General features: G+C 42.4%; 239 protein-coding genes, 1 tRNA gene, 1 riboswitch and 1 other annotated feature (2 of these 242 running past the window's edge). Of the genes, 199 read left to right on the top strand and 41 right to left on the bottom strand.

Features of this window, described 5'->3' with window-relative positions; translation table 11 throughout:
* Positions 1-539, top strand: the 3' end of a protein-coding gene (locus EDD68_RS01595; protein ID WP_132370440.1) for a rhomboid family protein. Its footprint begins 1,021 nt before the window's first position; 539 of the gene's 1,560 nt are visible here — the last part of the coding sequence; its start codon lies beyond the left edge, outside the window; it ends in the stop codon at positions 537-539.
* Here the strand turns inward: EDD68_RS01595 and EDD68_RS01590 are convergent.
* Positions 513-1,385 (bottom strand): hypothetical protein, encoded by an 873-nt coding sequence (locus EDD68_RS01590; protein ID WP_132370438.1) that lies wholly within the window; start codon positions 1,383-1,385, stop codon positions 513-515. The genes EDD68_RS01595 and EDD68_RS01590 overlap by 27 nt on opposite strands.
* Before the next feature lie 125 nt (positions 1,386-1,510).
* On the opposite strand from EDD68_RS01590, the gene EDD68_RS01585 reads away from it, so the two are divergent.
* The 5 genes from EDD68_RS01585 (at position 1,511) to EDD68_RS01565 (ending at position 7,817) form a co-directional block, all read left to right on the top strand.
* Entirely contained in the window at positions 1,511-2,965 is a 1,455-nt protein-coding gene (locus tag EDD68_RS01585; protein ID WP_132370436.1) for a spore germination protein, read from the top strand.
* Positions 2,966-3,170: 205 nt separating this feature from the next.
* On the top strand, positions 3,171-3,386 hold the full coding sequence (locus EDD68_RS01580) for a YqgQ family protein (protein ID WP_132370663.1): 216 nt from the start codon (positions 3,171-3,173) through the stop codon (positions 3,384-3,386).
* 8 nt (positions 3,387-3,394) lie between these two features.
* Positions 3,395-4,369 carry an ROK family glucokinase gene (locus tag EDD68_RS01575; protein WP_132370434.1) on the top strand — a complete coding sequence of 325 codons (975 nt, stop codon included), beginning with the start codon at positions 3,395-3,397 and terminating at the stop codon, positions 4,367-4,369.
* 303 nt (positions 4,370-4,672) lie between these two features.
* Positions 4,673-6,526 carry an LTA synthase family protein gene (locus EDD68_RS01570; protein ID WP_132370432.1) on the top strand — a complete coding sequence of 618 codons (1,854 nt, stop codon included), beginning with the start codon at positions 4,673-4,675 and terminating at the stop codon, positions 6,524-6,526.
* 175 nt (positions 6,527-6,701) lie between these two features.
* On the top strand, positions 6,702-7,817 hold the full coding sequence (locus tag EDD68_RS01565; protein WP_132370430.1) for a YqgU-like beta propeller domain-containing protein: 1,116 nt from the start codon (positions 6,702-6,704) through the stop codon (positions 7,815-7,817).
* A 59-nt stretch (positions 7,818-7,876) separates the two neighbouring features.
* Here the strand turns inward: EDD68_RS01565 and EDD68_RS01560 are convergent, their stop codons facing one another.
* The gene (locus EDD68_RS01560) at positions 7,877-8,041 is read right to left on the bottom strand and encodes a DUF2759 domain-containing protein (RefSeq protein WP_132370429.1); all 165 of its coding nucleotides are present in this window, start codon (positions 8,039-8,041) and stop codon (positions 7,877-7,879) included.
* A 148-nt stretch (positions 8,042-8,189) separates the two neighbouring features.
* Here EDD68_RS01560 and EDD68_RS01555 point away from each other — a divergent pair, with 148 nt between their 5' ends.
* Positions 8,190-8,810, top strand: a complete 621-nt coding sequence (locus EDD68_RS01555; RefSeq protein WP_132370427.1) for an MBL fold metallo-hydrolase — start codon at positions 8,190-8,192, stop codon at positions 8,808-8,810.
* A 167-nt stretch (positions 8,811-8,977) separates the two neighbouring features.
* A complete protein-coding gene (locus EDD68_RS01550) occupies positions 8,978-10,102 on the top strand; it encodes a class I SAM-dependent methyltransferase (protein ID WP_132370425.1) in 1,125 nt (374 codons plus the stop codon).
* Between the two features lie 25 nt (positions 10,103-10,127).
* Here the strand turns inward: EDD68_RS01550 and EDD68_RS01545 are convergent, their stop codons facing one another.
* The 10 genes from EDD68_RS01545 to comGA form a co-directional block, all read right to left on the bottom strand.
* Positions 10,128-10,370: a DUF2626 domain-containing protein gene (locus EDD68_RS01545; protein ID WP_132370423.1), complete on the bottom strand. Its 243-nt coding sequence runs from the start codon at positions 10,368-10,370 to the stop codon at positions 10,128-10,130.
* A 78-nt stretch (positions 10,371-10,448) separates the two neighbouring features.
* The gene (locus EDD68_RS01540) at positions 10,449-11,138 is read right to left on the bottom strand and encodes a helix-turn-helix transcriptional regulator (protein WP_132370421.1); all 690 of its coding nucleotides are present in this window, start codon (positions 11,136-11,138) and stop codon (positions 10,449-10,451) included.
* A 156-nt stretch (positions 11,139-11,294) separates the two neighbouring features.
* Positions 11,295-11,366, bottom strand: a tRNA-Gln gene (locus EDD68_RS01535).
* Between the two features lie 12 nt (positions 11,367-11,378).
* Positions 11,379-11,798 carry a hypothetical protein gene (locus tag EDD68_RS01530; protein WP_165902019.1) on the bottom strand — a complete coding sequence of 140 codons (420 nt, stop codon included), beginning with the start codon at positions 11,796-11,798 and terminating at the stop codon, positions 11,379-11,381.
* Positions 11,755-12,141: a ComGF family competence protein gene (locus tag EDD68_RS01525; RefSeq protein WP_165902018.1), complete on the bottom strand. Its 387-nt coding sequence runs from the start codon at positions 12,139-12,141 to the stop codon at positions 11,755-11,757. Before EDD68_RS01525 ends, EDD68_RS01530 begins: the two co-directional genes overlap by 44 nt.
* 37 nt (positions 12,142-12,178) lie before the next feature.
* The gene (locus EDD68_RS15130; RefSeq protein WP_165902017.1) at positions 12,179-12,520 is read right to left on the bottom strand and encodes a hypothetical protein; all 342 of its coding nucleotides are present in this window, start codon (positions 12,518-12,520) and stop codon (positions 12,179-12,181) included.
* Positions 12,501-12,980 carry a competence type IV pilus minor pilin ComGD gene (gene comGD, locus EDD68_RS01520; protein WP_132370415.1) on the bottom strand — a complete coding sequence of 160 codons (480 nt, stop codon included), beginning with the start codon at positions 12,978-12,980 and terminating at the stop codon, positions 12,501-12,503. Before comGD ends, EDD68_RS15130 begins: the two co-directional genes overlap by 20 nt.
* Positions 12,955-13,260, bottom strand: a complete 306-nt coding sequence (comGC, locus tag EDD68_RS01515) for a competence type IV pilus major pilin ComGC (protein ID WP_132370413.1) — start codon at positions 13,258-13,260, stop codon at positions 12,955-12,957. The genes comGD and comGC overlap by 26 nt, the downstream gene beginning before the upstream one ends.
* Before the next feature lie 14 nt (positions 13,261-13,274).
* Entirely contained in the window at positions 13,275-14,348 is a 1,074-nt protein-coding gene (gene comGB / locus EDD68_RS01510) for a competence type IV pilus assembly protein ComGB (protein WP_132370412.1), read from the bottom strand.
* Positions 14,290-15,327: a competence type IV pilus ATPase ComGA gene (gene comGA, locus EDD68_RS01505; protein WP_243646720.1), complete on the bottom strand. Its 1,038-nt coding sequence runs from the start codon at positions 15,325-15,327 to the stop codon at positions 14,290-14,292. Before comGA ends, comGB begins: the two co-directional genes overlap by 59 nt.
* A 103-nt stretch (positions 15,328-15,430) precedes the next feature.
* On the opposite strand from comGA, the gene EDD68_RS01500 reads away from it, so the two are divergent.
* The gene (locus EDD68_RS01500; protein WP_165902016.1) at positions 15,431-15,925 is read left to right on the top strand and encodes a shikimate kinase; all 495 of its coding nucleotides are present in this window, start codon (positions 15,431-15,433) and stop codon (positions 15,923-15,925) included.
* A gap of 40 nt (positions 15,926-15,965) precedes the next feature.
* The gene (locus tag EDD68_RS01495) at positions 15,966-16,175 is read left to right on the top strand and encodes a YqzE family protein (protein ID WP_132370407.1); all 210 of its coding nucleotides are present in this window, start codon (positions 15,966-15,968) and stop codon (positions 16,173-16,175) included.
* On the opposite strand, the gene EDD68_RS01490 is transcribed toward EDD68_RS01495, so the two are convergent.
* Positions 16,157-16,978, bottom strand: coding sequence for a YqhG family protein (locus EDD68_RS01490; protein ID WP_132370405.1), 822 nt, complete (start codon positions 16,976-16,978; stop codon positions 16,157-16,159). The two genes, EDD68_RS01495 and EDD68_RS01490, sit on opposite strands and share 19 nt — an antisense overlap.
* Positions 16,975-18,624: a DEAD/DEAH box helicase gene (locus EDD68_RS01485; RefSeq protein ID WP_132370403.1), complete on the bottom strand. Its 1,650-nt coding sequence runs from the start codon at positions 18,622-18,624 to the stop codon at positions 16,975-16,977. The genes EDD68_RS01490 and EDD68_RS01485 overlap by 4 nt, the downstream gene beginning before the upstream one ends.
* Before the next feature lie 136 nt (positions 18,625-18,760).
* Positions 18,761-18,854, top strand: a riboswitch (glycine riboswitch).
* 150 nt (positions 18,855-19,004) lie between these two features.
* On the opposite strand from EDD68_RS01485, the gene gcvT reads away from it, so the two are divergent.
* Genes gcvT through gcvPB form a run of 3 tightly spaced genes read left to right on the top strand, consistent with a single transcriptional unit; the run spans position 19,005 to position 22,946 of the window.
* The gene (gcvT, locus tag EDD68_RS01480; protein ID WP_132370401.1) at positions 19,005-20,108 is read left to right on the top strand and encodes a glycine cleavage system aminomethyltransferase GcvT; all 1,104 of its coding nucleotides are present in this window, start codon (positions 19,005-19,007) and stop codon (positions 20,106-20,108) included.
* 17 nt (positions 20,109-20,125) lie between these two features.
* Positions 20,126-21,478: an aminomethyl-transferring glycine dehydrogenase subunit GcvPA gene (gene gcvPA / locus EDD68_RS01475; protein WP_132370399.1), complete on the top strand. Its 1,353-nt coding sequence runs from the start codon at positions 20,126-20,128 to the stop codon at positions 21,476-21,478.
* 1 nt (position 21,479) lies between these two features.
* Positions 21,480-22,946: an aminomethyl-transferring glycine dehydrogenase subunit GcvPB gene (gcvPB, locus tag EDD68_RS01470; RefSeq protein WP_132370662.1), complete on the top strand. Its 1,467-nt coding sequence runs from the start codon at positions 21,480-21,482 to the stop codon at positions 22,944-22,946.
* A 53-nt stretch (positions 22,947-22,999) separates the two neighbouring features.
* Here the strand turns inward: gcvPB and EDD68_RS01465 are convergent, their stop codons facing one another.
* Positions 23,000-23,380, bottom strand: coding sequence for a rhodanese-like domain-containing protein (locus EDD68_RS01465; RefSeq protein WP_132370397.1), 381 nt, complete (start codon positions 23,378-23,380; stop codon positions 23,000-23,002).
* 458 nt (positions 23,381-23,838) lie between these two features.
* Here EDD68_RS01465 and EDD68_RS01460 point away from each other — a divergent pair, with 458 nt between their 5' ends.
* From EDD68_RS01460 to EDD68_RS01450, 3 genes are all read left to right on the top strand, one after another.
* The gene (locus EDD68_RS01460; protein ID WP_132370395.1) at positions 23,839-26,403 is read left to right on the top strand and encodes a vitamin B12-dependent ribonucleotide reductase; all 2,565 of its coding nucleotides are present in this window, start codon (positions 23,839-23,841) and stop codon (positions 26,401-26,403) included.
* Positions 26,404-26,544: 141 nt separating this feature from the next.
* Positions 26,545-26,967, top strand: coding sequence for a transcriptional regulator MntR (gene mntR / locus EDD68_RS01455; protein WP_132370393.1), 423 nt, complete (start codon positions 26,545-26,547; stop codon positions 26,965-26,967).
* Between the two features lie 415 nt (positions 26,968-27,382).
* The gene (locus tag EDD68_RS01450) at positions 27,383-28,270 is read left to right on the top strand and encodes a patatin-like phospholipase family protein (RefSeq protein WP_132370391.1); all 888 of its coding nucleotides are present in this window, start codon (positions 27,383-27,385) and stop codon (positions 28,268-28,270) included.
* A 21-nt stretch (positions 28,271-28,291) separates the two neighbouring features.
* On the opposite strand, the gene EDD68_RS01445 is transcribed toward EDD68_RS01450, so the two are convergent.
* Positions 28,292-28,660, bottom strand: coding sequence for an SA1362 family protein (locus EDD68_RS01445; protein WP_132370389.1), 369 nt, complete (start codon positions 28,658-28,660; stop codon positions 28,292-28,294).
* Positions 28,661-28,940: 280 nt separating this feature from the next.
* Here EDD68_RS01445 and EDD68_RS01440 point away from each other — a divergent pair, with 280 nt between their 5' ends.
* The 4 genes from EDD68_RS01440 to efp are packed head-to-tail and all read left to right on the top strand — an operon-like array spanning position 28,941 to position 31,611.
* On the top strand, positions 28,941-29,477 hold the full coding sequence (locus tag EDD68_RS01440; protein WP_165902015.1) for a YqhR family membrane protein: 537 nt from the start codon (positions 28,941-28,943) through the stop codon (positions 29,475-29,477).
* A 43-nt stretch (positions 29,478-29,520) separates the two neighbouring features.
* Positions 29,521-29,967 carry a type II 3-dehydroquinate dehydratase gene (gene aroQ, locus EDD68_RS01435; protein WP_132370385.1) on the top strand — a complete coding sequence of 149 codons (447 nt, stop codon included), beginning with the start codon at positions 29,521-29,523 and terminating at the stop codon, positions 29,965-29,967.
* A gap of 1 nt (position 29,968) precedes the next feature.
* On the top strand, positions 29,969-31,033 hold the full coding sequence (locus tag EDD68_RS01430) for a M24 family metallopeptidase (RefSeq protein ID WP_132370383.1): 1,065 nt from the start codon (positions 29,969-29,971) through the stop codon (positions 31,031-31,033).
* Between the two features lie 20 nt (positions 31,034-31,053).
* Positions 31,054-31,611, top strand: coding sequence for an elongation factor P (gene efp, locus EDD68_RS01425; protein WP_132370381.1), 558 nt, complete (start codon positions 31,054-31,056; stop codon positions 31,609-31,611).
* 230 nt (positions 31,612-31,841) lie between these two features.
* Here efp and EDD68_RS01420 read toward each other — a convergent pair whose 3' ends face one another.
* The 4 genes from EDD68_RS01420 to EDD68_RS01405 form a co-directional block, all read right to left on the bottom strand.
* Complete coding sequence (locus EDD68_RS01420; protein ID WP_132370379.1) at positions 31,842-32,051, bottom strand: hypothetical protein; 210 nt, start codon at positions 32,049-32,051, stop codon at positions 31,842-31,844.
* Positions 32,052-32,356: 305 nt separating this feature from the next.
* Complete coding sequence (locus EDD68_RS01415; RefSeq protein WP_132370377.1) at positions 32,357-33,658, bottom strand: Glu/Leu/Phe/Val family dehydrogenase; 1,302 nt, start codon at positions 33,656-33,658, stop codon at positions 32,357-32,359.
* A 126-nt stretch (positions 33,659-33,784) separates the two neighbouring features.
* Complete coding sequence (locus EDD68_RS01410) at positions 33,785-34,099, bottom strand: MerR family transcriptional regulator (protein WP_132370375.1); 315 nt, start codon at positions 34,097-34,099, stop codon at positions 33,785-33,787.
* 62 nt (positions 34,100-34,161) lie between these two features.
* Complete coding sequence (locus tag EDD68_RS01405) at positions 34,162-34,545, bottom strand: HPr family phosphocarrier protein (protein WP_132370373.1); 384 nt, start codon at positions 34,543-34,545, stop codon at positions 34,162-34,164.
* 265 nt (positions 34,546-34,810) lie between these two features.
* Between EDD68_RS01405 and EDD68_RS01400 the strand changes: the two genes are divergently transcribed.
* Both EDD68_RS01400 and EDD68_RS01395 read left to right on the top strand, forming a co-directional pair.
* On the top strand, positions 34,811-36,889 hold the full coding sequence (locus EDD68_RS01400) for a thioredoxin domain-containing protein (RefSeq protein ID WP_132370371.1): 2,079 nt from the start codon (positions 34,811-34,813) through the stop codon (positions 36,887-36,889).
* A 184-nt stretch (positions 36,890-37,073) separates the two neighbouring features.
* Positions 37,074-37,196: a GapA-binding peptide SR1P gene (locus tag EDD68_RS01395; protein WP_132370661.1), complete on the top strand. Its 123-nt coding sequence runs from the start codon at positions 37,074-37,076 to the stop codon at positions 37,194-37,196.
* A 148-nt stretch (positions 37,197-37,344) separates the two neighbouring features.
* On the opposite strand, the gene EDD68_RS01390 is transcribed toward EDD68_RS01395, so the two are convergent.
* Complete coding sequence (locus EDD68_RS01390) at positions 37,345-38,817, bottom strand: aminotransferase class I/II-fold pyridoxal phosphate-dependent enzyme (RefSeq protein ID WP_132370369.1); 1,473 nt, start codon at positions 38,815-38,817, stop codon at positions 37,345-37,347.
* Between the two features lie 130 nt (positions 38,818-38,947).
* Here EDD68_RS01390 and EDD68_RS01385 point away from each other — a divergent pair, with 130 nt between their 5' ends.
* Positions 38,948-39,916 carry an NAD(P)H-dependent flavin oxidoreductase gene (locus tag EDD68_RS01385; RefSeq protein ID WP_132370367.1) on the top strand — a complete coding sequence of 323 codons (969 nt, stop codon included), beginning with the start codon at positions 38,948-38,950 and terminating at the stop codon, positions 39,914-39,916.
* Positions 39,917-39,932: 16 nt separating this feature from the next.
* Positions 39,933-40,205, top strand: coding sequence for a UPF0223 family protein (locus EDD68_RS01380; protein WP_132370365.1), 273 nt, complete (start codon positions 39,933-39,935; stop codon positions 40,203-40,205).
* 193 nt (positions 40,206-40,398) lie between these two features.
* Here EDD68_RS01380 and EDD68_RS01375 read toward each other — a convergent pair whose 3' ends face one another.
* Positions 40,399-41,013, bottom strand: a complete 615-nt coding sequence (locus tag EDD68_RS01375) for a YktB family protein (RefSeq protein ID WP_132370660.1) — start codon at positions 41,011-41,013, stop codon at positions 40,399-40,401.
* 191 nt (positions 41,014-41,204) lie between these two features.
* Between EDD68_RS01375 and EDD68_RS01370 the strand changes: the two genes are divergently transcribed.
* Positions 41,205-42,014, top strand: a complete 810-nt coding sequence (locus tag EDD68_RS01370; RefSeq protein WP_132370363.1) for an inositol monophosphatase family protein — start codon at positions 41,205-41,207, stop codon at positions 42,012-42,014.
* Between the two features lie 50 nt (positions 42,015-42,064).
* On the opposite strand, the gene EDD68_RS01365 is transcribed toward EDD68_RS01370, so the two are convergent.
* Positions 42,065-42,256, bottom strand: coding sequence for a DUF5325 family protein (locus EDD68_RS01365; RefSeq protein ID WP_132370361.1), 192 nt, complete (start codon positions 42,254-42,256; stop codon positions 42,065-42,067).
* A gap of 174 nt (positions 42,257-42,430) precedes the next feature.
* On the opposite strand from EDD68_RS01365, the gene EDD68_RS01360 reads away from it, so the two are divergent.
* From EDD68_RS01360 to helD, 3 genes are all read left to right on the top strand, one after another.
* Entirely contained in the window at positions 42,431-42,814 is a 384-nt protein-coding gene (locus EDD68_RS01360; RefSeq protein WP_132370359.1) for a YlaH-like family protein, read from the top strand.
* The gene (locus EDD68_RS01355) at positions 42,811-43,125 is read left to right on the top strand and encodes a hypothetical protein (protein ID WP_132370357.1); all 315 of its coding nucleotides are present in this window, start codon (positions 42,811-42,813) and stop codon (positions 43,123-43,125) included. The genes EDD68_RS01360 and EDD68_RS01355 overlap by 4 nt, the downstream gene beginning before the upstream one ends.
* A gap of 233 nt (positions 43,126-43,358) precedes the next feature.
* Complete coding sequence (helD, locus tag EDD68_RS01350) at positions 43,359-45,719, top strand: RNA polymerase recycling motor HelD (protein ID WP_165902014.1); 2,361 nt, start codon at positions 43,359-43,361, stop codon at positions 45,717-45,719.
* 247 nt (positions 45,720-45,966) lie between these two features.
* Here the strand turns inward: helD and EDD68_RS01345 are convergent, their stop codons facing one another.
* Positions 45,967-46,167: a YlaI family protein gene (locus EDD68_RS01345; protein ID WP_132370658.1), complete on the bottom strand. Its 201-nt coding sequence runs from the start codon at positions 46,165-46,167 to the stop codon at positions 45,967-45,969.
* A 145-nt stretch (positions 46,168-46,312) separates the two neighbouring features.
* Between EDD68_RS01345 and EDD68_RS01340 the strand changes: the two genes are divergently transcribed.
* Complete coding sequence (locus EDD68_RS01340; protein ID WP_132370355.1) at positions 46,313-46,567, top strand: hypothetical protein; 255 nt, start codon at positions 46,313-46,315, stop codon at positions 46,565-46,567.
* A 40-nt stretch (positions 46,568-46,607) separates the two neighbouring features.
* Here EDD68_RS01340 and EDD68_RS01335 read toward each other — a convergent pair whose 3' ends face one another.
* Entirely contained in the window at positions 46,608-47,189 is a 582-nt protein-coding gene (locus EDD68_RS01335; RefSeq protein WP_132370353.1) for a YhcN/YlaJ family sporulation lipoprotein, read from the bottom strand.
* A 128-nt stretch (positions 47,190-47,317) separates the two neighbouring features.
* Between EDD68_RS01335 and EDD68_RS01330 the strand changes: the two genes are divergently transcribed.
* Positions 47,318-48,646 carry a PhoH family protein gene (locus tag EDD68_RS01330; RefSeq protein ID WP_132370352.1) on the top strand — a complete coding sequence of 443 codons (1,329 nt, stop codon included), beginning with the start codon at positions 47,318-47,320 and terminating at the stop codon, positions 48,644-48,646.
* A 129-nt stretch (positions 48,647-48,775) separates the two neighbouring features.
* Here EDD68_RS01330 and EDD68_RS01325 read toward each other — a convergent pair whose 3' ends face one another.
* Positions 48,776-49,270 (bottom strand): hypothetical protein, encoded by a 495-nt coding sequence (locus EDD68_RS01325; protein ID WP_132370657.1) that lies wholly within the window; start codon positions 49,268-49,270, stop codon positions 48,776-48,778.
* Between the two features lie 76 nt (positions 49,271-49,346).
* Here EDD68_RS01325 and glsA point away from each other — a divergent pair, with 76 nt between their 5' ends.
* The 4 genes from glsA to pyc all read left to right on the top strand — a co-directional run bounded on the left by glsA (position 49,347) and on the right by pyc (position 55,930).
* Positions 49,347-50,276, top strand: coding sequence for a glutaminase A (gene glsA / locus EDD68_RS01320; RefSeq protein WP_132370350.1), 930 nt, complete (start codon positions 49,347-49,349; stop codon positions 50,274-50,276).
* 436 nt (positions 50,277-50,712) lie between these two features.
* Positions 50,713-50,991, top strand: coding sequence for an Fpa/YlaN family protein (locus EDD68_RS01315; RefSeq protein WP_424399143.1), 279 nt, complete (start codon positions 50,713-50,715; stop codon positions 50,989-50,991).
* 299 nt (positions 50,992-51,290) lie between these two features.
* Positions 51,291-52,499 (top strand): putative lipid II flippase FtsW, encoded by a 1,209-nt coding sequence (ftsW, locus tag EDD68_RS01310; protein ID WP_132370346.1) that lies wholly within the window; start codon positions 51,291-51,293, stop codon positions 52,497-52,499.
* Positions 52,487-55,930 (top strand): pyruvate carboxylase, encoded by a 3,444-nt coding sequence (gene pyc, locus EDD68_RS01305; RefSeq protein ID WP_132370344.1) that lies wholly within the window; start codon positions 52,487-52,489, stop codon positions 55,928-55,930. Before ftsW ends, pyc begins: the two co-directional genes overlap by 13 nt.
* Positions 55,931-55,999: 69 nt before the next feature.
* Here pyc and EDD68_RS01300 read toward each other — a convergent pair whose 3' ends face one another.
* Positions 56,000-56,980, bottom strand: a complete 981-nt coding sequence (locus EDD68_RS01300) for a COX15/CtaA family protein (protein ID WP_132370342.1) — start codon at positions 56,978-56,980, stop codon at positions 56,000-56,002.
* A gap of 489 nt (positions 56,981-57,469) precedes the next feature.
* Between EDD68_RS01300 and cyoE the strand changes: the two genes are divergently transcribed.
* The 8 genes from cyoE to EDD68_RS01260 all read left to right on the top strand — a co-directional run bounded on the left by cyoE (position 57,470) and on the right by EDD68_RS01260 (position 64,691).
* Positions 57,470-58,417: a heme o synthase gene (gene cyoE / locus EDD68_RS01295; RefSeq protein ID WP_132370340.1), complete on the top strand. Its 948-nt coding sequence runs from the start codon at positions 57,470-57,472 to the stop codon at positions 58,415-58,417.
* Positions 58,418-58,507: 90 nt separating this feature from the next.
* On the top strand, positions 58,508-59,665 hold the full coding sequence (gene coxB / locus EDD68_RS01290) for a cytochrome c oxidase subunit II (RefSeq protein ID WP_132370338.1): 1,158 nt from the start codon (positions 58,508-58,510) through the stop codon (positions 59,663-59,665).
* A gap of 63 nt (positions 59,666-59,728) precedes the next feature.
* Positions 59,729-61,591: a cytochrome c oxidase subunit I gene (gene ctaD, locus EDD68_RS01285; RefSeq protein ID WP_132370336.1), complete on the top strand. Its 1,863-nt coding sequence runs from the start codon at positions 59,729-59,731 to the stop codon at positions 61,589-61,591.
* The gene (locus tag EDD68_RS01280; RefSeq protein ID WP_132370334.1) at positions 61,588-62,217 is read left to right on the top strand and encodes a cytochrome (ubi)quinol oxidase subunit III; all 630 of its coding nucleotides are present in this window, start codon (positions 61,588-61,590) and stop codon (positions 62,215-62,217) included. The genes ctaD and EDD68_RS01280 overlap by 4 nt, the downstream gene beginning before the upstream one ends.
* A 3-nt stretch (positions 62,218-62,220) precedes the next feature.
* Complete coding sequence (ctaF, locus tag EDD68_RS01275) at positions 62,221-62,541, top strand: cytochrome c oxidase subunit IVB (protein WP_132370332.1); 321 nt, start codon at positions 62,221-62,223, stop codon at positions 62,539-62,541.
* A gap of 159 nt (positions 62,542-62,700) precedes the next feature.
* Positions 62,701-63,594, top strand: coding sequence for a cytochrome c oxidase assembly factor CtaG (ctaG, locus tag EDD68_RS01270; protein WP_132370330.1), 894 nt, complete (start codon positions 62,701-62,703; stop codon positions 63,592-63,594).
* A 101-nt stretch (positions 63,595-63,695) separates the two neighbouring features.
* Positions 63,696-64,151, top strand: coding sequence for a DUF420 domain-containing protein (locus EDD68_RS01265; RefSeq protein WP_132370329.1), 456 nt, complete (start codon positions 63,696-63,698; stop codon positions 64,149-64,151).
* A 30-nt stretch (positions 64,152-64,181) separates the two neighbouring features.
* A complete protein-coding gene (locus EDD68_RS01260; RefSeq protein ID WP_132370327.1) occupies positions 64,182-64,691 on the top strand; it encodes a GNAT family N-acetyltransferase in 510 nt (169 codons plus the stop codon).
* A gap of 182 nt (positions 64,692-64,873) precedes the next feature.
* Here EDD68_RS01260 and ytvI read toward each other — a convergent pair whose 3' ends face one another.
* Positions 64,874-65,932 carry a sporulation integral membrane protein YtvI gene (gene ytvI / locus EDD68_RS01255; protein WP_132370325.1) on the bottom strand — a complete coding sequence of 353 codons (1,059 nt, stop codon included), beginning with the start codon at positions 65,930-65,932 and terminating at the stop codon, positions 64,874-64,876.
* A 219-nt stretch (positions 65,933-66,151) separates the two neighbouring features.
* Positions 66,152-66,520, bottom strand: coding sequence for a YugN family protein (locus EDD68_RS01250; protein ID WP_132370323.1), 369 nt, complete (start codon positions 66,518-66,520; stop codon positions 66,152-66,154).
* Between the two features lie 177 nt (positions 66,521-66,697).
* On the opposite strand from EDD68_RS01250, the gene EDD68_RS01245 reads away from it, so the two are divergent.
* The 6 genes from EDD68_RS01245 (at position 66,698) to EDD68_RS01215 (ending at position 70,370) form a co-directional block, all read left to right on the top strand.
* Positions 66,698-67,147, top strand: a complete 450-nt coding sequence (locus EDD68_RS01245) for a CBS domain-containing protein (protein WP_132370321.1) — start codon at positions 66,698-66,700, stop codon at positions 67,145-67,147.
* Positions 67,148-67,322: 175 nt separating this feature from the next.
* Positions 67,323-68,372 (top strand): CAP domain-containing protein, encoded by a 1,050-nt coding sequence (locus EDD68_RS01240; protein ID WP_132370319.1) that lies wholly within the window; start codon positions 67,323-67,325, stop codon positions 68,370-68,372.
* A 76-nt stretch (positions 68,373-68,448) separates the two neighbouring features.
* Positions 68,449-68,886, top strand: a complete 438-nt coding sequence (ylbD, locus tag EDD68_RS01235; RefSeq protein WP_132370317.1) for a spore coat protein YlbD — start codon at positions 68,449-68,451, stop codon at positions 68,884-68,886.
* Between the two features lie 11 nt (positions 68,887-68,897).
* Complete coding sequence (locus EDD68_RS01230) at positions 68,898-69,131, top strand: YlbE-like family protein (protein WP_132370315.1); 234 nt, start codon at positions 68,898-68,900, stop codon at positions 69,129-69,131.
* A 60-nt stretch (positions 69,132-69,191) separates the two neighbouring features.
* Positions 69,192-69,629 (top strand): YlbF/YmcA family competence regulator, encoded by a 438-nt coding sequence (locus EDD68_RS01225; RefSeq protein ID WP_132370313.1) that lies wholly within the window; start codon positions 69,192-69,194, stop codon positions 69,627-69,629.
* A gap of 456 nt (positions 69,630-70,085) precedes the next feature.
* Positions 70,086-70,370: a YlbG family protein gene (locus EDD68_RS01215; protein WP_132370311.1), complete on the top strand. Its 285-nt coding sequence runs from the start codon at positions 70,086-70,088 to the stop codon at positions 70,368-70,370.
* Between the two features lie 69 nt (positions 70,371-70,439).
* On the opposite strand, the gene EDD68_RS01210 is transcribed toward EDD68_RS01215, so the two are convergent.
* Positions 70,440-70,829 carry a DUF7147 family protein gene (locus tag EDD68_RS01210; protein ID WP_132370309.1) on the bottom strand — a complete coding sequence of 130 codons (390 nt, stop codon included), beginning with the start codon at positions 70,827-70,829 and terminating at the stop codon, positions 70,440-70,442.
* A gap of 112 nt (positions 70,830-70,941) precedes the next feature.
* Here EDD68_RS01210 and EDD68_RS01205 point away from each other — a divergent pair, with 112 nt between their 5' ends.
* The 3 genes from EDD68_RS01205 (at position 70,942) to coaD (ending at position 73,806) form a co-directional block, all read left to right on the top strand.
* The gene (locus EDD68_RS01205) at positions 70,942-72,369 is read left to right on the top strand and encodes a hypothetical protein (protein WP_132370307.1); all 1,428 of its coding nucleotides are present in this window, start codon (positions 70,942-70,944) and stop codon (positions 72,367-72,369) included.
* 331 nt (positions 72,370-72,700) lie between these two features.
* Positions 72,701-73,267: a 16S rRNA (guanine(966)-N(2))-methyltransferase RsmD gene (rsmD, locus tag EDD68_RS01200; RefSeq protein ID WP_132370305.1), complete on the top strand. Its 567-nt coding sequence runs from the start codon at positions 72,701-72,703 to the stop codon at positions 73,265-73,267.
* A gap of 59 nt (positions 73,268-73,326) precedes the next feature.
* A complete protein-coding gene (gene coaD / locus EDD68_RS01195; protein ID WP_132370303.1) occupies positions 73,327-73,806 on the top strand; it encodes a pantetheine-phosphate adenylyltransferase in 480 nt (159 codons plus the stop codon).
* A gap of 105 nt (positions 73,807-73,911) precedes the next feature.
* Here the strand turns inward: coaD and ylbJ are convergent, their stop codons facing one another.
* Positions 73,912-75,129: a sporulation integral membrane protein YlbJ gene (gene ylbJ / locus EDD68_RS01190; protein WP_207902524.1), complete on the bottom strand. Its 1,218-nt coding sequence runs from the start codon at positions 75,127-75,129 to the stop codon at positions 73,912-73,914.
* 171 nt (positions 75,130-75,300) lie between these two features.
* Between ylbJ and EDD68_RS01185 the strand changes: the two genes are divergently transcribed.
* Both EDD68_RS01185 and EDD68_RS01180 read left to right on the top strand, forming a co-directional pair.
* Positions 75,301-76,098: a patatin-like phospholipase family protein gene (locus EDD68_RS01185; RefSeq protein WP_132370301.1), complete on the top strand. Its 798-nt coding sequence runs from the start codon at positions 75,301-75,303 to the stop codon at positions 76,096-76,098.
* Positions 76,085-77,113 carry a SepM family pheromone-processing serine protease gene (locus EDD68_RS01180; RefSeq protein ID WP_132370299.1) on the top strand — a complete coding sequence of 343 codons (1,029 nt, stop codon included), beginning with the start codon at positions 76,085-76,087 and terminating at the stop codon, positions 77,111-77,113. Before EDD68_RS01185 ends, EDD68_RS01180 begins: the two co-directional genes overlap by 14 nt.
* Positions 77,114-77,199: 86 nt before the next feature.
* Here the strand turns inward: EDD68_RS01180 and EDD68_RS01175 are convergent, their stop codons facing one another.
* Positions 77,200-78,426 (bottom strand): nucleotidyltransferase, encoded by a 1,227-nt coding sequence (locus EDD68_RS01175; protein WP_132370297.1) that lies wholly within the window; start codon positions 78,424-78,426, stop codon positions 77,200-77,202.
* A 234-nt stretch (positions 78,427-78,660) separates the two neighbouring features.
* Between EDD68_RS01175 and EDD68_RS01170 the strand changes: the two genes are divergently transcribed.
* From EDD68_RS01170 to EDD68_RS01155, 4 genes are all read left to right on the top strand, one after another.
* Positions 78,661-79,182, top strand: coding sequence for a YceD family protein (locus EDD68_RS01170; protein ID WP_132370295.1), 522 nt, complete (start codon positions 78,661-78,663; stop codon positions 79,180-79,182).
* A gap of 36 nt (positions 79,183-79,218) precedes the next feature.
* Entirely contained in the window at positions 79,219-79,392 is a 174-nt protein-coding gene (gene rpmF / locus EDD68_RS01165) for a 50S ribosomal protein L32 (RefSeq protein WP_132370293.1), read from the top strand.
* A gap of 209 nt (positions 79,393-79,601) precedes the next feature.
* On the top strand, positions 79,602-80,363 hold the full coding sequence (locus EDD68_RS01160; RefSeq protein WP_132370291.1) for an enoyl-CoA hydratase/isomerase family protein: 762 nt from the start codon (positions 79,602-79,604) through the stop codon (positions 80,361-80,363).
* A gap of 64 nt (positions 80,364-80,427) precedes the next feature.
* A complete protein-coding gene (locus tag EDD68_RS01155; RefSeq protein WP_132370290.1) occupies positions 80,428-80,901 on the top strand; it encodes an RsfA family transcriptional regulator in 474 nt (157 codons plus the stop codon).
* A 4-nt stretch (positions 80,902-80,905) separates the two neighbouring features.
* Here EDD68_RS01155 and EDD68_RS01150 read toward each other — a convergent pair whose 3' ends face one another.
* Positions 80,906-81,397 carry an N-acetyltransferase gene (locus EDD68_RS01150; RefSeq protein WP_132370289.1) on the bottom strand — a complete coding sequence of 164 codons (492 nt, stop codon included), beginning with the start codon at positions 81,395-81,397 and terminating at the stop codon, positions 80,906-80,908.
* Positions 81,398-81,537: 140 nt separating this feature from the next.
* Between EDD68_RS01150 and EDD68_RS15400 the strand changes: the two genes are divergently transcribed.
* From EDD68_RS15400 to ftsZ, 18 genes are all read left to right on the top strand, one after another.
* Positions 81,538-81,687 carry a hypothetical protein gene (locus EDD68_RS15400; protein ID WP_207902523.1) on the top strand — a complete coding sequence of 50 codons (150 nt, stop codon included), beginning with the start codon at positions 81,538-81,540 and terminating at the stop codon, positions 81,685-81,687.
* A gap of 44 nt (positions 81,688-81,731) precedes the next feature.
* On the top strand, positions 81,732-82,625 hold the full coding sequence (locus EDD68_RS01145) for a ketopantoate reductase family protein (RefSeq protein ID WP_132370287.1): 894 nt from the start codon (positions 81,732-81,734) through the stop codon (positions 82,623-82,625).
* The gene (locus tag EDD68_RS15690; protein WP_132370285.1) at positions 82,622-83,005 is read left to right on the top strand and encodes a DUF3397 domain-containing protein; all 384 of its coding nucleotides are present in this window, start codon (positions 82,622-82,624) and stop codon (positions 83,003-83,005) included. The genes EDD68_RS01145 and EDD68_RS15690 overlap by 4 nt, the downstream gene beginning before the upstream one ends.
* A gap of 83 nt (positions 83,006-83,088) precedes the next feature.
* A complete protein-coding gene (bshC, locus tag EDD68_RS01135; protein WP_132370283.1) occupies positions 83,089-84,711 on the top strand; it encodes a bacillithiol biosynthesis cysteine-adding enzyme BshC in 1,623 nt (540 codons plus the stop codon).
* A 260-nt stretch (positions 84,712-84,971) separates the two neighbouring features.
* Complete coding sequence (gene mraZ, locus EDD68_RS01130) at positions 84,972-85,403, top strand: division/cell wall cluster transcriptional repressor MraZ (protein WP_132370654.1); 432 nt, start codon at positions 84,972-84,974, stop codon at positions 85,401-85,403.
* Positions 85,404-85,421: 18 nt separating this feature from the next.
* Entirely contained in the window at positions 85,422-86,396 is a 975-nt protein-coding gene (gene rsmH / locus EDD68_RS01125) for a 16S rRNA (cytosine(1402)-N(4))-methyltransferase RsmH (RefSeq protein WP_132370281.1), read from the top strand.
* A gap of 2 nt (positions 86,397-86,398) precedes the next feature.
* Complete coding sequence (gene ftsL / locus EDD68_RS01120; RefSeq protein WP_132370279.1) at positions 86,399-86,764, top strand: cell division protein FtsL; 366 nt, start codon at positions 86,399-86,401, stop codon at positions 86,762-86,764.
* 37 nt (positions 86,765-86,801) lie between these two features.
* A complete protein-coding gene (locus tag EDD68_RS01115; protein ID WP_243646718.1) occupies positions 86,802-89,003 on the top strand; it encodes a penicillin-binding protein in 2,202 nt (733 codons plus the stop codon).
* A gap of 73 nt (positions 89,004-89,076) precedes the next feature.
* Positions 89,077-91,005 (top strand): stage V sporulation protein D, encoded by a 1,929-nt coding sequence (locus EDD68_RS01110; protein ID WP_132370275.1) that lies wholly within the window; start codon positions 89,077-89,079, stop codon positions 91,003-91,005.
* A gap of 95 nt (positions 91,006-91,100) precedes the next feature.
* Complete coding sequence (locus tag EDD68_RS01105; protein WP_132370273.1) at positions 91,101-92,573, top strand: UDP-N-acetylmuramoyl-L-alanyl-D-glutamate--2,6-diaminopimelate ligase; 1,473 nt, start codon at positions 91,101-91,103, stop codon at positions 92,571-92,573.
* Between the two features lie 2 nt (positions 92,574-92,575).
* The gene (locus EDD68_RS01100; RefSeq protein ID WP_132370271.1) at positions 92,576-93,931 is read left to right on the top strand and encodes a UDP-N-acetylmuramoyl-tripeptide--D-alanyl-D-alanine ligase; all 1,356 of its coding nucleotides are present in this window, start codon (positions 92,576-92,578) and stop codon (positions 93,929-93,931) included.
* A 68-nt stretch (positions 93,932-93,999) separates the two neighbouring features.
* Complete coding sequence (gene mraY, locus EDD68_RS01095; RefSeq protein ID WP_243646729.1) at positions 94,000-94,959, top strand: phospho-N-acetylmuramoyl-pentapeptide-transferase; 960 nt, start codon at positions 94,000-94,002, stop codon at positions 94,957-94,959.
* Positions 94,956-96,302 (top strand): UDP-N-acetylmuramoyl-L-alanine--D-glutamate ligase, encoded by a 1,347-nt coding sequence (murD, locus tag EDD68_RS01090; RefSeq protein ID WP_165902013.1) that lies wholly within the window; start codon positions 94,956-94,958, stop codon positions 96,300-96,302. The genes mraY and murD overlap by 4 nt, the downstream gene beginning before the upstream one ends.
* A gap of 52 nt (positions 96,303-96,354) precedes the next feature.
* The gene (spoVE, locus tag EDD68_RS01085; protein ID WP_243646717.1) at positions 96,355-97,464 is read left to right on the top strand and encodes a stage V sporulation protein E; all 1,110 of its coding nucleotides are present in this window, start codon (positions 96,355-96,357) and stop codon (positions 97,462-97,464) included.
* Positions 97,465-97,961: 497 nt separating this feature from the next.
* Positions 97,962-98,864 carry a UDP-N-acetylmuramate dehydrogenase gene (murB, locus tag EDD68_RS01080; RefSeq protein WP_132370266.1) on the top strand — a complete coding sequence of 301 codons (903 nt, stop codon included), beginning with the start codon at positions 97,962-97,964 and terminating at the stop codon, positions 98,862-98,864.
* 152 nt (positions 98,865-99,016) lie between these two features.
* A complete protein-coding gene (locus EDD68_RS01075; protein WP_165902012.1) occupies positions 99,017-99,823 on the top strand; it encodes a cell division protein FtsQ/DivIB in 807 nt (268 codons plus the stop codon).
* A 404-nt stretch (positions 99,824-100,227) separates the two neighbouring features.
* Positions 100,228-101,499 (top strand): cell division protein FtsA, encoded by a 1,272-nt coding sequence (gene ftsA, locus EDD68_RS01070; RefSeq protein ID WP_132370262.1) that lies wholly within the window; start codon positions 100,228-100,230, stop codon positions 101,497-101,499.
* A gap of 62 nt (positions 101,500-101,561) precedes the next feature.
* On the top strand, positions 101,562-102,686 hold the full coding sequence (gene ftsZ, locus EDD68_RS01065; RefSeq protein WP_132370260.1) for a cell division protein FtsZ: 1,125 nt from the start codon (positions 101,562-101,564) through the stop codon (positions 102,684-102,686).
* 292 nt (positions 102,687-102,978) lie between these two features.
* On the opposite strand, the gene EDD68_RS01060 is transcribed toward ftsZ, so the two are convergent.
* Complete coding sequence (locus EDD68_RS01060; RefSeq protein WP_132370258.1) at positions 102,979-103,713, bottom strand: SDR family NAD(P)-dependent oxidoreductase; 735 nt, start codon at positions 103,711-103,713, stop codon at positions 102,979-102,981.
* Positions 103,714-103,863: 150 nt separating this feature from the next.
* Between EDD68_RS01060 and spoIIGA the strand changes: the two genes are divergently transcribed.
* From spoIIGA to EDD68_RS01040, 4 genes are all read left to right on the top strand, one after another.
* Positions 103,864-104,856, top strand: coding sequence for a sigma-E processing peptidase SpoIIGA (spoIIGA, locus tag EDD68_RS01055; protein ID WP_132370256.1), 993 nt, complete (start codon positions 103,864-103,866; stop codon positions 104,854-104,856).
* A 26-nt stretch (positions 104,857-104,882) separates the two neighbouring features.
* The gene (gene sigE, locus EDD68_RS01050; protein ID WP_132370255.1) at positions 104,883-105,602 is read left to right on the top strand and encodes an RNA polymerase sporulation sigma factor SigE; all 720 of its coding nucleotides are present in this window, start codon (positions 104,883-104,885) and stop codon (positions 105,600-105,602) included.
* A 451-nt stretch (positions 105,603-106,053) separates the two neighbouring features.
* Entirely contained in the window at positions 106,054-106,833 is a 780-nt protein-coding gene (gene sigG, locus EDD68_RS01045) for an RNA polymerase sporulation sigma factor SigG (RefSeq protein WP_132370253.1), read from the top strand.
* A gap of 140 nt (positions 106,834-106,973) precedes the next feature.
* On the top strand, positions 106,974-107,657 hold the full coding sequence (locus tag EDD68_RS01040) for a hypothetical protein (protein WP_132370251.1): 684 nt from the start codon (positions 106,974-106,976) through the stop codon (positions 107,655-107,657).
* 42 nt (positions 107,658-107,699) lie between these two features.
* On the opposite strand, the gene EDD68_RS01035 is transcribed toward EDD68_RS01040, so the two are convergent.
* Positions 107,700-108,593: a DUF4349 domain-containing protein gene (locus tag EDD68_RS01035; protein WP_132370250.1), complete on the bottom strand. Its 894-nt coding sequence runs from the start codon at positions 108,591-108,593 to the stop codon at positions 107,700-107,702.
* A 103-nt stretch (positions 108,594-108,696) separates the two neighbouring features.
* On the opposite strand from EDD68_RS01035, the gene EDD68_RS01030 reads away from it, so the two are divergent.
* From EDD68_RS01030 to ileS, 9 genes are all read left to right on the top strand, one after another.
* Positions 108,697-108,942, top strand: a complete 246-nt coding sequence (locus tag EDD68_RS01030) for a DUF2164 domain-containing protein (protein ID WP_132370249.1) — start codon at positions 108,697-108,699, stop codon at positions 108,940-108,942.
* Between the two features lie 103 nt (positions 108,943-109,045).
* Positions 109,046-109,327, top strand: a complete 282-nt coding sequence (locus EDD68_RS01025) for a YlmC/YmxH family sporulation protein (protein ID WP_132370247.1) — start codon at positions 109,046-109,048, stop codon at positions 109,325-109,327.
* A 77-nt stretch (positions 109,328-109,404) separates the two neighbouring features.
* Positions 109,405-110,190 carry a peptidoglycan editing factor PgeF gene (gene pgeF, locus EDD68_RS01020; protein ID WP_132370245.1) on the top strand — a complete coding sequence of 262 codons (786 nt, stop codon included), beginning with the start codon at positions 109,405-109,407 and terminating at the stop codon, positions 110,188-110,190.
* A gap of 13 nt (positions 110,191-110,203) precedes the next feature.
* The gene (locus EDD68_RS01015) at positions 110,204-110,884 is read left to right on the top strand and encodes a YggS family pyridoxal phosphate-dependent enzyme (RefSeq protein ID WP_132370243.1); all 681 of its coding nucleotides are present in this window, start codon (positions 110,204-110,206) and stop codon (positions 110,882-110,884) included.
* 15 nt (positions 110,885-110,899) lie between these two features.
* A complete protein-coding gene (locus tag EDD68_RS01010) occupies positions 110,900-111,331 on the top strand; it encodes a cell division protein SepF (RefSeq protein ID WP_132370241.1) in 432 nt (143 codons plus the stop codon).
* Between the two features lie 6 nt (positions 111,332-111,337).
* Positions 111,338-111,607 (top strand): YggT family protein, encoded by a 270-nt coding sequence (locus EDD68_RS01005; protein WP_132370239.1) that lies wholly within the window; start codon positions 111,338-111,340, stop codon positions 111,605-111,607.
* A gap of 75 nt (positions 111,608-111,682) precedes the next feature.
* A complete protein-coding gene (locus EDD68_RS01000; protein WP_341540259.1) occupies positions 111,683-112,462 on the top strand; it encodes a YlmH family RNA-binding protein in 780 nt (259 codons plus the stop codon).
* A gap of 81 nt (positions 112,463-112,543) precedes the next feature.
* Complete coding sequence (locus EDD68_RS00995) at positions 112,544-113,068, top strand: DivIVA domain-containing protein (protein WP_132370235.1); 525 nt, start codon at positions 112,544-112,546, stop codon at positions 113,066-113,068.
* 79 nt (positions 113,069-113,147) lie between these two features.
* Positions 113,148-113,384, top strand: a binding site (T-box leader).
* Positions 113,385-113,561: 177 nt separating this feature from the next.
* Positions 113,562-116,324, top strand: a complete 2,763-nt coding sequence (ileS, locus tag EDD68_RS00990; protein WP_132370233.1) for an isoleucine--tRNA ligase — start codon at positions 113,562-113,564, stop codon at positions 116,322-116,324.
* Positions 116,325-116,376: 52 nt separating this feature from the next.
* On the opposite strand, the gene EDD68_RS00985 is transcribed toward ileS, so the two are convergent.
* On the bottom strand, positions 116,377-116,970 hold the full coding sequence (locus EDD68_RS00985) for a lytic transglycosylase domain-containing protein (RefSeq protein WP_132370231.1): 594 nt from the start codon (positions 116,968-116,970) through the stop codon (positions 116,377-116,379).
* Between the two features lie 231 nt (positions 116,971-117,201).
* Here EDD68_RS00985 and lspA point away from each other — a divergent pair, with 231 nt between their 5' ends.
* From lspA to EDD68_RS00920, 13 genes are all read left to right on the top strand, one after another.
* Entirely contained in the window at positions 117,202-117,708 is a 507-nt protein-coding gene (gene lspA, locus EDD68_RS00980) for a signal peptidase II (RefSeq protein ID WP_243646728.1), read from the top strand.
* A 2-nt stretch (positions 117,709-117,710) separates the two neighbouring features.
* Positions 117,711-118,628 (top strand): RluA family pseudouridine synthase, encoded by a 918-nt coding sequence (locus EDD68_RS00975; protein ID WP_132370227.1) that lies wholly within the window; start codon positions 117,711-117,713, stop codon positions 118,626-118,628.
* A 177-nt stretch (positions 118,629-118,805) separates the two neighbouring features.
* Positions 118,806-119,348 (top strand): bifunctional pyr operon transcriptional regulator/uracil phosphoribosyltransferase PyrR, encoded by a 543-nt coding sequence (gene pyrR / locus EDD68_RS00970; protein ID WP_132370225.1) that lies wholly within the window; start codon positions 118,806-118,808, stop codon positions 119,346-119,348.
* Positions 119,349-119,559: 211 nt separating this feature from the next.
* Entirely contained in the window at positions 119,560-120,945 is a 1,386-nt protein-coding gene (locus EDD68_RS00965) for a uracil-xanthine permease family protein (protein WP_132370223.1), read from the top strand.
* Positions 120,946-120,976: 31 nt separating this feature from the next.
* On the top strand, positions 120,977-121,864 hold the full coding sequence (locus EDD68_RS00960) for an aspartate carbamoyltransferase catalytic subunit (RefSeq protein WP_132370652.1): 888 nt from the start codon (positions 120,977-120,979) through the stop codon (positions 121,862-121,864).
* Positions 121,865-123,139: a dihydroorotase gene (locus tag EDD68_RS00955; RefSeq protein WP_132370221.1), complete on the top strand. Its 1,275-nt coding sequence runs from the start codon at positions 121,865-121,867 to the stop codon at positions 123,137-123,139. It begins immediately after the preceding gene.
* A gap of 5 nt (positions 123,140-123,144) precedes the next feature.
* Positions 123,145-124,266, top strand: a complete 1,122-nt coding sequence (locus EDD68_RS00950; RefSeq protein ID WP_132370219.1) for a carbamoyl phosphate synthase small subunit — start codon at positions 123,145-123,147, stop codon at positions 124,264-124,266.
* Positions 124,233-127,436: a carbamoyl-phosphate synthase large subunit gene (carB, locus tag EDD68_RS00945; RefSeq protein WP_132370217.1), complete on the top strand. Its 3,204-nt coding sequence runs from the start codon at positions 124,233-124,235 to the stop codon at positions 127,434-127,436. The genes EDD68_RS00950 and carB overlap by 34 nt, the downstream gene beginning before the upstream one ends.
* A complete protein-coding gene (locus EDD68_RS00940; RefSeq protein WP_132370215.1) occupies positions 127,433-128,206 on the top strand; it encodes a dihydroorotate dehydrogenase electron transfer subunit in 774 nt (257 codons plus the stop codon). Before carB ends, EDD68_RS00940 begins: the two co-directional genes overlap by 4 nt.
* A complete protein-coding gene (locus EDD68_RS00935; RefSeq protein ID WP_132370213.1) occupies positions 128,194-129,114 on the top strand; it encodes a dihydroorotate dehydrogenase in 921 nt (306 codons plus the stop codon). Before EDD68_RS00940 ends, EDD68_RS00935 begins: the two co-directional genes overlap by 13 nt.
* The gene (pyrF, locus tag EDD68_RS00930) at positions 129,107-129,817 is read left to right on the top strand and encodes an orotidine-5'-phosphate decarboxylase (RefSeq protein WP_132370211.1); all 711 of its coding nucleotides are present in this window, start codon (positions 129,107-129,109) and stop codon (positions 129,815-129,817) included. Before EDD68_RS00935 ends, pyrF begins: the two co-directional genes overlap by 8 nt.
* Complete coding sequence (gene pyrE / locus EDD68_RS00925; protein ID WP_132370209.1) at positions 129,810-130,421, top strand: orotate phosphoribosyltransferase; 612 nt, start codon at positions 129,810-129,812, stop codon at positions 130,419-130,421. Before pyrF ends, pyrE begins: the two co-directional genes overlap by 8 nt.
* Before the next feature lie 81 nt (positions 130,422-130,502).
* Positions 130,503-130,781 carry a hypothetical protein gene (locus tag EDD68_RS00920; RefSeq protein ID WP_132370207.1) on the top strand — a complete coding sequence of 93 codons (279 nt, stop codon included), beginning with the start codon at positions 130,503-130,505 and terminating at the stop codon, positions 130,779-130,781.
* Between the two features lie 345 nt (positions 130,782-131,126).
* Here the strand turns inward: EDD68_RS00920 and EDD68_RS00915 are convergent, their stop codons facing one another.
* Positions 131,127-131,369 (bottom strand): hypothetical protein, encoded by a 243-nt coding sequence (locus EDD68_RS00915; protein WP_132370205.1) that lies wholly within the window; start codon positions 131,367-131,369, stop codon positions 131,127-131,129.
* 181 nt (positions 131,370-131,550) lie between these two features.
* Here EDD68_RS00915 and EDD68_RS15125 point away from each other — a divergent pair, with 181 nt between their 5' ends.
* On the top strand, positions 131,551-131,724 hold the full coding sequence (locus EDD68_RS15125) for a hypothetical protein (protein ID WP_165902011.1): 174 nt from the start codon (positions 131,551-131,553) through the stop codon (positions 131,722-131,724).
* A gap of 223 nt (positions 131,725-131,947) precedes the next feature.
* Here the strand turns inward: EDD68_RS15125 and EDD68_RS00910 are convergent, their stop codons facing one another.
* The gene (locus tag EDD68_RS00910; RefSeq protein WP_132370203.1) at positions 131,948-133,663 is read right to left on the bottom strand and encodes an Rqc2 family fibronectin-binding protein; all 1,716 of its coding nucleotides are present in this window, start codon (positions 133,661-133,663) and stop codon (positions 131,948-131,950) included.
* An 88-nt stretch (positions 133,664-133,751) separates the two neighbouring features.
* Here EDD68_RS00910 and EDD68_RS00905 point away from each other — a divergent pair, with 88 nt between their 5' ends.
* The 16 genes from EDD68_RS00905 (at position 133,752) to spoVM (ending at position 151,041) form a co-directional block, all read left to right on the top strand.
* Positions 133,752-136,418, top strand: coding sequence for a calcium-translocating P-type ATPase, SERCA-type (locus EDD68_RS00905; RefSeq protein WP_132370201.1), 2,667 nt, complete (start codon positions 133,752-133,754; stop codon positions 136,416-136,418).
* A gap of 252 nt (positions 136,419-136,670) precedes the next feature.
* Positions 136,671-137,552, top strand: a complete 882-nt coding sequence (locus EDD68_RS00900; RefSeq protein ID WP_132370199.1) for a YicC/YloC family endoribonuclease — start codon at positions 136,671-136,673, stop codon at positions 137,550-137,552.
* An 82-nt stretch (positions 137,553-137,634) separates the two neighbouring features.
* Positions 137,635-137,898, top strand: coding sequence for an extracellular matrix/biofilm regulator RemA (remA, locus tag EDD68_RS00895; protein WP_132370198.1), 264 nt, complete (start codon positions 137,635-137,637; stop codon positions 137,896-137,898).
* 11 nt (positions 137,899-137,909) lie between these two features.
* Positions 137,910-138,530: a guanylate kinase gene (gene gmk, locus EDD68_RS00890; RefSeq protein WP_132370196.1), complete on the top strand. Its 621-nt coding sequence runs from the start codon at positions 137,910-137,912 to the stop codon at positions 138,528-138,530.
* Positions 138,527-138,724, top strand: a complete 198-nt coding sequence (gene rpoZ / locus EDD68_RS00885) for a DNA-directed RNA polymerase subunit omega (RefSeq protein ID WP_279388226.1) — start codon at positions 138,527-138,529, stop codon at positions 138,722-138,724. Before gmk ends, rpoZ begins: the two co-directional genes overlap by 4 nt.
* Before the next feature lie 156 nt (positions 138,725-138,880).
* Positions 138,881-140,083, top strand: coding sequence for a bifunctional phosphopantothenoylcysteine decarboxylase/phosphopantothenate--cysteine ligase CoaBC (gene coaBC / locus EDD68_RS00880; RefSeq protein WP_132370194.1), 1,203 nt, complete (start codon positions 138,881-138,883; stop codon positions 140,081-140,083).
* The gene (gene priA, locus EDD68_RS00875) at positions 140,080-142,491 is read left to right on the top strand and encodes a primosomal protein N' (RefSeq protein WP_132370192.1); all 2,412 of its coding nucleotides are present in this window, start codon (positions 140,080-140,082) and stop codon (positions 142,489-142,491) included. Before coaBC ends, priA begins: the two co-directional genes overlap by 4 nt.
* Before the next feature lie 15 nt (positions 142,492-142,506).
* Complete coding sequence (gene fmt, locus EDD68_RS00870) at positions 142,507-143,457, top strand: methionyl-tRNA formyltransferase (RefSeq protein WP_132370190.1); 951 nt, start codon at positions 142,507-142,509, stop codon at positions 143,455-143,457.
* Positions 143,450-144,793: a 16S rRNA (cytosine(967)-C(5))-methyltransferase RsmB gene (gene rsmB / locus EDD68_RS00865; protein WP_132370188.1), complete on the top strand. Its 1,344-nt coding sequence runs from the start codon at positions 143,450-143,452 to the stop codon at positions 144,791-144,793. Before fmt ends, rsmB begins: the two co-directional genes overlap by 8 nt.
* Before the next feature lie 3 nt (positions 144,794-144,796).
* Positions 144,797-145,885: a dual-specificity RNA methyltransferase RlmN gene (gene rlmN / locus EDD68_RS00860; RefSeq protein WP_132370186.1), complete on the top strand. Its 1,089-nt coding sequence runs from the start codon at positions 144,797-144,799 to the stop codon at positions 145,883-145,885.
* Positions 145,886-145,890: 5 nt separating this feature from the next.
* Positions 145,891-146,646: a Stp1/IreP family PP2C-type Ser/Thr phosphatase gene (locus EDD68_RS00855; protein WP_132370650.1), complete on the top strand. Its 756-nt coding sequence runs from the start codon at positions 145,891-145,893 to the stop codon at positions 146,644-146,646.
* Between the two features lie 17 nt (positions 146,647-146,663).
* Entirely contained in the window at positions 146,664-148,601 is a 1,938-nt protein-coding gene (pknB, locus tag EDD68_RS00850) for a Stk1 family PASTA domain-containing Ser/Thr kinase (RefSeq protein ID WP_341540258.1), read from the top strand.
* Between the two features lie 6 nt (positions 148,602-148,607).
* Positions 148,608-149,495 (top strand): ribosome small subunit-dependent GTPase A, encoded by an 888-nt coding sequence (gene rsgA, locus EDD68_RS00845; RefSeq protein WP_132370182.1) that lies wholly within the window; start codon positions 148,608-148,610, stop codon positions 149,493-149,495.
* The gene (gene rpe, locus EDD68_RS00840; RefSeq protein WP_132370180.1) at positions 149,492-150,136 is read left to right on the top strand and encodes a ribulose-phosphate 3-epimerase; all 645 of its coding nucleotides are present in this window, start codon (positions 149,492-149,494) and stop codon (positions 150,134-150,136) included. The genes rsgA and rpe overlap by 4 nt, the downstream gene beginning before the upstream one ends.
* A gap of 47 nt (positions 150,137-150,183) precedes the next feature.
* Positions 150,184-150,882 carry a thiamine diphosphokinase gene (locus EDD68_RS00835; RefSeq protein WP_243646716.1) on the top strand — a complete coding sequence of 233 codons (699 nt, stop codon included), beginning with the start codon at positions 150,184-150,186 and terminating at the stop codon, positions 150,880-150,882.
* A 45-nt stretch (positions 150,883-150,927) separates the two neighbouring features.
* On the top strand, positions 150,928-151,041 hold the full coding sequence (gene spoVM / locus EDD68_RS00830; protein WP_243646715.1) for a stage V sporulation protein SpoVM: 114 nt from the start codon (positions 150,928-150,930) through the stop codon (positions 151,039-151,041).
* A 206-nt stretch (positions 151,042-151,247) separates the two neighbouring features.
* Here spoVM and EDD68_RS15395 read toward each other — a convergent pair whose 3' ends face one another.
* Positions 151,248-151,385 (bottom strand): hypothetical protein, encoded by a 138-nt coding sequence (locus EDD68_RS15395; RefSeq protein ID WP_207902522.1) that lies wholly within the window; start codon positions 151,383-151,385, stop codon positions 151,248-151,250.
* Between the two features lie 47 nt (positions 151,386-151,432).
* Positions 151,433-151,621 (bottom strand): 50S ribosomal protein L28, encoded by a 189-nt coding sequence (rpmB, locus tag EDD68_RS00825; RefSeq protein WP_132370178.1) that lies wholly within the window; start codon positions 151,619-151,621, stop codon positions 151,433-151,435.
* Positions 151,622-151,839: 218 nt separating this feature from the next.
* On the opposite strand from rpmB, the gene EDD68_RS00820 reads away from it, so the two are divergent.
* The 11 genes from EDD68_RS00820 (at position 151,840) to rnc (ending at position 162,207) form a co-directional block, all read left to right on the top strand.
* Complete coding sequence (locus EDD68_RS00820; RefSeq protein ID WP_132370176.1) at positions 151,840-152,205, top strand: Asp23/Gls24 family envelope stress response protein; 366 nt, start codon at positions 151,840-151,842, stop codon at positions 152,203-152,205.
* 39 nt (positions 152,206-152,244) lie between these two features.
* Positions 152,245-153,918, top strand: a complete 1,674-nt coding sequence (locus EDD68_RS00815) for a DAK2 domain-containing protein (protein ID WP_132370174.1) — start codon at positions 152,245-152,247, stop codon at positions 153,916-153,918.
* A 262-nt stretch (positions 153,919-154,180) separates the two neighbouring features.
* Positions 154,181-154,843, top strand: coding sequence for an L-serine ammonia-lyase, iron-sulfur-dependent subunit beta (gene sdaAB / locus EDD68_RS00810; RefSeq protein WP_132370172.1), 663 nt, complete (start codon positions 154,181-154,183; stop codon positions 154,841-154,843).
* A 24-nt stretch (positions 154,844-154,867) separates the two neighbouring features.
* The gene (gene sdaAA / locus EDD68_RS00805) at positions 154,868-155,752 is read left to right on the top strand and encodes an L-serine ammonia-lyase, iron-sulfur-dependent, subunit alpha (RefSeq protein ID WP_132370170.1); all 885 of its coding nucleotides are present in this window, start codon (positions 154,868-154,870) and stop codon (positions 155,750-155,752) included.
* Between the two features lie 6 nt (positions 155,753-155,758).
* Positions 155,759-157,792 (top strand): ATP-dependent DNA helicase RecG, encoded by a 2,034-nt coding sequence (recG, locus tag EDD68_RS00800; RefSeq protein ID WP_132370168.1) that lies wholly within the window; start codon positions 155,759-155,761, stop codon positions 157,790-157,792.
* Positions 157,793-157,864: 72 nt separating this feature from the next.
* The gene (gene fapR / locus EDD68_RS00795) at positions 157,865-158,443 is read left to right on the top strand and encodes a transcription factor FapR (protein ID WP_132370166.1); all 579 of its coding nucleotides are present in this window, start codon (positions 157,865-157,867) and stop codon (positions 158,441-158,443) included.
* The gene (plsX, locus tag EDD68_RS00790) at positions 158,443-159,441 is read left to right on the top strand and encodes a phosphate acyltransferase PlsX (protein WP_132370647.1); all 999 of its coding nucleotides are present in this window, start codon (positions 158,443-158,445) and stop codon (positions 159,439-159,441) included. Before fapR ends, plsX begins: the two co-directional genes overlap by 1 nt.
* Position 159,442: 1 nt before the next feature.
* Positions 159,443-160,378, top strand: a complete 936-nt coding sequence (fabD, locus tag EDD68_RS00785; RefSeq protein WP_132370164.1) for an ACP S-malonyltransferase — start codon at positions 159,443-159,445, stop codon at positions 160,376-160,378.
* 8 nt (positions 160,379-160,386) lie between these two features.
* Entirely contained in the window at positions 160,387-161,127 is a 741-nt protein-coding gene (gene fabG, locus EDD68_RS00780) for a 3-oxoacyl-[acyl-carrier-protein] reductase (protein ID WP_132370162.1), read from the top strand.
* Positions 161,128-161,202: 75 nt separating this feature from the next.
* Positions 161,203-161,436: an acyl carrier protein gene (acpP, locus tag EDD68_RS00775; RefSeq protein ID WP_132370160.1), complete on the top strand. Its 234-nt coding sequence runs from the start codon at positions 161,203-161,205 to the stop codon at positions 161,434-161,436.
* A 63-nt stretch (positions 161,437-161,499) separates the two neighbouring features.
* Positions 161,500-162,207, top strand: a complete 708-nt coding sequence (gene rnc / locus EDD68_RS00770; protein WP_424399138.1) for a ribonuclease III — start codon at positions 161,500-161,502, stop codon at positions 162,205-162,207.
* A gap of 119 nt (positions 162,208-162,326) precedes the next feature.
* Here rnc and EDD68_RS00765 read toward each other — a convergent pair whose 3' ends face one another.
* Positions 162,327-162,548, bottom strand: a complete 222-nt coding sequence (locus tag EDD68_RS00765; protein ID WP_132370156.1) for a DUF1128 domain-containing protein — start codon at positions 162,546-162,548, stop codon at positions 162,327-162,329.
* Positions 162,549-162,666: 118 nt separating this feature from the next.
* On the opposite strand from EDD68_RS00765, the gene smc reads away from it, so the two are divergent.
* The 70 genes from smc to EDD68_RS00415 form a co-directional block, all read left to right on the top strand.
* Positions 162,667-166,242, top strand: coding sequence for a chromosome segregation protein SMC (gene smc, locus EDD68_RS00760; protein ID WP_132370154.1), 3,576 nt, complete (start codon positions 162,667-162,669; stop codon positions 166,240-166,242).
* A gap of 6 nt (positions 166,243-166,248) precedes the next feature.
* A complete protein-coding gene (gene ftsY, locus EDD68_RS00755; protein WP_132370152.1) occupies positions 166,249-167,244 on the top strand; it encodes a signal recognition particle-docking protein FtsY in 996 nt (331 codons plus the stop codon).
* 144 nt (positions 167,245-167,388) lie between these two features.
* Positions 167,389-167,721 (top strand): putative DNA-binding protein, encoded by a 333-nt coding sequence (locus tag EDD68_RS00750; protein WP_132370150.1) that lies wholly within the window; start codon positions 167,389-167,391, stop codon positions 167,719-167,721.
* A gap of 14 nt (positions 167,722-167,735) precedes the next feature.
* Entirely contained in the window at positions 167,736-169,076 is a 1,341-nt protein-coding gene (ffh, locus tag EDD68_RS00745; protein WP_132370149.1) for a signal recognition particle protein, read from the top strand.
* A 77-nt stretch (positions 169,077-169,153) separates the two neighbouring features.
* A complete protein-coding gene (rpsP, locus tag EDD68_RS00740) occupies positions 169,154-169,426 on the top strand; it encodes a 30S ribosomal protein S16 (protein ID WP_132370147.1) in 273 nt (90 codons plus the stop codon).
* A gap of 14 nt (positions 169,427-169,440) precedes the next feature.
* On the top strand, positions 169,441-169,668 hold the full coding sequence (locus EDD68_RS00735; RefSeq protein WP_132370145.1) for a KH domain-containing protein: 228 nt from the start codon (positions 169,441-169,443) through the stop codon (positions 169,666-169,668).
* Between the two features lie 130 nt (positions 169,669-169,798).
* Positions 169,799-170,185, top strand: a complete 387-nt coding sequence (locus EDD68_RS00730; protein ID WP_132370143.1) for a YlqD family protein — start codon at positions 169,799-169,801, stop codon at positions 170,183-170,185.
* Positions 170,186-170,197: 12 nt separating this feature from the next.
* The gene (gene rimM / locus EDD68_RS00725; protein ID WP_132370141.1) at positions 170,198-170,716 is read left to right on the top strand and encodes a ribosome maturation factor RimM; all 519 of its coding nucleotides are present in this window, start codon (positions 170,198-170,200) and stop codon (positions 170,714-170,716) included.
* A 1-nt stretch (position 170,717) separates the two neighbouring features.
* A complete protein-coding gene (trmD, locus tag EDD68_RS00720; protein ID WP_132370139.1) occupies positions 170,718-171,452 on the top strand; it encodes a tRNA (guanosine(37)-N1)-methyltransferase TrmD in 735 nt (244 codons plus the stop codon).
* 128 nt (positions 171,453-171,580) lie between these two features.
* Positions 171,581-171,925: a 50S ribosomal protein L19 gene (gene rplS / locus EDD68_RS00715; protein WP_132370137.1), complete on the top strand. Its 345-nt coding sequence runs from the start codon at positions 171,581-171,583 to the stop codon at positions 171,923-171,925.
* 105 nt (positions 171,926-172,030) lie between these two features.
* Positions 172,031-172,561 (top strand): signal peptidase I, encoded by a 531-nt coding sequence (gene lepB, locus EDD68_RS00710; RefSeq protein WP_132370135.1) that lies wholly within the window; start codon positions 172,031-172,033, stop codon positions 172,559-172,561.
* A gap of 13 nt (positions 172,562-172,574) precedes the next feature.
* Positions 172,575-173,423, top strand: coding sequence for a ribosome biogenesis GTPase YlqF (gene ylqF / locus EDD68_RS00705; RefSeq protein WP_132370133.1), 849 nt, complete (start codon positions 172,575-172,577; stop codon positions 173,421-173,423).
* A 78-nt stretch (positions 173,424-173,501) separates the two neighbouring features.
* On the top strand, positions 173,502-174,275 hold the full coding sequence (locus EDD68_RS00700; protein ID WP_132370132.1) for a ribonuclease HII: 774 nt from the start codon (positions 173,502-173,504) through the stop codon (positions 174,273-174,275).
* A gap of 25 nt (positions 174,276-174,300) precedes the next feature.
* On the top strand, positions 174,301-176,157 hold the full coding sequence (locus EDD68_RS00695) for a hypothetical protein (RefSeq protein ID WP_132370131.1): 1,857 nt from the start codon (positions 174,301-174,303) through the stop codon (positions 176,155-176,157).
* Positions 176,154-176,441, top strand: a complete 288-nt coding sequence (locus EDD68_RS00690; protein ID WP_132370130.1) for an EscU/YscU/HrcU family type III secretion system export apparatus switch protein — start codon at positions 176,154-176,156, stop codon at positions 176,439-176,441. The genes EDD68_RS00695 and EDD68_RS00690 overlap by 4 nt, the downstream gene beginning before the upstream one ends.
* Positions 176,442-176,901: 460 nt before the next feature.
* Positions 176,902-178,062, top strand: coding sequence for an ADP-forming succinate--CoA ligase subunit beta (gene sucC, locus EDD68_RS00685; protein WP_132370128.1), 1,161 nt, complete (start codon positions 176,902-176,904; stop codon positions 178,060-178,062).
* 17 nt (positions 178,063-178,079) lie between these two features.
* Positions 178,080-178,982, top strand: coding sequence for a succinate--CoA ligase subunit alpha (sucD, locus tag EDD68_RS00680; RefSeq protein WP_132370126.1), 903 nt, complete (start codon positions 178,080-178,082; stop codon positions 178,980-178,982).
* Between the two features lie 99 nt (positions 178,983-179,081).
* Positions 179,082-179,975 (top strand): DNA-processing protein DprA, encoded by an 894-nt coding sequence (dprA, locus tag EDD68_RS00675; protein ID WP_132370124.1) that lies wholly within the window; start codon positions 179,082-179,084, stop codon positions 179,973-179,975.
* A 145-nt stretch (positions 179,976-180,120) separates the two neighbouring features.
* Positions 180,121-182,193, top strand: a complete 2,073-nt coding sequence (gene topA, locus EDD68_RS00670; protein WP_132370122.1) for a type I DNA topoisomerase — start codon at positions 180,121-180,123, stop codon at positions 182,191-182,193.
* Between the two features lie 264 nt (positions 182,194-182,457).
* Positions 182,458-183,765 (top strand): FADH(2)-oxidizing methylenetetrahydrofolate--tRNA-(uracil(54)-C(5))-methyltransferase TrmFO, encoded by a 1,308-nt coding sequence (gene trmFO / locus EDD68_RS00665; protein ID WP_132370120.1) that lies wholly within the window; start codon positions 182,458-182,460, stop codon positions 183,763-183,765.
* Between the two features lie 68 nt (positions 183,766-183,833).
* Positions 183,834-184,733 (top strand): tyrosine recombinase XerC, encoded by a 900-nt coding sequence (xerC, locus tag EDD68_RS00660; RefSeq protein WP_132370118.1) that lies wholly within the window; start codon positions 183,834-183,836, stop codon positions 184,731-184,733.
* Between the two features lie 31 nt (positions 184,734-184,764).
* Positions 184,765-185,307, top strand: coding sequence for an ATP-dependent protease subunit HslV (gene hslV, locus EDD68_RS00655; RefSeq protein WP_132370116.1), 543 nt, complete (start codon positions 184,765-184,767; stop codon positions 185,305-185,307).
* A 22-nt stretch (positions 185,308-185,329) separates the two neighbouring features.
* Positions 185,330-186,721: an HslU--HslV peptidase ATPase subunit gene (hslU, locus tag EDD68_RS00650; protein WP_132370114.1), complete on the top strand. Its 1,392-nt coding sequence runs from the start codon at positions 185,330-185,332 to the stop codon at positions 186,719-186,721.
* A gap of 26 nt (positions 186,722-186,747) precedes the next feature.
* Positions 186,748-187,524: a GTP-sensing pleiotropic transcriptional regulator CodY gene (gene codY / locus EDD68_RS00645; protein WP_132370112.1), complete on the top strand. Its 777-nt coding sequence runs from the start codon at positions 186,748-186,750 to the stop codon at positions 187,522-187,524.
* A 338-nt stretch (positions 187,525-187,862) separates the two neighbouring features.
* On the top strand, positions 187,863-188,264 hold the full coding sequence (gene flgB / locus EDD68_RS00640) for a flagellar basal body rod protein FlgB (RefSeq protein WP_132370110.1): 402 nt from the start codon (positions 187,863-187,865) through the stop codon (positions 188,262-188,264).
* Between the two features lie 2 nt (positions 188,265-188,266).
* Positions 188,267-188,722 (top strand): flagellar basal body rod protein FlgC, encoded by a 456-nt coding sequence (flgC, locus tag EDD68_RS00635; RefSeq protein ID WP_132370108.1) that lies wholly within the window; start codon positions 188,267-188,269, stop codon positions 188,720-188,722.
* Between the two features lie 12 nt (positions 188,723-188,734).
* Positions 188,735-189,034: a flagellar hook-basal body complex protein FliE gene (fliE, locus tag EDD68_RS00630; RefSeq protein ID WP_132370106.1), complete on the top strand. Its 300-nt coding sequence runs from the start codon at positions 188,735-188,737 to the stop codon at positions 189,032-189,034.
* A gap of 12 nt (positions 189,035-189,046) precedes the next feature.
* Positions 189,047-190,699: a flagellar basal-body MS-ring/collar protein FliF gene (gene fliF / locus EDD68_RS00625; protein ID WP_341540257.1), complete on the top strand. Its 1,653-nt coding sequence runs from the start codon at positions 189,047-189,049 to the stop codon at positions 190,697-190,699.
* Between the two features lie 11 nt (positions 190,700-190,710).
* On the top strand, positions 190,711-191,727 hold the full coding sequence (gene fliG / locus EDD68_RS00620) for a flagellar motor switch protein FliG (RefSeq protein WP_132370104.1): 1,017 nt from the start codon (positions 190,711-190,713) through the stop codon (positions 191,725-191,727).
* On the top strand, positions 191,720-192,514 hold the full coding sequence (gene fliH, locus EDD68_RS00615) for a flagellar assembly protein FliH (protein ID WP_165902010.1): 795 nt from the start codon (positions 191,720-191,722) through the stop codon (positions 192,512-192,514). Before fliG ends, fliH begins: the two co-directional genes overlap by 8 nt.
* Positions 192,501-193,820, top strand: a complete 1,320-nt coding sequence (gene fliI / locus EDD68_RS00610) for a flagellar protein export ATPase FliI (RefSeq protein ID WP_132370100.1) — start codon at positions 192,501-192,503, stop codon at positions 193,818-193,820. Before fliH ends, fliI begins: the two co-directional genes overlap by 14 nt.
* Complete coding sequence (gene fliJ / locus EDD68_RS00605; protein ID WP_132370098.1) at positions 193,820-194,266, top strand: flagellar export protein FliJ; 447 nt, start codon at positions 193,820-193,822, stop codon at positions 194,264-194,266. The genes fliI and fliJ overlap by 1 nt, the downstream gene beginning before the upstream one ends.
* A gap of 5 nt (positions 194,267-194,271) precedes the next feature.
* The gene (locus EDD68_RS00600; protein WP_132370096.1) at positions 194,272-194,853 is read left to right on the top strand and encodes a MotE family protein; all 582 of its coding nucleotides are present in this window, start codon (positions 194,272-194,274) and stop codon (positions 194,851-194,853) included.
* 37 nt (positions 194,854-194,890) lie between these two features.
* Positions 194,891-196,282: a flagellar hook-length control protein FliK gene (locus EDD68_RS00595; protein ID WP_132370094.1), complete on the top strand. Its 1,392-nt coding sequence runs from the start codon at positions 194,891-194,893 to the stop codon at positions 196,280-196,282.
* Positions 196,279-196,722, top strand: a complete 444-nt coding sequence (flgD, locus tag EDD68_RS00590) for a flagellar hook assembly protein FlgD (protein ID WP_132370092.1) — start codon at positions 196,279-196,281, stop codon at positions 196,720-196,722. Before EDD68_RS00595 ends, flgD begins: the two co-directional genes overlap by 4 nt.
* 18 nt (positions 196,723-196,740) lie before the next feature.
* Positions 196,741-197,118 (top strand): TIGR02530 family flagellar biosynthesis protein, encoded by a 378-nt coding sequence (locus tag EDD68_RS00585; RefSeq protein ID WP_132370645.1) that lies wholly within the window; start codon positions 196,741-196,743, stop codon positions 197,116-197,118.
* A 79-nt stretch (positions 197,119-197,197) separates the two neighbouring features.
* Positions 197,198-198,154 (top strand): flagellar hook-basal body complex protein, encoded by a 957-nt coding sequence (locus tag EDD68_RS00580; protein ID WP_132370090.1) that lies wholly within the window; start codon positions 197,198-197,200, stop codon positions 198,152-198,154.
* A 47-nt stretch (positions 198,155-198,201) separates the two neighbouring features.
* Positions 198,202-198,435 (top strand): flagellar FlbD family protein, encoded by a 234-nt coding sequence (locus EDD68_RS00575; protein ID WP_132370088.1) that lies wholly within the window; start codon positions 198,202-198,204, stop codon positions 198,433-198,435.
* A complete protein-coding gene (gene fliL / locus EDD68_RS00570) occupies positions 198,416-198,838 on the top strand; it encodes a flagellar basal body-associated protein FliL (RefSeq protein WP_132370086.1) in 423 nt (140 codons plus the stop codon). Before EDD68_RS00575 ends, fliL begins: the two co-directional genes overlap by 20 nt.
* Positions 198,839-198,877: 39 nt before the next feature.
* On the top strand, positions 198,878-199,879 hold the full coding sequence (gene fliM, locus EDD68_RS00565) for a flagellar motor switch protein FliM (RefSeq protein ID WP_132370084.1): 1,002 nt from the start codon (positions 198,878-198,880) through the stop codon (positions 199,877-199,879).
* A complete protein-coding gene (gene fliY, locus EDD68_RS00560; RefSeq protein ID WP_243646713.1) occupies positions 199,869-201,044 on the top strand; it encodes a flagellar motor switch phosphatase FliY in 1,176 nt (391 codons plus the stop codon). The genes fliM and fliY overlap by 11 nt, the downstream gene beginning before the upstream one ends.
* Positions 201,045-201,077: 33 nt before the next feature.
* The gene (locus tag EDD68_RS00555; RefSeq protein WP_132370082.1) at positions 201,078-201,440 is read left to right on the top strand and encodes a response regulator; all 363 of its coding nucleotides are present in this window, start codon (positions 201,078-201,080) and stop codon (positions 201,438-201,440) included.
* A 39-nt stretch (positions 201,441-201,479) separates the two neighbouring features.
* Positions 201,480-202,121 (top strand): flagellar biosynthetic protein FliO, encoded by a 642-nt coding sequence (locus EDD68_RS00550; RefSeq protein WP_132370080.1) that lies wholly within the window; start codon positions 201,480-201,482, stop codon positions 202,119-202,121.
* Between the two features lies 1 nt (position 202,122).
* Positions 202,123-202,788 (top strand): flagellar type III secretion system pore protein FliP, encoded by a 666-nt coding sequence (gene fliP, locus EDD68_RS00545; protein WP_132370078.1) that lies wholly within the window; start codon positions 202,123-202,125, stop codon positions 202,786-202,788.
* Between the two features lie 21 nt (positions 202,789-202,809).
* A complete protein-coding gene (gene fliQ / locus EDD68_RS00540; RefSeq protein ID WP_132370076.1) occupies positions 202,810-203,079 on the top strand; it encodes a flagellar biosynthesis protein FliQ in 270 nt (89 codons plus the stop codon).
* A 5-nt stretch (positions 203,080-203,084) separates the two neighbouring features.
* Entirely contained in the window at positions 203,085-203,864 is a 780-nt protein-coding gene (fliR, locus tag EDD68_RS00535) for a flagellar biosynthetic protein FliR (protein ID WP_132370074.1), read from the top strand.
* Between the two features lie 3 nt (positions 203,865-203,867).
* Positions 203,868-204,959, top strand: coding sequence for a flagellar biosynthesis protein FlhB (gene flhB / locus EDD68_RS00530; protein ID WP_132370072.1), 1,092 nt, complete (start codon positions 203,868-203,870; stop codon positions 204,957-204,959).
* Between the two features lie 16 nt (positions 204,960-204,975).
* A complete protein-coding gene (gene flhA / locus EDD68_RS00525; protein ID WP_132370070.1) occupies positions 204,976-207,009 on the top strand; it encodes a flagellar biosynthesis protein FlhA in 2,034 nt (677 codons plus the stop codon).
* The gene (gene flhF, locus EDD68_RS00520) at positions 207,006-208,154 is read left to right on the top strand and encodes a flagellar biosynthesis GTPase FlhF (protein WP_132370068.1); all 1,149 of its coding nucleotides are present in this window, start codon (positions 207,006-207,008) and stop codon (positions 208,152-208,154) included. The genes flhA and flhF overlap by 4 nt, the downstream gene beginning before the upstream one ends.
* Positions 208,147-209,013 carry a MinD/ParA family protein gene (locus EDD68_RS00515; protein WP_132370066.1) on the top strand — a complete coding sequence of 289 codons (867 nt, stop codon included), beginning with the start codon at positions 208,147-208,149 and terminating at the stop codon, positions 209,011-209,013. Before flhF ends, EDD68_RS00515 begins: the two co-directional genes overlap by 8 nt.
* 2 nt (positions 209,014-209,015) lie before the next feature.
* Positions 209,016-210,083 (top strand): protein-glutamate methylesterase/protein-glutamine glutaminase, encoded by a 1,068-nt coding sequence (locus tag EDD68_RS00510; protein WP_132370064.1) that lies wholly within the window; start codon positions 209,016-209,018, stop codon positions 210,081-210,083.
* Between the two features lie 11 nt (positions 210,084-210,094).
* A complete protein-coding gene (locus tag EDD68_RS00505) occupies positions 210,095-212,158 on the top strand; it encodes a chemotaxis protein CheA (protein WP_132370062.1) in 2,064 nt (687 codons plus the stop codon).
* 23 nt (positions 212,159-212,181) lie between these two features.
* On the top strand, positions 212,182-212,649 hold the full coding sequence (locus tag EDD68_RS00500; protein WP_132370060.1) for a chemotaxis protein CheW: 468 nt from the start codon (positions 212,182-212,184) through the stop codon (positions 212,647-212,649).
* Positions 212,650-213,288, top strand: coding sequence for a chemotaxis protein CheC (locus tag EDD68_RS00495; RefSeq protein ID WP_132370058.1), 639 nt, complete (start codon positions 212,650-212,652; stop codon positions 213,286-213,288). It abuts the gene before it with no gap.
* Entirely contained in the window at positions 213,281-213,778 is a 498-nt protein-coding gene (locus EDD68_RS00490) for a chemotaxis protein CheD (protein ID WP_132370056.1), read from the top strand. The genes EDD68_RS00495 and EDD68_RS00490 overlap by 8 nt, the downstream gene beginning before the upstream one ends.
* A gap of 137 nt (positions 213,779-213,915) precedes the next feature.
* Entirely contained in the window at positions 213,916-214,155 is a 240-nt protein-coding gene (locus EDD68_RS00485) for a hypothetical protein (RefSeq protein WP_207902521.1), read from the top strand.
* Between the two features lie 31 nt (positions 214,156-214,186).
* Positions 214,187-214,951, top strand: coding sequence for a FliA/WhiG family RNA polymerase sigma factor (locus EDD68_RS00480; protein WP_132370052.1), 765 nt, complete (start codon positions 214,187-214,189; stop codon positions 214,949-214,951).
* 32 nt (positions 214,952-214,983) lie between these two features.
* A complete protein-coding gene (locus tag EDD68_RS00475) occupies positions 214,984-216,375 on the top strand; it encodes a DUF342 domain-containing protein (protein ID WP_132370050.1) in 1,392 nt (463 codons plus the stop codon).
* Positions 216,376-216,399: 24 nt separating this feature from the next.
* The gene (locus EDD68_RS00470) at positions 216,400-216,708 is read left to right on the top strand and encodes a hypothetical protein (protein ID WP_132370048.1); all 309 of its coding nucleotides are present in this window, start codon (positions 216,400-216,402) and stop codon (positions 216,706-216,708) included.
* Between the two features lie 17 nt (positions 216,709-216,725).
* On the top strand, positions 216,726-217,220 hold the full coding sequence (locus tag EDD68_RS00465) for a DUF6115 domain-containing protein (RefSeq protein ID WP_132370046.1): 495 nt from the start codon (positions 216,726-216,728) through the stop codon (positions 217,218-217,220).
* Between the two features lie 161 nt (positions 217,221-217,381).
* Entirely contained in the window at positions 217,382-218,131 is a 750-nt protein-coding gene (rpsB, locus tag EDD68_RS00460) for a 30S ribosomal protein S2 (RefSeq protein ID WP_132370044.1), read from the top strand.
* Between the two features lie 95 nt (positions 218,132-218,226).
* On the top strand, positions 218,227-219,111 hold the full coding sequence (tsf, locus tag EDD68_RS00455) for a translation elongation factor Ts (protein ID WP_132370042.1): 885 nt from the start codon (positions 218,227-218,229) through the stop codon (positions 219,109-219,111).
* Positions 219,112-219,192: 81 nt separating this feature from the next.
* Positions 219,193-219,921, top strand: coding sequence for a UMP kinase (gene pyrH / locus EDD68_RS00450; protein WP_132370040.1), 729 nt, complete (start codon positions 219,193-219,195; stop codon positions 219,919-219,921).
* The gene (frr, locus tag EDD68_RS00445; RefSeq protein ID WP_132370038.1) at positions 219,918-220,475 is read left to right on the top strand and encodes a ribosome recycling factor; all 558 of its coding nucleotides are present in this window, start codon (positions 219,918-219,920) and stop codon (positions 220,473-220,475) included. Before pyrH ends, frr begins: the two co-directional genes overlap by 4 nt.
* 164 nt (positions 220,476-220,639) lie before the next feature.
* Positions 220,640-221,401, top strand: coding sequence for an isoprenyl transferase (locus EDD68_RS00440; RefSeq protein WP_132370036.1), 762 nt, complete (start codon positions 220,640-220,642; stop codon positions 221,399-221,401).
* A gap of 15 nt (positions 221,402-221,416) precedes the next feature.
* Positions 221,417-222,205 (top strand): phosphatidate cytidylyltransferase, encoded by a 789-nt coding sequence (locus EDD68_RS00435; RefSeq protein WP_132370034.1) that lies wholly within the window; start codon positions 221,417-221,419, stop codon positions 222,203-222,205.
* 27 nt (positions 222,206-222,232) lie between these two features.
* Positions 222,233-223,381, top strand: a complete 1,149-nt coding sequence (gene dxr, locus EDD68_RS00430) for a 1-deoxy-D-xylulose-5-phosphate reductoisomerase (protein ID WP_132370032.1) — start codon at positions 222,233-222,235, stop codon at positions 223,379-223,381.
* A gap of 19 nt (positions 223,382-223,400) precedes the next feature.
* Positions 223,401-224,657, top strand: a complete 1,257-nt coding sequence (rseP, locus tag EDD68_RS00425) for an RIP metalloprotease RseP (protein ID WP_132370030.1) — start codon at positions 223,401-223,403, stop codon at positions 224,655-224,657.
* A 49-nt stretch (positions 224,658-224,706) separates the two neighbouring features.
* Positions 224,707-226,410 carry a proline--tRNA ligase gene (locus tag EDD68_RS00420; RefSeq protein WP_132370028.1) on the top strand — a complete coding sequence of 568 codons (1,704 nt, stop codon included), beginning with the start codon at positions 224,707-224,709 and terminating at the stop codon, positions 226,408-226,410.
* Positions 226,411-226,566: 156 nt separating this feature from the next.
* Positions 226,567-230,686 carry the 5' portion of a PolC-type DNA polymerase III gene (locus EDD68_RS00415; protein WP_132370026.1) on the top strand. The gene runs 176 nt beyond the window's last position, so 4,120 of the gene's 4,296 nt are visible here — the first part of the coding sequence; its start codon is at positions 226,567-226,569; its stop codon lies off the right edge, out of view.

The raw sequence follows: 230,686 nt of genomic DNA, 5'->3' as shown, positions 1-230,686 counted from the left end.
TTGACAACGGGGCTCACCTGGGAGGGCTTGTAGGAGGATTTATTGCATCTGCGATGGTTCAGCTGCCAAAACAGAAAGCCCCTCTGGTTCAGGGATCATCCCTGGTCATCTACCTCGGGCTGCTGGGCCTGCTCATTTATTTCGGTTTCAGCCAGACTTTTGTCCATCATGACTCACGAATCCACTTGATGATTGCCAGTGACTATATTGAAGCTGAACAATATGATGACGCGATTCTCATCACAACTTATGCATTAAAACGGGAATCTTTTGAGAACGCGTATTTCTATTATGTTCGTTCATTGGCCTACATGAATGAAAATAAACGGAACCTTGCCATCGAGGATCTGAATGAGGCGGTGCAAATCCGTCCTTCTTTCCACGAAGCCCACTATGAACTGGCCGGATTGCATCAGAAAGAGGGCGATATCAATCTGGCCTTAAGACACGCTGAAGAAGCTGTTACTCTTGATCCCGATAATAGCATGTACCAAAAACTGAAAAATGAGCTGCTAAAACTCAGGGATTCGCTGCAATAACCGCTGTTTATTGCCCAGACCATCCTCAAACAAAACCATTAACTGTTTCCCGTCTTTATGAATCAGGATCAGGGGAACATAAGTGTCTAATGGTTTTAACAGTGACTGGTTTTCATCCCTGATTCCCGTTATGTAATTTTTGTATAGTCCTTCCCATAGCTGTCCCATAACCTGATTGGTCTGGGGCTGGGTGAGCCCTGGAAAAGGCCTGTTCTCGTATTTCCAGAGATTGGTTAAAGGGATCGGTGTATAATCCTTTAACGAAATATCATAATGTTCAATGAGCTGCTTCCAGAAATACATCAATTGCTGAGAAATGGTGTGGTCCATTGTTTGTTTCCATTCTCGATGTCTCTCGTTCTCTGGTTCTGAGAACGATTCCAGCGGGGAATGGGGCGAATCAATGACGTACATGTCTGTGTGGGAAAGATTTTGGACACTTTTGATAATATCGTCCGGATAATGAATTTCTCCGTGATGAAATGAAATCGCCTCCAGGTAACTGCTGTCCTCTTCCCGAATAACTGCTTTTTGCTGGAGAAGGCTTTCTTCTTCTTTCCACTGATTCATAATCCCTTTCAGTTTTCCATCTACAAATAATAAGGACACATCCTGCCTTAAATAGATAGGCTGGTCCACACGGGAATTCACTTTCCACAACACTTTATATGTATCTTCATCCATTTCTGTAAATAGTGATAAATGGGTCTCGGCGGTTTTAAATTGGATCTGATCATCCAGGGGAAAAAATTTGATCGTCTGTTGATCATTGTTTTTAAGAAGAGGAAGCATTGCCAGCCAAACTATGATAATAACGACCAGTAACCGTTTAAACTTAAACCTCATAACTTTCCCTCATTTCAGACGCCTGTCTTAATAAAACAGTATGAAAGTTTGTCATTTGTTATGAAATGTATGAATGAAAAAAATCCAACCACACTAATAGTAAAAGAAGATAAAAAGGTGATTTGATGAAGCCCGAACAGCCAGTGATGGAAAACTTTTCAGCAAATGTTGATTATATGAGAAAACGGTTAGGAGTAGATAAAAGTTTCGATGTGGTGCAGCTAGATCTGGAATATGCCGGCAGACAAATGGCATTGTTTTTAATTGATGGTTTTGTGAAAGACGATATTCTCCATTATTTAATGAAACTGCTGTCCAGACTGGAACCGGAAGAACTGGAACCTGATCCATTTGAGAAATTGTTTAAAACCCATCTTCCCTATATTGAAATTGATTATCTGGATGATTTAAATGAGTCCGCCGACCAGGTATTAAGTGGCCCCACTGCCCTTCTGGTTGAAGGAATAGATAAAGTCATCATGATTGATGCCCGTACATATCCGGTCAGGGGCCCACAGGAACCGGACCTTGAAAGGGTTGTACGCGGCTCAAGGGATGGGTATGTAGAAACCATCGTTTTTAATACGGCACTAACACGAAGGCGAATCCGTGACCGTTCCTTGCGTATGGAATATTTACAGGTTGGAAGGCGTTCCAAAACAGATGTCTGTATCTGTTATATAGAAGATATTGCAGATATGAAAAACGTGGAACATTTAAAACAGACCTTAAAAGCCATTGATACAGACGGACTACCTATGGGGGAAAAAACCGTAGAAGAATTTTTGGGAGGCCGGCACTGGAACCCGTATCCGGTGATCCGTTACACGGAACGCCCGGATACAGCTGCAGCCCATTTATATGAAGGGCACGTCTTAATTATGATTGATGGTTCACCAAGTGTGATGATCACCCCGGCTACGTTCTGGCATCATTTGCAGCATTCGGAGGAGTACAGGCAGAAGCCATTAATCGGTGCCTATTTAAGGTTTGTCCGGCATATTGCTGTTCTGCTTTCTTTATTCATTCTCCCGCTGTATTACCTTTTATCTGTCCATCCTTCACTCCTTTCGGAACCGATTCATTACATTGGTCCGGAAGAAGCAGGTGTGATCCCCTTGATCATTCAATTTTTAATTGCCGAAATCGGGATTGATATGCTCCGGATGGCGGCTATTCACACGCCTTCTGCCCTTGCTACAGCCCTTGGCCTTGTTGCTGCGATTTTAATTGGCCAGGTGGCTGTTGAAGTCGGACTATTTTCCAGTGAAGTGGTGCTTTATTTATCTGTGGCAGCGATCGGGACTTTTGCTACCCCGAGTTATGAATTAAGTCTGGCTAATCGGTTTATTCGAATAGTGCTTTTGCTGATATCCGCTCTTTTTGGACCAGCGGGATATGTGGCAGGAGTTACAACCTGGATATTGTATCTAGCCAATATGAAAACCTTTCATATTCCATATCTCTGGCCATTTATTCCCTTTTCTTATCGTGCGTTCAGAGATGTGCTGTGGCGTATTCCAATTCCCTTAAAAAATCGGAGACCGGAATTTTTAAATCCACAGGATCCAGACCGCTGATGTCAACGTGAACGGACGTCAGCATTTTTTTATGTTTTAAAAAGCAGGTCCCTGTATAATAAAACGTTTATGATGGGATAGACTTCCGTCATTCCCATGTTGCTTTCTATCACGTGAGTTGTGGCGGGACAGGTGCCTCGTGTATTTTTCAGATAACAGTTTTCATGTGACACACTCGCTGATATAATAGGGTAAGGTGATGGAAATGCAAAGCATTTATGACGTTCAACAATTACTAAAAACTTTTGGTTCAATCATATATGTGGGTGACAGGCTGGCGGATTTAGAACTTATGGAAGCAGAAATCAAAGAACTGTATCAGGCCCAGTGCATTTCAACACAGGATTACCAGATGGCAATCCTTTTATTGAGACAGGAAGCCGCGAAACTGCGGGATCAAATAACTGAGAAGAAGGAATGAACCTTATAATGAACAAACGCGTTTTTTTAGGTGCTGATATAGGCGGTACATTTATTAAATTAGCTATAATGGATGGACAGGGGAATATCATAAAAAAATGGAGTATTGAGACGAATACATCCGATCAGGGCCGCCACATCCCCCTGGAAATATATGAATCGTTTTCAAAACACTTAGAGATGGAAAATCTGACATTTGAACATATTTATGGTCTGGGAATAGGTGCGCCCGGTTTTGTTGATTTATCCAGCGGAATAGTGTATGAAGCCGTTAATATCGGCTGGAAAGATTTTAACTTAAAACAGGCGATGGAATCCTATATTCATCAACCTGTTTTTGTATCAAATGACGCAAATCTTGCAGCCCTTGGCGAAAACTGGAAGGGGGCTGGAAAAAACGTTGAGGATTTAATCATGGTCACCCTTGGAACCGGTGTAGGCGGAGGAGTGATTACCAGTGGCCAGGTGATCAACGGTATAAACGGAACAGGTGGAGAAATTGGCCATATTACTGTTTCTCCGCAGGATGGTCCATTATGTAATTGTGGGAGAAGAGGCTGCATAGAAACCTACGCCTCTGCAACCGGGATTGCCCGTATGGGGTACGAAGCGGTTCAAAATGGAAAGGAAACAAGCCTTAAAGAAATTATGAATCTAAATGGAAGAATTACAGCTAAAGACGTGTTTGAAGAAGCAAAGAAGGATGATCAGGTCTGCAGGAAAATTATAGAGAAAGTGACGGATCTGCTGGGACTTGTCCTGTCAAATCTGGCCATTGCTATTAATCCGAAAAAAATAGTAATTGGCGGAGGGGTTGCGAATGCCGGCGAAGAGTTGCTTTCTCCCCTGAAAAAATCATTCAGGCGTTATTGTCTTCCCCGGACTGCTGACGCCTGTACATTTCAGCTGGCAGAACTGGGAAATGATGCAGGCGTTATTGGAGGAGCATACCTGGTGAAAAAGCAGCTTTATTTATACAAGTAAATACATGATGGTATGAAAAAAGCGAAACTCCCTGCAATCCAGCAAAACATCTCTGTTGAAGCAGGGGGTTGTCCGTTTTTATGGAAAATATTATGAAAAATATGATCAGGGATATGGTGAGTTATCGTTTTTTTTGTTATATTAGTAGGGTACAATTTTTTATCCTCGTCTCATACAATGAAAAGAGAATTTGTTGAAACGAAATGAATGTTTGTACGTCTAATATTTAGGAGTGCATGGATTTATGAAAAAAAATGTTTGTTTATTAGATTTATATTTTGGATGGGGAGGCAGTATGTCATTATGAAAAATGTTATAAAATTACCAGTATTTTTGATCGCCTCTTTATTGTTTGGGCTGAAAACGTATATCGTCTATCGATTTCTGTTTGACCTAAAGCTTGAAAATACCCTTCAGGAATTTATTTTATTCCTGAATCCGTTTGCCACATCGATTCTTTTATTTTCGATTGCGGTATTAATGAAGCCGCAAAGACAAAAGAAATATATTAAAATCATGATGATTTCTGCGACCCTGCTCTTATATTTTAACCTGGTATATTACCGCAACTTTACAGACTTTATTACGTTTTCCGTATTTTTGCAGGTGAATAATGCCAGTGATCTGGGCAGTAGCATTTTAACACTTATCAAATTCTGGGATGTCTTGCTGTTTTTGGATGTATTTCTCGTATTCTATCTCCTTAAAAAGAGAGAAGATAGTATCGTATTTTACCCGCTTCGGAAAAAATTGCAGGTTGTTGGTTTCTCCCTGACCCTTCTGTTTGCGAATTTGTTTTTGGCAGAAATGGAGCGTCCGATGCTGTTCCTGAGGGGATTTGACAGGGAATATCTCGTCAAGTATGTGGGGTTATTTAATTATCATATATACGATGCATTTATGCATTCTAAAACCCGAGTCCAAAAGGTCATGGCGGATGAATCAGAATTGGTTGAGATCGAAGACTATGTACAGGATCACATTGATTATGATGAACATTCGGATTTAGAAGGAGTTGCCCGCGGGAAAAACATTATTTATATTTCTGCAGAATCGGTGCAAAGTTTCGTATTAAACCGAACCATAAATGGACAGGAAATCACTCCATTCCTGAATGATCTGATTGAAGAAAGCTATTATTTTGAGAATTTTTATCACCAGACGAATTTAGGGAAAACTTCGGATTCCGAATTTTTAATTGAAGCAGGTTTATATCCGCTGCCGAATGGTCCTGTCTTTATGACTCATCCGCATAATGAGTATCATGCAGTACCTGAAATCATTAAAGATTACGGATACTATTCTGCTGTTTTTCATGCCAATAATAAAAGCTTCTGGAATCGGGATGTGATGTACGAATCCCTTGGCTATGATCATTTCTACTCAAAACGGTATTACAATGTTCATGAAGACAATATCATTGGCTGGGGATTAAATGATAAGGTGTTTTTTGAGCAATCGATCAAATATTTGCAGTCCATTCCAGAACCTTATTATGTGAAATTTATAACATTAACCAACCACTTCCCATTTGAACTGGATGAAAAAGATGCAAACATTGATCAATATGATTCGAACTCAAATACACTAAACCATTACTTTCCGACCGTCCGTTATACGGATGAGGCAATCCAGCAGTTTTTTGAGCTGCTAAAGCAGTCTGGAATTTATGAAGATTCCATTATTATCATATATGGAGACCATTATGGAATCAGTGAATATCATAATAAAGCGATGGGGCAATTTTTAGGAAAAGAAATCACCCCATATGATAACGTTCAGTTGCAGCGGGTACCATTAATTATTCATATTCCAGGACATGAAGGGAAAAAGTTTGATAAAATTGCGGGACAGATTGACCTGAAACCAACCATGTTGCATTTATTGGGAATGGAGTATGATCAGGATATTCGTTTCGGTACCAATCTGTTCTCAGAAGACCGAAAGCCATTTGTTGCATTAAGAAACGGTGATTTTATCACAGATGAATATGTGTTTACAGAAAATATTTGTTATGACCGGCTAACCGGAGCAGAGGTTGAGATGTCGAACTGTGAACCATTTGAAGAACAGGTGTTACAGGAATTGCAACATTCAGATAATCTGATCTATGGCGATCTATTACGTTTTTACAATTTCGACGACCAGGAGAAATAAGTTTTGTCAGTTAAAGAAGCCCTTGCCGTTTTTCAGCAAGGGTTTCTTCTTTAACTCAAAATCAAATACAGAATGAGGGTCTCGGTTTCACAAAAATCAAATCATACTGGGGGCGCAGGGCATTGTCGGTACATATCCGATGATGAGATAACACATATGTTCAGGGGGAATCCGGATGAAACAGTGTTTTGTGATCAGTGTGTTTTGCTTTGTTTTTTTATCGGCATGTAGTGATCCATCGGGAATAGCGAGGCATCATGTCGGGCATGATACTGTTTTAAAAGAGAAGGGACACCCTGTGTCTGAATCTTCCCGCTTAGACATTGCCCCCATAACAGATACATTAGCGAAGAGGATTTATGGCTGGTTTAACCGTAATTGGGTATTATACGAACGTAAAATAAAAGAGAAAGTTCAGGTATTCAAATATCATATACATAGTGGGGAGAGTAAGTTATTTTTTGAAAGCAGCTATCCCATTTCTAAAATTGTGCCAAATGAAGAATATTCATATTTTGCCGTTGAATCAAAGGTGAAGGACCAGCATTCGATTGTGACCATCCTCGACGAACAGGGAAACATCCTGTTAAAAAAGCTAAAAAATGCTACACAGCTAGATTTTACATGGAGCCCTTATATCGATGACCAGTTATTAATGATTGAGTATAATCCATCCATGACTGCGGAAGTGATATTGGTGGATGTCAATGATCCCACAAAAGAGGACATACTGGATGTTCAGCCGTATATTCAATGGTTTAAGGAAAATAGCCTTGCCTACCTTGAATGGGGAAATGAGCCATCTTTTCATGCCCCTGTTTATTTGTATCTTTTGGATACAAAATTAAAGAAATCTTTGCTTACGAATATATCTGTATTTGCTTCTTCCAAAAACTATTTTATGTATATCACGGGAAACAGCAGCCAGGGAGAACAGTTGCCCTTTCATTTTTTTCACAAGGATCATCCTGATGACATGATGGAATTTCGCATAAATAAGCTTTATTCCAATTCGGAGTTCATCTGGGTTCCTCCATTTGACTGGCTGCCATCGGAAAACATGTTTATCACATTTTCTCCCAAACATAGGGGAATGGTTCATGATTATAATCAGGGATTCCACCTCGTTGCATTTGAATTGGAATCAGGAAAGCAAAAGGTTATAACAGAAATGGCACAGTCGCCGGATATAAATTGTTCCACCAATAGCAGCATGTGTCTCATCGGAAACCGTTACGAGCAACTGATCAATATCGATAATAAAAAGATGTATGATTTATTCATCAATTAAACAAAAAAGCCAGGAAAAGTCTCCTGGCTTTTTTTACGGTCTGATGATACCGTAATGACTTATAGAAATAGCTCACCATAAATCGTCGCGATGGAAAACCACCCGAAAACGAGTGCAGAGATTCCAGCGAATGCCACTGCGAAAAAGTTGCGGTTTTTTGCTTCACGGAATACAGCTAATAGGCTGAGTATAGTTACAAGAAGCATCAGAATACCCATTACCATTATGTTTACCCCCCCTGGCAATCAATCAATATGGGCAATGAATTCATGTTATATTATATGTAGAATGCTTTTATTCCTCATTCATTTTATAAAACTTTTTCTGATTTGTCGAGGCTTTTCCATAATTTTTGTTTAAAGGAGGATTTTTATGCACGTTCATCAAATCCCTGTAGGAAATTTAGGAACCAATTGTTATATTATTGAAAACGGATCAGAGGCATTAATCATTGATCCTGGAGCGCAGGAAAATGTCATCATGCATCACATTTCCGAAAAACAGCTGAAACCGCTTGCCATTTTATTGACCCATGCTCATTTTGATCATATCGGCGCACTCGAGCCCATCAGAAAAAAATATCAAATTCCCGTATATCTGCATGAAAAAGAACACGAATGGCTCACCGATCCCATGCTAAACGGCTCTCAGTTGTTCGGGATGGCGGAACCCATTCAAGGTGAAAAGGCCGATGGTCCATTAGATGAAGGGAACAAGACTTTCGGTTCTTTTACGTTTGAAGTCACCCATACACCTGGTCATTCCCCAGGAAGTATGTCCTTTATTTTTGAAAATGAAGGATTTGTGATTGCCGGGGATACCCTCTTTCAGGGAAGTATTGGCCGAACAGATTTGCCGGGGGGAGATCATGCAGGATTACTGGAAAGCATACAAAAGAAGATTTTATATCTTCCAGACGAAACGGTGGTTTATCCAGGACATGGACCAAAGACAACGGTGGGTCAGGAAAGGATGAGTAACCCGTTTTTGTAGGGGATGTTGTATGAAAAAATGAAAAATCCCCTTCGCGGGGAAACGAAGGGGATAGGGGGGATGTGCTCTGCTCTTATGTTGGTTAGGGATAAGTTACTTGCTGATACTAATATAAATCTTATTTAACACTATGTCAATAGTGAAAAACTAAAAAAAGGAGATTTTTTATGAAAAAATTTCTGGTATCCCTGATCCAGTCATCTGAACAGGGGTATATTGGATATGATCAGTTTATTCAGGAAGCGCTGTATCACCCAAAGCTTGGATACTATCATCGCAATCATGACATTTTCGGCAAAAGGGGAGATTTTTATACGTCAACCTATGTCCATCCTGTATTTAGCCGTACGATTTTGAATGTCTTCATCCAATTAGCCAGATCCGTGAAGCTGCCGATAAATGTTTGTGAATTGGGAGCGGGAGAAGGAATGTTTGCTGAACAGGTTATCAAGGAGTTAGAAATGAAAAACGCCAGCTATCAATATTTTTATATCGAAACAAGCGAGAGCCTGAAGGAGAAATTCAAACACAGACTTTCACCGGACAAAAGAAAGCATGTGCATTTTTTCTCATCATTAGATGAATGTTTATCGGTCATTGGCCCATTCAACGGATTTATTTTTTCAAATGAATTTCTTGATGCTCAACCGGTTAAGGTGATTGAAAAACGGAATGGACAAATTCAGGAAGTCGTCATTTCCATTGATAAACAGTCTGAATTGAAGGAAAGGCTGGTTGCATGTCCCGATCCTGTTTTGAAGTGGATGGATGACTACTCGGTATACTTAAAAGAGGGGCAGCGGATTGAAGTTCCGGTATACATATTTCCCATAATGAAAAAATTGCACCGGATTTTGGATAAAGGGGTTGTGCTAACCATCGATTACGGGTATACGGGTGAAGAATGGAAACATCCCGCGAGGAAAAAAGGGAGCCTCAGAGGATACGATCAACATCGGATGGTCGAAGATTTGCTGAGGAAGCCGGGTGAGGTTGATATTACTCATCATGTTCACTGGGATACCTGGATAAAAGCGGGCGAGGAGCAGGGGATGGAATTTGTCGGCTTGTTTAAACAGAATGAGTTTCTTCTTAAGGGAGGAATCTTAAATGAACTCGAGGAGGATACAAGTCCCGATTACTTTTCGGAAAAACATCGGAAGAACCGAGCGATCCGTTCATTGATTCAGGGTGAAGGATTTGCCGGGATGTTTGATGTATGTGTACAGGCAACAGGTGTAGATTCTGATCCCATCAGAGGGGTATTAACGAAAAAACCCGGATTCATGTAGTTTACATGAATGCCGGGTTTTTTCATTAATGTCCGAGCTGGGGTACAAGCAGGAATGTAGAATAATACGTAAATCCAATAAAAAAAATGGTCAGGTATGCGCCAAATATGTACATGTATAAGCGCTCTGAAAGTTTTAAATAACTTAAAGAGATAAAGAAAACGGTTTGAATTAAAAATAACATAGCAGCATTATTCATACCGCCCACATAAAACATGACGGTAAATATTCCTGTCCAAAATGCTAGTACGCGATACATGCGGTCCATTGTCTTATCCCTCCTTATCCTCGGATGACTCAAAAAATATTATAAACCAGGACATGTTGAATGTAAATGAACATTTTATTACAATGAAGCCTGATAGGTGCAAGCGTCACATCCGCTGAACATGTTTTCGCTTTCTTTTAGCTCAAAATGTTCAAATAATACGTCAAACATTCCTCTAATAAAATTCGCATGCATGTTGCAAAGGATGAGGGAATGCTCATTTGCAAGCTCTTTGAATGGGCAGTTGAAAATTTTCATGACAACACTTTTTTCTTCTTCATCATAATAAAACTCCGGATTCAAACCTAACATGACAGAAGCTTCTTTAAGCAGATTCATTTTCTGGTTCGTAGTGAGTGTCTTTTCTTCCTGTTCATCGTACAAACGCTGAATCATTTCCTGACCAAACCTTTTTCCTGTTCTGGCCAGGGCCTCATCACCAGCCGTACCTAAAGATGCCAGAGTTTCAAGAGCGATTTTCGCAAGCAACTGGTAATCCCGGAATGGGAAGTACAGTTCAATGACATGATCCGAGAGGCGATAAACCCGATAAGGCCGGCCACCTTTTCCAGTTTTTCTCGTTTGGGAAATAATCATATTGACTTCTTCCAGCTTGGACAAATGAAGACGGGCCACGTTAGGGTGTATATGAAATTCTCTGGCAATTTCCTGCACGGTAACTTCATCATGTTTTTTCATGATGTATTCATAAATGTTTAACCTTGTTTGGTCATTTAACACATTGGTTAAACGCAATGTTTGTTTCAACGTTTTCCCCCCCCAGACATTTCCTCTATAAGTCATTATAATATATTATTTACATACATGTTTAGAAAATATTAAATATTTTATGTCAGAATCAGAATAGAGGAGGGAGGTCAAAAGAGGACTGGCCGGGAGGACCCGTAACCAGTCTGCTGTAAGCTGGGCTAGCTGGATTCGAACCAGCGAATCACGGGACCAAAACCCGTTGCCTTACCGCTTGGCTATAGCCCAGTGTGTTATTTCTTATTGTGTCAAAAATTTCGCTTCATATACATCATGGGCTGCTGGAATTGTGAAGAAATAATTTTTTGCCTGGCCATTTTGGGTTTGTATGTGAATTTGAAAAGCCAATGTTTTCGTGTTTACCAGGTAATAATGGATGTCAGCCTTTCCATACAAATACTGGTACGTTAAGGTTTCGGGTTCGAAAGCAGGGTTTAAGTGGGGGAAATCGTTCCTGAAACTGGATAAGGCCAGTTCCAGCAATGTTTCCATCCTGAATTGTTCCTCCTCCACAGCTATTAATTGCTGTTGATTGTTTAAAACAGAAATGGAATAAGAAATAATGGACAGGGTGAATAGCACGAGCAAAAACATAAAAGGGAATAAGTATCCCCGTTCATTGTTTATCTGTCTGCAAAGGGACTGAAAGACACCTTTCAACCTTATCACCACTCTTTAGATCAATCGTTATCTGTAGACAGGATGGAGTTTTAACAAAATTCACCGATTGAACATCCATCATCATCACTTCATGCCCGCTGTTATTTACTTTTCTTCGGATAATATGGAAATACTGTTCGTACAAAATGGGCAGTTCAGAAAACGGATAGATCAATAATTTGCTATCATGTGCTTCAATGCGTTCAGCATGATAAAGCTCCTCCTGTAAAAAGTGGAAAAACTGAGAAGCAGCGAACGGATCTTCTCTGACCCGTTCGCTGTGTTCGGATAAATGCTTCAACAATGGTGTTACCATATAAAAGGTGCAAGAAAGCAACAACAAAGCCAAAACTCCTGATATTAGGGTAAATCCTCTTTGCTCATTCGTTTTTTGGAGCAAGCAAACACGCATCTTCTGATTCTCCTCTAACATTATTCCATCTGATACATCCATACCAGACATCATTCCGGTCTTCGATTTGGATCCATGCATGATGATGATTGATCGTCATTTCCCGCTCAACCGGTATAAATGTTTCCATTTTCAAATGCTGCATCTCACTGTAAAGAGCAGATATCATCATAAGACGAGTGTTGATGATAGTCGACTCCAGCTTGATATGATGGATTACAGGCAGAAAACATACGATCACGGTTAGAAATAAAGAAAAGGAAAATACAGCATCCAACAAAAAATAACCTTTATTCGATTTTCGTAACATAAAATCTCCCTTTTCCAAATGGAAAGATGACTTTGAAAACGTCATGTTTGACCTGTACATAAAAAGACCCTGGCGAAAGCGGAGTTCCGGTATGGTGAAAGGAGAAGGGTAGCCGAAAGGTGGTAAGGTCAATTTTGATGTTTTCGTTATAACGTCGATGGATGATGATTTCTTCACCATATCCCCCTTTGCGAATTTCATAGGAATGAGAATCAGGATCTATCATCAGTTTATAGGGGATCTGGCTTGTCGTTGAAAGTTTCTGCATGAGCAATATATCTGAAGCAAACGTTCGGAAAAACTCATCTGCTATCCATTTTTGATAGAGGCTTTGATGAAAAGGAAGGGAAAGTGTGACCACGATGGACAACAGGCTGATCACAAGCAGGGTTTCCAACATGGCAAACCCGCCTGTTCTCAGGGATGGGGATGGATTAAGGTGCCGGAACAATTTCAACACTTCCGTCTTCCTGCAGATGCAAATTTCTCCCATCCGGGCATGTCTGCTGTTTAATATATCCTTCATCGATTAAGGTTTGCAGACTGTCAGGAAGCGTGTTATGGTGAATTTTGTATGATTGCACCTGGGTTTCCACCATTTGAACAAAGGCTTCACATCCTTTTTCATCAATTTGTTTACTGCTTTTTGACATATTTGGAATCGTGATTAACAGCAAAATGGAGATCACAGCTAAAACAACCAGCATTTCGATGAGGGTAAATCCTTTTTGGGAAAGCATACCTTTTCCTCCTTTTATATGGATTGAATGAGATGAAAAAGAGGGTAAAAAATGGAAAAATAGATGGCTACAATCAGACTTCCGAAAAAAATAAAAAGGGAAGGCTGAATCAGCGAAATATATTTCATCATGCTGTTTTCCATGGTGCCCATTAATAGATGTGCATAATGATATAAGTCTTTTTCTAAATTCCCACGGTCAAGGCTGCGTTTGAAAATATATGACAGTTCCCTCTCAAACAGCTGAAAATTGACAATTTCTGCATGTATGTTCTTCCCCTCATACAGAATCTGCTGTAATTCCTCAGCGTACCTGGACAAAATCGGCATATGATTTTGCTCTTTCATGATGGAAAGGGCAGATTTGATTGTAGAACCATTCTGGAGAAGAAGGCTTAAATGAAAACTGAAGAGGTAAGTGATTTCTACTCGTTTCAATTTGTTTACAAAAGGGATTTTTGAAAAAATGAGAATTTGGTTCTCAACTGATAGTCGGTTTCTACCCCATATCCAGAAGAGAAAGAGGAGAACCATCAAGAAAAAGAGAATATATAAACATTTAATGGTCCAATCCGTAAACAAATAAATCGTTTTCATGGTTCCATCGATTTCTGTTTCCTTTAGACTGTGATAAAAATGTTGAAGGGAAGGAAGCAGATGCCTGTGAAGGAACATGATGATCAAAAATAACAGAAACATGAGCAGCAGCGGATATCGCATGACTTTTCTAAACTGGTCCTGGTAATGTTTTTTCTGTTTTAAAATGTGGCTGCACCGTTCTAACAGAAAATCAAGGTTTCCAGTTGAACGGGATAAGTATAAGAACGAAATAACCATGCTGGAAAAACCGAGGGATTTGAAAATAGCTTCAAGGGATCGCCCGTGAATCAGCTCAAAATGGATATGATGGGCTATTTGCCCATGTTTGGGATCCAGTTTCATTAATTCAAGTCCATCTACAAGAGTGTAACCTTTTTCCAGAAGTGTGCCCAATCGGCTTAAAAATACTATTTGCACGTCTAACGGAAGTTTAGATGACTTCTTGATTATATGATAGAAGGGTATTTTGGTTAATATATCCGAGGGCATAGGCTTTCCTCCTTAATTGTTGAAAAGTTGGAAAGGGAGCATGTTTGTTAAACGGAAGGTCATGTAACAGTCGTTCAAGCAAATTTCCATCCAGAATCTCCAGGATGGCGGCCCGCTGATTCATGTTTCCTGAAAGAAAAGGGGGAATAATCGGCAAAAGCTCCTGAGAGGCAATGCCAATTAAAATCTGCTTCAAATCGGTTTCGGAAATGCCCATTTCAATCAGCCGGAAAATGGTACTGCATGCATCTCTGGCATGAATAGTGGAAAAAACAAGGTGTCCTGTATAGGATGCGTGAACGGCAAATCTCGCCGTTTCCCGGTCACGTATCTCACCGACCATCAGAATGTCTGGATCGTGTCGGAGGGCGGCTTTCAAACCTGTATGATAGGTGACACCCGCTTTTTCATTGACCTGAACCTGCAGCACATCGGTTATCTGTTTTTCAACAGGATCTTCCAGAGTAATCGTTTGAAATTTTTTTTCTTTCATCAGATGCTGTATGAGGGCATACAGTGTGGTGGTTTTTCCGCAGCCGGTAGGTCCGGTCAGCAGAGCTAAACCTGCTTTCCTGTTCATCCATTTTTTGAGTTTTTGGGCCTGGTAAGGAAAAAGAAAGAGATGATCAAAATTCGGAACCATGTGTCTAGGTAAGATTCGAATGGCTAGACTTTCGGAATGCTGTGTAGGTAAGGTGGATAAACGGAGGTCATACAGATGGCTGTCTTTCTGGACGGACAGTTTTCCATCCTGGGGCTTTCTCGATTCACCTATGTCCATTCCGGACGTGAATTTTAACCGGGAAATGAGGGACTGATATTCATCCATTGAAATAGAGGTTTGAAACGTGCGGACACCATTGATACGGAAATAAATATGAACGGCGTCTTCAAAGGGGCAGAAGTGAATGTCTGAAGCAGATCGTTCAATGGCCTGATGAATCATGCGGTATGCGGAGGTTTTTATCGGTTTTTTCAAATACAACATCACTCCTTAAAATCATGGTCAAAAAAATGATTCGACCTTTATTTCAAAAATCCTTCTGAAATTTTTTAAAAAAATGGATCGGGGGGGACAAAACATGAAAGGAATAAGTTTAATCGGATTTATGGGAAGCGGAAAAACGTCTGTGGGAGAGGAGCTCGCAAATGCTCTTCAGCTTGCTTTTCTGGATACGGATCATCAAATTGAAATACAATGCGGAAAATCTATACCCGAACTTTTTTCATCAAAAGGTGAAAAGATCTTTCGAGATTACGAAACGATGGTTCTGAAACAGATGCCTACTTTTGATGTCGTGGTCTCTACTGGCGGAGGGATTGTGGAACGGAGAGAAAACCGAAAATGGCTGAAAGAACATTATCAAGTCATTTTCCTGAATACGGACCTTGAGGTGATCAGGAAGAGGCTGGCTGATGACCGGTCCAGACCGCTGTGGCAAAAAGGAAAAGACGAAGTGGAACAGCTTTTCCAGAGAAGGTTCCAGCTTTATAGGACTACCGCCCACCGAGTGATAGATACGAATAATAGAGATGTACGAATGGTTGTAGAAGAAATTTTAAGTGGGATAAACTAGCCGTTTCCGGAAAAAATAAAAGAAAAAGGAGATGAGCAAAATGTCCGGAAACGATCTTGTAAAAATGATGACACAGGAATTATTAAAATATATGCATACTCCAAAAGTAGAAAGAAAACGGAAAAAAGAGTTAAAAAAAGCGCAGAAGGAAGCAAGAGCAATCAGGTACTTCGGGCTGATCCCCTTTGCCTTGAAAATGTTTTTCGATACAAAAAAAAGACGGATGTCTGTTTATAGGGATAAGAGATGATCGGTTGTGTGCTGACTCAGGTAAAACATTCCGCCATTGACGACTTCAATCTGAATACATGGCATAAGTCTTTTTTTGAGTTGTACCAATTCTTCCTCAAACCTCGTCTCTTTTCCCTCTTTTTCTCCCTTTTCCTGGTAGACGCTGTAAAAATGATCCAATAATTGTTTTTCAGCCTGATATTCATCAAAGGCTTCTTTCGCCCATTCTGTATCTTTTTCTTTCAGGTAGGTCTCAAGGAACCGTACCATTCTTGTATATGCACTCTGAACCCGGATTAATGGTGAGATGGTATAGCAGTAATCCGCAATTGCTGTGTCCATCTGGATAGGATTGATGATTTCCATAAATGGTTTTAAAATAGCGCCATTTATAAGATGAAGTCCTATGGATAGAACTTCATCTTTTTTTTGCCTTCCTTTATAACTGATTTTGATGTTTGTAACCAGCCATGGAATTAAAGGGGTGTTCTGTCCTTTTGTGCCTGTCTGTTCGTAAACGACCGTATATTTTCCCTGACTCAGCAGGGAGTCAAATATCTGGTGCAGTCTTGGGGAACCAAAGTGAATCCATTCCCCCTCTTCCTCCTTTAATTCTGGATTGGAAATAAATGTGATGACAGCAGGTTCCCCCTGACGACCGATTTTTTTCATGTATTCCCAGTAAAAGGGGCGGTTCATGAGCAGGCGGTCCAGCTCTTCCGTTAATCGGACAGTTATTTTACCATTCTGTTCATCGATGACAGGGCACTGATTGAGATCAAAATATTTTCGTAAAAAGTGATGAATGTCATGCTGCTTCATATTCTGCCTCCTCTTGCTGGATATTCAGTAACATCGTGAAACGCTGCTGTTAAATTATCAATTTTGATTCTGGCTTCACCGGCTGATTTTGACCGGGCGAAAATCTCTTTGATTTCCTCATCGAGATTTTGGATATTTAGCCGCTCCAATATATCATCAAGTTCACCGATCACTCGCTCAAATAAATCGAGTTTTTCATAGAGCAGAGAAAGGAGCTGCTCATCAAGGGTATTTTTTAGAGCCAGATAATAGATATGGACATCTTTGGACTGTCCATACCGGTGGATTCTTCCGATTCTTTGTTCCAGGCGCATGGGGTTCCAGGGCAGATCATAATGAATCATGTTGCGGCAAAATTGAAGGTTGATCCCTTCCCCGCCTGCTTCAGTGGAAATTAGAACCTGTGCATGGTTTTGGAATAACTGCTTCATCCACTCTTTTTTGCTCCTTTTATATCCCCCTCTGTAGGGCACAGAAGAGATGCCATGCTGTTGCAAAATCCATTGTAAATAGAGCTGACTGGCCCGATATTCGGTAAAGACGATGAATTTTTCATCTGAGTTCCGGATAAGCTCGGCGACTTTTTTAGCTTTGGAGTGATGAGGAAGCCCCTCAATCTTTTCAATGATATTTTCAATACTCCCTTTGAGATGATGATCATTTTTTTGAAGTATTTTTTTTAATGATAAATAGCAAGCTTCACGGCTGGAACAAAATTCCCTTTTCAACGTCAGGGCTGTGAATGGATCGGTGTGTGATACATTTTTTTCCAGATCGAGGTACACTTCATATTCCTCGTCACTGAACTCTACCCAGATCGTTTCAATATTTCTTTTGGTCCAATTGACCCCTGTATCTTCTCTTCGGTTTCTGACCATTACGTTTTGAATGAGCTGCTGTAATTTTTCTTCCTGCTTTAGGACATTTTTCTTTCGCCCGAAATGTTCTGTGAATTCTTCATAGCTCCCCAGATATCCTGGTTTTAGTATAGTTACCAGATTAAAGATGTCGGTCAATTTGTTCTGGACAGGGGTAGCAGTGAGCAGCAGGCAATAGGTTTTTTTTAGTTTTCGAACAAACTGGTAATTTTTTGTTTTATGATTTCTCAATTTATGAGCTTCATCTATAATCACCATGTCATAATGCTGATTTAGTACGATGTCGCTGTATGGCTTTCTTTTAGCTGTATCAATGGAAGAAACAACAATATCGAATTGTTCAAAGACATATGATTTCTTTTGTGGTACAGCGGGTATATAAAACTTTTCATTTAATTCACTCACCCACTGATTTACCAGAGAGGCAGGCACTAAAATTAATACTTTTTTTGCCAGGCCACGAATCATATACTCTTTAAGAATTAAACCGGCTTCAATCGTTTTTCCTAGCCCGACCTCATCTGCGAGAATGGCACGCCCGTTCATATTTTCGACGACCTGTCTGGCACATTCCAGTTGATGAGGGAGAAACTCCATATGGGGCAAATAATCCGGTGTTACTAACCCTTTAAAGCCGGGAATAGCCAGATGTTTTGCCGTATCATAGGCCATTTTAAATAACTCATATGCACAAAATGGCCCGTTCTGGTCCAGTCGTTTCTGCAACTGTTCGGGAAACGTTCGGTCAATTTGTAACTGAATATCCATGGCCATCCTCCAATTCATTTTCTGAAAAATGATTTACACATCAATATCTGCTTATGCTATAATAATATCCGGACGTGTAAAAGCTTACATAATCTTTTTTTAGTATGAACCAAAAATTACAAATTCATAAGCGCGAATGATTGCAGGAGGAGAGTCTGCATAAAGCGGCGCCGAAGGGGCAAACATGATACTGATGTGAATCTCTCAGGCAAAAAGACTCCTGTATGACGCAACTCTGGAGAGTGTTCGATTGAACCGCCCAAGAAGCAAAGCAGTATATTACTGTTAAACTTTCTGGTATCAGGACAGAGAATTCTAGTAGAACAAAGGAATTCTCTTTTTTTATTGAGGAAAAATATGGAAAAATAGGAGGTTTCATGATGGCTGATTTAAAAAGAACCCCGCTACACCCTGTTTATGAAAAATACGGGGCGAAAACGATTGATTTCGGGGGGTGGGAGCTTCCCGTTCAGTTTTCCGGCATTAAAGAAGAACATCACGCAACCCGAACCAGAGCAGGCCTTTTTGATGTGTCACATATGGGGGAAATCCTTGTTGAGGGACCTGATAGCGAGAAATTTTTACAAAAAATGCTGACCAATGACCTTGGAAAGCTTGTGCCAAACCGTGCCCAGTATACACTGATGTGTTATGAAGACGGGGGAACGGTAGATGATTTGCTTGTTTACAAAAAAGATGACGAACGATTTTTGCTGGTCGTCAATGCCGCGAACACGGAAAAGGATTATGAGTGGCTGAACAAACATCAGCAAGGGGACGTAACGGTCACCAATATTTCGGACCGAATTGTTCAGCTGGCTCTGCAGGGCCCTAAATCTGAAGAAATTTTACAAAAATTGACCGATGAAAACTTATCCGATATTAAATTTTTCCGGTTTGCCGATGGTGTTGCGTTTCACGGCGTCAATCATCCCGGCTTAGTGTCCCGTACCGGATATACTGGCGAGGATGGCTTTGAAATTTATATACACAGGGAATCGGGGCTTGATTTATGGAACAAAATTCTTGAGGCCGGTAAGGAAGAAGGGGTTGTTCCTGTAGGATTGGGTGCAAGGGATACCCTTCGATTTGAGGCAACGTTGCCCCTTTACGGACAGGAACTGTCAAAGGACATTACTCCAATTGAAGCCGGCCTTTCATTTGCGGTGAAAACCAATAAGGAAAGCGATTTTATCGGTAAAGAAGCCTTGAAAGAGCAAAAAGAAAATGGTCCAGACCGAACATTAGTTGGAATTGAAATGATGGATAAAGGAATTCCCCGTCACGGGTATGAAGTATTGAAAGATGATCAATCGATTGGTTTTGTTACATCCGGAACCCAGTCACCAACCCTGCAAAAAAATATCGGTCTTGCTCTTGTCCAAAAAGAGTATAGTGCTGAAGGTACTGAACTAGAGGTACAGGTTCGGAAGCGCCGTTTAAAAGCTAAAGTGATCGCAACACCTTTTTATAAAAGAAAATAAAGAAGGGACTGAATCTGATGGCCAAATACCGTTATCTTCCCATGACTGAAGATGATAAACAGGCAATGTTAAAAACCATTGGAATTGATTCCACCGAAGAATTATTTGAAGATATTCCTGAAAAGGTGCGATTCAGAGGAAAATTAAACATTAAAGATGCCAAAAGCGAACCTGAGTTAAGAAAAGAACTTCAGGAAATGGCTGACAAAAACATCCACACAAAGTCACATGTCTCCTTTTTAGGAGCAGGAGTTTATGATCACTATATCCCGGCTGTGGTGGATCATGTGATTTCCAGGTCTGAATTTTATACGGCCTATACTCCTTATCAGCCGGAAATTTCTCAAGGGGAACTGCAGGCCATCTTTGAATTCCAGACGATGATCTGTGAACTGACCGGCATGGAAGTCGCGAATTCCTCCATGTATGATGGTGGAACGGCCCTTGCGGAAGCGGTTAATTTAAGCGCAGGGCAGACACGCAAAAAGAAAGTGATTGTCTCCAAAACGACTCATCCTGAATCCCTTGAAGTGATTCAAACATATGCAAAGGGTCCTGGCATTGAGATTGTGGAGATTGCCCATCAAAACGGGGTGACCGACCTCGAAGCTTTGAAAGAGGCTCTGGATGAGGATACAGCCGCCGTTGTGATTCAATATCCAAACTTCTTCGGACAAATTGAGCCGTTAAAAGAAGTGAAAAGTATCGTTTCAGACTATAAAAAGACCATGATGATCGTATCAAGCAATCCGCTGGCGCTCGGGTATTTAACGCCTCCGGGAGAATTCGGTGCCGACATCGTGGTCGGCGATACCCAGGTGTTTGGCATTCCTGCACAGTACGGCGGTCCTCACTGCGGCTATTTTGCCACCACCAAAAAATTAATGCGAAAAGTGCCTGGACGTCTGGTAGGCCAGACAACTGACGAAGAGGGCAGACGGGGATTTGTATTAACCCTGCAGGCGAGGGAACAGCATATCCGCAGGGATAAGGCAACGTCTAATATTTGTTCCAATCAGGCGTTAAATGCTCTGGCCTCTTCTGTGGCCATGACTGCATTAGGCAAAAAAGGTTTGAAAGAAATGGCTGTTATGAATATGCATAAGGCACGCTATGCGAAAGCAAAATTGGAAGAGGCAGGCTTTACCATCGCCTATAACGGGCCGTTCTTTAATGAGTTTGTCATTCAATTGAATCAGCCAGTCAAAGAGGTTAATCAAAAGCTTCTGAACAAAGGGATGATTGGCGGATATGATCTGGGAAGAGCTGACTCAAGATTAGAAAACCATATGCTGGTTGCAGTGACGGAATTAAGAACGAAGGCGGAAATTGATCAATTTGTAAAAGAATTGGGTGATATTCATGGCTAATATTCATCAAAAAGATTTCCCTGTCATTTTTGAGTTGAGCAAAGAAGGACGTACTGGATACAGTCTGCCTGAACTGGATGTGCCTGAGGCGGACCTTTCGGAAGGACTTGAGGAAAGTTATATCCGTACCAGTGAACCGGACCTTCCAGAGGTGAGTGAACTGCAAATGATGCGTCACTATACCGCTTTATCCAAACGGAATCATGGAGTGGATTCCGGATTCTATCCTCTTGGGTCCTGTACGATGAAATACAATCCAAAGATTAATGAAGATGTCGCCCGCTTTGAAGGGTTCAGCCATATCCATCCGTATCAGGATGAGGATACCGTTCAGGGTGCCCTTGAATTAATGTATGATCTCCAGACTTCACTTGCGGAAATTACTGGAATGGCCGAAGTAACGCTTCAGCCTGCAGCGGGGGCACACGGTGAATGGACCGGTTTGATGATGATCCGCGCATTCCATGAAGCGAATGGAGATACGAAACGTACGAAAGTCATTGTTCCTGACTCGGCTCACGGTACGAACCCTGCATCAGCAACTGTTGCTGGATTCGAAGCTGTAACCGTTAAATCCGATGAGCGTGGACTGGTTGATTTAGAGGATTTAAAAAAGGTCGTTGGGGAAGACACGGCTGCCTTAATGCTGACGAATCCAAATACCCTGGGATTATTTGAAGAGCATATTCTGGAAATGGCAGAAATTGTACACGAAGCCGGCGGAAAATTGTATTATGACGGTGCCAATCTGAACGCGATTTTAGGGTATGCCCGTCCAGGTGACATGGGCTTTGATGTGGTTCACCTCAATCTTCATAAGACCTTCACAGGCCCACATGGCGGAGGCGGTCCCGGTTCTGGTCCGGTTGGGGTAACAGAGGAACTGAAGCCATTTTTGCCAAAACCGATTTTGGCAAAAAAAGACGGCAAGTATTCCTTTGATCATGATCGCCCGCAATCTATCGGACGGGTAAAACCTTACTACGGAAACTTTGGCATCAATGTCCGTGCTTATACGTATATCCGTACGATGGGGCCGGATGGATTAAAACAGGTCAGTGAGTATGCGGTTCTGAATGCGAACTATATGATGAGACGACTGCAGGAAGAATATGACTTGCCTTTCAAACAGCATTGTAAACATGAATTTGTTTTATCAGGCAAAAAACAGAAAAAGCTCGGTGTCCGTACGCTGGATATCGCGAAGAGGCTGCTTGACTTCGGCTATCATCCGCCAACCATTTACTTCCCGTTAATCGTTGAGGAAGCACTGATGATTGAGCCGACCGAAACCGAAACGAAAGAAACCCTGGATGAATTCGTGGATGCCATGATTCAGATTTCACAGGAAGCTAAGGAAGATCCGGAAGTCGTTCAGGAAGCGCCCCATACGACAGTGGTGAAGAGACTGGATGAAACTATGGCGGCAAGGAAACCTGTATTGCGCTATATAAAAGAAAAAGGGTAAAAGGAAAAAGCGTGTTGACGATTGGTCAACACGCTTACTTTTTAAAAATAAGTTTATTTCGTCTTCACTTTTCCTGTCCATTTTTTAAAACCACCTTTGAGGTGATTTAACTTTTCATATCCCTTCCGATGAAGGATGGAAGCTGCTCGGCTTGATCTCGTTCCGCTCTGGCAGTACAGGTAAACGGGTTTATCTTTGCGGATTTCGGCCAGGCGGATTTTCAGTTGAGATAAAGGAATGTTACGAGCTCCCAGAATATGACCAGCTTCATACTCGTGAGGTTCCCGAACATCGATAAGCTGGGCTTTCCTATAACCCTGTTTAAACTCTTCTTCCGTCAGCGTAGTTAAATATCGCTTCTGGTAAAAGTATCTGAAAACTCCATATAATACATAAGCAGCAATCACTACTGCCACTCCGATTACAAATTCCATCTTTCTCCCCCTTCTCACAAATCGGTCCATATCTATTATATGGCTGTATGCCTGTTCTTTCAAAACTTTTTTCATAGAAAATATACGAAGAGATTGGAATCCGGTTGTTCATCCCTGACAAAACAGAATTGATCCTTATTGAAACAATAAAAAGAAATGCAGATTCGTTCACTGCTTGTTCATGCAAATGACAAAAAAGGTGATTTTTCGATAAAAATTACATATTTCCTCTGTTTTTCTGCCAATATCTTCATCATATAAAGAATTTAAAAATTGACAAAATGTCTTTGGTATGTTCCAAAACACAATATATAGTATTTTTTTATCATTATTAACACAATATATTGAAACAATGATGCTATTTATGTTACCTTAATTGTAATAGAAATACGACGCTACGATGGATCACAGCGAGAAAAGGAGTATTTCGACCAATTTTGTATAGAGGAGAGATGTTCATGCAAATCACGAGAGAGTCAGCGTCGAAGATTAACATTGAGCGATTAAACAAAGATATCGAGTTATTTCCACAGGTTCATCCGATCACCGAGGATATGCACATCGCCCACAAGGGAGTTTCAAGGCTCGTCATGCTAGATCGTTATTCATTTAAAGACACAGAAAAAATGACCCTGGCAGAAGGGGATTTTGTCGTACTAACGATTAAAGAAGATCCAAAATTCCCGGCAAGGGGACTTGGATTCATTCAGTCGATTGACTGGGAGAATAAAACGGCAACGGTTAAAGTGGAAAATGAATATCTTTCGGTACTGGATAACCCTGAGGAGGCAGAAACCGGCATCATCGTCCGGTCACTGGATGTGATAGACAAGCCGCTAGAAATTTTTTATGAACAAATAGCCATGAGAAATGCAACCGGCCTTTCAAAAGTGGAGGAAACAGAAGAAAAACAGAAAGAATGGTTTGAAAAATTTTATCAGGAACTGTCCGGTTTGCACTTTGTCCCCGCCGGCCGTGTATTGTATGGAGCGGGAGCAGAAACGGATGTCACGTATTTTAACTGCTATGTGATGCCTTTTGTGCGGGATTCCCGGGAAGGTATTTCGGAGCACCGTAAACAGGTGATGGAAATTATGAGCCGAGGGGGCGGAGTTGGTACAAACGGTTCAACCCTGCGTCCGAGAAACACGCTGGCACGTGGTGTGAATGGGAAGTCCTCCGGATCAGTCAGCTGGCTTGATGATATCGCTAAACTGACCCATCTTGTGGAACAGGGAGGATCCCGCAGGGGCGCCCAGATGATCATGCTGAATGACTGGCATCCGGATATTATTGAATTTATCATTTCCAAAATGCAAAATCCCCGTATTTTGCGCTATCTCATTGAAAATACAAATGATGAGCAAATCAAGAAATTGGCCCGGGAAAAACTGAAATTTGAGCCCCTTTCTGAAACGGAAGAAGCGATGTATCAGGGAATTGTCAATTACAAAAATATTCCTGGAAATGGCGGATTTCCGGAAAAAGTGATCAAAGAAGCAGAAGCGAAATTACGAGACGGTGGAACATACACGGTACATAATCCAGAATTTTTGACTGGTGCCAATATTTCTGTGTGTATTACGAAAGAATTTATGGAAGCTGTAGAACATGATTCAAATTACGAGTTAAGATTTCCGGATGTCGAAAATTATACTGAGAAAGAAATGCAGGCGTATAATGAAAAGTGGCATCAAGTAGGCGATGTAAGAGAATGGGAAAAAATGGGTTACGGAGTGCGTGTGTACCGAAAAATTCGTGCCCGGGAACTGTGGAATTTAATTAATATTTGTGCAACCTATTCTGCTGAACCAGGAATTTTCTTTATTGACAATGCTAATGATATGACGAATGCAACGGCTTACGGACAAAAGGTGGTAGCTACGAACCCATGTGGTGAACAACCTCTTGCACCTTTTAGTGTCTGCAATCTGGCAGCAGTAAACCTTGCCGCTATGGCCGATAAAGAAAACAAAACGGTTGATTTTGAAAAACTGAAGCGTACCGTAGAAATCGGCGTCAGAATGCAGGATAACGTCATCGATGCAACACCGTATTTCCTGGAGGAAAACCGCAGGCAGGCACTGGGCGAACGCCGGATTGGTCTTGGAGTAATGGGGCTTCATGATTTGCTCATCTACTGCGAAACCGAATATGGTTCAAAAGCAGGCATGGAATTAACGGATGAAATTTTTGAAACCATTGCGACTTCAGCTTACAGAGCTTCCATCGAACTGGCAAAAGAAAAGGGGAGCTTCCCGTTTCTTGTTGGAAATACCGAAGAAGAAACGATGGAGTTGCGCAGACGATTCATTAATACAGGCTATATGAAACGCATGCCAGAGGATATTCGTCAGGGTGTGCTGAAATACGGTATTCGCAACTCCCATCTATTAACGGTAGCACCTACCGGTTCCACCGGGACAATGGTCGGTGTGTCAACCGGACTCGAGCCTTATTTCTCCTTTACGTATTATCGAAGCGGCCGTCTCGGCAAATTTATCGAAGTGAAGGCGGATATCGTGCAGGAGTATCTGGAAAGTCATCCGGAAGCAGATTCAGACAACCTTCCATCCTGGTTTGTAACAGCAATGGATTTATCACCAGAAGCCCATGCGGATACCCAGTGTGTCATCCAGAGATGGGTGGACAGTTCCATCTCCAAGACGGTGAATGCTCCAAAGGGCTATACGGTTGATCAGGTGAAAAAAGTGTACGAGCGTCTCTACCGCGGTGGAGCAAAAGGCGGTACGGTTTACGTCGATGGAAGCCGTGACAGCCAGGTTTTAACCTTAAAAGCCGAGGAGAACAGATTTGACGATGATGACTTAGAGCATACCTATAAAAATGAAAAGCCCAAAGTCGTCTTAATGGATACGGTACATGAACTTGGCAAAACCGATGTGACCATTGGTTCGGAAGTAGGGGACACTTGTCCGGTCTGCCGAAAAGGAAAAGTAGAAGATGTGGGCGGATGTAATACCTGTACCAATTGCGGTGCACAATTAAAATGCGGATTGTAATGCAAACAGGGCGACTGATTTACCGGTCGCCCTTTCTTTATTCTTTTGAAAAGCCTAAGGCAGCCTTGCCTCAACCTGGATACTAGTGTATGATTTTTATAAGTTGTAGTAACATGTAGAATTTAGTTTGGAGGATTTCTCATGACAACACCAAGCATGGAAGACTATATCGAACAAATTTATAATCTGATCGAAGAAAAAGGATATGCACGGGTATCTGATATAGCCGAAGCCTTAAACGTACATCCTTCATCGGTAACAAAAATGGTACAAAAGCTGGACCGGGACGAATACTTAAATTATGAAAGATATCGCGGACTCGTCTTAACAGCAAAAGGGAAGAAAATCGGAAAACGGCTGGTATATCGGCATGAATTGCTGGAACAGTTTTTAGAAATCATTGGAGTCGATCAGGATAACATTTACGAGGATGTGGAAGGAATTGAGCACCACTTGAGCTGGAATGCCATTGATCGTATTGGTGATCTAGTTCAGTATTTTGAAGAAGAACCTTCCCGAATAGAAGAGCTCAGAAACGTTCAGCAGCAAAATGAAAGTGAATAAAACACCACAAACCACAATTCAGTCTGCAGAATCCCTTCCAGTCAAGATGGATTTTTTCTTTAACCAAATGAAATAAATATAGAGGCCCGGTGTCTCATGCCGGGCAATCCTTTCCAGAAGATGTCCATAAAAGGGCACCTCGTTTGCGAAAGTAAGCCGGGACCCCCTGTACATATCTCTGGTAACAGCGAAAAATCCTCTTTTCATATACCTTACCCTTAACCTGCACTACTTTTTTCCGTTCGTTATACAAGTTGTTTGCTATTTTTATCATACCTTGAAAGAAATGGTAGAAAAGACTCTTTTATCAATGTGGCAGTCGTCTTACAATGACCAAAAAGGGTCAATTGTCACCGTTTTATATCCAGACTGAAACAAGTATACATCCTATTGACCCAAATTAAGGAGGTATCCATTGAAAGTAGATGGCGTTTTTTCCGGTGGCGGCGTGAAAGCGTATGCGTTTATTGGTGCATTAGAAGTGATAGAAAAAAAGGGGATTACGTTTGAAAGGGTCGCCGGTTCCTCAGCGGGAGCATTGACGGCCTCCCTGATTGCTGCAGGATATCAATCGGATGAGTTAGAGCGGTTGTTTTTGAATATGCCTTTAGCATCCTTTTTGCAGGAATCCAGCCTTTCAAGAATGGTTCCTTTTTTTAAATGGATTTCCCTTTATTTTACCCTGGGCCTCTACAAAGGGGATAAAATGGAGGAGTGGATTTCGGAGGTTCTGGCCAGAAAAGGAGTTAGAACTTTCGAAGACTTAAAAACCGGATACTTAAAAATTGTCGTTTCCGACCTTACCCTTGGAAGAATGGTTGTCATCCCCGATGATCTGCCACGCTTTTATCAAATGGATGGAGAAAGCTTTCCGGTTGCCAGAGCCGTACGAATCAGTGCAACCATTCCATATTTTTTTAAACCCTATATTTTAAAAAGGGGATCTAAAAAAAGAAATATCCTTGTTGACGGCGGCTTGTTAAGTAATTTTCCCATCTGGCTGTTTTTGGATCAAGGAAAGAAAAAAAGACCGATTCTTGGCATGAAGTTAAGCGGTTCAGTGGAAAGAATGCCTGAAAGGAAAATTGACCACGCCATTGATATGTTTCAGGCTCTTTTTGCCACGATGAAAAATGCCCACGATGCCCGGCATCTTTCGAATACCTCAACTGATGAAGTTTTATTTATTCCGGTTGAACATGTCGATCCAACGGATTTTCACATCAATGATCAGGAGAAAAAACAGTTAATCGGAATCGGGAGACAGAGAGCGGAAAAGTTTCTAAAAAGGTGGAACTACTGAACAGCAAAAAATCGAGCGTGTTTAAAACGACGCTCGATTTTTCTTTTTGTTACGTTTGCCATCAATCACTTTTAGGTGGGGGGGATTGGACCTGTGACGATTGAACGGCCTGGACCTATGTTTGTTTTTCATCGATTTAGATTTCCTTATGTTTGATCCATATTTTTTTCTGGATTGTCTGACGGCTTTTTTATATTTCGATGATAACGGCCTGGTACGGGGTTTAATCACGAGCGCATACAGCAGGGCAAATATGACTGCTGCAACCCCGACAGCCATGATCAGATATGTCAACAGTTCAGCCGTATGAAAAATCAGCTGGTATACAAACCCAAAAAGAGCCAGACTTATGAGCAGTACGATTAGCAGGGGTAACTTTCGCAAAAACATAAGGAACCTCCTTTCGAACCCAGTTCTCCATACACCTTTTTTCTCTTGATTCCAGTCCAGATTTCATGTTGCCTCGATGACTGCTATATCATATTTATTCCCTCGCTGGTAGATTTATATTCCAGTTCGTGATCATTTTTCCGGAAACGAAACTGACAGCATGTTTGATGAGGTTTTTCTTTCATTTTACTAGAGTTTCTTACGAACGTACACAAAAATCACTGGTAGATGGATTCTTTTTTAAAATATTGGAAAGGTTAAACGAGAGGAGGTGTTTTCGTTGAGTAACAGGCAAAATCCGAAATACGAACAAAATCAAGAAGAACATCCGTTGTCAGTACTGCAAAAAGCCTTGATTACGGGTTTTGTAGGCGGAATATTCTGGGGGGGACTGGGTTCCCTTGCCTATTTTTTTAACTTCACTTCAGTCTCTCACTCCAGTTTCATATTACGATCGTTCATCATGGCACCATGGACGGAGGGTCTCCTTGGCGAACTAATCAGCCTTTTTTTACTGGGACTGATTTCCATGGGTGCATCTTATCTATATTTTATTTTATTCAGGCGGGCGAGAGGTATGTTTCCGGGAATCTTTTACGGTCTTGGGTTGTGGTTACTGGTGATGTTCTTCTTAAACCCGGTATTTACCGCCGTTCCCGCGGCAGTTGATCTGGATTCGGTTACAGTCACAACAACCGTATGTCAGTATGTCCTATATGGAGCGTTTATTGGTTATTCCATCTCTTATGAATATCATAAAGAAGATGATTCAAAAGTAGACAGTGGAAATGGACAACAAAAAGAAGAAAGAATATGATAAACTTATAACCGTATAGAAAACTGGTTAAGGGAGAGGCCTTATGAACCGTTTACTTTTGTTAAATGGTCCCAACTTAAATATGCTTGGAAAAAGGGAACCCGATGTTTATGGAAAGATTACATTAAAAGCTCTTGAGGAACAGTTGACAGCTTATGTAGAAGAAAAACAATGGAAACTGGATGTCTTTCAGTCGAATCATGAAGGGGAATTAATTGATCAAATTCATGCAAGTGAAGGAAAGTACAGGGGTATTATATTTAATCCCGGGGGTTATACCCATACAAGTGTTGCGTTGAGGGATGCCATTAGTTCCGTCAATGTACCGGTAATTGAAGTACATTTGTCCAATGTTTACAGGAGGGAATCGTTCCGGCATCAATCATTGCTGGCTCCGGTTTGCCGCGGACAAATTTCTGGTCTTGGCGCAAAGGGATATTTCCTGGCAGCCCGGGCTTTTATGGAAGAAGATGAGAGAAAGGATGACTGAAATGGGGAGACTGGAACAGTTACGCCAATTATTAAAAGAACAAAACCTGGAAGGGCTGATAATCACAAGCCCTAAAAACCGGCGGTACATGACAGGATTTACGGGAACTGCCGGCATTGTATTCGTGACCTTAGATGAGGCCATTTTTATGACCGATTTCCGCTATACTGAACAGGCGAATGAACAGGCCAGGGGGTATAAAGTAATTGAGCATAAAGGGCCAATTGAAAAGGAAGTAGCTGCACAGATCAATTCCTCTGGATTAAAGCGTGTCGGCTTTGAAAAAGAGCATATGACATTTAGTACATATGAAAAATATCAGCAGTTGCTTGAAAAAATCGATTTTGTCCCGGTTTCGGGCCTTGTGGAAAATTTGCGCTTGATTAAGACTGAAGATGAGATTAAGATAATAAAGGAAGCTTGTGAGATTGCCGATGCAGCCTTTGATCACATCCTTTCCTACATAAAACCAGGCGTTAAAGAAATCGATATTTCAAATGAACTTGAATTTTTTATGAGGAAAATGGGTGCAACATCCTCCTCGTTTGACATCATCGTGGCTTCTGGATATCGCTCTGCATTGCCCCATGGTGTTGCCTCAGAGAAAAGGATCGAGAATGGGGAACTGGTCACCCTGGATTTTGGTGCTTATTATAAAGGGTACTGCTCCGATATTACCCGGACAGTTGCTGTGGGAGAAATCAGCGGCGAATTGAAAAAAATCTATGATATTGTCCTGAAAGCCCAGCTCCGGGGAATAGGAGGTCTGAAAGCAGGCATGACTGCCAAACAGGCCGACGACTTAACCCGGGACTATATTCAGGAACAGGGCTATGGAGATTATTTTGGTCATTCAACCGGACATGGAATCGGTTTAGATGTTCACGAAGGACCGGGTTTATCCTTCCGCTCAGAACAGGTCCTTAAGCCGGGGATGGTTGTAACAGTTGAACCTGGAATTTATGTTCCGGGTGTGGGAGGCTGCCGTATTGAGGACGATACGGTCATCACGGAGAATGGAAATGAACGGCTGACTAAATCGACGAAAGAATTAATTACTTTGTAAGACTGAAGGAGGAACTGAGAATGATATCGGTTAATGATTTCCGTACAGGTTTAACCATTGAACTGGATGGGGACATCTATCAAGTTATGGAGTTTCAGCATGTAAAACCCGGGAAGGGAGCTGCTTTCGTACGCTCAAAATTGCGCAACCTCCGATCAGGTGCCATTCAGGAAAAAACATTCCGGGCAGGTGAAAAAGTAAACCGTGCTCATCTTGAGAAAAAGAATATGCAATATTTATACGCTTCTGGCGACAGTCATATTTTTATGGACAATGAAACATATGAGCAGCTTGAACTTCCAGCCCAGCAGATTGAACATGAGCTGAAGTTCTTGAAAGAAAACATGGAAGTGGGCGTACTGGTTTATCAGGGTGAAACCATTGGAGTTGAACTGCCAAACACAGTGGAACTCCAGGTGACGGAGACTGAACCGGGTATTAAAGGTGATACAGCCAGTGGAGGTTCCAAACCCGCTACGCTTGAAACTGGACTGGTTGTCCAGGTGCCTTTCTTCATTAACGAAGGAGATACACTGGTCATTAGCACCAGTGACGGCAAATATGTTTCCAGAGCTTAATTGATGATGATTTTCCAAAGAGGTGTCCCTGTCCGGGGCACTTTTTTTGAAAGATGTGGTGCCAGCGAGATTGCTTGATCTTGACCTTGTTTTTGCTCAACCATATAAAAGCCTCAGGGATCCGATTCAGCAGGAAGTAAGGAAGGCAATATAAGCGGGATGAAGCGGGAAGCGGTGGTCATTCAATCCACCGGTTTCCTCTTGTGGCATCAAGATTTAGGAGGCAGAAATTATTTTCGTTTAATGAGCAGAAATGTTTTCGTTTTGTTTTTAGGGAGTTCAGCGTTCTGGCTTTGTTCCATTTCTAACTGATCTTCCAGGAAATCGAGCCGAAGTTCCAGGTATTCCATATGATCCTCAAGCTGTTTCATGCGCGCTTCAAGAAAGTCAACATAGGCTTCGAGCTGTTCCATCCGCTTCTGGTTATCATTTTTGTTCATGAAAAAAAACCTCCATCGTTATTTATGAACGATTATACTATTCCTTGCTGAATTTTGCCAGACAAAACCTTTCGGTAGGTGCAGTTATTTGTCGAATAAGCGGATGTTCCTATGGTGTTAGAAATGAAGGACGGGGATATAGACGGGAATATACAGGAATGGATCGGATGAGAGAATGATCCTGCACAAGTTTGCAAATAGATGGTCTGCAAATGATTGGATCGTATTTCTGTACGAAAACGCTCTTTAGAAGGGGGATGGAAATGTTTTTTTGAAGAAGGTTGGATCATTCTGTGGCCGAACACTTAGTATAAATCATGATTTTTCACCCATCCTCTGGCTTTAAATGCTTCTACTATCCGTTTTAGACCGACCATATAGGCAGCCTTTCGCATATGAACCCGCTTCTGATCTCTCATCTTTAATACGTTGTAAAAACCTTCAACCATCCTTTCCTCCAGCTTCTGATTGACTTCCTCTTCCTTCCAGTAATAATTCATTTCATTTTGAACCCATTCGAAATAGGAGACGGTTACTCCTCCGGCATTACATAAAATGTCAGGAATAATAAACACACCTTTGTTTTCTAGAATACGGTTTCCTTCAGGAGTAGTTGGGCCATTTGCTGCTTCCGCCACAATCTTTACTTGCATGTGTGTTGCTGTCTCTGAAGTGATCTGGTTTTCAATTGCTGCCGGGACAAAGATGTCAACAGGAAGGCGGAATAGATCTTCATGTCGAATGGGTTCAGCTTTTCGATATTCAGCAATGCTTTTTCCTCTGCTCGTGAACTCAATAAGGTCAGGAACAGGGAGACCATCCTTTTTGTAAATGGCTCCGTTCACATCGCTGACGGCGACGACCTTTACGCCTAACTGGTGGAGAAATTTTGCTGTCATACTTCCTACATTTCCAAAACCCTGAAGAGCTGCCGAAGCACCGTTTAATTGAACCCCGACAACATTTGCAGCTTCGCGGATCGTGATCACGACTCCTCTTCCTGTAGCTTCCAGTCTTCCATGAGATCCCCCGATCACGAGAGGTTTCCCTGTGAGCATGCCGGGGATATTATATCCTCTTAATTTGTCATACTCATCGATCATCCAGCCCATGACGGTCGGGTTCGTGTTCACGTCCGGTGCCGGAATATCTTTTTGTGGTCCAATAATCGGTGTGATTTTCCGTATATACGTCCGGCTTAATTCTTCCAGTTCCCTTTCAGACAGTCTGGAAGGGTCTACCTTTACACCACCTTTTCCGCCGCCAAGGGGCAGGTCTAAAATCGCTGATTTTAAAGACATCCAGATGGAGAGGGCCTTGACTTCATCTGCATGAACTCCCGGGTGAAAGCGAATTCCTCCTTTAGTCGGGCCAAGTACATCTAAATGCTGAGAGCGAAACCCGGTAAAATTGTGGATTTCTCCGTTATCCATCCGAACAGGCAGGGAGACTTCAAGAACTCTCATCGGTTTTTTGATCATATGGTATATATTCTCGCTTAAGTTTAATTCGCTGATGGAGTCTTTTAGCAGTTCTTTCACCATTTCATACGGGTTCTTATCATGGGTTAATATGTCCGCTTCTACTTTATAGGTGGTCGGTTTCATAATTTACCTCCAGCGATAGGGTTACAGTTATAAAATGCCTTTAAAAAAACTTTTTATTCCCTTCAAGCCCCTTTCATAAAATAAAAAACCTAAACCCACAGGTTCAGGCAAATGTCTGAAAAACAGTTAGTTTCGCAGATTAAAATGGGCATTGATTTGACCTTTGAGCATTTTGCGGTGAAGATCGTTCCGGTTTTTATTTTCTTTCAGCATCTCCTGTCTGATTTCGTAAGTCTGTACACCTTCCTCCCGTTTGTTTGCAATATCATTCAAGATTTCAATATCCTGAAAGGAAAATTTTCGTGTACCGTTTTCTGTCCGTTCCGGAAAAACCAATTTTCGTTCTTCATAGTATCGGATCTGCCGGACAGATAACCCCGTTAATTCACTGACTGTACCTATTGAAATGACTTTTTTTGTTTTATAATCTTGAGTTCCCAATGGATCCCCACCGCCCTGTGAATCATTTTGTTCCTCTTTGTTATTTTTCCTGTCAAAACCCTTTATCCTCCTCTATTTATGTTAAAATACGGCTTTGCAATGGTACGAATATGTTTTGGGGGAACAGACAATGATGCCTTCATCATCTCGAGCATGGTTTCTTCCTGCCAGTAGTCGAGTTCTGGAGCTCGGGGACTGAGCAAAAATTGCGACAGGATTTCAACGGCCTTTTCAGCATCTTCACCTTTTCCGCAAATTTTCAAATCGCCCCCCGTTTTCATGTTGAGGAAAAAAGTGACCGTTCCCAGGATACTTTTGCCGTTCAGGTGCATTTTTTCGTTTGTCAGTATAATTTCACTCTTGAACTGATTAACCAGAGAGATAAACCCAAATATCTTTTTCGCCCTAAATTCCTCCGGGATACAGATGGATTTTTCAGCATACATCTTAAGTCCTCCTTCCTGAACTTTATTTTGATTTACATAAATTGTATTAAACCTTACAAATAAAATCACTAGTTTTGTAAGAAAATGTGACAAAGAAATTCGAAACCCTGGTCTGTCATGGAAGAAAGGGAAGAAAACGGTACTTTTTGTGGAGTGAACATCTGAATCACTGTATGTCAGTCGGGTTTTTATGGTAACCTATCCGTAAAAAGTATCCGTGGTTACGAATAAGATTCAAATTGTATGAATGTAAGGATGGGATATGATGAAAGATTATTTAACAAAAGATCGGTACTCTAATCATTTTAACTGGCTTGTCAAAAGTCAATCACCATATCTGCAGCAGCATCAAACCAATCCGGTAAACTGGCTTGAATGGTCAGAAGAAGCTTTTGAGAAGGCAAAACAAGAGAACAAACCTGTTTTTTTGTCCATTGGCTATTCCACCTGCCACTGGTGTCATGTCATGGCCCATGAAAGCTTTGAAGACGAACAGGTGGCCAAACTGCTCAACGAACGGTTTGTTTCCATAAAGGTTGACAGAGAAGAGCGACCGGATATTGATTCCGTCTATATGCGTGTCTGTCAGCTTTTAACGGGACAGGGGGGCTGGCCGCTGAGTGTGTTTCTCACCCCGGATCAAAAACCGTTTTATGCAGGAACTTACTTTCCGAAAACGAGCCGTCACGGGATGCCCGGATTTATGGATGTGATTACTCAGCTTTACGATAAGTATCAAAAAAATCCAGAAAAAATTGCTGATGTTTCTGATAAAATCATTGAAAATCTAAAGCCTTCGGTGCAGAGTGACCAAAAACAATCTCTGGGAACTGCCCATCTGGAAAAAGCATACAAACAGCTCAGTCGGAGTTTTGACAGCAAATACGGAGGATTTTCCGGAGCACCCAAGTTTCCAACACCTCATAACTTGATGTTCTTGATGAGGTACCATATCTGGAAACAGGGGGATGCGGATGCGTTGAAGATGGTGGAGAAAACCTTGAATGCCATGGCTGATGGCGGTATATATGACCAGATTGGTTTTGGATTTGCCCGCTATTCTACGGATAGAAAATGGCTTGTTCCCCACTTTGAAAAGATGCTTTATGATCATGCATTGCTGCTGACAGCTTATACAGAGGCCTATCAATTAACAGGAAACCGTCGATTTAAGGAAATCAGCGAACAAATGATTGAGTTTGTTAAACGGGAGATGACCTCCGAACAGGGAGGCTTTTACTCCGCTATTGATGCCGATTCTGAGGGGATCGAAGGCAAATATTACGTCTGGGATTGGGATGAAATGTTAACCACCCTTGGGCAAGAAGACGGGGAATTATATGCTGAAGCCTATGGTATAACGGCAACGGGAAACTTTGAAGGGAAAAATGTTCCAAATTTAATCGACACAGACCTGGATGCTCTGGCAGAAAAACATCATCTGACCAGACAACAGCTGCAGGAGAAGCTTGAACAAGCCAGGAAAAAGCTTTTCCAGAAAAGAAGTCAACGGATCTATCCCCATGTGGATGATAAAATATTAACTTCCTGGAATGCAATGATGATCGCAGCTCTTGCTCAGGCTGGAAGGGTTTACGGGGATATGGAGTATGTAAATATGGCCCGGACCGCAATGGAGTTTATAGAAGATAAACTGATTGAAAACGGCCGAGTAATGGTCCGTTTCCGGGATGGGGAAGTAAAGAATAAAGGATTTATCGATGACTATGCCTATTTAATGCGAGCCTATCTTGAACTTTATGAAACAACATTTAATGATGACTTTTTACAAAAAGGGAAAAAACTGGCGAAAGATATGCTCGACTGGTTCTGGGATCCCGAAAACGGAGGATTTTATTTTACTGCTCATGATGCGGAGGAACTCATTGTCAGGGATAAAGAAATCTATGATGGTGCGATCCCTTCTGGAAATAGTGTGGCAGCAGAGCAGTTGATTCGCATATCCCGGCTGACAGGAGAAGTGGAGTTTGAGGAAAAAGCTGAAAAAATGTTTCAGACGTTTAAAGACCAGGTGGAGGGTTATGAAACAGGACATACTTATTTCCTGTTAAGTGTGATGCTGCTGGAGATGCCTTCGAAAGAGATTGTGATCATCGGAGAAGCAGGAGAAGAGAACAGAGAGAAACTGCTCCGGAAACTGCAGGAAACTTTTCATCCTCAGTACGCCATTCTTGCCACGAGTAATCCTGAGAGATTGTCAAAACAGGCATCGTTTCTAAAGGGATATCAAATGAAAAACGGACAAACAACGGTCTATATTTGTGAAAACTTTTCATGCCATCAGCCGACGAATGACATAGATGAAGTTCTTGATCAACTATAAGTAGAGAAGCAGGTGAAAGGCTTCATGTATTCACCTGCTTTTTTATATTGTAAAATATCCAGCATTTTTTCGTCAAAATTCATAAATATGACATACTGTTTATCCCTTGAAACCATCATTGTGACATAATATAATAGGAATAACCCTGGTGAAAGCGTTTAATCTTAAAAAGGAGATGACAAAGTTGGGTACCATCGTCTGTCAGGACTGCCAGCGAGTCATTGAACATTTTGATACCCATAAAGTGACGGTTTTGTATGGAAAAGGATGCACCTGTCAACAGCAAAAAGAAGATAGAAAGAAATGAATATAGAAATGCGCAGATCCCCTTAGAATGCTGGTTCTGCGCATTTTTCATTCCAAATTAAATGTTAGATGTAAAATACGAATGCTTCTCTGGATGTGTATCCTATTTTTCCTGTTTCGATTCCGACCCACCAGTCCAGAGAAGCTAATTACTTGTAGGCGCGGTGTTCTTTAATGACCCGAATCGTTTTTAACGATTCATCTTCCGGACCCTGTACAGGCAGACCAGCTTTCATATTACGGTGGATATAGTCAATATTGTCCCCAGTAATAATTTCCCCGGGCATAAAAATGGGGATTCCGGGCGGATAAACCATCACGAATTCTGCGCTGATTCGTCCGCTGGATTCCACCAGCGGGACCACTTCTGTTTCAGAGTAAAAGGCATCCCTCGGCGAGAGGGCCAGCAACGGAATATCCGGCACTTGAACTTCCACATTTCCCAGGGTTTTTGCCTGATGTTTAAAGGCATCCGATAATGCTCTCAAGGCATTAATCAGCATATCGGTCTCCTGTTCTGTGTCTCCATTTGTAATGAGACACAAAATGTTGTAAAGGTCAGAAAGCTCTACTTCAATTTGATAGTTCTTTCTTAGCCATACTTCTGCATCATAACCGCTGATTCCTAGATCTTTCACAGATATGATCAGCTTGGTCGGGTCAAAATCAAAAGCGGCTTTGCTGTCAAGCATTTCTGACCCCGGACAGTAAAGATAGGGTATCTCATTTATTTTTTTTCGTGCCCAATCGGCAAGTTTCAGTGTCCGGGTAATCATTTCATGCCCATTTACAGCCAGTTGCCGTCTCGCAGCATCCAGAGATGCCAGAAGCAAATAAGAAGTGGATGTGGTGGTCAGCATGGAAAACAGTGACTGAACCCTTTCCGGCGAAATGAATCCTTCCCTGATATTCAATACCGAACTCTGGGTCAATGATCCGCCAAGTTTATGCACACTGGTGGCAGCCATATCTGCACCAGCTTGCATGGCGGATAATGGCATGCGATCGTGAAAGTGGATATGCACCCCATGGGCTTCATCAACGAGAACAGGTACATCATAGCTGTGGGCAATCCCCACAATTCTCTTTAAGTCAGCGGCAACACCGAAATAGGTTGGATTAATCACTAGAACAGCTTTCGCATCCGGATTCGCTTCCAGCGCTTTTTCGACCGCCTCTGGAGATACACCGTGGGCAATCCCCAGCACGGGGTCCAGTTCCGGATGGACAAAAACAGGAGTTGCACCTGAAAAAATAATGGCCGAAGTTACGGATTTATGGACGTTTCTGGGCACAATAATCTTGTCCCCCGGCTGACAGACAGCCATGACCATCGTCATGATAGCGCCGCTTGTTCCCTGTACCGAAAAAAGGGTATGATCCGCACCAAAGGCTTCCGCTGCCAGTTCCTGCGCCTCCTGGATGATGCCGTGGGGGTGATGCAAATCATCCAGGGGTTCGATGTTAATCAAATCGATCGCTAACGCATTATGACCGATAAATTCCCGAAATTCTGCATCCATTCCTTTTCCCTGTTTATGGCCGGGGATATGAAACTGAATCGGATATTTTTCAATATGTTTTAACAGCCCGGAAAACAGCGGTGTTTCCTGCTGGGACATGGTCATCACCTCGTTTTTGTCATCAAAACAAATGAATTATAGCAGAATCCATATCTTATGACTAGTTTTTCTCACAAAAAAACGAAAACATGATACCATGAAAAAAGAAAAGGTTAAAGGAGGGGCACACATGAGTTTTCAAACTCGAGTAACGGAACTGTTAAATATTACATATCCAATTATTCAGGGGGGGCTGGCACACCTCGCCTATGCTGAACTGGCAGCAGCCGTATCCAATGCCGGAGGGCTTGGTCAAATTACGGCGATGAGCCTGCCGGATGCCGATTCTTTAAGGAAAGAAATTGATAAGGTCCGGGAATTAACAGACCAGCCTTTTGGTGTCAACTTTGCTATTGGACAGCATGGCAGACCCTTTGAACATATGGTGGAAGTGGCCATTGAGAAAAACGTTCCGGCCATTTCCGTAACGGGAGGAAACCCGAAGCCCGTTCTCGATATGGTGAAAGATACGGAAATTAAAAAGTTAGTGCTTGTTGCTGCCAGACGCCAGGCGGAGAAAGCAGAAGAACTTGGAGCCGATGCGGTTATGGTAGTCGGACAGGAAGGGGGAGGGCATCTCGGCCGCGATGATGTGGGCACCTTTGTACTCACTCCTCAGGTTGTCGATTCGGTTTCCATCCCCGTCATTGCTTCAGGAGGAATCGGTGATGGCCGGGGGTTCATGGCCGCCTTAGCCCTTGGCGCAGAAGGAATTGAAATGGGAACCCGATTCATTGCCACAAAAGAGTGTGTCCATGCCCATGAAGTGTATAAAAAAGCTTTGCTGGAAGCTGACGAGAAGTCAACGGTCGTGATTAAACGAAGCCTTGGTGCTCCGGCAAGGGCGTTAAAAAATAGCTGGACGGAAAAAATTTTGGAGCTGGAACAGAAGGAGCCGGGCTATGAAGTGCTAAAACCGTATATTAGCGGCGAAGCGAACAAACGATATATATATGAAGGAAAAACCGACGAAGGATTCGCATGGGCCGGTCAGGTTGCCGCTCGCATCAAAGATGTTCTTTCCGTAGAAGATCTTTTTGACCAAATCATTTCTGAAGCCATGGAAATTCGCAAAAAGTGGGGCTTAAGCGGGCAATAAGGGAAGGAGAATGTACATGGAATATCATTATCCAATTGACGAAACCTGGTCCAAAAAGGAAGTCATCGATGTCATTCATTTTTTTCAAATGGTGGAAAACGCGTATGAAAAAGGTGTGAACCGGGATGATTTACTGCATTCCTATACCCGATTTAAGCAAATTGTTCCTTCCAAAAGTGAAGAGAAAAAGCTGTGCAGGGAGTTTGAAAAGGGTTCCGGCTATTCCTGTTATCACGCCGTAAAAAGAGCCCGTAGTGCTGAACGCGGGGCCAAACTAACCATGTCATAAGGTTTGTTTTGGGAAAACTTGAGGAGAGATCTCCTCAAGTTTTTATTAAAGGTAATGGAGTACAGGCACATAGGATGCTCTGAGAGGGCTGCGAAATACGAGATGATGGTGTTTGCCGGTTCTTGCTCCATAATTGGATGTATAGGAATGAGTCTTCTCCAGTGAACTGCCGAATTCTGGAGTGGTTTTCATCCTAAAAAGACATCCGGTAAATTGGAATTAAAGTTTCGAACGTGTGTTTTGCGATCTGGATAAACCTGTCACCATCCTGAAGAAGCGGATCATCCGCCTGAAAATGGCGTCCTACCAAAAATTCACCTTTTTTCACATCGCGAAAGCGTGTTAATGCTTTCTCGAGATCAACGGTATCCATCGATTCAGCATCTTTTTTTGTATGATCGAGGGAGATCACATAATTGTCGGGAATGGTCCGTTTCAATTCATCAATATGCTGCAAAAAGCGTTCACCAACATCTTGTTTACCTGGCATTTCATAAATATAAGCAAGCCAGAGAAATACATGATCGTCGAACAGTCCAATTTGAAAATGAGGATGCTTTTTATAGCCTCTTTTATCGTGGCTGAAGGCCATCCATGTATCTTTCGGAGGATTCTTTGTTCTGCGGGCGTGTTTGGCGATATGTACGTACATTTCATTTCCGGCCAGGGCCGCCATATCATCAATTAACGCATCGCCGATGGCTTTGAATTTGGGCTGAATGTGAGTCCGGATCGCGGCCATACGCTCGTCCAGTCCATCAATGAAAAAAATATCGAAATCTGTTTTTTCGAAACCTGTAAATGTCACTGTTATTCCGCTCCTTTCTTTACCAAACAGCTTTTTCAGAGTAAATTTTATCATAACCGAAGTAAAAACCCAATTTTTAACTACCACGTTTATTGGGATGAAAAAAATTCTTTTCTCTGGTAGGATACAGTAAAGGAAATTTTTTCATATGATGGAATAGTGAAAAAGAATGGAACAAAGGGGTATTAGCCATGAAAGATGAAACAAAGTATGAGCTGTTTAATCAGGCCAGGCAATGGATTCTCGAAGCTGGTGAGGAGATACGAAAAAGTCTGGATAAGCCTTATCAGGTAGATACAAAAAAGGATCGCAAAGACCTGGTCACGGATGTGGATAAACAGACCGAACAGTTTTTGACCAGGCAAATCAAATCAATTTATCCGCATCATAAAGTCATGGGAGAAGAGGGATTTGGGGATGAAGTGACCAGTCTGGACGGCGTCGTATGGATTGTTGATCCGATTGATGGTACGATGAATTTTGTGAATCAGCAAAGAAATTTTGCTATATCGGTGGGGATATATGAAAATGGAGCAGGACAAATTGGCGTTATTTATGATGTGATGGCAGATGTCCTTTATTATGGGTTAAAACATGAGGGGGCGTACAAAAATGGAGAGCGTATAAAGCGCCTGGATCATAACCGGAAACTGGAGGATGCGCTTATAGGGATGAACAGTTTCTGGTCAGTTCCCAACCGCCGCCTGGATGAAACTAAAATTCATCAGCTCATCAGAAAAGTAAGGGGGACCCGTTCTTATGGATCGGCAGCCCTTGAATTTGCCTATGTGGCAGAGGGAATCATCGATGCTTATATTACCATGCGGTTAGCACCATGGGATGTTGCAGCAGGGGTGATCATCGTCGAGGAAGCGGGAGGCGTGACAACTCAGGCCAATGGTCATCCCATTGACATGCTCCAGACAAACTCGATTATTACCTGTAATCCGTCCATTCACCGGGAGATCATCGACGGATATATTAAACTGAAACCAATCTAAATGTCAGGCCAGAAGAAGTGGCCTGACAACGGGGGATGTTAGATGTTCATTTACTGATCAATAGATTCCTGTTTTTGTTTTTTACGTTTGATCTTCAGGCCAACGGCCATAAAGAACAACCCGGCAAGGAAAAACAATATAGCAAACCAGATGCTGCCGATACCGATCGCTATGCCAACAAGGACAAAACATATGACCACTAGCAGGGCCAGCAAAAACAACTTAGTGTCAAATTGATTCATGGTCTCACCTCAAATCATTTCCTTGTTTAGTTTACATGAAACAAGCAGGAATAGACAAGCTCTAGTTTAAAACTGTACTGTGACATGCTATACTTTTAACGGATGAACACGAAATTAGCATGCATAAAACGGTACGTGTTGTAAGAGATGTATTGGACAGGAGGAGGAACATCGATGACAGAAAACGGCCAGTTCGTGGAAGTCCCTGATAATCTCTGGCCTATTGCCGACTATATTTTTAAAGGTCTGGGCGGAGAAATAGATTTATCAAACGAAACTGAGGTTTCCATGGCCATTCGCGGAGTTGTCATATTGTATTTCATTATTTTAATCCTTGCTTTTATTACTTATAAACTTGGATTTGCGCGGAAATTGCCACCACTAAAATCCCTGGTAGTTTATGTTTTTCTAGTCATAGGCTGTGTGATTTTAACGATACCTCTGGGCATGACGCTGCCGATTGCAGAAGGGTTGCTGGTGACATCCATTGTTCTTTCCATTTACCGTTTCCGTCTTTACCGGGAAAGAAAACAACGCACCGTGGAGAATGAATCATGAGGTCATTACAGGACGCTGTGTACAACTGGCTTTCGATTAAAGTTGTGGCGGATCATCGCCCAGAGGATCAGTCAGCTGTTGAAACCACTCGATTGTTTAGAGAAATATTGTCAGAAGACCATAAAGTTGAAAGTATTGACGTGCAATGTCAGGAGAACCGTTATGTTGTAACATGTGAAATATTGGATCAAAAACCGAGAACTTTTCATTTTCCCAGGGAATTGATTGAAACGATTTACCATCAGATTAAAAATGAACCCGATAAATATCCAACCTTCGCAGGAGATCAAACGGTAACAGAGGATGAATGAGCCGCGTCACTGGTGGAAAACATAAAAGAAACGAAAAAGGTGCCAGATCCTGGCACCTTTTTCGATCCTCATTATGAACATAAAGCAAGAAAAAAACTTGATGAAAACGGATTTTCATGCTATGATAAGCGATACCCGCACACCGGAAACGATAAAAGAACACAAATACCCAATAATATTATATAATAAAATAACCGGTGTGTCAAATTGAAAAAACTGCTGGGGGGATATTCGTGAGCGAAAAGCATAAGGATTGGGATCAGGAACAAAAACGGGTTCAAATGGTTATTGAAGAAATTGACCGTCAACATGTCCGGCTGGCAAAAAAGACGGGAGATTTAAAAGAAGATGTCATTCAGCTGCGCGAGGAGTTTTTTTCTGAGGAAACAAGGGTGAATGTGGAAGAACCCCATGAATTGCTCGAAACTCATTACAGCATCAAACAACAGGCAGAACTCCTGTCAGAACGGGAAAGGAGCCATCGAGAATATTCAAAACGCCTGAAAGCACTTAAAAGGCTTCGTTCTTCCCCTTATTTTGGCCGGATTGATTTTGTTGAACAAGGTAGCTCCCATGCTGAACCGATTTATATCGGTGTTGCCTCCCTGATGGATGAGAAACAGGAGGATTTTCTCGTCTACGACTGGCGGGCTCCGATCTCGAGTATGTATTATGATTACTCACCCGGTTCAGCAGAGTACGAAACGCCCGGTGAAGGAACCGTTAAGGGAGAGATGACATTAAAAAGACAATATATCATTCGCAATGGCCAATTAAAGGGAATGTTTGATACAGGGATAACCATCGGAGATCAATTGCTGCAGGCGGTATTAGGCAAACATGCCGATACCAGCATGAAAAGTATTGTAGCTACCATCCAGAAGGAGCAAAATCAAATTATTCGAAATGAATCAGCAAAATATTTATTTGTACAGGGAGTGGCTGGAAGCGGCAAAACTTCAGCAGCTCTGCAGCGGGTGGCCTATCTTCTGTATCGTTTCCGCGGGAAAATGACATCCGAAAATATCATGCTTTTTTCTCCCAATCCGCTGTTTAGCAGCTATATTGCTACTGTTCTTCCTGAGCTCGGAGAAGAGAATATGGAGCAGACGACTTTTCAGGATTATCTGGATGATCGTCTTGGAGAAAAATGGATGGTTCAGAGCCCTTTTGATCAGACGGAATATTTGTTAAATGGACCCGTAGATGAACGGTATCAAATACGGATGAGCAGCATCCGTTATAAGGCCAGCCTGCATTTCAAACAATTGCTGGATCGCTATATCAGTATCCTGAAAGAGAAAGGGATGATTTTTCGGTCATTAACTTTTCGAGGAAGGGTTATCGTTGATCGCACGGATATTAAGCATTATTTTTACTCACTTGATCACAGCATGTCGATTCCGAATCGACTGGAGCATGTTCAAACCTGGCTGTTTGGCAAACTGAAGAACTGGATGGAACAGGAAAAGAACAAAGAATGGGTAGATGAAGAAATGGAAACGATGGATAAGGAAGAACTGCTTCATCTTGACCGCAAACTGGAGAAACAGGGATGGCAAAATGATTATGATGTGCAGCGGGAAAAATATGCTGAATATATTCTAAAGCGGGCAACACGTGGAGTTAAGAAGGAGATTGAACAACTACATTTTGTCGATGTGAGGAGAATTTATGCTAGGCTGTTTACCATATCATTAACCGACCGGAAAGAAGATTATCATCTCCCGGATATATGGAAAGAAATCGGTGAGGAAACGATTAAACGACTGAAATACCGGGAGATGCCTTATGAAGATGCAACTCCATATCTCTATTTGTATGATACCATCACCGGTCGGAAGATGAATACAGCAGTTCGTCATCTGGTCATTGATGAAGCACAGGATTATTCCCCATTTCAGATGGAGTATTTTAAAGCGTTGTTTCCCCGGGCAGCCATGACGATTCTCGGTGATGTAAATCAGGCCATTCAGGCCCATTCTCTTGATGGGGATTCCCTCCTGTCCCATGACTGGTCTGAGGATTCTGGAATTGAAAAGATCACATTATCGAGAAGCTATCGTTCAACCAAACAGATCGTTGAATTTACAAGACATCTAATCCCGGAAGCCAAGAGAGAAATACAGCCATTTCATCGAGATGGAATCAAACCTACGCTTGCAAAAGTAAAACAGGGATATGCACATCGTGCAGCAGTTGTAGAACGAATGAAAAACCTGAAAAACAAAGGGTATGAAACCATCGCGGTGATTACGAAAACGAAAAAGGAAGGACAAAAAGTCCATGCCATATTAAGTGAGTATATGGATGTACAGTTTATCGATATTTCCACAAGAAAATATGAAAAAGGAATCGTGGTTGTACCAACTTATCTGGCAAAGGGAATTGAATTTGATGCTGTTATCATTTATGATTCATCCAATCGCCAATATCACCGGGAATATGAGCGCAAGTTTTTTTATACTGCCTGTACCCGTGCCATGCATGAATTGCATCTGTTTACATCTGGTCAGCCAAGCCGATTTTTGGATGATGTCCCGGAAAACAGTTATGACGTAATGGATTACCGTACCCTCACCTACAGTGATTGAACATAATCGAAACAACGGATGAGGGTTTCTTGTACATGGGCACACTGTTCAATTCAGTAAGGCGGGTTCACTGAACAGACGGACTATACAATATCAATTGCAGATCTCTTGCCAGATCGGTGACATCCCCAAAAGTTAGATTGTTTCATCTAACTTTTGGGGCTTGATCCGGTCCATTGTGTCAATCCGCTTTTTTGTTAACCGAACTGTAAAACCGATGTCAGTACATGGAGCCTGTCCGTGATCCCTACAAATGTTTATGTTTTTTTTGTTCGCGGAACAAGTAAAATCTTCCCGTTTTTTTGCGTTCGAATGTGCGCTTTTTGATTCGTTCATTGCATTGATGGCACATATAGGTCAACATTCTTCTCTTTCTCAGCTTTTTAGCGGTTAATGAATAGCTGTCGATCGTTTCGACTTTATCACATAGTACACATTTGACTCTCATGGCATTCACCTCATTTACATCCTAAGTATATCATGATTTGAATAGGGACAAAAATTGTTATGTTATTTATTTTTTTGTCAATTCATGTTTGATTTCTGATATGATAGGGTAAAGAGTTATAAAATTCAGGGATGGAGGTGAGTCCATGAAGGCAGTGTGGCTGGTTTCTGGAGCTGTAGGGGTCAGTACAGGAATGGCACTTTTTGCTCTACAAAAAATAAGGGACTATTATCGGACTTCGGGGGGAACATTTCCACATAAAGACGTTTTTCATGGAAGAACAAAAACTGAAATAATGGATCACGCAACCGCCTATTTGACTGTTGGGGAATTTGTGTCTGATGGTTCAGAAGGAAGCGTAACCTTTTTTAACCGGGTAACCAATCAAAAAGCCACCTGAAATCCTCTGTAATTAAGGAGTTTCGGTGGCCTTTTTATTTTTATTGAGTACGGTCGGTGGATTGGTCATGTTCAATTTGGTTCAAATCCTGTTCTTCGTCATCCGGAATGACCCGTTCATTCTGATCAGGTTCCTGAACATGAGGCTGTCTTGGTGGAGTTTCAGGCATATATCTGCCCACAATTCCTCCAAGCTCATCCAAAATAGCATCATCGGGATGTCCCTGACTGATTTTATAGGATAGACGGCGTATGCGTTCGACTACATCACCGTCAGCGACAACTACAGCATCGCGTCCATAAATATCCTGTTTGAGCGCTTCAGCTACAGAATATTTAATGGTACCTACCCTCGCGCGATCAAGGTCTTTATCCACATCAATGCCGACAACGGTATATGGTCCAAATACAATGGCTGTAGCATCATTTACATTTGGCACTCTAACCGCAAGTTCAGCCAGATATTGTGCCTGTTCCGTATTCGATAGGGAACGGTTATGATTGTCTTCGGAATCCCGGACATGGATCCATTGATTTTGATCGTGATTGAAGTTTTCGGTTTCATGATTGCACGCTGCCAGCAATAAGATCAACGGTCCAATAAAAAACAGCCATTTCTGCATGTTGAGATCACTCCTTATTCATGCATATTTTGTCACAATCGTCTAACTTTATGAATGCCTACATATATTAAAAACAGGAAGCCATGCCAATCATTGCAGAGTTTTAGAATATATAGGAGGCGGCTTGATTGAGAAAAGTTTATGTTTTGGATACCAATGTTTTGCTACAAGATCCCCAGGCCATTTTTTCTTTTGACGAACACGAGGTCGTTATTCCTTCGGTAGTGCTTGAAGAAGTGGATTCCAAAAAGCGTAACATGGATGAAATCGGGCATAATGCCAGGGAAACTTCCCGCATCATTGATCGAATCCGAAATAAAGGCAAGTTTTATGAAGGCGTTCCTCTTCCCAACGGGGGAAAAGTACGAATAGAATTAAACCACCGTTCTTTCTCAAAAATGGAAGATATATTTCCTGAAAGAACCAATGATAACCGCATTCTAGCTGTCGCTTTAAACCTTCACCATGAAGAGCAAAAAAAGGCCAATCCAAAAGATGTGACACTCGTTTCCAAAGATATTTTAATGCGGGTAAAGGCAGATGCCCTGGGCCTGAAAGCGGAAGATTTTTTAAATGAACGGGCTGTTAAGGAAGACTCCATATATGATGGATTCCAGGAAATGTATATACAGAAGGAAGATTTTGATACTTTCTTTCATACGGGTGAATTGAAACTTGAGGGAAAAATACAGGAAATGTTTTATCCCAATGAGTTTGTTCTGATGAAAAATCGTGACCATCCTTCCCAATCTGCAATCGGCATTGTCCAGCCAGAACAACATAAAATTGAACAGTGTAAATTTCAGAATGAATATGCATGGGGAATTAAGCCGAGAAACGCCCAGCAGGTAATGGCGTTTGAATTATTATTCAGGCAAGATATTCCCCTTGTGACGATGATCGGTAAAGCGGGAACCGGGAAAACACTGCTCTCCCTGGCAGCGGGGCTGATGCAGGTGGAAGATCTTGGACTTTACAAAAAAATGCTGGTTGCCCGACCTATAGTCCCAATGGGGAATGATATCGGCTATTTGCCCGGTGAAAAAGAGGAAAAGTTAAAACCGTGGATGCAGCCGATATACGATAACCTGGAGTTTTTGTTTGATGTGAAAAAAACCGAGGAATTGGACCGGATTTTATCTGGCATCGGCTCCATTCAGGTTGAGGCATTGACTTACATCAGGGGGCGAAGTATTCCTGAACAATTGATCCTGATTGATGAGGCCCAAAATTTAACAAAGCATGAAGTGAAAACGATTTTAACCCGAATTGGTGAGGGCAGTAAGGTGATTTTACTTGGAGATCCTTATCAGATTGACCATCCTTATCTGGATGAATATAATAATGGTCTTGTGCACGTGGTGGAAAAATTTAAACATCATCCCTTAAGCGGGCATGTGAAAATGTTAAAGGGGGAACGTTCCTCACTCGCGCAGCTGGCAGCGGACATATTGTAAATCAGGGAAAAAATTACTGAACTGGCTACTCTTGCAGGGGGGCAGGAGCTGGAAAAAACTTCGGCAGGGGTGACATACTGACTGATACGGCATAAAAAAGCATGGGAAGCGGGCTTCCCATGCTTTTTCTCATGTCACAATGATTTGTTTTACTCCTTTGATCGGTGTATCTTTATTGGAACCATCGCCAAAATAAAAGTATACAGGTCCATCTTCCTTAATGGGTTTTCCGTTTCGAGCAAAAAGGAAATACCCTTCTGTCAATTGATTTACCGATATTTCATGCTCACCGGAGGATGTACTTAAAATAACTGTTTCGGCACCATCCTGAATTTCGGCATTCTCGATAAAAGGTTTGATAGGCATCACATATGTACCTTTTAAAATTTCATTGCGTTCAAATTTTGAAATGCTCTTATTGATTGGAGGATTGATTTTTTGCTGATAGACTTCCCGGCTCCATCTTTGTTGTAATCGGTTTGCTTCCTCTTCACCATTTGGATTGTCATTTGAAAGGGGATGGCCAAAAGCCTGTTCCCATTCGATTTTTCGGTCATCAAAAATCCATACACCCGGATCAAGGGTGATGTGGTAATTCACTTTTCCTGTCAGTTGAATGATCATTTTTTTCACCTCGCTACGATTTCTCTTTATTAGTATAGCGAACATTTCATTTTCATGCATAAAGGAGGTTTTCTACATGGAAGCTGTCACTAAAGAGCAATTAGACAAATGGCTGGAACATGTAAGAATCTATGCCAATAATGGGAAAGTTGCCGATTATATACCGGCCCTGGCCAGACAACAACCGGAAATCAATGCAGTAGCTGTTTATCAGATTGGAGGAGAGTGTATCAGCTCGGGCCAGATTGACTTTTTTTTCACCCTTCAGAGCGTTTCAAAGGTTCTGGCCCTGGCTGTTGCGCTGATGGAGCACGGTGAGGAAGCGGTGTTTTCAAGAGTAGGTATGGAACCTTCAAGTGATCCGTTTTATTCCATATCCAAACTAGAGATGGAGAAACCCGCCAAACCTCTGAATCCAATGATCAATGCCGGTGCTTTGGCTGTGACCAATATGATCGGGGGAAAGGATTCAGGTGAAAAAGTAAAAAAAATGATCGATTTATCCTGTAAGCTGACAGGAGAAGAAACAATTCAATATGATCAAGAGGTGGCTCGCTCCGAATTCGAATCCGCCTTTTTAAATCGGTCCCTGTGCTATTTTATGAAGCAAAACGGAATTATTACAGGAAGTGTGGAAGAGCTGCTGGATGCATATACAAAACAGTGCGCTATTTTAATGAATGTTAAGCAGCTGGCGAAAATTGGAGCGATTTTAGCCAATGATGGAAAAGATCCGCATACAAACAAAGAAATGATTCCGGCTCATTACGCCAGAATTTGCAAAACCTTTATGGTAACCTGCGGCATGTACAATGCTTCGGGATCCTTTGCCATACAGGTGGGGATTCCTGCAAAAAGCGGTGTTTCAGGAGCGATTTTGGGGGTCGTGAAAAATCAGGGAGGGGTGGCGGTGTTTGGCCCTGCTCTTGATGAGAAAGGAAACAGCGTGGTTGGGGTTAAATTGCTTGAAATCCTTTCCAGACATTTAAAGTGGTCTATTTTTTGATGGTCCTGTCCAAACATAACCTATGGGTAAAATTTCTCCCAACGGGATGTAAGCCAAATTCTGATAAAAAAGGTGGGAACTCTATCATAAATGTATCCTTGGACGACATCATCAAGGTTTCGATCAAAGTTGTATGAATATGAAAGAACACCGATAACTTCACTAACCAGCAGTATGATATATGAATGATTGGGATTGGGTTGCATTCTTGTTTATGGAATGTAACCCAATCACAGAGGACAGAAAGCGATAGCACCTATCCTGAAAAATTGTGCAATCATAGAGTACTGGGATTTGGCATGACATAAACCATAACGAGTAAAAACTTGACACAACAAACACGACACTTATCTTGCATTTTTGGGGTGGAAACGATAATATAATGAAGTAGATAGCAATTGTAAGAGGGGGAATACCTGTGTCATCTGATGTAGCGATGCAAAATCGCGAACAAGCATTAGCCCTCCTTAAGGCAGATGCAGAAAAAATATTACAGCTCATAAAGGTACAAATGGATAATCTAACAATGCCCCAATGCCCTCTTTATGAAGAGGTTTTAGATACACAAATGTTCGGTCTTTCAAGGGAGATTGATTTTGCTGTTCGCCTGAATTTAATCAGTGAAGAGTCCGGTAAAGAAATTATGGAAAATCTGGAAAGGCAGTTGAGTGCCCTTCATGAAGCCTTTCAGGCACAAAAATCTTCGAATACGTAACTCACATGACAACTGATCGTTGTTGTGTGAGCTTTTTTATAGCCGGGAACGTACATACTTTAGTGGTTTCGGGTTAAGGAAGGGATGATTTCATTTTTCGGGAATGCCGGTAACCTCCCGACGACTCCCGAGGCAACCAGCGTGGTCAATCATGCCCTTATTCTTTTTCTTCAATCAATGATTTTGTCTCCAAGCAAGCAGGATTTTGATGTTTTAACGTAGTAATCATAGAAATAAGTGAGCTCGGTCTCAATCTGAGATCCGTTCGAAGGCGAGATCAACATGAGGATGACGGTAAAATGAAAAAAGTCTTACAGCACTTTGATTTTTTATTAATATTTTCACCATTAGTATTGATAGGTTTCGGAACTGTCATGATATACAGTGCCAGCATGGTTTATGCTGTCGTTGAACTGGGAGTGGAGAGCAATTATTTCTTTGTCAAACAGCTCCAGTGGTTCGCTATTGGAAGTGTCATGTTTTTCTTCGCGGCGATTTTTCCTTATCAGAAATATCAGAAGTTTGTGAAGATTATTGTCCTTTCTATGTTGTTTTTGCTTTTTCTTGTTTTAATCATTGGGGACAGCGTAAATAACGCCCGCTCCTGGTTTGATCTGGGGTTTTTTCGTGTTCAGCCTGCAGAAATTTCCAAATTAGGCATTATTCTTTATCTTTCTTCTGTATATGCTAAGAAACAGGATTACATTAGTGATTTTTATAAAGCTGTTATCCCTCCGCTGCTAATCACAGTTTTAACACTGGGACTCATTATTATGCAGCCGGATTTAGGGACGGCGGTCAGTATTTTTTTAATTGCCTTCAGCATCATAATTAGTTCTGGTATTCGTTTGCGACATTTGATTTTTCTCGGTGCAGTCGGTGCTCTATTAATGGTTGTAGCCATTCCAAACATGATTACAGATGAACGGATTGGAAGATTTGTAGGAGCTTACGAACCGTTTTCAGATCCGGATGACGACGGCTATCAATTAATACAGTCTTATATTGCTTTTGGCACGGGGGGGTTAAGCGGCACAGGATTGGGACAATCCGTGCAAAAACTTGGCTATTTGCCTGAAGCGCACACCGACTTCATTATGGCTGTTGTCGCAGAAGAATTGGGTGTCATTGGGGTATCGGCAGTTTTAAGCTTGCTCGCTCTCATTGTACTGCGGGGGTTATATTTTGCCAGAAAATGCCGAAATCAATTTGGTAAGTTGCTGGCTATTGGCATTTCGTCCATGGTCGGAATGCAAACCTTTATCAATGTGGGGGCCATCAGCGGACTGTTGCCGATCACCGGGGTTACTCTCCCCCTTGTCAGCTATGGTGGAAGCTCCCTTTTAATTGTAATGATTTCACTGGGGATTTTAAATAATATAGCTTTTCAGATTAAAAAAGAAGAAGATCAAGGAACGAAAGAGAGGAAACCTTTACCTGAGTCCCAGTCATATTCAAAAGAGGTAGTTCATTTACAGAAAAGAGGAGGTCAATCATGGGCGAAGTAAAAAAAATCCGCAAAATCCTGGTTGCAAACAGAGGAGAAATTGCCATTCGTGTATTTCGGGCCTGTACGGAGTTGAATATTCGAACGGTTGCGATTTATTCGAAAGAAGATACAGGGTCCTATCACCGATATAAAGCGGACGAGGCTTATCTGGTTGGAGAAGACAAAAGTCCTATTGATGCTTACCTTGATATTGAAGGGATTATTGAAATTGCAAAAAGTGTTGGGGTAGATGCCATTCATCCTGGTTATGGGTTTTTATCAGAAAATATTCATTTTGCACGCCGCTGTGAAGAAGAAGGAATCATTTTTATTGGACCAACAGCAAGACATCTGGATTTGTTTGGAGATAAAGTTAAGGCAAGGCATCAGGCTATCGAAGCGGACATCCCGGTCATTCCAGGATCAGACGGTCCAGTTCACACCGTTGAGCAGGTGGAATCATTTGCTGACCAGTATGGATTTCCCATTATGATTAAGGCTGCACTCGGAGGCGGCGGCAGAGGCATGCGGATTGTCCGGAGCAAGGAGGCCCTTAAGGATGCTTTTGATCGGGCAAAATCGGAAGCCAAATCGGCTTTCGGCAGTGATGATGTGTATGTCGAAAAATTTGTAGAAAAACCAAAGCATATTGAAGTACAGATTTTAGGAGACCAGGAAGGAAATATTGTTCATTTGTACGAAAGGGATTGTTCAGTACAACGGCGTCATCAAAAAGTCGTTGAAGTAGCCCCTAGTGTTTCGCTTCCGGATGACATGAGGGAACAAATTTGTGACGCTGCAGTTAAATTGATGAAAAATGTGGATTATGTCAATGCTGGAACAGTGGAATTTTTAGTAACCGATGATGAATATTATTTTATCGAAGTAAATCCCCGGGTTCAGGTGGAACATACGATTACCGAATTGATTACGGGAATTGATATTGTTCAGTCCCAGATTATGATTGCCGAGGGACATTCGTTATTTCAAAAGCCATTAAATATCCCGCGACAGCCAGACATTCAAACAAATGGGTATGCCATTCAGTCCAGGGTTACCACAGAAGACCCATTAAACAATTTTATGCCTGATACCGGGAAAATTATGGCTTACCGCTCCGGGGGAGGTTTTGGTGTCCGCCTGGATGCCGGTAATGGGTTTCAGGGGGCTGTTATTTCCCCGTTTTATGACTCCCTTCTTGTGAAAGTGTCTACCTGGGCTTTAACTTTTGAGCAGGCAGCAAGCAAGATGGTTCGAAATTTAAGAGAATTTCGGATCCGGGGCATCAAAACCAATATTCCGTTTTTAGAGAATGTCATTCAGCATGAAAAGTTTTTATCCGGCGAATATGATACTACCTTTATTGACCAAACTCCTGAACTATTTGTATTTCCTAAACGACGGGACCGCGGAACGAAAATGCTTTCGTATATCGGAAATACGACCGTCAATGGATTTCCCGGGATTCCAAAAAAGAAAAAGCCCGTATTCAGTAAACCGCGGATGCCAGAGTTTAAAGGATCTGAGCCATATCCGGATGGGACAAGGCAGATCTTGCTGAAAAATGGCCCTGAAGGTCTGGCGAACTGGCTGAAGGAACAGGAAAAACTCCTTCTGACTGATACAACTTTCCGGGACGCTCACCAGTCATTATTAGCTACAAGAATACGAACTAAAGATCTCATACAAATTGCCGAACCTACAGCTAAACTTTTGCCCGAATTGTTTTCTGTTGAAATGTGGGGAGGAGCTACCTTTGATGTTGCTTACCGATTTTTAAAGGAAGATCCATGGCAGCGCCTGATCAGGCTCCGTGAGAAAATGCCGAACATTTTATTTCAAATGCTACTGCGGGCGAATAATGCTGTCGGTTATAAAAATTACCCGGACAATGTCATTCAGGAATTTGTCAGGCAGAGTTCAGATGCGGGCATCGATGTATTCCGGATTTTTGACAGTTTGAACTGGGTAAAGGGCATGACCCTTGCTATCGATGCCGTCCGGGAACAAAATAAGGTTGCTGAAGCTGCCATCTGTTACACAGGTGATATATTGGACCCATCCCGATCCAAATACGACCTGAATTATTATAAAAACATGGCAAAAGAACTGGAAAGGGAAGGTGCACATATTCTTGGAATCAAGGACATGGCAGGCCTGTTAAAACCCGAAGCAGCCTACCGTCTTATTTCCGAGCTGAAGGAGACCGTTGACATACCAATCCACCTTCATACCCACGATACGAGCGGAAATGGGATTTTCACATACGCGAAAGCTGCTGAAGCAGGGGTGGATGTCGTGGATGTGGCATGCGGTCCGATGGCCGGGCTGACATCACAGCCGAGTGCCAACAGCCTGTATTATGCTCTTTCCAACCATAAACGTCAGCCGAATATCGCTATTCACCACTATGAAGAATTAGCCCATTACTGGGAAGATGTCCGCAAATACTATCAGGACTTCGAAAGCGGCATTGTCGCTCCTCATACGGAAGTGTATGAACATGAAATGCCGGGTGGACAGTACAGCAATCTGCAGCAGCAGGCCAAAGCAGTTGGTCTGGAAGACCGCTGGGATGAGGTCAAGCGGATGTATCGCCGGGTGAATGACCTCTTTGGGGATATCGTGAAAGTGACCCCTTCTTCAAAAGTGGTCGGGGATATGGCACTTTATATGGTGCAAAATCATTTGACAGAAGATGATATCTATGAGCGGGGAGAATCCCTGGATTTCCCTGATTCAGTAGTAGAATTTTTCCAGGGTTATCTCGGGCAACCTTATCAAGGTTTTCCTCAGGAACTGCAGCGAATCATATTAAAGGGAAAAGAGCCCATTCATGTTCGCCCGGGTGAACTGCTCGACCACGTAGATTTTAAAGAAATGGAGAAGACCCTTTATCAAAAACTGGACAGGGAAGTAACAAGCTTTGATCTAGTCAGTTATGCTCTTTACCCTAAAGTGTATATGGACTATCACAAGTTTTATGAGCAATACGGAGACATGTCTGTGCTTGATACCCCCACGTTCTTTTATGGTATGCGCCTCGGGGAGGAGATTGAAGTTGAAATTGAACAGGGCAAAACCTTAATCGTAAAACTTGTGTCGATCAGTCAGCCCCAAAAAGATGGTACGAGGGTCATCTATTTTGAACTGAATGGACAGCCCCGGGAAGTGGTTGTCCGTGATGAAAGCATCATGAATGCTGTCAGTGAAAAGCCAAAAGCCGATAAAGGAAACGAAAAGCATATTGGAGCATCTATGCCGGGTACAGTAGTAGAGGTCATTGTCGAAAAAGGAGAAAAAGTCAATAAAGGTGACCACCTAATGGTGACCGAAGCGATGAAAATGGAGACAACGGTACAGGCGCCGTTTGAAGGCACGATTAAAGAAATTTACGTATCAAACGGTGATGCCATACAGGCCGGTGATTTACTAATCGAGTTTGATTAACGTGAGAAATCATTGAAAAGGGGAAGCTTCTGCTTTGCGCCTCCCCTTTTCATTTTTATTGAATTTTCATTATGAACGGCTCGGATGTAATCGGGAAGTTTTTTGATCGGTATGGACATCATTCTTTTCGACAGCCATTTCTTGCTCGTAGGCTACACTTCTGTTAGACAGAAGCACATAATAACTTAAAAGACCGAAGAAACAAGAAATAACCAGAGCATGAAGCAGAGCCACATTCAAGTTTAGAATGGTGAATATGATCATGGCTCCAAGGAGTACCTGTGCGATCATGAGAATAGACGCAATCAGCCAGCCAAAAAACATGATGCGTTTTTGCCGGTATTCCCTGGCGATTTGGATGAACAAATACAGAACCCAGATCAGCAAAATCCCTGCTGCCATCCTGTGGCCCACTTGAATCCATTGTTCAAGGTTGAAATCAGTCCGCAACGGCGTACTGTTATCACATAAAGGCCAGCTCTTACATACGAGACTGGCTTCAGCATGACGAACAAGTGCCCCTGTGTAAACAACTATTAATGTATAAATAAAAAGCATATAAAATTGCTTTCTCAATTTCTTATGGATGATTAGGGAGCGAGCATCAAATTTTTTGTCAATTTCAAAGATCAATAACATTAAGAGAAACACGGCTGCAAAAGATATTAAAGATATACCAAAATGCAAGGCAAGTACAAAATCTGATTGTCCCCAGACTACCGCAGCTGCTCCAATTAAGCCCTGAAATACAAGGAAGAAAATGGATAAAAAAGCTAAAAATTTCGTTTCCCGAATATGTCCATAGAACTTCCAAGCCAGGATGCTTAAAAGCAGGACCAGAATCCCGACTGAACCTGACACGACGCGGTGACTGAGTTCAATAATGGTCTCTGTTGTTATATTTGAAGGAATCAACTCCCCATTACATAAAGGCCAGCTTCTTCCGCAACCCAGACCTGATTCTGTTTTGGTTACCAGGGCCCCTCCGACTAAAACCAAAAGCATTCCCAGCGATGAGGCGACTGAAAGCCACTTAAGAAGTTTAATCATCTCTCCACCTCACAATTTCCACAAATCAGCTATGTTCATATTAATACAAATTACACGAGCAGGCAAAAGAATTCATATTAAATTTGTTACAAAAATTTGACGACAGAGGAAGAGATTTAGTCCGTTGACACGAAAAAAACCTTGCAATGTCACCTTTAGTTTGCTAGAACTAAATAGGGGGTTAAACCAATTTGCACTTTTTAATTTGTAAAGGAATGTTCAAAGATTTGTCACATTTTTCGGGTGAATATGTGATTAAATGAATATAAATCCAGTATACTATTAACATGTTTTCCACTTTTAAATAAACCATACACAGATCAGGCTTTATTCTGTGAATTCTGATAGATGTAAACCTTTTTCCATGATACAATGAAAGTGTGTTTTATCGATTTTTAGGGAAAAATAAATATGACGAATAAGATCGTAAATAGTAGCCTATAACTTTTAACGCAGATCAAGGACGGTTAATAGGAAGGACGAAGATTTATGGATAACCCAAGGACTGTTGATACGTCATCATCTCAATTTGTCGACCGAACTGCAGCCAGAGATGGTTCTTCCAGTTTATGGTCAGATTTTTTAGCTCTCATCAAAATTGGTATTATCAACTCCAATCTAATTACAACATTTGCCGGTTTCTGGCTTGCTTTATACTTTACAGATACGTCACCTTTTGATGTGTGGCATATTTTTCTTTTAACGATGCTTGGAACAGCCTTTGTCATCGCAGGAGGCTGTGTGATAAATAACTATGTAGACAGAGACATTGATCATGTGATGTCCAGAACCAAGAAACGGCCGACCGTAACAGGCACCATATCCCTTCCTGCGATTTTGTTTATGGGAATCGCTTTTACGGTTTCAGGTCTGGCACTGCTCTTTTTCACAACACCTCTTGCAGCCGCCATTGCTTTGTTCGGCTGGTTTACTTATGTGGTGTTGTATACGATGTGGTCTAAACGAAGATACACATTGAACACGATTATCGGTAGTTTTTCAGGAGCTGTTCCTCCACTAATTGGTTGGACCGCCATTGATCCAACCTGGCATCCGGTTGCCCTCGTCCTGTTCCTGATTATGTTTTTCTGGCAGCCTCCACATTTTCTTGCGCTTGCCATGATGAAGATGAAGGAATATCGGGAAGCAGGGATTCCGATGCTGCCGGTTGTATATGGTTTTCCGATTACAAAAAGGCAAATGGCTGTGTATATTGCTGTTTTATTGCCATTACCCTTTTATTTAGGTTCACTGGGAACGATTTTTTTAATCATTGCCACCTCACTAAACACAGCCTGGCTGGTACTGGCCATCGCAGGCTTCTTTGTTCAAGACAACCTGAAATGGGCGAGGTGGATGTTTGTCTTTTCACTCAACTATTTAACCATTTTGTTTTTAACCATGGTGTTCGTAACCATGCCTTCCGTTATTAATTAATCAGGGGAAGCATGGCTTATGTGTTTTTCCTGATTCTTTATAAATTTTTTCAACCATAGATTACTAAAAAGAGAAAGAGAGGTATCAATTATGAAAGGATGGATGGGACGGTTTCGCGCTCTGTTCTTATTAAGTGGATTAACCCTACTTCTTTCAGGATGCGGGAAACCCTACTTGAGTGCTTTGCAGCCAAAGGGCGAAGGTTCAGAAATGCTTTTTAATCTAATGTTATTAAGTATTGGCATTATGATTTTCGTCTTTCTGGTTGTCATCATCATTTACACTTATGTTGTGTTGAAATTCCGTCAGAAGAAAGGGCAGGAAGATTACATTCCCAAACAGACGGAAGGAAGTCACTTGCTAGAAACTGTATGGACTGTTATCCCTATCATTTTGCTATTAATTCTTGCTGTGCCTACTGTACAGTACACGTTTGCGCTATCAGACACGACACCTGATGAAGAAGTGGAAGATGATGCCCTGTGGATTGAAGTAACAGCACAGCAGTACTGGTGGCACTTTAATTACAAAGATTTAAACATTCAAACCAGTCAGGAGCTATATATTCCGACTGATCAACGGGTATATCTTGAATTAACCTCACTGGATGTGATCCATTCGTTCTGGATTCCAACGATTTCAGGAAAAATGGATACAAACCCGATTGAAAACAAAAACCAGATGTGGATTCATGCCTATGAAGAGGACGTTTACTGGGGGAAATGTGCTGAACTTTGCGGTCCTTCCCATTCATTGATGGACTTTAAAGTTGTGGCTGTAAGCCCTGGTGAATTTGAACAGTGGGTTGAAGATATGCAAAATGTAAATCCTGATGCAGAACCTGAAACAGTAGCTGCACAGGAAGGAAGAGAACTGTTCCAGGAAAATTCCTGCGCAGCATGTCATGCGGTAGGATCATCTCCTGTTGCAGTAGGTCCGAACCTGACATCATTTGGTGACCGTACAACGGTTGCGGGGGTTCTGGAATACGATAAAGAAAGCATTGTTAACTGGTTAATGGATCCTGAAAAATACAAACCAGGAAACCAGATGACTAAGAAGTATCCAGAGTTGGATGAAGAAGAGGCAGAAAAAATTGCCGATTACCTTATGTCTTTAAAGCCATCTGACATTGGTCCGGATGATGCTGAAGACGGAGATTATATAAAAGCACAAAAAGATGAAGACAATAATGATGAAAATACATCCGAAAACAATAATGAAGAAAATACAGAAGACCAACAATAAATTTAGTAATACATCGGCTTTTAGGTAAAACGTTATTACAAGGATTAAGGGAGGTTTCATAGCGTGAGTACTCATGCAGCTGAGAAGCGTAGCTTTGGTGCGGTGCTGTGGGATTATTTGACCACGGTTGACCATAAGAAAATCGCCGTCTTATATTTAATCGGCGGGGGCTTCTTCTTTGTGCTAGGCGGACTTGAAGCTATGCTGATCCGAATTCAGTTAATTAGCCCTGATAATGAGTTTATTTCTGCTCAGTTTTACAATGAAGTGATGACCATGCATGGAACAACGATGATTTTCCTTGCGGCTATGCCGTTATTATTTGCATTGATGAACGCTGTTGTTCCATTACAAATTGGTGCTCGTGACGTAGCATTCCCATTTATTAATGCTCTGGGATTCTGGTTATTTGCATTTGGTGGAATTTTATTAAACCTATCCTGGTTTTTAGGGGGAGCGCCAGATGCAGGATGGACGGCTTATGCACCTCTTTCCATTCTCTCGCCGCATCATGGGATTGACTTTTATGCAGTTGGATTGCAGATCTCCGGTTTCGGTACATTAATGGCAGGAATTAACTTCCTGGTTACCATTATTAACATGCGTGCTCCGGGGATGACATATATGCGCATGCCGTTATTTACCTGGACTACTTTTGTAGCAAGTGTCCTGATTCTTTTCGCATTCCCTCCACTGACTGTGGGACTATTTGAAATGATATTTGACCGCTTGTTCGGTGCAAATTTCTTCAAACCTGAGATGGGCGGTAACGTAATCATCTGGGAGCACTTGTTCTGGATTTTCGGTCATCCGGAAGTATACATTCTGGTATTGCCGGCATTCGGAATCTTTAGTGAGATCATACCGACATTCTCTAAAAAGCGTCTGTTCGGATATTCTTCCATGGTATTTGCAACGGTGCTCATCGCATTTTTAGGTTTCATGGTATGGGCTCACCATATGTTTACAGTTGGCCTTGGACCGATTGCTAACTCGATTTTCGCTGTTGCAACGATGGCCATTGCTGTACCAACCGGTATTAAAATTTTTAACTGGCTTTTAACCATGTGGGGCGGAAATATACGTATTACCACTCCGATGTTATACGCCCTTGGATTTATCCCGTCATTTACCGTTGGAGGTATGACAGGGGTTATGCTGGCTGCAGCTGCTGCTGATTTGCAATATCATGACAGTTATTTTGTTGTCGCACACTTTCACTACGTCATTGTTGGCGGGGTAGTGCTGGGTGTTCTTGCAGGATTAACTTACTGGTGGCCAAGAATGTTCGGCACAATGCTTGACGAAAAATTGGGCAAGTGGACATTCTGGATTTTCTTTATCGGGTTCCATCTGACCTTCTTTATTCAGCATTTCCTTGGTCTGATGGGAATGCCACGCCGTTACTGGAAATTCCTGCCTAACCAGGGGTTGGATCTGGGTAACTTAATTAGTACAATCGGTGCTGTATTGATGGCAGTAGGTGCAGTGATGTTTGTCTGGAATATTATTAAGACAACTGTTAAAGGTGAAAAAGTATCTCATGACCCATGGGATGGACGCACCCTTGAATGGGCAGTTCCTTCTCCGACACCTGAATATAACTTTAAGCAAACACCGCTTGTGCGCGGATTAGATCCACTCTGGGTCGAAAAAATGGAAGGTAACGGTAAAATGATACCTGCAGAACCGTTAGGTGATATTCATATGCCGAATTCATCATTCCTGCCATTTATGATGTCTCTTGGACTGTTTATTGCAGGAATTGGCGTGATTTATCAAGTTGATCACAAGGCCTGGTGGATTGTTGCTGCCATTGGCTTTATCATTACATTTGGAACCATGTTTTTGCGATCCATTAAAGATGATTTAGGTTACCACATTCATAAAGAAGATTTAGAAGATGAGGGGGCTGGGGTGAAATGACACACGATGAAATGTTGAGATCTGATAATTTGCCGCACGAGCCCGAGAAAGCCACCCTTGAAGGCAAGAATAAGTTTTTAGGTTTCTGGTTTTTCCTCGGCGGTGAAACCGTTCTATTTGCGAGCTTGTTCGGTACGTATCTTGCATTAAAGAACTCATTCGGATCAGAAGAAGGAGTTCCAACAACGGAGCTGTTCGGTCTCGAACTTGTGTTTATCATGACCGTTCTTCTATTAACAAGTTCGTTGACCAGTGTATATGCGATGTATCATATGAAAAATCACGATTTTAAGAAAATGCAGTTGTGGCTGGGAGTTACCGTTCTTCTAGGTGCAGCATTCCTTGGTTGTGAAATTTACGAGTTTTATCATTATGTTCACCATTATGAACATACATTTACTGCCCATGCCTTTGGATCAGCATTCTATACACTTGTAGGGTTTCATGGAGCCCACGTTGTGTTTGGCTTATCCTGGATTTTAACGTTGATGATCCGCAATGCCAGACGGGGACTTAACCTTTACAATGCCCCTAAGTTTTACGTTGCCAGCCTGTACTGGCATTTTATTGACGTAGTCTGGGTATTCATCTTTACAGTCGTTTACTTGATGGGAAAGGTGGCGTAAATGATGAGCAAAAACACCAATTCCACGCATACGGATGCATTTTATAAAGAAAAGCATAAGGAAGAAATGAAGTATCAGGTTATTACCTTTGCGATGATGATCATCTTTACGATTATTGCTTTCGGTCTTGTAGCGGGGGGATTCAGTAAATACTTCACGATTCCTGTCATCCTTGTCCTGGCAGCTGTCCAGTTTCTTTTCCAGTTATACTATTTCATGCATATGAATCAAAAAGGACATGAAATGCCGGCATTGATGATCTATTCAGGGGTATTTGCTGCGATCTTAACGATCTTAGCTTTGACGACGATTGTATGGTGGTAAATGAAAAAAACCGGGGGTTAACCCCCGGTTTTTTCAGTGCCTTTTGGTTTAAACGAAATTCTTTCTGACAATTTTATGACGATGATCAGATTTATCGTTAATGGGCTTCAAATCGGTTATAATAATTTTGATAACAAATTATAGTTGGAGTGACATCAGATGTTTTTAGGGAAGCTGGAAATCTTCGGTTTTCGGGCACTTTGGAGTCCGTATTATTTATTGTTTATTTTGGCACTGGCACTGCTCTATTATTTCGTCACAGGGCCATATCGTCATAAATTTTCAAAAGACGCACCTGCACCCGATCGGTCGCAACAGATCTTTTTTTACGCTTCTATGGTTTTACTATATGTCATCAAAGGGTCACCAGTTGATTTAATGTCCCATATCTCTTTAATGGCCCATATGGTTCAGATGGCCTTTTACTATTTAGTTTTCCCGATCTTTGTCATTCTTGGAATCCCGAAATGGATCTGGGAAAGAGTGTTCAGGGCTAAGGGGATAAATGTGTTTCTGAATATATTCACAAAGCCTCTGGTAGCCATTTTTCTGTTTAATGGGTTATTTTCCATTTATCATATTCCAGCGGTATTGGATTATTCTAAGGGCAATGAAGTCGCTCACGCAGTGATTTCAACCGTTATTCTGATAGCGGCGTTCTGTATGTGGTGGCCGCTGTTTTCACCATTGAAGGAAAGGCAGATTCAACAGTCTCTTTACAAAATCTTTTATATTTTTGCTAACGGTGTATTAATCACGCCTGCCTGTGGATTAATTATATTTGCAGATACCCCGTTATATGCCACTTATTCTGATGTCCAGGCATGGGTGGATGCATTAACTCTTTGTGTTCCTGTCGAAGTACTCCAGGGTCTATCATTAAGTGGTCCTGAGTTATTTACTGGGATAAAAATACTGTACGATCAGCAGGCCGGTGGAATTATCATGAAAATTCTGCAGGAGATCATATACGGAATTATTCTAGGCTATATTTTTTTCAACTGGTATAGAAAAGAGAACCGAACCATTGATCCAATTCCAAATCAATCTTAATATACAACTAAACAAAATAACGCATCATCCCCATCCCCTGTTACAGGCGGATAACAGGGGGATGATGTATGTGCTAAACACAAGGAAGAGGTGGGGAAATGATGCCAGTACTGCCAACGATCAGTACAAGTTTGATTGTCATCAGTGCCGTGCTTGTCGCAATTGGCTGGGTCCTAATCGCAAAAGATAACAAAAAGGCACATAAAAATGTGATGATGGCCGCGGCTGTATCAGCCCTTCTGTTTTTTATCATATACTTGTCAAGGACTCTATTTGTAGGCAATACCAGTTTTGGAGGACCGGATGATATTAAAATTTACTATACAACTTTTCTCATTTTCCATATTTTTTTGGCAACAGTCGGAGCCGTTTTTGGACTTGTAACGTTATATCTTGCATTCAAAAGAAATATTCCGAAACATCGCAAAGTCGGTCCTGTAACGAGTGTCATCTGGTTTTTTACCGCTTCAACCGGTGTAGTCGTGTACCTGCTTTTATATGTACTGTATGAAGACGGAGAAACGACCAGTTTATTTAAAGCCATCCTTGGCTTTTAGTGAGTTGAAACAGAAGGCGGGAGTCCTGTAATGCAGATTATGACGAAAAGGCTGACATTAATTCCAATATCCAAGGCGGATGCATATAATTTAATCCATCATCCGCCGGTTTTTTTTAAACGCTATCAGGCCCCGATTCATCACAGTTGGCCACATGACGGACTGAAATCGTTGCTTCCCCTGTATGCAGAAGACCTTCAGTCTGATCCGGATCGAATCGGATTTGGACCCTGGGTTATTTTTAATGAAAACCGCTGCGTCATTGGAGATATTGGCTTAAAAGGAAAGCCGGATAAGGATGGTGGGGTGGAAGTCGGATATTTTGTGAATGAAGAAAAAAGAAACAGAGGCTACGCATCTGAAGCTTTGAAGGCGATATGTGAGTGGGCATTTTCACAGAACAAGGTAAACATGATGAAAGCTGTTACTGATCAAAATAATCTACCATCCCAGAAAGTGCTTGAAAAGAACGGTTTTGAAATGGTTCAGAAAGATGATCCGTTTTACATGTATGAAAAGTATAAAGGGAACCTTTGCTAGATGTATGAAAAAGCTAACTCCAGTTTTGTCAGGGAGTTAGCTTTTTCATTGTTTAGGAATGATGAATGTTGTGCCGGTCTGGCGAAAGCTCCAGCGCCCGGGGCCAACTCAGAGTATCGAGTCTCTTCGGCAGACCCTCCAGGGTCTTTCGAGGCTAGACGGGCGCCTCGTTTTTTTGTTTATTAGACTTTGAAGTTTAGTTTGATTATGCCGGCCTCTTTGGCGGAATTGAATGCGATGACTAAAAGTGGTCCCAGGATAAATCCGAAAATACCGATTAATTTTAGACCCAGGTACATGGCAATCAGAGTGGCAAGCGGGGAAAGACCCATGTGCCGGCCCATAATTTTTGGTTCCACTGTACGTCTGATGGCCAGAAGAATAATAGCTAGTACCGCTAATTTCGTACCCGTTACAGGGTCTCCGATAACATACATATATAAAGACCAGGGCGCCAGAATCACAATGGAGCCGATAATCGGAATAAAATCAATCAACCATATGATTAAAGACATAATCACTGCCACATCGGGAGCAATAAATAACAAACCAATTAAAGAGACAGCAAAAATAATTAAACTGACTAGAAATTGAGCTTTTAAAAAGCCAAACACGACATAGGAAAGCCGGGCACTCATAAAACCGACCTTCTCGGCTGTTTCGTCGGTTAAAAAGTTATAAAATTTTTGTCGGAGGGTTGGCATTTCCAGCAAAAACAAAAACAACGCGATCAAATAGACCAGTATGCTGACAAGATAATTCGGTATTTTAGCCGCAAACCCTGCAATATTGTCAATCGTTAATTCATTCGTCACAAAAGATTTGGCTCGATTAAAACTCTCTTCAATGGTATCGTTAATCTCATCAATGAAATCCTGAGGTAAATCCCTGGTTACCGTATCAAAATTTTGCTGCCAGTTGGTGACAAAACTGCTGACATTGTTAATATATTCTGGTGTGTTTTCCGCGATTTTATTCAGCTGTGAAACGGCTTTTGTCGTCACATAAAGGCCTGAGATTGTCATCAGAATCAGGAACAATAAAAACACGATGGTAACACTTAATTTTCTGCTGAATTTAAAACGACTGCTGAACCAGCGCACCAGAGGATTTAAAAGTAATGCTGTAACGTAGGCGACAATAAATGGGACAGATACTGGAAGAATAAAATAACTAATGATGAGGATCAATAACATCATCGAAATGATTGTCCATTGCTTTTTCGAAATTTTTTTAAACAATTGCAGCAGAAACTCCTTTCACAATAACAATATACAGTCTATGAAAAATATAGCACGAACAACGTGATTTGAACAGTTAAAAAAGGAGCAATAACAGGGATTTTGTGAAAACTTCATGTTTTTCCTGAGATCCTTGCCTGTTCTGATGTTATGAGAAAACCCCTTACGAATTCGCAAGGGGTAACTTTCATCAGGTGTTAAGTAACATATAAAGAGAAGTTATTCCGTTTTCAGGCGGTCAACAGACTCTTTTACCCGGCTTAACAGCTTTTTTGCTTTATCCAGAATATTAGAAGCAAATTTTTCTTCCTCACCATACTCAACACCATGTGGGTAGTAATGTCTGCCGATCAATGGAGTAATTAGCTTAATAACCGCATCTCCACTGTCAACATCCCCTTCAGTTGCGTATCCCTGGACACGAACATATATGGTTTCGTTTTTAGCGGGTGTGTCAATTTTAAAATCATAGGTCACACGTTCATAATCCCATTGAGATGCCCGGACAAAACCATTACTTTTCATGATGTGATCTAAGGCTTTCAGTTCGACCACTGCATCTTCAAGTCCTGTTCCTTCAATTCGCATGTATTTTCACCTCACCATGTTTTCTATATGTAGTCTAAAACCATAATAGTATGAATTAAACGAAGAATCAATTCTCATTCGGGATAAATTCATCTTTTGAGTAAATTATGTAACAAAATGGACACAATAATATAAAGAATGGATTATCCATTCAAAATTTTGTTGGGAGGCCTGGATATGAAGTCTGTAAGAGAGATTATGACAAAGGATGTTGCAACTGTAAGTACAAATGACAACATTTACGAAGCGGCGAAAAAAATGCATGATCTGAACGTCGGGTTCATTCCAATCGTAGATGATGAACAACATTTGATGGGCGCTGTCACGGATCGTGACCTTGTTCTCCGTGGATATGCGAATAAAAAATCTGGTTCTGCACCTATAACGGAAGTGATGAGCGATGAACTAAACTCGGTATCTCCTGAAACATCCCTTCAGGAAGCCAGTCAGATCATGGCTGATAAGCAAATTCGCCGGCTGCCCGTTGTTGAAAACGGCAAGCTCGTAGGTATTGTTTCATTGGGAGATCTCTCACAGGATGAAGCCTCAGATCATGCAGCAGGTGTTGCACTTGGTGAAATTTCAGAGCGTAAAGGGGACAGATTGAATCAAGAGCGGCCGATGTAAGGACCGATAACAGGGTGTCCGTAGAACAGGACACTCTGTTCTTTTTATTAAAGGGGCACTCCAGTATGCGTGCATTTAATACGCTGGGGCTGAAACCTATCGATATCGTTGTTCATATTTTTCTGAATATGCTTATATAGATAGTAGTACAAGCCTTAAGAGGGAGAAGAGTGTCATGAGGAAGTGGGGAATATTTTTTTTACTGTCTTCTGTAATGCTTTCTTTCATCTGGGCGAACATGAATATCCGTTCACCTGTCAAACTCACTCAAAAAAATGCCGATCATCATCAGCATCACATAGAAGATAAACCGCTCTGGCCCCTTTATTTTATTGAGGGAAGCCTATATGAATGGATGGACCAATCGTCAAATGCCTTAATCCAGGAATTTGGACAACCTGTTTATAAAGCACCGACACCATATGGATATACATGGTGGGTGTATCCGTATGAGGATCAATATATACAATTCGGGATTGAGAATCAACAGGTCGTGACTATTTATGCTACTGGTCCAAATATCTCCATTGACCCTGTTTCAATAGGGGATCCTTATGAAAAAGTGGTGGATCGATTTCCTCTGTCCGAACAACCGGTGTATACCAGCGGAAGAAATCAATACGAATTCAAATTATCTGAAGAAGATGTGGAAACAAGACCGCTCATCCAGTTGAATGCAGGAACGTTTATGCAGCTGTATGTTGATCAGTTTACCAGCCGTATATCGTCTGTGAGACTTTTGACTGGCGATGTCCTGATTCGGCATCAATCATATGAGATGACCTATTTTGGAGAACTACCATCCATCCCGGATCTCGACGATGATGAATGGAGAACCATTGAGAAGGCCAGAGAACGACAAATATTTGATATTACCAATGTCATACGTAAAAGGCACGGTCTGCGGGAATTAGAATGGGATTCACAAGTGTCAGAGGTTGCGTATTACCATAGTATGGATATGGCAAAAAATAAATATTTTTCCCATTTTACCTTAGGTGGAGATGGTTTGAAAGAGCGTCTGGAAAAGGGGGAAATTTCCTATTTATCAGCAGGTGAAAATATTGCAGCACAATATCAGGATGCTCCGGCAGTGATGGAAGGGTGGATGAACAGTGAAGGGCACAGAAAGGCGATGTTAAATCCAGATTATACTCATTTAGGAGTAGGCGTTTATCGGGATTATTATACTCAAAACTTTTTACAAAAGCTGGTGATCCCATGAAACTGGCTACCTATGCACATCCTTTGAACCGGTGTCATATTTTAACATAGAAACGTGTGTAGGTGAGGTGAAGAAGATGACAAAGCTTCATCCCAAAGTACAGGAATTTAAACAATTTATTCAGCAACATCCGGAGCTGATCAGACATGTCCGGGAAAATAAAGAAAGTTGGCAGCCATACTTTGACCGCTGGATGTACTATGGTGAAGACGACCCCTACTGGGATCGATTTAAAGAAAAGCCCGGAACAAGGGGGAAATCTCAGGGAAAACAGGAAGGACTTCAGAAACTTTTTAATATGCTTGAAAATATGGATCTTGATAAAGTACAAAAAAACATTGAACAAATTAGCGGGGCATTAAACAATGTTCAGTCCATCATGAGTCAGTTCCAAAAACAAAAGGGCCATTCTCCTTTTTCACAGGCTCCTCCTCCTTTCCAGAGACAAAGGCCATTTCCGCCCTTCCAGCGGCAGGAACGGCCTGAAAATCCCTTTTTTTACGGGAATGATTAGGTGAGGTTAACATGGAACGTTCGGTATATATCTATCTTTTAAGGAATCCAGAATTGCTTCGCTATGTAAGAATGAATCCACAATGGTATCGTTTGCTCAGTCGTCATCCGGCATATATCAACCAGATGGAATCGTATGCAAAGGTTTTTTATGGCAGAACATTTTCCCAGAGGGTCGAACAAATCAATCAGCAGCTTTCCATGCTCAATATGCTGTTATCACTGGGACAGGTGATGAAACAATAAGTGCTGCTCGTTTCATTTTTTCAATGAATTTGATATGATGGAAATAATGGAGGTGGTCACTTGATTGCCACAATGGAAATTGTTGAACTGCTGGATTATGCTGAAGAAATCGGGAAAATGATTCTTCATTCTGAACCGATGAAAAACTACCAGCAGGCCAGAAAAAGATTAGAAGAAGACGAAGAAGCACAAAAGCGGATTGCAGCTTTTCAAAAAATAAAGGATCAATATGAGGATGTGCAGCGGTTTGGACGCTATCATCCTGACTATAATGAGATTATGAAAAATGTACGCACCATTAAAAGAGAGATGGACCTCCATGATTCAGTTGCAGCATTTAAAAAAGCAGAGCGTGAGCTACAGTTGATGCTTGATGATATCAGTTCTCTTGTAGCTCATACGGTCAGTCCCCATATTAAGGTGCCAAAAGAAGGCTTGCTCTTTGCCGATTCAGGATGCGGTTGTGGGAGCGGGGGTTCCTGTGGATGTGCATCCTGATGGGATGCTGCCATCTCAGAAAAAACAATTACCTGTCAAAGCGAATGCAGTCAGGGCACTGATTTCCACAGCAGAACATTTTTGTTCGAGGGACGAGAAAACGTATAGAGTACACCAGACACGTCTTATCTTCTCTTACCAATCGGATGGAGAGGGTAAGACGTTTTCCTTTCATTGCCCTCATTGCTGAACGGATCAACAATCGTTCCATCGCATATCGTTGATGGACTTCCGGGGCTTTTTTCAAGTATATAAAAGGAGTACCTGCATCATCTTTTTGACCAACATCCCTGATTAAAGAACTTGATTTCAGGTTGTCCAAAAGCAAACCCAGGCCCTTTCTACTTCATTCATAAGACCCCCCCTTAATCATTGAAAGTCAAAATAAAATTGATGGAAATCTGGATGTCTGCTAAACTAAAGTCAAAATAAAAAAAGGTAAGTGGGGAACGAAACATGTGGACAAAGAGACAGGGATTAATCGTCTGGCTCAGGCATTTGAAATATCTTCGGAAAATCCGTCGATACGGTCATATTATATATAGTTCTAAAAAATTAAAATATGTAGTGATGTATGTCAATCAGGATGAAGCAGAAAGTCTTGCTGAAAAACTCCAATCATTGCCCTTTGTGACCAGAGTGGAACCATCATATAAGCCTTATGTCAACCAGAATTACAAAAACTCAAGGCCAGATCAGGCAAAGGAATATGATTACAAATATGGCTTCTTTCATTCTTAGACAAACATTCGTGCAGTTTAAAAATGTGCAGGGGCTGATCGGTTTCAGCCCCTGCTTTTATGCCATCCATCAATGAAGTGGCGGAATCAGGTGATTCATTCTTAAAATACCTATTAAATGCTGGTAAAATAAATCTTTTTCTCCGAAGTAAGTAGAAGGTTTCACAGCCATGTCAATAATGGGTTTGTTTAATTCTTCAGCAAGTTCTTTAAACAGTTCATAACGTTTGCTTGCTTTTTCCTCAGGGTAAGGGATTCCTTCCCGACAAATATAAATCGGCTGAAAATCTCCGGGATCTGTCGGTTTCATGACAAGAGCAACAGATGTCCGGCTCGTGTCATTTTTTATCGTATGAAAGGCCAGACAGTGTTCGACCCGGTCTTTCATGGTTTTGCCGATGATCAATAATTCATAGAGATCGGAATACCCTTCACCCAGTTCGATAAAACGCTGTATCATATCCATTCACCTCAATCGTTATGTCTCCCCTGTTACTTTAGCATGGGAAGGGACATTTGTGAACAACTTGCACACATGAACAATGAACAGCTAGAAAATGGAGCGATGAAAGATGAAGAACATCTGGATGTTATTGGTTGCATTACTGATTACAACAGGAATATTACTTTCCTATCAGTGGTCCCTGTATGCTCGGGGTGATGTTAACAGGGCGCATGAACAGCCGTTAACCGTCATGGTTGATTTAGAAATCAAACAGGATGGATTGCATATAACACAGACCTTTGACTCTTTAAGAAAGAATCAATATCACCTACATGTTCCTGAAAAAGCGAAAAACCTGCTCTGTAGACATAATGAAGATCGTAGCTGTCAGATCAAAAACCAGATATTGTCAGCCGGACAGGAGCAGACAGTTGAATTTACCTATCAAATGTCAGTGGATGACAGCGAAGAATTTTTAACCTTACAAAACTGGCTGATCGCTCTGAAGACGGAACAAGAGGAACCTGTTATGGACGTTTTTTTGTCTATTCCCAAGCGTGAAAAGTTTTTATGGTTCGCCCAGGGGCAATCATTCAATAAGGTTGAGAAGGATTTTGTCCATTTTTATGCATGGAAAGAAGCTGATATAGGCGGAATAAAACTCGTGCGTGTGCCAAATCGGTTCCCTTATTTATATGAAGGTGATAATTTACTTGTATTCTCCATTCGAGATTTTGATCTCAAAGATGTACTCAATCAAGCAGCGTACAAACGTTTTTCAGAGCCTGTAACGATTGTTTTTGATCCGGAACTGCCGGAGAAGGTGGATGATACATTCGTTTTTGTAAAGGATCTTAAACCAGGCCATTTACAATCGTTGTTAATGGAACATGAACTACTGTCAGCTTTTCCGTCTGCAAACGATGATGGATGGATTGCCAGCGTTACGGCAGCAGCGATTTTTAAGGAACAGGGACAAACAGCATTCGAAAAGAAAATGATTCAGGAGCTCAGGGATTCTTTGACTGAGGAAGAAATGCAGGCATGGATGGAATTACTGTTTCGTGCAGATAGAGATCAGTCTCTGACTGAAGCTGTGACATCTACCATCAGTCAGGTAAAAGGAAATCGCGTTCCTTTTTTTCAAGTGAATCATCCTGATCAACCGACTGTAAATCCATTTTACGTCATAAGCGAGCAAAATCTATATGTAAATGGAGAGCTCCAGCAGCTGGACTGGAAACCGATCATCTATCACAAAACCCGCTACTACCCCCTGGGGGCCTTAGCCAGGATGCTGGATATGAAATTGTACGCTTTTGAAAATCGGGAAGAGTTTGTCATCCAATACCAGGGGAATAGCTACCGTCTGTATGTAAACAAACAGTCATATGTAAAAAATGAGGAAAATTTCGGGATCACCGGAGATATAGGAGATATAGTTCTTGCGCTGAATGGTGATATTTATATTTCCGAGCCAGGACTCAAACAGGTTTTTCAGATCGGGATTAAAGAGTCAGAAGGTCGTCTTCTATTTACGATTTCAGATAATTAGGAGGCGATCGGATCGAAGCAAAGATTAGGGGACAATTACGTTGCGGTCTTCTGTGCTGGAAAATCATCTTTCTTCCAAAAAAAACGCCTGCAGATGTAATCTGCAGGCTCTCCTTATTCAACCGAAGTCAAATAAGGAGTAAAAAGGGAGAGGAGAAACCGGAGGAAGAACTTATGGGGAAACGTAAGCCTTCTCCGCTTCAAGAACAGGCTATTTAACCTGTCCTCATTTATCATTGTGGACAGTTTTACGGTTCTTATACATCCATTTTTTCTTTTTTCGTCATTTTGTGATAGGATATAGGACGAAAAGAACAACCGGGGTGAATCCAATGCGCGTTATTTCTGGTACGTTGAAGGGCAGACAGATCAAGCCGGTTCCCAGTCGAATGACTCGGCCAACCGCAGATAAAGTAAAAGAAGCGATGTTTCAGATCATTGGCCCGTTTCTTGATGGCGGCTTGGTGCTGGACCTGTTCGCCGGGAGCGGGAACCTTGGAATTGAGGCTTTAAGCCGCGGAGCTGAACGAACCATCTTTGTGGATCGTCATCCCAGGGCCATCCAGACAATATACGAAAACATTCGAAATTTACATATACAGGACCAGGCCGAAGTGTATAAAACGGATGCTTTTCGGGCATTAAAGGCTGCATCGAAACGAGGACTAATGTTCGATTATATTTTTCTGGATCCGCCATATGAGAAATGTTCATACACCGCTTTGTTTGAGGCCATTTTAAACCATACCCTCATCCATTCTGAAAGCATCATCATCTGTGAACATACAGCTGATGAACAGTTGCCGGAAGAGTTTGGAAAATTAGCGGCTTTTAAATCCGAAATATATGGAAAAACTACAGGTATTACTCTTTACAGACTTTTGGAATCGTTTAGGTAAACTGAAGAACGATAAGAAAGTTTAAACAGGGCATACGATAAGGAAAGGGGTTCATTGTTGTGGGAAATCTTGCAATATGTCCGGGAAGTTTTGACCCGGTTACCTATGGGCACCTGGATATTATTCAAAGGGGGGCAAAGGTTTTTGATCATGTGATCGTAGCTGTTTTTCAAAACAGTTCCAAATCGCCTTTATTTTCAGTGGAAGAACGGGTGGAATTGCTTAAAGAGACGACAAAAGATATTCCCAATGTTTCCATTGATTCCTGTGCAGGTTTGCTGATGGATTATGCAAGAGATAAAAATGCAAAAGCGATTCTGAGGGGGCTTCGAGCCGTAAGTGATTTCGAATATGAAATGCAGATTACATCCATGAACAGAAAGCTAAATGAAGAGATCGAAACCTTTTTTATCATGACGAATAACCAGTATTCTTTTTTAAGTTCCAGTATTGTTAAAGAAGTTGCCAAATATAAAGCAGATGTATCAGATCTTGTCCCTGAACCTGTATCCAGGGCGCTGCAGCAGAAATTCAAGTAATCAGAAAAGGTGTCCGATGTTTTCCGTCAGTCGGTACACCTTTTTTACTATGTTGAGATATATGCTGGTACAGCCCAGAAACCGCTGTAAACGTGATCAAGAAAGTTAGGCTTTTGGGTGTCTAGCTGTTCGGCTCATCAGAATGAAAACCCCCACAGTGATAGTTATGATCGTAATCATTGGCCCATAATGGGAACAGAATTTCAAAACATTAAACCAGAATGACCCGGCATCGGGCAGTCCATTAACCGGAAGCTCGTGAAGATTCGTTTTGACTCTGTTTACATAAAGAGGTTCAAATAATAAAACGGTTAAAAAACCCGCAAAAATGCCATGTATAATTCGTGCAAAAAAGTATGGAAGAAAACGAATATCTGTTTCAGCCAGAATGCTGGCAACTTGAGCCTGAACAGAGAAACCGTTAAACGCCAGAATAAAACTGACAAGAATCACTTGCTTCAATAGCTCGACATTTTCTGTCTGTGCCATCATCTGCGCTCCCAGCGTTATTTCAAATAAGCCTGCCAAAAAGGGAACCGATAAACTTTCAGGTATATGGATCATAGACAAAAGTAGATTAATGCCTTTTGAAATCAAAGGAGTTATACCGATTAGAAACATGAGCTTATTGATTACGGAAAATATAATGATAAATCCGCCGATCATCAACAGGGTCTGCAGCGATGACAGGACGGCATCCCCGAGAATTTTTCCGAGAGGCCGCTGATCTTCTAATCTGGTATCATGCAAGGCTTTGAACGCTTTTGTGATGGAGAAGGTCTCTGCAGGCTGACTTTTTCGGAGATTTGTTTTTCTGCCATAAAAACGCATGCAAATTCCTACTAAAAAATTCCCCAGATAATGGGAAACGGCAAGCAACATCCCCAATTCGGGATCGTGAAAAAAACCTACAGAAACGGCTCCGATGATAAACAGGGGGTTAGAGGCATTTGTAAAAGATGCCAGGCGTTCCGCTTCAATACGGGTAAGATGGTTTTCTTGACGGAGACGTGCTGTTAATTTTGCACCAGAAGGATATCCACTTGCCATTCCCATAGCCCAGACAAAGCTTCCTGCCCCGGGAACATTAAACAACGGTCGCATGAGCGGTTCGAAAAGGATTCCTAAAAATTTCACAACCCCAAATGCAATGAGCAGTTCCGCTGTGATAAAAAAAGGGAGCAAAGAAGGAAAAACAATCTCTAACCATAAATTTAACCCCCTGATCGATGCTTCCAGGGATTGATCAGGGTATTGAATCAAGGAAACAGCCAGAACGAATGCGCTTAATGCCATCATTAGGGACTTCAGAAAGGATTTCATCAACTTGTCCTCCCGCCAGCCAACGGTAACTCTTACTGTACGTTTATGTAGAATCGGTGTAAAATGGGAATATATAGATGTTGGACAACGTTTCTCTTTTATCACTATACGCGCATCATTGATCTTGATATGCATAGAAATAATAAAAACACCTGGAAGGGGAATGCTCTAGTGAATCGACCAAAAATTGGCCTTGCCCTGGGGTCGGGTGGAGCGAAAGGTTTTTCCCATATTGGGGTTCTAAAAATTCTGCACGAACACCAAATCCCTGTTGACTATATTGCCGGAAGCAGTATGGGAGCACTGATCGGTTCATTATATGGTGCCGGACAAACGGTCGATAATTTATATCGTCTGGCTAAAATTTTTCGCCGAAAATATTTTCTCGATATCACGGTGCCCAAAATGGGACTGATTCAGGGAAATCGAATCAAAGAATATATACGTTTTTTTACATTTGGCAAGAGTTTGGAGGATTTTCACATACCCGTTGCTGTGGTGACAACCGATTTATATACAGGGGAAAAAGTTGTTTTTCAACAAGGGGATGCTGCAGATGCCGTCCGGGCCAGCATTTCCGTTCCAGGCATTTTTATTCCTGAAAAATATGGAAATCGTCTTCTTGTCGATGGAGGGGTCATTGACAGGGTTCCTGCGACAGTGGTCAGAGAAATGGGGGCTGATCTTGTGTTTGCTGTGGATTGCGCCCATTTTTATAAAAATACAAACGTTTCATCCATATATGATGTGATTATGCAAAGCATTGACATCATGCAGGGTGAACTGGTGCAAAAAACCGTGATGGATGCGGATGTAGTTATGCTTCCCAAACTGTCCCAGTACAGTTCCACGGCCTTTACAAACATTGAAGAAATCATTCGCGAAGGTGAAAAAGAAGCCGAAAAACACGTGGACCCAATGAAAAAAGCAATACAGAAGTGGAAGGAGAAAAATCATGTTCAGGAATAAGCGATATATCATTTCTACGGCCATTATGATCGCCATCGTCATTTTTATGACCTATTATAAATTGCCTTATTATGTTTATCAGCCCGGCGATGCTTCAGCCCTGGATCCAGTAGTGGAAGTCGAAGGGGGATATGAGAGCGAAGGGAATATGCACCTTGTGACGGTTCGGGGAGGTCCTGCTACTCCTGCATATTATCTGTGGGCAAAGATTCGTCCTCATTACGATATTTATCCGATTGATCAAGTTCGTCCGGAAGGAATCAGCCATGAAGAATATTTTCAAACCCAGCTGCATCTGATGGAATCTTCTCAAGAAGCGGCTACCGTTGTAGCCTATGAAGCAGCTAATAAATCAATTGAGATTGAATACAAAGGTGTGTTTATCCTAAGTGTCATGGATGACATGCCTGCAAAGGATGTTCTGCAAATAGGAGATCAAATCATTTCAGTGGATGGTATGAAGGTTGAGCAGACCAGTGAACTGATCGATTATGTGGAAGGGAAAGAAGAAGGGGAGACTGTAGATCTGACCATTGTCCGGGACGGAGTCGAACTGACTAAAACCGTTTCTCTGGCTTCATTTCCTCATATGCCGGATAAAATCGGAATGGGGATCACCCTTGTGACGGATCGGGAAGTTGAAGTTGATCCCCCTGTTAATTTTCACAGTGGAAATATAGGCGGGCCAAGTGCCGGGCTGATGTTCAGTCTGGAGATTTACGATCAGCTTACCGAAGGAGATTTAACAAAAGGATATCATGTTGCCGGCACAGGTGAGATAACGTATGAAGGAGAAGTGCTAAGAATCGGTGGAATTGATAAAAAAGTAGTGGCTGCCCACAGAAAAGGAATGGATATTTTCTTTGCTCCAAATGAAAATGGTAGAGAAGGATCAAATTATGAGGAAGCCTTGAAGGCTGCAGAGGAAATCAATACGGAGATGAAAATTGTTCCTGTAGATTCTTTTAGCGATGCGTTACATTACCTTGAAGGGCTGGAACCGAAGTCATCATGAACAACGGGCATGTCCCGGCGCCGTATTTCAGGAATGCAAAACCAGTCATGACGTGGTTGAACATGACTGGTTTTTGACATTCTCATTTATCCCTGTGTACGGGATAATATAACCGGAGGCTGAATTTCCCGTCTGAAAAATCGCTCCCTTTTTTCTGCAGGAATGGCCAGATAATAACTGTGGACGGCCCGTTCTTCCATCTCCAGTACGGGGTGTTCGTATTCCTGAATGCGGGAAATGAGAGGCACTTCCATCTCTCTCTTGACCTGATTTAAGTAATGTCTTCCCTTTTCGGTCATACCCAGTATTCGGACGTATGGAACAGATGATTGCTGATGAATAGGCTTCAAATCCGCTGTTTTCGTGTTCGTTAATAGATGCACAAACATACGTTGTAACCTTGTCCAGGTGTAGCGCCTGGTTTTCAGCTTTTCCATCCACTCCTGAAAAGACTTTGAGCGTTCGACTGTTTTTTTTAGTCGATATTCAAGACCTTCTTCCACACCATGGACCTCTTTTAGTTCTGTTAAGCTGCGGGTAAGAACGACATGCTGTAGATAAGGGAAATATAATTCCCAGTGATGCCATAGGCCAGTTTCTTTCTGATAGTTGTTCAAAGCCTCAACGGTTGCTGCGGGAATGGTTTCTTTTGCTTTCTCCGTCAGCATTTGACCGGAAACAATTTCTTTTCGTATGCTTGTGGCACTGGCAATTCGATGATGGATTTCTTCGTCATGATATCCGCTTTTGGTGCGCTGGATCGTTTCCGGACGAATGCCAGTATTGAAATCGAGTATTGTCTTCACATAGCTGAAGCCGAGGATATTATTGGGCTGGGACAGATCGAGTCCATTTGTTGTCAGATTAATGGTTTGATAAGCGAGACGGCTGGCTTCAGGGAAAGAGAGACCACGGGACAACCCTCTTTTCAATTCTTCCTGAAACAAATCCTGGTTCTTATGATACTGTTCATAGGCCTTCAGAAAAGGACTGATTTCCCCTTTTTCACTTCCAAAACAAATCGTGTCCACTTTCAGAGCATGCAGTGTGAGCACAGCTCCTTTTGCGAACAGATCGGCATGCTGAACAGCATAGGCATACGGCAGTTCAACAGCGATGTCTATACCGGTTTTTAATGCTGCTTCCGCCCGGTGCCATTTATCGATGATGGCCGGTTCTCCCCTTTGAAGAAAATTCCCGCTCATCACAGCAATCAGGCAATCTTTTTCTGTTTTTTTTCGTGATTCTTCCAGGTGATGGACATGACCGTTATGAAATGGATTGTATTCGACGATGACTCCACATGCATTCATGTAAAGCGCTCCTTAGAAATAGGATCTTTTCTTTTATTGAGCAGGAAGATGGATAAAAAGTCAAGGTCTGTGTGATATATTTGCAAAATCAGTTCAATGGATATAGAGTAAAAAAAGATGGTTGAACGCAGGAATTTTTGCTGTTTATTGGACACACTAGTAGTGTTAAGAAAAAATATTGACAAAACTACTTTTTCCTTTTAAAATTACTTTTGTTGTCTTGGGGTGATTGAAATGAAATTCCCGCTTATGCAGCTGAAAAGACAGTCTCCTTTTCGTTTTGAAGAGGTTGTCGATCTTTCCGAGCTGGAAAACCTGAATAATGACATAAAAAAGCTTCCTCCTGTTCATGTAAAGGGAGAAGCAAATATAAGGGGCGATCAGATTACCGTGTCATTTACTATTAGAGGTGAAATGATTTTACCCTGCGCCCGCACGCTGGCTGATGTCCATTATCCATTTTCCATTGATGCATTTGAAGTGTTTACGACTTCGCCTTACTCGGATGATGAAAAAGAAGAGGTTCATAAAATTGATGGGGAAGTTCTTGACTTAACGCCATATATCAAGGAAAATGTTTTATTGGAAGTTCCTTTGCAAGTTTTCGCAGATGATACTGATCAGGAGAGCCAGACCCCTTTTGAGGGGAAAGGCTGGCAACTGACTGAAGAAGAGCCAGAAACAGAAGAGAATGCAGGAAAAGTAGATCCGAGACTTGCAAAGTTGCAACAGTTTTTTGATCAAAATGATAAATAAGTTATGGTACAGATGGTATCCAGGGAGGTGTAATACATGGCAGTACCTTTTAGAAGAACTTCAAAAAAAGTTAAGCGTCAGCGCCGCACCCATAAGAAGCTTCACATGCCAGGTATGGTAGAATGCCCAAATTGCGGTGAATATACAAAACCACACCATGTTTGCAAAAACTGCGGACATTATAATGGGAAACAAGTGGTAGAAAAATAAAGTGATTCATGAACCCTTGCTGTATAAGCAAGGGTTTTTTAGAACCAGGTGTAGACAGGAATATCGAGCTCCTGTGCCCACCCCCTCGAGCTGCATCGGTCTCCTGCGGGGGCAGTATCCTGACAGGTCCTCCAGCAGTATCGGGACTAGACGGGGAGATTGGCTTTTCTTTTTTCTTTATTGGGAATGCGGATGAAGGGAGGACTTAGATGTTTGAAACCATTCATTATGAAGTGAATGAAGCGGGATATATCGTCGTCAGGTTAAATCGGCCTGATAAACGAAATGCCGTTTCCCTGCAGATGGTTGAAGAATTGAGAGAGGCACTTGATCAAGCAAAAAAGGAAGATATCAAATGTCTGGTTATTACCGGGACCGGCGACAGGGCGTTTTGTTCAGGCGGAGATTTAACAGATTTTCACGGTGATATGTCAGAAATGGATGCTTATCACTTGTTGGGATCCATGAAGAACGTTTTGTATCAAATCATGACTTTTCCGGTCCCGACCATTTGCCTATTAAATGGAGCAGCCAGAGGGGGGGGATGTGAACTGGCCACGTCCTGTGATTTTCGGTTGGCGAGGCAACATACGGATTTTGGCTTTGTTCAGGGAAAGCTAGGGATCACACCTGGATGGGGGGGAGGGGCTCTGTTATATCAGCGGATTTCTCCAGTAAAAGCCCACTACTGGCTGGTGACATCTCAAATCTTTGATGCCGAAACGCTGAAGGAGTGGGGGTGGATTGACCAGATTATACCGGATGAAATATGGAATAAACCAACTAAATTTCTGGAACCATTTATCGAAAAATATCCAGAACAAATGCGTACATTTAAGAAACAATTTTTGTCCGGTCTATCATTGTCTAAAATATATGACGAAATGGAAAAGGAAGTGCTCCATTGTGCAAGACTTTGGGATTCTGAACCCCACCGGAAAGCGGTAGAAGACTTTTTAAGAAAAAAATAGATACATATGTCTATTACTCCTATTTCGTGCATAGATTCATAGTAAACGAAATAGGAGGGATAGAATGGGACAAAATCGCCAGGATGCATGGACGGAAGAGGAAGATGTATTACTAGCTGAAACTGTCCTTCGCTATATCCGGGAAGGCAAAACACAGCTGGAAGCTTTTGAAGATGTTGCCAGGCAGCTTTCACGGACCAAAGCTGCCTGTGGCTTTCGCTGGAATGCAACAGTAAGGAAACAGCATGAAGAGGCCATTCAACAGGCTAAAGAGGAAAGACGGAAAAAAGACCGGAACAATAAACCTGAAACAGAACATGACCGCCATCCCGAAAATGCGATTGATGAGGCGATTCATCTCCTGACGAGAATGAAGCAATCACCCTATCAGATTGCCTGCAGCGAGGAAGATGGCCATATACAGAAATTGGTCAAAGAAAATGAAGAACTAAAAAATCAGTTACACCATTATGAAACATTTATTCAGTCCATGGAAAATATGCTTCTTCAAATCCGTCAAACAAAAAAACAAGGCTGATCGGTCAATCAGCCTTGTTTTTCGTCTCCTTTTCCTTTACCCCTTCAGGAAGCCAGATAAGTGGATTTTCCCCGAGATCCCGTTCCATATTGTAGGTCACCTTTTGAAAACCCATTTTTTCCCAGAAGCCGTGGGAATTAATTCGGGGATTTGTCTTTATGGGCAGCTGGAAGCTTTTGGCGAAGTCCACCAGTTTTTTCCCCAGTCCTTTCCCTCTAAAATCGGGCAGAACTTCCAGTTTCCACAGTTCTAAATAATCTTGTGGAGGTTCAAAATACTGATCATACTTTTTATCCACTTTATATAAGCTCATCCGGGCCACTAAAGAATTGCCATAGTAGATTCCGTAGAATGGGGATTCACTGTCATTTTCTACAATATTGTTCTGCAGATCTTCCAGCATGGATAATTCCTGGATGCCGTATTCTTTAAACCGCTTAAATTCTTCCAGAGTTTTGTAATTGATTAACAGTCGTTCTACTTTTAGTTCTTCCATTTTTTGTCCCCCTTAACACCCTGTTTGATCCTATATTCTCATTATATAATAAAAAAATATCGAAGGAAATGAATACTTATTCAAAGCTGATTCGTTTATTTTTCATCCCATATGTGTTCTAGAAAATAAACGTATTAGCCATGACACTTCTGAAGTCCTTTTTGTCCGCACATGACGCCGGTCTTTTGACCAGGCAGTCGTCCGGCAGGTACTTGATCAGTTACGGTGCTGTAGCGATTGGCTTATCAATCTTATTTAATCTTGATGTACGTTTTAATGACAAAATTTGATAAAATAAGCATTTGAGGCCGGTGATATAAAGGAAGTGATACATATGAACATTGGAGTCGTAGGAGCTGGATCTATTGGATTGCTTTTATCTGCCAGATTGGCCCAGAGGAGCCACCACATCGTCTGTTACGTTCAAAGGGAAGATCAAAAAAGAGAGCTGAATCAATGGGGTATTCATCTTCTTCCGGAAAAGGTACGATTACCTGTGCAGGCCAAACGTACTGAACAAATGACAGACCATGATCTTGTGATTGTCTCTGTCAAGCAGCCACAAATACATCCTGTCATCGATGTGATAAAACAAACCTTGTCACCAGATACGCCTCTCCTATTCTTACAGAATGGAATGTCTCATCTTGAACAGGTTCAGAGGCTTAAGCAACCGATCTGGATTGGTGTGGTCGAACATGGAGCGATTCGTTTAAATGATCACACTGTCAGACATACCGGTTTGGGTGTTATTCGTGCAGGAACGCTGCGCAAACAAGACCAGCATAGTATGAAAAATAGGCTGAACATGTTGAATGACGACCGTTTTCCTTTTGTTTATGAAGAAGATTGGGAAAGGATGGTTAAACAAAAACTCGCGGTGAATGCCGTGATCAATCCCCTTACAGCATTATTTAGAGTGAAAAATGGTGACATTATGTTAAATTCCCATATTAAAAAACTGGGTAAGCATCTCTGTTACGAAGCATGTGATGTTCTCGGGCTGGATAGGGATACCATGTGGGAGATGGTCGTTCGTATAGCCCGAGCGACGAGCAAAAATGAATCTTCTATGCTGACAGATATAGAAAAGGGACATGAGACAGAAATCGATTCGATCTCCGGCTATTTGTTAAAGAGCCATGAACTTGATCTTCCCTATACTCGGTTTGTCTATCATGCTGTCAAAGCCATTGAACTGAAAAATCAGGAGGAAGATGACACATGACAGACATCATCATTAGCCTTTTTGCCCTATTTATTACATTGCCAGTCCCCAGCTGGTTTTTGACGTACGTCATTGCTCGAAAAATTTTCGGTCATCCCAGGCGTGCGTTTCATACGGCGTCGGATCTGACGACTTTTTTATTTGTGTTAAGTGTCAGTGCCTGCTTATATGTCATTTTTGGACACTCCTATCTAGCCTGGATTATTGTTTTTCTTATTCTTATTCAAAGTTTCTTGTTGTTTTTTCAGTGGAAGACAAAACATGAGGTGGTTTTTAGCAAGGCCTTCAAAGTGTTTCTGCGCTTTTCTTTTTTGTTGTTTTCCGCACTTTATCTCATACTGATTTGTTATGGTATATATTTGCGGTTGACCGAGATCTGAAACATATGAGATGAAAGGCGCAGCGAATTTCGTTACAATGACTTAGAAGAATACATAGAAATAAAGAAAAAGGAGAAGGTTTCATGGATATTCAGCCTCAAAAGTTGCGGAAAGAGTCAAAAATTTTAACGGATTACCGAAAGCGTTCCTCCTCTGTTTTGTCAAACTTTCATTATGACCCATATGACCCGGAAACGTATTCAGCACGCTTGCAGGATTTAAAACAACGATCATATAAACGCAATGATCTGGCAGATATATTAAAAACAGCCAATGAAAAATGGGGTGCTCCGGCAAAAACTTTGCAGAATATTGAACGGCTGAGGGATGACAGGACGGTTGTGGTCGTTGGAGGACAACAGGCGGGTCTGCTCACGGGCCCGCTGTATACCATTTACAAAATGATCACGGTGATCCTGCTGGCACAGCAATATGAGCGGTCTCTGAAGGTTCCTGTAGTTCCCGTTTTCTGGATCGCCGGGGAAGATCATGACTTTGATGAAGTCAACCATATTATGATGCCAGAAAAAAACCGCATGAAAAAATATAAGATCGGCCAGGTACAGACACGAAAACAGCCGGTATCCTCCATTAAGCTGGATCAAGATCAAGCATCGTCGTGGCTGAAGCGATTATTCCAGAAACTTGATGAAACTCCATATACAAAAGAGTTATATGACCAGCTTCAAGAGCTACTGAATGAAAGTGAGACAATGGTGGACTACTTTTCTAAAATCGTTTTTCATCTGTTCAGTCAGGGAATTGTGCTGCTGGATTCGAATGACCCTGATCTCCGCCGCCTTGAAACAGATTATTTTATCCATATGATCGAACACCGGGAGGAAATTGCTACAGGTGTAACGGAAGCGATCTATAAAAATGCGAGAGAAGGTTATTTCATTTCTCTGGATTGTAATCCGAATGATGCCCATTTATTTTATTTGAAGGATGGGGAACGGATTCTTCTTCAGGTGGATGGTGAAGGGCGATTTGTTGGCAAAAATCAAGAATGTGTGTTAACGAAAGAAGAGTTAAAACAAAGGGTGGTGCAGAACCCTTCCTGCTTCAGCAACAATGTGGTCACCCGGCCGGTGATGCAAGAATATTTGCTTCCAGTTCTTGCTTTTGTCGTGGGACCGGGAGAAGTGAGCTATTGTTCAGCGTTAAAGCCGGCCTTCGAGTCTCTTCATCTAACCATGCCTCCTGTCATTCCGCGCATATCATTTACGATCATTGACAGACGTACGGAAAAGTGGCTGCGCCAGCTCGGTTTAAACTCTCTTCATGCGGTGACAGAAGGTGTTGCTGAGGATAAACTGATCTGGCTGAAAAAGCAGATATCTCCTCCTGTTGAAACAATGGTCGATCATCTGAAATTAACCATTGAGAAAGCCCACCGGCCACTCAAAGAACTGGCAAGGGATATTCAGGCTGATCTCGGGGAAATTGCGGAAAAGAATTTATTCCACATTTTTCAACAAATCGATTATTTAGAACAAAGAATATTTCATGAACAGAAAGTGAAGCACGAACGTACTCTCCAAAAATTTGACTGGCTTGAAGTAATGCTTCACCCCGAGGGAGGTCTTCAGGAGAGAAGCTGGAATATTTTGTACTTTCTCAACCATTATGGGAAAGACTGGATTAATGAAATAGCGGATCAGGAACTAAACTGGGAAGAAGAACATTACTTTGTCTATTTTTAGCAGCCCGTATGACAAAAAGTCGTTTTTTGACATAACATGGATGAAATGATGGGACACGTGAATAAAATCCCCCACCTTCCTCCACCAGGAGGCAACCTTAACATAACTTTTTGATGATTCCTTAATATATCAGAAATTTCTGGTGAAATCCTGTCCATGACAAAGGCAGGATTTTTTCTATTTAGTGGAGAATGATAAAAAATGAGTGGTGGAAAGTGGGGGAATGTGGTAAACTAAAAATAGAAAGTGGGGCGGACGATATGTTCATGGGGGAATTTCAGCACAATATTGATACCAAAGGCAGAGTGATTGTCCCTGCCAAATTCAGGGAGGGTCTTGGTTCTACCTTTGTTTTGACCCGTGGTCTGGATCAATGTCTGTTCGCATACCCCATGGACGAATGGCACCATCTCGAGAACAAACTGAAAAAGCTCCCCCTTACGAAAAAGGACGCCCGTGCCTTTACCCGCTTCTTCTTTTCAGGAGCCATTGAATGTGAAGTGGATAAGCAGGGCAGAATAAATATTCCTCCTCCCCTTAGGACATACGCCCGTCTGGAAAAGGAATGTGTTGTAATCGGTGTATCCAACCGGGTGGAGTTCTGGGCGAAGGATCACTGGGAGACTTATTTTGAAGATTCTGAGGAATCATTTGCAGAAATTGCTGAAAATATGATGGATTTTGATATTTAACGTTAAGCAGGTGAAAGCATGTTCGAGCATTACAGCGTTTTAAAGCAGGAAACAATCGATGGTTTACAAATTAAGCCAGAGGGGACTTATGTGGACTGTACCCTCGGCGGAGCTGGACATGCTTTAGAGATTGCCAGACGGCTGGGGGAAAAGGGAAGATTGATTGGATTTGATCAGGATGAAGCAGCTTTGAGTCACGCAAAAGAACGATTAACACCTTATGAAGATAAGTGTCTGTTTGTCCACGCCAATTTTCAAATGCTCAAGGAGAAACTTCAGGAGCATCAAATTGACTCCGTTGACGGAATCCTGTTTGATCTCGGAGTGTCTTCACCTCAGCTTGATCAAAAAGAGAGGGGATTCAGTTATCAGGAAGAAGCTCCCCTTGATATGAGAATGAACCGTAAACAAAAACTAACTGCTTATGATGTTGTGAATGAATGGAGCTATGAAAAATTAGTCAAAATCTTTTTCAGATATGGTGAAGAGAAATTTTCAAAACAGATTGCAAGAAAAATCGAGCAGCGCAGAACAGATAGGCCAATTGAAACAACCTATGAACTGGTCGAGATCATCAAAGATGCCATCCCTGCTTTTGCTAGAAGGAAGGGAGGCCATCCCGCGAGAAGGGTGTTTCAAGCGATTCGGATTGCTGTCAACAATGAATTACAGGCTTTTCAGGATGCATTACACCAGGCTGCTGAAGTGACATCCATCGGCGGGAGAATTGCGGTCATCACATTCCATTCACTGGAGGACCGCATCTGTAAACAGTCCATGAAGAAATGGAGCACTCCACCACCGGTACCGAAAGACGTACCTGTATTACCGGAAGAGGTGGAACCTCCTTTTAAACTTATAACAAGAAAACCAATTACACCAGGAGAACGGGAACTTGAGGAAAACAGGCGTTCCCGGTCAGCAAAACTCAGAATTGTTGAAAAAGTTCAAACGTGGGATGACCAATATCGCTTGAATGAAAGGTGGAATTAATCATGGCTGCACAACCGGTTCGGAAATTTGACTATTCAAGAGTGCAGACTCAAATACCGCAAAAGAAGCAAGTCGTTGTACATAAGCGTCGCTGGGTTACCAGAGGAGAAAAATTTCTTTACACCTTGTTTATAACAGGGGCACTCGGTTTATCGATTTACATCACGTCTTTCTCCTCATCGCTGGATTCTATTAACAGAAATATCCAAACTATTGAAAATGAAATATCCAATCAGCAAATTGAAAACAGGGTGCTTGAAGCAAAAGTAAACGAATTAAAACAACCAAGCCGTATTTTAGCCATTGCCAAAGAAAATGGGCTGACGATTAAGAATTCGAATGTCAAACAAGCTTCCCCAGTTCAATAAAAGGTGATTGGCGATGCGGAATAAGATGACAAATGTGATGAGCATCCTGTTGATGGGGGTTTTTGCCCTGATTTTTCTCACTCTATATGGCCGAATTGTATATATTCAGGCTACCGGTGAAATCGAGGGTGTCGAGCTGGATGAGTGGGCAGACGAAAAACGGACAAACACCTTATCTCTGGATGCTGAACGGGGAAGAATTTTGGACCGGACGGGTATGGTTCTCGCATATAATCAGCCCACTTACCGCCTTTATGCCATCATCGATAAAAATTACTCGAGTCATTCCGCGGAGCCGCTGCACGTGACAGATCCTGAATCTACGGCAAGGCAGCTAGCTCCGCTCTTAAATATGGAAGAAAAAGATGTTCTCTCTATTTTTCAAAAAGGGCTTGAGAATGGTCGCTTCCAGGTGGAATTTGGAAACTCTGGAAGCCAGTTAACTGCAGAGAAAAAAGAAGAAATCGAGGCTTTAGGTCTTCCCGGGATCTATTTTATACGGGAGACACGGCGTTTTTACCCCAATGGCCCCCTCGCTTCTCATTTAATAGGGTTCACTCAGAATCAGCAGGAGCAGGAAGAGGGAGTCATGGGGATCGAAAAAACATATAATGAACAGTTAGTGGGCAAGGATGGTTTTATTACATATAAGCATGATAAGTACGCCTTCAAGCTCCTCAATCCGGAAGAGATTGTTCAAAAACCGGAAAACGGCGCGGATATATATCTGACGATTGATCAAAAAATCCAGACCTTTCTTGAGGATGCCATGACACAGGTAGAAGAGGAATATGAGCCGGAGCAGATGATGGCAATTGTCATGGATCCGAAAACAGGTAAAATTCTGGCCATGGCCAATCGTCCCACATTTGATCCGAATGAACGGAAAAACATTGTAAACTGGTACAATGATGTCATCTCTCATCCGATCGAACCGGGATCGACCATGAAAATCTTTACCCTTGCAGCGGCAATTGATGCAGGGGTATATAATGGAGAGGATACCTATCAGTCCGGCAGCTACAAAATAAGCGAAAATGCGCAAACCATCCACGATCACAGAAGGGAAGGTTGGGGTGTTATCACCTATAATGAAGGAGTACAGCGCTCATCTAATGTCGGATTTGCGAAATTAGTCTGGGAAAAGCTAGGAACGGAAGAGTTTTTGGAATATTTGCATGCTTTTCACTTCGACCAGAAAACCGGAATTGATATTGACGGAGAACGTACAGGGACCCTTTTATACCGTTATCCGATTGAAAAGGTAACCACTGCTTTTGGGCAGGGAACAACGGTTACAGCCATTCAGTTGATGAAGGCAGCAACAGCGATTGCAAATGACGGCAAGATGATGAAACCTTACGTCGTGGAGGAAATTGTTGACCCGGAACATGGGGAGATTCTCAAGCAAAACAAACCTGTGGTAGCCGGTGAGCCGATTAGAGCGGAAACTGCCCGGGCAGTAAAAGATCTCCTTGAAACGGTTATTACATCCGAACATGGCACCGGACGTCCTTACCGCCTGGAAGACTATACAGTTGCGGGAAAAACCGGGACGGCTCAGATTCCAGACCCTGAAAGCGGCGGATATATGACAGGGAAAGAAAATTATATTTTCTCCTTTTTGGGCATGGCCCCAAAAGAAGACCCAGAATTAATGATGTATGTTGCGGTAAAACAGCCGAACCTGTCTCCGCAGGAATACGGCCCGGAACCGGTTTCGTATATCTTTAAAACGGTTATGGAAAATAGTCTTCACTATTTAAATGTGAATCCGGACAAAGAAAATACCGGTACCGTTTCTGATGCCTTTGTCATGCCGGATTATACAGGGAAAACCGTACAGGAACTAAAAGACGTTTTGGAGAGCCAAAATATAAAAACAGCGGTCATCGGCAATGGCGATACAATCCAGAAAGTTATCCCGGAAAAAGGAACAGACCTGTACTCCGGAAGTTTTGCATTCATATTGACGGACGGGGAACCGGTGATGCCAGATCTGACCGGATGGTCTTTACGGCAAGTTCTGATGTTTGGAGAGTTATTTCAGTTAAAGATTGAACATATGGGGAATGGGTATGTTGTGAAACAAAATATACCCGGGGGAAATAAGATTCAAAACAATCAATATTTAATCATTCAGCTTGAACCGCCGGGAGCAGATGAAACAGAATCTGGTGAAAACATCGATAAAGAAGGTCAGGATGAAGAAGCGGAAGCAAGTGTACAGGCCCAATAACAGGCAGTGTTCTAATTTGTTTTCTTGCCTCATATAGTGGATACGAACGGACTATGGACAAAGGGAGATGAATATGAAACGTGTATCCCATGTCACGGTAAGAAAACGATTAGTCACTGTCTTTCTATTTGGACTGGCTTTATTCCTCGTGATGAGCATACGGTTAGGATATGTTCAATTTATCCTCGGGGATGAACTGTACCAGAAAGCAGAGGAACTCTGGCAAAGAGACATTACACTAGAACCTGAAAGGGGAAAAATTTTAGATCGGAATGGAAAAATTCTGGTAGATAACGTATCAGCTCCATCGGTCAATGTCGTGCCAAGACAGGTGGAAAATCCCCAGAAGACGGCGGAAGCCCTCGCAAATATTTTGAATATGTCGTATGACAAAGCATATGACTATGTAACTAAAGTGGCTGCTGTGGTACGCATACATCCCGAGGGAAGAAAACTCTCAGAGAATCAGGTTCTACAAATTCAAGAATTAAATATGCCCGGGGTTTATATTGCTGAGGATTCTAAACGGAATTACCCCTATGATGATATGTTAGCACATATTTTGGGGTTTACCGGGATTGATAACCAGGGGCTTGCAGGGATTGAGCTGTTTTATGATGATAAACTGAATGGCAAACAGGGTTCATTATCTTTTTTTTCAGATGCAAAGGGGAAAAAGTTGACCGATCATGCTGAAATATACAAGCCTCCTGAAGACGGAATGGACCTAAAACTCACGATCGATGTAAATGTTCAAAAAATCATTGAACGGGAACTGGATCTCGCAGAAGACAAATATAACCCTGATGGAGCTTTAGCTATTGCACTGGATCCGGATACTGGCGAAGTGCTCGGCATGGACAGCCGGCCAAAATTTCATCCATCTAATTACCAGGAAGCAAAGCCGGAAGTGTATAATCGGAATTTGCCGGTGTGGAGTACATATGAGCCCGGGTCAACATTTAAAATCATTACCCTTGCTGCTGCCCTTGAAGAAGGCAAGGTGGATCTTGAAGAAGATCATTTTCATGATCCCGGCTATATTGAGGTGGAAGGCGCCACCCTTCATTGCTGGAGAAGGGGAGGACATGGTTCACAGACATATTTAGAAGTGGTGCAAAATTCTTGTAACCCGGGGTTCGTCAGTCTTGGGGAAAAGCTGGGCAAGAAAAAGCTGTTTTCATATATTGAAAAATTTGGATTCGGTCAAAAAACGGGCATTGATTTGCAGGGTGAGGGAAAAGGAATTTTATTCAAAGAAGAGAATGTAGGTCCGGTTGAGCTCGCCACGACATCCTTTGGCCAGGGGGTATCGGTAACGCCGATTCAACAGGTGATGGCGGTTGCGGCAGCCGTAAATGGTGGTTATTTGTATCAGCCATATATAGCTAGTGAATGGCTTCATCCCGTAACCGGAGAAGTTGTGTCCCAAAAGGAACCTGTATTGAAGGAGAGGGTGATTTCCGCCGAAACCTCTGAAAAAATCCGAAAAGCTCTTGAAAGTGTAGTCGCTCAGGGAACAGGAAGAGGAGCTTATGTCGAGGGATATCGAGTCGGCGGAAAAACGGGTACGGCACAAAAAGTGGGACCTGACGGACAGTATATGAGCGATAATCATATTGTTTCGTTTATCGGCTTTGCACCGGCCGATGATCCGGAACTGGTCGTATATGTAGCCATTGATAACCCGAAAAACACCGTTCAATTTGGAGGTGTAGTAGCGGCCCCTATTGTGGGCAACATTATGTCAGACAGCCTGCGGTCCCTGGGAGTGAAGGAGAGGACAGAAGGCCTTGAAAAGGAATACCAGTGGCCGGATGAACCCCTGATCGAAGTACCGGATTTAGTAGGATTAAACAAAGATGAATTGTCCAAGTATTTGTTGAACCTATCTGTTGATCAGGATGGTCAGGGAAATTACGTCATCGATCAGTCCCCTGAGCCTGGGAAAAAAGTGGAGCAGGGGTCGACAATCCGTATTTTACTCGGTGAGAAAAACTGAAAAATGGTCCATCTTTTATTATCCTTCGTACTGCTGATTTGATATAATAAAACTGCTGTTTATGTAATATGGATCATGAAGGCAGGAGATGTGTGATGTTATTAAATCAACTATTGCAGCCATTAACGTTTTATCAAGTTACAAAATCTATTGATGGATTAAATATAAATCAAATTGAGATGGACTCTCGACGGGTAAGGCAGGGAGATTTATTTGTTTGTGTCCGGGGAACGGCTGTAGACGGACATGATTTTGCCGACGAAGCAATTCAGAGGGGGGCGTGCGCCATTGTTGCAGAGCGCCCCCTTCCTGTCGATGTTCCGGTCATCATCGTACCGGATACGAGAAAAGCCCTCTCCATAATTTCCAATCATTTTTACGGCTACCCTACTAAAGAATTCCGGCTGATCGGCGTTACGGGTACGAATGGTAAAACAACCATGACTTATCTGCTTGAAGAGGTTTTTCGCGAGCATGGGGAAGAGACTGGTGTCATCGGTACGATTCAAATGAAAATTAAAGATAAAACATATCCGGTTATCAATACAACTCCCGACACCCTGTTTTTACAAAAGCATTTTCGTCAAATGGCGGGAGAAGGGGTTACTACCGCCATCATGGAAGTATCCTCCCATGCTTTAGATCAGGGAAGAGTTTATGGCTGTGACTTTGATATCGCCATTTTTACGAACTTAACCCAGGATCACCTGGATTATCATAAAAATATGGATGATTATTTGCGGGCCAAAACTTTGCTGTTTTCCCAGATGGGGAACGTATACAGCGAAAGGCCCAGATTTGGAATTGTAAATATCGACGATCCCTACAGTGAATTTTTTCTAAAAAGTACCCCCTTTGAAACACTGACTTATGGAATCGATCATGATGCTGATATACAGGCAACTGATATCAAATTGAATCCAGACGGAACATCATTTACGATGAAAACACCGGTCGGTACGGTCTCCATTGAATCCAGCATGGCAGGCAAGTTCAGTGTATATAATTTGCTTGGTGCTGCAGGTGGTGCGCTGTGTGCCGGTATTCCGCTGGAAACCATTCAAAAAGCTTTTCAGAAAACAAAAGGGGTCCCCGGGCGTTTTGAAACCGTTTATGGGGGCCAGAATTTTGGTGTCATTGTGGATTATGCCCACACCCCTGACTCCCTAAAAAATGTTCTGGAAACTGCCCGTTCCTTTGTGAAAGGGAAACTAAGGGTCGTCGTCGGATGCGGTGGAGACCGGGATCGGGATAAACGCCCTAAAATGGCCCAGGTGGCCGTATCTTATAGTGATGAAGCGATCTTTACCTCTGATAACCCCAGAACAGAAGACCCTGGACGCATCATTGAAGATATGAAAAAAGGAGTAGAGAAAGGAAGCTATCAGGTGGAAATGGACCGTCGTAAAGCGATTCAGCTTGCTGTGGAACAGGCAGAGGCAGGCGATATGATCCTGATTGCCGGAAAAGGGCATGAAACCTATCAGGAAATCAATGGAAAGCGATATGATTTTGATGACCGCAAAGTTGCCCTGGAAATGATTGAGATGAAGTTGAAAGGAAGATAGGGATGGCAAAACTAACGACAAAAGAATTAACCGAGTTATTTCCTGAATGTAAGGGAGCGGCACACATGCCTTTAGACATCGATGAAGTGGTAACGGACAGCCGCTCAAATACGCATTTTGGCCTGTTCGTTCCAATTGTAGGGGAACGGTTTGACGGTCATGAATTTTTAAAAGATGCCATTAAAAATGGCGCCATTGCTTCCCTATGGCAAAAGGACAGGGATATTCCAGAATTTGTTCCGACGGATTTCCCTCTCTTTTTTGTAGAAGATACCCTGAAGGGTCTTCAGGATTTAGCCAAATATTACCGGAAAAAAGTTGACCCGGTTGTCATAGGAATTACCGGGTCAAACGGCAAAACAACGACGAAAGATTTGTTTGCAGAAATATTTAAAATCAGATTTAAGACCCATAAAACGTCAGGAAATTTTAATAACCATATTGGACTTCCTTTAACGATTCTAAAGATGGATATAGATACAGAAGTCCTCATTGTTGAAATGGGAATGAACCACTTTGGGGAAATCATGGTTTTATCGGAGATTGCCCGGCCGGACGTGGGAGTGATCACAAACATTGGGGAATCCCATATTGAATACCTTGGTTCAAGGGAGGGAATTGCTCAGGCGAAAAGTGAACTGTTAGCAGGCTTAAAAGACGATGGTATTTTAATTATAGACGGGGATGAGCCCCTGCTGGAGAAGTTAAGGGAAAGATGGAAAACGATAACCGTGGGATTCGATGAAGATAATGATTATGTTGTTGAAAATGTCCAGATTGAAGAAGACAGGACCACTTTCACTATGAAAAACCAGGAATATTCCATTCCATTGCCCGGCGGTCATCAGGCGAAAAATGCAGGTTATGCTATAGCTGCTGCTGAGCGGTATGAAATCAGTTCCGCAGCCATTCAAACAGCTCTTCAGAAACTGGAAGTGACCGGAATGCGCTTTCAGAAAATAGTGGCTCAAAACGGGGCAACCATTATTAACGATGCTTACAATGCCTCCCCCACCTCGATGAAAGCGTCCATTGAAGTAGTCAAACAGCTGAGTGCAGAGAGAAAAGTATTAGTTCTGGGAGATATGTTTGAGCTTGGTGAGTGGTCTGAATCATTTCATCGTTCAATTGGTAAACTTATCGAGCCGCCCATATCAGCTGTTTATACAACCGGGGATGCAAGCAAATGGATCGTGGAGTCGATCAAAGACAGGGGGATGCCGGTTCAGGCGTATCATATACAAAATCCGGATGAATTGAGCCAGAAGCTTAAAAAAGAACTGCAGAAAGGAACTCTGCTTTTCTTTAAAGCTTCCAGAGGGATGAAACTCGAAAAGGTAATTGAGAAACTGATATAGAAAAAAATAAAGCAAAAGACCTGTTGAAGGAGGAGAACTACGTGACACAACAAATCCTGCTTATAACAATGGCAGTTGCTTTTTTAATCACGGTTTTACTGTCTCCCATCTTTATTCCCTTTTTACGCAGATTAAAATTTGGACAAAGCATACGGGAAGAAGGACCAAAATCCCACCAGAAAAAAGCCGGTACTCCAACGATGGGGGGAATCATGATCCTTCTTTCGGTATCCATCACAACTCTGGTGATGACATCGAAATTTAATCCCAACCCAATGAGTTTTGAGGTGTTTTTGCTGCTGTTCGTTCTGATTGGGTATGGACTCATCGGATTTTTGGATGACTTTATTAAAATCATTCGAAGACAGAATCTGGGTTTAACTTCAAGGCAGAAATTACTCGCCCAGGTGCTGATTGCTATTATCGTCTATATCATTTTAGACCGTCACGGTTTTCCTACATATATTGCAGTTCCGCTGACGGATATTCAGCTGGAGCTGGGCTTCGGTTATTTCTTGCTTATTTTGTTCATGCTTGTGGGTACATCCAATGCCGTTAACCTTACCGATGGACTGGATGGGCTGGTGGCTGGAACGGGGGCCATTGCATTTGGTGCTTTCGGCATTCTTGCCTGGCATGGGATTCCCCAGTATGAAATCAGTGTATTCTCACTGGCCGTTTCTGGGGCACTTTTAGGTTTTTTAGTTTTTAATTCCCATCCTGCTAAAGTATTCATGGGGGATACAGGTTCCCTTTCGCTTGGAGGGGCCCTCGCGATTGTTGCCATTTTGACCAAATTGGAATTATTGCTGATTGTTATTGGTGGTGTTTTTGTCATCGAGACCTTATCGGTCATCATTCAGGTATTCGTTTTTAAAACGAAAGGGAAACGGGTTTTTCGGATGAGCCCCCTGCACCATCACTATGAACTGATTGGCTGGTCTGAATGGCGTATAGTTACAACATTCTGGCTTGCAGCACTTCTGTTTGCAGCATTAGGCATATACATCGAGGTGTGGTTAAATTGAATCGATTACAACAATTCCCTTACAAAGAAGTACTGGTTTTAGGACTTGCCAAAAGCGGGGCTTCTGCAGCTCAGCTTTTAATTGATAGCGGCATTCCTGTACGGGTCAATGATCTGAAAAGTGAAAAAGAAAATCCTGAAGCGGAAAATCTCAGAAAGCAGGGGATTGAGGTCATTACCGGCCATCATCCGCTCTCTGTTTTAGAGGATGTTGATCTGGTAGTAAAAAACCCGGGTATCCCCTATGAAAATGTAATCGTCAGAGAGGCAGAACGAAGAGGGATACCTATCGTGACAGAAGTGGAACTCGCCGGTATGCTGATTGAAGGTCCCCTTGTGGGAGTTACCGGTTCCAATGGCAAAACGACGACTACCACACTCATCTATGAAATGATTCTAGCTGAGGGAAAGAAAGCAAAAATTGCGGGAAATATCGGAAGAGCAGCCTCGGAGGTTGCAAGGAATATGAAGCCGGATGAAATCATGGTGATGGAATTATCGTCTTTTCAGCTCCTTGGAATAAAGGATTTTCGGCCCCATGTTGCCGTCCTGTTAAATATTTTCGAAGCTCACCTGGATTATCATAAAACAATGGAACATTATATGAAGGCTAAAGGAAATATATTTAAAAACCAGACTGCAAATGACGTGTTGGTTTATAATGCCGATGATCAAAGGGTTCTTCGCTTGATTGAGGATGCTCGCTCAATCAAAGTTCCTTTTTCAATCGAAACGTCCTGCAATGGCGCCTGGGCCGATGAGGAACATATTTATTATAAACAACAAATTCTAATGAAAAGGAATGAACTGAAATTATCAGGCAGTCACCAGTTACAGAATAGCCTGGCTGCTATAGCAGCTGTTAAATCCCTCGATATTTCGGATGAAGCTATTATCAGGGTTCTGCGAACGTTTCGAGGGGTCAAACATCGTCTTCAATATGTTGACACGATTCATGGTCGAACATTCTATAATGATTCAAAAGCGACAAATATTTTAGCCACTTCAAAGGCTCTGGCAGCTTTTCAGCAGCCAGTGATTTTGCTTGCAGGTGGCCTGGACAGGGGAAATGAATTTGATGATCTTGTTCCTTCGCTCCATCGTGTAAAAGCTATGGTTCTCTTTGGTCAATCGGCTCCCAAAATTGAACGCGCGGCTAGAAAAGCAGGAATAGACCAAATCGTTTACGTCGATAATGTAAAACAGGCAGCAAAACAGGCTTATTCCATGTCTGAGGATGGAGATGTGATTTTATTATCTCCTGCTTGTGCAAGCTGGGACCAGTACCGCACCTTTGAGGAACGGGGAGACATGTTTATTGAAGCTGTGCATATGCTTAAATAGGGCCATGTTTTACCTGGCGCCTTAATTTCAATTTTAGGGGTTGAGATATTTCATGCGAGGGAACCACTCGAAGGCTAAAATGCCAGATTTGACATTGATCGTAGTCATCTTTGCGCTCCTTCTGATCGGTGTAGTCATGGTGTACAGTTCATCAGCAGTCTGGGCTTCATACAAATTTGAAGATGCGTTTTTTTATGCCAAGCGTCAGCTTTTGTTTTCAATCGTTGGTCTGGTGGCCATGTATGTAATGATGAACATTTCTTATGTCAAATGGAAGGATCTGGCTAAGCCCATTTTAATCGGCTGTTTTGTTTTGCTCATTGCTGTTTTAATTCCTGGAGTCGGAATGGTTCGAGGTGGAGCAAGAAGCTGGATTGGAGTAGGTGCATTTAGCATTCAGCCATCCGAATTTATGAAACTCGGCATGATTATCTTTATGGCAAAGCTCTTATCTGAACGGCAAAAATACATTACATCATTGAAGGAAGGATTTATTCCTGCGCTGCTTTTAGTCTTTGTACCCTTCGGATTGATTATTCTTCAGCCTGATTTAGGTACCGGAGTGGTCCTCGTCGGGACATGTATGGTGATGATTTTTGTTGGAGGAGCAAAAATATCCCATTTTGTTGGACTTGCACTGATCGGTCTGGCCGGATTTGTGGGGTTAATTTTATCAGCTCCTTACCGAATCAATCGAATCAAAGCATTTCTTAACCCATGGGAAGACCCTTTAGGAGACGGATTTCAGATCATTCAGTCTTTGTATGCGATTGGACCTGGGGGATTAATGGGGCTAGGTCTCGGTCAGAGCCTACAAAAGTTTTTTTACCTTCCTGAACCTCAGAACGATTTTATTTTTGCCATTCTCGCTGAAGAGCTGGGATTCATCGGCGGCAGCTTTGTGATCTTGCTGTTCTTTTTGATGCTCTGGAGGGGAATTCGTATAGCCCTTCATGCTCCCGACCTATTCGGAAGCTTACTTGCACTGGGGATTGTAGGGATGATTGCCATCCAGGTTTTTATCAATATCAGCGTTGTTATTGGCCTTATTCCAGTGACAGGAATTACTCTTCCCTTCCTGAGTTATGGGGGATCTTCACTTACGATTACGTTGCTGGCCATCGGAATTCTTTTAAATATTAGCCGATATGCAAACATTTGAACATGTTTGGAATAAAAAGAGTTTGCTTGAGGCTGGGACAAAAAGAAATAAACAGCGGGAAAAAACGAACCATTTTGTAAAAAAATTTTCGTAGTCAACATGCTAGACTCTTCCGGGAACAGCATGAGCTGAACATCCTTAAAGACAGAAGAATGAGCTGTCTTAGGAAGCCTCAGGCCGTGTACGCGGAAAGCGAAGCATGTTGACGAAATAAAACATATCCGAACTTATTCATGAGATGATTGAATATCGTTCGGATATTTCATTTTCTGATGAAGTTTTGTCCCAGACTGTTTTTTTGCTATGTCACGTGTGGTGGGAACCCCCATTCATTGGAACAGGCATGATGCGGAAAATTGATCTCAGCGCATTCAATCTTTTGGACTATTTCTCCCATCGGTGTCACAATGCTGGAAAACAATGATAAAATATTGGTAGATTATCCTTTTTCGCTCATATATAATGGGATTGGATGAATTCCAAAGGAGGACTTCGTTTTGGAACAGATTAAACATCAGTTAGAATCGCACCAGGTAGGAAAGGTAGCTCTAAATGAGCCTTTAAATAAGCATACAACGATAAAAATTGGCGGTCCTGCCGATATTTTTATTGAACCCGGCGGAATCGAACAATTAAGAAAGACCCTCGACCTTCTAAAAAAACATCATATACCGGTACGAGTGATTGGGAGAGGATCAAATTTATTGATTCCCGATGAAGGTATTCGGGGGGCCGTTATTAAAATAGGGTCAGGAATGGACCACATTGAAGAAATGGGCTCAACGATCCGAGTCGGGGCAGGTTATCCCCTTGTAAAACTGGCAGCAGTTATGAGCAGAAAAGGCAAAAAGGGACTTGCTTTCGCAGGGGGTATACCAGGAAGCGTGGGCGGAGCGGTCTATATGAATGCCGGAGCCCATGGTTCTGATATATCAAAGATTCTCAGCCGTGCCCATATCTTATTTCCGGATGGGACCCTTCAATGGCTTTCGAATGAAGAGATGAAATTTTCCTATCGCACATCCGTACTGCAGAAGGAAAAAAGAGGATACTGTGTAGAAGCTGATTTTCATCTTGAAGAAGGAGACCCCGGGACGCTTACCGCAGAAATGAAACAGTTTAAGGACTATCGGAAAAAAACTCAGCCGTGGAGTCACCCATGTGCCGGAAGCATTTTTAGAAATCCGCTTCCCCATTATGCAGGAAAATTGGTAGAAGAAGCCGGATTAAAAGGGTATACAATAGGCGGGGCTCAAATATCAGAATTACACGGCAATTTTATCGTCAATACAGGAACAGCCACATACAAGGATGTCCTCAGCCTGATCCGTCATGTTCAGAGCACCATTAAAGAAAAATTCAGCATCGAAATGGAGACAGAAGTCGAAATTGTCACATAAAGGGACGTTTCTCTCATTTATTCTGTTTCTAGCTATGATATAATTTGACCATGCACAGTAAGACGGTCTGTGGACATTTTAACCAGCATACCATAAGCATGATACAGACCGTTTCTTTGTTGCTAGAACTCCATTAGGGGATGTCTTTTTCTATGGCGCAAAAAAAAATCATTTCCATTGAAGACCGGATTCCAAAATTAAAGGAGACAAAGAGGAAAAAAGCCAATCGAAAACTGATCATCTATTTAACGATCTTTTTTCTGTTAATTCTGGCGATTATTTATTTGCAGTCACCTTTAAGCAACATTCGGGACATTGAAGTGAAACACAATGATTTTGTGTCAGATGAAGAAATCCTGACCCTAAGTGAACTGTCCGGTGAGGAAAACTTCTGGAAAATTAAATTGTCCGAAATCGAAGAAAAAATTTTGAAAAATCCAGTGATTAAAGAGGTACACGTAGAACGGAATTTTTACAATACGATTTCCATCCATGTGGAAGAGTATGTCCGGGTAGGGTATGTAAAAGATGAGTACGAGTATTATCCCATCCTTGAAAATGGACAGGTTCTGACGGATCAGAAGATACAAAAGCCAGGAAGCGATGCCCCGGTTTTTATAGGATGGGATAATCCTGTTTATTTAACAGAAATCACGGGCGAGCTGAAAAAAATTCCGATAGAAATATCTGCGCTTATTTCAGAAATTCACTGGATTCCCGAAGACGGTAATCCATATAAGGTTCGGCTTTATATGGTGAATGGCAATGAAGTGATTGCTTCGATCCGGAATTTTTCGGAAAAAATGAAGGTGTATCCTTCAATCGCTGCGAATTTAGATCCGGAGCAAAAAGGAATTTTACATATGGACGTCGGGGCATATTTTGAACCGTATAAGAACGACGGGGATGATATAGAAGAAAACAGCGGGGATCCTCAAAGTATTGAAGAGGTTGAATGAACCGATAATTCCAGTCATCATGGTGTGTTTTATCAAATTTTGTCAGAATAGATCTTCTGTCCAGTAGATATGACGCAATACGGACAGAGCGTCTTTGGAAGGTATCTGAACAAGAGGGAAGCCCTTTCTGATTTTTTAATGAAAAATACGTTACACCGTACTGGTTTCACAGGAAAATCAGTTATTTTCAAAAAGATCTATAAAAATTAAAAAAATTAAAGGAAAACGCGCATGAAGCGTAGAAATAGAAAATAATATATCTCTTCACCAGCTATTCCGCCTGTTTTCCATCGGGAAAAAGGGCAGTAATATAAAAGATTTTGTCGAATGCGTTATTCATATAAGACATATTTCGATAAAATTTGATATTTCCGGGATAGGCCCTTAATAGGAGGTGCATCGAGTTGAATAACAATGAAATTCTTGTCAGCCTGGACATTGGGACATCTAGAATCAAAGTGATCATTGGAGAAGTAACCCATGATTCGTTAAATATCATTGGAGTAGGAACAGCCAAATCAAATGGAATGAAAAAAGGGGCCATTGTTGATATAGATCAGACTGTTCATGCCATCCGGAGTGCGGTGGAACAGGCGGAGCGGATGGTTGATATGCAAATTGAGCGTGTGATTGTAGGTGTCAAAGGCAATCATATTCAACTTCAGCCCTGCCACGGGGTTGTTGCGGTTTCCAGCGAAAACCGAGAGATCGGCAATGAAGATATTACACGTGTCATTGATGCAGCACAGGTTTTATCGATTCCGCCTGAACGGGAAATCATCGATGTGTTTCCCAAGCAGTTTATCGTAGATGGCCTTGACGAAATATCAGACCCCCGGGGTATGATTGGTGTTAGGCTCGAGATGGAAGGAACGATTATTACCTGTTCAAAAACGGTGCTTCACAACACATTAAAGTGTGTTGAAAGAGCCGGATTGGAAGTTCAGGATATTTGTCTTCAACCCCTCGCTGGAGGATCTGTTGCTCTTTCCCGTGATGAGAAAAACCTCGGGGTTGCATTAATTGATATCGGCGGAGGAAGCACCACCATTAGTGTTTTTGAATCCGGTCATCTAAAGGACACTACTGTTATCCCCCTTGGCGGGGATAACATTACCAAGGATTTATCCATCGGTTTAAAAACTTCTACGGAACAGGCAGAAGAAATCAAAGTAAACCATGGACATGCTTACTACAATGATGCACAGGAAGATGAAACGTTTGATGTTCCGATAATTGGAAGCAATCAGAGACAGACATTTAACCAGCTTCAAATTTCTGATATGATTGAAGCAAGACTGGAAGAAATTTACTCTTTTGTAGATCAGGAAATAAAACGAATGGGCTATCAAGAACTGCCAGGCGGATATGTATTGACTGGCGGTGTCATGAGTATGCCGGGAGTACTGGAATTAGCACAGGATATCTTCCGGCACAATGTACGAATTGCGATCCCTGATTACATAGGTGTTCGAGAACCCCAGTTTACGGCAGGGGTAGGCATTTTGCAGTTTGCCTATCATAATGCAAAAGTACAGGGAAAAGAACTTGTTACCGCTGTGAGGATGGAAAATATTGATTTGAAACCAAAGAAAAAGAAAGTTTCCAGTTCAAAAGAGGGTAAAAAGAACAAAGAATCTGGCATCGCCAAATTGTTCAGCTATTTTTTTGATTAATCTGGCGTTTCCTTCATAGAAAGATAGAATTTCGGAAACTTGCAAATTGGGAGGAACGGAAAATGTTAGATTTTGAGACAAACATGGATCAGTTAGCAACCATTAAAGTTATAGGCGTTGGCGGTGGCGGCAGCAATGCTGTCAATCGGATGATTGAACACGGTGTTCAGGGTGTAGAATTTATCGCAGTGAATACAGATGCTCAGGCTCTAAATCTGTCAAAAGCAGAAGTAAAGCTGCAAATCGGTGAAAAGCTTACGAGGGGATTAGGTGCAGGAGCCAATCCGGAAGTAGGTCGTAAGGCTGCGGAAGAAAGCAAAGAACAAGTTGAAGAAGCTCTTCAGGGAGCTGATATGGTCTTTGTGACAGCAGGCATGGGTGGTGGAACCGGTACTGGGGCTGCACCTGTTATTGCCCAGATTGCAAAAGAACTTGGGGCCCTGACGGTCGGTGTAGTGACCAGACCCTTTACTTTTGAGGGGAGAAAACGCTCAGCACAGGCAATTACCGGGATTGACTCATTGAAGAATAATGTAGATACTTTAATCGTTATTCCAAATGATCGACTTCTTGAAATTGTTGATAAAAACACACCGATGCTTGAAGCATTTCGTGAAGCGGATAATGTCCTTCGCCAGGGTGTTCAGGGAATCTCTGACTTAATAGCTGTTCCCGGTCTCATTAATGTTGACTTCGCCGATGTAAAAACCATCATGGCTGATAAAGGTTCGGCTTTGATGGGGATTGGCGTGGCGACTGGTGAGAACCGAGCTCAGGAAGCAGCCAAAAAGGCAATTTCTTCTCCATTACTGGAAACTTCCATAGACGGTGCACACGGTGTTCTGATGAATATTTCCGGAGGTAATAATTTAAGCCTGTTTGAGGTTCAGGAAGCAGCAGACATTGTAACATCAGCTGCTGATCAGGAAGTAAACGTCATTTTTGGTTCAGTGATTAATGAAAACCTTAAGGATGAAATTGTTGTGACTGTAATTGCAACAGGATTTGATGAACAGAAAAAGCAGAACAGCCAGACAAATCAGCGTGCGGCTCTGAGAAATACGGCCAATGAACGTCGGGAGCAGCGTTCAGCAGGGCAACATGCTGACAGCAAATCAACGAAAACCATTGAAGAAGATACATTAGATATTCCGACTTTCCTGAGGAATCGAAACCGCAGAAAATAATCAGCATGACTATCACAAAACAAAGGATGTCAGTAGAGGCATCCTTTTTTCTTTTTTATCTCAATTTGAAAAACCTGTTTCATCATCTGTTTTCAGACCGAGATTGCTGATCACACGTTTTTGGTTAAGTGATACGATTCAGGCATGCAACGTTTCTTAGCACGCTGTTTTTTACACGGTGTTCTAGTTGCCTGTTCCAGGGAAAAAACAGTATAAGGATAAATGCTTTTAGACCGGCAGTGGCCTGGCACTTTTGATTGGCTGGGAATGATTTTCTCGGATCATATGAAATTTATTGTGCTGTATAGCCTCCATCAACCAGGAGGTTTGCTCCAGTGACAAAGGATGCGTCATCACTGGATAGGAAAAGTACCGCTTTAGCAACCTCTTCTGCTTTTCCAAGACGACCGATGGGGTGGAGTGATACGAGCTGCTGTTTCAGTTCATCAGGTGCCTCCTTTAATAACGGAGTATCAATATAACCCGGACAGACCGCATTTACCCGAATGCCATTTTTTGCATAAGTGACTGCCAGGCTGCGGGTGAGATTGACTACACCCCCCTTAGCTGCTGTGTAGGATGTAATTCCTTCCTGTCCAACATGCCCCAGAATTGATGCATTATTGACAATGGAACCACCACCATCCTGTTTTAACATTTGTTTGATGGCATGTTTATTTGATAAGAAAACGCCTGTTAAATTAACATCAATCATTTTTTGCCAGTCATCAATAGACAGTTCGTGAGCCGGGGTAGCATCGCCTATTCCGGCATTGGCAAACATGATGTCTACTCTTCCAAACTTGTCCACCGTAGATTGGATAAGATCTTTGATGTCTTCTTCCTTTGATACGTCGGTTATGACAAAAATTGCTTCCCCGATTAAGGAGTCTGCTACCTCTTGACCCTTTTCACTGAAATCCGCGACAACCACACTAGCCCCCTCACCTGAAAACAACTTAGCAGTCGCTTCTCCAATTCCACTTGCTCCGCCGGTAATAATGGCTACTTTTCCTTCTAACTTCATTTTACAACATCTCCTTTTCAAGATAGTCTTACTTTTCCCTACCCTATTTTCCAAACATGATGTTGACAAATTTGTGACAAAAGCCGGGACTGCGACTTTACATGAGAGTGACAAAAAGAGTAAAAATAAGCCAGCTTTTACAAACAGAAAGTGACAGACTTTTTGCAAAAGCTTATTTATACTACACATAAAGAAAAAGTTGTCCATGAGAGGCTGAATAACGTGACCATTTATCTGGATGCCGTATGGCTGTTAAATTTTTTGATTGACTGGATGATTTTACAGCTGGTTCACTGGCTGACATGGGCTAAAACCAGCCGGAAACGTCTGATATTTGGAGCTTTTGTGGCCTCATTCATCGTGCCTGTTACAATTTATTTTCCGGATCACTGGATGACTTCTCCACCAGGGAAAATCGGTTTTTCTCTCATCATCTTAGTTTCATCCTTTGGCTTTAAAAATATGAATGTTCTTATTAAGCAGTTGACCAGTTTTTATTTTGTTTCTTTTGCTCTCGGCGGGGGACTGTTTGGCCTTTACTTTTTGCTCGGACAAAATTTTCAGGTCGCAAACAGCTCATTTCTGACGTATAACACGGGTTACGGCGATATGATCAGCTGGCTGTTTGTCGTCATCTTATTTCCATTCGTATTCTGGTTTACAAGAAGGCGGCTGGATACCGTATCTTACGATCAGATCCGCTATGATCAAATGTATCCAGTAACCATCGAAGTTGATGGCAAATCCCTTCAGACCACTGGTTTTTTTGACAGCGGAAATAGTCTGGTGGAGCCGTTCACCAAAAGACCTGTGATCATCTGTGATGAAGTGGTATTAAAAAAATGGTTTTCAGAGTCGGACTGGAAAAAGTTAAAACAATGTGCCGAAAGCTGGAGTTTTGAAGATCTTCCGGACAGCTGGAAAGCAAGAATTCGACTGATACCTTACCAGGGGGTGGAAGGAAAGCGGGATTTTCTTTTCGTTTTTAGGCCTGAAAAAATATACCTGAAATACAGGGAAGATGTTCTTGCTTTTGATCGGGTTTACATAGGTATTCAGTTTGGAGAGTTGACACCAGACGGTAGTTACCACTGTTTGCTGCATCCAAAATTAATGCAAGGTCACCATTTACAGTTGACATAAACAGGAAAAGGAGAGGAAAAAGTCAGATGAGAAAATGGAAATTTAAGCTCCGATTTTTATGGTACAAAATTTTATTTAGACTAGGGTTTAAAACCGATGAAATTTATTACATAGGCGGGAATGAGGCACTTCCCCCTCCCCTTTCTAAAGATGAAGAAAAGGACCTGCTGAAACGATTGCCTAAGGGGGATAAAGCAGCCCGATCCATGCTGATTGAGCGGAATTTGCGTCTGGTTGTATATATTGCGAGAAAATTTGAAAATACGGGTATTCATATTGAGGATTTAATCAGCATTGGAACCATTGGATTGATCAAAGCAGTAAATACGTTTAATCCCGAAAAGAAAATTAAACTGGCCACTTATGCTTCGAGGTGCATTGAAAATGAAATATTAATGTATCTCAGGCGAAATAATAAAATTCGTTCTGAAGTTTCCTTTGATGAACCATTAAATGTAGACTGGGACGGCAATGAATTGCTGCTTTCCGATGTGCTCGGAACCGATGATGATATTATCACCCGGGACCTTGAGGCTAATGTAGACAAAAAATTGCTGTATAAAGCGTTGTCTACGTTAAATGATCGGGAAAAACAAATTATGGAACTTCGATTTGGCCTGGTAGGAAATGAAGAAAAAACCCAAAAAGATGTAGCGGATTTATTGGGGATATCCCAGTCATATATTTCCCGTCTTGAAAAGAAAATTATCAAACGCTTAAGAAAAGAATTTAATAAAATGGTTTAGCAAAATTTTTGGCTATCGTATGAAATTCCTCTATAAGGCCGGAACCAAACTGAATAGGGAAATCAAATATCCGAACGATTTCCATCGTCAAAGGATGTCGTTCGGATATTTTTTATGCATTCCATATGCTTCGGCTTTCACAGGCACGGTCTCCGGCTGACTGAAGAGCTCATTGTCCTGATCCCGGAGCGTGCTATTTCTTCTGGAGTCTACGCATGCGGACCGGGAAACGATTCTTTGTCTATTATTCCCACTTTCATTACTTTATGTCTCGGCCCTCTTTAGCTATATGTAGATATTAAATCAGGAGCCAAAATCGGCGCATTCCACTTTTGTACATGACCTTAGAGACAGAACTGCCGCCGTTTGATGAGGATCAGTTCGGTTTTGCATAAAAATCCCTCCTTTGGACAGACTGAAAAATACACTAGCTCCTTAGGAGGGGTTAAGATTGACACGACACAAAGTAGAAATATGCGGAGTGGACACGTCCAAACTGCCGGTTTTAACCAATGAGGAAATGCGGAAACTTTTTAAAAAGATGCAGGAAGGTGATCAATCTGCTCGAGAAGAACTGGTCAACGGAAATTTACGGCTTGTTCTCAGTGTGATTCAACGGTTTCATCACCGGGGAGAGTATGTGGATGATCTGTTTCAGGTAGGATGTATTGGATTGATGAAATCCATTGATAATTTTGACCTGAGTCAGAACGTGAAATTTTCTACGTATGCAGTGCCTATGATTATTGGAGAAATTCGCCGTTATTTACGGGATAACAATCCGATAAGGGTATCCCGTTCGCTCAGAGATATAGCTTACAAAGCCCTACAAGTAAGGGAAAAGCTGATCAACAAAACATCGAAAGATCCGACACCAATGGAAATTGCAGAAGAGATGGGGGTTCCCCATTCGGATGTGGTTTTTGCACTGGATGCTATTCAGGACCCGGTCTCTTTGTTTGAGCCTATTTATAACGATGGCGGGGACCCAATTTTTGTGATGGATCAGCTGAAAGACGACAAAAATAAAGACTCTCTATGGATTGATGAAATTGCTTTAAAAGAAGGGATGCGGAGGCTGAATGAACGGGAAAAAATGATTTTAAATAAACGCTTCTTTCAGGGGAAAACTCAGATGGAGGTGGCAGAAGAAATTGGAATTTCCCAGGCCCAGGTTTCCCGTCTGGAAAAAGCGGCCATTAAACAAATGAATAAAAATGTGAATGAATAACGGATAAAGAGGCATGGAAATTCAAGGATATTTCCATGCTTTTTCATGAAGATGAGCCTTTCTTTGTGTAACCGAAAGGAAGGATTCTGAAGATGGAATGGAGAATCGTAAATAAAAAGGTTTATTCAGGGAGAGGAATCATGAAGAATCTGCTTGTACGAATTCTTTTTCATCTGCTTGATTTTAATCAAATGAAAGAAATAACCGTTACCCGGGAAGAACGAGAAGCTTTTGATTCTTTATTTCACGGTGAATGTCTCTGTGCTGAGGGAAACAGCATGAATGATTCACTCACCTATCCAAAATACAAATTTCTACAATATATTGTTGAACATAAAAACGTTCTCATTCATGGAACAAGCAACAGGAACATAAAGAGGTTTGAACCCCGGAGGCAGTCCCTTTTTAACGGTGAAATGGTATGTGCTGTTTTTGCCGCCTCTGATGGGATCTGGCCCATGTTTTTTGCCATCATCAATCGTGAACAATATAAAGGCTCTTTGAGAAATATGTGCCTGAGTGTCCCTACGAAGAAGGGGATTAGACGCTACTACTATTTTTCTTTAAGTGATTCCTTTCAAGGTAATCCATTTCATGAAGGTACGGTCTATATTTTGCCGAAAGAAGGATTTAAACAGGGTGGTATCCGGGATGAATGGATTTGTGAAAGAGAAGTAAAACCCCTGGCCAGATTAAATATAGGACCAGATGATTTTCCTTTTTTACATGAAATCAGAACGCATCGAGAAACAGACTCCATTTATCAAACGCTTATCAAATCACTGTTATTCAGGAGGGGAAAACATTTTGTGGAAAAAAAATAAAATGCCCGAATGGAGGCATTTATTTTTATAATCGAACACGCTTTATTCTGGTCGGTTCGCTTTTCTGTTTGTCCTCCGATAGATCATCCACCCTCCTCCTCCAATAAGTAAAAACAGCATAATAAATGGGGAATAGCCTACTACAAGCACCGCCAAAACAGAAAAGAATTTTGCAATGCCATTTATCGACTGAATAAATGCCTGTTTCATTCTTTCTCGTGTTTGTAAATCTTCTTCAGCAATTCCTGGAACCTGTACAGATATATCTTCGAGAATAATAGTAACCTCAGCATAGTCTGTACGGTTTTCCAGATAATTTTTTCTTCCTTCCATAGATTCAATTTCCCCCTGTACCCTCTCCAAATCACGGGAAATCTGAAGGAGATCTTCTGTTTTTTCGGCCTGGGCCATGAATTCCAGCAACCGCATCTCAACTGCTCGCTTTGCTTTCAGCCGGGAAGTGAGGTCAACATATTCTTCGGTTACATCCTTACCCTGTTTCTCATTCTCCAGTATTTTTTCACTGATTGCTTTAAGCTCCTCTATAAATCGTTCTAATTGGTCATTTGGAATTCTTACCTGCATGTTGCCCCGCTGATTCCGACCGTTATTTCTGACTGAGGAATGGACAATATAGCCATTTTGTTTGTTTGTCAAAAGGCTGATTTCATCTATAGCACTGTCGATTTGTTTGACGCTTATCCGTAAATGAACGTTGTACATCACCATTCGTTCCAGTGCATGAGTGTCATTCGATTCGGCTGGGACCTCTGCATCATTCGAACGATCGGCTACATCAAGATTGGCCTGTTCTTCTACATGATTTTCCTGAGCCGAAGCATCACCGCTCTCATCTTTCATACCGTGATCCTGACTGCTGCAGGAAGCTGTGAACCATAAAAACGTCGCAATGATATACAGTTTTATGTATTTCATCTTGATCCCCTCTCTGAAGGTTTCTTTGGTTAATTAGGCGATGGAAAAAGAGAAATGTTACAATAAGATGACGAAAAGCAAAATACTGACAGGGGGTCCGTACATGAGCTTCCGTATGCCGGAACAACAAAAACAGGATTGCAAAACTAGAATAAAAGAGTTTTTTTACAGAGAAAGGGGAGAAGAAATCGGAGATCTAGCTGCAGATCACATTTATCAATTCGTTCAGGAAGAATTAGGTATGTATTTTTATAACCGGGGAGTCGAGGATGCAAAAGGGATGATGGAACAAAAACTAATCAGCCTCGAAGAAGATCTGGAATCACTGAAAAGAATCCCAAAACGATAAAAGGTCTGCTTGCATCAATGATCCCCATGTCCTGATTTTTTTATTTTTCCGAAAAACCCTTCATTTTCCTGCATATATTGATGGTGAAGGGGTGAGGGAGGCTATGACGATTTCAGAATTGCAGGTAAAGGATATTATCGCTATTGAAGATGGAAGCAAATTAGGATACATCCATGATCTGGAAATTGACACGGAAAAGGGATCCATTCTGGCATTAGTCATCGCTTTAAAAGGGAAATGGTTAGGTCTGTTCGGGAAACAGGAAGAACTGGTCATTCCATGGAATAATATTGTTACGATAGGAAAAGATGTCATTCTAGTTAAGTCAGTAAGGCCAAAATTAACCCATTCCAAGGAAGAAAATCCTGATTCCAGCCAGCAGTAAAATCAGGATAAAAGCACAGGCAACCGGACCAAAAATGTGATAAAATATATTAAATCTTTCGTGGAGGAATTTTTGCCATGTCAGAACCGTTTCAACCTGTGAACCAGCCTTCTATTTTAACCATTTCCGCCTGGGAAAAATTCGGAATTGTGGCTGGAATCACCACGAGGCAAGGTGGTTACAGCGACTCTCCTTATCATAGCCTGAATATGGGCGATCATGTTGGAGATGATCTTGGAATCGTTGAAAAAAATCGTCATCGTGTAGCTGAGATCATTGGGTTTCCCCGGAGAAACTGGGTGATGCCGAATCAGGTTCATGGGGTTCAAGTCAACTTAATCACAGTTAATCATTCAAAAACCATTTCCTGCGACGGATTAGTCACCAATCGTCCGGGGCAATTGCTGACAGCTGTTTTTGCAGATTGTGTGCCCCTTTATTTTTTTGCGGACAAACAAAAATGGATCGGTCTTGCCCATGCCGGATGGCGCGGAACGGTAGGAGGCATCGGAAGGGAAATGGTCCGAATATTTAAAGATCAGGGAATTGACCCTTCTGAACTTTCTGTCGTCATCGGTCCGTGTATCGGAAGGGACCAATACGAAGTGGATCAGCATGTCATTCAACATATTCCGGAAAATCTTCAGACGGAGGAACTGATTCAACCCGTAAGGCCGGGGCATTATTTGCTTGATTTAAAGCAGCTGAATAAAACGATGCTTGTTGACGCAGGTGTAAGGCAAAACCGGATTGAAATCACCGATCTTTGTACGTATGATAAAGAGGAATGGTTTTTTTCCCACAGAAGAGATCAGGGGAAAACCGGTCGTATGATGGCTTTCATTGGCATAAAGAATGAGTAAGGAGGATATCTCCATGTCAGTTGCAAAAAATCTGGAAAACATCAGAGAACGGATTGTTGCTGCCTGCGAAAGGTCAGACCGGAATCCAGATGACGTCCATATAATCGCTGTTACCAAATATGTTTCTTTAGACCGGACACAAGAAGCCATTGAGGCTGGAATTCATCATATAGGAGAAAACCGTCTGGAAGGATTTTTAAATAAATATGAACATATCAAAGACCAGGCAAGCTGGCATTTTATTGGAACATTACAGTCCAGAAAAGTCAAACATGTAATCGATCATATCGATTATCTTCATTCCCTGGACAGGCTATCCTTAACGAGGGAAATTCAAAAGCGTGCCAGCCGGACGGTTTCCTGTTTTGTGCAGGTCAATGTAACCGGTGAAGCAACCAAACATGGACTTGCCCCTGAAGAGGTGGATCCCTTTGTTGAAAAACTAAGGGAGTATCCGGCTATTCGTGTTATCGGCTTAATGACTATGGCCCCATTTACGGGGGACGAAAAGGTGATCAGAAACTGCTTTCGTTCCCTCAGGGAGCTAAGAGATCGGATTCAACAGAAACAATATTCCCATGCCCCCTGCAACTATTTGTCCATGGGAATGAGCAATGACTATGAAATCGCTGTGGAAGAAGGGGCTACCCACATACGGATCGGGACGAAACTGGTTGGAAAGGAAACGGAATAAAGGAGGTTGCGAACTTTGAGTATTAAAAATAAACTAAAATCCTTCTTTTCATTTGAGGATGAATATGAATATATCGACGAAGAGACTTATGCAGACAGTAACCCTGAACCGGAACAAACAGGAAAAAATTCCAATGTGATTAGCTTAAAAAGCATGCAGCAATCCTCAAAACTTGTGTTATGTGAACCAAGAATGTACAATGAAGCACAGGAAATTGCTGACCATTTAAAAAACCGCAAAGCAGTTGTCATTAATTTACAACGAGTAGATCATCACCAGGCAAAGCGAATAGTAGATTTTTTAAGCGGAACCGTTTATGCTATTAATGGTGATATTCAAAAACTGGGCCAGCAAACCTTTTTGTGCACACCTGATAATGTAGATGTTTCAGGTTCGATTTCAGATATGTTTGATGATCATCAATCGGATCACGATCAAAGGTGGTAGATAAATATGGGACAGCTATATATATTACTAAGTACCGCACTAGAACTTTATATGTTTGCGATCATCGGCTACATACTATTATCCTGGTTTCCGGGAGCCAGGGATTCATCGATTGGACAGTTTCTGGCAAAGATTTGTGAGCCATATCTGGAACCTTTTCGTAAAGTCATACCGCCTCTCGGGTTTATCGATATTTCACCCATTGTGGCGATTCTGGTCCTTCAGTTTGCCGGATATGGACTAAGTGTATTATTCAGTATCTTGTTTGGATTGTGAGTTTGATATGTTTCAGCCCTTGCTTGCTTATAAGCAGGGGCATTTTCTATCAGTCACCTTTTTATTTTCGAGGGGATGAGTATGGATATTTATCAGCATTTTCGGGAGGAAGAAAAATCGTTTATAGACCAGGTTTTATCCTGGAAAGAGGAAGTGGAACAGAGCTACATTCCAAAGCTGACAGATTTTTTAGATCCAAGGGAACAGCATATATTTCAAAGCATAGTCGGCCAACATTCCGATTTCAAACTCCATTTTTTTGGAGGGGGAGAACAAACGGAAAGAAAGCGGGGGATTCTGGCTCCCTATTATGAGAACCTGACAGAAGATGACTTTCATATTGGATTGTTAGAAGCATCTTATCCGAATAAATTTGTTCAAATCACCCACCGTGATGTGCTCGGTTCCCTCATGTCTCTTGGGATCAAGCGGAAAAAACTCGGGGATATCATCATTCATAATGACCGGATACAAATTTTATGTGATCAGGAGATCAGCACATTTTTGCGTTTTCATCTCACAGGAATTAGAAAGGCAAAGGTGGAGTTTTGTGAGAAAGAACTTCGTGATTTCCGACCGTCTCAGGAAGAGTGGATCATCATTTCCGGAACCGTTTCTTCCCTTCGCCTCGATGCGGTGATCAGTGAAATTTATCAGGTGTCCAGACAAAAGGCGATCGATTGGATCAAAAAGGGAGCAGTCAAAGTGAATTTTCGGATTGTGGAAAACCCTGCTTTTCAGGTTGAAGAGGGAGACCTGTTTTCCATTCGGAAAAAAGGAAGAAGCAAGTTCCAGGCCATTCATGGAAAAACCAAAAAAGGAAAATGGAAAATGACTGCTGCAAAATTGAAATAATCCCGTGAGGAAAGAAGGAGTTTTACCGTATTCTGTCGAAATGATAAGGCAACAATAAATTACCTTAAGGGGGTAACCTTCGTGCCATTAACACCGCTTGATATTCATAATAAAGAGTTTACTCGTACGTTTAGAGGATATGACGAAGATGAAGTGAACGAATTTCTCGATCAAGTGATAAAAGATTATGAAACGGTAATTAGAGAGAAAAAGGAACTTGAGGAAAAGGTATCAAAGCTGGAAGAAAAGTTAGGTCATTTTAATAACATTGAAGAGACATTGAATAAATCCATTCTAGTTGCTCAGGAGACAGCCGAGGAAGTGAAAGGCAATGCAAGCAAGGAAGCCAGATTAATCATTAAAGAGGCAGAAAAAAACGCTGACCGAATCATAAATGAAGCCCTCAATAAATCCCGGCGGGTAGCTATTGAAGTTGAAGAGCTGAAAAAGCAGGCAAAAGTATTCCGCACCCGTTTAAAAATGCTGATTGAAGCCCAGCTGGATATGATTGAAAATGACGACTGGGAAAATTTATTTGAATTAAACCTGGAAGAAAGGGACGAAAATTCTGAGGATAAAATAGAATTTTCCAGTCAGGAATCTTGACGCTGTGTACGTTTTTACATATAATTTCATAACATAAAGAATTAAATGAAATTGTGTCAATATGGACAATGAAACATAAAGACCGATGATGACAGGGAAAGTACAGAGAACAGCTTCTGACCAGCGAGCCGGGGAGGGTGGAAGCCCGGTACAGAACGTTCTTCTGGAAAATCACCCTCGAGTTTCCATGCGAAAGGCTTAGGCTCAGTAGACATGGACGTGTTAAATCCGCGTTAAGGATATATAAGTGGATTTAAATGGCCCTGCTGCTGTTTGAATCAATGAGGGTGGTACCGCGAGCCTGCTCGTCCCTTTTTGGGATGGGCAGGTTTTTTAATGGTTTAGGAAATTTGAGGATTGCGTCGTATTGATCCGGCTTCATCTCGTTTTCCCTTAAGCTGTTTCAGGGCTAAACGGGGCGCTTAAAGCTATTCTTGTTTAGGAAACTGCTCAGTCGTCCATCATTGACAATGAAAAAAGGAGGAAGATGGTTATGGATTACAAAGAAACCCTGCTAATGCCTGAGACCGATTTTCCGATGAGGGGCAATCTGCCGAAACGGGAACCGGAAATGCAGAAAAAATGGGAAGAAATGAACATTTATGAAAAAGTGCAAAAACGGACAGAAGGCCGTCCGTTGTTTGTGCTCCATGACGGGCCCCCTTATGCCAACGGTGACCTTCACATGGGGCATGCCTTGAACAAGGTGTTAAAAGATTTCATTGTTCGCTATAAATCGATGACAGGTTACCATGCACCTTATGTGCCCGGCTGGGATACGCATGGCCTGCCGATTGAAGTAGCGCTGACAAAAGACCAGAAAGTGGACCGGAAAAAGGTGAGTGCCGCTGAATTCCGTGAAATGTGCAAAGATTATGCCCTTGAACAGCTGGACCGTCAGCGGGAACAGTTTAAGCAGCTCGGGGTCCGGGGAGACTGGGATAACCCTTATGTGACCCTGGATAAAGAATATGAAGCCGCTCAGATCCGGGTCTTTGGAGAAATGGCGAAAAAAGGCTATATCTATAAAGGATTAAAGCCCGTATACTGGTCCCCTTCATCTGAGTCTGCCCTGGCTGAAGCTGAAATCGAGTATAAAGATAAGCGTTCTCCTTCCATTTATGTTGCATTTGATGTAACGGACGGAAAAGGGGTTCTGGATGGAGATGAAAAGTTCATCATCTGGACCACTACCCCGTGGACCATTCCGGCAAACCTAGCCATTGCATTGAATCCTGAATACGATTATGCTGTAGTGACCGTTAATGATAAAAAATATATTGTTGCCCGGGATTTAGTGGAAACTTTAACCAATGAATTTGAGTGGGAAAATCCTGAAGTACTGCGCACCTTTAAAGGAAGCGACCTGGAACATGTGGTTGCCAAACATCCTTTGTATGATCGTGAATCCCTCGTGGTGCTTGGTGATCATGTAACAACCGAATCCGGTACGGGCTGTGTTCATACGGCACCCGGCCACGGAGAAGATGACTTCTGGGTTGGAAAACGTTACGGTTTAGATGTCCTCTGCCCGGTAGATGAGAAAGGATATTTTACGGAAGATGCCCCGGGATTTGAAGGCCTGTTTTATGATGATGCCAACAAAGAAGTGACGAAAAAACTAGAAGATGCAGGAGCTTTGCTCAAGCTGACATTTATTACCCACTCTTATCCGCATGACTGGCGGACAAAAAAACCGACGATTTTCCGTGCGACCGATCAATGGTTTGCGTCCATTAAGGATTTCCGGGAAGAGATTCTCAACGAAATCAAAAAGGTAAAATGGTATCCGAAGTGGGGCGAAACCCGCATGCACAACATGGTGAAAGACCGTGAAGACTGGTGTATATCCCGTCAGCGTGTATGGGGTGTGCCAATTCCTGTGTTTTATGGTGAGAATGGCGAGCCGATTATCACCGATGAAACGATCGAACATGTTTCCAATCTGTTCAGGGAGCATGGATCCAATGTCTGGTTCGAAAGGGATGCGAAGGACCTTCTTCCTGAAGGATTCACCCATCCATCCAGCCCGAACGGCTCGTTCACCAAAGAGACAGATATTATGGATGTCTGGTTTGATTCCGGTTCATCCCACGAAAGTGTGCTGGTTGAACGCCCTGACCTTCAGCGTCCTGCTGATGTTTATCTGGAAGGTACCGACCAGTATCGCGGCTGGTTTAACTCATCCCTTTCTACAGCTGTTGCGGTAACAGGAAAGGCACCATATAAAGCTGTGGTAACCCACGGTTTTACCCTTGACGGCGAAGGGCGTAAGATGAGTAAATCCATTGGCAATGTTATTGTTCCAGCGAAGATCATGAAGCAGTTTGGTGCTGATGTTCTGCGCCTCTGGGTTGCCAGTGTGGATTATCAGGGGGATGTCCGTATTTCCAATGATATTTTAAAACAGGTTGCGGAAGTTTACCGCAAAATCCGTAATACGTTGCGCTTCCTGCTGGGTAATCTCCATGATTTTGACCCGAAAAAAGATGCGGTTAAAGAAACAGACCTTCAGGAAGTGGACCGTTACATGCTCGTTCGCTTCCAGGACCTTTTGAAAAAAGTTCGGAATTCGTATGAGGAATATGAATTTTCACCCATTTATCATGCCGTGCACAATTTCTGTACCATTGACTTAAGCTCATTCTATCTGGATTTTGCCAAGGATATTTTGTACGTGGAACCGAAAGATCACCTGCGCAGACGCAGCATTCAGACTGTGTATTATGAAATTTTAGTGGGTCTAACCAAAATGCTTTCTCCGATTCTTTCTCACACAGCCGATGAAGTGTGGAGCTTCATTCCTGATGTGGAAGAAGATAGCGTTCAACTTACGGATATCCCGGAACCCCGCGATATAGAAGGCCAGGATGAACTGAAAGCAAAATGGGATCACTTCATGAATGTACGGGATGATGTTCTGAAAGCACTGGAAGAAGCACGGAATGAAAAAGTGATCGGTAAATCCCTCGAGGCGAAGGTCACCATCGTGCCAAAAGATGAAGCGACAAAGGAATTGCTTCTCAGCATGAAACATTTGCATCAATACCTTATCGTTTCCGGTGCTGAAGTGGCAGATAAGCATGATGAAGCTACAGAATATGAACAGGTGAAGGTTTATGTGGAAAAACATCCAGGAGAAAAATGTCAGCGTTGCTGGGTAGCTTCTGAAACGGTTGGAAAAAATGAAAAGCATCCAGAGCTATGTGACCGCTGCAGCAGCATTATTGAGGAACATTACCAGACACTGTCATAACGCAAAAAAGACCAGCCACTGGCTGGTCTTTTATATTTGTACCAGGAGGGATTTACGCCTGAAAATAATGGTTTAACACTTTGGATACATAGTTCTGTGTTTCTTTAAAAGGCGGAATGCCCCCGTGTTTATCAACATTTCCAGGCCCGGCATTGTAAGCTGCTAAAGCTAGCTTCAAGTCCCCATTATAACGGTCGATCATTTGACGGAGATATTTCGCGCCGCCTAAAATATTTTCCATCGGGTCAAACACATTGCGTACATTCAACAGCCTGGCTGTTCCAGGCATGAGTTGCATTAACCCTTTTGCACCTGCATGGCTGACCGCATTGACATTGTAATTGGATTCCTGTTTGATCACCGCGTGTATGAGTTTAGGGTCCAGCTGATACCTGTCAGCAGCCTGCTGGACAAAGCGGTCAATTTCATCATTGGAGTAAGATGATTTAGATGGTAGGTTAGACGCATTCATTTTTATATGTACTGACTGTGCTGGCAAAGTGTTATATGTATAGTCCTGACTGATATGATTCTGCAGTAATTGTGAAAAAACTGCCGAAAAATCGCTAGAGGTCTTTGTCGGGCTGGATCTAAAATTTCGAATAGCCTGCAGTTGAAGAAGTTCGTTGATCATATGAATATTCATGGAAATCTCCTCCAGTATTTATTAACTATATTATATCAGGAAAACTCAAAAAATGGGGAGATGTGTCATTAATTTTTTTATGAACAGCTAAAAATGTATATATATTTTTAGTCGTAAACCGGATAAAACAATGATTCAGGTGGTATAAGCAGATGTACACTTCATACGTAGAATGTTTGGTTTTATAGATAGACTGAACCGCTTATGAACTTAAGATTTCTTTTTTTAATTATGGTAAAATGCTTAAGGAATGAAAAATTGGAGGGAACAACCGTGTTATACTATTATATCATCGCACTTGCAATGATTGCACTGGATCAGTGGACGAAATGGCTGATTGTCAGGCATATGGAAATCGGTGATCAAATCATGCTGATTGAAAACTTCCTGTACATAACTTCCCACCGAAATCAGGGAGCGGCATGGGGAATTTTGCAGGGGCAGATGTGGTTTTTTTATATCGTTACGGTCATCGTGCTGGTTTTCGTGATCTATTTCCTGCAAAAATATGGAAAAGAACAGCCTTTGTTAGGGGTGTCTCTCGGGCTGATTCTCGGGGGAGCCATTGGTAACTTCATCGACCGGCTGTTCCGTAAAGAAGTGGTGGATTTCATCGATGTCTATATTTTTTCTTATAACTACCCGATTTTTAATGTAGCCGATTCGGCACTGGTTGTCGGCGTCATTTTGATTGTGATTCTAACCTTCCTGGATGAACAGAAGAAAAGGAGGGCGTAAATTTGGAATGGAAATCACATACCGTACTTCCAGATGAACATAATCAGCGAATTGACAAATTGCTCGTAAAATTAAACAGCGATGTATCCCGAACCCAGGTTCAGGGATGGATTAAAGATGATTTTGTTAAAGTTAATGACGAAACAGTGAAAAGCAATTATAAATGCCAGACTGGGGATAGGATAACGTGGCAGATGCCGGAAGTAGAGCCCCTGGATATTCAGGCAGAAAATATTCCTCTGGAAATTATGTATGAGGATAAAGATGTTCTTGTCGTCAATAAGCCCAGGGGAATGGTGGTTCATCCATCGGCCGGGCATTCCTCCGGCACCCTTGTGAATGCGTTATTGTATCACTGTCATGATTTATCAGGGATTAATGGGATGGAGCGACCGGGGATTGTTCACCGGATAGACAAAGATACCAGCGGCCTTCTGATGGTGGCTAAAAATGATCGGGCTCACATGGGATTAGCCAGGCAACTTTCAGACAAAACCGTAAAAAGGAAGTATGAAGCCGTAGTTCATGGAGTTATATCCCATAATAGCGGAACCATCGATGCTCCAATCGGGCGAGATCCAAAAGACCGTCAGAAAATGGCTGTGGTGGAAAATGGAAAAGAAGCCGTGACCCATTTTCAGGTGCTGAAACGGTTTCAGGACTTTACCCATGTGGAATGTGTACTGGAAACGGGGAGAACTCATCAGATCCGGGTTCATTTTCAGTACATTAACCATCCGCTGGCCGGGGATCCGAAATATGGGCCAAAGAAAACACTATCGATTGGCGGTCAGGCTTTGCACGCCCGGGTTCTCGGTTTTGAACATCCGGTTTCGGGAAAATGGATGGAATTTGAAGCAGAGCCACCAGAAGTTTTTCAAAAAGTGCTGGATGATTTGAATAAAACCCTTGACTTTTAGCAGGGGGTTTGAAATAATGAGTCTAGCAAACTGAATCGGCCCTTTAAACCAGTCCCGTGAGGCTGAAAAGGTGGCAGAATCAAGCTATACTAGGAGTATGCCGTCCTATACCCTTTTGCCGCCTCGGGCAAAAGGGTTTTTTAAATGGGTCAATGGAGGAGAACAGGAGGGATTGGGATGGAAAAGAAAGCCCAGGTGATGGATGAAGCAGGGATTCGCAGAGCCTTAACCCGCATTGCCCATGAAATTCTGGAACGCAACAAAGGAACTGAAAACCTGATGCTTGTCGGAATTAAAACCAGGGGGGTGCCCCTGGCACAACGCCTGCAGGCCAAAATCGAGGAAATCGAAGGAATACAGGTTCCGATTGGAGAACTGGACATCACGTTGTACCGGGATGATTTAAGCAAAAAGAACGGTATGGATGAGCCAGAACTAAAAGAAACCAGAATCGAAGAAGATGTCACGAATAAACGGGTCATTTTCATCGATGATGTTCTCTACACAGGTAGGACGGTCAGGGCTGCAATGGATGCCATCATGGATAAAGGCCGACCCGGTCAGATTCAGCTGGCTGTGTTGGTGGACCGGGGCCACCGGGAGCTGCCAATCCGGGCAGATTATGTGGGAAAAAACATTCCCACTTCCCGGGATGAGGTCATCGTAGTTAAACTGAAGGAAACCGATGACGAAGACAGTGTAGAAATTTACGATAAATGAATACGCAGGACCTTTAATTTAGTCCAGTGAGGCTGAAAAGGTCGCAATGAAGGAACTGTCGGGGGGAGAGTATAACCTCTGACAGGCCGTAGGGGAGAAATGTACCTCTTTGCGACCTTTCGCAAAGAGGTTTTTTAGTGCCTGTAACTTGTCATATTATGTCGAACCGAATTCCAAATTAATTTAGATCAAAATTAGGGAGGATATAATCATGAAAAAACAGGATATGGTCTTGGACGTACGCGATATGCCGAAAGCAGGAAACTGGCTGATTTTAAGCCTTCAGCATTTATTTGCGATGTTTGGTGCTACCATTCTGGTTCCGTTCTTAACAGAAATGTCCCAGGGAGTTGCGTTAATTTCAAGTGGTGTGGGTACACTGGCTTATCTGTTGATCACCAGGGGACGCGTGCCAGCCTACTTAGGCTCAAGTTTTGCCTTTATCGCACCTATTTCAATGGCGAGCCAGATCAGCGGCCTTCCTGGTGCCATGATCGGAAGTTTTCTTGCCGGTCTGGTTTACGGAGTTGTCGCTCTCTTAATTACGATGTTTGGCCTGGACTGGCTGAAAAAAGTATTGCCGCCGGTTGTGGTTGGCCCGGTTATCATGGTCATTGGTCTTGGTCTTGCTTCCACAGCAGTAGGTATGGCGATGAACGACGCAGATGGAAATTACAGCGGAACACTTCTTACAGTGGCATTGATGACTCTCGGGATTACCATTCTCGCTGCGATTTTCTTTAAAGGATTTTTTGGACTGATCCCGATTTTATTCGGAATAATCGGCGGATATCTTATCTCCTTTGGCTTTGGCATTGTGGACACTTCAGGAATGAAAGCAGAATGGAACGAAATCATCTCAAGCGGATCTTTCATTGAACTGCTCGGCGCGATTTTTAGCGCTCCGGAGTTTCTTGTCCCATTTGTACACTATCAGCCTTTTGAAGTGATAAATTTCAGCATAGTGATGATTATGGTGCCAATTGCGGTTGTAACCATCATGGAACATACTGGAGACCAGATGGTATTATCCAAGGTAGTAGGCCGAAATTTCCTGCAGAATCCTGGTCTGAACCGCTCCATCCTGGGGGATGGGATCGCAACGATGATTGCCTCTGTACTTGGGGGACCACCAAACACCACTTATGGAGAAAACATTGGAGTGCTGGCCATCACAAGAGTATTCAGCGTGTTCGTCATCGCAGGAGCAGCCATCATTGCCATTCTGTTCGGTTTCACCGGCATTTTCGTGGCCATTATTGAAGCCATTCCAGGCGCTGTCATGGGCGGGGTATCCATCCTGTTGTTCGGTATCATTGCTTCCAGCGGGTTGCGCATGCTAATTGATAACGAAGTGGATCTTGGGGATAAACGAAATCTCATCATTTCTTCAGTCATCCTGGTCATCGGTGTAGGAGGAATGATTCTTCAATTCGAACTTAAAGATACAACCATTACGGTTTCCAGCATGGCACTGGCTGCTACGATTGGTATCATTTTAAACCTGATTTTGCCTGGACGGGAGAAAGCATACGGAAATGGAAAAATGTTCGAAACAGAACCAGAGGGAGAAGCCGACCATGATCCTGCAGCATAAAGAAGTATTGAATCAAGGAGCCGGTTCGGATATGAAACATCTATTATCGATGAAAGATCTGGACACAGATAAGATTGCTTCCCTCTTAGAAGAAGCTGAACGCATCAGCAATGGTCAAGTCCCGGAATTAAGCGAAAAGTTCACGGCGGCCTACCTTTTCTATGAACCAAGCACAAGAACAAAAATGAGTTTTGAAATGGCCGCCCATCGACTGGGGGTATCTCTCCTGAACTTTGTGCCGGAGCATTCCAGCACCACGAAAGGTGAAAGCCTTTATGACACGGTTAAGACGCTGGAAGCGATTGGAACAGACCTTGTTGTCATTCGTCATTCAGAAGATCAATATTATAAGGACTTAACCGACAGGATATCCATTCCCCTCATCAATGCAGGTGATGGAAAGGGAGAACATCCTACACAATCTTTGCTGGATCTATTGACGATTCATCAAGAGTTTGGTAAATTCAATAAATTAAATATAGTCATTTGCGGAGATATACTCCACAGCAGGGTTGCCAGATCTAATGCTTATGCCCTGTCTATGCTGGGGGCAAATGTTTATCTTTCTGCCCCCGACATCTGGCAGGACCAGAGCCTGCCGTATGAATATATTTCGATGGATGAGGCGGTTGAAATCAGTGATGTTCTGATGCTTCTCAGGGTTCAGCATGAACGTCATGGTTCACAGATGAACTGGACGATAGAAGAATATCACCAGCTTTACGGTTTAACAATGGAACGGGAACAGCGTATGAAACATCATTCCATAGTTATGCACCCGGCTCCAGTGAACCGTGGGGTGGAAATCGCTGATGAACTGGTAGAATGTGACCGCTCGAGAATATTTAAACAAATATCTAATGGGGTTTTGATGAGAATGGCAATATTGTATCGACTTTTAGAGAAAGGAGCCATTTAAATGTCCCTGCTCATTCAGAACGTCAAATTACTAGATTCGCCTGACACAAATGAAACGGTTGATGTTTATGTCCGTGAAGGGAAAATCGAATCCATCGGAAAACATCTAAAAGCCGATGCCGGTCAGATCATTGACGGGGAAGGAAAACTGCTGATTCCGGGTCTGGTGGATATTCATGTACATCTGCGGGAACCTGGTGGAGAAGCAAAGGAAACGATCGAAACAGGAACAAAAGCCGCTGCAAGAGGCGGCTTTACAACCATATGTGCCATGCCAAATACCCGTCCAGTACCTGACTCAAAAGAAAATCTGGAAAAAATTTTAGAGCTCATTGAGAAAAATGCCCATGTGCGAGTTTTGCCATATGCATCGATCACCAAACAGCAGCTTGGCAAGGAAATGACTAACATTTCGGAGCTAAAACAGTTAGGTGCGTTAGCTTTTACCGATGACGGTGTCGGAGTTCAGGAAGCCCGCATGATGTACGAAGCGATGAAGAAAGCGGCAGAAGTAAACACATCTATTGTGGCTCACTGCGAAGACAATTCCCTGGTCTACGGCGGAGTCATGCATGATGGGAAACGGAGCAAAGAACTGGACCTTCCAGGAATCCCATCCATCAGTGAATCGGTGCATATCGCACGGGACGTGTTGCTGGCTGAAGCGGCAGGGTGCCATTATCACGTCTGCCACGTCAGCGCAAAAGAATCCGTACGGGTGATTCGGGATGCCAAAAAAGCTGGCATTCACGTAACAGCAGAAGTCATGCCTCATCACCTTCTTTTAAATGATGAAGATATTCCATCCGATGACGCCAATTATAAAATGAATCCTCCTCTTCGGTCAAAGGAAGATCAGGAGGCGCTGATTGAAGGGCTTTTGGATGGAACCATCGACTGTATAGCGACGGATCACGCTCCCCATACAGAGGAAGAAAAACAGCCTGGTTTTCTCCAGGCACCCTTTGGAATTGTGGGTCTAGAGACCGCATTTCCCCTTTTGTATACTCACCTGGTTCAAACAGGTATTCTTTCATTGAAAGAGCTGGTCGATCTATTAACAGTAAAGCCGGCAAAAATCTTCAATCTTCCATATGGAAAGCTCACCCCTGGAGCTTCAGCTGACCTGGTGTTAATGGATCTGGAAAAAGAAAAAACCATTCAAAAAGAAGCGTTCCTTTCCAGAGGAAAAAATACGCCGTTTGACGGTTATGTTGTAAACGGCTGGCCTGTACTTACCATCGCAGAAGGCAAAATTGTCTGGCAGGAGGTTTAACGAACATGGGAAAACGTAAACTCGTTCTAGAAGACGGGACGGTATTTCACGGAGAAGCGATTGGCAGTGAAAAGGATGTCTTCGGTGAAGTTGTCTTTAATACCGGAATGACCGGGTATCAGGAAATCATTTCTGACCCTTCTTACTGTGATCAAATTATTACCTTTACCTACCCGCTTATCGGAAATTACGGCATCAATCGGGACGATTTTGAAACGATTCATCCCGCCGCAGCCGGAGTCATTGTAAGGGAAAGCTGTGATGTTCCGTCAAATTTCAGAAGTGAAGAAACCCTGGATGAATTTTTAAAAACAAAAGATATTCCAGGCATTCAGGGGGTTGATACGCGCAAGCTGACCCGTATCATACGAAAACATGGAACGATGAAAGGGATGATGGTTTCGGATCAGGTGTCCGATGAGGAAGTGATGGACCGGCTGAAAAATACTGCGCTTCCAAGGGATCAGGTAAAACGGGTCTCTACGGTTAAACCATATGTTGTTCCAGGACGGGGATACAGAATTGTGCTCGTCGACTATGGAATGAAACACGGCATTTTAAGGGAATTCACCCGGCGCAATTGCCACGTAACCGTGGTACCGTACAACACAACCGGTGAAGAAATTCTACAGTTAAAACCGGATGGTGTCATGTTATCCAATGGTCCAGGCAATCCAAAGGATGTACCGGAGGCGATTGAGATGCTGCAGACGGTTATGGGACAGGTACCGGTTTTTGGTATCTGCCTGGGACATCAGCTCATCGCCCTGGCTTCAGGAGCCAATACAAGCAAATTGAAATTTGGCCATCGAGGTTCGAACCATCCAGTAAAAGATATCCGCACCGGAAAAGTATGGATGACTTCCCAGAACCATGGATATGCCGTTGATGAGGAATCGGTGGGAAAAACAGATCTGGAAGTGACCCAGTATGCTCTAAATGATGGAACAGTAGAAGGACTGGAGCATAAAACATACTCTGTGTTTTCTGTACAGTATCATCCGGAGAGTTCACCGGGTCCGGAAGATTCCAATTCCCTGTTCGATGAATTTTTAGACCGTATTAAGAAACATCAGGAGCAAGGAGGATTTCCATGCCAAAACGCACAGACATCCACAAAATCTTAGTGATTGGTTCAGGTCCGATTATAATCGGCCAGGCTGCAGAATTTGACTATTCCGGGACACAGGCCTGTCAGGCATTAAAAGAAGAAGGATATGAAGTGGTTCTCGCCAACTCCAATCCAGCTACGATCATGACCGACCAGACTGTTGCAGACAAGGTTTATATGGAACCTTTAACCGTAGACTTTCTGGCGAAAATTATCCGCATTGAACAGCCGGATGCCCTTTTGCCTACCCTCGGCGGGCAGACTGGATTAAATATGGCGGTTCAGTTAGAGGAAAAAGGAATTTTAAAGGAATACGGGGTTGAAATTTTAGGGACTCCCCTTGATGCCATTCAGAAAGCAGAAGACCGGGAGCAATTCCGGGCCCTGATGAATGAATTGGGGGAGTCAGTACCGGACAGTACCATTGTCAGCACCGTTGAGGAAGCGCTTGTTTTTGCCAGGGAAATCGGGTATCCGGTGATCGTGCGTCCTGCCTATACCCTGGGAGGAACCGGGGGAGGCATGTGTGACAATGAAGAGGAACTGAAGGAAATAGCCGCAAGCGGTCTTCAGGCATCTCCTGTTAATCAATGTTTAATTGAAAAAAATATCGCCGGCTTTAAAGAAATTGAATATGAAGTCATGCGAGACAGCCAGGACCATGCCATTGTGGTCTGTAATATGGAAAATGTAGATCCAGTAGGCATCCATACGGGAGATTCCATTGTTGTGGCACCATCTCAGACGTTAAGTGACCGAGAATATCAGATGCTTCGGGATGCTTCCCTCAAGATTATCCGTGCTCTCCAGATTGAAGGGGGATGTAATGTCCAGCTGGCACTGGATCCCCACAGCTTTGATTACTATGTCATCGAAGTGAACCCGAGGGTCAGCCGCTCATCCGCCCTTGCTTCTAAAGCAACAGGATATCCGATTGCCAGGATGGCAGCCAAAATCGCCGTAGGGCTTACACTGGATGAAATGAAAAACCCGGTAACCGGTAAGACAGTCGCCTGCTTTGAACCGGCATTAGACTATGTGGTTTCCAAAATTCCACGCTGGCCATTTGACAAATTTGTATCTGCTAACCGCCGTCTGGGCACCCAGATGAAAGCGACCGGTGAAGTGATGGCCATCGGAAGATCCTTTGAAGAATCGATTTTAAAGGCGGTTCGTTCCTTAGAAATTGAAACCGATGAACTGTTCCTGCCAGAAGCCAAACTCATGGAGGAAGATGAACTCATCGCCCGGCTGAAAAGGGCTGATGATCAGCGTCTTTTCCTTGTGGCAGAAGCATTGCGCCGGGGAATGTCTGTGGAAGAGCTTTATGAACATACAAAGATTGACCGGTTCTTTTTAACCAAACTTGAATCGATCATCAAGCTGGAAATGGAGCTGGCTAACAGTCCTTATGATGAGGAATTATTAAAAAAAGCAAAGCAAAAAGGATTTTCTGATCTAACGATTTCCCGTCTCTGGGGCAAATCCGAAGAGGATATTTACCATTACCGAAAAGAAAATGGTATCCTTCCTGTGTTTAAAATGGTGGATACCTGTGCTGCTGAATTTGAATCCGAAACCCCTTATTTCTACAGCACGTATGAATTCGAAAATGAATCCCTGGTCAGTGACCGGAAAAAAGTGTTAGTTCTCGGTTCTGGACCAATCCGAATCGGACAGGGAATCGAGTTCGACTATGCCACCGTCCATTCTGTACTGGCCCTGAAAGAAGCCGGATATGAAGCCATTATAATGAATAACAATCCGGAAACCGTTTCAACTGACTTTAGCATTTCAGACAAACTTTATTTTGAACCATTAACGCTTGAAGATGTCATGCATGTAGTGGATCTGGAAAAACCAGATGGAGTCATTGTCCAGTTTGGGGGACAGACAGCGATTTCCCTTGCCGAAGGATTGGCCAAAAGGGGAGTAAACCTTCTCGGTACATCACTGGAAGCCATCGATCGTGCAGAGGACCGGGATAAATTTGAACAAACCCTGGAAAAATTAAAGATTGCCCGTCCGGACGCCCGCATTGCTACCAGTGAAGAGGAAGCGATTCAGGCTGCTGAAGAACTGGGCTATCCTGTTCTCGTTCGTCCATCTTATGTACTGGGCGGCCGTGCCATGGAAATTGTCTATGAACGGGAAGACTTGAAACGCTATATTAACGAAGCTGTTAAAGTTCATCAGGATCATCCGGTTCTGATCGACCGCTATTTGACCGGAATTGAGATTGAAGTAGACGCTATCTGTGATGGAGAAGATGTTCTGATTCCGGGGATTATGGAACATATTGAGCGGGCCGGTGTTCACTCGGGTGACTCCATTGCGGTCTATCCAACCCAGCGGATTCCTCAGAAACATAAAGACCGCTGTGTGGACATCACAAAGGATATTGCCAGAGAGCTCGGAATGGTCGGCCTGATCAATATTCAATTTGTTCTTCATGACGATGAGGTGTACGTGCTGGAGGTGAACCCAAGGGCAAGCCGTACCGTACCATTTTTAAGCAAAATTACGGGAGTGACCATGGCCAATCTGGCAACACAGGTCATTCTCGGCAAGAAGCTTTCCGATTTCGGCTATCAGAGTGGAGTCATGCCGGAACCAGAAGAAGTTTCGGTCAAAGTGCCGGTATTCTCCTTTGAAAAATTGCGCCGGGTTGATATTACCCTTGGCCCTGAAATGAAGTCCACCGGGGAAGTGATCGGACGGGATCTGACACTGGAAAAAGCGCTGTACAAAGGGTTGACGGCATCCGGACTTCATATCCCGACAGAAGGCTCCGTTTTGTTAACGATTGCTGACAAAGATAAGGATGAACTGGAAGACATTGCCGGGCGATTCCATTCTCTTGGATTCCAGATTTATGCCACGGAAGGAACCGGGGAACTGATCGAATCTATGAATATTCCTGTCATCAAAGTAGGGAAAATTGGTGCTCCGGAACCAAATGTCCTGGATATTATTGAAAATGGGCGAGTGCAGTTTGTCGTCAATACTTTAACACGTGGGAAACAGCCCCACACAGACGGTTTCCGCATCAGGAGGGAAGCGGTAGAGCACGGAGTAGCCTGCCTGACTTCGCTGGATACAGCTAGAGCTATTTTACGTGTGATTGAATCCATGACCTTTACGGCACAGGCCCTTCCAGCTCAAAAAGGGGTGACCCTTTCATGATGAAGGAACAGTGGATGGAAGTGGTAAGCAATCAGCCCATTGCCCTGGACACCTATGAAATGACCCTTCACGGGGAACTGGTGTCTACCATGACACAGCCCGGACAATTTTTGCACCTGAAAATAGGTGAAGGGTTCAGTCATATGTTGAGAAGACCACTGTCCATTGCAGATGTTGACCAAGATGATCAGACAGTCAAAATCATTTATAAAGTCATTGGGGAAGGCACAAAATGGCTAAGCCAGGCAAAACCAGGTGATCAAATCCATGTCCTCGGTCCGAGGGGGCATGGATTTCCCGTGGAAAAAGTTACAGGAGCACATATCTATTTGATCGGCGGCGGGGTAGGTGTTCCGCCCCTGTACTATCTCGGAAAAAAACTGGCGGAACGTAATCGGGTGACGGCCGTTTTAGGATTTCAAACAATGGATGCTGTTTTTTATGAGGACAAGTTTCAAGAACTGGGAGAAACGATGATTTTGACGGATGACGGGTCCTATGGCAAAAGGGGTCTTGTTACAGACGTACTCGAAGCAGATATGGATCTTTATTATACATGCGGTCCTTTAGGGATGCTGCATGCCGTTACACGAAAATTAAAAGATGTAAAAGGCTATGTGTCTTTAGAAGAAAGAATGGGATGTGGAATCGGCGCCTGTTTTGCCTGCGTGTGCAAGACAACAGATCCGAATGATGATCGAGGATACCGGAAAATCTGCAAAGATGGCCCGGTGTTTCCAGCAAAAGAGGTGGTACTATGGCAGATTTAAGGGTGTCGTTACCCGGGCTAGACCTGAAAAATCCCATTATGCCAGCATCTGGATGTTTTGGCTTTGGACGTGAATTCAGCGAATTTTACGACCTGAACCAGCTTGGTGCCATTGTCATTAAAGCGGCAACAGGAAAAGCCAGATATGGCAATCCAACACCGAGGGTAGCCGAAACCCCATCAGGCATGCTCAATGCCATCGGGTTGCAGAACCCCGGGGTTGATCAGATCATCGAAACGGAACTCCCTTTTTTAATGTCTTATGATGTGCCAGTGGTGGCCAATGTGGCCGGAAGCACAGTTGAAGAATACGTGGAAGTAACCGAAAAAATTTCCCGTCACCCGGTGGTTCATGCCATTGAACTCAATATCTCCTGCCCAAATGTAAAAGAAGGGGGGATTCAGTTCGGAACCGATCCGAAAACGGCAGCTTATTTGACAGAAAAAGTAAAAGAGGTCAGCGATAAACCCGTGTATGTGAAACTGTCCCCTAATGTCACCGATATTGTAGAAATGGCAAAGGCGGTTGCAGATGCTGGGGCGGACGGATTATCCATGATCAACACCCTTACAGGCATGCGGTTTGATCTTCATCAAAAACGTCCGATCATAGCCAATGAAACCGGCGGGCTGTCCGGTCCGGCTATTAAGCCCATCGCCCTTCGAATGATTTATCAGGTTCGACAGGCACTGGATCTTCCGATTATCGGCATGGGCGGTATTACGTCAGCGGAGGATGCAGTGGAATTTTTGTTGGCCGGAGCAAATGCGGTAGCCATCGGAACCGCCAATTTTCTGGATCCATATGTTTGTCCAAAAGTGATCGAAAGCCTTCCGGAAACCCTGGAAAGATACGGATTTTCATCGATTCATGAATGCCGGCTGAAAGGAGAAGGACCCCATGAATAAACCGCTTTATCTGGCACTGGATTTTCCAGATGCTGAAAAAACCTTTGACTTTTTAAAGGAAAATGAACTAACAAACATCCCGGTAAAAGTCGGCATGCAGCTGTTTTACCGGGAAGGACCGATGCTTATTGAAAAGCTAAAGGTTGAGGGCTATTCCATTTTTTTAGATCTGAAACTACACGACATTCCTAATACGGTGAAAGAATCGATGAAAAATCTGTCTGGTCTCGGTGTTGAACTGATTAATGTACATGCTGCCGGTGGAAAGCGGATGATGGAAGCAGCAAGGGAAGGACTTGAAGCTGGAACCATTCCGGGACAGCAGCGTCCATACTTAATTGGGGTTACCCAGCTCACGTCTACAGACGAGACTATGCTTCATGAAGAGCTGGGAATCCAGTGGGGGTTAAATGAAACGATTATTCATTATGCGAAGCTGAGCCAGATTGCTGGAGCAGATGGGGTAGTTTGTTCGGTTCATGAAGTTCCTCTGATTAAGGAAGCATGTGGATCATCCTTTATGACGGTAACACCTGGGATTCGGTTTCAAAGTGACACCACAGATGACCAGAAACGGGTGGCCACACCTGGTCTTGCAAGAAAACTCGGAAGCGATGCCATTGTAATGGGAAGAAGCATTACACGAGCTCCTCATCCAAAACAAGCATATCAACAGGCCATAAAGGAGTGGAACCATGAATAGACAGGAATTCGCTAAAAAACTGCTGGAAATCGACGCGCTACAGGTCCGTCCCGATCGTCCGTTTACCTGGACTTCAGGCATCCAATCTCCCATATACTGTGATAATCGATTGACCATGTCCTATCCTGAGTTGCGCAGAGCGATTGCCCAGGGATTTGCGGAAAAGATTAAAAAAACCTATCCGAAAACAGAGGTGATTGCCGGCTGTGCAACTGCCGGGATCCCCCATGCAGCATGGGTTTCAGAAATCTTGAATCTGCCAATGGTGTATGTAAGAAGCAAAGCCAAATCCCACGGGAAACAAAACCAGATCGAAGGAAAAATCCATGAAGGCCAAAAAGTGGTTGTGATTGAAGATTTAATTTCTACCGGAAAAAGTTCCTTGCAGGCGTCGACTGCACTGGAGGAAGCCGGAGCCAGAGTGCTGGGAGTTCTGTCCATTTTTACTTACGGGCTGTCAATCAGTCAGGAAAACTTTAAAAAACATCATATCCTTTATGATAGTTTAACCGACTTCGATACCCTTGTTGACATCATGATTGAAGCCGGCCAGTTAAACGATAAGGAAAAGGAAGACCTACTGAAATGGAGAAATAACCTGTAGTTTGCCTTGCTATTGTCAGGACATGTCACAAATAGTACAATAGGTGGCGTATGACAATCTATGAAAAGGCAGGGATGATTCATGCAAGTTTCCAAATGGGCATGGATAGCGATTGGAAATACGGCTTTAGGGATTTTTACCTGCTATTTATACATTTATTTGTGGGTAGTTCTCGAGATGGAACAGGGGGAATCCATCCTGTCATGGAAAGCGGCTCTCAGTTTAATCGTCGGCATAATCGTATTCTTCATCTGGAATTATTTTATGCTTCGAAAGGAAGTTAAGAAATACTGGTATCATTCTATCGGATTTTATTTTGGAACACTTCTCATTTTCATCCTGTTCTTTATCTCTTCCTGATGATCCGTAATAGGCAGGACACAACTGAAAAAGGTAAGGAAATATCCGAACTCTATTCAATCGTTCAGTGATTAGTTCGGATATTTTTTATAAATGATGATCGTGTCATATTTGAGCCTGCTACATTTGAAAGGGTATGAAATGAGGTATAACGTATCGGATAGGTTGGAATGGTATACAGTCTAAATCTGGAATATATTTAGGTTTATGAGAGCCTCGATCAAGACAATGGGGGTTTTGATATCATTGAGAAGGGCACTAGCTATTTTCTCTTGAATAGATCAGGCATGGATAAGGTGGTTATGTGATCCGTGCCATATGTTCTTTCAGGGAGATATATGTATATTAACCATTGTTTTTTTCCTGAATCTGAACAAATACTTTTCTAATATAATCCACAATAATACCAATAAGAATTAAGATAAAACCACTGACAATAAAAACATAGAAACGGATTGTCCTTTTCATAAGCATTTCTTCATACTGTCTGAAATCAGCACCAAACGCCCATGACTGTGTCCACCCATATACAATGGCAACCAGTCCCGCAATTAAACAAATCAAACTGGTCAACTTTAATTTTTTCATCAAATCCTCCTTTCATTTTGAATTTATGCGTCCCCCTTCATACCTGCTGCCTATCGATATGAAATCATTCGTTATATTGCAGGAACCGATTCTTTTGAACCACTCATATAGGTATATTAAACTAAAAATAACATATTTTCTAGTTTTATGGTATGAGTCTCTTAGATGAAAGGTGATCCAAATGCAGGAAAAAGATGATCAGAAAACTCACGATCAAAAACATGAGAAAGGTGCTGACGAGGCGCTGAATCTGGCGAACACAATCACGGATGGTTGCAGGGGTTGCGGCAGTTTATTTCTCTTGTTTTCCCAAATCGGAGTTGCAGTGAGTTATCTTCTCATAAAAATGGTTTAAACGCTTTTTAGGCAGTGATACCGAATTATGCTGATTTTGTTTGGAATATATGTTTGAATGATGCCTGATTTACAACTGAATGATGATATCGAAGTTTACAACCTTAAACCCAATGTTAATGTACGTTACATAGCCTGTACATATACAGAAAATGAAAATAAAAACCCGGTTTTAACCGGGCTTTTACATATATCCAGAAGCAGGTACCATCAAACGTTAAGTTTTAATGGTTTTTTTGATCTTCCTTTAGTCTCCTGATTACCTGTTCATCGGGTGTGATAAACAATGTTTTCTGGTTCTCATAGATGACAAAGCCGGGTTTTGCTCCTTTCGGTTTTTTGACGTGTCTTACCTCGGTATAATCTACCGGAACAGAAGAGGATTGCTTACCTTTGCTGAAATAGGCAGCCAGCTGGGCCGCTTCCAGTAGGGTATCCTCTGACGGGCTATTGTTTCGGATCACCACGTGGGAACCGGGAATATCTTTGGCATGAAGCCAGATATCATCCCGGTTGGCCAGACGGCTGGTCAGGTATTCATTCTGTTTATTATTTTTACCTACATAGATGACTGTACCATCACTGGCTGTAAATTTTTCCGGGTTCGGTACATGTTTATCTTTCTTTTTTTTCACTGCTCGCTGCTTTTTCAAGTAACCCTCTTCCCGCAGTTCCTCGCGAATTTCTTCAATATCTTCTTCTCTTGCTGTTTCCAGCTGTTGCAGAAGCTGATCAAAATATTGAACTTCATGTTCAGCCTTTTTGATTTCTTCCTTAACAATCTGTTTTGATTTTTTCAATTTCTGATAGGTCTGGAAAAACTTCTGGGCATTTTCGCTCGGGGACTTGTTTGGATCAAGCTCAATTTCGATTTCCTTCTGATCGGGATCATAGTAGTCGATGACTTTAACGGAATGATCCCCCTTCTTTACCAGATGCATGTTAGCCGTCAACAGTTCCCCTTTATGGCGGAATGCGTCTGCCTGGTCTGCTTTTCGCAATGTATCCTGATGTTTTTTAATTTTTCGTTCGTTTTTATCCCGTTCATTTTTGAGCCATTTTGTTAGATCGCTGACCTGCTGCTTGACCCGGTCTCGTTCGGCTTTTCCGGCAAAAAACTGATCGAGCATTTCGCTTACGTCAGAAAATGCTTCCGTTTCTGCCTGGATATGTTCAAGCTCAAAAACATAAAAACGTTCTTTGTCATTCCGAAAAATCACGGGTGAGTACACATGATTCATCATTTTTTGCTGGTAAGATTCAAACACCCTTTGATATTTTTCGTTGGACCCTAGATAAGCCTGATGTGCGATTTCACGGGCAATCATCGGGGAAAAACCCATTACCAGCTGCACGATTTGCTTATCGATTTTCCCGCTGTTGAAGTCCATTTTTTTGATGAACTCCAGACTTTCTATCGTTAGCGGATTCATTTTCCCCTGATCCGGCGGGGCAACATACGGGTGGCCAGGCATCACGGTCCGATAGCTGTTCTGGGATGGGGGAAGATGTTTGATGCTGTCGAGAATCCTATTCTCTTCATCCAGAAGTATGATGTTACTGTGCTTGCCCATAATTTCAATGATCAGCACTTTGTTTGTTTCATCCCCAATTTCATCTTTTCCCCGAACCTTCATACGAACAATCCGCTCCATGTCAACCTGTTCGATTTCGGCAATAAATCCACCGACCAGATGTTTTCTGAGGAGCATACAGAACATCGGCGGCTTCTTAGGGTTTTGAAAAGAAGTTTCGGTCAAATGCATCCGGGCATAAGTGGGATGCACCGAAAGGAGCAGCTGCTCATTTTTACCTTTATGACGAACAACCAGAATTAGTTCTGACTGGGTTGGCTGATAAATCTTTATAATTCTTCCTCTAACCAATTTTTCTTTCAGTTCATGAACGACAGCTCTTGTGACTACGCCATCAAAAGACATACTGATCACCTCACAATATACAAAGTATAGCATTTTTTTGGACGAGGCTGAATACATATACAAAAGACAAGCTTAAGGGGGAAGAGACGTGAAGTGGTATCAGGTATCCCGAAGAGATATCTTACAACAGTTGAACACCAGCGAAACATTTGGGCTTTCTCATAAAGAGGCAGACAGAAGAAGGAAAAAATCAGGGGAAAATGTATTAGCGGAGGAAAAGAAACCTTCCCGATTTTTTATTTTCCTCAGACAGTTTGAGGATTTTATGGTTCTCGTGCTGCTGGCAGCCACTTTAATTTCTGGGCTGATCGGTGAGTATGTGGATGCCATCACCATTATGGCCATTGTTCTTTTGAATGCCGTCCTGGGCTATGTGCAGGAACAAAAGGCTGAAAAGTCACTGGAGAAACTGAAAGAATTATCCGCTCCTATGGCAAAAGTCCTTCGGGAAGGCGAATGGACCCAGATTCCGTCCAAAGAATTAGTCCCCGGAGATATCGTAAAGTTAGAGACCGGAGATCGGGTCAGCGCAGACATTCGGCTCCTGAAGACGAATAGCCTTGAAATTGAGGAATCAGTACTGACCGGGGAATCCCATCCAGCAGAAAAAATGGCCAGTGAGCTGACAGAACATGACCTGGAACTCGGGGACCAGCATAACATGGCTTTTGCCGGAACCCTTGTGACACGTGGAAACGGCTATGGGATTGTGGTTGCAACAGGTATGTCAACGGCGATGGGAAAGATTGCATCCATGTTATCCGCAACAAAGCGAAAACCGACCCCTCTCGAACAAAAACTGGAAGAGCTGGGGAAAGTTCTGATTGCGGCCGCTCTGGTTTTAACGGCGCTTGTGGTCGTTCTTGGGGTCTATCAGGGCCATTCGGTATATAACATGTTCCTGGCCGGTGTCTCCCTTGCGGTTGCTGCCATTCCAGAAGGGCTTCCCGCCATTGTGACCGTTGCACTGTCTCTGGGAGTACAGCGCATGATTAAACGACGGGCGGTTGTCCGCAAATTATCGGCTGTCGAAACCCTGGGGTGTGCCAGTGTGATTTGCTCGGACAAGACCGGTACATTGACCAAAAATGAAATGACCGTCCAGCAAATCTATCTTCCTGAACAGGAACCCATCCGTGTTTCCGGGAAAGGATACTCTCCGGCAGGATATTTTTATCAGCAAAAACAAAAACAATCAAGCTCTGAAATAGAAGGGCTTGAGAAATTGCTGACCTATGGTGTCCTGTGCAATCATGCCAGCATCCGGGAGAAGGATGGAAAATACATGGTGGAAGGTGATCCGACAGAGGGTGCTTTGATTGTAGCCGCTCAAAAGGGGGATATTGCCAGGCAGCACCTAAAGAACTATAAAGTCATCCATGAGATCCCTTTTGATTCCAGCAGAAAGAGAATGACTGTTGTCGTAGAAGATGAGAATCATAAACGGTATGTCATTACCAAGGGTGCTCCTGAAGTACTGTTGAACCGGACCAGCTGGGTATTCTCGTGCGGCGAAAAAAAAGTGATGACTCCATCGAGAAAAAAAGAACTGGAAACGCATATGGACGACATGGCGAATCAGGCACTGAGAACACTGGCGGTGTGTTATAAGCCGATTGAACATTCTCAACCTCTGAAAGATGTAGACCTTGAGAAAGATCTAATTTTTCTCGGATTATTCGGGATGATCGATCCTCCAAGGGAAGATGTAAAGGAAGCCATTGAGGCATGCCGGGAAGCAGGGGTTAAAACAGTGATGATTACAGGGGATCATGCGAGTACTGCCCGGGCTATTGCGGATCAGCTGACCATCCTTCCAGATCAAGGCGAGGTTTTGACAGGTTATGATTTATCCATGATGACAGCCGAGGAGTTGTCTGAAATCATCGATAATGTATATGTGTTTGCCCGGGTATCTCCGGAGCACAAATTGCAGATTGTGGAAGCCTTGCAGCGCAAAGGACATGTCGTGGCCATGACCGGAGACGGGGTAAATGATGCCCCTGCCATCAAAGCCAGTGATATTGGTGTCAGTATGGGGGTTACCGGAACCGATGTTACAAAAGAAGCTTCATCCTTAATTTTGATGGATGATCATTTTGCGACCATTAAAGCTGCCATTGAAGAGGGGAGAAACATTTATGAGAATATCCGAAAATTTATTCGGTATCTGCTGGCATCAAATGTTGGAGAAATTCTGGTCATGCTGTTTGCCATGCTCCTGGCAATGCCACTCCCTTTAGTACCGGTTCAGATTTTATGGGTCAACCTTGTAACCGATGGTCTTCCTGCGCTGGCTTTGGGTCTGGATCAGCCTGAGAAAAATGTCATGAAAAAACCTCCGCGCCATCCGAAAGAAAGTATTTTCGCAAGGGGGCTGGCATTTAAAATCATCTCCAGGGGATTCATGATCGGACTTGTTACATTGATTGCGTTTATGTTTGCTTATCAACAACAGCCGGACCACCTCGAATACGCCCAGACCATCGCTTTCGTCACACTGGTCATGGCACAGCTTATTCACGTGTTTGATTGCCGGTCCGATCAGTCGGTATTTGCCCGCAACCCCTTTGGAAATATGTATCTAGTAGGGGCTGTTTTATCTTCGCTTCTGCTTATGCTTGTGGTGGTGTATTATCCGCCGCTGCAGCCGATATTCCATACGGTCAGTCTTCCATTAAGAGAATGGCTGATGATCCTCGCTCTCAGCGCTATACCTACGATGATTTTCGGAACCGGAAAAGGCAACCATTAAACAGAAGCAGGGTGTTGACCGCGAGGCCAGCACCCCATGATCAAATCGGACAATGAAAATATAACGTGGTTTCTAAAACATTTTTTCATATTTAAACAGCTTTCCGAACATGAAATAAGAAATAAGTTTATGATGAGACAATTGTTCAGCGAACAAATTTTCGCTATAATAAATTCTGGATATATTCGGTTTGGACATGGTTTTCCGGGGGATACATATTGTGAAGATTTTGCACGGAATGGAAGGGATAACATGGTTAAAAGCATGACAGGTTATGGAAGATCTGTTTGTGAAAAAAACGGAAACCGCATAGTGGCAGAGGTTCGAACAGTGAATCATCGGTTTTTGGATCTGTCGGTAAAACTTCCTCGAACCCTGCTGTATTTAGAAGAAAAAATTAAGAAAAAGGCCAGGGAATTTTTTAAGCGGGGACGGGTGGATGTTTTTATTAAAATCGAAGGGGAAGGACTCATTAAACGGCATTTAACGGTTGACTGGCATCTGATCGATCAATATGTCGAAATCTTACATCAGGCAAAAGAGCGCTACCATCTCGAAGAAACTATTACTGTCAGGGATCTCTTGCATATGGAAGAGCCCTTTGATATACAAGAAATTGAGGAAGAGGATGATGAACTGGAAAAAACCCTGATGGACACACTTAATCAGGCGTTCATTCATGCATATGAAATGCGTATCGAAGAAGGAAAAGCTATAAGCCAGGATCTTAAAAATCGGATTCATGACATCAATAAGCTGGTAGCAAACTTAGAAGAACAGAGGGAGGCGGTCATTGAGTACTACAGAGAACGCATTAAACAACGAATCGAAGAGTATGCCAGAGAAGAGTTATCCATAGAAGAATCAAGAATTTTGCATGAAGTTGCTCTTCTTGCAGAAAAAGGGGATATTTCTGAGGAGGTAACCAGACTTTTCAGTCATACCAGGCAATTTATCGCAACATTGTCGATGAGTGATGCTGTCGGACGCAAACTCGATTTTATCGTTCAGGAAATGCTTCGGGAATCCAATACGATTGGTTCGAAATCAAATGACGCAAAGATCAGCAGCTGGGTCGTTGCCCTGAAAAGTGAAATCGAAAAAATAAAAGAACAGGTTCAAAATGTTGAATAATCATTGAGATTCGGTTACATTTTTTCATATAATAATGATATTGGACGTTGCTGTTTGGGTAAATGATAGAGGAGGAAAAGAATTGAGTTTAAAATTAATTAATATCGGTTTTGGAAATGTTGTATCTGCGAATCGTGTCATTTCCATCGTATCCCCTGAGTCAGCACCGATTAAGCGGATTATCTCAGTAGCCAGGGAAAATAACAAACTGGTAGATGCTACATATGGCAGGCGAACAAGGGCTGTTATCATTACGGATAGTGACCATGTCATTCTTTCTGCCGTGCAGCCTGAAACAGTCGGCCAGCGAGTCATTAGCAATGACGATTTATCATATGAAGGGTAGGAGGCATAACAGTGATTGAAGAAAAAGGCATCTTGTTTGTGCTTTCCGGCCCCTCTGGTGTAGGAAAGGGTACCGTCCGGAAAGCGCTTTTTGAAAAAGCAACCAATCTGCAATATTCCATATCCGTCACTACCCGTAATCCCCGTGAAGGGGAAAAGGATGGCGTGGATTATTTTTTTAAGACTAAAGAGGAATTTCAAAACATGATTGAACAGAACCAGCTGCTGGAGTGGGCTGAATATGTTGGCAATTATTATGGGACACCGAAAGAGTATGTTCAGGAAACGTTAGATAAAGGAAAAGATGTGTTTCTGGAAATCGAAGTTCAGGGAGCTATGAAGGTAAAAAAGAATTTCCCTGAAGGTGTATTTATCTTTTTAATTCCGCCGAGTCTAGAAGAGCTAAAAAACCGGATCATCAACCGGGGTACTGAAACAGAAGAGTTGGTCACAAACAGACTTCTTGCAGCAAGAGAAGAAATTGAAATGATGGATGCATACGATTACGTGGTTGTCAACGATGAAGTAGAAAAAGCGGTTGAGAAAATCTTGTCTATTGTTCAAAGTGAACACTGTAAACGAGAACGTGTCGCCAAACAATATAAAAAAGCACTGGAGGGTGATGTAACATGATGTTAGAGCCATCCATTGATTCTTTGATGGAAAAGGTTCCTTCTAAATATGCACTTGTCATTTTATCAGCTAAACGCGCCCGTGAAATGCAGGATTCAAAAAAGTCGTTGATGGAAAATCCTAAGTCCTATAAATACGTAGGAAAAGCCCTCGAAGAAATTCATGCAGAAAAAATACAAATTGCCGAAGAATAAGGCTGATGATCGGCCATTTATTGCGATTTCGGCAATAGTCGTTGATCATGTAATCAAATCCCTTGCTGTGAACTGGAATGGCAAGGGATTTCAGATTTTCAGGAAGCTTTTTATCAAGCCGTTTTGTATATCTGTCTATAAGGGGGATATTCCAATATGAGAGGAAAAAAAATTTTACTCGGAGTTTCAGGAGGAATAGCTGCATATAAGGCGTGCGCACTTACCAGCAAACTAACCCAAAAAGGAGCAATCGTCAAAGTGATCATGACTGAAAGTGCCCGGGAGTTTGTACAGCCTCTGACTTTCCAGGCTCTTTCCCGCCAGCCTGTCTATACTGATACCTTTGATGAAAAAGATCCGAAAAAAATTGCCCATATTGATCTCGCTGATTGGGCTGATCTCGCAATTCTGGCTCCAGCCACCGCCAATATGATTGGCAAGCTGGCTAATGGTATTGCTGATGATATACTGAGCACAACCTTGTTAGCTTCACGTTCACCGGTTTATGTAGCTCCGGCTATGAATGTGCATATGTATGACCATCCAGCGGTTCAACAAAATATGAAAACCCTGGAGTCGTTCGGGTTCAAATTTATCGAGCCAGGCGACGGATATCTGGCATGCGGTTATGTTGGCAAAGGAAGACTCGAAGAACCCGAAACCATCATTGACGTAATCGAAAAACAGGAAACGAAAACAAGTTTTTTTAAAGGTAAAAACATTATCATTACTGGCGGACCAACCAGGGAAGCATTGGACCCTGTCCGTTTTTTTACCAATCATTCCTCAGGAAAAATGGGATATGCATTAGCCCAGGCTGCTCAACAGCTCGGAGGAAAGGTAACGTTTATAAGCGGTCCCACCAGTCTCGGATGCCCGGCCGGGGTCAACTGTGTAGAGGTCACATCTGCAGAGGAAATGTATGAAGCGGTTCTGTCCGGTTTTAAGGATGCAGACCTCGTCATCAAAGCAGCAGCTGTAGCCGACTATCGTCCGAAAAAAGTCTATGATCATAAAATCAAAAAACAAATGGCTCCACTGATCATTGAAATGGAACGCACAAAGGATATTATGGCCGAACTGGGAAAGCGAAAAACCCATCAATTTCTGGTCGGATTTGCAGCGGAAACGGACAAGCCGATTGAACATGGCAAAGAAAAATTAAAGAAAAAAAATATGGATGCCATCGTTGTGAATGATTTGACAAAAGATGGAGCAGGATTTGGCGAGGATACAAACATTGTCACCTATATCAATCAAAAGGGTCTAGAAGTCAGTCTCCCACGCCTGTCAAAACTAGATATAGCTTATAAACTGTTTGAACTGATGGAACAGGATATGAAGGATGATCAACCGTGAAAATTGCCCGGGTAATTGTGGATGTACCTGCCTTTCAGACCGACCGACCCTTTGATTATGAAATCCCTGAAAAATTTGAACACATGATTGAAAAAGGGATGAGGGTGATCGTTCCTTTCGGTCCAAGAAAAGTAATGGGGTTTGTTCTTGAGGTAGCAGACCAGACCGATTTGAAGCACCTCAAACCGATCGATGATGTAATGGATTTAACACCGGTTTTAACCGGGGAGCTGATAGAACTTGGAAAATGGATAAGAGAGCAGACTCTGAGCTTTCATATAACAGCATACCAGGTCATGTTGCCACAGGCATTGAAGGCAAAGTATGAAAAAGAATTGGAATGTCTTGCTCTGGAAGAGGAATTGTCTGATGAATTGAAACCTTTATTTGCAGGGAGGTCTGTCATTCCATTTGCGGAAATTCAAGAAAAACAGATCCCTTACAGGAAGGTACAAGAGGCTATTAAGGACGGGCTGGTGGAGGTTCATTACATTGTAAAAAGCAAAGAGACTAGAAAAAAGTCAACATGGGTGAAGCCTGCCAAAGATTTGCACCAGTTAGAAGAAGCATTAGAGGATTTTTCACCTGCTGCTAAAAAACAGCGGGCTATTGTGGAATTTTTTATCGAACACAAAGATGCCATCCCCCTGAAACAATTGCTAGACACCTTACATACGACACGTCAGACCGTTCAGCAGTTAATGAAAAAAGGGCTGCTCCAGACCTTTAAAAAAGATGAGTACCGGGACCCGTATAATAATCGCGAGTTTATTCAAACAAAACCGAAGGAGCTCACTGGTGAACAAAAACAGGCGATCAAACCGATTGAAGAATCCATTGTAAACGAAAAGCATGATGTGTTTTTGCTGCATGGAGTGACAGGAAGCGGCAAAACGGAAATTTACTTGCAGACCATTGAGAAGGTGCTAAAAAAAGGCAAAGAAGCCATTGTGCTTGTTCCTGAGATTGCTTTGACTCCCCAGATGGTTCAGCGGTTTAAAAGCAGATTTGGAGCGGATGTGGCTGTCATGCACAGCGGTCTTTCACCTGGAGAGAAACTGGACGAGTGGCGAAAGATCCAGCGTCAGGAAGTAAAAGTAGTGGTAGGGGCACGATCTGCTATTTTTGCACCTTTTCAGAACCTGGGTATTATCATTATTGATGAAGAGCATGAATCAAGCTATAAACAGGAAGATAATCCAAAGTATCATGCCCGTGATGTGGCTGTTTTCCGGGGCCAATATCATCGTTGCCCTGTTGTGCTGGGAAGTGCAACCCCTGCCCTTGAAACCTATGCCAGAGCCAAAAAGGGAGTATATAGGCTGTTAACCCTTTCCAGACGCATTAACAATCAATCCATGCCAGAAGTTGAAATTGTAGATATGAGGGAAGAGTTGCACAGAGGAAATCGTTCGATGTTTTCGAGGTCCCTTCAGGAAAAAATTCAGGAACGTTTAAGTCGCAAGGAACAGATTGTGTTGTTTCTAAATCGGCGGGGTTATTCGACCTTTGTGATTTGTCGAGACTGCGGCCACACGTTGCAGTGTCCCCACTGTGATATCTCTTTGACCTATCACCGAAAACAGGAACGGCTGAAGTGTCATTATTGTTCTTATGAAATCCCCATGCCCGGCCGCTGTCCGGAATGTTACAGTGATACGATCCGTTATTTTGGAACAGGAACGCAAAAAGTGGAGGAGGCTTTGCAGCTCACCTTTCCGGAAGCACGCATCATCCGCATGGATGTGGATACAACAAGAAATAAAGGTGCCCACGAGAGGCTTCTTGCTGAATTTGGACATAGACGGGCAGATATTTTGTTAGGAACACAGATGATTGCCAAGGGGCTTGATTTTGAACATGTTACCCTTGTGGGAGTCCTCGCTGCTGACTCCATGCTTCATCTGCCCGATTTTCGCAGCGCAGAAAAAACGTTTCAGTTATTAACCCAGGTCAGCGGCAGGGCCGGGCGACATGAATTGCCCGGAGAAGTGTTGATTCAAACCTATACTCCTGAACATTACACGGTTGAACTGGCAAGCAAGTATGACTACGAACAATTTTTTTATAAAGAAATGCAAATACGAAAAAAATTCCAGTACCCTCCTTACTACTATTTAGCACTGATTACGGTTTCTCATCCGAATCAAATCTACACGATTGAGGTTGCGCAAAGAATGGCGAAGATGTTAAACAGCCGTCTGTCAGGTCAGTCTAAAGTTCTGGGGCCGACTCCATCGCCCCTGCTTCGGATTAAAGATAGATATCGGTATCAATGCATGGTAAAATACAAAGTTGAGTCTAAACTGCAGATGACGATCAAGCGGATCTTACAGGTATATGAGGAAGATATGCAAAAAAATGATCTCCAGATTGTCGTTGATTTTCAACCATATCATCTGATGTAAAGAAAGGGGTACAATATGGATCAGCGGATTGTTTTTATGGGTACACCGGATTTTGCTGTTCACATCCTGAAACAGCTGATAGAAGATAAATGGAACATCGTAGCGGCAGTTACGCAGCCCGACCGACCCAGAGGCAGAAAGCGGGAGTTGACCCCTCCGCCAGTAAAGGAAGTTGCCCTGGAGCATGATATTCCCGTCATCCAGCCTGAAAAAGTTCAACACGAATATGAAGAGGTTTTGAAGTATAAACCGGACATTGTGATTACCGCTGCATTCGGGCAAATACTGCCAAAAGCGCTCCTGGAATATCCAAAGTACGGCTGCATTAATGTTCATGCTTCTTTACTTCCGGAACTCCGGGGCGGTGCACCTATTCACTATGCTATTTTAGAAGGCAAAAAAGAAACAGGTGTAACGATTATGTATATGGTGGAACAGCTGGATGCTGGAGACATGATTGCGAGCAAAAAGGTGTCCATTGATGAACAGGATCATGTAGGCACACTGCATGATAAACTGGCAAAAGCCGGTGCTGAACTCTTTCATGAAACATTGCCGGATATTTTTTCAGGGAATATTCATCCCGTTCCCCAGGACCATGATCAGGCCACCTATGCGTACAATATCAAAAGGGAACAGGAACGGATTGACTGGAATCGAACCCATGAAGAAATCTACAACCATATACGGGGACTTCATCCCTGGCCGGTCGCTTACACAACCTGGCAGGGTAAAGCAATGAAAATCTGGTGGGGTGAAAAAACTGATCAAATCTATTCCGAACATCCTGGCCATGTAGGCGAAATTCTTGATGACGGATTTGTTGTTGTGTGCGGAAATCAGAAAGGTATTAAAATTACTGACTTGCAGCTTGCCGGAAAAAAGCGGATGAAGGCGGAGTCATTCCTGCGGGGAGCAGGAAGCAGTTTAAAAGTCGGAGACATTCTGGGGGATGCCAATGGGTGAACAACAGGTCAGACGGACAGCGTTAGAACTTCTCGTCCGAATAAGTGAAGGTGGTGGATTCAGCCATATTCTCCTTCATCAGACGATTGAAAACGGTTCATTCTCATCAAAGGATGCAGGGCTGTTAACGGAGCTGGTCTATGGGACAATGCAGCGAAAGATGACAATCGATTATTATCTGGATTCATTTGTGAAAAGGAAAACATCACCATGGGTAAACTGGCTTTTATCCATGGCAGTTTACCAGATGGTATTTTTAGACCGGGTTCCAGATCATGCTGTTATTTATGAATCCGTTGAAATCGCTAAGAAAAAGGGACATAAAGGAATTGCATCCTTTGTAAACGGGGTCCTCCGAAACATACAGAGAAAAGGATTACCTTCTCTGGATGACATTCAAGATCCCATCAAACGATTATCGATCGAAACCAGTCACCCGGAATGGCTCGTTAGACGGTTTGTCAGATGGTATGGCATGGAAATCACCAGAAAAATGTGTCAAAAAAATCTGGAACACAAAAAAGTTTCCGTCCGGATACAGCCTTTAAAAGCTGACCGTGATGAAATCATTCATATCCTTAAAAAGGACGGAATCATAGGCACAGCTTCCAGGATTTCATCTCAGGGTATTGTGATCCAAAAGGGAAATGTAATTCACCACCCTCTGTTTGAACATACGCTGACCGTACAGGATGAGAGTTCTATGCTTGTGGGAGAAATGGTGGACGCAAAACCGGGTATGACTGTGCTGGATGCCTGCAGTGCGCCCGGGGGAAAAACGACTCATATCGCCGAAAAAATGCAGAATCAGGGGAAACTATATGCCTATGATTTACATCCCAAAAAAGCAAAACTTGTAGAAGAAAAAGCCAGAGCTCTTGATTTAACCATTGTGGAAGCAAAAGGCGCTGACAGCCGGAATCTGGAACCATTTCATTCTCCTGAAACCTTTGACCGAATATTGCTGGATGCTCCCTGTTCCGGACTCGGGGTCCTGAGAAGTAAACCGGAAATCAAATATCAAAAAACATCAGAGGATATTCGTCAACTGAAGACAGTACAGAAAGAGCTGCTTCAATCCATCAGTCCCCTGCTAAAAAAAGGGGGAAAGCTCGTATATAGTACATGTACGGTAGACCGGGAAGAAAATGAACAGATGGTGGAATGGTTTCTTAATCATTACCCTGATTTTGAAGTGGACCCTGATTTCAGCAGGGATTTGCCGGAAGTTTGCCAGAGACTCCCCGGTCTGTCTAAGTGGGGGCTGCAATTGTTTCCTCATGATTTAGATACAGATGGATTCTTTTTAACACGATTACGGAAAAAAGGAGTGTAGCAGATGCCCCAGAAAACAGAATCGAAGAAAATGTCGCGGCCAAATCTCAGAGATTCCATCTATTCCTTAACTGTTGAAGAACTGAAGGAGTGGGTGAAAGAGCAGGGAGAACCTGGTTTCCGCACATCACAGATTTATGAATGGCTATATCAGAAGCGGGTGGATTCCTTTGATGATATGACCAACCTCCCGAAGCATTTCAGGGAAAAATTAAAGCAGTCGTTTTCCATAACTACACTGCAAACGATTGTCCAGCAGACTTCCCAGGATGGTACCGTCAAATTTTTGTTTGAACTCGTGGACGGCTACTCCATAGAAACGGTTTTAATGAAACATCACTACGGTTATTCCGTATGTGTTACTACCCAGGTTGGGTGCCGGATCGGCTGTACGTTTTGTGCTTCAACCCTCGGCGGACTCAAACGGCAGCTGGAAGCAGGGGAAATCGTCAGCCAAGTATTGAAGGTTCAGAAAGCCTTAGATGAAACGGATGAACGGGTTTCATCAGTCGTCATCATGGGAATCGGCGAACCTTTCGATAATTATGAAGAGATGCTGGCATTTTTGAAAATTATTAACCATGATAAAGGCCTGAATATTGGAGCCAGGCATATCACCGTTTCTACGAGCGGGATCATACCAAAGATCTATCGATTTGCCGATGAAGAGATGCAAATTAATTTCGCTGTATCGCTGCATGCACCGAACGATGAGCTGCGCACAAAACTGATGCCTATCAATAAAGCTTTTTCTATGGACAAATTGCTGGAAGCTGTGGAATATTATAATAAAAAAACAGGACGAAGGGTCACATTTGAATACGGATTATTTGGGGGAGAAAATGACTCCATTGAGCATGCAAAAGAACTGGCTGACCGCATCAGACATTTAAAATGCCATGTCAATTTAATTCCAGTCAATTATGTTCCAGAGCGAAACTATACGAGAACACCGAAACATCAAATTTTTGCCTTCGAAAGAGCGTTAAAAGAAGAAGGGATCAACGTAACGATTAGGCGGGAGCAGGGGCATGATATTGATGCGGCCTGTGGACAATTAAGGGCCAGAGAGCGGAAGGACGAAACGAGGTGAAAAAAATGATTGGACATTTTTTGACGGATACCGGTCTGGTCCGCAGTCATAATGAAGATGCAGGTGGAATTTACACCAATGATCATGGGCAAATGCTGGTTATGGTGGCTGACGGGATGGGCGGACATCGTGCCGGCGATGTTGCCAGCAGCATTGCAACATCTTTTCTGCATCAGAAATGGGACGAAACCGGGTTCATTCCTTCCCCGGATGATGCCGAAAAATGGCTGGAGGAAGGAATTCAGGAAGCCAATCAAAAAATTTTTCAACACGCGATTGAACATGAAGAATGTAAAGGAATGGGCACAACTATTGTAGCTGCGATCATTGGAGATGACTTTGCATCTGTTGCCCATGTTGGTGACAGCCGCTGTTATGTGTCGAATAGTTATGGCTTTACTCAGGTGACAGAAGACCATTCACTGGTGAACGAATTGGTCCGGTCTGGACAGATCAGCCCGGAGGACGCAGAACACCATCCCCGTAAGAATGTATTATTGAAAGCACTTGGAACTTCCGAACGGGTTGATGTCGATATTAAAAGCATCGAATGGGAAGAAGACAATTACTTAATATTGTGTTCCGATGGACTGTCTAACAAAGTGAGCGATGACGAACTTCATCAATATATGATCGAATCAGAATCCATTGAAGAAGCCGCTAAACAACTGATCACCCTTGCAAATGAACGGGGCGGCGAGGACAATATAACGCTGGCCCTTATACATTATGATGAATCCACGAAGGAAGGTGAATCATAATGTTGAGGGGCCATTTGTTGAATGACCGATATCGCATCATTGACACCATCGGCGGTGGGGGAATGGCTAATGTGTATCTGGCCAGGGACACAATTCTTCAACGGGATGTTGCCATCAAAGTTTTACGGATGGAATATGCCAATGACGATGAATTTATCGAGCGTTTCCGTCGAGAAGCGCAATCAACGATCAGCTTGTCCCATCCGAATATCGTCAATATTTATGATGTAGGAGAAGAAGGCGATATCTATTACCTCGTCATGGAATATGTGAAGGGGATGACGTTGAAACAATATATTCAAAAACATGCACCATTACCTGTTGAACAGGCTGTTGATTTCATGCAGCAAATCATCGCTGCCATTCGACATGCCCATGAAAATGGAATCGTTCATCGTGATATAAAACCCCAGAATATTCTCGTGAATGATCATGGAACCATAAAGGTGACAGACTTTGGAATCGCTATGGCCCTTACCGGTACGACGCTGACCCAGACGAATTCTGTATTAGGTTCTGTTCATTATCTCTCGCCTGAGCAGGCCAGGGGGGGTATGGCGACAAAAAAATCGGACATTTATTCCCTTGGGATTGTCCTTTTTGAAATGCTTTCGGGCAGGCTACCGTTTTCTGGTGAATCAGCGGTGTCCATTGCCTTAAAGCATCTTCAGAGTAATACGCCGTCAGTCAAACGCTGGAATCCCGATGTACCGCAGAGTTTAGAAAACGTAGTGCTGAAAGCAACAGCCAAAGACCCTTTTCATCGTTATGAGGATATTCAAGAAATGGAAGAGGATCTGAACACCGCATTACTGCCAGAAAGGCTTTATGAAAAGCGGTTTGAGGTTCCGGAAATCGATGGAGAAGAAACCAAAGCCATCCCTGTAATCACGAATGATACATTCAAGGGGTTGAAGGATGACGATACAATCGTAGTAGATAAAAACCGTACAGAGCCGAGAAATAACAATCAAAAAAGGCGTAAAAAATGGCCCGTAATCATCGGTTCGATCATCGCTTTTTTAATTGTAGCAGGTATTGCTGCTTTGTTCCTCATACCAAAGATGCTTATTCCTGAAGAAGTGGAAGTCGCAGATGTCGCCGGTTTGCCATATGAAGAAGCTTACGAAAAATTAAGTGATTTAAATTTAAATGTTGAACGGGAAACACAATATTCCGATACGGTAGCGGAAGGGTATGTGATCAAAACTGATCCGGACGCAGGCTCGGTTGTAAGGGAAGGGTCCACCGTATCTGTTTTCACAAGCCTCGGCAAAGAAAAAAAAGCTTTTGACAACTACGAAGGAAAGCCGTTTGATCAGGTGAAACAGCTGCTTGAGGAGGAATTAAACTATAAAGATGTCGTTGCGATCGATCGAGCATCAGATGAACCAGAAGGTCAAATCATTGATCACTACCAGCCGATGCCCGGGGATGAAGTCATACCCGAAGAAACAACAGTGATTTTTGTCGTGAGTACTGGGCCACCAAAGGTTGTTTTGAGATCCCTGAAAGGCAGTACGGAAGAAGAAGCCAGGGCTTATATCATGGAAAATGATTTGTCGTTAAATATCGAAAGAGAATATTCCGATGAAATTCCAGAAGGACATGTGATCAGACAGGATCCAGAACCATATACAGAAGTAGAAAAACAAACGGACATTACGATTTATATATCCGATGGTCCTGAGCCGAAACCTCCGGTCACCAGAGAGGTTACATTTACGGTGGATATTGACGAAGAAGGAGAAGAACCAAAGGATCATGAAGTGAACATTTATGTGGAAGATATAAATCATGATTTTACAGAATTATACAGAAGTGACACCATACGTCAGGACAAAGAATATACCATTGAGTTGACGATTCCACCTGATTCATCTGGTAGATATAAAGTCGTACTGAATGATGAAGTTATTATCGATCGTCAAGTCCCATATGAAGAAGGTGAATAACATTCAATGACGAAAGGGAAAATCATAAAAGCGCTTAGCGGGTTTTACTATGTCCAGGTAGCTGACCGGGTAATTGAATGCCGGGGAAGGGGACTATTCCGAAAAAAAAATATCACTCCGCTGGTTGGAGATCGGGTAGACATAGAACTTCAGGATGACGGTTCCGGTTATTTGACAAAAATTGAGAAAAGGGACAATGAACTCATTCGGCCACCAATTGCTAATGTACAGCAGGCTTTTATCGTTACTTCTGCAGTTGATCCAGTATTCAATGCCCAGCTTCTGGACCGGTTTTTGGTGCTTGTGGAAGCTGAACAGATTGAGCCTGTCCTCATCATTACAAAAATGGATCTGATTGATGAAAATGAAAAACATGAAATCGAACGTTTCCGGAGAACTTATCATCAAATTGGTTACCCGGTTCTCCTTGTATCTGCAAAGGGGAAAGAGGGTATTGATGATATTATTCCATATATGAAAGGCAAAACAACGGTCATGGCCGGACAATCCGGTGTAGGCAAATCAACTTTACTTAACGAGCTGAAACCTGGATTAAACTTAGAAACCAAAGGGATTTCAAAGAGTCTCGGCCGCGGGAAACACACAACGAGACATGTGGAACTGTTGGAAATGCACGGGGGGCTAATAGCGGACACCCCTGGATTTAGTTCTCTGGAGTTTGAAAACATAGACGCAGATGAACTTCAGCACTTTTTCCCGGAAATGAGGGACAAACATTCACAATGTAAATTCAGAGGATGTCGTCATCATCAGGAACCGAAATGTGCCGTGAAGGAAGCTGTTGAGAAGGAGGAAATCGCTTCTTTCCGGTACCAGCATTATCTTCAATTTCTACAAGAAATCCAAAACAGAAAGCCGAGGTATGAGCGATGACTAAAATTGCACCTTCTATATTATCTGCTGATTTTGCCAATCTGGAAAAAGAAATTAAAGATGTGGAACAGGCGGGAGCGGATTATATTCATGTTGACGTCATGGACGGGCATTTTGTTCCTAATATTACTATTGGGCCTTTGATTGTTGATGCGATTCGTCCGGTGACCGATTTGCCGCTGGATGTTCACCTCATGATCGACAACCCTGATCTTTATATCGAAGCTTTCGCAAAAGCAGGAGCTGATTTTATGACCGTTCATCAGGAAGCCTGCCCTCATCTGCACCGAACGATCCAGAATATAAAAAGTCAGGGGGTTAAAGCCGGGGTTGTGATCAATCCCGCGACACCTGCTGATATGATTCGGCCGGTGTTACAGGATGTTGATATGGTTTTGCTTATGACGGTTAATCCTGGATTTGGTGGCCAAACATTTATTCAATCTGTATTGCCAAAAATTAAACAGGTAGCAGAATGGAGAGAACAACAGCAATTATCATTCGAAATTGAAGTTGACGGCGGCGTAAATCAAGAGACTGCCTCACTTTGTGTAGAGGCAGGAGCAGATGTTCTGGTGGCGGGAAGTGCAATCTTTAATCAGCCTGACCGCAAAAAAGCCATCCGGGATCTTTTCAATTAAATCTGATGATATTACCCTTGCACGATTCGACGGGCAGGGGTTCGTTTATGATCAATCATGAACAGTTATCCTTATTCGAGGAAAGACAGGTGATGTATATGCCACGAATAGGAATTGTAGGGGGTGGACCTGTTTCTGAAGTCCCTGACCTTCATCCATATCATGGAGAAAAGATGATCTGGATTGGGGCTGACAGGGGAAACCTGACTTTAATCAATCAAGGAATCATTCCTGATTATGCTGTGGGAGATTTTGACTCCATCAGTGAAAAAGATATGAAAAAGATATCAGACCATGTGGAAAACATCGATAAAGTACCACGAGAAAAAGATAAGACAGACTTAGAACTAGCCATTGATCGAGCTTTATCTTTAGGAACAGATTCTGTTTATTTATTTGGGGTCACAGGTGGAAGGCTTGATCATGAAATCATCAATATTCAACTATTGTACCAGCTGCATTCATCAGGTGCTGAAGGTGCGGTGATTAATAAAGGAAACTGGCTGGAATTAAAAACCCCGGGTAAATATACGATTCATCATGACTTCAATTATCCTTATATTTCATTTGTTCCCCTTAGTTTGAATGTCAGGGGTCTTACATTAGATGGTTTTTACTACCCCTTAACAAATAAAACCGTACCTTTTGGCTCATCTTTATGTATTTCTAATCAGTTGATCAAAAAAATTGGTACTTTTTCATTCACTGACGGCATATTATTACTTATAAAGAGCCGTGATGTTTAATTTGAGGTATGTCCTTCACCATCCTGTTCAAGAGGTGGTGTTGCAGTGATTTTTGTCGGATTAGAGGAGGGGGAACAGATGAAATTTTATACCATTAAACTCCCAAAATTTATTGGAGGCATTGTGAAAGTGATTATTGCAACCTTTAAAAAAGATTAATCTGCTAATCGTGTGGAGAAGGCTCTGCACGATTATGTTCCATGGCGGACGGATGATGAGCTTCAGTTTTTAAAACCAGATCGTATGCCCAATCTCTTAGTTTATGTGATACATGGGAATGTTGTTAGGAACGTTTTTATCCTTTTATACATTTATTTATTTTGTTTCCACACCGGACTTACACAAACGATTGACTGGCACACCAGTTAATAAGATGGCAGGGGGTAACTGACCTGATCTGCTTTGTTCACCATGCTCAAGTCGTCCAATCTTCTTCTGTGCCAGTATGAACGGATTTTGACATGGTAAAAAAGGCTGACCAGGTTGGTCAGCCTTTTGTGCATGTTATCAGCTCCCTGTTTTCGGGACGAGCAGGGAGCATTTTTACAGATTAAACACGTTCTACTTTTCCGGATTTTAAAGCACGGGCAGAAACATATACACGTTTCGGTTTACCATCTACCATAATGCGAACCTTTTGTACATTCGCTTTCCATTTACGTTTATTGGCATTCATGGCATGTGAACGTTTATTTCCTGTACGTGTTTTACGGCCAGTTACTACACATTTGCGAGCCATTGAATATCCCTCCTACTTACATCCATGATAGCTTTAAATACTTATTTAACTTATCATATCTAAAAAAATATTGCAATTACGTTTATCAAGAAAATCATCTTGACAGATAAAAAAATATCGTACATTGTATAAGGGGGCTATACTCCGGCAGGTTTTCTTTTAAAATGTCTGGGAATATAGTAAAATAACTGTAGTTTATCCAGTTAAGGAGGATGAGTATGTCCATTGATTTGCAAAATGAGTATGGTCATGTGACGATTTCAAATGATGTCATTGCAACCATTGCCGGAGGTGCAGCGGTTGAATGCTATGGTATCGTAGGAATGGCATCCCAGAAGCAGATCCGGGATGGAATAGCTGAAATTTTGCGCCGGGAAAACTTTTCAAAAGGTGTTCTCGTCCGTCAGGAAGATGACCAGCTGCACATTGATATGTACGTCATTGTCAGTTACGGAACGAAAATTTCTGAAGTGGCACATAATGTACAAAATCAGGTTAAATATACATTAAATAAAACCCTCGGTTTATCTATAGAATCTGTCAATATTTTTATTCAGGGAGTTCGGGTAACCGGGGAAGCATAATGGATTTTTTTTGTCGGTTGAATGAAGGAGGAAATAGGTGTGACGATTCAGACATTAGAGGGTACGACATTCGCACAAATGATTCTCTCTGGGGCTCATCATTTAAAAAATCATGCAAAAATGATTGATGCCCTGAATGTTTTTCCAGTACCCGACGGAGATACTGGAACGAATATGAACCTAACCATGACTTCAGGAGCAAATGAAGTAAAAAAGGGGGAGCACGACCATGTAGGACGAGTTTCTCAATCTCTTTCCAAAGGACTGCTGATGGGAGCACGTGGAAACTCAGGGGTCATCCTTTCCCAGTTGTTTCGGGGATTCGGGAAATATGTTAAAGATCTTGATTCCCTGTCCCTTGAAGATTTCGCCCATGCTCTTGAAGCTGGAGTAGATACAGCCTACAAGGCTGTCATGAAGCCCGTGGAAGGTACGATTTTAACCGTAGCCAAAGATGCTGCGGGCGCTGCAAGTGATGCAGCTCAAACAGCTTCTGATTTTATTGAATTAATGGAAAAAGTGCTTGCTGAGGCAAAGGCATCTTTGGAGCGGACCCCTGATCTTCTTCCGGTATTAAAGGAAGTTGGAGTAGTCGACAGCGGAGGGCAGGGCCTGGTCATTATTTATGAAGGCTTTTTATCTGCCCTAAAAGGGGAAGAGCTTCCTGAAGAGGCTGCAGCACAGGTAACCATCGGGGATATGATCAATGCTGAACACCATAAAATGCATCAGGATTTTATGGATACAGAAGATATAGAGTTTGGATATTGTACCGAGTTTATGGTTCAATTTGAAGAGGATAAGGTTGCTGAACATCCATTCAATGAGCAAACATTTCGGGAAGACTTAAGTCAGTTCGGCGACTCTCTTCTTGTTGTGGCTGATGATGAACTTGTAAAAGTTCACATCCATGCGGAATATCCTGGAGAAGTACTAACCTATGCTCAGCGCTACGGCAGCCTGATCAATATGAAAATTGAAAATATGCGAAAACAGCATACGGAAATTGTTGGCAGTCCCAAGAAAGAGCGTACGGTTAAGAAAAAGGAAAAAACAGAGTACGGAATTGTAACCGTTGCCATGGGTGATGGAATTAAAACGTTATTTAAAAGTCTGGGAGCTACCGTCGTCATTGAAGGCGGTCAGACGATGAACCCGAGCACACAGGATATTTCTGAAGCAATTCAGCAAGCCAACGCCAAAAAAGTCATTGTGTTGCCCAATAATAAAAACATTGTCATGGCTGCTGAACAGGCCGCAGGGCTCGCAGAAGCAGAAGTTGTTGTCGTATCAACAAAAACCATACCTCAGGGATTGAGTGCACTGCTTGCATTCCACCCCGATCAAACGATTGAAGAAAACCGGTCAGCCATGGAAGCGGCTGCCGGCAGAGTAAAGACCGGCCAGGTTACATATGCGGTCCGTGATACCCAATTTGAAGGCATGACGATTAAAAAAGGCAATTTTATGGGAATTGCCGACGGCCAGATTAAAGCTACCCACCAGGATCTGACCGAAGCAGCCAGACAATTGCTGGCTGAGATGATTGATGATGAAGAGGATGAAATCGTCACCATCCTAAAAGGAGACGATACAACAGAAGAACAGGTGGACGAGTTGGTCCAGTTTCTTGAGGATGAGTTTGAAGATCTGGAAATTGAAGTTCATCAGGGCAATCAGCCAATCTATTCTTTTATCTTTTCTGTTGAATGATAGGCCTGTCAGGAAAAAAATATGGTTTAAACATATGCTGCTGCACCCCCGTATACAGGACGGCTTCTATATCTGGGGGTGCAATTTTTTTGTAAACATAAGCATGTCTAAGCATATTTGTCTTTGACCAGAGATCAAATTTATAAATGAAAATGATTCCCTTTATGGATATATGAATGGCTGGTATTTTTGTTATAATGGAATAGGTTTAAATATGTGTTTAAATCCAGAGTGATATGGTTGGGAAAAGGATGGTGAGCTTATGAAATATCGATCCGTATTTGATATTATTGGTCCAATCATGATCGGGCCGTCCAGTTCCCATACAGCTGGGGCTGCGCGGATCGGACGGATGACCAGAAAATTATTTGGCCGGGAACCCGAGTGGGCTGATATTTATTTGTATGGTTCTTTTGCCAAAACATATAAAGGACATGGTACCGACGTAGCTATTGTTGGCGGCATATTGGATTTTGATACCTTTGATGAGCGTATCAGTCAATCCCTTGAAATCGCTAAGAAGAATAACATTAACATTCGATTTATAGAAGAGGATGCCCTTACCGACCATCCCAATACAGCCAGAATCCGTATGGGGGATAAAGATGGAGAGATTGAACTTGTCGGGATCTCCATTGGCGGCGGAAAAGCGGAAATAACCGAGTTAAATGGTTTTGATCTGAAACTAACCGGGCATCATCCGGCAATCCTGGTGATGCACAATGACAAACATGGTGCAATAGCTGCTGTAACCAACATATTGGCCAGACATGAAATCAATATCGGGCATATGGAAGTTTCCCGGAAAGAACAGGGGAAAGAAGCTTTGATGGTGATTGAAACCGATCAGAATATCCCTGATGAACTCTTACATCAACTGGAGCAAACAGAAAATATAGTTCAGGTCGTTAAAATTTCTGTATAGCGTGACCGGAGGAGGAGGATTGTTTTGTTCCGAAACGTAAGTGAATTAGTAGAATTGGCTGAAACTCAGAATATATCGATTTCCGAAGTAATGATTCGTCAGGAAATAGAGGTTGCGGAAAAAACTCGGGAAGAAATCATGGATCAGATGGATCGCAACCTGCAAGTAATGGAAAAATCCGTTGAAGAAGGATTGAAAGGTGTTCGTTCCAGATCCGGATTAACCGGTGGCGATGCTGTGTTAATTCAGAACTATATGCAGGATAAAGAACCTCTTTCAGGACACTTGTTACTGGATGCGGTGAGTAAGGCGGTGGCAACAAATGAAGTTAATGCAGCGATGGGCACCATTTGTGCCACTCCAACAGCGGGAAGTGCAGGAGTCGTTCCTGGGACGTTGTTTGCAGTGAAAAACCGGCTGAATCCTACCCGGGAACAAATGATCCGCTATTTGTTTACTGCAGGAGCCTTCGGGCAGGTCGTGGCCAATAATGCTTTTATTTCTGGAGCAGCTGGAGGATGTCAGGCTGAAGTAGGTTCGGCTGCTGGTATGGCGGCAGCTGCCATTGTAGAAATGGCCGGGGGAACACCCTCCCAGTCTGCAGAAGCAATGGCCATCACACTGAAAAACATGCTCGGTTTAGTGTGTGACCCTGTAGCTGGTCTGGTCGAAGTACCCTGTGTCAAACGGAATGCAATGGGGGCAGCCAATGCCATAGTTGCTGCTGATCTGGCACTTGCCGGTGTCAAAAGCCGCATTCCGTGTGATGAAGTAATTGGGGCTATGTACAGAATCGGTCAGTCGATGCCAACAGCACTAAAAGAAACAGCTCAAGGCGGTCTGGCAGCTACCACAACTGGCCGTGAGCTGGAAGCCAAAATTTTTGGGATTGATTTAAAGAAAGAGTGAGTGCCATTGCTAAAGACTTTGCCAGTTTCTCAGGTAAAAGGGATCGGCAGCAAACTGGAGAAAGCATTAAATGAACTCAACATTTTTACTGTGGAGGACCTATTGTTTTATTTTCCGTCCCGATATGATTTCCGTGAAATAAAACCCCTTAAAGATATACAGCATAATGAAACCGCTACCATTGAAGGGAAGGTTGCTTCGGAGCCTTCCCTGACCTTTTATGGCCGAAAAAAATCACGACTGGTGGTCATGTTAAGGGTGGAAGAAGTCGTAGTAAAGGCCGTTTTTTTTAACCGGCACTTTTTAAAAAATCAGCTGAGGCTCAATGATATCCTGACAGTAACAGGGAAGTGGGACACTCACCGTCTGCAATTGACGGTCAGTCATTACCAGAAGGGCAGGGCAGTGAGGCAGAGTTCCATTCAGGGGGTCTATTCTCTGAAAGGGGATTTGACCCAGCGTACGGTTAAAACCATTATCCATAATGCCCTTACTGCATATGGGAAAAATATAGAAGAAATTTTACCCGAACATGTTCTGGAAACATATAAGCTCCCAGATCGGAAAGATGCCATCAGGCATATTCATTTCCCCGAAAACCGTCTGGAGCTTAAACATGCCCGCAGACGATTCATTTATGAAGAGCTTTTACTGTTTCAGCTGCAAATGCAGTTGATCCGGAAAAAGAAACGGGAAGCAGGAGAAGGCAATGACAAAAAAATCAATACGTCAAAAGTGAAGTCTTTTATCGGCGGACTTCCCTTTTCATTAACGGATGCCCAGAAACGTTCGGTGGAAGAAATCCTGGATGATTTGCGCTCTTCCCACCGGATGAATCGGCTTCTTCAGGGAGATGTTGGATCAGGCAAAACGGCCGTGGCAGCCATTGCTCTGTATGCAGCCATTTCTGCTGGCAAACAGGGTGCCCTGATGGTTCCGACGGAAATTTTGGCTGAGCAACATTATGAATCCCTGAATGAATGGTTTGATGAATATGCTAAGGTTGTTATGTTAACCGGATCTGCCAGAACGAAGGAGCGGAAAAAAGTTTTAGATATGATTAAGAATCACGAGGCTGATATTGTTGTGGGTACCCATGCATTAATTCAAGATCCGGTTCAGTTTTCGGATCTCGGTCTTGTCATTGTCGATGAACAGCACCGTTTTGGCGTGGAACAGCGCCGGGCTTTAAGGGAAAAAGGATTGAATCCTGATGTATTGTTTATGACTGCAACTCCAATACCGAGAACCCTTGCGATTACTGCATTTGCGGACATGGACGTCTCAGTGATCGATGAGATGCCCGAAGGACGCAAACCGGTAAAAACATACTGGGTAAAGGATCATATGCTTGATCGGGTGCTTAAGTTTATCTGGGAAGAAATACAAAAAGGGCATCAGGCATATGTGATTAGTCCCCTCATCGAAGAATCTGAAAAATTGGATATCCAAAACGCTGTAGACCTGTATCATCAGTTGCAGGAATATTTTCCCGAAGATGTGAAAATCGGTTTGATGCACGGACGTTTAAGTGCCGAAGAGAAGGAAAAGGTCATGAAAGCGTTTGCTGGTAATGAGATTCAAATCCTTGTTTCTACAACCGTTGTAGAAGTTGGTGTCAATGTACCGAATGCTACGGTCATGCTGATTTATGATGCGGAAAGATTTGGACTTGCCCAGCTTCATCAGCTTAGAGGGCGGGTTGGCCGTGGGGATGCCCAGAGCTATTGTATTTTACTTGCTGATCCAAAAGGGGAAACAGGAAAAGAACGGATGCGAATCATGACCGAAACGAACAATGGATTTGAACTTTCAGAGCATGATTTGAAGCTCAGGGGTCCTGGAGATTTCTTTGGAAAAAAACAAAGCGGGTTGCCTGAATTTAAGGTGGCTGATCTGATTCAGGATTATAAAGCCCTGGAAGTGGCGCGAAAGGATGCCCGGCACATGATCCGTACAGGGGTCCTGTTTCATGACCCGGATTATCAATCATTACTCAAACTTATAGAAGAAAAGTTAAGCGAACAAATTTATGATTAATCATTGAAAATACATTTCCGGTATTATATATTACTATTAGTACCTAGTCATAAGATTTGGACGGTGTAGAATATGAAACGGACCAAACAGGAACGTCAACAAAAACTTCAGGAAACCATCGAAGAAACACCATTTATAACAGATGAAGAACTGGCCAGGAAGTTTGGTGTCAGCATCCAGACGATTCGCCTGGACCGTATGGAGCTTTCCATACCTGAATTACGTGAACGCATCAAATCAATGGCTAAAAACAACTGGCAAGAGACTGTAAGAGCATTGCCCATTGATGAAGTAATCGGTGAAATTATAGATCTGGAACTGGATCAGCGGGCTATTTCCATTCTCGATATCGGGAGGGAACATGTCTTTTCCAGAAATAAAATCGCCAGGGGACACCATCTGTTTGCCCAGGCTAATTCTCTGGCAGTAGCTGTCATCGATGATGAATTGGCGCTGACAGCCAAATCGGAAATTCGCTTTAAACGCCAGGTGAAAGAAGGAGAACGAGTTGTGGCTAAAGCAACCGTAAAAGGGAATGATGATAAAGGACGAACCATTGTCGAAGTCAACAGCTTTGTAGAACATGAACGGGTATTTACCGGAAGATTTGAAATGTATCGTTCAAATGACCAAAAGGAGATGCACAAATGATGAGAATTGCAATCGATGCAATGGGAGGAGATCGTGCACCAGAATCGGTTGTAAAAGGTGCCATCCAGGCCGTTCAGGAAATGGACAATCTGGAAATCACCCTGATTGGGGATGAAAAACAGATTGCCCCCCATCTCACCCATCATGAACGCATTCATATCATACATACAGATGAGGTCATAACAAATGAAGATGAGCCGGTGAGGGCAGTCAGACGAAAAAAAAATGCCTCACTCGTACTAATGGCCCAGGAAGTAAAAGAAAAACGGGCAGATGCCTGTATTTCAGCCGGTAACACCGGTGCACTGATGAGTGCTGGATTATTTATTGTGGGGCGAATAAAAGGCATTGATCGCCCAGCATTAAGCCCAACAATCCCCACAGTTGATGGAAAAGGCTTTTTGCTTCTGGATGTAGGAGCCAATGTAGATGCCAAACCTCAGCACCTTCTTCAGTATGGGATAATGGGGTCGATTTATTCGGAAAAAGTCCGGGGGGTGACTGGACCCAAAGTAGGTTTGCTGAATGTGGGTACGGAGGAAAAAAAAGGAAATGAACTGTCCAAAAAAGCATTTGAACTGCTGCAAAATGCTCCTATTCATTTCATCGGCAATGTAGAAGCCCGGGATTTATTAGAAGGAAAAGCAGATGTAGTCATCTGTGACGGGTTTTCAGGAAATATTGCCTTAAAGACAATTGAAGGTACAGCCCTATCGATGTTTTCCATGTTAAAAGATACATTTATGAAAAACTGGAAGACAAAATTGGCTGCCGGTTTGATTAAAACGGATTTAAAAGACTTAAAAAAACAGCTGGATTATGCCGAATATGGTGGAGCCGGACTGTTCGGACTGGCTGCACCGGTTATTAAGGCACACGGTTCTTCCAATGATCGGGCGATCTTCAATGCTATTCAGCAGGCCTGCCGGATTGTGGATCAGCAGGTCGTATCGGTTATCGAAGAAACAGTCAAAACGCTGCAGACAGAGGAGGAATAATATGAAAAGGGTTGCGTTTGTCTATCCCGGACAGGGTTCCCAGGATGTCGGCATGGGGAAAGCTTTTTATGACAATAATCAGGATGTCAGAAAATTCGTTGACGAGGCAGAAGATATACTTCGTGTTCCGATCAAAACGTTCATGTTTGAGGGACCGCAGGATCAACTGACGAAAACAGAACACGCTCAGCCTGCATTGCTGTTAACCAGTGCAGCCATTACCAGGGTTTTACAACATGAAGGGGTTAAGCCCACAATGGCTGCAGGTCATAGCCTGGGGGAGTACAGTGCCCTTGTTTGTGCGGGAGCCCTTGAGCCAGCTGTTGCTCTCCGTCTGGTTCAAACGAGAGGTCAGTTGATGGAAGAAGCTTATCCTTCAGGAAAGGGAGCTATGGCTGCTGTACTCGGTTTAGATGATGGAACAATTGAAAAGGTAGCCGCCGAAGTATCTGAGAAGGGTGAAACCGTAGATGTGGCCAATTTCAACTGTCCAGGCCAGATCGTGATTTCCGGAACAAAAGCAGGTGTAGAAGAAGCATCCAGAAGGTTGAAGGAATCCGGAGCCAAGAGGGTAATCCCGTTAAATGTCAGCGGACCGTTCCATTCAAGATTGATGGAGCCAGCCAGTGAAAAATTCGCCGTACACTTACGTGAAGCGGTTATCAACAGGGCGGAAATTCCGGTTTATGCGAACGTAACTGCACAGCCGGTTGAAACACCGGATGAGATTTACGATTTACTTGTCAAACAAATCTATTCGCCTGTCCGCTTTTCCGAATCCATTGAACATATGATGGATGAGGTTGATGCATTTGTGGAGGTTGGAAACGGAAAAGTGCTGTCAGGCTTGATCAGAAAGATGAATCGGAGAAAGAAAACATTCGCTGTTCAGGATCCAGAATCCTTACAGGAATTTTTAGAATGGTATAAGGGGTGATTGAAAAGATGCTAAAAGGAAAAGCTGCGCTTGTAACTGGTGCTTCCAGAGGTATAGGCCGTGCAATTGCACTTGAACTCGCAAAGGCCGGTGCAAAAGTAGCTGTCAATTATGCGGGAAGTGAAAAGAAGGCACAGGAAGTGGTTGATCAAATCAGACAGTCTGGAGGAGAAGCCTTTAAAATTCAGGCTAATGTTGCTTCAAGCGATGAAGTAACAGGAATGGTGAAAGAAGTTGTTAAACAATTCGGAAGTCTGGACATACTTGTGAATAACGCGGGGATTACCAGGGATAATTTGCTCATGCGCATGAAAGAGGAAGAATTTGACCAGGTCATTGATACCAATCTAAAAGGGGTTTTTCTCTGTACAAAAGCCGTTACCCGTCAGATGATGAGGCAAAAATCAGGAAGAATTATTAATATTGCCAGCATTGTTGGGGTTGCCGGCAATCCTGGTCAGGCCAATTACGTAGCTGCAAAAGCCGGTGTAATCGGTTTAACGAAAACAACTGCCAGAGAGCTTGCCTCGAGAAATATCCTCGTAAATGCTGTAGCACCTGGTTTTATTACAACAGATATGACAGATCAATTGCCTGAAGAAGCAAAAGAAGAAATGCTTGCTCAAATTCCATTGAACCGTTTAGGTAAACCCGAAGATGTCTCAAGTGTTGTCCGTTTCCTCGCTTCTGATGATGCTGGTTACATGACTGGCCAGACGCTTCATGTAGATGGCGGCATGGTCATGTAATGATAAATTTTTTCTTCTTGAACTAGTTTTTTCTTATAAAATTTTCTATAATGACTGAAGGGAGGTGAACCACAGATGGCAGACGTTTTCGATCGTGTAAAAAACATCATTGTTGATCGTTTGGATGTGGATGAATCCAAAGTGACGATGGAAGCTTCCTTCAAGGATGATCTTGAAGCAGATTCCCTTGATGTGGTTGAATTAGTAATGGAACTTGAAGATGAGTTCGACATGGAAATTTCCGATGAAGAAGCGGAAAAAATTGAAACTGTAGGCGATGCTGTCGAATACATAAACAGCCGTCTATAAGGATAAATACGGAAAGTCTCGCCTGCCGGCGGGACTTTCTCCCTATTCAAATCTAAAGAACAGGTGGCATGTCGTGTGAGTTTTGAAACACTCCAAAAACAAATTGGTATAACTTTTCAGAATCCACAGCTTCTGAAGCAGGCTTTTACCCATTCATCTTATGTGAATGAGCATCGAAACCAACATTTTGAGGATAATGAACGTCTGGAATTTTTGGGGGATGCCGTATTAGAATTGGCCATTTCCCAGTACTTGTTTCGTATTTATCCCGATATGAACGAAGGAGACTTGACCAAACTGCGGGCTTCAATTGTCTGCGAGACCTCACTGGTCAATTTCGCCACCAGTCTTGATTTCGGTGATCTGGTTCTCCTCGGCAAAGGGGAAGAAATGACAGGGGGTCGCAACCGGCCTTCTCTGTTAGCAGATGTGTTTGAAGCCTTTATCGGTGCCCTGTATTTGGACCAGGGATTTGATGCAACCCTATCGTTTTTGGAAAAATTTATTTTCCCCAACATCAAACAAGGTGCTTTTTCGCATGCGATGGATTACAAAAGTCTACTTCAGGAAGTGGTCCAGCAGGACAAAAACGGGCAGGTCACTTATAAAATCGTTGAAGAAAAAGGACCTGCTCATGACCGGGAATTTGTGGCCCATGTTTATATTCAGGATAAATTATATGGGGCTGGAAACGGCAAAACGAAAAAGGAAGCAGAGCAAATGGCGGCAAAAATGGCACTGGACAAACTGAACAAGGACCAAACGGATTAAACAACCAGAACCCTTGCTACGTGTAGCAAGGGTTCCTTATTCCGTAGTGGGAATACTTTGCTGTGAGACAAATGCAGGATTGACGAGATTCGTCGGTGTCCTTCTAGATCTGATTGAGCTTATTTTCGAAATTTGCTCAGTTCATCAATGATGGCATGAATTTCTGAGACACTGATTGTTGGCTTGCTGTGAATCATTTCATATATGTTTTTTATGTCTTGATAAGCCTGAATGTCAAAATCCTCAGGCTTTAATAATGAACGGTTAATAATCTGAAGTTTATCGGCCATCTTTTCAATCATAAAGGCGAGATTTTTTTCCGTTGCTTCTTGTAAATCCATATAACCAGCTCCTTTGTGTTCACGGGTTTCTTCTTTACTTGTATTCTTTATGATAAAATATATAAGTTCAAAAGAAAACCTTTTCTATTTTAAAACCGGATTATAGGAGGAAAAAAACATGTTCCTCAAACGTTTAGACACAGTAGGATTCAAATCATTTGCAGAACGAATTTCGGTAGAATTTGTGCCAGGTGTGACAGCCGTTGTTGGTCCAAATGGATCCGGAAAAAGTAATATTACAGATGCCATCCGCTGGGTGCTGGGTGAACAGTCAGCCAAATCACTGCGGGGAGCGAAGATGGAAGATATCATTTTTGCCGGAAGTGACTCCAGAAAACCTCTAAATTTTGCAGAGGTAACCCTGACTCTTGACAATGAGGATCAGGCTTTGCCCCTGGATTATCAAGAAGTCAGTGTGACCAGAAGGGTATATCGTTCAGGGGAAAGTGAATTCTACATCAATAAACAGCCTTGCCGTTTGAAAGATATTGTAGATTTATTTTTAGACTCCGGGCTGGGAAAAGAGGCTTTTTCGATTATCAGCCAGGGGAAAGTCGAAGAAATTCTGAGCTCAAAGGCTGAAGAACGCCGTACCATATTTGAAGAAGCAGCCGGGGTTTTAAAATATAAACAGCGTAAAAAAAAGGCGGAATACAAACTGGCAGAAACCCAGGAAAATTTAAACCGGGTAGAGGATATTATTTATGAAATTGAAGGCCAGCTGGAGCCTCTGAAAGAGCAGGCAGCGGTCGCAAAAGACTATATCGAGAAGAAAGAAGAGCTCGAAAAACATGAAGTTTCATTGTTTGTGGCCGAAATTGAAAAGCTCAATGAACAGTGGGAACACCTGACACAGGAAGTGGAGAAAAAGAAAGAGCTCGCCATACATAAACAAACCGAAATCCAGCAGGATGAAGCCAAAATCGAACAGGAAAAAATGGATCTTAGAACCCTTGATGAATCCATTGATGAACTGCAGCAGATGATGCTCACCCTGACTCAGGAGCTTGAACAGCTGGAAGGCCAAAAACAGCTAATTTCTGAACGCCTCAAGCATTTTGCGGAAAACAAAGATAAACTTTTAGCTGAAGAAAAACGGCTTGAGGAGAAGATTTCAGATACCAGGACACAGATGAAAAAGGACACGGACACCTTGCTCGAATATAAGAAAACCCTTGACAGTACCAGGGGAGAAATCACTAAGTTAACCAAAGAACTGGAAGGATCGGTTCATAATATTGAAGAGGAAATCGAAGAATTAAAAGGTGAATACATTGAACTGCTCAATGAGCAGGCTGCCAAACGGAACGAAAATCAGAGCATTGAAAAACAGCTGAATCAGATTCAACAAAAAGAAAATCGCCTGACCGAACGGTTCAAAGAGTTATTAAAACAACGGGAAACGGTTGAACAGGGAAAAGAGAAACTGGAAGAACAAAAAGCGACAATGAACCGGCAAATCGAAAATAATGAGGCTGAGCTTCAAGAAGAAAAACAGGATCTCAACGAACGTAAGGAAAAGCTGGAACAGGAAGAACAGAAATTGTACAAGGGATATCAATACGTGCAAAAACTGCGTTCGAGAAAAGAAACCCTCGAAGAAATGAAAGAAGAATTTGCTGGATTTTTTCAGGGTGTAAAAGAAGTCCTAAAAGCGAGAGATAAAAAGCTGCTTCAGGGTATTTATGGAGCAGTAGCTGAAGTTCTCGACATCCCTGATCAATATCTCCTCTCAATTGAAACCGCATTAGGCAGCCAGGCACAGCATATCATTACGGAAGATGAACCTTCTGCCAGAAAAGCCATACAGTGGCTAAAACAAAATAATCGGGGAAGGGCTACGTTTTTGCCATTAACAACCATTCAGCCCAAAACGATTCCGGCCCAGCTTTTGCAAAAGGTTAAAGAGCATCCTGGATTTTTAGGTATTGCCAGTGATGTGATTGGGTATGACTCCGCATTTGACAAGGCCATCCGTTCCTTATTAGGAAATACGGTACTGGCGACGGGATTGAAAGAAGCAAACCAGCTGGCCTCTATGATGAATAGGCGATATCGGATTGTGACCCTTGACGGCGATGTGGTGAATCCAGGCGGTTCGATGACCGGCGGAGCGAAAAAACAGACCAATCACTCCATTTTTTCAAGGGAAAAAGAATTGGAGCAACTTAATCAGAAACTTGTGGATTATGAAGAAAAGATTACGGGTTTTGAACAGCACATACAGGAGGAAAAACTTCAAATCAAGAGTAAGGAGCAATACATTGAACAAAAGCAAAAGCAACTGGATCAGCTATATCAGGAAAGTCACCAGATTCAGAGCTCCATCAGGGAAATTGAAATAAAATCTTCCAATCTCAATGATCACCTTTCCCTGTATGATCAGGAAAAATCCCAGTACAACAGGGAAAAAGAAGGGCTGGAGCAATCCAGAACAAAAAACGAACTCCGTCTGAAACAGTTAGATGAACAGGCGAAAAAACTTTCGGACAAAATTGAACAGCTCACAAGCCAGCAGTCATCACAACAATCAAACCGGGAAAAATTGCAAGAGTCATTACAGAGCCTCAAGGTCCTCGCCGCTGAACAGGAAGGAAATGTGAGACATCAGAAGGAAAAAGTAGACAGCCTGAAGAATCAGCTGAGTGAATTAGAACGACAATTAAATATTGTCCAGGAAGAACAGCAACAGCTCCATTCCATCAAAAATGATGAAGGGTCTACAGAGAGTATTCAAAAGCAAGTTATTGAAAAAAGAAACCAGAAAGAACAACATGCACGGTTAATCCACCTCCGAAAAGAAGAGCGAAAGAAACGAGGAGTCAAAATCACCGACATGGAACGGGAGCTGAAGGAGCGAAACCGCCAGTTTCAGATCCTTTCCAGCGAAATCCAAAAACAGGAAGTACAGGCAAACCGCCTCGACGTAGAACTTGAAAATCGGTTAAACTATTTGCGGGACGAGTATATGTTAAGCTATGAAAAAGCAAAAAACGATTACGGAAAAGCGAGCAATATTGAAGAAACGAAACAAACAGTGAAACTGATCCGTAAAGCGATTGATGAACTGGGGACTGTGAACCTGGGAGCAATCGAAGAATATGAGCGGATTCATGAACGTCATGAATTTTTAAAAGAACAGCAGACCGATTTAATTGATGCGAAAAATACATTATTTGCGGTTATAAAAGAAATGGATGAAGAAATGGTCCGCCGATTTGAACATACATTTTTCCAGATTAAAGAAGAGTTTACAAAGGTTTTTCGGGAACTGTTTGGCGGAGGTAGGGCAGATCTCGTCTTGACAGACCCTGATGATTTACTGGATACCGGGGTAGAAATTAAAGCCCAGCCTCCGGGAAAAAAGCTTCAGCACCTCGGTTTATTGTCCGGCGGAGAACGGGCTCTGACTGCCATTGCTTTATTGTTTGCCATTTTACAGGTCAGACCAGTGCCATTCTGTGTGCTTGATGAAGTGGAAGCTGCACTGGATGAAGCGAATGTCAATCGTTTTGCGCGTTACTTGAAACGGTTTAGTGAAAAAACCCAGTTTATCGTGATCACTCACCGAAAAGGCACGATGGAAGAGGCTGATGTACTTTACGGTGTCACGATGCAGGAATCGGGAGTTTCAAGACTCGTTTCTGTACGTCTGGAAGAGACTGAAAAAATGCTGCAATCACAGAAAGGATGACAGACGATGAGTTTTTTTAAAAAATTAAAAGACAAATTAAATCAACAGACCGAACAGATGACAGACAAGTTTAAAGATGGTCTGACAAAAACAAGGAACAATTTTGCATCAAAAGTAAATGATCTTGTTGCCCGCTACCGCAAAATTGACGAAGATTTTTTTGAAGAATTAGAGGAGATACTGATCTCCGCAGATGTCGGGGTAGAAACCGTCATGGAGCTTATTGACGAACTGGAAATGGAAGTGAAAAGACGGAACATCAAAGACCCATCGGAAATGAAAGAAGTGATTTCCGAAAAATTAGTAGAGATTTATTATGGGAAAGATGAAGAAAATATAGAACATCTCCGGCTTAACAAAGACGGGCTTACCGTCATCTTATTCGTCGGGGTGAACGGCGTAGGGAAAACGACAACCATTGGAAAACTTTCCCACCAGTTCATAGAAAAAGGAAAAACGGTCATGCTGGCTGCCGGTGATACATTCCGTGCTGGCGCCATTGAGCAGCTGGAAATCTGGGGAGACCGGGTAGGAGCAGATGTCATCAAGCACAGTGAAGGCAGTGACCCTGCTGCTGTCATATATGATGCCATTCAGGCTGCCAGATCCAGGGGTGCTGATGTTTTGCTCTGTGATACAGCAGGCCGCCTTCAAAACAAAGTGAACTTAATGAATGAGCTGGCCAAAATCAAGCGGGTAATCGAACGGGAAATTCCAGGTGCTCCCCATGAAGTATTGCTCGTTCTGGATGCAACAACCGGCCAGAACGCCATGAGCCAGGCAAAAACCTTTTCAGATGCTACCAGTGTATCAGGCATTGTGTTGACGAAACTCGACGGTACTGCAAAAGGCGGTATTGTGCTTGCTATCCGCAATGAGCTAAACATCCCCGTGAAATATGTAGGACTGGGAGAAAACGTAAATGATCTTCAGCCCTTTGATGCCCATGCCTTTGTCTACGGCCTGTTTGGTGATTTAATGGAATCCGAAGAAATACAATAACGGTAAAAGCAGTGGACGAATAACTTCCGCTGCTTTTTCCCTGATTTAACAAAGCAAAAAGACAGATCCAGCCTTGACACTGATGTTGTCATTCGATACTATTAAATGTTGTAAAGGTAATTTCCTTAACAAGGAGTGCTTGCTTTGCTTGAAAAAACCACCAGGGTAAATTATTTATTTGATTTTTATCAAAAGCTGTTGACGCCAAAACAAAAAAGTTACATGGAACTGTATTATCTGGAAGATTACTCTTTAGGGGAGATTTCCGATGCTTTCCGTGTGAGCAGGCAGGCTGTCTATGATAATATTAAACGTACAGAAGCGATGCTTGAGGAATATGAAGAGAAACTGAGGTTATATGATCAATTCCAGAAGCGTCAGAAACTCGTTCGAATGGCCAGAGAACGACTGGCAGAACTGGAAATTACCGATACCGATTTGCTGTCCTTGATGGAGCAAATCGAGAACCTGGATTAGGAGGACGGCTTATTATGGCATTTGAAGGTTTAGCCGACCGACTGCAAAAAACCATTCAAAAAATTAAAGGCAAGGGAAAAGTCACAGAAGCTGATGTGAAAGAAATGACCAGGGAGGTCCGCCTCGCGCTCCTTGAGGCAGACGTAAACTTTAAAGTTGTAAAGGACTTGATTAAGCGAATTAAAGAACGTGCTATTGGTCAAGAAGTCATGGAAAGCCTGACACCCGGTCAGCAGGTCATCAAGGTTGTTAAGGAAGAATTGACAGACCTGATGGGCGGAGAACAGAGCAAAATAGCTGTTGCCAAAAAAACGCCGACAATTATTATGATGGCCGGTTTGCAGGGGGCAGGTAAAACAACTACTACAGGAAAACTCGCCAATCTTTTGCGAAAAAAATATAACCGAAACCCTTTGCTCGTTGCGGCTGACGTTTATCGCCCGGCTGCCATTAACCAGCTTCAAACCCTGGGCAAACAATTAAATTTATCCGTCTTTTCTCTAGGTACAGAGATCAGTCCGGTAGACATTGCAAAGCAGGCCGTGGAACATGCCAAAAAAGAACATCACGATTATGTCATCATCGATACAGCCGGACGGCTGCATGTAGATGAACATTTGATGGATGAATTAAAGCAGATGGAAGAAAGCGTGAATCCCGATGAAGTTTTTCTTGTGGTAGATGCCATGACCGGACAGGACGCGGTCAATGTTGCTGAAAGCTTTGATGAACAGCTTAATATTACCGGTGTGATTCTGACCAAGCTTGATGGGGATACCCGCGGAGGTGCTGCCCTTTCTATTAAAGCCGTTACCGGGAAACCGATTAAATTTGCTGCCACAGGTGAAAAAATGGATCAGCTGGAACCTTTCCATCCGGAACGAATGGCATCCCGGATATTAGGGATGGGCGATGTACTCACATTAATTGAGAAGGCCCAGGAACAGGTTGACGAAAAGAAGGCAAAGGAACTGGAACAAAAAATGCGTTCCATGTCTTTTACGTTTGAAGATTTCCTTGAACAGATGGAGCAGGTCCGCAACATGGGACCGCTGGAAGACCTGATCGGTATGCTTCCCGGTGCTAATAAGATGAAAGGGTTGAAAAACGTTCAGGTAGATGAAAAACAGCTAAAACACGTGGAAGCCATCATCCAGTCCATGACAAAGGAAGAACGTTTAAACCCGGATATCATCAATGGCAGCCGGAAGAAACGGATTGCCAGGGGATCGGGTACATCTGTATCTCAGGTCAACCGGCTGCTGAAGCAATTTCATGATATGAAAAAAATGATGAAACAAATGACCAATATGAAAAAAGGAAAAGGAAAAGGCTTCAAGTTTCCATTCATGTAATGGAAAAAACCTTTACAGACTAGACAATGTCTGCTAAAATCTTATCTTGTGTAAATCATTATTTGGAGGTGCTATACATGGCAGTAAAAATTCGTCTTAGACGTATGGGATCAAAGAGAAAACCGTTTTACCGTGTGGTAGTTGCTGATTCACGTTCTCCCCGTGATGGACGTTTCATTGATCAGATTGGCACATACAATCCAGTTGCAGAACCTGCTGAAGTAAAATTAGATGAAGAAAAAGCACTTGATTGGATGGCCAAAGGGGCTAAACCAAGTGATACTGTCCGCAACCTGTTCTCAAAACAGGGCATTATGGAAAAATTCCATGAAATGAAAAACCAAAAGTAAAGTAGTGTGATAGGATGAAAGACTTAATTGAATCCATTGTTCGGCCGCTGGTTGATCATCCGGAACATATTAATGTCACAGAAGAAGAGAACGATTATAAGATTCGTTACCATCTGACCGTACATGAAGAAGACGTTGGAAAAGTCATCGGAAAAAATGGCCGAATTGCCAGAGCGATTCGCACAGTCGTTTATGCTGCTGGCTCAGATATGAAGAAAAAAATTTACCTGGATATTATGTAAAAAGGGAGAGGGGTTATACCTTTCCCTTTTTTGCCATGCCGGGTAATTTTGTGTAATATGCTTTGTCAGGGTCCAGGGATAAAAGGTAACGGAGTTTTATTTTCGAATGGCAAGTGAGGGATGCCCTGTTATGAAAATTGTGAGAAAAACCGCTGTAAAACAGGTGTTAACCGAGAAAAGCAAAGAACTTATGCGCGAGAAGTTTAGCAGGCAGCGCTCACAGCTAGAAAATGAATGCAGGCAGCTTGATTTTGAAAAGCGCAAACTGCAGAACAAAAAAGGGATTTCCCAGCAAGAGGTTCATAAACGATTCCAAAAAGAAATTGAACGCCGTGAAAATCAGATCAAATGGCTGGACTATAAACTAGAACAGCTCAATTTACTGCCCCCCGGAAGTGAAATTACTGAAGGAGAAGTCGATGAAATTATCGAGGTTCATGAAGGGGACAACTGGAAGGAAATGATGGGAGAACGATCCATCATCATCAAAGATGGCATTGTAATTCGTATTGAGTAGCAGGTGATAGCAATGGAACAGAAGATGTTCAATGTAGGAAAAGTCGTCAATACCCATGGCATTAAAGGAGAGGTTAAAGTCGTTCCAATTACGGATTTTGAAGAACGCTTTACACCTGGCAGCAAGGTTTACTGGGTATCCGAAGATGAACGTCAAATCATTCATCTGGAGATTGATGGCTGGAGAAAACATAAACATTTTCACCTACTTCACTTCAAAGAGTATCCTTCTATCAATGACGTGGAACAATTAAAAGGCGGAATGCTGAAAATAACAGAAGATCAGCTCACCCCTCTAGAAGAAGGAGAATACTATTATCATCAAATTATCGGGCTGAACGTGATGACACAATCCGGCGAAGAAGTAGGAACCATTAAAGAGATATTGTCGCCAGGAGCCAATGATGTATGGGTGGTGCAGAGAAAAGGGAAAAAGGATGCACTAATCCCTTATATCGATGATGTGGTGAAAAAAGTCAGTCTCCAGGAAAAAAAAGTGATCATCGAACCGATGGAAGGACTGTTGGATTAATATGCAAGTGGATATTCTCACTTTGTTTCCGGAAATGTTTGAAGGGGTTTTTCAGTCATCCATTTTAAAGCGGGCTCAGGAGACTGGTGCCTTTCAATATAACACCGTTAATTTCAGGGATTATACCACAAATAGGCATCATAAAGTGGATGATTATCCATATGGAGGCGGAGCCGGAATGGTGCTGTCTCCACAGCCGATTTTTGATGCAGTCGAGCAGATCAAACAAAAACATGATACGAACCCCAGAATTATATTGATGTGTCCCCAGGGGGAAACGTATACCCAGAAAAAGGCGGAACAACTGGCCCAGGAAGACCATTTAATCTTGATCTGTGGACACTATGAAGGTTATGATGAGCGAATCCGCACCCACCTGGTAACCGATGAGATATCGATTGGCGATTATGTGCTGACAGGCGGTGAACTTGCTGCAATGGTTGTGATTGATAGTGTGGTTCGCCTGTTGCCGGGAGTGCTTGGAAATCAGGAGTCGGCAAGGTCTGATTCATTTTCGACCGGTTTGCTGGAACACCCTCACTATACGCGACCCGCAGAGTTTCGCGGTCTTAAAGTGCCGGATGTTCTACTCTCGGGTAATCATCAAAAAATTGAAGAATGGCGGCGGAAAGAGTCATTCAAACGTACCCTGGAAAGACGGCCGGATTTGCTGGAAGGCCTGGAATTATCTGAAGATGAAAAGGAATGGCTGAAAAAATGGCAGGAGGATCAATGAACTATTGCAACACCGTTGCCAATATGGTATATTAACTGTTGTGCTTAAGTGTAGGCTTAAGTGAATAAACGATGTTCCGCTGCTCTTAAGATCTGGCATGAACATTGGTTTGGAAGGAGTGAACGGAAATGCAAAAATTAATCGATGAAATTACAAAGGATCAATTACGTGATGATCTTCCAGAATTCCGTCCCGGCGATACGGTGAAAGTTCACGTTAAAGTTGTAGAAGGCAACCGTGAACGGATTCAGGTTTTTGAAGGTGTTGTGATTAAGCGCCGCGGAGGCGGGATCAGCGAAACTTTTACCGTTCGCAAAATTTCTTACGGCGTAGGAGTTGAACGTACGTTCCCGGTACACTCTCCGAGAATCGATAAAATCGAGGTTACCCGTCGTGGTAAAGTACGCCGTGCGAAACTTTATTACCTGCGCAATCTTCGTGGTAAAGCTGCACGCATTAAAGAAATTTTGTAATGTTTTATACCCTGGAGAGGAGCTTGCTGTGTCAAGCTCCTTTTTTCTAACCCGGGTGTGTCACTGCACCCCGCATAATGATCCATATGACTCGGAGGGGAATGTATGACCTCTAGTAAACGTGAATGGGTGGACTGGATTAAAGCCATCATTATGGCGTTTGTGTTTGCCGTATTAATTCGAACTTTTGTTTTGACTCCGATCGTTGTAGAAGGTCCTTCGATGCTTCCTAATTTACTCGATGGGGATCAATTGCTTGTCAATAAATTAAGCTACCAGCTTGGAAAACCCGAACGGTTTGATATTATTGTGTTTCATGCAACCAGAGACAGGGATTACATAAAACGGGTGATCGGTTTACCCGGGGAACATATCGCATTTCGCGATAATGTACTCTACGTCAACGGTAAACCTGTTGAGGAACCGTTTAATCACGAGGTAACCTATGATTTTTCCCTCGAGGATATCAGCGGGAACTACAGCAGGATTCCAGAAGACCATGTGCTGGTCCTCGGGGATAATCGGACAAACTCAACGGACAGCCGGAACATCGGGCTAGTTTCCTTTGAGCAGATTGTCGGGGAAGCCAAATTGATATACTGGCCGCTGAACCGCATTCGCTATATCCCATATTAGTAGGTGATGAATCTTGACAATCCAATGGTTTCCAGGCCATATGGCAAAAGCAAAACGCCAGGTGCAGGAAAAACTAAAACTTGTTGATTTTGTAATGGAACTCGTGGATGCCAGGGTGCCCATTTCCTCAAAGAATCCTATGCTGCAGGAGACCCTGGGGCAGAAAGATAAATTGATTCTATTCATGAAAAAAGATCTTGCTGATGAGCGCATGACAGGCGAGTGGCTTGAATATTATCAAAAGCAGGAGATCCCTGCAATTGCCGTAAATGTGAACGATCCAGCCGATGTTCAGACGGTCCTTAAGGAAGCCAGAAAACTTGGAGAAAGAAAACTGGAACGGCTGAAGAAAAAAGGAGTCCGTCCGCGTCCAATTCGAGCCATGATACTAGGAATACCTAACGTCGGAAAGTCTACGTTAATCAATCAGCTTGTGAAGAAGAAAATTGCCAGAACCGGTGATCGTCCCGGTGTTACTACTGCCCAGCAATGGATTAAGTTAAAAAAGGATTTTGAGTTACTGGATACACCGGGAATATTATGGCCAAAGTTTGAAGATGAGCTGGTGGGCTATAAATTAGCTGCAATTGGCACCATTAAAGACCAATTATTGCCTATTGACGATGTTGCTCTTTTTGTCCTAAAATATCTCAAAGAACATTATCCAGAGCGCCTTGAAGAGCGTTATGACATTGATTTAGATAATCCCGATTATGTTTCCTGGTTTGATGTGATTGGCCACAAACGAGGATGTCTGTCGGGCGGAGGAGCTGTTGATTACGATCAAACATCCGATGTGATTCTCCGTGACCTGAGAACAGGAAAATTAGGCAGAGTGACGCTGGATCGTCCGGACGACTAACCAGGCATGCATCGAACAGATGGATGCCTTTAATTTTTTCTTGCGAGACCGATATTTAGAATAAGCGGAGGAAAACAAATGACATACCAGAAAACAATAAAAGAAATTCAAAATCAGCTTCAGACCGGTTCCTTCACAAATGAAGAGTGGCAACAATTTGTTAAAGATGAACGGAAAGGTGTTCAAACACTCATTCAGTCCTATCAAAAAAAGCAGGAAAAGAAAAGACAGCTGCAAAAACAATTTGAGCAAATGCGTGTCTATGAAAAGTCTCTTTATAAGAAGGGAAAGTGTTTTGTTGCCGGCATTGACGAAGTAGGACGCGGTCCGCTCGCCGGCCCGGTTGTTGCCTGTGCCTGTATTCTGCCGAAAGACTTTTATCTTGAAGGATTGAATGACTCAAAAAAATTATCGGAAAGTCAGCGGAATGAATTTTTTGAAATCATTCGAAAAGAAGCCATTACATACGGAACTGGAATTGTTGATAATCAAACCATAGACAGAATCAATATTTACCAGGCTACAAAACTGGCTATGAAAAAAGCAGTGACCGAACTGTCATCCACACCTGATTATCTCCTCATTGATGCAGTGGAACTGAAAGATTTCCCCATTCCACAGACATCGTTAACAAAAGGAGATCAGCTCAGCATATCCATCGCTGCAGCAAGCATACTGGCCAAAGTCACTAGAGATCGCTTGATGAAAAAAATCCACCAGGAATATCCTGATTATGGATTTTCCTCTAATGCGGGATATGGGACGCCACAGCACCTAAAGGCACTAAAACAGCTTGGGCCAAGCCCCTATCACCGTTTAACATTTGCTCCAGTTAAAGATTATGTAAAGTAACGATCACTTGAAGGGGGGATATTACATGCAGCCACAGGTTCCAAAACTGATTCAATCTCTGCGCATCAACCGCGGAAATACTCCTCCATTTGTATTGCGTAAAGGACAATTTGTAACCGGAACAATCATCCGCTTTTATCCAGAAAATAAAGCCATGGTCCAGCTTGGGGGTAAAAAGTTGATCGCTCATCTGGAGAAACCGTTGCAGGCGAATCAGCGCTATATGTTTCAGGTTAAAGATGTTCATCCGTTCATTCGGTTACAAGTGATAGGCGAGACAGCCTTGCAACGTGATACAGATCAAATTTCTCTTATACTAGAAAAACTCGGATTGAAAGCAGGTAAAGATCAAAAACAATTTTTAGGGCTGCTTTTAAAGGAGAATATCCCCTTTCAAAAAGACCAATTACAGCGGGCATTTCTGCTTTTTAATCAGGGGAACTCCCCGGATCAAGTCACATCGGTATTACTAGAAATGTTCAAACGAAAAATGCCGATACAGGAAAAGATATTTCAGTCCCTCTTTGCCAGATTGTATATGCCAGAGACGCTGACGGCACTGACTGAAGGACTCATGAAGCAGTTAAGAGAGATGAAACCAGCAACCAAAGAAGGGATTCAGCTATACAGACGATTGTCTTCCCTGAATAAGGAAAACCGGATTTCCCTTTCCAGCCTGTGGGCTGGTCAGCTGCTTATGGAAAGTGTTGAGGGAAAAGAAACGACCTTTTCTTTTTTACAAAAAGCAGGTGTTGTTTCGAAACAAATGACATATTCATCCTGGCAGAAAACGTGGTTGAACTGGGCAAAGGGTCAGGGTCTGATGACTTCTTCAGGAAAACTGAACGGTCATAAGCTGTTAACCGCTTCTTTTAAACAGGAACAACTGCCTTTTTCCTATTTCTCTGTCAGCCGCCTAAACAGTGCCCTTGAGCAAATGTATCGTTACCAGGACTTAAGCCAGATTGATCTGAATAAAGTCTTGCACATAATCCGCTCCATTCAGAGAACACCCGATACTTATCTGCAGGGCATCGCACGCCTTGTGTCGGATGAAAGTTTTCAATCAGTTTTCAAACATTTGCCCATGGAGCCAAGACAAAGTCTGTTCCGGCTGCAGAGGAAAACAGAACATCTCGATCAAAAGCAGGTTTTTGATATTCTAGCGCGTCTGGACGGCGAAATCAAGAAACTCATGGATCATTCCCTCAGTCAGAAGGATAAGCATATTCTGAAGTTCTGGCAGTGGATTCATGCTGCAAGTGGAGAGGAAACTGATCAGAACATCTTTTTATCCAGGCTTAAAGGGTTTATGTACCTGATTAAACCAGGGTACGAAATGGATGAGTACCCATCAATACCAAAACTGTTAAGTGCTGTGATAGATCAGGATCAGAACTCATTGGCAAAATCACAATCCAATAAAATGCTCCAGGTGCTCAATGGCCTCATGCTCTCAACTCTTCAAGATCAGACAGAGCCCTATCGTCAGTTCAGTCTGCAAATCCCCGGGCATATGTTTGGAATCGATCAAGATGTGTTTGTCGATTTTGAAGGGAAAAAAGACAGAAACGGGAACCTGGAATCAGACTTTTGCCGGGTGATGTTTTATCTCTCCATGCCTCATCTGGATGAAACCGTGGTTGATATGAATATACAGAATAAAATTGTGCGAATTTCGATTTATCATTCCCAGCCGAATCTCCTTAAACCAATGGTTGACCATTTTAAAGAATCATTGAAAACAGGTTTAGGCCATCAAGACTATCAATTGTCGTCCATTCTGGTAAAACCTCTCCATGAGGATCAGCCGAAAGCTGAACACTTTGATGGATCTGGAATACGTGAACGGCCGGAACATGGATTGGATGTGAAAATATGAAAAGGGGAAAACATGTGAGGAAAGAAGCAATTGCCCTTCGTTACGATGAAAAAAAAGATTCGGCACCAAGAGTTGTCGCAAAAGGCAAAGGAAAAGTAGCCGAGACCATTCTGGAAAAGGCTGAAAAGCACGGGGTTCCTGTCAAAGAAGATTCAGCATTAACGGAATTGCTGGGAGAATTGGATTTTAATCAGACCATTCCGGAAGATTTATACCAGGCTGTTGCAGAAGTGTTTGCGTTTATATATAACATGGACAGGGAATTTGAAAAACGGAAAGATTGAGGGCATGCGGGCGATGTTTTTGTAGCTAAATGTACCTGATTGACAGGTCCTGGATGATTACCAGACTTAGCGAAGAAAAAGCAAATTGCTGGATGTCGCACTGTAATTCCGGTTTCTCGATTGAACATGCCTACTGCTCATGGCCCCGGTAACGAACTGTTTCAAAAGAGTCCGCATGTTCACAGGCGTTCGATCTTAGAGAGAGCGAGGAAAATTGTGGATCTCGTTTTGAGTCACAATATTCGACTGAACCCTGATTCAATCCATAGGAAATACCAGAGTTTGAAATCATTATATTTTTCTGCAAAAGATGCAAATTAAAAATAAAATTCCTGAGCAGAATGTGTCTGGCTCCTTTTAATTTTCAACTGATTTCATGTATAATGTGGAAGTGTGTGGACAATTTCCAACAAGATTTATAAAATGTACATGCAGTGACAATTTGATGGGAGGATGGAACATGAACATTCATGAGTATCAAGCAAAGGAAATTTTTCGCAAATACGGCGTCGCTGTTCCGAATGGCCGGGTTGCTTTCTCAGTAGATGAAGCAGTAGAAGCGGCTAAGGAGCTCGAGGGTGACATAAAAGTCGTAAAAGCTCAAATTCATGCCGGCGGACGGGGTAAAGCCGGTGGAGTAAAGCTTGCCAAAAATCTGGATGAAGTGCGTACATACGCAGAAGATTTGCTGGGTAAAACCCTGGTTACCCATCAAACAGGGCCTGAAGGAAAGGAAGTCAAGCGTCTTTATATTGAAGAAGGATGTGACATCCAGAAAGAATACTACGTCGGTGTTGTTTTGGACCGTGCCACCAATCGTGTTGTGATGATGGCATCTGAAGAGGGCGGTACAGAAATCGAGGAAGTTGCTGCAAAGACACCGGAAAAAATCTTTAAAGAAGTGATTGATCCTGTAACTGGATTAACCCCATTCCAGGCAAGAAGACTGGCATTTAACATCAACATTCCGAAAGAACTTGTTGGAAAAGCCGTGAAATTCATGATGAGCCTGTATCAGGTATTTGTAGAAAAAGACTGCTCCATTGCAGAGATTAACCCGCTAGTTACGACTGGAGACGGGGAAGTTCTGGCACTGGATGCGAAATTAAACTTTGATGATAATGCTTTATATCGTCAAAAGGATGTACTGGAATACCGTGATCTTGACGAAGAAGATCCGAAAGAAGTGGAAGCATCCAAATATGATTTAAGCTACATTTCCCTTGATGGAAATATCGGCTGCATGGTGAATGGTGCCGGACTGGCCATGGCAACCATGGACATCATCAAGCATTACGGCGGAGAGCCGGCAAACTTCCTTGATGTAGGCGGCGGCGCTACAACTGAAAAGGTTACGGAAGCATTTAAAATCATTTTGTCCGATTCCAACGTAAAAGGTATCCTTGTGAACATCTTCGGCGGTATTATGAAATGTGATGTCATAGCTGAAGGTGTGGTAGAAGCGACCAAACAGGTAGGATTAAATATTCCGCTTGTGGTACGTCTTGAAGGTACGAATGTGGATCTCGGGAAGAAGATCCTGGATGAATCTGGTCTAAATATTACTTCAGCTGACTCCATGGCTGATGCCGCAGAAAAAATTGTATCACTAGTAAAATAAGGAAAGGACGGACGAAAATGAGTGTATTTATTAATAAGGACACAAAGGTAATTGTTCAGGGAATTACGGGTTCTACAGCCCTTTTCCATACAAAGCAGATGCTTGAATACGGAACTAAAATTGTCGGCGGTGTAACTCCTGGCAAAGGAGGAACAGAAGTAGAAGGGGTGCCTGTGTTTAACACAGTCGAAGAAGCTGTAAAAGAAACAGGTGCAAATGCTTCTGTTATTTACGTTCCAGCTCCATTTGCAGCTGATGCCATTATGGAAGCGGTAGACGCTGAACTGGATCTGGTTATCTGTATTACCGAACATATCCCAGTACTGGATATGGTGAAAGTCAAGCGTTACATGGAAGGCAAGAAAACACGTCTTGTAGGGCCAAACTGCCCGGGTGTCATAACGCCTGAGGAATGTAAAATCGGCATTATGCCGGGATATATTCACAAAAAGGGTCACATTGGTGTCGTATCCCGTTCTGGAACGTTAACTTACGAAGCGGTTCACCAGCTGTCTCAGGCAGGTTTCGGTCAGTCTACCGCTGTTGGGATTGGCGGGGACCCGGTAAACGGAACCAACTTTATCGATGTACTGAAAGCTTTTAACGAAGATCCTGAAACATACGCAGTTATGATGATCGGTGAAATCGGCGGTACCGCTGAAGAGGAAGCTGCAGAGTGGGTGAAAGAGAACATGACAAAACCAGTTGTGGGCTTCATCGGCGGCCGTACTGCACCTCCTGGAAAACGGATGGGTCATGCCGGTGCGATTATTTCCGGCGGCAAAGGTACAGCTGACGAAAAAATCCGCGTGATGAATGAATGCGGCATTAAAGTAGCCGAAACTCCTGCGGTAATGGGAGAAACGTTAATCAACGTCTTAAAAGAAAAAGGCCTTTATGATAAGTGTAAAACCCACTAATCGATAGGGGCAGAAATACTTCTTTGGGTTTAACATCATCCCCCTGTGCTGATTCAGACAGGGGGATATTTTTATATCGGAAGGAGAGAAAATGAATTCATGGATGAAAAAAGTCTTCGTCTGATTCATCTTCTGAGATGCAGAGGAGCATCCCGCCGTCTGGTGCGAAAATGGCTACATGCTGATGATCAGCTAACGGATTTATACCATATCGATACTTCTGGACTCCAGCAACAATTCCGCCTTTCTCCTGAAAGAGCCATGCTCCTTTATCAAGACCTCCATTCGTCCGCACTTATGAAATCCATTGAAAAGGACCTCAGCACTTATCAGACTTTGGTCATCAACTATGCATCCTATCCTTCCCGTTTGTCCCGTATTCCAGATCCGCCATTAGTTCTGTATGCATCTGGTGATTTGCGTCTATTGACACAAGAACCCAAACTCAGTGTTGTCGGTACAAGAAATCATTCCAGAGAAGCCCCTAGAAAAGTTCAATATTTGCTTCAGCCTCTCATCAAACAAAACTGGGTTATCGTCAGTGGTATGGCAAAAGGGATCGATACCCTCGCCCATCAGGCAGCCATTTCCTATAAAGGAAAAACCATAGCTGTACTTGGTTTCGGTTTTCACCATATTTACCCAAAGGAAAACGTTTCCCTTATGAACCGATTATCCAGCGAACATCTTCTACTTTCCGAATATCCCCCCGATACCCCGGCCAGACCATGGCATTTTCCTGAACGAAACCGGATTATCAGTGGTCTTTCTTTTGCAACATTAATTATTGAAGCCAGAGAAAGAAGCGGTACTTTCATTACGGCCGAGCAGGCTCTTGAACAGGGAAGGGAAGTCTGTGTTGTTCCTGATTCTATATTCACTGAACAGGCAAAAGGCTGCCATTTGTTAATACAGGAAGGAGCACATTTAATTCATCATGCGGACGATCTACTTAACCTATTTGAAAATTCTAATTTAATCTGGAATTTTTAAAGGAATTTCTTATTTCGTCTATAATTTTTTATAAGACGAGTTTGACAAATCCATAAAAATTATTTAATAATGAATGAGATTTGTTAATACAATCATAAAAAATAATTATGCAGGAGTAAAACCCTCGCAGGAGGATGTATAGAATATGGCAGATTACCTTGTAATTGTTGAATCTCCAGCAAAAGCAAAAACCATCAAGAAATATTTAGGGAAAAAATATGATGTAAAAGCTTCCATGGGGCATGTTCGGGACCTTCCGAAAAGCCAGATGGGAGTAGATGTTGAGAAGCATTTTGAGCCTAAATATATTACCATTCGGGGCAAAGGGCCTGTGCTGAAGGATTTGCGCACAGCCGCTAAAAAAGCTAAACAGGTATTTCTTGCGGCTGACCCTGACCGTGAAGGGGAAGCAATTGCATGGCATCTGGCTCACAGTTTAGATATTGATGAAAACAAGGAATGCCGTGTCGTCTTTAATGAGATCACGAAAGACGCGGTAAAAGAATCCTTTAAACATCCGAGAAAAATTAATATGGATCTAGTGGATGCCCAGCAGGCCAGACGGGTACTGGACAGACTTGTGGGATATAAGATCAGCCCCCTTTTATGGAAAAAAGTTAAAAAAGGGTTGAGTGCAGGACGGGTACAGTCAGTTGCCGTAAAGCTTATCATTGATCGAGAAAATGAGATCAAACATTTTAAGCCAGAAGAATACTGGACAATTGAAGGCACTTTTTTGAAAGATCAGGAGACCTTTGAAGGTTCCTTTTATGGCATTAATGGAAAAAAACAGAAGCTGAATAACAAACAGGAAGTAGACGAGGTCCTGAGTCAATTAAAAGGAAAACAGTTTCGGGCGGAAAAAGTAGCTAAACGGGAACGGAGAAGAAATCCTGCACCTCCGTTTACGACGTCGTCCCTTCAGCAGGAAGCAGCAAGAAAATTAAATTTCCGCGCCCGTAAAACGATGATGATCGCACAGCAATTATATGAAGGGATTGATCTGGGCCGGGAAGGAACCGTTGGTTTGATTACGTACATGCGTACGGACTCAACCCGTGTATCCGATACGGCGAAACAGGAAGCTTCCAGTTATATCGCTGATTCTTATGGTAAAGAATACATCGGTCCAAACCGCAAAAATAAAAATACCGAACGGGCACAGGATGCCCATGAGGCGATTCGCCCTACTTCTGTGTTCAGAGATCCCCAAACCCTTAAAAGTGTGCTATCCAGGGATCAGTATCGACTTTACAAACTGATATGGGAACGTTTTGTAGCAAGCCAGATGGCGCCTGCTGTTTTGGATACGGTAACTGTACATCTGGTCAATCATGAAGTGGAATTTAGAGCAAGCGGTTCACAGATTAAATTTAAAGGGTTTATGAAAGTGTACGTAGAAGGGCAGGATGATCAGAAACAGGAGAAAGAAAACATGCTGCCTCCGATAGAAGAGGGAATGACGATTGATGCTAAAGATATTCAACCGAAACAGCATTTCACCCAGCCGCCACCACGCTATACAGAGGCAAGGCTTGTGAAAACCCTTGAAGAATTAGGGATTGGACGCCCGTCAACCTATGCACCGACACTAGATACGATTCAGCGCAGGGGATATGTCACGCTGGAAAATAAACGTTTTGTCCCGACAGAACTTGGAGAAATCGTTATTGATTTATTAAAAGAATACTTTCCGGAAATTATCGATGTGAAGTTTACTGCGAAAATGGAAGATGACCTGGATAGTATTGAAGAAGGAAAAACCAACTGGGTAACTATTCTTGATGAATTTTACAACGGCTTTGAAAAGAGACTGAAAAAAGCTGAAAAAGAAATGGAAGAAGTGGAAGTAAAAGATGAGCCGGCAGGTGTGACCTGTGAAAAGTGCGGAAGCGAAATGGTTTACAAAATGGGCAGGTATGGCAAATTCCTTGCGTGCTCAAACTTCCCGGACTGCCGGAATACGAAACCCATATTAAAAGAAATCGGTGTCAAATGTCCAAAATGTAAAGAAGGAAATATCGTTGAACGCAAAAGCAAAAAACAGCGCACGTTTTATGGATGTGACCGATATCCGAAATGTGATTTCATTTCCTGGGATAAACCACTGGAACGTCCATGTCCAAAATGCAATGGACTGCTCGTTGAAAAGAAAAAGAAAAAGGGTACACAGGTGGAATGTTCCGAATGTGATTACAAAGAAAGTGTACAGCAGTAATGTGTAAACACTGCCTGCAAGGACGATATGTCCGCAGGCAGTGTTTTTGGTTACCCATCTATTTTCTTTTTTCACAATTGCAGGGGAACGGCAGCCGCCTTTAGGAACATTTTCGAAACAAAAGGCTGGTATGGTTGAAAAATGAACAAACGAATTCAGGAAAGGGGGTCACAGTTGACACTCCTTCTCAATTAAACTATAATATGCGAATGGTAAGGAAAATTACTTGACACAAATCCCATGTGCTGAAAGGGGTTTTTATCATTGAAACAGACCAAGCATGTTTCGGTTATTGGAGCAGGGCTGGCAGGAAGTGAAGCAGCCTGGCAGCTTGCAAAACGAGGAATCAGCGTAACCCTGTATGAAATGAGACCAGTAAAGCAGACACCTGCCCATCATACCGATCAATTTGCTGAATTAGTGTGCAGTAATTCGCTCAGGGCGAATTCGTTAACAAATGCAGTAGGCATTTTAAAAGAAGAAATGAGAAGACTGGATTCCATCATTATAAAGGCTGCTGATCAATGCCAGGTGCCGGCAGGCGGAGCACTGGCTGTAGACAGGCATGAATTTAGTGGATATGTGACTGAACATGTGAAAAACCACCCAAATGTGATTGTTAGACATGAAGAAGTGACTGAACTGCCAGAAGGACCGGTTATTATTGCAACCGGACCGTTGACATCAGAGGCGCTGTCAAAACAGCTGAAAGAGATGACAGGCGAGGAATATCTCTATTTTTATGATGCAGCTGCGCCGATCATTGAAAAAGATTCCATCGATATGGAAAAAGTTTATTTGAAATCCCGATATGACAAAGGGGAAGCAGCGTATTTAAATTGCCCCATGACCGAGGAAGAGTTCGACCGTTTTTATGAGGCTTTAATCGAGGCAGAAACCGCCCCTTTGAAAGAATTTGAAAAAGAAATATATTTCGAAGGTTGCATGCCGATTGAAGTGATGGCCAAAAGAGGAAAAAAAACGTTGCTATTTGGTCCTTTAAAACCAGTTGGACTGGAAGACCCAGAAACAGGAAAACGCCCCCATGCAGTGGTGCAGCTCAGGCAGGATGATGCAGCAGGAACCTTATATAATATGGTAGGTTTTCAAACTCATTTAAAATGGGGTGCACAAAAGGAAGTATTTCGGCTGATACCCGGATTAGAACATGCCGAGATTGTCCGTTACGGTGTGATGCATCGAAATACCTTTATCAATTCCCCTAAGCTTCTTCGTCCAACTTATCAATATAAACAAAGGGAAGACCTGTTTTTTGCCGGTCAGATGACAGGGGTTGAAGGTTACGTTGAGTCAGCGGCTTCAGGTCTTTTAGCTGGTATAAATGCAGCAAGATTGGTCAGAGATGAGGATTTGCTTGTATTTCCTCCTGAGACCATGATCGGAAGCCTGGCTCATTATATCACGGCAACCAGTCCGGAGCACTTTCAGCCAATGAATGTGAATTTTGGTCTTTTGAAACCACTGCCAGAAAAAATAAAACATAAACAGCAAAGAAATGAACAATATGCCAAAAGGGCACTGAATACAATTCAGAATTTTGTTACAATTTAGTAAAATTTATTGCATAATCCTATAAAAGTATGTTAATATTTAGTCGCTTTGTTTAGAGGTGACCATTGATGAGCTTCCATCTATTAAAAGAGGCGTTTAAAGAATATTTGCAAATTGAAAAAAACGTCTCGCCCTATACCTTGAAATTTTACCTGGATGATCTTGATTTCTTTTTTTTGTTCTTAAAGACGGAAGGAATGGATGATGTAAAAGATGTGGATTATGCGGTGATTCGTGTTTATTTAACGCGGCTGTATGACCAGAAGCTGACGAGGAGAAGTGTCTCCAGGAAACTTTCCAGTTTGCGGACCTTTTTTCGCTTTTTGGAACGGGAAAAAAAGGTGGATGCCAATCCTTTGATTTCTGTATCCCTTCCAAAAACAGAAAAACCGATTCCGGATTTTTTGTATGAAGAAGAGCTCGCGAAACTGTTTACAGTCAGCGACCTAAACACGCCACTGGGTCAGCGGAATCAGGCCTTGCTGGAACTTTTGTACGCCACAGGCATGCGGGTGAGTGAATGTGTTCAGTTAACACTCTCTCATGTGGACTTTTCAATTGGGACGGTCCTTGTTAAAGGGAAAGGGAATAAGGAACGGTATATCCCTTTTGGAAACTATGCCCGGGATGCGCTTATGCGTTATATCGAAAACGGAAGGGAAGTCCTGCTTAAGAAAAGTCGTCTTGATTCAGAAATCATTTTTTTGAATATGAGAGGAAAGCCCTTAACGACCAGGGGAGTCAGAACGATTTTGAAGAGTATGGTAGATAAGGCTTCGTTAACGGTTCATGTGCATCCGCATAAAATCCGCCACACCTTTGCTACCCATTTACTTAACGAAGGTGCTGATTTGAGATCTGTTCAGGAATTGCTTGGACATGAACATTTATCTTCAACTCAGATTTACACTCATGTGACCAGGGATCATTTACGTAACATATACATGAACACACATCCCCGTGCATGATCATGATCCTAGTAGAAAAGAGGTGATTCCGGTGGAACATATCTTTCATGCCACAACGATCTTTGCAATCAGGCATAATGGTACGTGTGCCATGAGTGGTGACGGACAGGTTACCATGGGAAATGCGGTAGTTATGAAACATACCGCGAAGAAAGTACGTAAATTATTTAATGGTCAGGTGCTGGCCGGTTTTGCTGGATCGGTTGCGGATGCTTTTACACTATTTGAAAAATTCGAAAACAACCTGGAAAAATATAATGGCAATCTGGCACGGTCTGCTGTAGAGCTGGCAAAGGAATGGCGGAGCGACAAAGTTTTAAGGAAGCTCGAAGCGATGTTGGTTGTTATGAATAAAGAGCAGATGTTTCTTGTTTCCGGTACTGGGGAAGTCATTGAACCTGATGACGATATACTGGCAATCGGTTCAGGCGGAAACTATGCCTTAAGTGCGGGAAGAGCCCTAAAGCGCTATGCCCCGGAAAAAACGGCTGAAGAGATTGCCAGGGCTGCACTTGAAATAGCCGGAGAAATCTGTGTTTATACCAATGACCAGATTGTGCTTGAGGTGCTGTGATCAAAAGGAGGTTGGTACAGAAATGGGGTTAAACCTCACTCCGAGACAAATTGTAGAAAAATTGGATCAATATATTATCGGCCAGAAGGATGCGAAACGGGCTGTGGCTGTTGCCCTTAGAAACCGATATCGCCGGATGAAGATGGATGAGAAGCTGCGAGAAGAAATCGTCCCTAAAAATATTTTAATGATTGGCCCGACGGGTGTGGGCAAAACCGAAATAGCCAGACGTCTGGCCAGATTGGTCGGTGCTCCTTTTATCAAAGTAGAAGCCACAAAATTTACTGAGGTAGGTTATGTCGGACGTGATGTAGAGTCCATGGTCAGGGATCTGGTTGAAACTTCTGTCCGCATTGTAAAAGAGGAAAAAATGAAACAGGTGAGAAACCGGGCAGAAGAGTTAGCAAATAAACGCCTGGTGGAGCTGTTAGTTCCCGGCAAAAAAAAGGAACAGACTTTTAAAAATCCCTTTGAAATGTTTTTTTCTAATCAGCAACCTAGCCAGGAGACCAGGGAAGCCGAGGATCATGAAGAAATCATCAGCAAGCGAAAGCGAATCGAGCATCAGCTGGCCCTTGGTGAACTGGAAGACCATATGGTCACCATTGAGATAGAAGAAAAACAGCCATCCATGTTTGATATGCTTCAGGGTTCTGGAATGGAACAATTTGGGATGAATATGCAGGATGTCATGGGACAATTCATGCCAAAAAACAGAAAGAAACGAAGGCTTCCTGTAAAAGAGGCCAGGAAAGTGCTGACCCATGAAGAAGCACAAAAATTAATTGACATGGATGAGGTGACTCAGGAAGCGATCGAAAAAGCCGAACAGGCAGGAATTATTTTTATCGATGAAATCGATAAGATTGCGGGCAAAAGTGACCATCAAGCCAATGTATCCCGAGAAGGGGTCCAGCGCGATATTTTACCGATCGTAGAAGGGTCCACTGTGATGACGAAGTATGGAGCGGTGAAAACCGACCATATTCTATTTATTGCAGCTGGTGCCTTTCATATGGCTAAACCATCAGAATTAATTCCTGAACTTCAGGGCCGTTTCCCAATCAGAGTAGAACTCGAAAAACTTTCTGTTGAAGATTTTACCCGTATTTTAAAGGAACCATCCAATGCTATTTTAAAGCAATACACGGCGTTAATGGAAACGGAAGGTATAAATCTTGAATTTTCTGACGATGCTGTTCATAGGATTGCCGAAATAGCATTTGAGGTGAATCAGGAGACAGACAATATCGGTGCAAGAAGGCTTCACACCATTATGGAGAAACTGTTAGAGGACCTATCCTTTGAAGCACCGGACATTAATATGAAAGAAGTAAAAATCACCAGAGAATACGTGGATGAAAAACTTTCATCCATCGCCAAAAATAAAGATTTATCCCAATATATTCTTTAGAACGATTGAGTTAGGAGGAAAAAAGAATGAAATTATTAGAACGCGCAAGAACAATCAATGCTATGCTGCAAAAAACAAGCAAGTCTGTTGATTTCAATGACATGTCAGCTACACTGCGGGATGTCATAAGTGCCAATATTTTTATTTTGAGCCGCCGTGGAAAGTTGCTTGGATTTGCCATCAAGCAGGAAATTGAAAATGAGCGAATGAAACGCATGCTTGAGGAGCGGCAATTCCCCGAAGAATACACCCAGAGCCTTTTCAACATCAAGGAAACTACGCCAAATCTGGATATAGATAGCGAATATACGGCTTTTCCTGTAGAAAATCGAGATTTATTTAAAAATGGATTAACGACGATTGTTCCAATCATCGGAGGTGGCGAACGGCTGGGCACCCTCATTTTAAGCCGTTTGAAGGACAGTTTTAACGATGATGATCTGCTTCTTGCAGAATATGGTGCGACCGTTGTCGGGATGGAGATCCTTCACGAAAAAACCGAAGAAATTGAAGAGGAAGCTAGAAGCAAAGCTGTCGTACAGATGGCTATCAGTTCTCTGTCATACAGCGAATTAGAAGCAATCGAACATATTTTTGAAGAGCTAGAAGGCGATGAAGGTCTGCTGGTTGCCAGCAAAATTGCAGATCGGGTGGGAATTACCCGATCCGTTATCGTTAATGCACTGAGAAAGCTGGAAAGTGCCGGCGTAATTGAATCGCGATCCCTTGGTATGAAAGGGACATACATTAAAGTATTAAATGATAAGTTCCTTGTTGAACTGCAAAAATTAAAAACCAATTAATTAATGGGTTTGAAGAGACTGAAAAAGTGGCTCCTGCAGTTTTTCTGCAGGAGCCATTTTCTTCATATGCCAGAAATTCGATTCAGCCCCCATTTTTTTCAAAAAAAAGAGCTATCAATATTTTCAAATATTTTATTATATGTAATAATAAAGATAAATCGACAAACTTCACCTGAATCATCCGATAATTCCATAATTAGGTACTAAAGTTATGGTATTTTTTGTTGAAGGTTGTATTTTTAGGGAATATTTCGCATAGACAGTCCCAAATGTTTTTTTTAAAATGGGTTTATACATATGAAAAATGTCATAGGAGAATTGTGTCGGGAGGGAGAAACATGTCGTTATTTGGTGAAACCATACATACGCTTGAGAATTATCTGGATTATTCTGCATTAAAAAATAAAACGATATCGAACAATATTGCCAATACCGATACACCAAATTATAAGGCGAAGGATGTCGTATTCAAGGATATTTTTCACGAGACACTTCAGTCGCCTGCCTTTGAAGCAAAACGAACTCATCCGAAACATATACCTTTTTCATCTACATCTTCTCAGTCTCCATATTCGATTATTACTCGATCGAACACGAACTATAATCATAACGGCAATAATGTTGATATTGACAAAGAAATGGTAGATCTTGCAAAAAACCAGATTTACTATCAGGCATTAGTAGACAGATTAAACGGAAAGTTCGGAAGTCTGCAAACCGTTATTAGAGGAGGGAAATAGGGATGGGGGTTTTTGATTCAATCAATGTAAGCGGGAGTGCTCTTACGGCTCAGCGCTTAAGGATGGATGTGGTTTCTTCCAATCTCGCTAACGCAGAAACGACCAGAGCCAGAATGAATGAAAATGGAGAATGGGAGCCTTACAGAAGAAAAATGGTCGTGTTCCAGCCCAAGGGCGAACCGTTTCAAAACATTTTTCAAAAGGCTATAAATAAAAGTTCTACTCCCGGTGAAGGCGTCCGTGTAACCAACATTACAGAAGATCAGTCACCCTTTAAGCTCGTGTATCATCCGGATCATCCGGATGCGGATCCAAACGGATACGTGCGGATGCCAAATGTAGACCCTTTAAGGGAGATGGTAGATTTAATGAGTGCCACCAGGTCATATGAAGCAAACGTAACCTCGCTCAACGCTTCAAAAAGTATGCTCTTAAAAGCACTGGAAATCGGTAAATAGGAGGTGTAGTTGATGGAAAAAATCAGTCATGCTTTTTTAGATCATCGTTCTTTGCTGAATCAGCCGTCAAAGGTTACACCCCATGAAGCACAGCAATCCTTTGCCAGTCAACTAAAAGAGGCGCTTGAACGGGTGAATGACGCTCAGCAGGAATCTGATCAGAAAACGGTTGCACTGGCTCAGGGAAAAATCGATAATCTTCACGATGTTATGATAGCAGCACAAAAAGCAAGTATTACATTACAGACCACAGTAGAAATTCAAAACAAAGCTATAGAAGCGTATAAGGAAATTATGAGAATGCAAATTTAATAGAATGATTCGATGGGTGGCATCCTTAACCATGTTCAAATCATTAAAGAAAAGACGGGGGCTACTATGAACGGAAAAATCAAGGCATATATGCAAAAAACAACTGAATTTTGGAAAGGACGAACACTCGCTCAAAAATCCCTGATTGCCGGCGGTACTGCTGGAGCTATACTGCTCATTGTCTTGATCAGTTTGTTTGCGGCAAAACCAGAAATGGTTCCTCTCTATGAAAACCTCACCCCGAAAGAAGCGGGGCAACTGACGGAAGAGCTGAATTCGAGAGGAATACAATACGACCTTTCAAATGGAGGCACGACGATCTTAGTACCTGAACAGAACGCTGATCAACTGCTGGTTGAATTAGCCGCCCAGGGCTTGCCGAACAGCGGAAACATAGATTACTCGTTTTTTAGTCAAAATGTATCCTGGGGAATGACCGATGAAGAAAGGGAAATTATTGAACTGGATGCATTACAGACTGAACTGGCAAATCTCATGAAAAGCATTGATGGGATAAATGATGCAAATGTAATGATCAACAAACCGCAGGATCCAATATTCATAGGTGAACAGACAGGAGAAGCATCTGCTTCCATTGTTATACATACAGATTACGGGTATCAGTTCCGCCCTGAACAGATTCGAGCTCTGTATCAGCTTGTATCAAAATCTGTTCCAAACCTTCCTACTGATAATATCGTCATCATGAATCAGAATTTTGAGTATTTTGATCTAGAAAATTCAGATAATTTTATTGTCGGGAATACATATTCGAATCAGCGCGAAATCAAAAATGACATTGAGCGGGAGATTCAGAGAGAAGTTCAGCGTCTTTTGGGAACAATGATTGGAAACGATAAAGTGGTTGTTTCCGTAACCGCTGATGTGGATTTTACTCAGGAAAACAGAACGGAAGAACTGGTTTCTCCGATTGATACAGAAAATATGGAAGGTTTACCTGTCAGTGTCGAGCGAATTACAGAGACATACCAGGGGTATAATGCCCAGTCCTTTGCTCCTGTCGGTACTGGAGATGAAGAGGTGCCGAATTACCCTGCGGATGACGGCACTGGTGAATCCGAGTATGAAATGATGAAAGAAACGATCAATAACGAATTTAATCGGGTCCGGAAAAATATCGTTGAAAGTCCTTACAAAATCCGGGACCTTGGCATTCAGGTCGCTGTGGATAATACGAAGCCCGGCGCAAATGGAGAGATCGAATATTTAACAGCGCAGGAACAGGAAACAGTCAGGGAGAGTATTTCGTCTATTTTAAATTCGATTGTGCAAACGTCCATTTCAAAAGATTATGAAACAGTTAACCCGGAAGAAAAGGTTTCCATTGTCTTTCAGGAGTTTCAAGGAAAACCTGGTCTGCAGCAGTCTCCTGTTTCAGGCATCCCAACCTGGGCATACATTGCCGGAGGAATCCTGCTTCTTGCAGTGATTCTATTAATTGTTCTGCTGCTTAGAAACCGAAGAAACCAGGCAGAAGATACCTTAGAGGAGACTGAAGAAATCAGCACGGTTGACATACCTTTATTAGACGATGAAACAGAAGAAAATGAAGCGGCCATGAGAAGAAAGCAACTGGAGAGAATGGCTAGAGAAAAACCAGAAGAATTTGCAAAACTACTCCGCAGCTGGATGGCTGAAGACTAAGGGGGGATAGAATGGCTAGAGCAGTAAAAACACAATTAACCGGGAAACAAAAGGCAGCCATTCTGTTAATCTCACTCGGACCTGATGTTTCTGCACAGGTCTATAAGCACTTAACAGAAGAAGAAATTGAACAGTTAACCCTTGAAATTTCTTCGGTAAAAAAGGTGGATTCCAGTCAAAAGGAAGATATTATGGAGGAATTCCGCCAGATTGCAATGGCCCAGGATTATATTTCACAGGGCGGAATTGGATATGCAAAAACCGTGCTTGAAAAAGCAATGGGAGAAGAGAAGGCGACAAAAATCCTTACCCGTTTAACTTCTTCCTTGCAGGTCAGGCCTTTTGATTTTGCCCGAAAAGCAAGCCCTGCACAGATTTTAAACTTTATTCAAAATGAGCACCCGCAGACCATTGCTCTGGTTTTATCTTATTTAGATCCGGAACAGTCCGCCCAGATTTTGTCTGAACTGCCTCCGGAAATACAGGCTGATATTGCGAAGCGGATTGCATTGATGGATTCTACTTCACCTGAAGTCATTAATGAAGTGGAACAAATCCTTGAAAAAAAATTATCCACAACCTTTACCGAAGACTATACGCAGACCGGGGGCATAGAAGCCATTGTTGAAGTATTAAATGGTGTAGACCGAACTACAGAAAGAACCATTCTCGATGAACTGGAAACACAAGACCCTGAACTGGCAGAGGAGATTAAGAAAAGAATGTTTGTCTTCGAAGATATTGTCACCCTTGATAACCGCTCGATTCAGCGCGTGATCCGCGAGGTGGAGAACGAAGACCTTATGTTGTCTCTTAAAGTTGCCAGTGAAGAAGTTAAGGAAACCTTGTTTAAAAACATGTCTAAACGAATGGCTGAAACATTTAAAGAAGAAATGGAATTTATGGGCCCTGTACGTCTACGGGATGTTGAAGAAGCACAGACACGCATTGTCGCAACCATTCGCCGTTTAGAAGAAATTGGAGAAATCGTTGTAGCACGCGGGGGAGGTGACGACATCATTGTCTAATGTATTTAAACCCGCATCCCCGTTATCAGAACCCAGGACCATAAATCTGAGGGAAGTCGTCAGACAGCATCAAACGTTAAATATCCAGGAAGAACAGAAACAAACAAAGGAATCTATTCTTACATTAAAAAAGGAAGCAGAACAATTGTATAAACAGGCTGAAGCTAAGCTAAAACAGACAGAGGCCGACATCGAGAACATGATTGTTCAGGCCCGAAAACAAATAGAATCGGAGAAAAAGCAATGGGAGCAGGAAAGGCAGCAGCTCATTGAGCAGGCAAAAAAACAGGGATTCGAGGCGGGATTTGAAGAAGGAGAAAGCAGGGCTCATCACCAGTATCAACAAATAATTGATGAGACCCGGTCAATCATTGATCTTGCCAGGCAGGAATATGAAAATAAACTATCTGATAGCGAAATGGACATTCTCGATATTGCCTTGAAGGCAGCTGAAAAGATTATACATTTGAAATTATCAGATCAACCAGAACTTTTTATCAATATCGTAAAATCAGCCATTGAAGAAGTAAAGCAGATGCCGCAGGTCAATGTTTATGTTCATCCTTCCCAGTATGAAAGTGTCATGGAATTTAAACAGGAACTGCAAACGATTGTAGATGGAAATGGAAATTTATCCATCTACCCCAAGCATGACATCACTGAAAACAGCTGCTTGATTGAATCTCCTTTTGGAAAAATCGATGCCAGTATCGATACACAGCTCAGGGAATTGAAGTCCAGGCTGTTCAGGATGTTTGAGGAGGCCAGATCCCTTGAAAACGAGTGAAGTTCTTCAATGGATTGAAAAGATTGACCCGTATAAAAGATTTGGGAAAGTGACTCGTATGGTTGGTTTACTCATCGAGTCCAAGGGCCCCGAAACTAGTATCGGTGATGTGTGCTATATATACACAAACCAAAAAAACGCTCAACCGATAATGGCTGAGGTGGTAGGCTTTCAGCAAGAAAATGTCCTGCTAATGCCCTACGGTGAAGCCAAAAACATTGGCCCGGGCTGTCTGGTTGAAGGGACAAGAACATCACTTGAAATTAAGGTTGGCAGAAGTCTGGTAGGGAAAGTTCTTGACTCTCTGGGCAGACCACTTGATCAGAAAAACCTTCCCAGAGGATTAATGTCTTATCCGACTGAACAGGAACCGCCCAATCCCCTTTCACGGCCCCCCATTCGCGAGCCTATATCTATAGGTATTCGAGCAATTGACGGTTTACTGACCGTCGGAAAGGGACAAAGATTAGGAATTTTTGCCGGAAGCGGTGTCGGAAAAAGTACTCTGCTTGGCATGATTGCCCGCAATAGTGAAGCAGATGTGAATGTCATTGCCCTAATCGGTGAACGGGGAAGAGAGGTTCGTGAGTTTATAGAAAAGGATTTAGGAGAAGAAGGATTAAAAAAATCGATTGTCATTGTTGCAACTTCTGATCAGCCGGCTCTTAAGCGAATAAAGGGAGCCTATACAGCCACTGCCATTGCAGAATACTTCAGGGATTTAGGCTATAATGTCAATTTTTTAATGGATTCCTTAACCAGGGTTGCTATGGCTCAACGGGAAGTGGGACTGGCTACAGGTGAGCCGCCTACAACAAAGGGTTATACGCCAAGCGTTTTTGCTGCTTTGCCCAGGTTGCTGGAAAGGACCGGGACGAATGAAAATGGTTCGATTACCGCCTTTTATACCGTTTTAGTAGATGGGGATGATCTGAATGAGCCTATCGCTGACACGGTACGGGGAATCCTTGATGGACACCTTGTGCTGGACCGGAAACTTGCTGAGCAGGGTCAGTATCCGGCCATAAATATTCTAAAATCAATCAGCAGAGTGATGAATGATATCGTAGCTGCTGATCACCTGCAGGCTGCTGAACGGTTCCGTTCCCTGTTGGCTGTTTATGAAGAAAATAAGGAGCTCATCCAGATTGGAGCATATAAAAAGGGATCGTCTCATGAAATCGATGAGGCCATTCATTACTATCCGAAGCTTATTCAGTTTTTAAAGCAGGGAACATCAGTGCACTCTCCCCATGAAGAAACACTTGCTTATTTAAAAAATATCGTCTTTCAGGGTGATGATTGATGGCGCAAATGGAAGTATTCGAGAAAATTCTTCACGTCAGAGAGAAGGAAAAAGACGACGCCCATCGGGAATATAAGCAGGCGGTGGATGATTTTGAAACGGCAGCGACCGAACTGTACCATCTGTTAAAAGAAAAGGAAGACCTGGAAGACCAGCTCAATCAGAACATGAAACGTTCGATGTCAGTCCAGGAAATGAACAGCTATCACCAATACATAACACAGCTGGAAAACAAAATTATCCGGATTCAGTCCAATGTACAAAAGGCCAGGAAAGTTATGGATCAAAAACACCTGGTACTGAATGAAGCTTATATTGAAATGAAGAAATTTGAAAAAGTACTGGATCATAAGAAAGAAAAGTTTCAGGAAGAAATCGCAAAAAATGAAAAAAATACCATGGATGATATATCTGTTTTACAGTTTATCCAGAAGAGAAATAGGTGAAGCCCATGTCATCCGAACAAATTCAAAAACACAAAAAAGAAGGCGGGAAGTTGCAATGGTTTTTCTTTGTAATTGTCATTCCACTGTTATTTGCGATTACTCTAGCCCTAATCGTTTTAACCATTGCAGGGTATAACGTCTTTCAGATTTCTGAACATATAGGCAGCAAAATTCCTGTTGTTTCGAACTTTGTAGGCAATGATGAGGAAGTTCTGCAAGAGGAAAATACAAACCTGTTAGCAACGATAGAAGACCAAAAGGAACAAATCGAAACTCTTCAGTTAGACATTGAATCAAAAGATGAAGAAATTCAGGAGTTAAATGAACAAATTCAGCAATTGCAAAATCAGCTCGAACAAAACGAACAATCACAGCAGGAAAGAGATGAACTGATTAGCAATGTAACAGAATCCTTTTCACAAATTAAAGCAGAACAGGCTGCACAGATCATAGAAAATTTAACTGATGAATCAGCCCTGCTCATTCTGGAAAAATTGCCAGCAGAACAGCGAGGAGCCGTTCTTGCAGCTATGGACCCGGAAAAAGCAGCCGAACTAACACAGAATTTTATCAATCCTGGTGAGTAGCGGCAATTTTATTCCCTTTGAAAGGAGGTGAAAAAAGATGAATGGCACGATCAACGCAGCTATGTTTCAGGCAGCTGCAGCTTCTGTCATGAGGGGGATGAATCACAGCAGCTTTCACGGAAATAGCAAACATGAATCAGACTTCACACAGACCCTGATGCAGGTAAGCCAGCAATTCGAACAGACAGGCTCTGTTGAAAAAATGCCAGAAGGGACATTCCATCAACAGGAAATGGAACAATTGACCCAGCTCCTTCTTCACTTGAAACAGGCAGCGGAACAGGGGAACAGTGAACAATTACACACGCTGTTAGGTGAACTCGAATCATTGCTGGAGGAACTGGCAGACGGATTTATCGTACAGGACCAAATGGATCTCAGCGCAGACCAGCTGTTGAATCGTGTTGCGCGAGGAGAAAACTTTCCCGATCTGATGAGCTTTATTCATGCAATGCATCAAATACAGATGAATGACGAGCTTGAGGTACAGCTCGGCAGGACAAACTGGGATCAGTTGTACGGAGATCGTTTCGTTCAGGATCTGTCACAGGCTGCGGAACAGGATCCTAAACTGATGGCAAAAGCAGAAAACATCCTGGCTGGTCTCGAGAGGCTCCTTGTGAAAATAGAACAGGTGTATAATCAGGATCAGTCCAGTAAAACAGTGCAGCAGCAAAAATCACAGCTTCTTCTATTACAGGATATATTTAAAACGATAGTAAAAGGTCATAAGGAATTCAGCAATCTAAACAACCGAGCAAGCAGAGAACACGGCCAGACTGTCCAACATGGGCTACCATTGTCCCTGAAAGATTTCATCCGTAGCAAATCAACAACCGCAACAGCATCTTCCGGGTTGATGAAACAAACGGTTCAAACAAACCAGCAGACGCAGACGGTACAAACCAATATGTTTGGACAGCTCGATTCAAACCCTATATCAAAGCTGGAACAGTATACCATTTATTTACAAAACCAGAAATCGGACGTTCAGGGCCAGTCTCAGACTCAGCTAATGGATCAAATCCGACAGATCATACAGTCCAGCAGATTTCTAAAAAGAGATGGTCTCACCCAGATGACCATCAAACTAAAACCTGCTCATCTGGGAGAAATGATGATTCAATTGACCCAGATCAAAGGGGAAATGGCTGTTAAAATGACCGTAACCTCCCAGGCGGTAAAAGAAATGCTGGAAGGAAACCTGAATCAGTTGAGGCATATGTTTTCTCCAAATCAGGTGGTCATCGAAAAACAGTCGGAACATGTACCCCAGCAGGTTCTCTATTCATTTAGAGATGATCAGCAAAGCAAGGATCATGATCGGGAGAATAATCAACAAGATTCAGACAGAGAGGAACAGCAATCCTCTGAAGAACAAAACAGCTTTCATGAAATTTTTAGTCAAATCGAGCAGGTGATAACATGACCAGAATTGATCCATCGTTTTATCTTTCCAACCAGGTTGAAACAGGTGGAAATTCAAACCTTGGAAAAGAAGAATTTTTAAAAATTTTGATGGCACAACTGGAAAATCAGGACCCTTTAAATCCTATGGAAGACAAGGATTTTATTGCTCAGATGGCTACCTTTTCCCAGCTGGAGCAATTGATGAACATTTCCAATTCCATGGAAATGTTTAACCAGTTTCAGACCTATCGCTCTGTCGTTGAATACAGTCACCTCATCGAGAAAGAGGTTACCTATCAGACATATGACAGTGAAGGGAACCCTGATGGAACGGAGAAAGGGATTGTTCAACGTGTTTCCATGGCTGACGGGAGTATAAAACTAGTCCTGGACAGCGGAGATGAGGTTGATGTAACAGATGTAACGGAGATTAGCCTCCGTACCGATCAGACCCCATAAGAGAAAGTTGTGGTGATTATGGATCACAGAGTTCATCAATTACAAAATCATCCGTTAACCATACCTGGCAAACCGATTCAAAGGAAAAAAGCAGTCGGGCCAACGTTTCAGTCCTATCTGGATCACGCTGCCGGAACGTTAAAAGTCAGTAAACATGCCCAAAAACGGATGGATGAACGGAATATTCAAATCTCAGCATCTACGTGGAATCAAATTCAAGAAAAAGTGAAGGAAGCGAAAACAAAAGGCGTAACCGACTCCATCGTGATTCTAAATCAAGCTGCACTTGTGGTAAGTGCAAAGAATAACACAGTCATAACAGCGATGGACCGGACGGAAGCCGGCCATCAAATTTTCACCAATGTGAACGGTGCGATTATATTAAACGATTCATAGGGTGGACCGAGACGGAGACCCTGAAGCTGCGGAACGACAGAAGCAGCTCAAAAAAATAATGGAAAGGATGATTGAACTTATGTTGCGTTCAATGTATTCCGGAATTTCTGGAATGAGAGGATTCCAAACGAAACTTGATGTCGTTGCAAATAATATTGCCAATGTCAATACATTTGGCTTTAAAAAGGGACGGGCGACCTTTCAGGATATTATGAGTCAGACCGTTGCCGGAGCACAGGCACCACAGGAGGACGGTGCCGGTAATGTCGTTCTCGGCGGGAAAAACCCGATGCAGATCGGCCTTGGTGTAGCCACAGGAAGCATAGATAATATTCATACCCAGGGCAACCGCCAGACAACCAACAGACCCCTTGACCTGGCTATCCAGGGTGACGGGATGTTTGTAGTTGCAGAAGACAGCAACCAGGATGGCGCTATCGTACTGAATCAGGATAATATCAGTTTTACACGCGCCGGAAATTTTTATTTGGATGATGATGGCCATATTGTCAATCCAAACGGTCTGTTTTTAGTCGGGAATGCCCCGGATGCTGCTGACGTTGATACCGGGGTTGACGATGTGACGGATTTATCAGGCAGTACCGGAAAAATAAAAATTCCGGCCGATGCACAGAGCTTCAGCATTTCATCTGACGGAGTCGTTAATTTTGTCGATGCAAACGGCCAGCTGAAAATTGCCGGTCAGATTATGCTTGCGAAGTTTTCTAATCCGGGAGGTCTGGAGAAAGCCGGTAATAATTTATTCAAGCTTACTGCTAACAGCGGTGTTTATGCCGAGGATGGAGCAGGAAATTTCACCGGAAATATCGCGGATTTTGATGCCCTGGCAGATCTGATGATTCCTGGACAGAACGGAGCAGGGAATATCTATGCAGGTGCGCTTGAGATGTCCAATGTAGACCTTGCTGAAGAATTTACAGAAATGATTACTGCCCAGAGAGGATTTCAGGCCAATACGCGCATCATCACTACATCTGATGAGATTTTACAGGAACTGGTTAATCTCAAACGATAATCTAATTTAAGGGAGGAAGCGGGGCCGATCCCGGCCCCGATCTGATTATGATCGAAGTAACCAGGCTTAATGATGAACAGTTTGTATTGAATGCTTTATACATAGAAACGATTCAAACACTTCCAGATACGACCATTACATTGACAAATGGAAAAAAATATTTTGTAAAGGAATCCAAAGAAGAAATCCTGGAAAGGGTAACGGCCTTTTATCAAAAAGTTGGACTTGCCGGGATTTGTGACAAAGTGGGGTGGTCAAAAGGTGAACCAGAAAGCGATTAAAATCATGTTATCCATACTAATATCCCTTGTTGTTTTAGGAATTATTGCAATCGTCATCGTATTGAACATAAAATCAGATGCCAATGCAGACGGAACCAGGAATATTGACGAAATTCTCGAAAGTTCGTTTGAAACGGAGGAAATCACGACAGACATTAAAGATGACCGGTTTGTCCGTGTGCAGTTCCGAATCGTAACAGACAGTGATGATGCTAAAGAAGAATTGCAAAAGAGGGACTTCCAGCTGAAAAATATCTTAATTAAAGAATTGTCGCAAATGGAAGAAGAAGATTTTAAAACAGGAATAGAGAATTTAGAAGACACGATTAAACTGAAATTAAATCAGCTTATGAATGAAGGAAAAGTAACTGATGTGTATACGACTCAAAAAGTTATCCAGTAATCCATTTCAGCTGCTTGCTCCGCATCGGAGGTGAAACTTTTGTCAGAAGAGGTTTTATCACAAAGTGAAATCGATGCCCTGCTCTCTGCCATCTCATCCGGTGAAATGGACGCAGATGAGTTAAAAAAAGAAGAGAAAGAAAGAAAGGTTAAAGTCTATGACTTCAAACGGGCATTGCGTTTTTCAAAAGATCAGATAAGAGGGATCACTCGAATACATGAAAATTTTGCAAGACTTCTGGCTACATTTTTATCCGGTCAAATGAGGACATACATCAACATTAACGTAGCTTCAGTCGATCAGATCCCATACGAAGAATTTATCCGTTCAGTACCGAAAAAAACGATATTAAATGTATTTTCCGTTGCCCCTTTAGAGGGACGCTTATTGTTTGAAATTAATCCAAATATTGCTTATGCCATGCTTGATCGCGTTTTAGGAGGGGCAGGAACAAGTCTCAACAAAGTCGATAATCTCACGGAAATTGAAACAAAAATCATGTCCAATATTTTTGAACGGGCCATGGATAGTTTGAGGGAAGCATGGGGATCGATTATCGATATCGAACCCAGTCTGGAAGAATTTGAAGTGAACCCTCAATTTCTCCAATTAGTATCGCCGAATGAAACGGTTGTGGTCATTTCATTAAATACGACTATTGGGGAAGCGAGCGGGATGATCAATATCTGTATCCCTCATATTGTTCTGGAGCCGATTATATCCAAGCTTTCGGTTCACTACTGGATGCAGGATACAGAGAGAAAAGCAAACCCGAAAGACTTTGATAACATTTCCAAAGGGCTTAAATCTGCACCAGTAGAAGTGAAAGCGGTCTTAGGTGAATCGACGATTACGATAGAAGAGTTTTTGAACCTGGCAGAAAATGACGTGATTCAATTAGACCAATCGATCGAAAACCCGCTGAAATTATTGGTTAATAATGAACCAAAATTTTATGTTCAGCCTGGCAAGTCAAAAAATAAGATGGCTGTGCAAATTCTTGAAGAAATGAGTAGGGGGGAATTAGAAGATGAATCATAATGACGATATGCTTTCGCAGGAGGAAATTGATGCCCTATTACGTGGAGACAACAATCAGAATGAAGAGGATGGACAACCAGATCATCCCCCTGCAGAAGAAGAATACTTGTCGGATATTGAAAAAGATGCCCTGGGGGAAGTAGGAAACATTTCATTCGGAAGCTCAGCAACTGCCCTTTCTACTTTATTGAATCAAAAAGTTGAAATTACGACCCCCAGAGTTTCCATCGTGGAAAATCAAGAGCTGGATGAGGAGTTCCCTCTTCCCCATGTATCCATTCAGGTGGAATATACCGAAGGACTTTCCGGGGTTAATCTGTTAGTGATTAAAAAGAGTGACGCAGCTATCATCGCTGATTTAATGCTTGGGGGTGACGGAACTTCCCCTGAAGAGGAGTTAAATGAAATTCACTTAAGTGCTGTTCAGGAAGCCATGAATCAAATGATGGGATCTGCGGCAACGAGCATGTCTACGGTTTTTAATAAAAAGGTTGATATTTCACCCCCAACCATCAATATGCTTGATTTGAATACGGGTGAAGGGGTAGAAACGATCCCCGATGAAGAAGTTCTTGTAAAAGTGTCCTTTCAATTGAAGGTAGGATCTCTGATTGATTCGAATATTATGCAGCTGCTGCCCCTTGACTTTGCAAAAGCACTTGTTCATCAACTGATGAGTGCCGATGCTGATCAACAAACCAACACAGAACAGCATGAGGGAGAAACGGAAAAGGAGCCTGCAGCAGTTCAGGCCCAACAAAACACAGGAGGAACTACAGCCAATACCACAGCACCAGCAAAAGAACCAAAACATCTGGGAGGGAATACGGTGAGACAGGATGTGGCGGTTCAGCCGGCGGCATTTGCCGATTTATCATCTAACCAGACAGAGATATCCGTGGATCAGCATAATTTAAATATGCTTCTAGACATTCCTTTAAAGGTATCTGTCGAACTTGGACGCACGAAAAAGACCATCAAGGAAATATTAGAACTGACCTCCGGATCCATTATTGAACTGGATAAATTAGCAGGGGAACCGGTAGATATCCATGTGAACGATAAATTGATTGCAAAAGGAGAAGTCGTTGTCATAGACGAAAACTTTGGCGTACGACTTACGGATATTTTAAGTCAGTCCGATCGTCTGAAAAAATTAAGATAAACAATAGCAAAACCATTATAGGAGGGCTTAATCATGTCAAAAACCGTATTAATTGTGGACGATGCTGCATTTATGCGCATGATGATTAAAGACATTTTAGAAAAAAACGGATTTGAAGTTGTCGGAGAAGCGCAGGATGGAAATGAAGCTATTGCCAAATATGAAGAATTGTCACCGGACCTTGTGACAATGGATATCACCATGCCGGAGAAGGATGGAATTACGGCGCTGAAAGAAATCCGTGAAATGAATCCTCAGGCTAAAGTAATCATGTGTTCAGCCATGGGACAGCAGGCCATGGTGATCGACGCCATACAGGCCGGTGCAAAAGACTTTATCGTCAAACCTTTTCAGGCGGATCGTGTCATGGAAGCAGTAAAAAAAGCGATGGACTAAACAGGATCATAGTCATCCACGCATAAGGCGGGAAAATGTATGAAACGTTTTTTCAGTTATGTCCTGGTGTTTCTTTTAACTTTTGATCTTGTTTCTCCAGTCTATGCAGATACTTCGGGAAACGCCAGGGTTAGTGATATGTTTGAAGAAGACCGTTCATTTGTAAATTCGGAACAAGATTCCGGTGATACATCGGAAACAGACACATCATTAGCTACAGGTGAACAGTCCCTGACATTTGACATCATCAAAATGGTTCTGGCTCTTGTCCTTGTTCTGGCGTTGATTTATTTCTTGTTAAAGTTTTTGCAAAAAAGGACAAAAATGTATCAGCAAGTCAGAACACTGGAAAACCTGGGTGGAATATCCCTTGGAAATAACAAGTCCGTGCAGATTGTCAGAATCGGCAAGAACATTTATGCACTGGGTGTAGGGGACAATATCACATTGTTAAAAGAAATTTCTGATGAGGAAACCATTCATGACCTTTTGAATGATCAGCAAACGAATCTATCAATCAATCAAACCTTTCAATCCTTTTTCCGGAAGTGGAATAAAAAGAATAAAGTAGAAAACGACACAACGACTCAGTTCAAAAAACTTTTTCAACATGAACTAACGACGATGAAAAAAGAGCGGGAGAAAGTGATTGATCGTTACCACAGCAGAAAAGAGGATTAATATGGGTGATTTTGTTGGGTTATTTTCAGAAACGGATCCGAATACGTTAGCCACATCGATTAAATTATTGCTTTTATTGACCGTTTTGGCACTGGCACCCAGTATTTTGATTTTAATGACCAGCTTTGCACGGATCGTAATCGTGTTATCCTTTGTTAGAACATCCCTGGCGACTCAGCAAATGCCACCCAATCAAGTTTTAATCGGTTTAGCATTATTTTTAACGTTTTTTATCATGGCGCCAACTTTTCATGAAATTAACGAGGAAGCTTTACAGCCTTTGTTTACTGATGAAATAACCCTTGATGAAGCTTATGACCGTGCAAGTCTGCCGATGAAGGAATTTATGGCCAAACATACCCGACAAAAAGATTTAGCACTTTTTATGGATTATGCCCAGATGGAGAGGCCGGAATCTATTGCTGAAATTCCTTTAACAACCCTTGTTCCAGCTTTTGCCATCAGCGAGTTGAAAACAGCTTTTCAAATGGGATTTATGATTTTTGTCCCATTTCTAGTGATTGATATGGCTGTAGCCAGTGTACTTATGTCCATGGGGATGATGATGTTGCCTCCTGTCATGATCTCACTGCCGTTTAAAATATTGCTGTTTGTCTTGGTGGATGGCTGGTATTTAATTACCCATTCCTTACTAGAAAGCTTTTAATCATAGAGGGGAGCGCTAAATGTGACAAGTGAGTTTGTGATTTCACTGGCAGAACAGGGTGTATATGTAACGCTATTAATCACTGGACCATTATTAATCCTGGCTCTGGCAGTTGGATTGTTAGTTTCTATATTCCAGGCAACCACCCAGATCCAGGAACAAACCCTGGCCTTTATCCCAAAAATTATTGCAGTATTTGTCGGAGTTGTTTTTTTTGGCCCGTGGATGCTTGTTCGAATGGTTGACTTTACGTTAAAGATTTTCCATAACATTCCAAATGTTATAGGATAGACAAGATGACGGATTTACTTGATCTTGCCAGATTACCGGGTTTTTTGCTGATTTTTGCACGGGTCACATCATTTTTTGTGATGCTCCCAATTTTTTCGTATCGGAATATCCCGACAAGGCACAAAATCGCCCTTGGTCTGTTTTTAGCCTGGATTATGTTTTATACCGTTGACATTCCGATTTTGGTCATTGACGGAAACTATCTTCTTCTGCTGTTAAAGGAAATTCTCGTAGGTTTATTTATTGGATTTATTGCCTATCTCATATTATCTGCTGTACAAATCGCAGGCGGTTTTATCGATTTTCAGATGGGTTTTGCCATTGCCAATGTCATTGATCCCCAGACAGGGGCACAGAGCCCACTAATTGGTCAATATTATTATACAATCGTCATCCTGTTTTTAATTAGTGTTGATGCCCATCATCTGCTTTTAGACGGAGTGTTCTACAGTTATCAGTATATTGCTCTTGATCAATTTATACCTTTTGAACAGTCATCCATTCCAGCATTTTTGATCAAAACATTTAACCATATGTTCGTAGTAGCTTTCCAGATGGCTGTTCCCATTGTAGGCACACTCTTTTTAGTAGATGTGGCTCTTGGAATTATTGCCCGAACTGTTCCGCAGCTGAACGTATTTGTAGTAGGACTGCCTTTGAAAATTTTAGTCAGTTTTATCGTCATCCTTTTATTTATGGGGATTTATTTCACTGCTATTCGAAACCTTTTTGAAACGTTATTGATTGCGATGAGGGATCTGATGAATATTATTGGGGGCGCTTAACACATGAAGCTTCTAACCCTGGACTTACAATTTTTCGCCCAGGAAAAAACGGAAAAGGCTACACCAAAAAAGCGTCGGGACAGCAGAAAAAAAGGACAGGTAGCAAAGAGCCAGGATGTGAATACAGCTATCTTATTGTTAATGGTTTTTATCCTTCTCATTTTTATGGGAGAGTTTTTAAAAAATGCTTTTACCGGGCTTTATGTTACCAGTTTTACTGAATATATCCACCGGGACGTTACATTTCCCGTTTTACAGGATATTTTAATTGAGGCAACTGGAGAAACCATGAAGGTTCTGGCCCCCATTATGGTTGTTGCGATGGCAGCGGCAGCCGGGGCAAATGTATTACAAATCGGATTTTTGTTTACGACTGAACCGCTAAAATTTGATCTAAAAAAAATTGACCCAATCAAAGGAGCAAAGCGGATCTTTTCTCTGAGGGCACTTGTTGAACTTGTCAAATCACTGCTGAAAATAACGATTATCGGTTTTGTTACCTTTTTTATCCTCTGGATCAGCAAGGATGACATGATGATGCTGGCACTTAAAAGTGCCGATCAGTCTATTCGGTTTTTTGGGGAAACAACACTCGCGATGGGAATTGCAGCTTCATTGGCTCTTCTAGTGTTATCCGTTCTGGATTACGCATATCAGCGCTACGATTATGAAAAAAACATCCGAATGTCTAAACAGGATATCAAGGATGAACATAAAAATATTGAAGGGGATCCGCAAATTAAGTCGAAAATAAAAGAAAGACAGAGACAAATGGCAATGAGGCGCATGATGAGTGAAATTCCCGAAGCAGATGTTGTAATTACCAACCCCACTCATTATGCGGTTGCCATCAAATATGATGAAGAACTGTCTGATGCACCTTATGTTGTTGCCAAGGGTGTCGACTATCTTGCATTAAAAATTCGGCAAATTGCAAAAGCCCATGATGTAGCCATCATTGAAAACCGTCAGCTTGCCAGGTCATTGTATCAGGATGTGGAAATAGGCGAAGAAATTCATGAACAGTTTTATCAGGCTGTGGCTGAAGTCCTTGCCTATGTCTACCGAATGGAGAATCGAAATGTTACGCAATAGAGGGAGATGTGTTTAAATGGCAGCAAGAGATTTATCGGTATTGTTTGGAGTCATTTTAATCATTATCATGCTTGTTATTCCTTTGCCGGGATGGCTGTTGAGTATTTTGATACTGATCAATATTACACTGGCTCTAATCGTCATTTTGGTATCTATGAATACAAAAGAGGCGCTGGATTTTTCCATTTTCCCTTCCCTCTTATTGCTGCTTACACTGTTTAGACTCGGTTTAAATGTTTCGACGACCAGATCAATCTTATCTGAAGCAGATGCAGGTAACGTAATTGACACCTTTGGAAGTTTTGTCATTGGGAGCAGTCCTCTTGTCGGGTTTGTGATCTTTTTAATTCTTGTGATTATACAGTTCGTTGTCATCACGAAAGGAGCAGAACGGGTTTCTGAAGTTGCAGCACGCTTTACCCTGGATGCTATGCCTGGTAAACAGATGAGCATAGATGCAGATTTGAATGCGGGATTAATATCTGAACAGGACGCAAAAAAGCGCAGAGAGAAAATTGAACAGGAAGCAGATTTTTATGGAGCCATGGATGGTGCCAGCAAATTTGTCAAAGGGGATGCCATTGCCGGGATTATTATCGTACTTGTAAATATTTTATTTGGATTAATCATTGGTACCATTCAGTTAGGCATGTCCTTTGGCGAAGCTGTTGATACATATATGCGCCTGACGGTTGGAGATGGACTTGTTTCCCAAATTCCTGCACTTCTGATTTCCACGGCAACGGGAATAGTTGTCACACGGGCTGCTTCAGATGGTAGCCTTGGACAGGATGTTACAAGACAGCTACTCCGTTATCCTAAACTACTATACATTGCAGCCGGAACCATCTTTCTCCTTGGATTAACCCCTATTAACTTTGGGCTGACCCTGATGATTTCGTCTGTCCTTGCTGCCGGCGGATTCTGGCTGAATCGAGCGATGGAAAAGCAGGAAGAGCTTTCTCTGGAACAGCAAGAAGAACCGGAAACAAGAGATATGAACACACCAGAGAATGTGGTTCAGCTTATCGATATGGATCCGATTGAGTTTGAATTTGGATATGCTCTTATCCCTCTCGCAGATACGAGTCAGGGCGGGGATTTGCTGGACAGGATCGTAATGATCAGAAGACAGCTTGCCCTTGAATTGGGCGTGGTAGTACCTGTGGTTCGTATTCGGGACAATATACAGTTAAATCCGAATGAGTATCGTTTAAAAATTAAAGGAAATGAGGTCGCAAGAGGCGAGCTTTACATGGATCATCTTTTAGTGATGGGTCCCGGGATTGAAGAGGATCTCATTGAAGGAATCGATACGGAAGAACCCGCTTTCGGTCTACCTGCAAAGTGGGTTAGTGAAGATCAAAAAGATGAAGCGGAAATGTCCGGATATACAGTGGTTGATCCGCCTTCTGTAGTATCAACCCATATCACGGAAATGATTAAAAAACATGCCCATGAGTTGCTGGGACGTCAGGAAACGAAACAACTTATCGATCATCTGAAGGAAAGTTATCCGATTCTGGTAGAGGAAGTCACACCAGAGCCCCTCTCTGTAGGAGATATTCAAAAAGTGCTCGGGAAATTATTGAAAGAACAAGTATCGATTCGAAATCTTCCGGTCATTTTTGAGACCCTGGCAGACTATGGCAAACTGACGACCGATACCGATCTTTTAACCGAATACGTGCGTCAGTCACTTTCTTCACAGATCTCGAAACAGTATGCCGATGGCCAAAACCAGTTAAAAGTGATAACGGTTTCGAGTCAAGTGGAAAAAATGATAGCCGATCACGTTCAGCAGACTGAACATGGAAGCTATTTATCCCTGGATCCTGATACCCAGCAGAAAATCATCCAGGCTGTTCATCAGCAAGTGGAGGCCATTTCCATGAAGGAAGAAACGCCGATCATTCTTTGTTCGCCGACGATTCGGATGTATTTCAAACACTTGATTGAGCGTTTTTTCCCGCAGGTAGTTGTTCTGTCCTACAATGAACTGGAACCAGAACTTGAAGTGCAAAGTATAGGGGTGGTGAATGTAGCATGAAAGTAAAAAAATTTACAGCTTCAACGATGCCCGATGCAATGAAACAGGTAAGAAAAGAAATGGGAAAGAATGCGGTGATTTTAAATTCCAGAGTGGTACATAAAAGAGGCTTTTTAGGCATTTTTCGAAAAAAGAATATAGAAGTCATTGCCGCAACTGACCCCTCACCCCTCAAGGACAGAAAGCCGGCTTCAAGCAGAAATATAGCGGCATTTGAAACCAACCCTCCTACAAGATACAGGACAGGTACTGGTCGAAAAGATGAAAGCGGAATGGAAGGGCAAATTTTGAAAGAAATAAAGGAACTGAAACAATTTTTGAATGAAAAGAAAGGATATAGTGAAGATCTATATCCGGCCCCAATCCGGAATGTCTATCATTATTTAATCGATCAGGAAGTGCAAAAAGAAAAAGCAGCAAAGATCGCAGGCAATCTCGTTGAAAAATATTATGCAAATGGAAAAGCAATCGATAAAAAAAGGTTAAAAGAATGGCTGCATGACGAACTGATGGAATACGTTGCTCCCCTTCCTTTTGGCAGAACAACTAATAAAAAGGTGATCCACCTACTGGGTCCGACAGGTGTTGGGAAAACAACCACCATTGCCAAAATTGCTGCAGAAGCCGTGTTAAAGGATAAAAAACAGGTTGCCCTGATCACAACCGATACGTATCGAATTGCAGCGGTGGAGCAATTAAAAACATATGCAAAAATTTTAAACGTTCCAATTGAAGTAGCCTATAACCGAAAGGATTTTGAAAAGGCCCGAAATCAGTTTCGACATTATGATTTGATTTTAGTCGATACGGCAGGAAGAAACTACCTGGATCCGAAGTATATACAGCAAGTGAAAGAAATCAACCAGTTTCAGCCAGACGATGAAATTCACATCGTACTTTCCGTTACTTCAAAATCCAGAGACCTTGAAAAAATCTTTAACCAATTTTCTGACCTGCCCATACATAAAATCATATTTACCAAAATTGATGAAACATCCCAGTATGGGGTTATGTTTAACCTGATCACCGACAAACAAGTAGGCGTTGCTTATCTAACAAATGGCCAGGATGTACCCGATGATATAATAGAGGCAAATCAAGAAAATTTCGTCTCTACTCTGGTTGGTGAGCTTGACAATGAATGATCAGGCACAAAAACTACGAAATATGATCAGCCGCCTACAAAACCAGAAAGAAGCCAGAACGATTGCTGTAGTCAGCGGAAAAGGAGGGGTTGGAAAATCAAATTTTGCCCTGAATTTTGCCATCAGCCTGTCACAGAAAAAAAAGAAAGTGCTCCTTTTCGATCTTGATATTGGAATGGGAAACATCGATATCCTCTTAGGGCTGACGCCTAAAAAAACAATTGTTCATATGTTTGAGGAATCATTGACCATTCAGGATGTCATTGAAAAAGGGCCTGAGTCCCTGTCCTATGTGGCTGCTGGAAGCGGGTTAACCGAATTTTTCAATATGGAAAAATCGGCATTTGCAATTTTTCTGCAGCAGCTGCAAAATCTGATGTTTGAATACGATTATATTATTTTTGATATGGGAGCAGGGATGAGTACGACTCACTTGAATTTTGTTCTTGCAGCACATGAATGTTTTGTAATCACAACAACAGAACCGACTTCGATTATGGATGCCTATTCAGTCATTAAGTTTATTTGTTCCAGAAGACACGATCTTCCTATGCATATCATGGTCAACCGGGCAACATCAACCAGAGACGGTGAACAGGCTTACGAGCGCCTGGCCCTGGCCGTAGAGCAATTTCTGAATAAAAAAATCGATTTATTAGGGATTTTGCCCGATGATAAACATGTTGTACAGGCAGTCCAGAGACAGACACCATTTATTTTATATAACGGCAGAAGCCATGTCAGCCAGTCTCTTCTGGAAGTTGTGTCACATTATACAGGAGGATCTACACATGAAAAAACAGCACCATTTGGTTTTATCAGCAGACTGAAGGCGGTCTTTACTAGAAAGGTAGATTAACAGTGAACAGAATTAAAGTACTCGTTGTAGATGACTCTGCTTTTATGCGCAAGATGATATCCGATATATTAAACAGCGACCCATTTATTGAAGTGATCGGAACAGCCCGAAATGGAAAAGATGGCATAGATAAAATGGAAAAATTATCACCTGATGTGATCACACTGGATATCGAAATGCCGATTATGGATGGATTAACGGCTCTCAAAAATATCATGGACCGGAATCCATTACCCGTCGTTATGCTTTCGAGTCTTACACAGGAGGGAGCAGAGACTACATTAAAGGCTCTGCAATTCGGTGCAGTGGATTTTATTCAAAAACCATCTGGCCCCATTTCGTTAGATATAGAGAAAATCAAGGAATCGATTGTTCGCAAGGTGAGGGAAGCTGCTTCGGCCAATATAGCATCAATGAGCAAAGGAAATGAACTAACCGAACCCCCCTCCCCTTTACCGCTGACAGTCCAGACTAAAGCCAATAAAGAGAATAGGAAAACGATTGTTGCCATTGGGGTTTCAACAGGGGGGCCCAGGGCGTTGCAACAGGTTTTAACCCAGTTGCCAGCCGATTTTCCAGCCCCTCTTGTAATCGTTCAGCACATGCCTCCAAAATTCACAAAATCACTTGCTGAACGTCTGGACAAGCTTTCTGCAATTACCATAAAAGAAGCAGAACACGGAGAACTACTGCAAAAGGGAACGGCATACATAGCACCTGGGGATTTCCACATGAAGGTGAAAAAAATCGGGATGTCTTTAGCAGCAAATATCACCAAAGATCAGCCAATAAGAGGACATAGGCCATCGGTTGATGCGTTATTTGAATCTATCAGCACATTACATGGCTACAAAAAAATTCTCGTTGTCCTTACTGGAATGGGTTCTGATGGTACACATGGAATGCAGGTCGTTAAGCAAGAGGACCCCGGCACGATCGCTATCGCTGAGGCAAGTGAAACTTCTGTTGTATTTGGAATGCCAAAGTCAGCGATTCAAACTGGACTTGTCAATCAAGTTTCACCTATACAGGACATCAGTCAATCTATCCTTAAGGCAATGGAAAATTAGGGGGAATGAATATGGAAAATAATCAATATCTTGAAGTGTTTATTGACGAAAGCAAGGAACATTTGCAGGCGATGAATGACCAGCTGCTTGAACTGGAAAAAAACCCTGCTGAATTATCCATAGTACAGGAAATTTTTCGTTCTGCTCATACACTGAAGGGTATGTCAGCTACAATGGGCTTTGAAGATCTGGCCAATTTGACCCATAAAATGGAAAACGTTCTGGATGCTGTACGCAATGAAAAGATACAGGTTGATTCGAATATGCTTGATATTGTTTTTGAAGCCGTGGAATATCTTGAGGAAATTATATTTGATATCGCTGAAGGCGGAGACGGAAAAAAAGACGTTAAGAATATTGTGGAAAAGCTGCTGCAAATTGAAAAAGGAGAAGTGCCACAAGAGGAAAATCAGGCGGAAGTGGCTGCTTCCAGTGAGCAGATTCTGGAAGCAGAATTGGGAACGGATTTGCCCTTTAACAATTTAGATGAGTTTGAATTAACCGTCCTTCAGGAGTCCAGAGAAAGACATTTTAACAATTTTCACATTCATGTGGAACTCAGGGAAGACTGTTTATTAAAGGCTGCCAGGGTATACATGGTGTTTGAAATCCTTGAACAGGTAGGTGAAGTGATCAAGTCGATTCCTTCTGTAGAAGATCTGGAAGAAGAAAAGTTTGATTATGATTTTGATGTCCTTCTTGTAACAAAAGAGTCAAGGGACGATGTGTACAAGCGCATCATGAAAGTTTCAGAAATTGAACGTGTAGAAGTAAATGCGTTTAATGTCAATCAGTACATGGAATCGAAAAAACAAGAGAAGAGTGCAGAACAAAAAGCACAGATGAAAAAGGAAGAAACAGGAGACCATCCACAAACAAATACAAAATCGCCGAAAACACAAAAAGATGCGAAGAAGAAATCTGTGAGTAAAACCATCAGAGTGAACATTGATCGCCTGGATGTACTCATGAATTTATTTGAGGAACTTGTCATTGACCGGGGACGACTTGAACAGATATCTTATGAGCTGAATCATAACGATTTGAAAGAAACGGTTGAACGTATGTCCCGTATTTCAAGTGATCTCCAAAATATTATTCTGACGATGCGCATGGTTCCGATTGAACAAGTGTTTAACCGTTTCCCGCGTATGGTCAGGCAACTTGCCCGCGACTTAAACAAAAAAGTCGACTTTCAGATTACCGGTCAGGAAACTGAACTGGATCGCACGGTCATTGACGAAATAGGTGATCCACTCGTCCACCTGATTCGAAACGCACTGGACCATGGAATTGAAACCCCTGAGGAACGGGCGAAAAAAGGGAAGCCTGAGCAGGGGACGTTAAAACTTAAGGCTTACCACAGCGGAAATCACGTATATGTTGAGATTGAGGATGACGGTCAGGGCATTAATAAAGAAAAAGTCATCCACAAAGCCATTCAAAATGGAGTAATCACCGCTGAACAAAGTCAGAGCATGACTGATCAACAAATCTACGAATTAATCATGGCCAGCGGATTTTCAACTGCTGACAAAATATCAGATGTTTCAGGACGGGGCGTCGGCCTTGATGTAGTCAAAAATACGATTGAGTCCCTGGGTGGTTCCATTACCATTGACTCCAGGCCAGATGAAGGATCCCTGTTTTCGATCCAGCTTCCACTGACTCTATCGATTATATCAGTCATGCTGGTGGATGTGGCAGATGAAAGATATGCAATCCCTCTTTCATCCATCATTGAGACGGCCATTGTGAAAAAAGAAGATATCATGCATGCCCATAACAAAGAGGTCATTGATTTCAGAGGAAAAGTGGTTCCTCTCGTACATTTGAAAGAAGTGTTTGAAGTGCCTGTTGAGCAGGATGAAAAAGACGATTTATATTCAATCGTCATCGTCCGCAAAGGTGATAAGATGGCCGGTATGGTGGTTGATTCATTTATTGGACAGCAGGAAATCGTTCTAAAATCCCTCGGCAATTACTTAACAAATGTATTCGCCATCTCGGGAGCGACGATACTTGGAAACGGGGAAGTCGCGTTAATTGTTGATACCAATGCTTTAATTAAATGATGATAAGATTAGGAGGAATTTACATGTCAGAAGAATTTATGAAAGTGATTGTCTTTCAGTTAAAAGAAGAGGAATATGGTGTACCTGTCAAATATGTAGGTTCAATTGAGCGTATGCAAAATATTACAAGGGTTCCAGGAACACCAGAGTTTGTCAAAGGGGTGATCAATCTAAGGGGGGTCGTCACTCCAATTATCGATTTAAGAGAACGTTTTGATCTAGAAATAACGGAATATACAGAAAGTACAAGGATCATCATCGTAAATATTGCGGATAAAGAAGTCGGTATGATTGTAGACAGTGCCAATGATGTTATTGATATTCCTGAAAGCACCATTGAACCTCCTCCAGAGGTAGTCGGTTCTGTTGAAGCGGATTACATTCATGGGGTGGCGAAGCTGGATAAACGTTTGCTGATTCTTCTCAATCTGGATAAAGTGCTGTCAAAAGATGAATTAAAACAAATTCAAACTGTGGAAGGAACATCATAAATGTCTTTTGTTGAAAGACTGAGTCAGGTTCATCTCGATATCCTGAAGGAAGTGGGAAATATAGGTGCCGGAAACGCAGCTACCGCTTTGTCTCAGTTATTAAATCGGACAATAAACCTGGAAATTCCTACTGTTCAGGTTGCTACTTATGATGAAATGGTTGAACTTGCCGGAGGAAGCGATCATGTTGTAGCAGCTGTTTACATTCGGATTGAAGGGGAAGCTCCTGGGAACATGTTTTTTGTGCTTCCCCCTGAACAGGTATCCTATTTTGTCCAACTGATGACCGGGGACTCTACCATTACTTTTGAAGAGCCCCCATATTCAGAAATGGGAATCTCCGCATTTCTGGAAATGGGAAATATTTTATCTGGTTCCTATTTGTCAGCCTTATCGGATTTCACCAGATTAAACTTACAGCCATCCGTGCCATCTGCCTCGATTGATATGGCCGGGGCTATCCTGACAATGGGACTTATTGAACTATCACAGGTATCTGATCATGTTATCGTAATCGATACGATTCTTGAAGAAGAAAACAGTGACAGAGGGAAAATTAGAGGACACTTTTTTCTACTGCCTGATCCGGATTCATTTGAAAAGATCTTTCAAGCATTAGGAGTCAATGTAGATGAATAAACTGAAGGAAGTTGTGAAAGTAGGAATTGCTGATTTAAATATTGTAAGAGCTCCGGGAGTAATCAGAACATCTGGTTTAGGGTCCTGTGTAGGTGTTGTGATCTATGATTTAAATCAACACCTTGCAGGACTGGCACACGTCATGCTCCCAGATTCATCCCTGGCCAAAGGAAATGCTCTGAATAAGGCAAAATATGCAGACACTGCCATAAAGGAACTTCTGGATATCCTGATTGAGGAAGGTGCCAAAAAATATGCCTTGAAGGCGAAAATGGCGGGCGGAGCTCAGATGTTCCAGTTTTCAAGCGGAGGGGATATGATGAGGATTGGGCCAAGAAATGTGGAAGCAGTCAAAAAACAGCTGGAAAGATTTCGTATTCCAATTGTAGCCGAAGATGTAGGGGGAAGAAACGGGCGTACGATTGAATTTAATCCGGAGAGTGGGATGTTAAACATTCGAACAGTAAATTTAGGAGTAAAGGATATTTGATCATGGCAGGAACAATGATTTGGAATGTGATTGCAGCAATAATAACAGGAATATATGTGTTTTTTCTTTCAATTCAGGTTAATTCACTCACGACTTCATTTTTTCGAAGCGGCTTAATCATGGTTATTGTTTTTTTTGTGACGTATGTCGTACGCTGGGGCTTGGGTTATATTTCCGGCAAGCAGCCGACCCAATCATCTGAAATGCTGAATGAAAACGATCCCGGACAGAATGAAGAGGTATCGGAGACAGGGGAAACCGGAAATCGTTCTGACAACAGTGAAGCTGAAAGCCAGGAACAATTTTCCGAACAGGATGCCGAACGCACAGCTCAGGCACTGCGCAATTTCATGAACCATGATAAACATACAGAATAATTTTTGAACCTCATCCGAGGAGGTATGAAGATTGAAAGATTCTGCTCCTCAATTACAGAATTTGTGGCTGAAATGGAAAAGAACAAGGGATCAGGAAGCCGGAAATGAACTGGTCAAGCATTACATGCCCCTTGTGCAGTACCATGTTCAGCGGATATCCGCACATCTCCCGAATAATGTGAATAAACAGGAGATCACGTCCCTCGGTTTTATGGGACTGGTGGATGCGATTGAAAAGTTCGACTTAGACAGAGATTTAAAATTTGACACATATGCATCATTCCGGATTCGCGGTGCCATTATGGACGGTTTAAGAAAAGAGGACTGGCTGCCACGTTCCATACGGGACAAAACGAAGAAAATAGAAGCCATTGCAGAAAATCTAGAACAGAAATTGAACCGGACGCCCAGTGCCAGAGAAATAGCAAGTGAGGCAGACATGGATGAAAAAGAAGTGGAAGAGATTATGAAAGATTCATTGTTTGCCAATGTTTTATCTATTGAAGAAAAAAATGACGACCAGGATGACCAAAAATCAGAAGGGCTAGGCTATACCATTTCTGATGAAAAAGCCGCTATGCCAGAGGATTACCTGGTGAAACAGGAAACTATTAAAGAGTTATCCAAGGCGATTCAAACATTAAATGAAAAAGAGCAAATGGTTGTGAGTTTGTTCTATAAAGAGGAGTTAACCCTGACTGAAATCGGAAATGTCATGAATTTGTCTACTTCCCGAATATCACAAATACATAGCCGTGCTATATTTAAATTAAGGAAAATTTTAGCCAACTTTTAACGAGTTGATTCAACGTCTGTGAGGTGACGAAATTGACCCACATTCAGAATTTTAATGAATTTTTTGAAATTGAAATCCGTTCTGATTATATGGAAGCCAAACTGCATCTGGTGAAGGGAAATTATGATCAGCTTTCTTTCACAAAAGAAGATCTCATCAAAGAACTATCGAAAAACAAGATTGTTTATGGCATTGACGAAGAAATGGCAGAAAATATCGCAAACGGGCTGAAAAAAAGTGATTTTCCGGTAACTATTGCCCGGGGGCTGCCGCCTGTAGACGGGAAAGACGGGAAAATTATTTATGAAAAAGATTTGAATACGTCCGCTCTGGCTGATCAATCGGACAAAGATCAGATCAATTTCAGAGAAATAATGAAAATTCCTTCCACAAAAAAGGGAGAAAAACTAGCCACCATTGTACCGCCTCAAGAAGGGATGGCGGGTAAAAATATATTTGGGAAAACACTATTGCCTAAAAAAGGAAAGATTCCACTTTTGCGTCCCGGAAAAAATACGGAGCTAAACTCAAATGACAACGCGGTATACGCTACCACTGACGGTCAGGTTCATCTTAGGGGGAACATGATTTCGGTTGTACCCGTCTACGAAGTAAACGGTGATTTAGATATGAAGACAGGGAATCTCGATTTCATCGGTTCGATCGTCATTCGCGGAAATGTTCCAACCGGTTTTACGATTCAAGCAAAAGGGGATATCCGAATTTTTGGATTAGTGGAAGCGGCGACATTGAAAGCTGGAGGGTCCATTTTTATAAGTGAAGGTGTTGCCGGATTAAAAAAAGGGCACGTCAAAGCGGGACTAGATGTACATGCCGGGTATATTAACCAGGGAAATATCGAGGCAGGCAGAGATATTTTTGTCGAAAATTCCATCATTCATAGTGAATGTATTGCAAAAGACAGCATTTTTTGCCAGAAAGGGAATATTATTGGCGGGTCTCTCTCAGCAGGCAAGCAAATCGAGGCAAAAGATATCGGAAACCGCCTGAGCACAAAAACCCAGTTATTTATCGGGAGTAACAAAAAGGTCCAGACCAGGCTAAGTGAACTGGAACAAAAACGTGAAGAGTTGAAAGAATCCATTAAGAAGCTTACAATTTTAGGAGAAAGACTTAAACAAAAAGAAGCCGTTTCATCCTTAAATGAAAAGGAAAAACTTTTATTGATCCGTCAGCGGCATTCACTGGAAACGGTCAGATCCGAGCTGCTGGATGTTGAGGATGACCTGGAACAGATGAAGGAAGAAGTGGAATCAAATAGAAATCATAAAATTGTAGTACAAGGAATTTTATACCCCAATGTTGAAATTATTCATGGCAAATATCATAAAACCATACACAAAACCCATCAGCATGTGATTGTCCGTTTTGAGGATAATGACGTCCGAATCACGGTGTTATAATTCCTTTTAAGGAAGTGATGTTGAATGAGCTGGAGAGCCGTCGAGATGCAAATTGCACTTCCAAGAACACAGGATGCCGGAAAAATGCAGGAACAAATGCAGCAGAAGGGCCAGAATGTTCAGGATATGCTGGCTCAGACACAGCTGATGCAGGAGGAATTAAAACGCAAAAAAATTTCGGAAACAAATCAGAAAGAACAGGCTTTGATTCAAAAAGATGAAGAAAAGAAACAGTCTATTCCTTCAAAATCGCCTCAATCCAAAAAAAGTAAACCGCATTCCCACGGCATGCCGCATCCATATTTGGGAAAACATATTGATTTTACAAGATAAAGAAAAGTAGGGATGATATGGATACCTTTTTAGTGATTTTCAGCCTGATGCTTCACGGGATCACTTTTATGTTTTTGATCTATATATACAGACAGACTCAGGTGTCATCGGCTGATGAGAGGCAGCTTCAAAAAACCATTCGGGAAATGGAAGATCTTTTTCAGTCCTATTTGCTTGAATTAAAAGATGAAAATGAAAAACTGATAAAATTGTTAAATGATAAAAAACAAAAGAACAAACGTTCATTTGAAGAGATCAATAACATTTCTGCAGAAACCAGCATACAGGAGAAAAGCGAGAATCATCCTCATGAACGGACTGAAGAAAACAAAGATGAATCCCGATATGATCCTGAGAAACTGATCACGGAGGATCCTGTTCAATATGAACAGCCATCTTATCAATCAATGGCTCTCCAATTGTATCATCAGGGGTATAGTATTGAAGAAATTGCCCAAAAATTAAATAAAGGGAAAACCGAAATTGAACTCATTGTCAAATTTTACACCTGATTCACGAATTTTTCTTGATTACAATTTTTCCATATGATATATTAACTTTTGGTGTCAATACACACGTTTGTGGATTTCACAGGAGGTGCTTGCCTTTCGGCGGGTCCCTGAGTGAAACATGAAGCAGACGGAGGAAAAAACCATACAGGAGGAATAAAGTTATGTCAGTTATCTCTATGAAGCAATTGTTGGAAGCAGGTGTCCATTTTGGACATCAGACACGCCGCTGGAATCCGAAGATGAAAAAGTACATCTTTACGGAAAGAAACGGCATTTATATCATTGATCTGCAAAAAACCGTAAAAAAGGTAGAGGAAGCGTACCAGTTCGTGAAGGATCTGGCTGCTGATGGCGGTAATATTCTTTTCGTTGGTACGAAAAAACAGGCTCAGGATACGATCAAGGAAGAAGCAACCCGTGCTGGCATGTTTTTTGTGAATCAGCGCTGGCTTGGCGGAACATTGACCAACTTCCAGACCATCAAAAAGCGTATTCAGCGTCTGAAAGATATTGAACGCATGGAGGAAGACGGTACATTTGATGTTCTTCCTAAAAAAGAAGTAGTCCAAATTATGAAGGAAAAAGAGCGCCTTGAAAAATTTCTTGGCGGGATTAAAGACATGGAAGATCTACCTGATGCGATTTTTGTCGTGGATCCGCGCAAAGAACGTATTGCTGTTGCAGAAGCGCGCAAACTAAATATACCTGTCATCGCCATGGTCGATACTAACTGTGATCCCGATGAAGTGGATTATGTGATTCCGGCTAACGATGATGCCATTCGTGCCGTAAAACTTCTTACTGCTAAGATGGCTGATGCTGTACTGGAAGCGAAACAGGGAGAAGCCAGCGAAGAAGTTGAAAAAGCCGAAGAAGAACCAACTGAAGTAGCAGAAGCTCCAGAAGAGTAAGAAAGGTTTTTAAGGTGATAAGAGGGAAAAGCCTTTTATCACCTTTTTTAAAGCTTACGTATAATGATGGTGAAATTTTAAAAGGAGGAACTAGAATGGCTGTTACTGCTAAAATGGTAAAAGAACTGCGTGAAAAAACAGGTGCAGGTATGATGGATTGCAAAAAAGCCCTGCAGGAATGTGACGGGGATATGGACAAAGCCATTGACTACCTGCGCGAAAAAGGAATTGCAAAAGCTCAGAAAAAAGCTGACCGGATTGCAGCGGAAGGTTCTGCACACATTGTAGTGGACGGAAATACCGCAGTTGTTCTGGAAGTAAATTCTGAAACAGACTTCGTTGCGAAAAACGATCAGTTTAAAAACCTTCTTCAGGAATTAGGCAACCACCTTGTGAAACACAAACCAGGAAATGTAGAAGAAGCTTTAAAGCAAAAGCTTCATGGTGATGGAGATACGTTAGAGGAATACATCAATACGGCAATTGCCAAGATCGGTGAAAAAATTTCTCTGCGCCGATTCAAAGTGATGGAAAAAGGCGACAATGATGCATTTGGCGCATATATTCATATGGGCGGCCGCATTGGGGTTCTGACGGTACTTGAAAACACAACAGATGAAGATCTGGCAAAAGATGTGGCCATGCACATTGCTGCGGTAAATCCGAAGTATGTATCCCGTGACGATGTTCCGGAAGAAGAAGTCAACCATGAAAAAAGCGTATTGAAACAGCAGGCATTAAACGAAGGCAAACCAGAACATATTGTTGAAAAAATGGTTGAAGGCCGTCTTGGCAAATTTTTTGAGCAAATCTGCCTGTTAGAGCAAGAATTTGTAAAAGATCCGGACCAAAAGGTAAAACAGTTCGTAGAATCCAGGGGTGCTACAGTAAAGGAATTTGTTCGTTATGAAGTAGGAGAAGGCATGGAAAAACGTGAAGAAAACTTCGCTGAAGAAGTCATGAATCAGGTCAAAAAATAATGATGCAACTGCAGATGAAATAGGGGACACATCGTGTTCCCTATTTTCAAAAGAAATCAATTGCTACATATGGAGGTTACTATGGCAACGACTCGTTTTCGCAGAATTGTATTAAAACTGAGCGGAGAAGCATTAAGTGGAAAAAATGGCTTTGGAATCGAGCCATCTGTGATTAAATCTATTGCCGCACAAATTAAAGAAGTAGCCGAACTGGGAGTTGAGGTGGCCGTTGTTGTCGGCGGCGGAAATATCTGGCGGGGAAAAGTCGGCAGCGAAATGGGTATGGACCGGGCTACGGCTGACTACATGGGCATGCTTGCCACAGTTATGAACTCCCTTGCACTGCAGGACAGCCTGGAAAATATGGGGATCCCGACAAGGGTTCAAACTTCCATCGAAATGCGCCAGGTTGCTGAACCGTATATACGCAGAAGAGCAATTCGGCATCTGGAGAAAAAGCGCGTCGTGATTTTTGCAGGCGGAACCGGAAATCCTTACTTCTCCACGGATACGACAGCCGCCCTTAGGGCTGCAGAAATAGAAGCCGATGTCATTTTAATGGCGAAAAATAATGTTGACGGAGTTTACAGTGATGATCCAAAAGTCAACAAAGAAGCTGTTAAATATGATCAGTTATCATACCTTGATCTTCTCAATGAAGGTCTTGGCGTGATGGATTCTACGGCATCATCGTTATGTATGGATAATGATATCCCTCTAATCGTTTTCTCCATAACGGAAGATGGAAATATTAAAAAAGCCGTATTAGGTGAAAATATTGGTACAATTGTAAGGAGGCATCCAAAATGAGTGATTCGATTATTAAAGAAGCAAACGAAAAGATGGATAAAGCGGTTAAAGCTTATACGAGGCAGCTGGCAACGGTACGTGCCGGAAGAGCCAATCCTCAAATATTGGACAGTGTTCAAGTCGAGTATTATGGTGCCTTAACGCCGCTCAACCAGCTTGCAACTGTGTCCGCACCTGAAGCAAGATTGCTTGTCATTACCCCTTTTGATAAATCCGCTATTGATGAAATTGAAAAAGCGATTCAGAAAGCTGACCTTGGATTGACACCTTCCAATGATGGAAATGTTGTACGAATTCATATTCCTCCTCTTACAGAAGAACGACGCAAAGAACTGGTTAAAGTGGTTCGGAAATATGCTGAAGAGGCAAGGGTTCATGTTCGGAACATCCGCCGTGATGCGAATGATCAGCTAAAGAAGATGGAAAAAGACGGTGAATTGACGGAAGATGAACTCCGGGGTTATCAGGATGACGTACAGAAGGCGACAGACAAACATATCGATCAAATTAATCAACTGACCGATGATAAAGAAAAAGAAATTATGGAAGTTTAAAGGAAAAAACGTTTAACTAGTTTATTAGATTAGTCTATAATATGATTAGTGGTTTTTAAACAAAGGCTTTCGCATGACCCGGCGAAAGCCGACTTTTTCTATTTAAGAATCGAATTTCGGTATCTGATTTATGCATGATACTGGGGTTTTGGAGGATTGGCTATATGTTCATAAAAATGCCTTTTTTCAATCGCAAAAGGAAACATGAATCATATGAATTGTCGCTTGATCATATGCCGGAGCATGTAGCAATTATTATGGATGGAAACGGCAGATGGGCGAAAAAAAGGGGTCTTCCCCGAGTCGCTGGACACAGGGAAGGGATGACCACTATAAAAAAAATCGTACGGCATGCAGCAAAATATAAGATAAAAGTTCTGACCCTTTACGCCTTTTCCACGGAAAACTGGAAACGCCCAAAAACAGAAGTGGATTACTTAATGAAATTGCCTGCCGAATTTTTAGATACATATCTGCCAGAATTGATGGAAAATCATATTAAAGTTCAAACGATCGGACAGTTGTCTGACCTGCCTGCACACACAAGAGAAGCTATTGAAATGGCCATAGAAAAAACATCAGAAAATGATGGATTAATCTTAAATTTTGCCCTCAATTATGGCGGAAGGGCAGAAATCTTAAAGGCTGTAAGGGAAATTGCCACAGATGTGAAGAAGGATCAAATCAAAATGGAAGATATTGATGAAAAAACTTTTTCAACTTACTTATATACCCATCCTTTAAAAGACCCGGATTTACTCATTCGGACTAGTGGAGAGATCCGCATCAGCAACTATTTATTATGGCAGCTTGCATATACCGAATTCTGGTTTACAGAAGTGCTGTGGCCCGATTTTGATGAGAACCATTTTGAAAAAGCACTCTTCGATTTCCAGAACCGCAAGCGGAGATACGGAGGAGTTTAAGGTGTTGAATGTAGCATGAAACAAAGAGTCATTACAGCTATCGTTGCTTTATTATTTTTTATTCCCATTCTGATTTTTGGAAGCTGGCCTTTCAAGCTTTTAGTTTTCGTCATGGCGACCATTGCCATTCTGGAGTTGGTCTCCATGAAAAACATCCCGTTCTTTTCGTTTCCGACTATTTTGTCCCTGTTGCTGTTGTGGTCCCTGATGTTAAATGATGAGATCCTGGATCTGACTCATTCACTTACATTCAGTAAAATTGATCTAACCATTTCAGCCATCATTTTGTTGTTCATGTATATGGTGCTGATGAAGAATCAGTTTACGTTTGATGATGCAGGATTTATGCTCCTGGCGACGATTTATGTCGGAATGGGCTTTTATTATTTCATCGAAGCAAGGGAGCATGGACTGCAATATGTCCTGTATATCCTGTTTGTGATCTGGGCAACAGACACCGGAGCGATTTTTAGCGGAAAATATTTTGGGAAACGGAAGCTATGGCCAGAAATCAGCCCGAAAAAAACGGTAGAGGGTTCTGTAGGCGGAATTATTTCAGCAGTCGTCGTAGGACTGATTTTTCAGCTGGTTGTTCCCGTTCATTCATCGATGTTTATCGTCTTGATTCTCTCTGTTTTGATTTCTGTTTTTGGACAAATTGGTGATCTCGTTGAATCAGCCATTAAACGTAAATATGCCGTTAAGGATTCCGGTAATATTTTGCCCGGTCATGGAGGGATTTTGGACCGTTTTGACAGCTTACTATTTGTGCTGCCGATTCTTCATCTCCTCCAATTTATATGATCATATTTTTGTTTAGGAGTGTTAAAGATGAAACAAGTGACATTATTAGGTGCCACGGGATCGATCGGACTTCAGACCATTGATGTCATCAGAGAACATCCAGAGCTTTTCTCATTATTCGCCATCGCCTTTGGTAAAAATACAGAAAAGGCTCTTCCTATTATTCATGAATTTCAGCCAAAATATATTGTGGTGGATGATGAATCAGCTAGAGACAAAATCATCCATCATATTTCCTACAACCCGACTATTCTGGTCGGTTCAGAAGCGATGTCAGACATTGCATCCCATCCGGATGTGGATATCGTCGTCAATGCGGTGCTGGGAAGTGTTGGCCTGGATGCTACGCTAGAAGCGATACGAGCCAAAAAACAACTTGCCTTTGCGAATAAAGAAACTTTAGTTACAGCCGGACATATAGTAATGAAAGAGGCCCGTCAGAACGGGGTGGAACTGCTTCCTGTAGACAGTGAACATTCAGCGATTCATCAGTGCCTCCGGGGAGGAAAGGCGGAGGAAGTCAAAAGAATCATTGTGACAGCATCCGGAGGGAGCTTTCGGGATCGGACAAGGGATGAGTTAAAAGATGTCACGGTGCAGGATGCTCTAAACCATCCGAACTGGAGCATGGGTGCAAAAATAACCATTGATTCAGCGACTATGATGAATAAGGGCCTGGAAGTCATCGAGGCCCACTGGTTGTTTAACATCCCTTATGAACGGATCGATGTGGTGTTGCATAAAGAGAGTGTCATCCACTCCATGGTGGAATTTCAAGACAATAACGTTATGGCTCAGCTTGGAACACCGGACATGCGGGTTCCCATCCAATATGCATTAACCTATCCGGATCGAATTGAATTTCCTGCAGGTAAAGGGTTAAACTTAATGAAAATGGGAAAACTTCATTTTTCTGAGATGTCTTTCGAACGATTTCCCTGCTTAAAAATGGCGTATGAAGCTGGAAAAACAGGGGGCACTCTGCCTGCCGTTTTAAATGCAGCCAATGAAGAAGCTGTTCACTTGTTTTTACAGAACCGGATTTCATTTTTACAAATTGAAGAATTCATTCAGCGGGCTATGGATGAGCATGAAGTGATACAAAAGCCCGATCTGGAAACCATCAAAGAAATTGATGGATGGGCTAGAAGACAGGTAAAATCTTATGTAAACTAATATAAGGAAGGTGCTTCGTTTGAATACCATCATCGCCTTTATTTTAATGTTTGGCATCCTTGTATTTATTCATGAATTTGGTCATTTCATTTTCGCCAAACGTGCTGGAATGCTGGTACGGGAATTCGCGATTGGATTTGGGCCAAAGGTTTTTGCCCACCGGAAAAATGAGACATTGTATACAATACGGCTGCTTCCGCTGGGAGGATATGTACGAGTAGCCGGTGAGGACCCTGAAATTATTGAACTGAAGCCGGGTCACCATATAGGTCTCGTTTTCAACGATCAGGGAAAAGTTTCACGTATTATTGTGAATAATAAGTCAAAACATCCTGAAGCCAGAGTGATTGAAGTTGAACGTGCAGATCTGGATCATCGATTAATGATTGAAGGTTATGATGTGAATGATGAAGAAAAGGTTTCTTTTGAAGTGGACCGTAAAGCCTTCTTTGTTATGGATGAACGAGAAACCCAGATCGCTCCATACGACAGGCAGTTCAGCTCAAAAACCATTCCACAGCGGGCCATACAAATTTTTGCAGGTCCCATGATGAATTTTTTACTTGCCATCGCTATTTTTACATTGCTCGGAATGCTTCAGGGGGTGCCGGTAGATGAGGCGAAATTAGGTGAGATTATCACTGATGGTCCTGCGGATAAGGCCGGTCTTCAGCAGGGTGATGAAATTTTAAGAGTAGATGATGAAAATATTAATTCATGGACAGACTTTGTCAAATATATTGAGGAACACCCGGGCGAACAGGTAGACATAACTGCTGAACGGAATGGTGAGGTTTTTACAACTCAGGTTCACCTTGATTCTGTGGAACGGGAAGGTAAAACGGTCGGTTTAATTAAAGCCTATCGGCCTTTTGAAAAAGAACCGGGTCAAATTATACTATACGGTTTTGTTCAGACCTACCAGTGGGGTGAGCTGATTATTGATAATGTCGGCAAACTGATTACAGGTCAGATTTCGATTGAAAATCTGTCAGGACCCGTCGGTATTTATAATGAAACAGATAAAGTGGTTCAGTTAGGATTTTATAACTTTCTTCACTGGACGGCCTTTTTAAGTATTAACCTCGGGATTATTAATCTCCTGCCTCTCCCTGCACTTGATGGAGGTAGGCTAATGTTTATTGGAATAGAGGCGATTCGTGGTAAACCGCTTGATCCTCAAAAAGAAGGAATTGTTCATTTTATTGGATTTGCCCTTTTAATGCTATTAATGATAGTTGTAACATGGAATGATATTCAACGGTTATTTTTGTAAAACCGTTAAATAAACATGAAAAAATTGTAAGAATCGGGGTGCAATATCGATGAAACAGAGTGAAATGCTTATACCAACGCTGCGTGAAAATCCAGCTGATGCAGAAATTAAAAGCCATCAACTGCTGGTGCGGGCTGGCTATATCCGACAGACAGCATCAGGAATATACAGCTTTCTGCCATTAGGAAAAAAAGTGTTAAAAAAGGTTGAGGAAATTGTCAGAGAAGAAATGGACAAAGCTGGAGCTCATGAAATGCTCATGCCAGCACTGCAGCCTTCGGAGTTGTGGAAAGAATCGGGACGCTGGGACACTTTTGGACCGGAACTGATGCGTTTGAATGACCGGCACCAGCGGGAATTTGCCCTCGGTGCTACCCACGAGGAAGTCATTACGAGCCTTATCCGTGATGACATTAATACGTATAAGAAATTGCCATTAGTGTTATATCAGATTCAGACGAAATTCCGTGATGAAAAGCGCCCCCGTTTCGGCCTGTTAAGGGGCCGGGAATTCATGATGAAGGATGCCTACTCCTTCCATGATTCCTATGAAAGCCTGGATGAAACCTATGAAAGGATTTATAACGCCTACAGCAATATTTTCACCCGTTTAGGCTTAAACTTCCGGGCAGTCATTGCTGATTCCGGGGCCATGGGTGGGAAAGACACCCATGAGTTCATGGTTCTTTCGGAAGTTGGGGAAGATACCATTGCCTATTCAGATGAATCGGACTATGCGGCCAACATTGAAATGGCTCCCGTTGTTACCGAGTATGAGAAATCGGACGAGCCCTTAAAGGAGCTTGAAAAGGTAGCTACACCTGATCAGAAAACGATGGCTGAAGTTGCGGAATTTTTAAATCATCCGCTGGAAAAAGGGTTAAAGTCTTTAATGTTTAAAGTAGATGACAGACTTGTACTGGTTGTCACACGGGGCGATCATGAAGTGAACGACGTAAAGTTAAAAAATCTGTATCAGGCAAGCGTGGTTGAGCTCGCTTCAGAGGAAGAAACCCGCAAAGTCATGGGGGCTGGTTTTGGTTCCCTCGGCCCTATTCATGTGCCAGATGAAGTAGATGTGGTAGCTGACCATGCTGTGAAATATGCTGTCAATGTATCCTGCGGGGCAAATGAAGATGGGTATCATTTTCTGAATGTAAATCCTGGAAGGGATTTTGAGGTCACACAATATGCTGATTTGCGCTTTATCCAGGAAGGTGACCCTTCACCGGATGGAAGAGGAACCATTCAATTTGCCAGAGGAATTGAAGTGGGGCACGTATTTAAACTGGGAACGGTTTATTCAGAAAGCATGAAAGCTTCTTTTCTGGATCAGAATGGAAAGTCTAATCCAATGATTATGGGATGTTATGGCATCGGTGTGTCCAGAACCCTTGCTGCATTAGTTGAACAGTATCATGATGAAAATGGAATTACCTGGCCAACTCATGTAGCTCCATTCCATGTACATCTGCTCGCTTTAAATGTAAATAAAGAAGAGCAGAAAAACCTCGCCGAATCCATATATGAAACACTGAAAAAAGAAGGCGTTGACGTATTATACGATGATCGAAAGGAACGTGCAGGAGTTAAATTTGCCGATAGTGATCTGATTGGCATCCCCCTTCGGATTACAGTCGGCAAACGTGCCGGAGAAGGGTATGTTGAACTGAAACAGCGAAAATCCGGTGAACAAACTGAAGTTCATGTATCTGAACTCCTCACCCGGGTTAATAAATGGTTGAAACAGTAAATCACTTTCAGGAAGGAGCTCGTCTCAAAATCTGAATGATGAAGTGCTCCTGGTCAGGGAATATATTTCCAAATTCCTGCCTGAGTCCATTCGCCAACCTTTTTGAGACAGCTCCCTTTCTCTTTTTTGCGATCAGGGAGACAGGAGGATGAGTGTATGGGTGTCTCACATGAGGAAAAAATGAACATACTGCTTCAGCAGCTGGACCTGCCTGAAGAATTTAGCCAGTACTTTAAAGGAGCACGCCTGGAAAAACTTACGGTATTTAGAAAGGAAAAAAAGTGGCATTTTCATATTGTTCTTCCACAAATTTTACCCGCGGATGTCTATCAATTGTTTAAGGCCAGGCTGGAGGAAACGTTTTTACATATTGCATCTGTTGATTTTTCTCTTGAGACGGAAAACAAGGAAACGGATGAATCTACCGTTCAACATTACTGGAGTATATTTATCTCCAATCTAACGGACATGACGCCGGTATTTAAAGACCTTCTGAGTCAGCAGCAGCCACAGATGGATGGAAATAAATTAAAGCTGATGGCCCGTCATGAAACGGAGGCCCTTGCCCTGAAAAAACGTCTTGAAAAGCCGTTTCAAACCTTCTGCAAAAGGGCTGGATTAACCTATTTTTTGCTGGATTTTGAAGCCCGGTCATCAGAAGAAGACATGAAACATTTTCAACAACAGAAGGAAAAAGAAGATCAGACAATTGTACAAAAAGCGATTATTGAACAGGAGGAACGGAAGAAAAAGAAAAAACAGAACGGCGGTGCCCCTGAAAAGGAAGGACCACTCTTAATCGGCTATCCGATAGAAGATGAACCGACCCAGATCAAGCTGATTCAGGAAGAAGAAAAGCGGATAACGATTCAGGGCTATGTGTTTAGTGTAGAAATCCGTGAACTCCGTTCTGGAAGACACCTGTTAATGGCAAAGGTAACCGATTATACCGATTCCCTACAGATTAAAATGTTTTCCAGAGGCAGTGACCATGCAGAACAGTTTAAAATGCTGAAGAAAGGGATGTGGATTAAGGCAAGGGGAAGTGTACAAACGGATACGTTTACCAATGAATTAACGATGATGGCCAATGATATTCAGGAAATTCAGGTAAAGACCCGCAATGATGACGCAGACGAAAAACGGGTTGAACTCCATGCCCATACGACCATGAGCCAGATGGATGCCCCTGTATCCCCCACAAGGTTAATTGAACAGGCTGCAAAGTGGGGGCATAAAGCTATTGCCATTACCGATCATGCAGTAGCTCAGGCCTTTCCTGAAGCCCATGGTGCCGGGAAAAAACATGGGGTAAAGGTGATTTATGGTGTAGAAGCGTATGTTGTAGATGACGGGATACCCATTGCCTACAACGAACAAGACAGGGAACTGGAAGATGCAGAATATGTCGTGTTTGACGTAGAGACAACAGGTTTATCTGCAGTATATGATACGATCATTGAACTGGCAGCAGTGAAAATTAAAAATGGCGAGATCATTGACCGCTTTGAATCTTTTGCTAATCCCCATGAGCCCCTGAGTGAGACGACAACTGAGCTGACGGGGATTACGGATGAAATGGTCAAAGATGCTCCTGAAGTGGAAGAAGTGCTGAAAAAATTCGATGAATGGATGGGGGATGCGATTCTCGTCGCCCACAATGCTTCCTTTGACATGGGCTTTTTAAATGAGGGGTTACGAAAAATCGGGAAAGACAAAGCTTCTAATCCTGTCATTGATACACTGGAACTCTCGCGATTCTTATTTCCCGAATTAAAAAATCACCGCCTGAACACGCTGTGTAAACATTTAAACATCGAACTCGTGCAGCACCACCGTGCCATTTATGACGCAGAGGCAACAGGGTATTTATTATGGCAGCTCATTAAAGAATGCCTGAACAAGGATATAACGAATCACAGTCAATTAAATGCCAACATGGGAGACGGAGATGCTTATAAGCGTTCAAGGCCATTTCACTGTACCCTTCTTGCCCAGAATCAAGCCGGATTAAAAAATTTATATAAACTGGTTTCCTTATCCCACGTGGAATATTTCTACAGGGTTCCAAGAATTCCGAGATCGGTGCTGCAGAAACATCGGGAAGGGCTGCTGATTGGCTCCGGCTGTGATCAGGGAGAATTGTTTGAAACGATGATGCAAAAGTCGAAAGAAGAAGCAGAACAGGTGGCTGAATTCTATGACTATATTGAAATACAACCACCATCGAATTATCAACATTTAATAGAAAAAGAGCTTGTTCGGGACCAGGAAAGTTTAATCGATATTATTCAAAACCTGGTTGAATTAGCAGATCAAATGAATAAACCGGCGGTGGTAACCGGGAATGTTCACTATATTGATCAACACGAAAAAATTTATCGTAAAATATTAATCGCGTCCCAGAGCGGAAATCCATTGAACCGACAGACACTTCCCGATGTATATTTTAAAACAACAGATGAAATGCTGAAGGAGATGGCTTTTCTCGGGAAAGAGAAAGCGAAAGAGCTGGTGGTTGATCATTCGAATCAAATAGCAGATATGATTGGCGAAGTATCACCAGTGAAAGAAGACTTATATACTCCAAATATTGAAGGGGCAGACCGGGAAATCAGGGAAATGAGCTACAGAAGAGCAAAAAGCATTTATGGAGATCCCCTCCCTGAACTGGTAGAAAAACGCCTGGAAAAGGAACTGAACAGCATTATTGGACATGGGTTTGCGGTTATCTATTTAATTTCTCATAAACTCGTAAAAAAATCGCTGGACGATGGGTATCTTGTAGGTTCCCGGGGTTCTGTCGGCTCGTCCTTTGTTGCGACGATGACAGAAATTACTGAGGTCAATCCTTTACCGCCCCACTATGTTTGCCCATCATGCAAGTACTCTGAATTTTTTACGGACGGATCAGTCGGTTCCGGATTTGATTTGCCTCAGAAAGATTGCCCGAAATGTGGGGAGAAGTTAAATAAAGACGGACAGGACATTCCCTTTGAAACGTTTCTTGGCTTTAAAGGGGATAAGGTTCCGGATATTGACCTGAACTTTTCAGGCGAATATCAGCCAAAGGCCCATAACTATACAAAGGTTTTATTCGGGGAGGATAATGTGTACCGTGCAGGAACGATCGGCACGGTAGCCGAAAAAACTGCTTATGGTTATGTGAAAGGATATGCCGCTGACAATCAGCTGCAGTTTAGAGGAGCAGAAATTGACCGGCTCGTTCAGGGTTGTACCGGGGTAAAACGCACCACCGGGCAGCATCCGGGTGGAATTATTGTAGTCCCTGATGATAAGGAAATTTATGATTTCACACCCATACAGTACCCGGCTGATGATCAGACATCCGAGTGGAGAACGACCCATTTTGACTTCCATTCGATTCACGATAACCTTCTAAAACTGGATATTCTGGGACACGATGACCCGACGGTCATTCGTATGCTACAGGATTTAACCGGCATTCATCCAAAAGATATTCCAACCGATGATCCTGAAGTGATGAAAATCTTCAGCAGCACAGAACCGCTTGGAGTAGATCCTGAACAGATTTTGTGCAAAACAGGTACTCTGGGTGTCCCGGAATTTGGAACCCGATTCGTCCGTCAGATGCTGGAGGATACGAAGCCGACCACATTTGCAGAGCTTGTCATCATTTCCGGGTTATCCCACGGTACAGATGTTTGGTTAGGAAATGCCCAGGAATTAATTAATCAGGGAATATGTGAATTGTCAGACGTTATCGGGTGCCGGGATGATATCATGGTCTATTTGATGCATAAAGGTCTTGAAGCATCCCTTGCCTTTAAAATTATGGAGTTTGTCCGAAAAGGAAAAGGGCTTCAGGATGAATGGATCGAAGAAATGAAAAAGCATGACGTGCCGGACTGGTACATTGAATCCTGTAAAAAAATTAAATACATGTTCCCGAAAGCCCATGCAGCAGCCTATGTGTTAATGGCCGTTCGGATTGCTTATTTTAAGGTGTATTTTCCGATCCAATTTTATGCATCTTATTTCACAGTCCGTGCCGATGATTTTGAACTGGACACGATGATCAAAGGGGCATCAGCGATCCGAAAACGTATGGAAGAAATCATGGCTAAGGGCAATGATGCGTCACCAAAGGAAAAAAGTTTGCTGACTGTTCTGGAACTGGCTCTGGAGATGTGTGAACGGGGCTATTCCTTCCAGAAAGTCGATTTATACCGTTCCAGCGCTGCTGAATTTATTGTGGATGGAGATACACTCATTCCGCCGTTTAATGCCATTG

This window comes from Melghiribacillus thermohalophilus (assembly GCF_004342905.1).
In the GTDB taxonomy this organism is placed as follows: domain Bacteria; phylum Bacillota; class Bacilli; order Bacillales; family Alkalibacillaceae; genus Melghiribacillus; species Melghiribacillus thermohalophilus.
The sequence above is the reverse complement of the archived record's forward strand: the minus strand, read 5'-3'. Positions and strand labels throughout refer to the sequence as shown.

Excerpts from the sequence above, each read along its gene's own strand:
- rimM (WP_132370141.1), top strand. The coding sequence starts at position 170,198 with ATGGAACAGAAGATGTTCAATGTAGGAAAAGTCGTCAATACCCATGGC.
- EDD68_RS01215 (WP_132370311.1), top strand. The coding sequence starts at position 70,086 with ATGTGGACAAAGAGACAGGGATTAATCGTCTGGCTCAGGCATTTGAAA.
- EDD68_RS15690 (WP_132370285.1), top strand. The coding sequence starts at position 82,622 with ATGACAGACATCATCATTAGCCTTTTTGCCCTATTTATTACATTGCCA.
- fliF (WP_341540257.1), top strand. The coding sequence starts at position 189,047 with ATGGGTGGCATCCTTAACCATGTTCAAATCATTAAAGAAAAGACGGGG.
- hslU (WP_132370114.1), top strand. The coding sequence starts at position 185,330 with ATGGGGTTAAACCTCACTCCGAGACAAATTGTAGAAAAATTGGATCAA.
- EDD68_RS15130 (WP_165902017.1), bottom strand. The coding sequence starts at position 12,520 with ATGTTACGAAAATCGAATAAAGGTTATTTTTTGTTGGATGCTGTATTT.
- EDD68_RS00470 (WP_132370048.1), top strand. The coding sequence starts at position 216,400 with ATGAGCTGGAGAGCCGTCGAGATGCAAATTGCACTTCCAAGAACACAG.
- pyrF (WP_132370211.1), top strand. The coding sequence starts at position 129,107 with ATGAATAAACCGCTTTATCTGGCACTGGATTTTCCAGATGCTGAAAAA.
- EDD68_RS01030 (WP_132370249.1), top strand. The coding sequence starts at position 108,697 with ATGAGCTTCCGTATGCCGGAACAACAAAAACAGGATTGCAAAACTAGA.
- rsmH (WP_132370281.1), top strand. The coding sequence starts at position 85,422 with ATGTTCGAGCATTACAGCGTTTTAAAGCAGGAAACAATCGATGGTTTA.
- fliE (WP_132370106.1), top strand. The coding sequence starts at position 188,735 with ATGGAAAAAATCAGTCATGCTTTTTTAGATCATCGTTCTTTGCTGAAT.
- rpsB (WP_132370044.1), top strand. The coding sequence starts at position 217,382 with ATGTCAGTTATCTCTATGAAGCAATTGTTGGAAGCAGGTGTCCATTTT.
- fapR (WP_132370166.1), top strand. The coding sequence starts at position 157,865 with ATGAAACGGACCAAACAGGAACGTCAACAAAAACTTCAGGAAACCATC.
- EDD68_RS00920 (WP_132370207.1), top strand. The coding sequence starts at position 130,503 with ATGCAAGTTTCCAAATGGGCATGGATAGCGATTGGAAATACGGCTTTA.
- EDD68_RS01210 (WP_132370309.1), bottom strand. The coding sequence starts at position 70,829 with ATGATACAGCGTTTTATCGAACTGGGTGAAGGGTATTCCGATCTCTAT.
- EDD68_RS01430 (WP_132370383.1), top strand. The coding sequence starts at position 29,969 with ATGGGGAGACTGGAACAGTTACGCCAATTATTAAAAGAACAAAACCTG.
- EDD68_RS00420 (WP_132370028.1), top strand. The coding sequence starts at position 224,707 with ATGAAACAGAGTGAAATGCTTATACCAACGCTGCGTGAAAATCCAGCT.
- gcvT (WP_132370401.1), top strand. The coding sequence starts at position 19,005 with ATGGCTGATTTAAAAAGAACCCCGCTACACCCTGTTTATGAAAAATAC.
- fliJ (WP_132370098.1), top strand. The coding sequence starts at position 193,820 with ATGGCGCAAATGGAAGTATTCGAGAAAATTCTTCACGTCAGAGAGAAG.
- pyrE (WP_132370209.1), top strand. The coding sequence starts at position 129,810 with ATGAATAGACAGGAATTCGCTAAAAAACTGCTGGAAATCGACGCGCTA.
- EDD68_RS01075 (WP_165902012.1), top strand. The coding sequence starts at position 99,017 with ATGGCGCAAAAAAAAATCATTTCCATTGAAGACCGGATTCCAAAATTA.
- efp (WP_132370381.1), top strand. The coding sequence starts at position 31,054 with ATGATATCGGTTAATGATTTCCGTACAGGTTTAACCATTGAACTGGAT.
- EDD68_RS00500 (WP_132370060.1), top strand. The coding sequence starts at position 212,182 with ATGTCAGAAGAATTTATGAAAGTGATTGTCTTTCAGTTAAAAGAAGAG.
- ylbD (WP_132370317.1), top strand. The coding sequence starts at position 68,449 with ATGACAAAGCTTCATCCCAAAGTACAGGAATTTAAACAATTTATTCAG.
- EDD68_RS01115 (WP_243646718.1), top strand. The coding sequence starts at position 86,802 with ATGAGCATCCTGTTGATGGGGGTTTTTGCCCTGATTTTTCTCACTCTA.
- EDD68_RS01570 (WP_132370432.1), top strand. The coding sequence starts at position 4,673 with ATGAAAAATGTTATAAAATTACCAGTATTTTTGATCGCCTCTTTATTG.
- topA (WP_132370122.1), top strand. The coding sequence starts at position 180,121 with ATGGCAGATTACCTTGTAATTGTTGAATCTCCAGCAAAAGCAAAAACC.
- EDD68_RS01025 (WP_132370247.1), top strand. The coding sequence starts at position 109,046 with ATGACGATTTCAGAATTGCAGGTAAAGGATATTATCGCTATTGAAGAT.
- ftsW (WP_132370346.1), top strand. The coding sequence starts at position 51,291 with ATGAAAAAAGTCTTACAGCACTTTGATTTTTTATTAATATTTTCACCA.
- EDD68_RS01365 (WP_132370361.1), bottom strand. The coding sequence starts at position 42,256 with ATGAATCAATTTGACACTAAGTTGTTTTTGCTGGCCCTGCTAGTGGTC.
- fliR (WP_132370074.1), top strand. The coding sequence starts at position 203,085 with ATGACGGATTTACTTGATCTTGCCAGATTACCGGGTTTTTTGCTGATT.
- sigE (WP_132370255.1), top strand. The coding sequence starts at position 104,883 with ATGAGAAAATGGAAATTTAAGCTCCGATTTTTATGGTACAAAATTTTA.
- rsgA (WP_132370182.1), top strand. The coding sequence starts at position 148,608 with ATGACGAAAGGGAAAATCATAAAAGCGCTTAGCGGGTTTTACTATGTC.
- comGC (WP_132370413.1), bottom strand. The coding sequence starts at position 13,260 with ATGCTTTCCCAAAAAGGATTTACCCTCATCGAAATGCTGGTTGTTTTA.
- fmt (WP_132370190.1), top strand. The coding sequence starts at position 142,507 with ATGGATCAGCGGATTGTTTTTATGGGTACACCGGATTTTGCTGTTCAC.
- EDD68_RS00690 (WP_132370130.1), top strand. The coding sequence starts at position 176,154 with ATGAAAAGGGGAAAACATGTGAGGAAAGAAGCAATTGCCCTTCGTTAC.
- rpe (WP_132370180.1), top strand. The coding sequence starts at position 149,492 with ATGACTAAAATTGCACCTTCTATATTATCTGCTGATTTTGCCAATCTG.
- rpsP (WP_132370147.1), top strand. The coding sequence starts at position 169,154 with ATGGCAGTAAAAATTCGTCTTAGACGTATGGGATCAAAGAGAAAACCG.
- EDD68_RS00955 (WP_132370221.1), top strand. The coding sequence starts at position 121,865 with ATGTCCCTGCTCATTCAGAACGTCAAATTACTAGATTCGCCTGACACA.
- xerC (WP_132370118.1), top strand. The coding sequence starts at position 183,834 with ATGAGCTTCCATCTATTAAAAGAGGCGTTTAAAGAATATTTGCAAATT.
- EDD68_RS01360 (WP_132370359.1), top strand. The coding sequence starts at position 42,431 with ATGACAGAAAACGGCCAGTTCGTGGAAGTCCCTGATAATCTCTGGCCT.
- frr (WP_132370038.1), top strand. The coding sequence starts at position 219,918 with ATGAGTGATTCGATTATTAAAGAAGCAAACGAAAAGATGGATAAAGCG.
- tsf (WP_132370042.1), top strand. The coding sequence starts at position 218,227 with ATGGCTGTTACTGCTAAAATGGTAAAAGAACTGCGTGAAAAAACAGGT.
- EDD68_RS01390 (WP_132370369.1), bottom strand. The coding sequence starts at position 38,817 with ATGTCCCAGCAGGAAACACCGCTGTTTTCCGGGCTGTTAAAACATATT.
- rlmN (WP_132370186.1), top strand. The coding sequence starts at position 144,797 with ATGCCCCAGAAAACAGAATCGAAGAAAATGTCGCGGCCAAATCTCAGA.
- EDD68_RS01245 (WP_132370321.1), top strand. The coding sequence starts at position 66,698 with ATGAAGTCTGTAAGAGAGATTATGACAAAGGATGTTGCAACTGTAAGT.
- EDD68_RS01240 (WP_132370319.1), top strand. The coding sequence starts at position 67,323 with ATGAGGAAGTGGGGAATATTTTTTTTACTGTCTTCTGTAATGCTTTCT.
- EDD68_RS01035 (WP_132370250.1), bottom strand. The coding sequence starts at position 108,593 with ATGAAATACATAAAACTGTATATCATTGCGACGTTTTTATGGTTCACA.
- ctaG (WP_132370330.1), top strand. The coding sequence starts at position 62,701 with ATGTTTTTAGGGAAGCTGGAAATCTTCGGTTTTCGGGCACTTTGGAGT.
- flhA (WP_132370070.1), top strand. The coding sequence starts at position 204,976 with ATGGCAGCAAGAGATTTATCGGTATTGTTTGGAGTCATTTTAATCATT.
- EDD68_RS01280 (WP_132370334.1), top strand. The coding sequence starts at position 61,588 with ATGACACACGATGAAATGTTGAGATCTGATAATTTGCCGCACGAGCCC.
- EDD68_RS15125 (WP_165902011.1), top strand. The coding sequence starts at position 131,551 with ATGCAGGAAAAAGATGATCAGAAAACTCACGATCAAAAACATGAGAAA.
- fabG (WP_132370162.1), top strand. The coding sequence starts at position 160,387 with ATGCTAAAAGGAAAAGCTGCGCTTGTAACTGGTGCTTCCAGAGGTATA.
- sucC (WP_132370128.1), top strand. The coding sequence starts at position 176,902 with ATGAACATTCATGAGTATCAAGCAAAGGAAATTTTTCGCAAATACGGC.
- EDD68_RS00490 (WP_132370056.1), top strand. The coding sequence starts at position 213,281 with ATGAATAAACTGAAGGAAGTTGTGAAAGTAGGAATTGCTGATTTAAAT.
- EDD68_RS01560 (WP_132370429.1), bottom strand. The coding sequence starts at position 8,041 with ATGGTAATGGGTATTCTGATGCTTCTTGTAACTATACTCAGCCTATTA.
- rpoZ (WP_279388226.1), top strand. The coding sequence starts at position 138,527 with ATGATGTTAGAGCCATCCATTGATTCTTTGATGGAAAAGGTTCCTTCT.
- flhF (WP_132370068.1), top strand. The coding sequence starts at position 207,006 with ATGAAAGTAAAAAAATTTACAGCTTCAACGATGCCCGATGCAATGAAA.
- EDD68_RS01160 (WP_132370291.1), top strand. The coding sequence starts at position 79,602 with ATGTTTGAAACCATTCATTATGAAGTGAATGAAGCGGGATATATCGTC.
- EDD68_RS00585 (WP_132370645.1), top strand. The coding sequence starts at position 196,741 with ATGGATCACAGAGTTCATCAATTACAAAATCATCCGTTAACCATACCT.
- mraZ (WP_132370654.1), top strand. The coding sequence starts at position 84,972 with ATGTTCATGGGGGAATTTCAGCACAATATTGATACCAAAGGCAGAGTG.
- EDD68_RS01340 (WP_132370355.1), top strand. The coding sequence starts at position 46,313 with ATGAAGGCAGTGTGGCTGGTTTCTGGAGCTGTAGGGGTCAGTACAGGA.
- lspA (WP_243646728.1), top strand. The coding sequence starts at position 117,202 with ATGGTAAAATGCTTAAGGAATGAAAAATTGGAGGGAACAACCGTGTTA.
- fliY (WP_243646713.1), top strand. The coding sequence starts at position 199,869 with ATGAATCATAATGACGATATGCTTTCGCAGGAGGAAATTGATGCCCTA.
- pyrR (WP_132370225.1), top strand. The coding sequence starts at position 118,806 with ATGGAAAAGAAAGCCCAGGTGATGGATGAAGCAGGGATTCGCAGAGCC.
- EDD68_RS01585 (WP_132370436.1), top strand. The coding sequence starts at position 1,511 with ATGAAGCCCGAACAGCCAGTGATGGAAAACTTTTCAGCAAATGTTGAT.
- smc (WP_132370154.1), top strand. The coding sequence starts at position 162,667 with ATGTTCCTCAAACGTTTAGACACAGTAGGATTCAAATCATTTGCAGAA.
- EDD68_RS00960 (WP_132370652.1), top strand. The coding sequence starts at position 120,977 with ATGAAACATCTATTATCGATGAAAGATCTGGACACAGATAAGATTGCT.
- EDD68_RS01590 (WP_132370438.1), bottom strand. The coding sequence starts at position 1,385 with ATGAGGTTTAAGTTTAAACGGTTACTGGTCGTTATTATCATAGTTTGG.
- EDD68_RS00730 (WP_132370143.1), top strand. The coding sequence starts at position 169,799 with ATGAAAATTGTGAGAAAAACCGCTGTAAAACAGGTGTTAACCGAGAAA.
- EDD68_RS00440 (WP_132370036.1), top strand. The coding sequence starts at position 220,640 with ATGTTCATAAAAATGCCTTTTTTCAATCGCAAAAGGAAACATGAATCA.
- coxB (WP_132370338.1), top strand. The coding sequence starts at position 58,508 with ATGAAAGGATGGATGGGACGGTTTCGCGCTCTGTTCTTATTAAGTGGA.
- EDD68_RS01105 (WP_132370273.1), top strand. The coding sequence starts at position 91,101 with ATGTTATTAAATCAACTATTGCAGCCATTAACGTTTTATCAAGTTACA.
- rplS (WP_132370137.1), top strand. The coding sequence starts at position 171,581 with ATGCAAAAATTAATCGATGAAATTACAAAGGATCAATTACGTGATGAT.
- EDD68_RS01180 (WP_132370299.1), top strand. The coding sequence starts at position 76,085 with ATGTTCAGGAATAAGCGATATATCATTTCTACGGCCATTATGATCGCC.
- ftsL (WP_132370279.1), top strand. The coding sequence starts at position 86,399 with ATGGCTGCACAACCGGTTCGGAAATTTGACTATTCAAGAGTGCAGACT.
- EDD68_RS01170 (WP_132370295.1), top strand. The coding sequence starts at position 78,661 with ATGAAATTCCCGCTTATGCAGCTGAAAAGACAGTCTCCTTTTCGTTTT.
- EDD68_RS01005 (WP_132370239.1), top strand. The coding sequence starts at position 111,338 with ATGGGACAGCTATATATATTACTAAGTACCGCACTAGAACTTTATATG.
- EDD68_RS01465 (WP_132370397.1), bottom strand. The coding sequence starts at position 23,380 with ATGGAATTTGTAATCGGAGTGGCAGTAGTGATTGCTGCTTATGTATTA.
- EDD68_RS01575 (WP_132370434.1), top strand. The coding sequence starts at position 3,395 with ATGAACAAACGCGTTTTTTTAGGTGCTGATATAGGCGGTACATTTATT.
- EDD68_RS01550 (WP_132370425.1), top strand. The coding sequence starts at position 8,978 with ATGAAAAAATTTCTGGTATCCCTGATCCAGTCATCTGAACAGGGGTAT.
- bshC (WP_132370283.1), top strand. The coding sequence starts at position 83,089 with ATGGATATTCAGCCTCAAAAGTTGCGGAAAGAGTCAAAAATTTTAACG.
- EDD68_RS01400 (WP_132370371.1), top strand. The coding sequence starts at position 34,811 with ATGAAAGATTATTTAACAAAAGATCGGTACTCTAATCATTTTAACTGG.
- ylbJ (WP_207902524.1), bottom strand. The coding sequence starts at position 75,129 with ATGAAATCCTTTCTGAAGTCCCTAATGATGGCATTAAGCGCATTCGTT.
- aroQ (WP_132370385.1), top strand. The coding sequence starts at position 29,521 with ATGAACCGTTTACTTTTGTTAAATGGTCCCAACTTAAATATGCTTGGA.
- EDD68_RS01175 (WP_132370297.1), bottom strand. The coding sequence starts at position 78,426 with ATGAATGCATGTGGAGTCATCGTCGAATACAATCCATTTCATAACGGT.
- EDD68_RS01015 (WP_132370243.1), top strand. The coding sequence starts at position 110,204 with ATGTCAGTTGCAAAAAATCTGGAAAACATCAGAGAACGGATTGTTGCT.
- EDD68_RS01110 (WP_132370275.1), top strand. The coding sequence starts at position 89,077 with ATGAAACGTGTATCCCATGTCACGGTAAGAAAACGATTAGTCACTGTC.
- EDD68_RS00940 (WP_132370215.1), top strand. The coding sequence starts at position 127,433 with ATGATGAAGGAACAGTGGATGGAAGTGGTAAGCAATCAGCCCATTGCC.
- ftsZ (WP_132370260.1), top strand. The coding sequence starts at position 101,562 with ATGTTAGATTTTGAGACAAACATGGATCAGTTAGCAACCATTAAAGTT.
- ftsY (WP_132370152.1), top strand. The coding sequence starts at position 166,249 with ATGAGTTTTTTTAAAAAATTAAAAGACAAATTAAATCAACAGACCGAA.
- EDD68_RS01155 (WP_132370290.1), top strand. The coding sequence starts at position 80,428 with ATGGGACAAAATCGCCAGGATGCATGGACGGAAGAGGAAGATGTATTA.
- flhB (WP_132370072.1), top strand. The coding sequence starts at position 203,868 with ATGAAGCTTCTAACCCTGGACTTACAATTTTTCGCCCAGGAAAAAACG.
- sdaAB (WP_132370172.1), top strand. The coding sequence starts at position 154,181 with ATGAAATATCGATCCGTATTTGATATTATTGGTCCAATCATGATCGGG.
- EDD68_RS01250 (WP_132370323.1), bottom strand. The coding sequence starts at position 66,520 with ATGCGAATTGAAGGAACAGGACTTGAAGATGCAGTGGTCGAACTGAAA.
- carB (WP_132370217.1), top strand. The coding sequence starts at position 124,233 with ATGCCAAAACGCACAGACATCCACAAAATCTTAGTGATTGGTTCAGGT.
- EDD68_RS00600 (WP_132370096.1), top strand. The coding sequence starts at position 194,272 with ATGTCATCCGAACAAATTCAAAAACACAAAAAAGAAGGCGGGAAGTTG.
- EDD68_RS01150 (WP_132370289.1), bottom strand. The coding sequence starts at position 81,397 with ATGGAAGAACTAAAAGTAGAACGACTGTTAATCAATTACAAAACTCTG.
- gcvPA (WP_132370399.1), top strand. The coding sequence starts at position 20,126 with ATGGCCAAATACCGTTATCTTCCCATGACTGAAGATGATAAACAGGCA.
- EDD68_RS01230 (WP_132370315.1), top strand. The coding sequence starts at position 68,898 with ATGGAACGTTCGGTATATATCTATCTTTTAAGGAATCCAGAATTGCTT.
- EDD68_RS00835 (WP_243646716.1), top strand. The coding sequence starts at position 150,184 with ATGATCAATCATGAACAGTTATCCTTATTCGAGGAAAGACAGGTGATG.
- EDD68_RS01205 (WP_132370307.1), top strand. The coding sequence starts at position 70,942 with ATGAAGAACATCTGGATGTTATTGGTTGCATTACTGATTACAACAGGA.
- EDD68_RS00915 (WP_132370205.1), bottom strand. The coding sequence starts at position 131,369 with ATGAAAAAATTAAAGTTGACCAGTTTGATTTGTTTAATTGCGGGACTG.
- EDD68_RS01380 (WP_132370365.1), top strand. The coding sequence starts at position 39,933 with ATGGAATATCATTATCCAATTGACGAAACCTGGTCCAAAAAGGAAGTC.
- EDD68_RS00950 (WP_132370219.1), top strand. The coding sequence starts at position 123,145 with ATGGGAAAACGTAAACTCGTTCTAGAAGACGGGACGGTATTTCACGGA.
- acpP (WP_132370160.1), top strand. The coding sequence starts at position 161,203 with ATGGCAGACGTTTTCGATCGTGTAAAAAACATCATTGTTGATCGTTTG.
- EDD68_RS00575 (WP_132370088.1), top strand. The coding sequence starts at position 198,202 with ATGATCGAAGTAACCAGGCTTAATGATGAACAGTTTGTATTGAATGCT.
- EDD68_RS01545 (WP_132370423.1), bottom strand. The coding sequence starts at position 10,370 with ATGGACCGCATGTATCGCGTACTAGCATTTTGGACAGGAATATTTACC.
- trmD (WP_132370139.1), top strand. The coding sequence starts at position 170,718 with ATGCAAGTGGATATTCTCACTTTGTTTCCGGAAATGTTTGAAGGGGTT.
- EDD68_RS01355 (WP_132370357.1), top strand. The coding sequence starts at position 42,811 with ATGAGGTCATTACAGGACGCTGTGTACAACTGGCTTTCGATTAAAGTT.
- fabD (WP_132370164.1), top strand. The coding sequence starts at position 159,443 with ATGAAAAGGGTTGCGTTTGTCTATCCCGGACAGGGTTCCCAGGATGTC.
- mntR (WP_132370393.1), top strand. The coding sequence starts at position 26,545 with ATGACAACACCAAGCATGGAAGACTATATCGAACAAATTTATAATCTG.
- EDD68_RS01415 (WP_132370377.1), bottom strand. The coding sequence starts at position 33,658 with ATGAAACCGACCACCTATAAAGTAGAAGCGGACATATTAACCCATGAT.
- EDD68_RS00435 (WP_132370034.1), top strand. The coding sequence starts at position 221,417 with ATGAAACAAAGAGTCATTACAGCTATCGTTGCTTTATTATTTTTTATT.
- fliP (WP_132370078.1), top strand. The coding sequence starts at position 202,123 with ATGGGTGATTTTGTTGGGTTATTTTCAGAAACGGATCCGAATACGTTA.
- EDD68_RS01260 (WP_132370327.1), top strand. The coding sequence starts at position 64,182 with ATGCAGATTATGACGAAAAGGCTGACATTAATTCCAATATCCAAGGCG.
- EDD68_RS01315 (WP_424399143.1), top strand. The coding sequence starts at position 50,713 with ATGCAAAATCGCGAACAAGCATTAGCCCTCCTTAAGGCAGATGCAGAA.
- EDD68_RS15395 (WP_207902522.1), bottom strand. The coding sequence starts at position 151,385 with ATGCACAAAAGGCTGACCAACCTGGTCAGCCTTTTTTACCATGTCAAA.
- EDD68_RS01580 (WP_132370663.1), top strand. The coding sequence starts at position 3,171 with ATGCAAAGCATTTATGACGTTCAACAATTACTAAAAACTTTTGGTTCA.
- EDD68_RS01265 (WP_132370329.1), top strand. The coding sequence starts at position 63,696 with ATGCCAGTACTGCCAACGATCAGTACAAGTTTGATTGTCATCAGTGCC.
- EDD68_RS01460 (WP_132370395.1), top strand. The coding sequence starts at position 23,839 with ATGCAAATCACGAGAGAGTCAGCGTCGAAGATTAACATTGAGCGATTA.
- EDD68_RS01565 (WP_132370430.1), top strand. The coding sequence starts at position 6,702 with ATGAAACAGTGTTTTGTGATCAGTGTGTTTTGCTTTGTTTTTTTATCG.
- EDD68_RS00855 (WP_132370650.1), top strand. The coding sequence starts at position 145,891 with ATGATTGGACATTTTTTGACGGATACCGGTCTGGTCCGCAGTCATAAT.
- EDD68_RS01370 (WP_132370363.1), top strand. The coding sequence starts at position 41,205 with ATGAAAGATGAAACAAAGTATGAGCTGTTTAATCAGGCCAGGCAATGG.
- EDD68_RS01555 (WP_132370427.1), top strand. The coding sequence starts at position 8,190 with ATGCACGTTCATCAAATCCCTGTAGGAAATTTAGGAACCAATTGTTAT.
- EDD68_RS15400 (WP_207902523.1), top strand. The coding sequence starts at position 81,538 with ATGACACTTCTGAAGTCCTTTTTGTCCGCACATGACGCCGGTCTTTTG.
- EDD68_RS00985 (WP_132370231.1), bottom strand. The coding sequence starts at position 116,970 with ATGAATATTCATATGATCAACGAACTTCTTCAACTGCAGGCTATTCGA.
- lepB (WP_132370135.1), top strand. The coding sequence starts at position 172,031 with ATGACCTCTAGTAAACGTGAATGGGTGGACTGGATTAAAGCCATCATT.
- EDD68_RS01040 (WP_132370251.1), top strand. The coding sequence starts at position 106,974 with ATGAAGAATCTGCTTGTACGAATTCTTTTTCATCTGCTTGATTTTAAT.
- EDD68_RS01335 (WP_132370353.1), bottom strand. The coding sequence starts at position 47,189 with ATGCAGAAATGGCTGTTTTTTATTGGACCGTTGATCTTATTGCTGGCA.
- EDD68_RS00820 (WP_132370176.1), top strand. The coding sequence starts at position 151,840 with ATGTCCATTGATTTGCAAAATGAGTATGGTCATGTGACGATTTCAAAT.
- EDD68_RS01060 (WP_132370258.1), bottom strand. The coding sequence starts at position 103,713 with ATGAAGTTAGAAGGAAAAGTAGCCATTATTACCGGCGGAGCAAGTGGA.
- EDD68_RS01345 (WP_132370658.1), bottom strand. The coding sequence starts at position 46,167 with ATGAGAGTCAAATGTGTACTATGTGATAAAGTCGAAACGATCGACAGC.
- EDD68_RS01500 (WP_165902016.1), top strand. The coding sequence starts at position 15,431 with ATGAAAGGAATAAGTTTAATCGGATTTATGGGAAGCGGAAAAACGTCT.
- rsmD (WP_132370305.1), top strand. The coding sequence starts at position 72,701 with ATGCGCGTTATTTCTGGTACGTTGAAGGGCAGACAGATCAAGCCGGTT.
- plsX (WP_132370647.1), top strand. The coding sequence starts at position 158,443 with ATGAGAATTGCAATCGATGCAATGGGAGGAGATCGTGCACCAGAATCG.
- EDD68_RS01495 (WP_132370407.1), top strand. The coding sequence starts at position 15,966 with ATGTCCGGAAACGATCTTGTAAAAATGATGACACAGGAATTATTAAAA.
- EDD68_RS01385 (WP_132370367.1), top strand. The coding sequence starts at position 38,948 with ATGAGTTTTCAAACTCGAGTAACGGAACTGTTAAATATTACATATCCA.
- EDD68_RS00555 (WP_132370082.1), top strand. The coding sequence starts at position 201,078 with ATGTCAAAAACCGTATTAATTGTGGACGATGCTGCATTTATGCGCATG.
- EDD68_RS01420 (WP_132370379.1), bottom strand. The coding sequence starts at position 32,051 with ATGAACAAAAATGATAACCAGAAGCGGATGGAACAGCTCGAAGCCTAT.
- EDD68_RS00700 (WP_132370132.1), top strand. The coding sequence starts at position 173,502 with ATGACATACCAGAAAACAATAAAAGAAATTCAAAATCAGCTTCAGACC.
- EDD68_RS01490 (WP_132370405.1), bottom strand. The coding sequence starts at position 16,978 with ATGAAGCAGCATGACATTCATCACTTTTTACGAAAATATTTTGATCTC.
- flgC (WP_132370108.1), top strand. The coding sequence starts at position 188,267 with ATGGGGGTTTTTGATTCAATCAATGTAAGCGGGAGTGCTCTTACGGCT.
- mraY (WP_243646729.1), top strand. The coding sequence starts at position 94,000 with ATGGCAGTTGCTTTTTTAATCACGGTTTTACTGTCTCCCATCTTTATT.
- EDD68_RS00495 (WP_132370058.1), top strand. The coding sequence starts at position 212,650 with ATGTCTTTTGTTGAAAGACTGAGTCAGGTTCATCTCGATATCCTGAAG.
- EDD68_RS00765 (WP_132370156.1), bottom strand. The coding sequence starts at position 162,548 with ATGGATTTACAAGAAGCAACGGAAAAAAATCTCGCCTTTATGATTGAA.
- fliG (WP_132370104.1), top strand. The coding sequence starts at position 190,711 with ATGGCTAGAGCAGTAAAAACACAATTAACCGGGAAACAAAAGGCAGCC.
- EDD68_RS01485 (WP_132370403.1), bottom strand. The coding sequence starts at position 18,624 with ATGGATATTCAGTTACAAATTGACCGAACGTTTCCCGAACAGTTGCAG.
- EDD68_RS01100 (WP_132370271.1), top strand. The coding sequence starts at position 92,576 with ATGGCAAAACTAACGACAAAAGAATTAACCGAGTTATTTCCTGAATGT.
- dxr (WP_132370032.1), top strand. The coding sequence starts at position 222,233 with ATGAAACAAGTGACATTATTAGGTGCCACGGGATCGATCGGACTTCAG.
- flgB (WP_132370110.1), top strand. The coding sequence starts at position 187,863 with ATGTCGTTATTTGGTGAAACCATACATACGCTTGAGAATTATCTGGAT.
- EDD68_RS00595 (WP_132370094.1), top strand. The coding sequence starts at position 194,891 with ATGAATGGCACGATCAACGCAGCTATGTTTCAGGCAGCTGCAGCTTCT.
- pyrH (WP_132370040.1), top strand. The coding sequence starts at position 219,193 with ATGGCAACGACTCGTTTTCGCAGAATTGTATTAAAACTGAGCGGAGAA.
- EDD68_RS01445 (WP_132370389.1), bottom strand. The coding sequence starts at position 28,660 with ATGTTTTTGCGAAAGTTACCCCTGCTAATCGTACTGCTCATAAGTCTG.
- EDD68_RS01325 (WP_132370657.1), bottom strand. The coding sequence starts at position 49,270 with ATGATCATTCAACTGACAGGAAAAGTGAATTACCACATCACCCTTGAT.
- EDD68_RS00505 (WP_132370062.1), top strand. The coding sequence starts at position 210,095 with ATGGAAAATAATCAATATCTTGAAGTGTTTATTGACGAAAGCAAGGAA.
- rpmF (WP_132370293.1), top strand. The coding sequence starts at position 79,219 with ATGGCAGTACCTTTTAGAAGAACTTCAAAAAAAGTTAAGCGTCAGCGC.
- EDD68_RS00465 (WP_132370046.1), top strand. The coding sequence starts at position 216,726 with ATGGATACCTTTTTAGTGATTTTCAGCCTGATGCTTCACGGGATCACT.
- rsmB (WP_132370188.1), top strand. The coding sequence starts at position 143,450 with ATGGGTGAACAACAGGTCAGACGGACAGCGTTAGAACTTCTCGTCCGA.
- EDD68_RS01000 (WP_341540259.1), top strand. The coding sequence starts at position 111,683 with ATGAGTATGGATATTTATCAGCATTTTCGGGAGGAAGAAAAATCGTTT.
- EDD68_RS00580 (WP_132370090.1), top strand. The coding sequence starts at position 197,198 with ATGTTGCGTTCAATGTATTCCGGAATTTCTGGAATGAGAGGATTCCAA.
- EDD68_RS01300 (WP_132370342.1), bottom strand. The coding sequence starts at position 56,980 with ATGATTAAACTTCTTAAGTGGCTTTCAGTCGCCTCATCGCTGGGAATG.
- EDD68_RS01405 (WP_132370373.1), bottom strand. The coding sequence starts at position 34,545 with ATGTATGCTGAAAAATCCATCTGTATCCCGGAGGAATTTAGGGCGAAA.
- EDD68_RS00935 (WP_132370213.1), top strand. The coding sequence starts at position 128,194 with ATGGCAGATTTAAGGGTGTCGTTACCCGGGCTAGACCTGAAAAATCCC.
- spoVE (WP_243646717.1), top strand. The coding sequence starts at position 96,355 with ATGCGAGGGAACCACTCGAAGGCTAAAATGCCAGATTTGACATTGATC.
- rpmB (WP_132370178.1), bottom strand. The coding sequence starts at position 151,621 with ATGGCTCGCAAATGTGTAGTAACTGGCCGTAAAACACGTACAGGAAAT.
- EDD68_RS00900 (WP_132370199.1), top strand. The coding sequence starts at position 136,671 with ATGGTTAAAAGCATGACAGGTTATGGAAGATCTGTTTGTGAAAAAAAC.
- EDD68_RS00965 (WP_132370223.1), top strand. The coding sequence starts at position 119,560 with ATGAAAAAACAGGATATGGTCTTGGACGTACGCGATATGCCGAAAGCA.
- coaBC (WP_132370194.1), top strand. The coding sequence starts at position 138,881 with ATGAGAGGAAAAAAAATTTTACTCGGAGTTTCAGGAGGAATAGCTGCA.
- ileS (WP_132370233.1), top strand. The coding sequence starts at position 113,562 with ATGGATTACAAAGAAACCCTGCTAATGCCTGAGACCGATTTTCCGATG.
- EDD68_RS00550 (WP_132370080.1), top strand. The coding sequence starts at position 201,480 with ATGAAACGTTTTTTCAGTTATGTCCTGGTGTTTCTTTTAACTTTTGAT.
- sucD (WP_132370126.1), top strand. The coding sequence starts at position 178,080 with ATGAGTGTATTTATTAATAAGGACACAAAGGTAATTGTTCAGGGAATT.
- pyc (WP_132370344.1), top strand. The coding sequence starts at position 52,487 with ATGGGCGAAGTAAAAAAAATCCGCAAAATCCTGGTTGCAAACAGAGGA.
- comGB (WP_132370412.1), bottom strand. The coding sequence starts at position 14,348 with ATGCCCTCGGATATATTAACCAAAATACCCTTCTATCATATAATCAAG.
- glsA (WP_132370350.1), top strand. The coding sequence starts at position 49,347 with ATGGAAGCTGTCACTAAAGAGCAATTAGACAAATGGCTGGAACATGTA.
- ctaF (WP_132370332.1), top strand. The coding sequence starts at position 62,221 with ATGAGCAAAAACACCAATTCCACGCATACGGATGCATTTTATAAAGAA.
- EDD68_RS01145 (WP_132370287.1), top strand. The coding sequence starts at position 81,732 with ATGAACATTGGAGTCGTAGGAGCTGGATCTATTGGATTGCTTTTATCT.
- EDD68_RS00735 (WP_132370145.1), top strand. The coding sequence starts at position 169,441 with ATGAAAGACTTAATTGAATCCATTGTTCGGCCGCTGGTTGATCATCCG.
- codY (WP_132370112.1), top strand. The coding sequence starts at position 186,748 with ATGAAATTATTAGAACGCGCAAGAACAATCAATGCTATGCTGCAAAAA.
- flgD (WP_132370092.1), top strand. The coding sequence starts at position 196,279 with ATGACCAGAATTGATCCATCGTTTTATCTTTCCAACCAGGTTGAAACA.
- dprA (WP_132370124.1), top strand. The coding sequence starts at position 179,082 with ATGGATGAAAAAAGTCTTCGTCTGATTCATCTTCTGAGATGCAGAGGA.
- pgeF (WP_132370245.1), top strand. The coding sequence starts at position 109,405 with ATGTCAGAACCGTTTCAACCTGTGAACCAGCCTTCTATTTTAACCATT.
- cyoE (WP_132370340.1), top strand. The coding sequence starts at position 57,470 with ATGGATAACCCAAGGACTGTTGATACGTCATCATCTCAATTTGTCGAC.
- EDD68_RS00515 (WP_132370066.1), top strand. The coding sequence starts at position 208,147 with ATGAATGATCAGGCACAAAAACTACGAAATATGATCAGCCGCCTACAA.
- EDD68_RS00910 (WP_132370203.1), bottom strand. The coding sequence starts at position 133,663 with ATGTCTTTTGATGGCGTAGTCACAAGAGCTGTCGTTCATGAACTGAAA.
- EDD68_RS00695 (WP_132370131.1), top strand. The coding sequence starts at position 174,301 with ATGCAGCCACAGGTTCCAAAACTGATTCAATCTCTGCGCATCAACCGC.
- ffh (WP_132370149.1), top strand. The coding sequence starts at position 167,736 with ATGGCATTTGAAGGTTTAGCCGACCGACTGCAAAAAACCATTCAAAAA.